This is a genomic window from Hafnia paralvei (assembly GCF_020150375.1).
Classification (GTDB): Bacteria; Pseudomonadota; Gammaproteobacteria; order Enterobacterales; family Enterobacteriaceae; genus Hafnia; species Hafnia paralvei.
On record NZ_CP083737.1, the window covers coordinates 1,316,350 to 1,547,035 of the forward strand.

At 48.4% G+C, this 230,686-nt stretch carries 212 protein-coding genes, 9 tRNA genes, 1 other RNA gene and 2 pseudogenes (1 of these 224 cut by a window edge); 120 read left to right on the forward strand and 104 right to left on the reverse strand.

Translation table 11 applies throughout. The annotated features are described in order from the left end of the window. Positions 1–414 precede the first annotated feature (414 nt). The 28 genes from K9N75_RS06180 (at position 415) to K9N75_RS06315 (ending at position 25,608) form a co-directional block, all read left to right on the forward strand. The gene (locus K9N75_RS06180) at positions 415–747 is read left to right on the forward strand and encodes a phage holin, lambda family (protein ID WP_025797669.1); all 333 of its coding nucleotides are present in this window, start codon (positions 415–417) and stop codon (positions 745–747) included. A 9-nt stretch (positions 748–756) separates the two neighbouring features. After that, a complete protein-coding gene (locus K9N75_RS06185) occupies positions 757–1,371 on the forward strand; it encodes a glycoside hydrolase family 19 protein (protein ID WP_224452363.1) in 615 nt (204 codons plus the stop codon). Next, positions 1,368–1,901 carry a DUF2514 family protein gene (locus K9N75_RS06190; protein WP_224452364.1) on the forward strand — a complete coding sequence of 178 codons (534 nt, stop codon included), beginning with the start codon at positions 1,368–1,370 and terminating at the stop codon, positions 1,899–1,901. The genes K9N75_RS06185 and K9N75_RS06190 overlap by 4 nt, the downstream gene beginning before the upstream one ends. Before the next feature lie 130 nt (positions 1,902–2,031). Next, the gene (locus tag K9N75_RS06195) at positions 2,032–2,316 is read left to right on the forward strand and encodes a hypothetical protein (RefSeq protein WP_095661837.1); all 285 of its coding nucleotides are present in this window, start codon (positions 2,032–2,034) and stop codon (positions 2,314–2,316) included. Between the two features lie 406 nt (positions 2,317–2,722). After that, positions 2,723–2,989 carry a hypothetical protein gene (locus tag K9N75_RS06200; protein WP_096080958.1) on the forward strand — a complete coding sequence of 89 codons (267 nt, stop codon included), beginning with the start codon at positions 2,723–2,725 and terminating at the stop codon, positions 2,987–2,989. 87 nt (positions 2,990–3,076) lie between these two features. Next, a complete protein-coding gene (locus K9N75_RS06205; RefSeq protein ID WP_096080957.1) occupies positions 3,077–3,622 on the forward strand; it encodes a hypothetical protein in 546 nt (181 codons plus the stop codon). A 289-nt stretch (positions 3,623–3,911) separates the two neighbouring features. Further along, a complete protein-coding gene (locus tag K9N75_RS06210; protein ID WP_095661687.1) occupies positions 3,912–4,409 on the forward strand; it encodes a DUF1441 family protein in 498 nt (165 codons plus the stop codon). Beyond that, complete coding sequence (locus K9N75_RS06215) at positions 4,409–6,514, forward strand: phage terminase large subunit family protein (RefSeq protein WP_096080956.1); 2,106 nt, start codon at positions 4,409–4,411, stop codon at positions 6,512–6,514. Before K9N75_RS06210 ends, K9N75_RS06215 begins: the two co-directional genes overlap by 1 nt. Next, positions 6,511–6,726: a DUF6148 family protein gene (locus tag K9N75_RS06220; RefSeq protein WP_043491625.1), complete on the forward strand. Its 216-nt coding sequence runs from the start codon at positions 6,511–6,513 to the stop codon at positions 6,724–6,726. Before K9N75_RS06215 ends, K9N75_RS06220 begins: the two co-directional genes overlap by 4 nt. Continuing rightward, positions 6,723–8,207 carry a phage portal protein gene (locus K9N75_RS06225; protein WP_096080955.1) on the forward strand — a complete coding sequence of 495 codons (1,485 nt, stop codon included), beginning with the start codon at positions 6,723–6,725 and terminating at the stop codon, positions 8,205–8,207. Before K9N75_RS06220 ends, K9N75_RS06225 begins: the two co-directional genes overlap by 4 nt. 7 nt (positions 8,208–8,214) lie before the next feature. After that, a complete protein-coding gene (locus tag K9N75_RS06230; RefSeq protein ID WP_326490415.1) occupies positions 8,215–10,197 on the forward strand; it encodes a ClpP-like prohead protease/major capsid protein fusion protein in 1,983 nt (660 codons plus the stop codon). 85 nt (positions 10,198–10,282) lie between these two features. Beyond that, the gene (locus tag K9N75_RS06235) at positions 10,283–10,609 is read left to right on the forward strand and encodes a DUF2190 family protein (RefSeq protein WP_043491629.1); all 327 of its coding nucleotides are present in this window, start codon (positions 10,283–10,285) and stop codon (positions 10,607–10,609) included. Beyond that, positions 10,602–10,877, forward strand: a complete 276-nt coding sequence (locus K9N75_RS06240; protein WP_043491631.1) for a hypothetical protein — start codon at positions 10,602–10,604, stop codon at positions 10,875–10,877. Before K9N75_RS06235 ends, K9N75_RS06240 begins: the two co-directional genes overlap by 8 nt. 4 nt (positions 10,878–10,881) lie before the next feature. Beyond that, on the forward strand, positions 10,882–11,460 hold the full coding sequence (locus K9N75_RS06245; RefSeq protein ID WP_043491634.1) for a phage tail protein: 579 nt from the start codon (positions 10,882–10,884) through the stop codon (positions 11,458–11,460). Next, positions 11,457–11,858: a phage minor tail U family protein gene (locus K9N75_RS06250; RefSeq protein WP_043491637.1), complete on the forward strand. Its 402-nt coding sequence runs from the start codon at positions 11,457–11,459 to the stop codon at positions 11,856–11,858. Before K9N75_RS06245 ends, K9N75_RS06250 begins: the two co-directional genes overlap by 4 nt. 9 nt (positions 11,859–11,867) lie before the next feature. After that, on the forward strand, positions 11,868–12,605 hold the full coding sequence (locus K9N75_RS06255; RefSeq protein ID WP_043491639.1) for a phage tail protein: 738 nt from the start codon (positions 11,868–11,870) through the stop codon (positions 12,603–12,605). A gap of 58 nt (positions 12,606–12,663) precedes the next feature. Beyond that, positions 12,664–13,059, forward strand: coding sequence for a phage tail assembly chaperone G (gene gpG, locus K9N75_RS06260; protein WP_043491641.1), 396 nt, complete (start codon positions 12,664–12,666; stop codon positions 13,057–13,059). Positions 13,060–13,124: 65 nt separating this feature from the next. Beyond that, positions 13,125–13,388, forward strand: a complete 264-nt coding sequence (locus K9N75_RS06265) for a phage tail assembly protein T (RefSeq protein ID WP_051874090.1) — start codon at positions 13,125–13,127, stop codon at positions 13,386–13,388. Then, the gene (locus K9N75_RS06270) at positions 13,372–16,446 is read left to right on the forward strand and encodes a phage tail tape measure protein (RefSeq protein WP_224452365.1); all 3,075 of its coding nucleotides are present in this window, start codon (positions 13,372–13,374) and stop codon (positions 16,444–16,446) included. Before K9N75_RS06265 ends, K9N75_RS06270 begins: the two co-directional genes overlap by 17 nt. Before the next feature lie 25 nt (positions 16,447–16,471). Beyond that, positions 16,472–16,828, forward strand: coding sequence for a phage tail protein (locus K9N75_RS06275; protein WP_095661694.1), 357 nt, complete (start codon positions 16,472–16,474; stop codon positions 16,826–16,828). Then, positions 16,828–17,583 carry a phage minor tail protein L gene (locus K9N75_RS06280; RefSeq protein ID WP_224452366.1) on the forward strand — a complete coding sequence of 252 codons (756 nt, stop codon included), beginning with the start codon at positions 16,828–16,830 and terminating at the stop codon, positions 17,581–17,583. The genes K9N75_RS06275 and K9N75_RS06280 overlap by 1 nt, the downstream gene beginning before the upstream one ends. A gap of 1 nt (position 17,584) precedes the next feature. Continuing rightward, positions 17,585–18,298, forward strand: coding sequence for a C40 family peptidase (locus K9N75_RS06285; RefSeq protein WP_224452367.1), 714 nt, complete (start codon positions 17,585–17,587; stop codon positions 18,296–18,298). 42 nt (positions 18,299–18,340) lie between these two features. After that, the gene (locus K9N75_RS06290; RefSeq protein ID WP_224452368.1) at positions 18,341–18,703 is read left to right on the forward strand and encodes a hypothetical protein; all 363 of its coding nucleotides are present in this window, start codon (positions 18,341–18,343) and stop codon (positions 18,701–18,703) included. A gap of 54 nt (positions 18,704–18,757) precedes the next feature. After that, positions 18,758–19,393, forward strand: coding sequence for a tail assembly protein (locus K9N75_RS06295; protein ID WP_375374054.1), 636 nt, complete (start codon positions 18,758–18,760; stop codon positions 19,391–19,393). A 50-nt stretch (positions 19,394–19,443) separates the two neighbouring features. After that, positions 19,444–22,626, forward strand: coding sequence for a TipJ family phage tail tip protein (locus K9N75_RS06300; protein ID WP_224452369.1), 3,183 nt, complete (start codon positions 19,444–19,446; stop codon positions 22,624–22,626). A gap of 44 nt (positions 22,627–22,670) precedes the next feature. Further along, positions 22,671–23,669, forward strand: coding sequence for a DUF6453 family protein (locus K9N75_RS06305; RefSeq protein ID WP_095661880.1), 999 nt, complete (start codon positions 22,671–22,673; stop codon positions 23,667–23,669). Positions 23,670–23,731: 62 nt separating this feature from the next. Continuing rightward, positions 23,732–24,820 (forward strand): tail fiber domain-containing protein, encoded by a 1,089-nt coding sequence (locus K9N75_RS06310; protein ID WP_224452370.1) that lies wholly within the window; start codon positions 23,732–23,734, stop codon positions 24,818–24,820. 170 nt (positions 24,821–24,990) lie between these two features. Beyond that, positions 24,991–25,608: a helix-turn-helix transcriptional regulator gene (locus tag K9N75_RS06315; protein WP_224452371.1), complete on the forward strand. Its 618-nt coding sequence runs from the start codon at positions 24,991–24,993 to the stop codon at positions 25,606–25,608. Positions 25,609–25,856: 248 nt separating this feature from the next. Here K9N75_RS06315 and K9N75_RS06320 read toward each other — a convergent pair whose 3' ends face one another. From K9N75_RS06320 to K9N75_RS06335, 4 genes are all read right to left on the reverse strand, one after another. After that, a complete protein-coding gene (locus tag K9N75_RS06320; RefSeq protein ID WP_025797726.1) occupies positions 25,857–26,738 on the reverse strand; it encodes a hypothetical protein in 882 nt (293 codons plus the stop codon). Continuing rightward, positions 26,725–27,489 (reverse strand): HipA family kinase, encoded by a 765-nt coding sequence (locus K9N75_RS06325; RefSeq protein ID WP_025797728.1) that lies wholly within the window; start codon positions 27,487–27,489, stop codon positions 26,725–26,727. Before K9N75_RS06325 ends, K9N75_RS06320 begins: the two co-directional genes overlap by 14 nt. Before the next feature lie 119 nt (positions 27,490–27,608). Then, complete coding sequence (locus K9N75_RS06330; protein ID WP_224452372.1) at positions 27,609–27,785, reverse strand: YdcA family protein; 177 nt, start codon at positions 27,783–27,785, stop codon at positions 27,609–27,611. A gap of 109 nt (positions 27,786–27,894) precedes the next feature. After that, a complete protein-coding gene (locus K9N75_RS06335; protein ID WP_193765047.1) occupies positions 27,895–28,059 on the reverse strand; it encodes a hypothetical protein in 165 nt (54 codons plus the stop codon). A gap of 589 nt (positions 28,060–28,648) precedes the next feature. On the opposite strand from K9N75_RS06335, the gene K9N75_RS06340 reads away from it, so the two are divergent. The 10 genes from K9N75_RS06340 to K9N75_RS06385 all read left to right on the forward strand — a co-directional run bounded on the left by K9N75_RS06340 (position 28,649) and on the right by K9N75_RS06385 (position 37,826). Further along, positions 28,649–29,056 carry a GFA family protein gene (locus K9N75_RS06340; RefSeq protein ID WP_008812684.1) on the forward strand — a complete coding sequence of 136 codons (408 nt, stop codon included), beginning with the start codon at positions 28,649–28,651 and terminating at the stop codon, positions 29,054–29,056. A gap of 449 nt (positions 29,057–29,505) precedes the next feature. Then, positions 29,506–30,618: an RNA ligase RtcB family protein gene (locus K9N75_RS06345; protein ID WP_224452373.1), complete on the forward strand. Its 1,113-nt coding sequence runs from the start codon at positions 29,506–29,508 to the stop codon at positions 30,616–30,618. Continuing rightward, positions 30,615–31,232 (forward strand): peptide chain release factor H, encoded by a 618-nt coding sequence (prfH, locus tag K9N75_RS06350; RefSeq protein WP_224452374.1) that lies wholly within the window; start codon positions 30,615–30,617, stop codon positions 31,230–31,232. The genes K9N75_RS06345 and prfH overlap by 4 nt, the downstream gene beginning before the upstream one ends. Positions 31,233–31,680: 448 nt before the next feature. Then, a complete protein-coding gene (locus K9N75_RS06355) occupies positions 31,681–31,917 on the forward strand; it encodes a hypothetical protein (protein WP_224452375.1) in 237 nt (78 codons plus the stop codon). Positions 31,918–32,242: 325 nt separating this feature from the next. Continuing rightward, complete coding sequence (locus K9N75_RS06360; RefSeq protein ID WP_039187198.1) at positions 32,243–32,848, forward strand: CDP-alcohol phosphatidyltransferase family protein; 606 nt, start codon at positions 32,243–32,245, stop codon at positions 32,846–32,848. Then, complete coding sequence (locus tag K9N75_RS06365) at positions 32,845–33,762, forward strand: phosphatidate cytidylyltransferase (RefSeq protein ID WP_102961603.1); 918 nt, start codon at positions 32,845–32,847, stop codon at positions 33,760–33,762. Before K9N75_RS06360 ends, K9N75_RS06365 begins: the two co-directional genes overlap by 4 nt. A 6-nt stretch (positions 33,763–33,768) precedes the next feature. Further along, entirely contained in the window at positions 33,769–34,407 is a 639-nt protein-coding gene (locus tag K9N75_RS06370; RefSeq protein ID WP_191278972.1) for a lysophospholipid acyltransferase family protein, read from the forward strand. Beyond that, positions 34,400–36,160: a bifunctional alpha/beta hydrolase/class I SAM-dependent methyltransferase gene (locus tag K9N75_RS06375; protein ID WP_061060299.1), complete on the forward strand. Its 1,761-nt coding sequence runs from the start codon at positions 34,400–34,402 to the stop codon at positions 36,158–36,160. Before K9N75_RS06370 ends, K9N75_RS06375 begins: the two co-directional genes overlap by 8 nt. Next, entirely contained in the window at positions 36,157–37,443 is a 1,287-nt protein-coding gene (locus K9N75_RS06380) for a phosphatase PAP2/dual specificity phosphatase family protein (protein ID WP_224452376.1), read from the forward strand. The genes K9N75_RS06375 and K9N75_RS06380 overlap by 4 nt, the downstream gene beginning before the upstream one ends. Next, complete coding sequence (locus tag K9N75_RS06385; RefSeq protein ID WP_224452377.1) at positions 37,419–37,826, forward strand: hypothetical protein; 408 nt, start codon at positions 37,419–37,421, stop codon at positions 37,824–37,826. The genes K9N75_RS06380 and K9N75_RS06385 overlap by 25 nt, the downstream gene beginning before the upstream one ends. A 271-nt stretch (positions 37,827–38,097) precedes the next feature. Here K9N75_RS06385 and K9N75_RS06390 read toward each other — a convergent pair whose 3' ends face one another. The 3 genes and pseudogenes from K9N75_RS06390 to megL all read right to left on the reverse strand — a co-directional run bounded on the left by K9N75_RS06390 (position 38,098) and on the right by megL (position 42,402). After that, the gene (locus tag K9N75_RS06390) at positions 38,098–39,630 is read right to left on the reverse strand and encodes a sigma 54-interacting transcriptional regulator (protein ID WP_224452378.1); all 1,533 of its coding nucleotides are present in this window, start codon (positions 39,628–39,630) and stop codon (positions 38,098–38,100) included. A gap of 135 nt (positions 39,631–39,765) precedes the next feature. After that, positions 39,766–41,001 (reverse strand): annotated as a pseudogene (locus K9N75_RS06395) (amino acid permease); the annotation flags it as partial. A 207-nt stretch (positions 41,002–41,208) separates the two neighbouring features. Further along, the gene (gene megL, locus K9N75_RS06400) at positions 41,209–42,402 is read right to left on the reverse strand and encodes a methionine gamma-lyase (RefSeq protein WP_224452380.1); all 1,194 of its coding nucleotides are present in this window, start codon (positions 42,400–42,402) and stop codon (positions 41,209–41,211) included. 606 nt (positions 42,403–43,008) lie between these two features. On the opposite strand from megL, the gene K9N75_RS06405 reads away from it, so the two are divergent. Further along, the gene (locus K9N75_RS06405) at positions 43,009–45,261 is read left to right on the forward strand and encodes a TonB-dependent siderophore receptor (protein WP_375374055.1); all 2,253 of its coding nucleotides are present in this window, start codon (positions 43,009–43,011) and stop codon (positions 45,259–45,261) included. A 45-nt stretch (positions 45,262–45,306) separates the two neighbouring features. Here K9N75_RS06405 and K9N75_RS06410 read toward each other — a convergent pair whose 3' ends face one another. After that, positions 45,307–46,233, reverse strand: a complete 927-nt coding sequence (locus K9N75_RS06410; RefSeq protein ID WP_224452382.1) for an alpha/beta hydrolase — start codon at positions 46,231–46,233, stop codon at positions 45,307–45,309. 424 nt (positions 46,234–46,657) lie between these two features. On the opposite strand from K9N75_RS06410, the gene K9N75_RS06415 reads away from it, so the two are divergent. Further along, on the forward strand, positions 46,658–46,855 hold the full coding sequence (locus K9N75_RS06415; protein ID WP_004096344.1) for a hypothetical protein: 198 nt from the start codon (positions 46,658–46,660) through the stop codon (positions 46,853–46,855). Positions 46,856–46,954: 99 nt separating this feature from the next. On the opposite strand, the gene K9N75_RS06420 is transcribed toward K9N75_RS06415, so the two are convergent. Continuing rightward, positions 46,955–47,161 carry a hypothetical protein gene (locus tag K9N75_RS06420; RefSeq protein ID WP_008812700.1) on the reverse strand — a complete coding sequence of 69 codons (207 nt, stop codon included), beginning with the start codon at positions 47,159–47,161 and terminating at the stop codon, positions 46,955–46,957. A gap of 50 nt (positions 47,162–47,211) precedes the next feature. Next, positions 47,212–47,787, reverse strand: a complete 576-nt coding sequence (locus K9N75_RS06425) for a TetR/AcrR family transcriptional regulator (protein WP_064574678.1) — start codon at positions 47,785–47,787, stop codon at positions 47,212–47,214. Between the two features lie 178 nt (positions 47,788–47,965). On the opposite strand from K9N75_RS06425, the gene K9N75_RS06430 reads away from it, so the two are divergent. The 3 genes from K9N75_RS06430 to K9N75_RS06440 all read left to right on the forward strand — a co-directional run bounded on the left by K9N75_RS06430 (position 47,966) and on the right by K9N75_RS06440 (position 51,247). Continuing rightward, the gene (locus K9N75_RS06430) at positions 47,966–49,063 is read left to right on the forward strand and encodes an MBL fold metallo-hydrolase (protein WP_008812702.1); all 1,098 of its coding nucleotides are present in this window, start codon (positions 47,966–47,968) and stop codon (positions 49,061–49,063) included. A gap of 20 nt (positions 49,064–49,083) precedes the next feature. Beyond that, positions 49,084–49,431: a helix-turn-helix domain-containing protein gene (locus K9N75_RS06435; RefSeq protein ID WP_008812703.1), complete on the forward strand. Its 348-nt coding sequence runs from the start codon at positions 49,084–49,086 to the stop codon at positions 49,429–49,431. Positions 49,432–49,789: 358 nt separating this feature from the next. After that, the gene (locus K9N75_RS06440) at positions 49,790–51,247 is read left to right on the forward strand and encodes an EmmdR/YeeO family multidrug/toxin efflux MATE transporter (protein WP_039187177.1); all 1,458 of its coding nucleotides are present in this window, start codon (positions 49,790–49,792) and stop codon (positions 51,245–51,247) included. Positions 51,248–51,310: 63 nt separating this feature from the next. Here K9N75_RS06440 and lldD read toward each other — a convergent pair whose 3' ends face one another. The 4 genes from lldD to K9N75_RS06460 form a co-directional block, all read right to left on the reverse strand. After that, on the reverse strand, positions 51,311–52,456 hold the full coding sequence (gene lldD, locus K9N75_RS06445) for an FMN-dependent L-lactate dehydrogenase LldD (protein WP_008812705.1): 1,146 nt from the start codon (positions 52,454–52,456) through the stop codon (positions 51,311–51,313). Further along, positions 52,453–53,244, reverse strand: a complete 792-nt coding sequence (lldR, locus tag K9N75_RS06450) for a transcriptional regulator LldR (protein WP_008812706.1) — start codon at positions 53,242–53,244, stop codon at positions 52,453–52,455. Before lldR ends, lldD begins: the two co-directional genes overlap by 4 nt. After that, a complete protein-coding gene (lldP, locus tag K9N75_RS06455) occupies positions 53,241–54,896 on the reverse strand; it encodes an L-lactate permease (RefSeq protein ID WP_224452383.1) in 1,656 nt (551 codons plus the stop codon). Before lldP ends, lldR begins: the two co-directional genes overlap by 4 nt. Positions 54,897–55,246: 350 nt before the next feature. Continuing rightward, positions 55,247–56,140, reverse strand: a complete 894-nt coding sequence (locus tag K9N75_RS06460) for a LysR family transcriptional regulator (RefSeq protein ID WP_008812708.1) — start codon at positions 56,138–56,140, stop codon at positions 55,247–55,249. A gap of 184 nt (positions 56,141–56,324) precedes the next feature. Between K9N75_RS06460 and K9N75_RS06465 the strand changes: the two genes are divergently transcribed. Together K9N75_RS06465 and uraH are read left to right on the forward strand one after the other, a co-directional pair. Continuing rightward, entirely contained in the window at positions 56,325–56,720 is a 396-nt protein-coding gene (locus tag K9N75_RS06465) for a (R)-mandelonitrile lyase (RefSeq protein ID WP_008812709.1), read from the forward strand. A gap of 205 nt (positions 56,721–56,925) precedes the next feature. Further along, the gene (uraH, locus tag K9N75_RS06470) at positions 56,926–57,339 is read left to right on the forward strand and encodes a hydroxyisourate hydrolase (protein WP_008812710.1); all 414 of its coding nucleotides are present in this window, start codon (positions 56,926–56,928) and stop codon (positions 57,337–57,339) included. A gap of 70 nt (positions 57,340–57,409) precedes the next feature. On the opposite strand, the gene K9N75_RS06475 is transcribed toward uraH, so the two are convergent. After that, on the reverse strand, positions 57,410–58,024 hold the full coding sequence (locus tag K9N75_RS06475; protein WP_096081101.1) for a TetR family transcriptional regulator: 615 nt from the start codon (positions 58,022–58,024) through the stop codon (positions 57,410–57,412). Positions 58,025–58,622: 598 nt separating this feature from the next. Here K9N75_RS06475 and K9N75_RS06480 point away from each other — a divergent pair. Both K9N75_RS06480 and K9N75_RS06485 read left to right on the forward strand, forming a co-directional pair. Beyond that, positions 58,623–59,786 (forward strand): efflux RND transporter periplasmic adaptor subunit, encoded by a 1,164-nt coding sequence (locus K9N75_RS06480; RefSeq protein WP_039187172.1) that lies wholly within the window; start codon positions 58,623–58,625, stop codon positions 59,784–59,786. Positions 59,787–59,824: 38 nt separating this feature from the next. After that, positions 59,825–62,947, forward strand: a complete 3,123-nt coding sequence (locus K9N75_RS06485; protein ID WP_064574671.1) for an efflux RND transporter permease subunit — start codon at positions 59,825–59,827, stop codon at positions 62,945–62,947. A gap of 237 nt (positions 62,948–63,184) precedes the next feature. Here K9N75_RS06485 and K9N75_RS06490 read toward each other — a convergent pair whose 3' ends face one another. The 6 genes from K9N75_RS06490 to rhaB all read right to left on the reverse strand — a co-directional run bounded on the left by K9N75_RS06490 (position 63,185) and on the right by rhaB (position 69,044). Further along, positions 63,185–63,790, reverse strand: a complete 606-nt coding sequence (locus K9N75_RS06490) for a transglycosylase SLT domain-containing protein (RefSeq protein ID WP_008812714.1) — start codon at positions 63,788–63,790, stop codon at positions 63,185–63,187. A 181-nt stretch (positions 63,791–63,971) separates the two neighbouring features. Next, positions 63,972–64,286: an L-rhamnose mutarotase gene (gene rhaM / locus K9N75_RS06495; protein ID WP_039187168.1), complete on the reverse strand. Its 315-nt coding sequence runs from the start codon at positions 64,284–64,286 to the stop codon at positions 63,972–63,974. A 9-nt stretch (positions 64,287–64,295) separates the two neighbouring features. Next, positions 64,296–65,444 (reverse strand): lactaldehyde reductase, encoded by a 1,149-nt coding sequence (fucO, locus tag K9N75_RS06500; RefSeq protein ID WP_130961976.1) that lies wholly within the window; start codon positions 65,442–65,444, stop codon positions 64,296–64,298. Positions 65,445–65,520: 76 nt separating this feature from the next. Then, positions 65,521–66,345 (reverse strand): rhamnulose-1-phosphate aldolase, encoded by an 825-nt coding sequence (rhaD, locus tag K9N75_RS06505; protein ID WP_008812717.1) that lies wholly within the window; start codon positions 66,343–66,345, stop codon positions 65,521–65,523. Positions 66,346–66,369: 24 nt separating this feature from the next. Beyond that, positions 66,370–67,626, reverse strand: coding sequence for an L-rhamnose isomerase (locus tag K9N75_RS06510; protein ID WP_224452384.1), 1,257 nt, complete (start codon positions 67,624–67,626; stop codon positions 66,370–66,372). Further along, the gene (rhaB, locus tag K9N75_RS06515; protein ID WP_248846514.1) at positions 67,623–69,044 is read right to left on the reverse strand and encodes a rhamnulokinase; all 1,422 of its coding nucleotides are present in this window, start codon (positions 69,042–69,044) and stop codon (positions 67,623–67,625) included. Before rhaB ends, K9N75_RS06510 begins: the two co-directional genes overlap by 4 nt. 389 nt (positions 69,045–69,433) lie before the next feature. On the opposite strand from rhaB, the gene rhaS reads away from it, so the two are divergent. From rhaS to K9N75_RS06535, 4 genes are all read left to right on the forward strand, one after another. After that, entirely contained in the window at positions 69,434–70,255 is an 822-nt protein-coding gene (gene rhaS, locus K9N75_RS06520) for an HTH-type transcriptional activator RhaS (RefSeq protein WP_008812720.1), read from the forward strand. 134 nt (positions 70,256–70,389) lie between these two features. Further along, positions 70,390–71,250 (forward strand): HTH-type transcriptional activator RhaR, encoded by an 861-nt coding sequence (gene rhaR / locus K9N75_RS06525; protein WP_064574659.1) that lies wholly within the window; start codon positions 70,390–70,392, stop codon positions 71,248–71,250. A 72-nt stretch (positions 71,251–71,322) separates the two neighbouring features. Continuing rightward, on the forward strand, positions 71,323–72,240 hold the full coding sequence (locus tag K9N75_RS06530; protein WP_008812722.1) for an aldo/keto reductase: 918 nt from the start codon (positions 71,323–71,325) through the stop codon (positions 72,238–72,240). Between the two features lie 119 nt (positions 72,241–72,359). Further along, entirely contained in the window at positions 72,360–72,812 is a 453-nt protein-coding gene (locus K9N75_RS06535) for a GNAT family N-acetyltransferase (RefSeq protein WP_039187158.1), read from the forward strand. A 6-nt stretch (positions 72,813–72,818) separates the two neighbouring features. Here K9N75_RS06535 and K9N75_RS06540 read toward each other — a convergent pair whose 3' ends face one another. Together K9N75_RS06540 and rhaT are read right to left on the reverse strand one after the other, a co-directional pair. Continuing rightward, positions 72,819–74,243, reverse strand: a complete 1,425-nt coding sequence (locus tag K9N75_RS06540; protein WP_008812724.1) for an arabinose isomerase — start codon at positions 74,241–74,243, stop codon at positions 72,819–72,821. Between the two features lie 10 nt (positions 74,244–74,253). Continuing rightward, positions 74,254–75,288 carry an L-rhamnose/proton symporter RhaT gene (gene rhaT, locus K9N75_RS06545; protein WP_008812725.1) on the reverse strand — a complete coding sequence of 345 codons (1,035 nt, stop codon included), beginning with the start codon at positions 75,286–75,288 and terminating at the stop codon, positions 74,254–74,256. A gap of 410 nt (positions 75,289–75,698) precedes the next feature. Between rhaT and K9N75_RS06550 the strand changes: the two genes are divergently transcribed. Beyond that, entirely contained in the window at positions 75,699–76,022 is a 324-nt protein-coding gene (locus K9N75_RS06550) for a hypothetical protein (protein WP_008812726.1), read from the forward strand. 57 nt (positions 76,023–76,079) lie between these two features. Here K9N75_RS06550 and K9N75_RS06555 read toward each other — a convergent pair whose 3' ends face one another. Continuing rightward, positions 76,080–76,502 (reverse strand): rhodanese-like domain-containing protein, encoded by a 423-nt coding sequence (locus K9N75_RS06555; RefSeq protein ID WP_039187153.1) that lies wholly within the window; start codon positions 76,500–76,502, stop codon positions 76,080–76,082. Positions 76,503–76,611: 109 nt separating this feature from the next. On the opposite strand from K9N75_RS06555, the gene ftrA reads away from it, so the two are divergent. Continuing rightward, the gene (ftrA, locus tag K9N75_RS06560) at positions 76,612–77,589 is read left to right on the forward strand and encodes a transcriptional regulator FtrA (protein WP_064574657.1); all 978 of its coding nucleotides are present in this window, start codon (positions 76,612–76,614) and stop codon (positions 77,587–77,589) included. A 117-nt stretch (positions 77,590–77,706) separates the two neighbouring features. After that, positions 77,707–77,904 carry a twin-arginine translocase subunit TatE gene (gene tatE, locus K9N75_RS06565; RefSeq protein WP_008812729.1) on the forward strand — a complete coding sequence of 66 codons (198 nt, stop codon included), beginning with the start codon at positions 77,707–77,709 and terminating at the stop codon, positions 77,902–77,904. Between the two features lie 181 nt (positions 77,905–78,085). On the opposite strand, the gene lipA is transcribed toward tatE, so the two are convergent. The 13 genes from lipA to leuS form a co-directional block, all read right to left on the reverse strand. Then, entirely contained in the window at positions 78,086–79,051 is a 966-nt protein-coding gene (lipA, locus tag K9N75_RS06570) for a lipoyl synthase (RefSeq protein WP_004096414.1), read from the reverse strand. Then, complete coding sequence (gene lipB / locus K9N75_RS06575) at positions 79,044–79,715, reverse strand: lipoyl(octanoyl) transferase LipB (RefSeq protein ID WP_224452385.1); 672 nt, start codon at positions 79,713–79,715, stop codon at positions 79,044–79,046. The genes lipA and lipB overlap by 8 nt, the downstream gene beginning before the upstream one ends. A 155-nt stretch (positions 79,716–79,870) precedes the next feature. Beyond that, positions 79,871–80,134: a DUF493 family protein YbeD gene (gene ybeD / locus K9N75_RS06580; RefSeq protein WP_008812730.1), complete on the reverse strand. Its 264-nt coding sequence runs from the start codon at positions 80,132–80,134 to the stop codon at positions 79,871–79,873. A gap of 109 nt (positions 80,135–80,243) precedes the next feature. Next, entirely contained in the window at positions 80,244–81,455 is a 1,212-nt protein-coding gene (gene dacA, locus K9N75_RS06585) for a D-alanyl-D-alanine carboxypeptidase DacA (protein WP_008812731.1), read from the reverse strand. Positions 81,456–81,618: 163 nt separating this feature from the next. After that, the gene (rlpA, locus tag K9N75_RS06590) at positions 81,619–82,716 is read right to left on the reverse strand and encodes an endolytic peptidoglycan transglycosylase RlpA (RefSeq protein ID WP_096081094.1); all 1,098 of its coding nucleotides are present in this window, start codon (positions 82,714–82,716) and stop codon (positions 81,619–81,621) included. A gap of 8 nt (positions 82,717–82,724) precedes the next feature. Then, a complete protein-coding gene (mrdB, locus tag K9N75_RS06595) occupies positions 82,725–83,837 on the reverse strand; it encodes a peptidoglycan glycosyltransferase MrdB (RefSeq protein ID WP_224452386.1) in 1,113 nt (370 codons plus the stop codon). Between the two features lie 19 nt (positions 83,838–83,856). Continuing rightward, a complete protein-coding gene (gene mrdA, locus K9N75_RS06600) occupies positions 83,857–85,752 on the reverse strand; it encodes a peptidoglycan DD-transpeptidase MrdA (protein ID WP_039187147.1) in 1,896 nt (631 codons plus the stop codon). An 86-nt stretch (positions 85,753–85,838) separates the two neighbouring features. Then, positions 85,839–86,309 (reverse strand): 23S rRNA (pseudouridine(1915)-N(3))-methyltransferase RlmH, encoded by a 471-nt coding sequence (gene rlmH, locus K9N75_RS06605; RefSeq protein WP_004096425.1) that lies wholly within the window; start codon positions 86,307–86,309, stop codon positions 85,839–85,841. 3 nt (positions 86,310–86,312) lie between these two features. Then, on the reverse strand, positions 86,313–86,630 hold the full coding sequence (gene rsfS / locus K9N75_RS06610) for a ribosome silencing factor (protein ID WP_008812734.1): 318 nt from the start codon (positions 86,628–86,630) through the stop codon (positions 86,313–86,315). Between the two features lie 175 nt (positions 86,631–86,805). Next, positions 86,806–87,468, reverse strand: coding sequence for a nicotinate-nucleotide adenylyltransferase (gene nadD, locus K9N75_RS06615; RefSeq protein WP_008812735.1), 663 nt, complete (start codon positions 87,466–87,468; stop codon positions 86,806–86,808). Next, a complete protein-coding gene (gene holA / locus K9N75_RS06620) occupies positions 87,458–88,492 on the reverse strand; it encodes a DNA polymerase III subunit delta (protein WP_008812736.1) in 1,035 nt (344 codons plus the stop codon). The genes nadD and holA overlap by 11 nt, the downstream gene beginning before the upstream one ends. Then, on the reverse strand, positions 88,489–89,226 hold the full coding sequence (lptE, locus tag K9N75_RS06625; RefSeq protein ID WP_020303876.1) for an LPS assembly lipoprotein LptE: 738 nt from the start codon (positions 89,224–89,226) through the stop codon (positions 88,489–88,491). Before lptE ends, holA begins: the two co-directional genes overlap by 4 nt. 14 nt (positions 89,227–89,240) lie before the next feature. After that, positions 89,241–91,823 (reverse strand): leucine--tRNA ligase, encoded by a 2,583-nt coding sequence (leuS, locus tag K9N75_RS06630; protein WP_008812738.1) that lies wholly within the window; start codon positions 91,821–91,823, stop codon positions 89,241–89,243. Between the two features lie 413 nt (positions 91,824–92,236). Between leuS and K9N75_RS06635 the strand changes: the two genes are divergently transcribed. Continuing rightward, complete coding sequence (locus K9N75_RS06635) at positions 92,237–92,719, forward strand: zinc ribbon-containing protein (protein ID WP_008812739.1); 483 nt, start codon at positions 92,237–92,239, stop codon at positions 92,717–92,719. A 54-nt stretch (positions 92,720–92,773) separates the two neighbouring features. On the opposite strand, the gene rihA (K9N75_RS06640) is transcribed toward K9N75_RS06635, so the two are convergent. The 12 genes from rihA (K9N75_RS06640) to miaB all read right to left on the reverse strand — a co-directional run bounded on the left by rihA (K9N75_RS06640) (position 92,774) and on the right by miaB (position 105,386). Further along, positions 92,774–93,706 (reverse strand): pyrimidine-specific ribonucleoside hydrolase RihA, encoded by a 933-nt coding sequence (gene rihA / locus K9N75_RS06640; protein WP_039187140.1) that lies wholly within the window; start codon positions 93,704–93,706, stop codon positions 92,774–92,776. Positions 93,707–93,717: 11 nt separating this feature from the next. Then, complete coding sequence (gene rihA / locus K9N75_RS06645) at positions 93,718–94,668, reverse strand: pyrimidine-specific ribonucleoside hydrolase RihA (protein ID WP_061060288.1); 951 nt, start codon at positions 94,666–94,668, stop codon at positions 93,718–93,720. 203 nt (positions 94,669–94,871) lie between these two features. Then, positions 94,872–95,597, reverse strand: a complete 726-nt coding sequence (locus K9N75_RS06650; protein ID WP_008812742.1) for an amino acid ABC transporter ATP-binding protein — start codon at positions 95,595–95,597, stop codon at positions 94,872–94,874. Further along, on the reverse strand, positions 95,597–96,271 hold the full coding sequence (gene gltK / locus K9N75_RS06655; RefSeq protein WP_008812743.1) for a glutamate/aspartate ABC transporter permease GltK: 675 nt from the start codon (positions 96,269–96,271) through the stop codon (positions 95,597–95,599). Before gltK ends, K9N75_RS06650 begins: the two co-directional genes overlap by 1 nt. Next, a complete protein-coding gene (locus K9N75_RS06660; protein WP_004096447.1) occupies positions 96,271–97,011 on the reverse strand; it encodes an amino acid ABC transporter permease in 741 nt (246 codons plus the stop codon). Before K9N75_RS06660 ends, gltK begins: the two co-directional genes overlap by 1 nt. A 340-nt stretch (positions 97,012–97,351) precedes the next feature. Continuing rightward, positions 97,352–98,266 (reverse strand): amino acid ABC transporter substrate-binding protein, encoded by a 915-nt coding sequence (locus K9N75_RS06665; protein ID WP_008812744.1) that lies wholly within the window; start codon positions 98,264–98,266, stop codon positions 97,352–97,354. Positions 98,267–98,799: 533 nt separating this feature from the next. Beyond that, entirely contained in the window at positions 98,800–99,387 is a 588-nt protein-coding gene (locus K9N75_RS06670) for an MSMEG_1061 family FMN-dependent PPOX-type flavoprotein (RefSeq protein ID WP_008812745.1), read from the reverse strand. A gap of 143 nt (positions 99,388–99,530) precedes the next feature. Further along, the gene (gene lnt, locus K9N75_RS06675; protein ID WP_008812746.1) at positions 99,531–101,054 is read right to left on the reverse strand and encodes an apolipoprotein N-acyltransferase; all 1,524 of its coding nucleotides are present in this window, start codon (positions 101,052–101,054) and stop codon (positions 99,531–99,533) included. 7 nt (positions 101,055–101,061) lie between these two features. Continuing rightward, the gene (gene corC, locus K9N75_RS06680) at positions 101,062–101,946 is read right to left on the reverse strand and encodes a CNNM family magnesium/cobalt transport protein CorC (RefSeq protein WP_004096455.1); all 885 of its coding nucleotides are present in this window, start codon (positions 101,944–101,946) and stop codon (positions 101,062–101,064) included. 111 nt (positions 101,947–102,057) lie between these two features. Continuing rightward, positions 102,058–102,531, reverse strand: a complete 474-nt coding sequence (gene ybeY, locus K9N75_RS06685) for an rRNA maturation RNase YbeY (protein ID WP_020303875.1) — start codon at positions 102,529–102,531, stop codon at positions 102,058–102,060. A gap of 26 nt (positions 102,532–102,557) precedes the next feature. Continuing rightward, positions 102,558–103,616: a PhoH family protein gene (locus tag K9N75_RS06690; RefSeq protein WP_008812747.1), complete on the reverse strand. Its 1,059-nt coding sequence runs from the start codon at positions 103,614–103,616 to the stop codon at positions 102,558–102,560. Between the two features lie 345 nt (positions 103,617–103,961). Then, a complete protein-coding gene (gene miaB / locus K9N75_RS06695; protein ID WP_004096460.1) occupies positions 103,962–105,386 on the reverse strand; it encodes a tRNA (N6-isopentenyl adenosine(37)-C2)-methylthiotransferase MiaB in 1,425 nt (474 codons plus the stop codon). A 284-nt stretch (positions 105,387–105,670) separates the two neighbouring features. Here miaB and ubiF point away from each other — a divergent pair, with 284 nt between their 5' ends. Next, positions 105,671–106,846: a 3-demethoxyubiquinol 3-hydroxylase gene (gene ubiF / locus K9N75_RS06700; RefSeq protein ID WP_008812749.1), complete on the forward strand. Its 1,176-nt coding sequence runs from the start codon at positions 105,671–105,673 to the stop codon at positions 106,844–106,846. Between the two features lie 97 nt (positions 106,847–106,943). On the opposite strand, the gene K9N75_RS06705 is transcribed toward ubiF, so the two are convergent. The 12 genes from K9N75_RS06705 to nagB form a co-directional block, all read right to left on the reverse strand. Then, positions 106,944–107,018 (reverse strand) — tRNA-Gln (locus K9N75_RS06705). Between the two features lie 90 nt (positions 107,019–107,108). Continuing rightward, positions 107,109–107,183: transfer RNA gene (locus K9N75_RS06710), tRNA-Gln, on the reverse strand. Between the two features lie 2 nt (positions 107,184–107,185). Next, positions 107,186–107,262: transfer RNA gene (locus K9N75_RS06715), tRNA-Met, on the reverse strand. A 45-nt stretch (positions 107,263–107,307) separates the two neighbouring features. Further along, a tRNA-Gln gene (locus K9N75_RS06720) sits at positions 107,308–107,382 on the reverse strand. Between the two features lie 50 nt (positions 107,383–107,432). Further along, positions 107,433–107,507, reverse strand: a tRNA-Gln gene (locus K9N75_RS06725). Between the two features lie 26 nt (positions 107,508–107,533). After that, positions 107,534–107,618 (reverse strand) — tRNA-Leu (locus K9N75_RS06730). A gap of 28 nt (positions 107,619–107,646) precedes the next feature. After that, positions 107,647–107,723 (reverse strand) — tRNA-Met (locus tag K9N75_RS06735). A 226-nt stretch (positions 107,724–107,949) separates the two neighbouring features. Beyond that, on the reverse strand, positions 107,950–109,617 hold the full coding sequence (gene asnB / locus K9N75_RS06740; protein ID WP_004096463.1) for an asparagine synthase B: 1,668 nt from the start codon (positions 109,615–109,617) through the stop codon (positions 107,950–107,952). A 327-nt stretch (positions 109,618–109,944) separates the two neighbouring features. Further along, positions 109,945–110,697, reverse strand: a complete 753-nt coding sequence (locus K9N75_RS06745; protein ID WP_020303874.1) for an HAD-IIA family hydrolase — start codon at positions 110,695–110,697, stop codon at positions 109,945–109,947. A 330-nt stretch (positions 110,698–111,027) separates the two neighbouring features. Continuing rightward, positions 111,028–112,260, reverse strand: a complete 1,233-nt coding sequence (nagC, locus tag K9N75_RS06750) for a DNA-binding transcriptional regulator NagC (RefSeq protein ID WP_039187134.1) — start codon at positions 112,258–112,260, stop codon at positions 111,028–111,030. Positions 112,261–112,335: 75 nt separating this feature from the next. Continuing rightward, positions 112,336–113,487: an N-acetylglucosamine-6-phosphate deacetylase gene (nagA, locus tag K9N75_RS06755; protein ID WP_061060285.1), complete on the reverse strand. Its 1,152-nt coding sequence runs from the start codon at positions 113,485–113,487 to the stop codon at positions 112,336–112,338. Between the two features lie 27 nt (positions 113,488–113,514). Beyond that, the gene (nagB, locus tag K9N75_RS06760; protein WP_224452387.1) at positions 113,515–114,315 is read right to left on the reverse strand and encodes a glucosamine-6-phosphate deaminase; all 801 of its coding nucleotides are present in this window, start codon (positions 114,313–114,315) and stop codon (positions 113,515–113,517) included. A gap of 334 nt (positions 114,316–114,649) precedes the next feature. Here nagB and nagE point away from each other — a divergent pair, with 334 nt between their 5' ends. From nagE to K9N75_RS06785, 5 genes are all read left to right on the forward strand, one after another. After that, positions 114,650–116,686 carry an N-acetylglucosamine-specific PTS transporter subunit IIBC gene (gene nagE, locus K9N75_RS06765; RefSeq protein ID WP_224452592.1) on the forward strand — a complete coding sequence of 679 codons (2,037 nt, stop codon included), beginning with the start codon at positions 114,650–114,652 and terminating at the stop codon, positions 116,684–116,686. A 242-nt stretch (positions 116,687–116,928) separates the two neighbouring features. Further along, positions 116,929–118,596 carry a glutamine--tRNA ligase gene (gene glnS, locus K9N75_RS06770; RefSeq protein WP_130961971.1) on the forward strand — a complete coding sequence of 556 codons (1,668 nt, stop codon included), beginning with the start codon at positions 116,929–116,931 and terminating at the stop codon, positions 118,594–118,596. 567 nt (positions 118,597–119,163) lie between these two features. After that, entirely contained in the window at positions 119,164–120,549 is a 1,386-nt protein-coding gene (gene chiP / locus K9N75_RS06775; RefSeq protein ID WP_064574638.1) for a chitoporin ChiP, read from the forward strand. Between the two features lie 57 nt (positions 120,550–120,606). Next, positions 120,607–120,936 carry a ChiQ/YbfN family lipoprotein gene (gene chiQ / locus K9N75_RS06780; RefSeq protein ID WP_224452388.1) on the forward strand — a complete coding sequence of 110 codons (330 nt, stop codon included), beginning with the start codon at positions 120,607–120,609 and terminating at the stop codon, positions 120,934–120,936. 20 nt (positions 120,937–120,956) lie between these two features. Next, on the forward strand, positions 120,957–123,629 hold the full coding sequence (locus K9N75_RS06785) for a beta-N-acetylhexosaminidase (RefSeq protein WP_224452389.1): 2,673 nt from the start codon (positions 120,957–120,959) through the stop codon (positions 123,627–123,629). Positions 123,630–123,882: 253 nt separating this feature from the next. Here the strand turns inward: K9N75_RS06785 and fur are convergent, their stop codons facing one another. The 4 genes from fur to ybfF all read right to left on the reverse strand — a co-directional run bounded on the left by fur (position 123,883) and on the right by ybfF (position 126,660). Further along, positions 123,883–124,332 carry a ferric iron uptake transcriptional regulator gene (gene fur, locus K9N75_RS06790; RefSeq protein ID WP_008812759.1) on the reverse strand — a complete coding sequence of 150 codons (450 nt, stop codon included), beginning with the start codon at positions 124,330–124,332 and terminating at the stop codon, positions 123,883–123,885. 319 nt (positions 124,333–124,651) lie between these two features. Beyond that, positions 124,652–125,179 carry a flavodoxin FldA gene (fldA, locus tag K9N75_RS06795; RefSeq protein WP_004096485.1) on the reverse strand — a complete coding sequence of 176 codons (528 nt, stop codon included), beginning with the start codon at positions 125,177–125,179 and terminating at the stop codon, positions 124,652–124,654. Positions 125,180–125,300: 121 nt separating this feature from the next. Beyond that, on the reverse strand, positions 125,301–125,576 hold the full coding sequence (gene ybfE / locus K9N75_RS06800; RefSeq protein WP_004096488.1) for a LexA regulated protein: 276 nt from the start codon (positions 125,574–125,576) through the stop codon (positions 125,301–125,303). 313 nt (positions 125,577–125,889) lie between these two features. Beyond that, entirely contained in the window at positions 125,890–126,660 is a 771-nt protein-coding gene (ybfF, locus tag K9N75_RS06805; protein WP_008812760.1) for an esterase, read from the reverse strand. A gap of 267 nt (positions 126,661–126,927) precedes the next feature. Between ybfF and seqA the strand changes: the two genes are divergently transcribed. From seqA to K9N75_RS06820, 3 genes are all read left to right on the forward strand, one after another. Further along, positions 126,928–127,470 carry a replication initiation negative regulator SeqA gene (seqA, locus tag K9N75_RS06810; RefSeq protein WP_130976198.1) on the forward strand — a complete coding sequence of 181 codons (543 nt, stop codon included), beginning with the start codon at positions 126,928–126,930 and terminating at the stop codon, positions 127,468–127,470. Positions 127,471–127,547: 77 nt separating this feature from the next. Beyond that, entirely contained in the window at positions 127,548–129,194 is a 1,647-nt protein-coding gene (gene pgm / locus K9N75_RS06815; protein WP_008812762.1) for a phosphoglucomutase (alpha-D-glucose-1,6-bisphosphate-dependent), read from the forward strand. Positions 129,195–129,328: 134 nt separating this feature from the next. Then, entirely contained in the window at positions 129,329–129,649 is a 321-nt protein-coding gene (locus K9N75_RS06820; protein WP_008812763.1) for a DUF3861 domain-containing protein, read from the forward strand. Positions 129,650–129,673: 24 nt separating this feature from the next. Here K9N75_RS06820 and kdpE read toward each other — a convergent pair whose 3' ends face one another. The 6 genes from kdpE to kdpF form a co-directional block, all read right to left on the reverse strand. Then, a complete protein-coding gene (kdpE, locus tag K9N75_RS06825; protein ID WP_008812764.1) occupies positions 129,674–130,363 on the reverse strand; it encodes a two-component system response regulator KdpE in 690 nt (229 codons plus the stop codon). A 10-nt stretch (positions 130,364–130,373) separates the two neighbouring features. Then, a complete protein-coding gene (gene kdpD, locus K9N75_RS06830) occupies positions 130,374–133,064 on the reverse strand; it encodes a two-component system sensor histidine kinase KdpD (protein ID WP_039187113.1) in 2,691 nt (896 codons plus the stop codon). A gap of 23 nt (positions 133,065–133,087) precedes the next feature. Then, a complete protein-coding gene (gene kdpC, locus K9N75_RS06835) occupies positions 133,088–133,684 on the reverse strand; it encodes a potassium-transporting ATPase subunit KdpC (protein ID WP_008812766.1) in 597 nt (198 codons plus the stop codon). A 183-nt stretch (positions 133,685–133,867) separates the two neighbouring features. Further along, positions 133,868–135,934 (reverse strand): potassium-transporting ATPase subunit KdpB, encoded by a 2,067-nt coding sequence (gene kdpB, locus K9N75_RS06840; RefSeq protein WP_004096507.1) that lies wholly within the window; start codon positions 135,932–135,934, stop codon positions 133,868–133,870. A gap of 11 nt (positions 135,935–135,945) precedes the next feature. Beyond that, positions 135,946–137,634 (reverse strand): potassium-transporting ATPase subunit KdpA, encoded by a 1,689-nt coding sequence (kdpA, locus tag K9N75_RS06845; RefSeq protein WP_039187111.1) that lies wholly within the window; start codon positions 137,632–137,634, stop codon positions 135,946–135,948. Then, the gene (gene kdpF, locus K9N75_RS22820; RefSeq protein ID WP_020303872.1) at positions 137,634–137,723 is read right to left on the reverse strand and encodes a K(+)-transporting ATPase subunit F; all 90 of its coding nucleotides are present in this window, start codon (positions 137,721–137,723) and stop codon (positions 137,634–137,636) included. Before kdpF ends, kdpA begins: the two co-directional genes overlap by 1 nt. A 259-nt stretch (positions 137,724–137,982) precedes the next feature. Here kdpF and K9N75_RS06855 point away from each other — a divergent pair, with 259 nt between their 5' ends. The 6 genes from K9N75_RS06855 (at position 137,983) to K9N75_RS06880 (ending at position 143,358) form a co-directional block, all read left to right on the forward strand. Next, positions 137,983–138,480 (forward strand): hypothetical protein, encoded by a 498-nt coding sequence (locus K9N75_RS06855; protein ID WP_008812769.1) that lies wholly within the window; start codon positions 137,983–137,985, stop codon positions 138,478–138,480. 251 nt (positions 138,481–138,731) lie between these two features. Next, positions 138,732–138,932: a YbfA family protein gene (locus K9N75_RS06860; protein ID WP_004096533.1), complete on the forward strand. Its 201-nt coding sequence runs from the start codon at positions 138,732–138,734 to the stop codon at positions 138,930–138,932. A 200-nt stretch (positions 138,933–139,132) separates the two neighbouring features. Then, positions 139,133–140,080 carry a YbgA family protein gene (locus K9N75_RS06865; protein ID WP_008812770.1) on the forward strand — a complete coding sequence of 316 codons (948 nt, stop codon included), beginning with the start codon at positions 139,133–139,135 and terminating at the stop codon, positions 140,078–140,080. A gap of 54 nt (positions 140,081–140,134) precedes the next feature. Continuing rightward, the gene (gene phrB / locus K9N75_RS06870; RefSeq protein ID WP_130996645.1) at positions 140,135–141,565 is read left to right on the forward strand and encodes a deoxyribodipyrimidine photo-lyase; all 1,431 of its coding nucleotides are present in this window, start codon (positions 140,135–140,137) and stop codon (positions 141,563–141,565) included. A 34-nt stretch (positions 141,566–141,599) separates the two neighbouring features. After that, the gene (locus tag K9N75_RS06875) at positions 141,600–142,583 is read left to right on the forward strand and encodes a 3',5'-cyclic-nucleotide phosphodiesterase (protein WP_130961966.1); all 984 of its coding nucleotides are present in this window, start codon (positions 141,600–141,602) and stop codon (positions 142,581–142,583) included. A 31-nt stretch (positions 142,584–142,614) separates the two neighbouring features. After that, the gene (locus K9N75_RS06880; protein ID WP_039187106.1) at positions 142,615–143,358 is read left to right on the forward strand and encodes a type 2 GTP cyclohydrolase I; all 744 of its coding nucleotides are present in this window, start codon (positions 142,615–142,617) and stop codon (positions 143,356–143,358) included. 57 nt (positions 143,359–143,415) lie between these two features. Here K9N75_RS06880 and K9N75_RS06885 read toward each other — a convergent pair whose 3' ends face one another. The 4 genes from K9N75_RS06885 to xapA all read right to left on the reverse strand — a co-directional run bounded on the left by K9N75_RS06885 (position 143,416) and on the right by xapA (position 147,291). Next, the gene (locus tag K9N75_RS06885; protein WP_004096550.1) at positions 143,416–143,751 is read right to left on the reverse strand and encodes a zinc ribbon domain-containing protein YjdM; all 336 of its coding nucleotides are present in this window, start codon (positions 143,749–143,751) and stop codon (positions 143,416–143,418) included. Between the two features lie 239 nt (positions 143,752–143,990). Next, entirely contained in the window at positions 143,991–144,926 is a 936-nt protein-coding gene (locus K9N75_RS06890) for a LysR family transcriptional regulator (RefSeq protein WP_048797489.1), read from the reverse strand. A 117-nt stretch (positions 144,927–145,043) separates the two neighbouring features. Further along, positions 145,044–146,258: an MFS transporter TsgA gene (gene tsgA, locus K9N75_RS06895; protein ID WP_039187103.1), complete on the reverse strand. Its 1,215-nt coding sequence runs from the start codon at positions 146,256–146,258 to the stop codon at positions 145,044–145,046. A gap of 196 nt (positions 146,259–146,454) precedes the next feature. Next, positions 146,455–147,291 (reverse strand): xanthosine phosphorylase, encoded by an 837-nt coding sequence (xapA, locus tag K9N75_RS06900; RefSeq protein ID WP_130976188.1) that lies wholly within the window; start codon positions 147,289–147,291, stop codon positions 146,455–146,457. A 299-nt stretch (positions 147,292–147,590) separates the two neighbouring features. On the opposite strand from xapA, the gene pxpB reads away from it, so the two are divergent. The 4 genes from pxpB (at position 147,591) to nei (ending at position 150,758) form a co-directional block, all read left to right on the forward strand. Further along, the gene (pxpB, locus tag K9N75_RS06905; protein WP_008812777.1) at positions 147,591–148,247 is read left to right on the forward strand and encodes a 5-oxoprolinase subunit PxpB; all 657 of its coding nucleotides are present in this window, start codon (positions 147,591–147,593) and stop codon (positions 148,245–148,247) included. Continuing rightward, complete coding sequence (pxpC, locus tag K9N75_RS06910) at positions 148,241–149,170, forward strand: 5-oxoprolinase subunit PxpC (RefSeq protein WP_224452390.1); 930 nt, start codon at positions 148,241–148,243, stop codon at positions 149,168–149,170. Before pxpB ends, pxpC begins: the two co-directional genes overlap by 7 nt. Next, on the forward strand, positions 149,163–149,897 hold the full coding sequence (pxpA, locus tag K9N75_RS06915) for a 5-oxoprolinase subunit PxpA (protein WP_224452391.1): 735 nt from the start codon (positions 149,163–149,165) through the stop codon (positions 149,895–149,897). Before pxpC ends, pxpA begins: the two co-directional genes overlap by 8 nt. Positions 149,898–149,966: 69 nt before the next feature. Beyond that, entirely contained in the window at positions 149,967–150,758 is a 792-nt protein-coding gene (gene nei, locus K9N75_RS06920) for an endonuclease VIII (protein ID WP_224452392.1), read from the forward strand. Positions 150,759–150,827: 69 nt separating this feature from the next. On the opposite strand, the gene K9N75_RS06925 is transcribed toward nei, so the two are convergent. Continuing rightward, positions 150,828–152,111 (reverse strand): citrate synthase, encoded by a 1,284-nt coding sequence (locus tag K9N75_RS06925; RefSeq protein WP_008812781.1) that lies wholly within the window; start codon positions 152,109–152,111, stop codon positions 150,828–150,830. Between the two features lie 817 nt (positions 152,112–152,928). Between K9N75_RS06925 and sdhC the strand changes: the two are divergent. The 25 genes and pseudogenes from sdhC (at position 152,929) to ygjG (ending at position 177,082) form a co-directional block, all read left to right on the forward strand. Further along, positions 152,929–153,332: pseudogene (gene sdhC / locus K9N75_RS06930) on the forward strand (succinate dehydrogenase cytochrome b556 subunit). Further along, entirely contained in the window at positions 153,326–153,688 is a 363-nt protein-coding gene (gene sdhD / locus K9N75_RS06935) for a succinate dehydrogenase membrane anchor subunit (RefSeq protein ID WP_004096583.1), read from the forward strand. Before sdhC ends, sdhD begins: the two are co-directional and overlap by 7 nt. Position 153,689: 1 nt before the next feature. Then, positions 153,690–155,471 carry a succinate dehydrogenase flavoprotein subunit gene (gene sdhA / locus K9N75_RS06940; protein ID WP_039187093.1) on the forward strand — a complete coding sequence of 594 codons (1,782 nt, stop codon included), beginning with the start codon at positions 153,690–153,692 and terminating at the stop codon, positions 155,469–155,471. A 50-nt stretch (positions 155,472–155,521) separates the two neighbouring features. Further along, positions 155,522–156,238, forward strand: coding sequence for a succinate dehydrogenase iron-sulfur subunit (locus tag K9N75_RS06945; RefSeq protein ID WP_004096588.1), 717 nt, complete (start codon positions 155,522–155,524; stop codon positions 156,236–156,238). A 327-nt stretch (positions 156,239–156,565) separates the two neighbouring features. Beyond that, complete coding sequence (gene sucA, locus K9N75_RS06950; RefSeq protein WP_008812783.1) at positions 156,566–159,373, forward strand: 2-oxoglutarate dehydrogenase E1 component; 2,808 nt, start codon at positions 156,566–156,568, stop codon at positions 159,371–159,373. Between the two features lie 74 nt (positions 159,374–159,447). Then, positions 159,448–160,662, forward strand: a complete 1,215-nt coding sequence (gene odhB, locus K9N75_RS06955) for a 2-oxoglutarate dehydrogenase complex dihydrolipoyllysine-residue succinyltransferase (protein ID WP_004096591.1) — start codon at positions 159,448–159,450, stop codon at positions 160,660–160,662. A 197-nt stretch (positions 160,663–160,859) separates the two neighbouring features. Further along, positions 160,860–162,026 (forward strand): ADP-forming succinate--CoA ligase subunit beta, encoded by a 1,167-nt coding sequence (gene sucC, locus K9N75_RS06960; RefSeq protein ID WP_004096596.1) that lies wholly within the window; start codon positions 160,860–160,862, stop codon positions 162,024–162,026. After that, positions 162,026–162,895, forward strand: a complete 870-nt coding sequence (gene sucD / locus K9N75_RS06965; RefSeq protein ID WP_004096598.1) for a succinate--CoA ligase subunit alpha — start codon at positions 162,026–162,028, stop codon at positions 162,893–162,895. The genes sucC and sucD overlap by 1 nt, the downstream gene beginning before the upstream one ends. Positions 162,896–163,685: 790 nt before the next feature. Continuing rightward, a complete protein-coding gene (cydA, locus tag K9N75_RS06970) occupies positions 163,686–165,248 on the forward strand; it encodes a cytochrome ubiquinol oxidase subunit I (RefSeq protein WP_004096599.1) in 1,563 nt (520 codons plus the stop codon). Between the two features lie 14 nt (positions 165,249–165,262). Continuing rightward, the gene (gene cydB, locus K9N75_RS06975; protein WP_004096601.1) at positions 165,263–166,402 is read left to right on the forward strand and encodes a cytochrome d ubiquinol oxidase subunit II; all 1,140 of its coding nucleotides are present in this window, start codon (positions 165,263–165,265) and stop codon (positions 166,400–166,402) included. A 12-nt stretch (positions 166,403–166,414) separates the two neighbouring features. Next, positions 166,415–166,528: a cytochrome bd-I oxidase subunit CydX gene (cydX, locus tag K9N75_RS06980; RefSeq protein WP_020303871.1), complete on the forward strand. Its 114-nt coding sequence runs from the start codon at positions 166,415–166,417 to the stop codon at positions 166,526–166,528. After that, positions 166,528–166,821 carry a cyd operon protein YbgE gene (ybgE, locus tag K9N75_RS06985; protein ID WP_004096604.1) on the forward strand — a complete coding sequence of 98 codons (294 nt, stop codon included), beginning with the start codon at positions 166,528–166,530 and terminating at the stop codon, positions 166,819–166,821. Before cydX ends, ybgE begins: the two co-directional genes overlap by 1 nt. Positions 166,822–166,967: 146 nt before the next feature. Continuing rightward, positions 166,968–167,372, forward strand: a complete 405-nt coding sequence (ybgC, locus tag K9N75_RS06990) for a tol-pal system-associated acyl-CoA thioesterase (RefSeq protein ID WP_071603108.1) — start codon at positions 166,968–166,970, stop codon at positions 167,370–167,372. Positions 167,373–167,377: 5 nt separating this feature from the next. Next, positions 167,378–168,052, forward strand: a complete 675-nt coding sequence (tolQ, locus tag K9N75_RS06995) for a Tol-Pal system protein TolQ (RefSeq protein WP_202209954.1) — start codon at positions 167,378–167,380, stop codon at positions 168,050–168,052. A gap of 13 nt (positions 168,053–168,065) precedes the next feature. Beyond that, positions 168,066–168,488, forward strand: coding sequence for a colicin uptake protein TolR (gene tolR, locus K9N75_RS07000; protein ID WP_004096609.1), 423 nt, complete (start codon positions 168,066–168,068; stop codon positions 168,486–168,488). Between the two features lie 171 nt (positions 168,489–168,659). Continuing rightward, on the forward strand, positions 168,660–169,850 hold the full coding sequence (tolA, locus tag K9N75_RS07005; protein WP_224452393.1) for a cell envelope integrity protein TolA: 1,191 nt from the start codon (positions 168,660–168,662) through the stop codon (positions 169,848–169,850). A gap of 181 nt (positions 169,851–170,031) precedes the next feature. Further along, a complete protein-coding gene (gene tolB / locus K9N75_RS07010) occupies positions 170,032–171,324 on the forward strand; it encodes a Tol-Pal system beta propeller repeat protein TolB (RefSeq protein ID WP_008812786.1) in 1,293 nt (430 codons plus the stop codon). A gap of 48 nt (positions 171,325–171,372) precedes the next feature. Then, on the forward strand, positions 171,373–171,888 hold the full coding sequence (pal, locus tag K9N75_RS07015; protein WP_008812787.1) for a peptidoglycan-associated lipoprotein Pal: 516 nt from the start codon (positions 171,373–171,375) through the stop codon (positions 171,886–171,888). A gap of 22 nt (positions 171,889–171,910) precedes the next feature. Next, positions 171,911–172,714, forward strand: a complete 804-nt coding sequence (gene cpoB / locus K9N75_RS07020) for a cell division protein CpoB (protein WP_130976187.1) — start codon at positions 171,911–171,913, stop codon at positions 172,712–172,714. A gap of 180 nt (positions 172,715–172,894) precedes the next feature. Next, positions 172,895–172,970 (forward strand) — tRNA-Lys (locus tag K9N75_RS07025). Between the two features lie 28 nt (positions 172,971–172,998). Then, positions 172,999–173,074 (forward strand) — tRNA-Lys (locus K9N75_RS07030). 15 nt (positions 173,075–173,089) lie between these two features. Next, positions 173,090–173,211: non-coding RNA, RtT sRNA (locus K9N75_RS07035), on the forward strand. A gap of 305 nt (positions 173,212–173,516) precedes the next feature. Continuing rightward, the gene (gene nadA, locus K9N75_RS07040; RefSeq protein ID WP_039187081.1) at positions 173,517–174,584 is read left to right on the forward strand and encodes a quinolinate synthase NadA; all 1,068 of its coding nucleotides are present in this window, start codon (positions 173,517–173,519) and stop codon (positions 174,582–174,584) included. A gap of 25 nt (positions 174,585–174,609) precedes the next feature. Beyond that, on the forward strand, positions 174,610–175,338 hold the full coding sequence (gene pnuC, locus K9N75_RS07045; protein WP_224452394.1) for a nicotinamide riboside transporter PnuC: 729 nt from the start codon (positions 174,610–174,612) through the stop codon (positions 175,336–175,338). 343 nt (positions 175,339–175,681) lie between these two features. Beyond that, positions 175,682–177,082: a putrescine aminotransferase gene (ygjG, locus tag K9N75_RS07050; RefSeq protein WP_224452395.1), complete on the forward strand. Its 1,401-nt coding sequence runs from the start codon at positions 175,682–175,684 to the stop codon at positions 177,080–177,082. An 88-nt stretch (positions 177,083–177,170) separates the two neighbouring features. Here ygjG and zitB read toward each other — a convergent pair whose 3' ends face one another. Next, positions 177,171–178,133 carry a CDF family zinc transporter ZitB gene (zitB, locus tag K9N75_RS07055; RefSeq protein WP_039187078.1) on the reverse strand — a complete coding sequence of 321 codons (963 nt, stop codon included), beginning with the start codon at positions 178,131–178,133 and terminating at the stop codon, positions 177,171–177,173. A gap of 112 nt (positions 178,134–178,245) precedes the next feature. Beyond that, positions 178,246–178,899, reverse strand: coding sequence for a CPBP family intramembrane glutamic endopeptidase (locus tag K9N75_RS07060; RefSeq protein ID WP_039187076.1), 654 nt, complete (start codon positions 178,897–178,899; stop codon positions 178,246–178,248). Positions 178,900–179,346: 447 nt separating this feature from the next. On the opposite strand from K9N75_RS07060, the gene aroG reads away from it, so the two are divergent. Beyond that, entirely contained in the window at positions 179,347–180,399 is a 1,053-nt protein-coding gene (gene aroG, locus K9N75_RS07065) for a 3-deoxy-7-phosphoheptulonate synthase AroG (RefSeq protein WP_039187074.1), read from the forward strand. Positions 180,400–180,465: 66 nt separating this feature from the next. Here aroG and K9N75_RS07070 read toward each other — a convergent pair whose 3' ends face one another. The 15 genes from K9N75_RS07070 to modE form a co-directional block, all read right to left on the reverse strand. Then, positions 180,466–180,888 (reverse strand): Spy/CpxP family protein refolding chaperone, encoded by a 423-nt coding sequence (locus K9N75_RS07070; protein ID WP_039187072.1) that lies wholly within the window; start codon positions 180,886–180,888, stop codon positions 180,466–180,468. Between the two features lie 246 nt (positions 180,889–181,134). After that, the gene (gene gpmA / locus K9N75_RS07075) at positions 181,135–181,887 is read right to left on the reverse strand and encodes a 2,3-diphosphoglycerate-dependent phosphoglycerate mutase (RefSeq protein WP_004096635.1); all 753 of its coding nucleotides are present in this window, start codon (positions 181,885–181,887) and stop codon (positions 181,135–181,137) included. A 207-nt stretch (positions 181,888–182,094) separates the two neighbouring features. Beyond that, complete coding sequence (locus K9N75_RS07080) at positions 182,095–182,448, reverse strand: PsiF family protein (protein ID WP_004096639.1); 354 nt, start codon at positions 182,446–182,448, stop codon at positions 182,095–182,097. A 243-nt stretch (positions 182,449–182,691) separates the two neighbouring features. Next, a complete protein-coding gene (locus K9N75_RS07085; RefSeq protein WP_224452396.1) occupies positions 182,692–185,832 on the reverse strand; it encodes an efflux RND transporter permease subunit in 3,141 nt (1,046 codons plus the stop codon). Beyond that, positions 185,829–187,346, reverse strand: coding sequence for an efflux RND transporter periplasmic adaptor subunit (locus tag K9N75_RS07090; protein WP_224452397.1), 1,518 nt, complete (start codon positions 187,344–187,346; stop codon positions 185,829–185,831). The genes K9N75_RS07085 and K9N75_RS07090 overlap by 4 nt, the downstream gene beginning before the upstream one ends. Further along, positions 187,343–188,599: a TolC family protein gene (locus tag K9N75_RS07095; protein ID WP_008812797.1), complete on the reverse strand. Its 1,257-nt coding sequence runs from the start codon at positions 188,597–188,599 to the stop codon at positions 187,343–187,345. The genes K9N75_RS07090 and K9N75_RS07095 overlap by 4 nt, the downstream gene beginning before the upstream one ends. A gap of 12 nt (positions 188,600–188,611) precedes the next feature. Then, complete coding sequence (locus K9N75_RS07100; protein WP_008812798.1) at positions 188,612–188,983, reverse strand: copper-binding protein; 372 nt, start codon at positions 188,981–188,983, stop codon at positions 188,612–188,614. A gap of 88 nt (positions 188,984–189,071) precedes the next feature. Then, a complete protein-coding gene (locus K9N75_RS07105) occupies positions 189,072–189,497 on the reverse strand; it encodes a hypothetical protein (RefSeq protein WP_008812799.1) in 426 nt (141 codons plus the stop codon). Between the two features lie 583 nt (positions 189,498–190,080). Beyond that, positions 190,081–191,136 carry a galactose-1-epimerase gene (gene galM / locus K9N75_RS07110; RefSeq protein WP_064574616.1) on the reverse strand — a complete coding sequence of 352 codons (1,056 nt, stop codon included), beginning with the start codon at positions 191,134–191,136 and terminating at the stop codon, positions 190,081–190,083. Next, positions 191,130–192,287 carry a galactokinase gene (gene galK, locus K9N75_RS07115; RefSeq protein WP_039187061.1) on the reverse strand — a complete coding sequence of 386 codons (1,158 nt, stop codon included), beginning with the start codon at positions 192,285–192,287 and terminating at the stop codon, positions 191,130–191,132. The genes galM and galK overlap by 7 nt, the downstream gene beginning before the upstream one ends. A 10-nt stretch (positions 192,288–192,297) precedes the next feature. After that, positions 192,298–193,347: a galactose-1-phosphate uridylyltransferase gene (galT, locus tag K9N75_RS07120; RefSeq protein WP_008812802.1), complete on the reverse strand. Its 1,050-nt coding sequence runs from the start codon at positions 193,345–193,347 to the stop codon at positions 192,298–192,300. Between the two features lie 22 nt (positions 193,348–193,369). Beyond that, positions 193,370–194,386, reverse strand: a complete 1,017-nt coding sequence (gene galE / locus K9N75_RS07125; protein ID WP_061060265.1) for a UDP-glucose 4-epimerase GalE — start codon at positions 194,384–194,386, stop codon at positions 193,370–193,372. Between the two features lie 272 nt (positions 194,387–194,658). Next, positions 194,659–195,474, reverse strand: coding sequence for a CPBP family intramembrane glutamic endopeptidase (locus K9N75_RS07130; protein ID WP_096081070.1), 816 nt, complete (start codon positions 195,472–195,474; stop codon positions 194,659–194,661). A gap of 107 nt (positions 195,475–195,581) precedes the next feature. Next, on the reverse strand, positions 195,582–197,048 hold the full coding sequence (gene modF, locus K9N75_RS07135; RefSeq protein WP_224452398.1) for a molybdate ABC transporter ATP-binding protein ModF: 1,467 nt from the start codon (positions 197,046–197,048) through the stop codon (positions 195,582–195,584). 153 nt (positions 197,049–197,201) lie between these two features. Beyond that, complete coding sequence (gene modE / locus K9N75_RS07140; protein ID WP_008812806.1) at positions 197,202–197,993, reverse strand: molybdenum-dependent transcriptional regulator; 792 nt, start codon at positions 197,991–197,993, stop codon at positions 197,202–197,204. Positions 197,994–198,199: 206 nt separating this feature from the next. On the opposite strand from modE, the gene K9N75_RS07145 reads away from it, so the two are divergent. The 4 genes from K9N75_RS07145 to modC all read left to right on the forward strand — a co-directional run bounded on the left by K9N75_RS07145 (position 198,200) and on the right by modC (position 201,075). Next, entirely contained in the window at positions 198,200–198,349 is a 150-nt protein-coding gene (locus tag K9N75_RS07145; protein ID WP_008812807.1) for an AcrZ family multidrug efflux pump-associated protein, read from the forward strand. Positions 198,350–198,554: 205 nt separating this feature from the next. Continuing rightward, positions 198,555–199,322 carry a molybdate ABC transporter substrate-binding protein gene (modA, locus tag K9N75_RS07150; protein WP_008812808.1) on the forward strand — a complete coding sequence of 256 codons (768 nt, stop codon included), beginning with the start codon at positions 198,555–198,557 and terminating at the stop codon, positions 199,320–199,322. Further along, positions 199,322–200,011: a molybdate ABC transporter permease subunit gene (modB, locus tag K9N75_RS07155; RefSeq protein WP_004096300.1), complete on the forward strand. Its 690-nt coding sequence runs from the start codon at positions 199,322–199,324 to the stop codon at positions 200,009–200,011. Before modA ends, modB begins: the two co-directional genes overlap by 1 nt. A gap of 5 nt (positions 200,012–200,016) precedes the next feature. Then, on the forward strand, positions 200,017–201,075 hold the full coding sequence (gene modC, locus K9N75_RS07160; protein ID WP_096081067.1) for a molybdenum ABC transporter ATP-binding protein ModC: 1,059 nt from the start codon (positions 200,017–200,019) through the stop codon (positions 201,073–201,075). A gap of 591 nt (positions 201,076–201,666) precedes the next feature. Here the strand turns inward: modC and K9N75_RS07165 are convergent. From K9N75_RS07165 to bioA, 4 genes are all read right to left on the reverse strand, one after another. Next, positions 201,667–202,485, reverse strand: a complete 819-nt coding sequence (locus K9N75_RS07165) for a pyridoxal phosphatase (protein WP_008812810.1) — start codon at positions 202,483–202,485, stop codon at positions 201,667–201,669. Positions 202,486–202,594: 109 nt separating this feature from the next. Next, entirely contained in the window at positions 202,595–205,852 is a 3,258-nt protein-coding gene (locus tag K9N75_RS07170) for a DEAD/DEAH box helicase (RefSeq protein ID WP_224452399.1), read from the reverse strand. A gap of 186 nt (positions 205,853–206,038) precedes the next feature. Beyond that, positions 206,039–207,787, reverse strand: a complete 1,749-nt coding sequence (gene ggt / locus K9N75_RS07175; RefSeq protein WP_224452593.1) for a gamma-glutamyltransferase — start codon at positions 207,785–207,787, stop codon at positions 206,039–206,041. Positions 207,788–208,031: 244 nt separating this feature from the next. Beyond that, positions 208,032–209,321, reverse strand: a complete 1,290-nt coding sequence (gene bioA, locus K9N75_RS07180; protein WP_224452400.1) for an adenosylmethionine--8-amino-7-oxononanoate transaminase — start codon at positions 209,319–209,321, stop codon at positions 208,032–208,034. 106 nt (positions 209,322–209,427) lie between these two features. Between bioA and bioB the strand changes: the two genes are divergently transcribed. The 8 genes from bioB to K9N75_RS07220 all read left to right on the forward strand — a co-directional run bounded on the left by bioB (position 209,428) and on the right by K9N75_RS07220 (position 217,383). Continuing rightward, a complete protein-coding gene (gene bioB / locus K9N75_RS07185) occupies positions 209,428–210,465 on the forward strand; it encodes a biotin synthase BioB (protein WP_224452401.1) in 1,038 nt (345 codons plus the stop codon). A gap of 2 nt (positions 210,466–210,467) precedes the next feature. Beyond that, a complete protein-coding gene (gene bioF, locus K9N75_RS07190; protein ID WP_224452594.1) occupies positions 210,468–211,622 on the forward strand; it encodes an 8-amino-7-oxononanoate synthase in 1,155 nt (384 codons plus the stop codon). Next, on the forward strand, positions 211,603–212,370 hold the full coding sequence (bioC, locus tag K9N75_RS07195; RefSeq protein WP_114445161.1) for a malonyl-ACP O-methyltransferase BioC: 768 nt from the start codon (positions 211,603–211,605) through the stop codon (positions 212,368–212,370). The genes bioF and bioC overlap by 20 nt, the downstream gene beginning before the upstream one ends. After that, complete coding sequence (gene bioD / locus K9N75_RS07200; RefSeq protein ID WP_114445162.1) at positions 212,363–213,070, forward strand: dethiobiotin synthase; 708 nt, start codon at positions 212,363–212,365, stop codon at positions 213,068–213,070. Before bioC ends, bioD begins: the two co-directional genes overlap by 8 nt. Positions 213,071–213,226: 156 nt before the next feature. Continuing rightward, a complete protein-coding gene (locus K9N75_RS07205; protein ID WP_008812818.1) occupies positions 213,227–213,481 on the forward strand; it encodes a hypothetical protein in 255 nt (84 codons plus the stop codon). A gap of 9 nt (positions 213,482–213,490) precedes the next feature. Further along, positions 213,491–214,024, forward strand: a complete 534-nt coding sequence (locus K9N75_RS07210) for a DNA-binding protein (protein WP_224452402.1) — start codon at positions 213,491–213,493, stop codon at positions 214,022–214,024. A gap of 925 nt (positions 214,025–214,949) precedes the next feature. Continuing rightward, entirely contained in the window at positions 214,950–216,968 is a 2,019-nt protein-coding gene (gene uvrB / locus K9N75_RS07215; RefSeq protein ID WP_224452403.1) for an excinuclease ABC subunit UvrB, read from the forward strand. A 118-nt stretch (positions 216,969–217,086) separates the two neighbouring features. Further along, positions 217,087–217,383, forward strand: a complete 297-nt coding sequence (locus tag K9N75_RS07220) for a VF530 family protein (RefSeq protein WP_039187029.1) — start codon at positions 217,087–217,089, stop codon at positions 217,381–217,383. A 58-nt stretch (positions 217,384–217,441) separates the two neighbouring features. Here the strand turns inward: K9N75_RS07220 and K9N75_RS07225 are convergent, their stop codons facing one another. Beyond that, positions 217,442–217,978, reverse strand: a complete 537-nt coding sequence (locus K9N75_RS07225) for an NAD(P)H-dependent oxidoreductase (RefSeq protein ID WP_130996625.1) — start codon at positions 217,976–217,978, stop codon at positions 217,442–217,444. Between the two features lie 104 nt (positions 217,979–218,082). Here K9N75_RS07225 and K9N75_RS07230 point away from each other — a divergent pair, with 104 nt between their 5' ends. Next, positions 218,083–218,976 (forward strand): LysR family transcriptional regulator, encoded by an 894-nt coding sequence (locus tag K9N75_RS07230; RefSeq protein ID WP_224452404.1) that lies wholly within the window; start codon positions 218,083–218,085, stop codon positions 218,974–218,976. 16 nt (positions 218,977–218,992) lie between these two features. Here the strand turns inward: K9N75_RS07230 and K9N75_RS07235 are convergent, their stop codons facing one another. After that, positions 218,993–219,421 carry a carboxymuconolactone decarboxylase family protein gene (locus K9N75_RS07235; protein WP_008812824.1) on the reverse strand — a complete coding sequence of 143 codons (429 nt, stop codon included), beginning with the start codon at positions 219,419–219,421 and terminating at the stop codon, positions 218,993–218,995. A gap of 131 nt (positions 219,422–219,552) precedes the next feature. Here K9N75_RS07235 and pdxR point away from each other — a divergent pair, with 131 nt between their 5' ends. Beyond that, positions 219,553–221,004, forward strand: coding sequence for a MocR-like pyridoxine biosynthesis transcription factor PdxR (gene pdxR, locus K9N75_RS07240; protein WP_224452405.1), 1,452 nt, complete (start codon positions 219,553–219,555; stop codon positions 221,002–221,004). A 57-nt stretch (positions 221,005–221,061) separates the two neighbouring features. Next, positions 221,062–222,006 (forward strand): tRNA dihydrouridine(16) synthase DusC, encoded by a 945-nt coding sequence (gene dusC / locus K9N75_RS07245; RefSeq protein ID WP_224452406.1) that lies wholly within the window; start codon positions 221,062–221,064, stop codon positions 222,004–222,006. A 16-nt stretch (positions 222,007–222,022) separates the two neighbouring features. Here dusC and K9N75_RS07250 read toward each other — a convergent pair whose 3' ends face one another. Then, positions 222,023–222,943: an EamA family transporter gene (locus K9N75_RS07250; RefSeq protein ID WP_039187021.1), complete on the reverse strand. Its 921-nt coding sequence runs from the start codon at positions 222,941–222,943 to the stop codon at positions 222,023–222,025. A 203-nt stretch (positions 222,944–223,146) separates the two neighbouring features. On the opposite strand from K9N75_RS07250, the gene tam reads away from it, so the two are divergent. The 3 genes from tam to K9N75_RS07265 all read left to right on the forward strand — a co-directional run bounded on the left by tam (position 223,147) and on the right by K9N75_RS07265 (position 226,317). Continuing rightward, entirely contained in the window at positions 223,147–223,935 is a 789-nt protein-coding gene (gene tam / locus K9N75_RS07255; protein WP_114445169.1) for a trans-aconitate 2-methyltransferase, read from the forward strand. 348 nt (positions 223,936–224,283) lie between these two features. After that, entirely contained in the window at positions 224,284–225,228 is a 945-nt protein-coding gene (gene pbpG / locus K9N75_RS07260; RefSeq protein WP_039187019.1) for a D-alanyl-D-alanine endopeptidase, read from the forward strand. A gap of 165 nt (positions 225,229–225,393) precedes the next feature. Further along, positions 225,394–226,317, forward strand: coding sequence for a DUF808 domain-containing protein (locus tag K9N75_RS07265; protein ID WP_130955257.1), 924 nt, complete (start codon positions 225,394–225,396; stop codon positions 226,315–226,317). Positions 226,318–227,061: 744 nt separating this feature from the next. Here the strand turns inward: K9N75_RS07265 and K9N75_RS22875 are convergent. Then, positions 227,062–227,196: a small membrane protein YohP gene (locus tag K9N75_RS22875; protein ID WP_441319086.1), complete on the reverse strand. Its 135-nt coding sequence runs from the start codon at positions 227,194–227,196 to the stop codon at positions 227,062–227,064. A 43-nt stretch (positions 227,197–227,239) separates the two neighbouring features. Continuing rightward, positions 227,240–228,052: a lipoprotein NlpA gene (gene nlpA / locus K9N75_RS07270; protein ID WP_224452407.1), complete on the reverse strand. Its 813-nt coding sequence runs from the start codon at positions 228,050–228,052 to the stop codon at positions 227,240–227,242. Positions 228,053–228,319: 267 nt separating this feature from the next. On the opposite strand from nlpA, the gene K9N75_RS07275 reads away from it, so the two are divergent. After that, entirely contained in the window at positions 228,320–228,910 is a 591-nt protein-coding gene (locus tag K9N75_RS07275) for a Yip1 family protein (RefSeq protein WP_008812832.1), read from the forward strand. A gap of 162 nt (positions 228,911–229,072) precedes the next feature. On the opposite strand, the gene yajD is transcribed toward K9N75_RS07275, so the two are convergent. Both yajD and K9N75_RS22910 read right to left on the reverse strand, forming a co-directional pair. Then, positions 229,073–229,417, reverse strand: coding sequence for an HNH nuclease YajD (gene yajD, locus K9N75_RS07280; RefSeq protein WP_004096236.1), 345 nt, complete (start codon positions 229,415–229,417; stop codon positions 229,073–229,075). Between the two features lie 78 nt (positions 229,418–229,495). Continuing rightward, positions 229,496–229,594 (reverse strand): YohO family small membrane protein, encoded by a 99-nt coding sequence (locus K9N75_RS22910; RefSeq protein WP_020303867.1) that lies wholly within the window; start codon positions 229,592–229,594, stop codon positions 229,496–229,498. A gap of 195 nt (positions 229,595–229,789) precedes the next feature. Here K9N75_RS22910 and K9N75_RS07285 point away from each other — a divergent pair, with 195 nt between their 5' ends. Beyond that, a protein-coding gene (locus tag K9N75_RS07285; protein ID WP_114445280.1) for a fatty acid desaturase crosses the window boundary here: on the forward strand, positions 229,790–230,686 show its 5' portion. 189 nt of this gene lie beyond the right edge of the window; the window shows 897 of its 1,086 coding nt (coding positions 1–897); the start codon lies at positions 229,790–229,792; the stop codon falls past the right edge of the window.

Genomic DNA, 230,686 nt, shown 5'->3' on the forward strand with positions numbered 1-230,686 from the left:
GCCACAATATAGAACAATAGCAATATTAAGATTAATGACGCAGCAGAGGCTTGCAGCCCTATAAGCCATTCGCTCATGAAGACTCTCATATGTTCACCTTTAGATTCCTTTGTTAATCCAGTAAAACACTTCGCATATAGGATATAATAATTTATCTCCAAATCTAGTAATTAAGTACTTAGCTGTATGAGATTACAGGTGAAAAATCATTAGCTCAAAATCGATAATATAATGAGCTAAGCATTCTCACTGAATTCTATAACTATATTTATAGGCCACCTTCTGGTGGCCTTTTTCATATGTAGCGCCCAGCCAACAACCATCCACACATTAAACACTTTCTAGCAGAGAGTGGTTACGGCTGGGTGCTATTCCACTAATTAACCCTACCGCGCTGGTGGATGGGGGGAGAACATGAAAATGCACAAAAGCCCCGAGCTCTGGGCCATGTTAATGACATGGATTGCAGAGCACCGCAGCGAGGGAAGTTACGCATTCATTGCGGGTCTAATGGCTATTCTGCGGGGGATATATAACGGAGAGTCTCCGATGTGGCGACGGATTCTGGATGCCGCTATGTGCGCACTGGTGGCATTCTTTATTAAAGACCTGCTTACGCTAATGAGTTGGGATCAAGAGTGGGCATATATCGGCAGTGTCTTTATTGGCTTCTTGGGTATTGATTATTTCAGCTCGGTTCTACGTCGTGTTGTCGGCAGTAAGACTGGCGTCCCTCCTCAACAGTAAGGTAATTCCATGGATCTCGAACAGTTTCAAAAGGCGGCTGATATTAGCGCCGGATTAGCTGCGCGCTGGTTTCCGCACATCGATGCAGCAATGAAAGAATTTGGTATCACAGCGGCAACCGATCAGGCGATGTTTATTGCTCAGGTGGGTCATGAGTCTGGTGGGTTTCGGCAGGTTGTTGAATCACTGAATTACACACCGGGTGCTTTGGTTACTGTATTTGGTAAGCGTATTACTCAGCAGCAGGCCAATGCCCTTGGCAGAACGACGCAGCAACCAGCGCGACAAGATGCCATCGCTAATCTGGTTTATGCCAACCGCTTAGGTAATAAAGCCTCCGGCGATGGTTGGAAGTATCGAGGCCGCGGCCTTATCCAGATTACCGGACTTGATAACTATCGCGCATGTGGCGCAGCGCTAAAGCTTGATCTGGTGACTAAGCCAGAACTGCTCGAGCTAGAGCTACAAGCTGCGCGTTCGGCTGCATGGTTCTACACATCAAAAGGCTGTATGGCCTACGGTGCTGACGTCTACCGAGTGACGCAGATTATCAACGGCGGCTTGAACGGTATCGATGATCGCAAGGTACGCTACAACAAAGCGCGGGCGGCGTTGATGGTATGAGAGAGTTTGCTGGTTTACTCAAGATTTACTGGAAGCCACTAACGTTAATAGCGCTGGTGGCTTTGTCGTTATTAGGGGCTTACTCCGTCGGCTATGACAGCGCTGATAAATCTTGGCAATTAAAATGGACGCAGCGCGATAAAGATGATGCTGATGCTCTCGCCCAGCGACAGGCAGGCGAACGAGCAGAAGAGCAACGCAGGCAACAGGCGGCAAATCAGGCGGTAAAAGATGCAGATAAAGACAACGAACAGCTTAAAGCTGATGCTATTGATGCTCAGCGCTCTGCTGACAGGTTGCAGCAACAGCTCGCACAACTCAGGCAGAAATTTGCAGACAGTGAAACCGGCAAACTTTCCAGCGCTGCCAGTTCAAGCGCGCCAAAGTCCCAAGCCATCATATTGCTTACCCAGTTGCTCAGCGAATCTAACGAAGCAGCAAGAGAGTATGCAAAAGAGGCTGACCGTGCTTATAGCGCCGGACAAACCTGTGAACGCATCTATGATTCCGTCGCAACAGTGAATCCTTAGATACCAACGTAATACCTTTGCAATACCGATCGTTTTGAACGATCGATAAACGATAATTGATCTATACAACCAATTTTAACCATATTCTTCATGCTGTTATCTTCGCTTTTATTTTGGGAAGGAACTCAGCGTGAAGTTTTCCAATGGTGCGAAAACAGTATTTATGGTGTTGGGTATTGGTGTGGTGTGCATTATTGGTGCTTTAAACTGGGCTATAAACGGATCTACTTCTCGCGGTGGGAAGCTAGAAATGCCAAAGCCTCAAGGGAAAGAATTCCGATGTGGTGACCAAGCGAAGGTTGTAACTCAAAGTCGGTTGTTTGAGATATTGAATAGAGCCCCTGTCGGTATGTGTGTAAGTCGTATTAATGATGATACTTTCGTCGTCAGAGAGATGGCGGTGATACAGAGATGATGGAACCCGCCCAGTTCGAAATGAGTTATCTATATATTACAACGTGATGTGTATCCACTAACTATTGATTAATTTCTGTTATGTTTCCTATGCGTACGCAATCATAGGAGATATACGTAATGAAGTACTATGTTCACACTCTAACTGACAATCAAAATGACCATGAAGTGCACACCGAGAACTGTTCACGCCTTCCTCTGGCAGCTAATCGTAAATACCTTGGAGAGTTTAGTTCCTGTCAACCTGCCGTGCAGACTGCTCGTAACCTTGGTTATTCTCGAGTAAATGGTTGTTATTGGTGTTGCACTCCATGCCACACATCTTGATATCAGGGTAGTGAGCATCATGAAGGTCGCTTAGGCGGCCTTTTTTATTGCCTAAATATTACTAATGTAAGGAACTAACTATGTACGCACTAAAAATTATTACTGTAAAAAATGATGGCAATCCCGTTGAGTGTGTGACAGCTCTTGGCGACTGTTATCGATTGGAGTTCAACCCAGCGATAGCTGACCCCAAAGTGGTTGCTCGCGTTCATTATACAAAGGATGACAACACCCCTTGCATTGAGATTAATCGTGGCAATGAGGCATTTATCACCACGCTTGATAATAAGACTGTTCGGGTCATTTGCCGTGCTGATATGGCTTTTGAAACCTCGCTAGCTTCATAGTTCATATAAGCATTACAGCAGGCATTCACTGAGTGCCTGTGATAATGCTATTCGCTACAATCACTTCATAGACTATATGAGGTGGAAATGGACGCAAACTACATTGCTTATGAAACGTTAGTGGCTAACCGTGCCGCTGTTGATTGGGCCTTTTGGTCAATGATTGGTACATGGCTTTCAGGGATTGCTACAGTTGCAGCCGTTATTACTTCGCTATATATAGCACTGAGAAATCCCAAGGCGTTTATAGGTGGTCGCGTAAGACTTGGACGAATGTTTTTTGAAGTTGATGATAAGCCAGTCGTAGCGATAACCGTTGTAAACAAGTCGCTTCATTCAATTAGGATTAAGGCAATTTTTTGGGTTGTTGGTGGTGAAAATGAGATTCAGCAAATGTTCAGAAATCAGGCGTATGACCCACTTCCCATTCGCTTAGAGCATGGTGATGAGGCAAATTACCGAATAATTATTAGCGATGATGATAGTTGGCTGAAGAGAATAGCTAAACGACTATTAGATGAAAATGCATCTGTTGAAAAAATGCAGTGTGTTGTAGCACTCTCAACCGGTGAAAGATACAGGTTGAAAATTGACAAAAGATTTAAAGCTAAAATTGCGCAGTTTATGAGATGACGACTCAAAAGTAGCCGCCTCTGTGCGGTTTTTTTTGCAATCACAAAGGCATTACAGCCGGTATTCCCCGCATGTCTACTATAGTTAGTGGTTTGCCAAGTAAATGATACTCATTATCGAAAAGGTACTCCCGAAGGGGGCCCTTGCCACGGGGCGGCAACCTCGCGGAAAACGCCTCATTTTTGGATTTTGATCTGCCATCACCACTACCTCAACATTTTGAAAATAATAGTTAAATTATTTTTCAGTGGTGAATGTGACTGTTTTTTGTTCATCACTGGAGTGGAGAATGGATAAAGAGTTAACAAATCTCACGCTCAATATCAGCCAACTTGCAGCACTTTCGGATGTTCATCGCCAAACAGTGACGGCGCGTCTAAAGAATGTGGCAACTTCTGGCGGGAATGAATCAAACCTTAAGCTCTATAAATTAACGTCGGTTCTCTCTGAACTGATGAAGATGCCAACGCCGGTTTCAGGTGATGACATGGCGCCGCAGGATCGCAAAGCTTGGTACCAGTCAGAACGTGAGCGGCTCAAATTCGAACAAGAGATAGGGGAGTTACTCCCCGCAAGTGATGTGGCACGGGAAATGGCGTCTATGGCCAAGGCGATGATCCAAGGTCTGGAAACCTTACCGGATATTCTTGAGCGTGATTGCGCGATGACACCATCAGCGGTGCTACGCGTTCAAAACATCATAGACGATATGCGTGATCAGATTGCGCAAAAAGTGGCTGATGCAGACACCTCAATGCCAGAGGAGGGAGAGCCAGAGGAGGCGTGATGGCGTCGCAGGTTACAGCCAGCGTATTACGTAAAAACACCTATGGATTACTGAGTGCGCCTCGGCGCATGCCTGTCGCGGATGCTGTTGCTCGGTATATGCGTGTCCCCGTTGGGGCGGGTAACTCTGTACCTTGGGACCCGATGGTTGCGCCCTATATTGTGGAACCAATGAACTGCCTAGCCTCACGTGAATATGATGCGGTGATATTCGTTGGTCCTGCGCGAACCGGTAAAACAATCGGACTCATTGATGGGTGGGTTGTCTATAACGTAGTTTGCGATCCTTCGGACATGCTGGTTATCCAGATGACGCAGGACAAAGCGCAAGAGCATTCTAAAAAACGTCTTGCCCGAACATTTCGCTGCAGTCCAGAAGTGACTAAATGCTTAAGCCCACGCCGCAACGATAATAATGTTTACGATCGCGTGTTCCTCAACGGTAGCTACTTAAAGTTGGGTTGGCCATCGATCAATGTCATGTCCTCATCGGACTTTAAATGCGTGGCGCTAACGGATTATGACCGTTTCCCCGAGGATATTGATGGAGAGGGGGATGGTTTTTCTCTGGCATCAAAACGCACGACAACCTTTATGTCCGCGGGTATGACGCTGGTGGAAAGCTCTCCCGGCAGAGAAATAACCGATCTGAAGTGGAAACGAACATCGATACATGAAGCACCACCAACGACAGGTATTTTATCTCTCTATAACCGAGGTGATCGCCGTCGCTGGTATTGGCCTTGTCCTCATTGTGGTGAGTATTTCCAGCCAGCCATGAGCTCAATGAATGGCTACCGTGATAATCCCGATCCTGTCGTTGCCAGTGAATCAGCTTTTTTGCTTTGCCCTCATTGCGAGGGACATATTTTGCCCGCACAAAAACGCGAGTTAAATAATCTCGGGATATGGCTGATTGAAGGGCAGCGTATTGATCGGCATGGCGTGATTTCTGGCGAGGCGCGTCGATCACGTATCGCATCGTTTTGGATGGAAGGCCCCGCCGCGGCTTATCAAACATGGGCGCAACTGGTCTATAAATTACTGACTGCTGAGCAGGAGTATGAGCGAACAGGCAGTGAGGAAACGCTTAAGGCGGTTATTAATACGGACTGGGGATTGCCTTACGCACCACGCTCTAGCACCGAACAGCGTAAAGGAGAAAGCCTTAAGGCCCGCGCTGAGGAAGTGGCTAAGCGGACGGTGCCACCAGGAGTACGGTTTCTTGTGGCCACAGTCGATGTGCAGGGTGGTAAACACCGCCGCTTTGTTGTGCAGGTTATAGGTTATGGTGCTCATGGTGAACGGTGGGTGATTGATCGATTCAATATCAAGCAGTCAATGCGTGCCGGGCCAAACGGCGAGAGCCTCCCCATTGACCCCGCAGGCTATCTCGAGGATTGGGATTTATTACGTACTGATGTACTTGATAGAACGTGGCCCTTAGCGGCTGATCCCACAAGTCATTTGCCGGTGTTGGCGATGGCAGTGGATAGCGGTGGTGAGGATGGCGTAACGGGTAACGCATATGACTTTTGGCGCCAGTGTCGTCGTGATGGGGTGCATAAAAAAGTCTATCTCTTTAAAGGGGCGAGCCAGTCAAACGGTAAGATCATCAGCAAAACACTGCCTGATAATACCGACCGACCGAATCGTCGTGCAGAGGCCCGCGGGGATGTGCCTCTTTATCTCTTACAAACGAATGCCCTCAAAGATCGAATCAATAACGCGCTATCGCGTGAAACGGTAGGGGCTAATTACATACATTTTCCTGAGTGGCTGGGTGAATGGTTCTATGACGAGCTGACCTATGAGGAGCGAAGTCCAGACGGAAAATGGACGAAACCGGGCAAGGGGGCTAATGAAGCCTTCGACCTCATGGTGTATGCCCATGCATTGGTTATGTTGCGCGGGTACGAAAGGATAAATTGGGAAAAACCACCTCCTTGGGCGCGATCACTTGATGAATCCATACCTGTATTATCGCCTCGCCCCGCTCAGACTAAAACATCCGAAGTATCAACTCATAAGACAACACAATCACAGACTCAGCATGAGGCTACGGCCTCGGCGTGGGCGCCATCGACGACAGGAGGCTGGTTATGAATCAGACCGATATTGAAGACATGATCCAGTGTTATCTGGAAGCCGAGAAAACATTACTACAGGGGAAGTCGATCACCTTTAATGGACAGTCGATGACGATGGAGAACCTCGGCGAAATTCAGAAAGGCCGAATGTCTTGGGAGCGTCGTCTTGTGCAGTATCAAGCCAGCCAACGGGGACGGTCATCACATAAACTGGCGAGGTTTGTATGAGCCTATTAGATGAAGCCATTGGTTTAGTATCACCGGGCTGGAAAGCGGCACGTCTTAAATCTCGGGCGATGATCCGGGCGTATGAAGCCGTTACTCCGACAAGAACGCACCGTGCTAAACGTGAAAACCGCAATGCCAATCAGCTGACCCAATCAGGGGGGCGCTCGTTACGTGAGCAGGCTCGATGGCTCGATTGTAACCATGACTTGGTGATTGGTCTGTTGGATAAACTGGAGGAACGTATTGTTGGTGCCCGCGGAATCATTGTAGACCCTCAACCCATTTTAAAAACGGGTTTGGTTGCCGATGAGTTAGCGAAAGACATTCGTGCGGCTTGGGCGGAGTGGTCTGTTGCGCCGGATGTTACAGGGCAGTTTACGCGCCCCGTGCTAGAGCGGTTGATGGCACGCACGTGGTTACGTGATGGTGAGGTGTTTGGGCAAATGGTGAGCGGGGCGGCAGCAGGACTAAATCCTACGGGCAACGTTCCCTTTTGGATCGAAGCATTAGAGCCTGATTTTATCCCGCTTGAGCTAAATGACGAGGGTAAGGGGATTTGTCAGGGTGTTGCGCTCAATGAGTGGGGGCGTCCGACAAAATACGTTGTGTATAAAACATTAACTCGTTTGGGCAGCGCGCAGGGAAACACGAAAGAAATCGCCGCAGACAGCATGGTTCATCTGAAGTTTATGCGTCGGTTGCACCAAATTCGTGGCAATAGTTTGCTCGCTGGGGTGCTGATGCGTCTAAGTGCACTCAAAGAGTATGAGGATGCCGAATTGACTGCAGCGCGTATTGCGGCGGCTTTGGGCATGTTTGTTAAGAAAGGCGATCCCCAAACCTACGGTGATAACGAAGGTTCAGGATCATCAGATGGTCCTCGAGAATTAGATATCCAGCCGGGCATGCTTTTTGATGGGCTACAGCCCGGCGAAGATATTGGCATGATTAAATCCGACCGGCCGAATCCCAACCTAGAAACTTTCCGTAATGGCCAACTGCGAGCGGTTGCAGCCGGAAGCCGTGGAAGCTTTTCCAGTATTGCCCGTAACTACAACGGGACTTACAGCTCACAGCGCCAAGAGCTGGTGGAATCGTTTGAGGGCTACAGCATTTTGCAAGATGCCTTTATCGCGGCGGTGAGTCGCCCGATTTACCGCAATTGGCTTCAAATGGCGATCACATCAGGAGTGATTAATGTCCCCCTCGATGTGGATAAGGAGACTCTTTTCAATGCGGTATACAGCGGGCCGGTGATGCCGTGGATTGATCCGTTGAAAGAGGCTAATTCGTGGCGGGTGCTTTTACGTGGCGGTGCAGCCACGGAGGGCGATTGGGTTCGGGCTCGGGGGGCAAATCCGGGCGATGTTAAACGCCGCCGCAAGGCCGAAATTGATGAAAACGCCGCCTTAGGACTGAAATTTGACACAGACCCGGCGAACGATAAAGGGGAAGGCAGTGAGCAAAAAACAAAAAAATAGTGTGTTTATGACGCCGCGAGCGGCTGCGAACGGGGAGAAAAACTGGTTTCGAATGAAAGCCAGTGGAGAACGGTCTGCTGATATTTATATCTTTGATGAGATCGGTTATTGGGGAGTGAGTGCGCGGCAGTTTGCTAGCACATTGAAAGCGCTGGGCGAGTTAGACCATATCAACTTACATATTCACTCGCCGGGTGGAGATGTGTTTGATGGCATTGCCATTTACAACTTACTTAACAGCCACCCTGCGAGCAAAACGGTCTATATCGATGGGCTGGCCGCATCGATGGCTTCAGTTATTGCGATGGTCGGCAACCCTATCATCATGCCTGAAAATGCGATGATGATGATCCACAAGCCGTGGGGCATTACGGGGGGCGATGCGGATGATATGCGTGATTACGCCGATCTCCTTGATAAGGTCGAAACGGTGCTTATCCCCGCATATGCCAAGAAAACCGGCAAGACTACTGACGAATTAGCCGACATGCTGAGCGCTGAAACATGGCTTTCTGGACGAGAGTGTGTGGAGCATGGTTTTGCTGATCAACTGACAACATCTGTGCAGGCAATGGCTTGCATTCATTCAAAACGTATTGAGGATTTTGATTCCATGCCTAATTCATTAAAGAATATGATTATTGCGCCAAAGGCCCAAGCCCCCGTATCAACACCACAGGCAGCTCCGACTGCTGCGCCAGCCACGGTTGATGAGAACGCTATCCGCGCTCAGGCGCGAGAAGAACAAAAACAGCGCATTAATGGTATTAAAGACCTGTTTGCGATGTTTGGCGGTAAGCATCAAACCCTGCAGGCATCCTGTATTGAGGATATCGAATGTTCTGTCGAGCAAGCGAAAGATAAACTGCTTGCTGAATTGGGCAAAGATGCGACGCCATCAAATAAGAACACGCCTCATAACCTTATTCATGCGAGTAACGGTAATTTCACCGGTGACGGTATTCGTCAGGCGATTATGGCGCGTGCAGGCTATGAAGAACGTCAGAATGATAACGTCTACAACGGTATGACATTGCGTGAATATGCACGTATGTCACTGACTGAGCGCGGTATTGGCGTGTCCTCGTTGAATCCTGTTCAAATGGTGGGGCTGGCGCTAACCCACAGTACATCGGATTTTGGCAATATCCTGCTCGATGTCGCGAATAAGTCGATCTTGCAAGGGTGGGAAGAGGCGGAGGAAACCTTCGAGCTCTGGACTAAAAAAGGGCAGTTGTCGGACTTTAAAACCGCTCATCGTGTCGGTTTAGGGGGCTTCCCTTCCCTGCGTAAGGTTCGAGAGGGGGCAGAGTATAAATACATCACAACCAAAGATCGTGGTGAGTCAATTGCCTTGGCAACCTACGGTGAAATTTTCTCAATTACGCGTCAGGCACTGATTAACGATGATCTAAACCAGTTAACTGATGTCCCGATGAAAATGGGCCGAGCAGCGAAGGCGACCATTGGCGATCTGGTTTATGAAATTCTTACGGCGAACGCCGTGCTGTCTGATGGTAAAAAACTCTTCAGTCCAGACCACAAGAACGTAAGCACTGGGGCGATTGATGTCGCTAATTTGGACAAAGCCCGCTTGTTGATGCGAACCCAAAAAGAAGGTGATCGAAGCCTTAATATCCGTCCAGCATTTATGCTGGTACCAACAGCGCTAGAAACACTCGCTAATCAGACGATTAAGTCTGTAAGCGTCAAAGGTGCCGATATCAACGCGGGGATCATCAACCCAATCCAGAACTTTGCAACCGTCATCAGTGAAGCCCGTCTGGATGATAAAGATGCAGCCGCATGGTATCTGGCGGCGGCTAAAGGGACGGATACGATTGAGGTTGCTTATCTTAATGGTGTGGATGTGCCCTATATCGATCAGCAAGAAGGCTTTAATACTGACGGGATTGCCACTAAGGTCCGTATTGATGCCGGTGTAGCTCCGTTAGATCATCGCGGTTTGGTGTATTCAAGCGGCAAATAACTTTCCACACATGTGATGTGAACAGCCCTAACGGGCTTTTTTTATACCTAAAATCCGGCCCCATTGGGGCCGTGGAGCAAAGAGTATGGCTACGAATTTTGTGCAAGATGGCAATGTGATCGAGGTTGTTAATGGTAACGCCGACCTAATTTCCAGCGGTGAACCTATCGTAATTGGCGATATTGTCGGTGTGGCAATTACTGATATTCCCGTGGGCGATGCAGGGGCCGCAATGGTAAGTGGTGTCTTTTTGCTACCAAAATTAGCGGCAGACGTGATCCCTATGGGGAAAAAAGTGGCGCTAAAAGATGGGAAAATTCAATTGGACGCTACTGATGCGGTGGCCGCAGGCATTGCATGGAAGGCTGCTGATAAAAATAGCGCCATGATTGAAGTGAAACTCAATGGCTAGTCCGTTTGTGCAGCTCACGGCAAAAATGGATCGTGTGACCGCTGAACGCTTTGGCAAAGCGGTCACCATCAATGGGCAGTCTTATACGGCCGTTGAGTCTCATCTATTGCCTGAAATGGGCCCTGTGCAGGGGGATGGTGTTTCATTAGTGGTTTTTTCATTGGCATATTCACCACGCCGCAACGACAACGTGGTGGTGGATGATGGGTCCTATATCGTCACCCGTCATCAGCTCTTTAATGGAAAACCTCAGATTTGGCTGGAGTAGCGTTATGTCAGTTAAAGGGCTTGAACAGGCGATCCTAAATCTGAATAGCTTGAGTCGGATAATGGTGCCCACGGCAACGGCGCAGGCCGTCAATCGTGTGGCCGCGCGAGCCATTAGTCACAGCACGCGTAAGGTAGCAAAAGAAGCGCGAGTGGATGACAACCGGCGAAAGGGGCTCCCTGTCAAATTGGTCAGGCAGCGAGCTCGATTAAGGAAGGCCAAACCGGATCGTCCAATTGCGTCGATCAAAATAAATCGAGGCAACCTTCCGGCGATCAAATTAGGCGCGGCGCGTGTGCGTCTCTCTCGTCGCAGAGAGGCCAAACACGGTAAGGGCAGCGTACTTAAAGTGGGGCCCTACACCTTTCGCAATGCTTTTATTCAGCAACTAGCTAATGGCCGCTGGCAAGTGATGCGCCGTGTTGGGCGTGCCCGTTATCCCATTGATGTGGTGAAGGTCCCCCTGTCTGGGCCGTTGACCGAAGCATTTATGGCATCGTCGTCACAACTTATCGATAGCGACATGCCAAAAGAGTTGGCCTCGGCGCTGAAAAATCAACTGAGACTACATATCAAACGATGAGCAAACATACCCAGATCCGTCAGGCCGTAACGTCACAGCTTCAACGTGAAATTACTGAGCCAGTGACATGGTTTGATGGGCGCCCTGCCTTTCTTGATGAGCAAGATCTTCCCGCTGTTGCCGTTTATCTCTCTGATGCGGAATACACCGGAGACACCTTGGATGAGGATAGTTGGCAAGCAGCGTTACATGTTGAGGTGTTTCTTAAATCGGCCCAGCCAGACAGTGCGCTAGATAGCTGGATGGAGTCGCACATTTATCCCGCACTGTCCAATATCCCAACGCTCGATACCCTGATCGAGACGATGACCCCCCAAGGTTATGACTACCAACGTGATGAGGAGATGGCGACGTGGGGCTCGGTTGATCTGACTTATCTTCTCACTTATTCAATGTAAGGATGTTATATGACAACACCTAACCCACTGGCACCGGTAAAAGGTGCGGGTACCACGCTATGGCTCTATACCGGCAAGGGTGACCCTTATGGAAACCCGTTAAGCGATGCTGATTGGTCGCGTTTGGCGAAAATTAAAGATCTTCAACCCGGCGAAATGACCGCCGAATCCTATGATGATACCTATCTCGATGATGAAAACGCCGATTGGAGCAGCACGGCGCAAGGAGAGAAATCTGCTGGGGATACCAGTTTTACCCTCGCGTGGAAACCCGGAGAGAGTGGCCAACAAGGGTTGGTTGAATGGTTTACTGAAGGGGATGTTCGTGGCTATAAAATCAAATATCCCAACGGTGCGGTTGATGTGTTCCGTGGTTGGATTAGTAGCCTAGGCAAAGCGATCCCAGCGAAAGAAGTCATTACCCGCACGGTAAAAGTTACCAACTCAGGCAAGCCGTCACTGGCTGAAGATTTACGCACACCGGCAGTCCCTGTCACTGGGGTAACCGTCACCCCTGCGACCGGCAATATTGCGGTTGGCGCCTCTGAAAGTGTCACGTTCGCGATTCAGCCAGACAATGCCACGGATAACACTTTGCGGGTTGCATCATCAGATCTAAAAACGGCGACCGTCGTGGTAAAGGATAAGGTTGCTACGGTCACGGGTGTTAAGGCGGGAAAAGTCGAAATTATCGGCATGACGAATGATGGCCAACATGTGGCCATAGCAACGTTTACCGTGGCGTAACTTCGCTCTATTTCATTTCAATGGCCCCTGACTGGGGCCTTTTTTATAGGTATTTGTCATGTTTTTGAAAAAAGAAACGTTTAAGTACAACGGCCAGTCTGTCGTATTGCACCAAATCTCGGCATTACAGCGCGTGGAGTATTTTGATTATTTAGCCTCGAAAGAAGCCATTAGCGATGAGGGAAGCGAAAGTTTACGTCATACAGCGCAGCTTGTGCGTCTTAATGTGGATGTAAATGCATGGCTGATTTCTCGCTCGTTATCCCATGAAACACCAGAGTGCGATGAAAATGAGCTTCACCAAACTATCCAAAAAACATGGCCTAGCGAAGCAATTAACGAAGCGGTGGAAATAGTGCTAGCGCTTAGCGGCATGCATCCCAAGTCAGCAGACGAGGCTGCTCCCTCGCCTGATACCGTTGAGCCGGTAGAGGAAAAGCCGCTGGCAAAATAGCGGCCCGCGAGCGGGCATTTGCACAGCGTCTGGCTCATGAGTTTCGGCGCCCAGACTGGCGCCGTATGCTCAGTGAAATGAGCGCCACCGAGTTCTCAGATTGGGCAAATTATTTTGCGCTAACTCCGTTTAGTGACCAGTTACTGGATGCGGAGTTTGCCACGATGAAAGAGATGCTTGTGACCGTGTTCGCGAGTGGGGGCGAAATACGCGCTGAAGATTTTAGCCTGCTTTCCCAGCCAGAACGTGAAGAGGTTAAAACGGATGATGAACTTATGCTGATCGGTGAAGGTGCCTACGGGGGAGTTCGATATGTCCCAACAAATTAGCGACTTAGTTATTAATCTCGATGTAGATACTGCCACGTTTAAAGAGCAAATGGCGCGTATCCGTGGGCAACTATCAGGCATGGGGAAAGATGCAGATGGTTCATCGGATCGAATGCGTAAGCTGGTGGAGAGTCAAACCAACGCAATCAAAGGGATGGGGGATACCAATGCTCGGGTAATGAGCGAGGTTAAATCTCAGCAGTCTTCTACGGCCGATACGCTCAAAAAGGATTGGGAAAAAGCATCTAAAGCGGTCGATGAAACTCACCGACGTGTCGCGGAGTTGAACCGAAAATTACAGGAGAGTCAGTCTCAGAGCGCGGCATTAGGTCGCGATCAGGATGCGCTGACGGCCTCATTTTTTCGACAAATTGATGGTACCAAGCAGCTGAGTAACGGGATGCAATCGCTTGGGCGCATTCAGGAACAGATCCGTGCCGCGCGGAAAAATGGCAACATTACCCAGCAAGACTATCTCACTCTTCTATCGCATTCTTCCGCACGTATTAAAGAAACGGCACTGGCGGAGGCGGAGGCTGGTAAGCAAAAAGCGCGATTTCTACAGCAGCTAAAATCTCAGGTTGTCGCACAGAAACTTTCTGGTACTGAGCTTTTGCGTTTCAAAGCGGCTCAAGTCGGGGCTGGTGATGCGGCAGAACTGTATATCCGCAAATTAGAGACAGCTAAAACAGCAACCCGCAACCTTGGCATACAAAGTGCGGCAGCGCGTCGTGAACTGGGTGTTTTGGTGGGGGAACTGGCTCGAGGTAACTTTGGGGCCTTGCGAGGGTCGGGCATTACCTTGGCGAACCGTGCTGGATGGATAGAACAATTGATGAGCCTACGCGGATTAGGCTTAGCCGCCGTTGTGGGAGGGATTGCAACAGCGGTCTATGTGCTGGGAAAAGCATGGTACCAAGGTTCAGAAGAAGCCGTGGCCTTTAATCGGCAACTGATTCTAACGGGTAATTATGCGAGTAAAACATCGGCTGAACTACAGTCTATGGCGAAATCACTGTCGGGCGGCGGTATCACTCAGGGCGCCATGTCGAGTGCGTTAGCCTCAGTGGTGGGCAGCGGTAGTTTTTCTGGCAATGCCGTTACGATGATTGCAGATACTGCCGCTAAGATGCAGGCCAGCGTAGGCCAGTCCGTGGATGAGACAATCAGGCAGTTTAAACGCTTGCAGGATGATCCCGTGCAGTCGGTTTTGGAACTGGATAAAACGCTGCACTTTCTAACGGCAACCCAACTCGAGCAGATCACTACACTGGCAGAGCAGGGACGTACAACGGATGCTGCTCGGATAGCGATGGACACCTACGCTAATGCTATGCGTGCTCGAAGTGCCGATATTAAAAATAATCTCGGAGACTTGGAGAGCGCGTGGAAATGGTTAGGCAATGCTGCATCCGGCGCGTGGGATCAGATGCTGAATGTCGGGCGTGAGAGCACACTAAAAGACAAGGTAGAGTCTACCCGCCAACAGCTCGAGCGAGCTCAAAAGGATCTAGATAGTCTGCAACGTGGGGGGGCGGCGGACTCCACGGGATATGGCTATGGGCGTAAAAATGACTCTCTGATCTCGCAGCAAGAGACTCAGCGGGTCAGTAGCCAAAAGGCGCTGGTTACCCGCCTGCAAAAAGAACTGGGTGAACTGAGTGAGAAATCCTATCAGGATTCAGTGACTGCAGCGCGAGCAGCCGCTGAGCAAAAAGAGCAGGAGCGACAAAAGCGCCAATTTCAAAGTGACCAGGATCTCAAGCGGCAGTATGAAACCTCGGAGGAAAAACATCAGCGTGAGATTTTGCGGATCAAGAATTCCTACGCATCACAGTCTGCAAAAGATGAGGCGGTTAAGCGTGAAAATGCGCGCTTTGCCAAAGAGCAGGCGAGCAAAACGCGTAAAGGACCCCAGTATAAAGCGCCGGTGGGTGATAAGGCCGAGGAATCAAGTCAAGCTGATTTACAAGCGCTGCAGGCGCAGCTGGTGGTTCTGCAACAACACAAGGCGGTGACAGATGTTATCAGCCAGCAGCGCAAAGACTTATGGAAATCGCAGGCGCAATTCGCGGTATTAGAGGCCGCTGCGACTAAGCGCCAACTCACCACGCAGGAACAATCGTTATTAGCCAGCAAGTCGAGTGTATTGGCATATAAAGCCCGCGTTGCCGCGGTAGGTGACGAGGTTGTTTTACAGGAGCGATTAAATCGCCTCAATGATCAGGCCGATAAGTATCTTCTTCAGCAGCAAACTAAGCGGGACGCATTGCTGGCTAGCCAAACAAAGTCCAGCCGAGAGGTGCAGCGAGGACTCGAGCGCTCTCAACTGCTTTCAGGTCAGAAAGATAATCCTCGTCTCAATGAAATGCTAGATGCTCAGCGAAAAACGTGGGAGCAAGAGGACCAGTTGCGATCGAATTGGCAGGCCGGAGGGCAAAAAGCGTGGGCGGATTATGCAGATGCAGCAACAGATGCTTATAGCGTGATGAAAGATGCCGGAGGGCAAGCACTGACCGGTTTAAGTTCTCAACTCACCACCTTTTTGACGACGGGTAAAGCAGACTTCAAATCCTTTACCAGTTCCATTCTCAGTATGTTGACTGAAATTCTCGTAAAAATGGCTCTGGTAAATGGCGTTAAATCCTTGGCTGGTGCGATGGGATGGGGCGGCATTGAGGCCAATGCAAAAGGCGGGGTGTATTCCTCCGCAAGTTTGAGCGCATACAGTGGTTCGGTTGTCGATAAGCCGACGTTTTTTGCATTCGCTAAAGGGGGTGGTGTCATGGGAGAAGCTGGCCCTGAGGCTATTTTACCTTTACGCCGTGGCGCCAATGGAAAACTAGGTGTGGTGGCGGGAAGTGGCGGCGGCGGAAGCCCCGTTTTCCATAATACCGTTATTTTACAAAATGACGGATCAGCCACATCTAAGTCATCTGGTGGCAGTGAAGCTGTGAGCAAAACCATGATGAAAATGCTCGATCAGTTTTGTCAGGACAATATTAGTAAATCCCTTCGTCCGGGAGGACAGCTTTTTAACGCGATGAAAGGTCGTTAATCAGCGTATTCATTGAGGAACGCTCATGGCAATTGAAACTTTTATGTGGCCTACACAGATCGCAGGACAGCCCACGACGGAGTACGCCAGAACAATACGCGAGGTGCAATTTGGTGATGGATATAAGCAGGTATCTGAAAGTGGCATTAACTCAGAGCGGATAAAGTTTTCTTATTCTTTTCGTGGCTCTCTGAGCGTGGCCATTGCGATCCGTGATTTTTGTCGTCGTCACTGTACTAAGGCATTTATTTGGACGCCTCCGCATGGTGATAAAGGGTTGTACATTATCAGCGCAGATTCAATCCGATTAATTCCTAACGGCAAAACGCAAGCAACAGTCTCGGCGACTTTTGAGCAAACCTTTTCAGCTGTGGAGGTCTAATGTCACTAAATAGTGATTATCAAAAATTGGAGCCGGGTAATACAGTTCGTTTGTTTGAAGTCGATGGCTCCGCATTTGGTTTGGATGAAGTATTGCGTTTTCATGCTTATAACCTGTCTCATACGCCGGAAGAAATCACTGCGGCTGGTGGGGATAACGCTAAGCTCGCCGCAAAATCTATCTGGTGGCAAGGAAAGGAATACGGTGCATGGCCTTGCCAAATAGAAGGATTAGAAATGGCGACGAGTGGTAGCACAGCCCAGCCTACATTGACCCTTGCTAACTTAAACGGTTCGATTACTGCGCTTTGTCTACGCTTTGAAGATATGGCGCAGGCTAAAGTGACTATTCACGACACGCTGGCACATTATCTCGATGCAAATAACTTCCCCGAAGGCAATCCTACCGCAGATCCCGAGCAGGAAAAAAAGCAGGTTTACTATATCGACCGTAAATCACTCGAAAACGATGAAACCGTTGAGTTTGAGCTGGCGAGCCCTGCCGATTTACGTGGCCTACAAATACCGACGCGCCAAATCCACTCGCTGTGTACATGGTGCTCACGCGGCTGGTACCGAACAGGCAAAGGGTGTGATTACGCGGGGACGCGCTACTTTGATGAGAATGGGCAGCCGGTTGATGATCCGAGTCAGGATAAGTGCGGTGGGTTACTCAGCGATTGCCAAAAGCGCTTTGGTGAAAATAATCCGGTGCCGTTTGGCGGCTTTCCGGGAGCAGCACTGATAAGGCAATAGTATGAGAGAGAAAACGATACAGGCTATCGTGGCGCATGCTGCAGAGGTTTATCCGGCTGAATGCTGTGGCGTGGTGGCGCAGAAATCACGCGTGGAGCGTTACTTCCCCTGCCGTAATATCGCAGAAAATCCCACGGAACAGTTTCATTTATCTCCAGAGGATTATATTGCAGCAGAAGAATGGGGAACCGTAACGGGGATTGTTCATAGTCATCCCGATGCCACCACGCAGCCGAGTGAGCTGGATAAGGCGCAATGTGATGCGATGGCAATACCGTGGCATATCGTGAGTTATCCTGAAGGGGACTTACGCACCGTGATGCCGCGCGTGGAATTGCCGCTGGTGGGGCGCGCCTTTGTATTAGGGCATACCGACTGCTGGGGGCTGGTTATGAGCTACTTCCGGCAAACGCATGGCATTGTGCTTAATGATTACCGCGTTGATTATCCATGGTGGGAGTCAGGTAGTGAAAATCTCTATCTTGATAACTGGTACGAATGCGGTTTTCGTGAGTTTAGCGGCCCACCTCAATCGGGCGATATGGTGATAATGCAAGTCTCCGCGCCGGTCGCGAATCATGCCGGTATTCTGCTAGATGATGGGATGCTATTGCATCATATGTACAACATGTTGAGCCAGCGTGTTCCCTACGGGGGATACTGGAAAGATCGAACTGTGAAGATAGTCAGACATATGAGCCTGATTAACCAATAAAGCTTATGGTACCCTTTGAGCATTAACTAAAGGGATGCTGATATGAAAAAAACTCTTTTATCCTTAACACTGTTTGGCCTAGTTGGATGTGGTATGACGCCTAGTGAAATAAGGGAAAAACCAACTCAATCATTTATTAGTAGTAAGACTCAAGATCAGGTAGTGGCGTGTCTTGTCTCTCATCTTGATGAACGAACCTTCAATGGTGTTAGATCTAATACTGTAACTAAGCAAATTCATAATGGAGTATCTCTTTCCCCATTAGCTGGTAATTTTGAATTTATTGATATAACCAGAGAAGGCCAAGGCGTTAAAGTTATTTATTATGGTGAGGGGACGGTTAGGCCTTTAATGCCAGATACAAGAAAGAATGAAGTAATCGAAGATATAAACTCTTGCTTATAGTTATTAATGATTTCTGTAAACCCGCTGCGGCGGGTTTTTTTATGGAGTTTTAAAATGGCTTTTATCGAAGTTCCTTTGAGAAAAATAGTGTTTCATGGATCGTTAATTGGTCGATTTGGACGTGAATTTTCTTATCGGGGAGACTCAGTCCCAAAGATGATTAAAGCTGCTAAAAATCTTTTAGACGGTTTTGAAGGTTTTTTGCTGGAGGCTCACAAGCGAGGTCTCACATTTGCTGTTTTTGTTGGCAATGATCGAAAGCGCAACATACCTGAGTCTGAAATAGAAATGACTAAGGGGAAAGAGGATATTCACTTAGTTCCAGTTGTTATTGGTAGCAAGCGTGGAGGGTTATTCCAAACAATATTAGGTGTAGCGTTAATCGGTGCAGCTATGGCTTTTGCCGCACCGGGTGTCGGGGTATTAGGTGCATTTGGGGCATCTGGTGTATGGGGTGGCGCTTTGGCATTAACGGGTGCGTCATTAGCGCTCGGCGGTGTAGTCCAAATGCTATCACCCCAACAAGCTGGTATTCGAATGCGACAAGATCCAGACAACAAACCCAGCTATGCATTTGGCGGTCCTGTTAACAGTACCGCTCAGGGTAATCCTGTTGCCATAGGTTATGGTGAGCGAGAGATCGGCGGGGCAGTTATTTCCGCTGGGATATATACCGAAGACCAGCAATAAATATATCAATTCACATGACCCGCTGCGGCGGGTTTTTTTATGGGTGAAATATGATAAACGAGATTAAAGGCCATAAAGGTGGCGGCGGTGGTGGGCATACGCCTGTTGAATCACCCGATAGTATCCAGTCGATGGCCATTGCCAAAATATTGCTCGCATTGGGTGAGGGGGAATGGGCTGGTGGCCTTGATGGTACCAACATCTTCCTAGATGGAACGCCGCTCACTAATGAGGACGGTAGCTCGAATTTCGAGGGGGTAAGTTGGGAATTTCGTCCCGGTAACCAATCGCAGGAATATATCAAAGGCGTCCCTGCTGTTGAGAATGAAATCACCATTGGCACCGAACTTAAGAGCTCGGCGCCGTGGGTGCGTGCGGTTAACAATACTCAGTTATCTGCAGTGCGTTTGCGGTTCGGCTGGCCTGCATTGCAGCAGCAAAAAGATAACGGCGATGTGAACGGCTACAAAATTGAATACGCTATCGATGTGGCCACGGACGGTGGCGCATATCGTGAGGTGCTCAAATCTGCGGTTGATGGTAAAACGACAACGCTTTATGAGCGCAGCCACCGTATCGACTTACCCACAGCGACAACCGGCTGGCAGTTGCGTGTTCGCCGTCTAACCTCCAACGCTAATAGTGGTCGTATTGCCGATACGATGAATGTAGAGGCTTATACCGAAGTTATCGATGCAAAATTAGCGTACCCCAATACGGCGCTTCTCTATGTGGAATTTAACGCCAAGCAGTTTCAAAACATCCCTAAAGTGACATGCCGACCAAAGATGATGATCGTCAGAGTGCCGGATAATTATGAACCGGTCACGCGGCAATATTCTGGTGTCTGGACGGGCGGGTTCAAGTGGGCATGGACTGATAACCCAGCATGGGTGTTCTATGACATCTTGGTCTCTGATCGTTACGGGTTAGGCCAACGCATTGACTCCACGCAGGTGGATGAATCTGAGCTTTATCGTATTGCGCAGTATTGTGATCAACTGGTACCCGATGGACGCGGCGCGGATGGTATGGAGCCACGCTTTAAGTGTGATGTGTACATTCAATCGCGTGAAGATGCGTGGACCGTTCTAACGGACTTTGCCGCGATATTCCGCGGTATGACCTGTTACGGGCAAAATCAGATTGTGACACTGGCAGATATGCCGCGAGACTTGGATTACACATATACGCGCGCCAACGTTATCAATGGGAAGTTTGCATACTCAGCCTCGAGCGAACGCACACGGTACACCACAGCTATGGTGGGATGGTCAGACCCAGCCAATCATTATGCCGATGCTGTCGAGTCGGTGTTCGAAAATGCATTAGTACGCCGCTATGGGGTGAATCAGACCGAGATCACGGCCATTGGTTGTACGCGTCAAAGCGAGGCTAATCGCCGTGGCCGTTGGGCATTATTGAGTAATAGCCAAGACCGAACGGTTGAGTTTTCCGTGGGGCTCGATGGTTTAATCCCGTTTCCGGGGCATATTATTGGCGTTGCCGATCAGATGCTCTCAGGGCGAGTTATGGGAGGCCGCATTAGCAGCGTTGAAGGGCGAAATGTTCGCCTCGACCGCGAGCCAGACATTAAGAGCGGTGACCGTCTGATCGTTAATCTACCTTCTGGTATCAGTCAGGCCAGAACGGTGCAGTCGGTAAATGGTCGCCTTGTTACGGTGACAACGAGCTATAGTGAAACTCCGCAGGCCGAATCAGTATGGGCAGTTGATGCTGATGAACTCGCAGTGCAGCTCTACCGCGTTGTGAGTGTGGCAGACAACAACGACAACACATACACCATCGTTGGGGCTTACCATGATCCGGACAAATATGCACGGATTGATACCGGCGCACGCATAGACGAACGTCCCATTTCCGTTATTCCTCCGGGTGTTCAGGTAGCACCAGAAAATGTTCTCATTACCAGCTATTCAAGCGTCAACCAAGGGATTGCGGTGACTACGCTGCGTGCGACGTGGAACGCGGTGAAGAATGCGATAGCGTATGAGGCTGAGTGGCGAAAAGATAACGGTAACTGGGTATCAGTCCCGCGCACGTCGGCACTGGGCTTCGAGGTTCCCGGTATTTACGCGGGTCGTTATTTAGTCCGCGTTCGTGCTATCAACGCCAGCGATATTTCTTCACTGTGGGCGACGTCACTTGAGACGCAGCTTAATGGGAAAGAAGGAAAGCCGCCGTTGCCTGTAGGTTTCAAGGCTGATCCACTATTGTGGGGGATTTTGCTTTCTTGGGGATTTCCAGATGGTGCTGAAGATACGCTAAAAACTGAAATTCAATACTCCACAACCGCTGGCGGCGGTGATGCCATGTTGCTTTCTGATATTCCTTATCCACAGCGAAGCTATACGCAAACTGGATTAAAGGCTGGGCAGGAGTTTTGGTATAGCGCGCGCCTTGTTGATCGTACTGGTAATCAAGGGGATTGGACGGGGTGGATCCGTGGTGCGTCAAACGGTAACGCGGGGGATTATCTGGAGGGCATTGGGGATGAATTTTTAACCTCTGAAGATGGTGAGAAGCTAACCAGTGATATTGATACGAATATTGAAGGGATCATACAAAATGCGCTGGCCAATAACGCCACTGTAGAGCATCAGTGGGCACAATACGGGGAGGTTCGCGCGGATATTCTGGTAGTAAAGACAACGATTGCCGAAGTTGATAGGGCTATGGCCGAGATGAAAACTCAGGTTCAGGCGCAGTTTGAGGATGTGACCTCTGTCCTTGAAGACAAGCTAACGGCAACTGTAGATGCTGATGGTGCAACGGCAATTCATGCTCTTAAAGCTGGCGTTCGCATAAATGGTGTTTTTTATAATGCAGGCATGTCGATAGCCGTGTTGGCACCTACAGGGAAACCAGTTGTTACTCGCATAGGGTTCAATGCCGATCAGTTTGTTTTAATGAGCGGAAGCGGTAATACCCAGTACTCACCGTTTGCAGTTGTTAATGGGCAGGTGTTCATCGATGACGCATTTATTCAAAAGGCTTCTATAGGATCGGCAAAAATTGCTGACTATCTACAATCAGATAACTTTGTTGAGAATAGCGTTGGGTTAAGAATTGGTTTTAGAAATGGTACCTTTGAGAACTACGGTAGTACACCGGGTCAGGGGGCAATGAAACAGACCAACCAAACAATCACATCTAGGGATGAAAATGGTGTGGTTTTGGCGCAATTTGGAAGATTAACGGGCGTTTGGTAATTCCCTGGGTGGCTTAGGCCACCTTTTGTTTTTAAGGTGGAGATATGGCTTACGGTCTAGCGGTGAGAAACCCAAATACGGGGAGGATGTTTAACCTTGCCGACGTTGCAAGCGGCATGTTGACGTTTGTTACAAAGCTTGAATTTAATCTTGCTTATACAACTGCGACCTCTATGACCTTCAATGTGTTGGGGGGCGTGCCAGAATCGGCGCAAATCGTGCTGATATACAACGTATCAACCGCGGCAATCATTGCGCCATCGCCCTATGTCGGCGTGGATTTTGTTAGCGTTACCGGATTTACTCGTAGTGGTAGTAATTTGATTATAAATTTCAATACTAAACTCGATGCTCCTGGTGCGCAGCAGGCACCGCTATCAATTAGCGTATACCAAACAACAACCTTCCCGAAAATAAGTAGTAATTCATATGGGGTAGCATTCTTTGGTGGCACATCACCACAGGCTATCACAGACACAATTAAAATCGGCTATGTTCGTGCCAACGCCGTGCGCTCTATTGCAGCTAATGCGACGATTAACGTATCAGATATAGCCGGATCCGGAGATGCAGTATTTGGCTGGTGGAGTAACCCATCTGCAGTGGTTGAAATGAACCATGCAGATAAAACTATTTCATCAACGGCCGCAACGACTCTTTACCTCACGGCGTTCGGAGAAGTTCCCAATCTAACATTGCCGAAGTATGGACTAGCAATCTGGAATAAGTCGGGGAGATTGGTATATAGCAGTGCACATATTCCATTCTCAAAAGTAACAACGAAAAACATTGGAACGGGTACCGTCGATACTGGCGTAGATAAGCCAATGATACCGCTGGGACGTTGCGGCTATGACGCCATCAATAATGGCCTATGGACTATACCCATTCGAGGTTTCACGATAAATGGTAGGAATGTGGGATCTGGCCGGTCAGCGCGAAATCAATACACCAGTCTGAATACGGGGGGCGCCACGCCAAATATTGCCAATTATCCACTTCCATGCCCAATACTTGACGCCACTCTATACCACAACGTCTAGATCCTAAAAATCCATAAGCCCGCCGAGCGCGGGTTTTTTATTTCATAAAGTCAGAGGCCATTATGTCAGCAGGGACAATAACCTTAACAAATAACTCTGCAGCGGTATCGGGTGCAGGAACGGCGTTTACCACAGATTTAAAGGCAGGGGACTTTATCGTCTCTGTCGTGGGTGGAGTGACCTATACGCTGCCAGTTAAAACCGTAAATAGTGCCACTGGCGTTACGCTGCTCAAAAATTATGATGGACCAACTCAAGCGGGGGCAGCATGGTCAGCAGTACCACGCGATACAATGAACGCTATTACTGCGCAACTTGCAGCAGAAACAGCGCAGGCTCTGCGTGGACTGAATTACGATAAACAGAATTGGCAGCAGGTATTTAGTGCGACAGGAAATGTCACCGTAAAACTTCCAGATGGCAGCAGTTTTACTGGCCCCGCATGGGGTGGAATAGTCACACAAATAAACGATATTAAAACCGACCCAAGATGGGATACGGTGAATAATAAAGCAGGCGGGAGAGTTACTACCCCAATAGACGTTGGTGGCTCAGTGCACGTAATTACTAGCTCTAGCAGCTGGGGTGTATATGGGTTTAAGTATCCATCCACACTATTGCAAATGGCCTATTGGTTTTGTGAGAATTTTGGTGATTTAGTCTTTGTCACAACAGCGGCAACCAAGCCGGGAACCGAAAAATATTTTTCCATGCGTCAGAATGGGGATTTTAATACGCAAGGAAACATATCATGCGTTTCACTTATTCAGACGTGTGATCGAGATGCAAAAGATAACATTGAACCGATTGAAAACCCGCTTGAAAAATTGGACAAAGTTAACGGTTATACATACCTATTCAAAGATAGCGGGCTTCCATCTGCTGGGATCATTGCTCAGGAATTTAAAGAAATCCTCCCTGATATCATCAGCACAAAATCGCCTTTAGTCCCCAAATATAACGACGAAGGGGAGGTGGAAGGTGTTGAACCTGATAGTGATTTAAATAACTTAACCTATGGTGTTGAGCCTATGGGGGTGATTGGTTTTCTGGTCGCAGCCTTAAAGGCTGAGAAGCTGGAGAGGGAAAAACTGGGTATGGCGTTAGCAGATTTGAAGAAAAAGGTAGATCTGCTTTTGCGTAATGAATGAGCCTGCTAGTACTTCATAAGTTTGCGCCGGAGCGTATGCAAGACTCCGGCGCAGTGACAATAGTAGTGCCATGATATTGATTTTAACACTATAATAAGCAAAGGCTTGCCTGCCGGTTTCAAAACTAGCTTGGTGGATTTATGCTGATTCGATGTATGAAGGAGGTGGGAGTGCCAGCAGAGATTAAAGTATACCTTGAGGATGCTAATCAAGCCTATAGCTCCGGTGTGTGGTGCCTATTAGAGGAAATCTTCACTGAACATATGGGGATGCTTCTGAAACGGATTGATGGAGTTTCAGCAACAGTTGCATTACGTGATGCAGATATCTATGTAACACCATTCAGTGCAGGAATAGACCGAATTTGCGCTTATATGTTTAGTCATCATAAAAAAAATTTCCTTCTTATTGGTATTAGCATCGGACAAAATTTGCCAATTGTTGAGAACCTATTCCCCTGTTTGCAAGGAAGCGTTTTTATCCGAAGAACTGACTCTGTTGAGCAAGTTCGTCATAAGGTGTCTCAAGCTTGGACTATGTCAAACGAAAAAAAAGAAGAAAAATGCCGTTCATGCCGTCGCTTATTATTAACAGCAGGTGAAAAACGTGTAATCTATTATTTAGATAAAGGTTTTAGCGTGTCTCAAATTGGTAATATTCTAGGGATAGGAATGAAAATGGCAAGCCAAAGAAAACGGAAAGTTATGAGGAGGTATAATTTGCACTCAGATGTAGAACTGTGGAATTTTCTTAACAAATGGCGAGAGTATTTAATTCCTTCTGAATAATGCTCCCATCACTCTAGCGAGCTTATGTTGAGTAAGTTCGAAGGAAATCCGTAAGTATTAGAAAAATCAGAGTGTATATAACAGGCCGGCGCAGCGACAATAAAAGTGGATCGCTAATGCGTTTAAGTGATTCAGATGGATATTGTCAGGCGCGGATTGTACGGGGTAAATCTAAGATAGCAATGCGGATGATTCTTTGAGTTATGAGCTGGGTAATAAAAACCCCGCGCGGTGGCGGGGTTATGCTTCTAGGCTGCTGTTTTCAAGATTATTCTAGCTGCTTGCTCGATTGTGTTTACCGAAGTTATGCTTACATCATAGGCATGAGCCAGATCCTGAAGAGCAAGAAAAGCACTATTTATCAATGCAATTTTCTTTTCCGAGTAAGCTGGATTGTCGTCTGATGGACGAAATACAACCATTTCATGGGTGCTTCTTTCGAACAGGTTGCTGTTTTTCTTTATCATTGATAAATCTGAAATCTTTGCCTTACCATCTTTAACTAGCTCATTTAGATTTGATGGTAATAATTTCCCTGTATTTATTGCTGCATAATCACTCAGGTAAAATATTTTTGCAGGTCTATGCCCGTCAGAAAAAACATATTGCCTGTTAAAAAAAACTTCTCTGTGAATATCTTCTTTTATAACAGCATCAATGAGTTGAGTTGACCAACGGTCTTTTTCTTTTGTTGTGTCTGTACGTTTTTTGGACGGTGAAATTTCATCATCAAGTAATGAAGAAAGGCTAGATGATAAGGAAACTGCTTGCCTTAAGATGCCCGTGGCGCTAGAAGATGCTGCTTGGCGTGGTTCTCCAACCGAGATACCAGTAACCGGAGGCTGCCAACCAGTAAATGATTTATTTTGGTTAAGATGGCAGCTTAAGCTAGTAGAAATCAGTTCAACCATATTAGTGAAACCAGAAGATTTGAAGCCATACATGGCTTCTATAACTTCCTTCCTAATTGCTGGTTTTACTAAAACCTCTCCTGTCGATGTGACTGCGGCAACAATGATCACAAGCCTCTCTCCTGAACCAAGCATAGGCTCAAGATACACAGGCATCCAGCTGCCGATTGTTGTCGGCATCTGAGGAGCTGTCTTTAAGAGGTGGTCAAGGTTTAGCATCGTAGTCCATCTGTACTTGTTTGGGCTTGATCTGCTCATAGAGTATATCACCAAGCACTTCTATTCTAGCGGCGAGAAAAGACAAAATCTGATTTTTTGTCTTTTCTTGTACGCTTGAGGATAGCACCACATCAAGGTTCTCTATAGGCTCTTGTCTGTTAGAAACAGACCAAGCTCTAGCTTCGTTTGCAGCCATTTGCACCGCAAGTTCGTTTTTCCGATCAAGGAGGCTGCTGGCAATTTGTAGGAGTTGATTTGAGTAATATTCAATGCCACTTTGCTCGGGAGACAACCCAGAAGGTATGGCAGACTCATGATCAATTAAGTAAAAACCATCCCCATTGAACAATAGATTTCCATTGTGCCTATCGTCCATCGCTATCCACTCATCAAAATATGCAGCCTTACGAAGTAGGGGCCATGATTCCAACTTTTCAAGAACACTTTTATCTGATGCATCATTAATGTATTGAGAAAAACTGGGATAGGCAGTGTCAACACTTCCAAAAAATGGCAGGTCATTTTCATCAAAGAGGATTACTGGCTCTGGTATTGGTAGTGAAAGGCATCGACCAAGCGCTGCACATGTAATCTCTGTGGAAATGCTCCTTGATGAGATTTGTTTTGCAAAAACAACTACTTCTTCGGTATCGCCATCACGCGTAGGAAGTATTGCAACACCTTTTATCGGACGGTGCTGACCTTCTTCAACGATAACGCCTCCTGGAAGAAGCCTTCCTATTCGTATCATTTAGTAATCTCCTTGACATCCTCCCCGCCCTGAAGATCGGGGTTTTACGGCACACCTGATAATTTTCAAAGCAATCCTTCCAACCGGTCTTAGCCAACCCACCCTAAGGTTGGCATCAATCAGCGGCAAATCTTCTTCGATTTACTAATCGTCCCATCATTACAAACGAACTGCCCGTCAGTTGTACAATGAGATATGCCACCTTTAGAGCCAGAGCAAGGCTTACGTCCACGGCTAGCATCGGCTTGCAGTGATAGAGTCATTCCAATAATTAACACTGCTAATAATTTGAACATATATAATTCCACTCAGTCGCCATATAACCACTTTGAGTTATTAGGATAACTTAAGCATTATGTAGTTCAGATATGTTAATTTTTCCAGCGCTGGACAACCGATCAGCAATCAGTCGTCATCAAAGAAACGCGAGTTCGGATGCTCGATCCCTGCATCAACATAATCAATCGCTCTCTTGAGCGCCTTCATCAGCTCCTCAGCCTTATCCCGCCTCATCACTATCTTCTGGTCTGGGAACTCAACAGTAGTCCATCCAGCTACTCCAGAGGCCATATCTTTGATCCAGTCACCACATCAAACTTAAACTTAACCTACCTTCGTCGGTTATTAACCGACCCCCAAGTCGGGTAAATTGCGGAAAATTTATCTATAATTATCAGTGTATTAGATTAAATAACCGACTTAACCAACCTAACCGACCACTTTCTGCTTATATAGAGAGAATTTTGAGATTGTGAAAAGTAGAAAAATTTGGCTATGTTTTGTCCGGCTATGTAACCAATCTACTGGTCGCAATTTATAAGATATGTAGGGGAGAAAAAGTATATGGGGGTATTATTGGGGGTGTTGTGAATTATCGAATGAAAAAAGCTACATAAAATACAGTTTATTAGTGGTTAATATCGAATCCTGTAGGGGTACCATTAAAATCAATCAGTTATCAAATATTTCACGACACGGTTTCTAGCTTTCTAGACAAATAACAAGTCAAATTAATTAAAATCCCATCATTGTTTTCAATCCCTCCTTAAAAATTGTTCCTTTGTCGCAAAACATGACGCGAAAAAACGGCCTCTGTGTGATGCCTTGTGCCCAATACGCACTAAGATAATGAAAGTCAGAAATCACACTCGGGGTTGCTATGAACCAAAAAATGCCTGCTCAATGCCATTGTGGTGCCGTCGCCTTTACCGTTGAACTTAGCGATGGGTTTAATACCGCGCGCCGCTGTAACTGTTCATTTTGCCGGATGCGTGGTGCCATTGCGGTATCTGCACCACTGTCCGGAATCGAGATAATTCGCGGCAAAGATAAGCTTACCGAATACCGTTTTAACACCCAGCAAGCGGTACATTTTTTCTGCTCGGTTTGCGGCATCTACACCTTCCATCAACGCCGTTCAAACCCTGAACAATATGGTGTTAACGTTGCGTGTATTGAGAACGTTTCACCTTTCGACTTTCCATCAGTTGCCGTGATGGAAGGCACCCACCACCCGAAGGATGGTGGTGGCGGTATTGCAGGATATTTAACTTATAAGCCATTGTAGGATATATGGAATATCTGTGTTTAATCACGCCACTACAAATATACTATCACTCTTTATATATATTCTTTGTATTGAATTAGAGTGAGGTGCAGTAACAATAATATTATAAAATCATCAGGAAATAATATTTACTGTCGTGGGTGTTTTAAATATTCAGGTATAATTCAGTCTGTTTCAGAATACGGAAATAGTCGCATCTCACTCGCTAAAATCGCCAAAAATAAAAAACCTGCTTGTCAGAGCGTTTTTTATTATGTAGTATCGCCCCGTTTTAAACCCTATCACTTACTCAGCAAAGGAGGTCACACCATGCAACGACAAGCTATGTTTACCCTTTGCAGGACTCGTTCCCAGGCATAATCGCCCTGTCTTCTTTTGGTTTTCAGGTATTGCTCTGGCTACGGCCTGCCACATCCTAAATTTAATAATTGATCGTCAGGATTGGTTTAATGAGCAATATTATTCGCTCCGTGTCGCCACGCGTCTCATATATCGCGTCTGAACACACCTGGATTGAAGGCAAAGCAATCCAACAGCTCGAAACAACGGCAAATCTACCCGATATGGTCCAGGTTACAGGGATGCCAGATTTACATCCCGGCCGTGGTTACCCCGTCGGTGCCGCTTTCTTTTCACAACATCGTTTTTATCCCGCACTGATCGGCAATGATATTGGTTGCGGTATGTCCGTGTGGCAGACGGATTTAGCTGTCGCTAAACAGTCGCTGGATAAACTGGAAAAACGGCTGGGAAATATCGATGGCCCGCTGGAAGAACATTTTCTGGCTGATATTCCCGCCGAATTTAGCCATCACTATTCATTAGGCACCATTGGCGGCGGTAATCATTTCGCTGAGTTTTTGCAGGTTGATGAGATATTTACCCCGCTTTCAGCCCTTGATAAAAAACGGCTGATTTTACTGGTACACAGCGGCTCCCGTGGATTAGGCCAGGCAATTCTGGAAGCTCATATTCGCCAGTTCGGGCATCACGGGCTGGAGCAGGATTCGCCGGAAGCCAGCGATTATTTGCGCCAGCACCAGCACGCGCTGGATTTTGCCGCCCGCAATCGCCACTTCATTGCACGCAGAATGATGGAACGCCTGCGCACCGATGGGGAGCAGTTGCTTGATATTGCTCATAATTTCCTGGAGAAAGCGTCGGTTAATGGCGTTGATGGCTGGCTTCATCGCAAAGGTGCCACTCCATCAAATCGGGGGCTAGTTGTTATTCCCGGCTCTCGCGGTGATTTCAGCTATTTAGTGGAGCCACAGCCCAGCGCAGAAAGTTTGTTTTCGCTGGCCCACGGCGCAGGCAGGAAATGGATGCGCTCGGAATGCAAAGATCGGTTGTCTGCAAAATTCACTGCCGATCAAATGTCGCGCACACATTTTGGCAGCCGTGTTATTTGCCGCGACCGTCAGCTGATTTATCAGGAAGCGCCGCAGGCTTATAAGCCTATCGATACGGTTATTGATTCCCTGCAACAAGCCGGGCTCATCGCGGTGGTTGCTCGCCTCAAACCGGTTCTGACCTATAAAACCAGCGGAGAAGCCGTATGATTTTATTGCAGATCTCGTCAGCTCAGGGGCCGGATGAATGTGCTTTAGCCGTCGCACTGGCTTTAAAGCAGTTGCAAAAAGAAGCGGCAGCGGAAGGTGTGGAAGTCACTATTGCAGAACAAGAACCGGCCCGCCGTTCCGGGACTTTGCGCTCCGTTTTGCTCTCGCTTGATGGAGATGCAGCAGAGCAAATTTCCGATACCTGGTGCGGCACGTTGCAATGGACGTGTGAAAGCCCATGGCGCGGCGGAAATGGCAGAAAAAACTGGTTTATCGGCGTCGCCCGCTATTCTTTTGAGGACGTGGTGATAGAGGGAGAAATAAAGTTTGAATCCCTTAAATCATCCGGCCCCGGTGGGCAGCACGTTAATAAAACGGAATCGGCCATTCGCGCAACTCACCTTACCAGCGGCATCGTGGTTAAAGTACAAACCGAACGCAGCCAGCATGCGAATAAACGGCTGGCGAAGCTGTTAATTGCTCATAAGCTCGAGCAACAGCAGCAAAATATGCAAAGTGAAATTAAGGCTCAACGCAGGATGTTTCATCATCAAATCACACGGGGTAATCCTGTGAGAATGTTTAAAGGACCCGATTTCACATCGGTGAAATAATAAAAATGGCTGGGTTTTTCAACCTGACCCAGCCGTTTCAATGGAAGAGTAAAATTATGGAAATGCAAAGAAAAAACGTGCAAGAGCCGCTCTTTGATAAAAACAATGTTTGTGTGGGGACTATCATCAGTGTAAGGCATGTGAATATTATCACCCCATATCATTGCTTACAGGTAAAATAAACCAGCATGCAGTTTTTCAGGCACCATCCGATCTTTTCACATAAAAAGAATGGGAAGTCGTTTATTTGATGCAGTGCAATTTAAGCCTCAAGGAGATAAGTGGTGTTCTTAAGGTCTCTGTTGATGCGATAAATGGCAGGCTCAGGAGTTGTTATAGAAAAACAAGCGCCTTCTTTGATTGAATTCTGCAGGAGTAACAAGCTTGATGGTTATATCTCACTGTTCTTCATGAAAAAGGTCACATTATCATTGACGGTTGATTTCAAATGATATTTTATTTTGATAAGTCTTTGTTTGGCTGGGCTATCAAAGATAGCTTATATAAATATATCTATGTTAATGATTTGGCCTGCAGTCACTTTAATACTTCGTCTAAAGATATTATAGGCTATTCAGATATAGATCTGGTTCTGGATATTGGCGATTTTTATAAATATATCCGGAATGATGATAAGAAAATTATCGCTAATCAAAAAATGAGTATTGCCTTAAAAATCTTTTGATTATAGTGGGCAAGGGAATTTAAAAGCTTCTTAGTAGAAAATGACCATGGGAGCTGGCTGATGTTCCATGAGGAATAATTTGTACGTACATGGCGCTGACGAATGTCTATTTTTCAACATTTCTTTCCCACTGGCCAGCTTCAGTGTCCACAACATTTACCTATGATCAACGAACGAAGCTAATGAATCGTCTCATGGTTCTAGCACATTTTCTTTTTAGAAATCATAAATTCTGATTTTTGCCTCAGGCTGAGAAAAATACTTCTCATCGCGAGCTTAATTGAGACATCATGGCGAAATCTGCGAATGTTCAGGGAACAGAGTCATGACGCTTTATCAGATCAAACCCGCTTTTCAGGGGCTTTTGCGCCCACTGATGTTCTTATTGTATAGGCATCGTATTACCGCGAACCATATTACACTCGCCGCGATGGTGCTCTCCTTCATTACGGGAGCGTTGCTGATTGCTTTCCCTCGCCCAAGTCTGTTTATTCTGCTGCCCATCGTGTTGTTTGTACGCATGGCGCTTAATGCACTAGATGGCATGCTCGCTCGTGAGTGCAACCAAAAATCTCGTCTCGGCGCTATCCTCAATGAAACGGGGGATGTGCTCTCCGACATCGCACTCTATCTTCCTTTTATGTTGCTTCCCGACAGTAATATACCGTTGGTTCTTGTCATGCTGTTTTGTGCAGTAATGACTGAGTTTTGTGGCGTTTTAGCGCAAACCATTAACGGTATCCGCAGCTATGCAGGGCCTTTGGGAAAAAGCGACAGAGCATTGGTATTTGGTACTTGGGGACTCGCGTTGGCGATCTGGCCGCAGCTTGTGCAATGGAACAACGTCATGTGGGGGATTGCAACCCTATTGCTGGTATGGACAGTCATTAACCGCTGCCGTAGCGTCCTACGTGATGAGGTTGCGAAATGATGATGCTGGAAAAATCCCTCGCGGTCGTTTTTGCAATTCTACTGGCGGCAACGATGGTGAATGGGTTGCTGGTGCTGTTACGTCCGAGTAAAGACTGGCGGGAGCTAACGCTACGAATCCGAACGTGGTGGGTCATTATCATACTGTTTTCGCTAGCGCTACTTAGCCCTCATTGGTTGGCGCTGATATTTTTCGCGTTGGTCAGCTTTATGGCGCTAAAAGAGTTTCTGACATTGGTGCCGTCACGACAATCCGACCGCATGCCACTGTTATGGATGTTTGTTGTTATTCCCATTAACTACTGGCTGATTGGTATCGGTTGGTACGGAATGTTTGTGGTATTTATCCCTATCTATGTTTTTTTGTTTTTACCGGCGCGTATGGTGATTGCAGGAGATACGCAGGGCTTTCTACGTACGGCATCCCAGCTTCATTGGAGTTTGATGACCACCGTTTTTGCCTTTAGCCATGTTGCATTTTTACTGATGTTACCTGCTGATGGTAAGCAGACGGGGGCTCTGCTGGTGCTGTTTCTCGTCGGTCTGACGGAGTTCAACGATATTGCGCAATATCTGTGGGGAAAATCTCTTGGCCGTATCAGAGTGACTCCGAAGGTCAGCCCTAACAAGACGTTAGCGGGGTTACTCGGGGGCGTGGTGACGACGGCCTTAGTGGCTGCAGTGCTAGGTCCCTTGCTTACGCCGTTAGCTTGGCCAATGGCGCTGTTGGCGGGCGTTATTATTGGGATAACTGGTTTTTGTGGCGATGTAGTGATGTCTGCAATTAAACGCGATATCGGCGTTAAGGATAGCGGCACGCTGTTGCCAGGGCATGGTGGCATCCTAGACAGACTGGATTCTCTTATCTTCACCGCGCCGGTTTTCTTCCATTTCATTCGCTATTTCTGCTATTAACCTATGATGACACGTATTCTTCGCCTGTTGTTTTCGCTGTGTATTGTCTGGCCAGTCATTTGGCTGTGGCTTGGCCTGCGTGTGAAGCATCGTGAGAAGCTGCCAAAAAGTGGGCCGGCGATAGTGGTGGCTAATCACAACAGCCATATGGATGTTTTTGCGTTACTTTCTCTTTTTCCTCTATGTCGTCAAGCAGAGGTGCATCCGGTCGCTGCCGCGGATTATTTTTTACGTAATAAATGGATGGCATGGTTTGCCCTCAATATTCTCAACATTATTCCTATTTCGCGAAAGGGTGGGGAAGCTAACCCATTGGCGCGGTGTGAGCAGGCACTGCGTGAGGGCAAAACGCTAATCCTCTTTCCAGAAGGCTCACGTGGAGAGCCTGGAAAACTGTCTCCGCTGAAGTCCGGACTGTGGCATCTAAGCCAAAGTGTGCCAGAAGTGCCAATTATTCCCGTTTGGTTGCGGGGAACCGAACAAGTGATGGCTAAAGGGAATCGTATTCCACTCCCTCTGTTTATCGACGTCACTATTGGTGATGCGCTGAGTTTTAATCGCGATAAAAAAGTGTTTATGGACGATCTGAAGCACCAGTTGTTGGCGCTTTCGCAACAAACAACAGGAAATAATTCTCATGATTAATACACGGACGCCGGATGAGCGGCAATTTTTGACCAGCGATCATACGGAGCTGTTTTATCGCTATTGGCCTGCAACGTCGGCGGGTGTAACGCCAAAAGTGATTGTTTTATTTCATCGTGGTCATGAACATTCTGGCCGTCTACAGCATATCGTCGATGAACTGGCGATGCCGGATACGGCTTTTTACGCGTGGGATGCGCGTGGCCATGGCTGTTCGCCAGGTCAGCGAGGCTATAGCCCGTCGCTAGCGCGTTCGGTACAGGATGTTGATGAGTTTGTCCGTTTTGCCGCAGCCGATAGTCAGGCGTCAATGGAAGATGTGGTGGTGGTGGCGCAAAGCGTCGGCGCAGTTCTGGCGGCCACGTGGGCACATGATTATGCCCCGACTATTCGCGGCCTTGTTCTGGCATCCCCTGCCTTTAAGGTCAAACTGTATGTGCCGTTTGCCCGACCAGGATTGGCATTGATGCATCGCCTACGTGGTCTCTTTTTCGTTAACTCCTATGTGAAGGGCAAGTACCTGACTCATGACCCGGAACGGGTAGAGAGTTTCAACCACGATCCGTTAATTACCCGCCCCATTGCGGTCAATATTTTGCTCGACCTCTACAAAACGGCAGAGCGTATTGTCAGCGATGCTAGTGCGATTACGCTACCTGTACAGATGCTGGTTTCTGGGGAGGATTACGTTGTACACCGGCAGCCGCAGATCGATTTCTATCAGCGATTGCGCAATCCGCAGAAGGAACTACATGTTTTACCAGGGTTTTATCACGATACATTGGGTGAGAAAGAGAGACATCTGGCGTTCGATAAAATGCGCGAGTTTATTGGCACCCTCTATTCCAAACCCGCACAGCGTTTTGATTACAGCAATGAAGACCGTTGGAGTCAGGGGGCTGATACTTGGCGAATGTTAAGTGGTGGGCCGGAACCCTACTCTATGGACGATATTGTGTACCGTGGTTTACGTTATGGTATGAAGATTTTGGGTACTCAGTCCGCAGGAGTGCGTTTGGGGTTTGATACGGGATTTGATTCCGGCAGTACGCTGGATTATGTCTACCGTAATCAGCCGCAGGGCAGCAGCGCGTTGGGACGCCTGATCGACAAAAACTATCTCAATAGCGTGGGTTGGAAAGGAATACGCCAGCGTAAGATTCATCTACAGACGCTGATTCAGCAGGCGGTCGTTACACTTGCGGAGCAGGGTAAAACGGTGCGCGTGGTGGATGTTGCCGCCGGTCACGGGCGCTATGTGCTTGATGCGCTGGAGGGCGAAACTGTAGTGAATGAAATCCTGCTGCGCGACTACAGTGAGCTGAATGTATCAAAAGGGCAGGAGATGATTGCCAGCCGTGGCATGGCCGGACGCGCTCGCTTTGAACAGGGTGATGCGTTCAATCGTGAAGAACTGGCTGCGCTGGAACCTCGCCCGACGCTTGGGATTGTCTCCGGGCTGTATGAACTGTTTCCAGAGAATACGCTGGTACGTAATTCTTTGGCTGGGCTGGCGGAGGCGATTGAGCCGGGTGGGATTCTGATTTATACCGGACAGCCTTGGCATCCACAGTTGAAAACCATCGCTTGGTCGCTTACCAGTCATAAAGACGGCAAAGCGTGGGTAATGCGAGTGCGTACTCAGGGAGAAATGGATGCTCTGGTGCGGGAGGCTGGTTTCGATAAATGCGCCCAGCTCATTGACGAATGGGGGATTTTCACGGTGTCTATGGCGGTACGTCGCGCATCATGACCACTCGGCGCTCCCTCTACTGGCAGGGAATGGGCTGGCTGATTCTGCTTGCCCCGTTTTTCTTTTTAACTTACGGGCAAGTTAATCAATTTACCGCTGGGCGAGATAACATTGGCAGTCTGGTTTTTGGCTGGGAACACTATATTCCCTTTGTGCCGTTGACCATCATTCCCTACTGGAGTCTGGATCTGCTGTACGGTCTATCGCTGTTCGTCTGCACGTCGCTGAACGAACAGCGCCGGTTGGTGTGCCGATTGGTACTTGCATCGCTTGTTGCCTGCGCTGGCTTCTTACTATTTCCGCTGAGATTTACCTTCACGAGGCCGGAGATTTCCAGTCTCGCCGGTTGGTTATTTGGCCAGCTTGAACAGTTTGATTTGCCGTACAACCAGTCGCCATCTTTGCATATCATTTTGTGCTGGCTGTTATGGCGCCATTTTCAGCGTCATCTCGCTGGGAAATGGCAAATGCTGAACAGCGGCTGGTTTTTGCTGATCGCCGTTTCTGTTTTGACGACTTGGCAACATCACTTTATTGATGTGATTACGGGGCTGGCAGTCGGAATGGTTATTGACTGGATGATACCGGAGCCGGGGAAGTGGCTCTGGCGTAGTGCCTCAGCTAAGCACAGGGTTTTGGCTACTCGTTATCTCTGCGGTTCGCTGGCGTGTTTGGCTGGGACTTTTTTGACCGCTTGGTTGTGGTGGCCCACATTGTCGTTGCTGATTGTGGCGTTGGCTTACGGCCTACTCGGCGTTGATGCGTTACAAAAAGATGATAAAGGGCGGTTAACTCCCGCCGTTTGGTGGCTGTTGTTGCCATGGCGAGTTGGAATGACGATCTCTATGTATCTGTATACTCGTCATTTACCGGCCTATAGCCCATTAACGGATGGCGTGTTCCTTGGGACATATCCGCGCAAACCTATCGCACAGCAGGCGGTACTGGATTTGACCAGTGAGTTTTCTCGCTCCCGAGTAACACAAAGCGTTACTTATTACTGTGTGCCCATGCTAGATCTCGTTAATCCAGATGAAGCGACGCTACGCCGAGCCGTTGATGAGTTGGAGCAGTTGCGCGTAACGCACGGCAGCGTACTTATTCACTGTGCGCTAGGTCTTTCGCGCAGTGCGCTGGTGGTTACCGCGTGGTTGGTGCAGCGTTATCCCGCGCTGACGTTGGAACAAGCCGTAGAACACGTTCGTAAAGCTCGCCCTCAGGTTGTTTTCACCGCTGAACATATGGAGTTGCTGAAAAGATGGACAACAAAAATCACGGTGTGACCAGCAGAGCTACTCTGCAACCACTCCTCGTGCAACAAACCCTGAAGAGTTGGCGTTTCTTTATACTCTTTTCTGTTCCCCCTATAGTCTGGGTGATCTTTACTGACCCGTCGTTTTTACTCCGAGCTTTTATCGCTTTACTGTGCGGCGCTGTGTGGTTTGGTTGCTGGCGGCTTTGGCTGGATGAACACTACTTTCGGCTTATGAGCGAAGAGAACAACAAGGTTGCTGGAGAGGTGCTCTTTGTTATCTGGCGCCGAGAAAAGCTACAGGAGCTTACGTTTATTGAGCGCCAACAGGGGGCTATGAATCAGTGTCGATACACCATGTGGATTACGGGTGGGCTGTGGGTTATTTGGTTGATGGGGTTGTTGTGGCAATAAGTGTTTTTTCATTACCTAACCTTTTTTAAAAGAGAGCCACTCACTGAATAATCAGTTTTTTGATAAGGCACAGTTAGTCAGTCAGAAAGGCAACGAAACGTCTAATAAAATGCACAAATATGTGTGCAGGTTTTTCCTGCACACATTCCTAGATAATTCTTTTCTTATACGCATCCGAATTTTGTAAAAGAGGGGATTTTCAATTCGCTCGCCTCTACCGTATTCCTTCATATCCCTTTGAAATAGCATGATTTTATGGTCTTGAAGAGAGCTATTTCCTTTTGCTCAATAGCAGATGTTCTAAATGATATTGCTTAATTTTATTGAGTACGGTGGTGTGTGACAATCCGATTTGGTTAGCGACCTTTCTGGCAGAGCCCAGTGATACAAGATATTTTCTGATAATCTCTCGCTCTTGAGTTTCAATCATCGTTTTAATGCTGCCATTTTGTATGCTGTTTTCAGTGTTTTTATCCTCTGGCAGAGAAATATCTGCACCGGAGATTTCAGGTTTTTCAGCTAATAGCATGGTTCTGAGTAGAATGTTTTTTAGCTCACGTACGTTTCCTGGCCATGAATAGCCCATCAGAACTTCAAGTGCACTCGGGAGCAAGATAAGTTTTTTGTTCAATTCGGCAGCGTATTTTTGGAAAAAATAGCTCACAAGTGGGAGGATATCCTCTTTGCGTTCTCTCAGTGGTGGAATGGTGATGGGGAGAATGTTGACGCGATAGTAGAGATCCTCGCGAAATAGTTTTTGCTCTATTAAATGTTCTAGGTTTTGGTTGGTGGCTACGATGACTCTTACGTCTACATATTGGGTCTTGAGTCCGCCAACTCGTTTGATCATACCATCTTGCAGCACGCGTAATAATTTACTCTGCAGCGAAAGTGAAAGTTCACCAAACTCATCAAGAAAAATAGTGCCATGATTGGCGCTTTCAAATAAGCCCATCTTCCCGCCTTTAAGTGCACCACTAAAAGCACCATATTCATAGCCAAATAACTCGCTTTCGACTAACGTTTCAGGGATTGCAGCACAGTTTATCGCTTCAAATGGGCACTCTTGGCGCTCGCTAGCATGATGAATTGCTCTGGCAATGAGTTCTTTGCCTGTCCCTGTCTCCCCACGAATAAGAACCGTATATTTGCTTTGGGCTATTTTTTTTGCAGCGGCTAAGCAGGCTACCATGCTAGGGCTAGCATAAATGAACTCATCAAAGTCTGATGGTGTTTTTTCATTTTTATATTTTTGTAAAACTTTTTTAGTTTCAGTGTTTTTGATGACAGAGTTATTAATGAATATAGTTGCGCCAGTAATCTTGTTTTCCTGTAAAATAGGACGAATAGTGCAGCTAAACAGGTCTCCATTTGTTTTGCTCTTAATTTCTTTTGCGTATATTTTTCCACAGCGAAAATCCTTTATTTCATTCCAGTTTACAATAGAGGATATATTTCTGCCGATTATCTCATTTCGTGATAAGTTAAATGTTTTCTCTGCAATGTGATTAAACTCATTAATAATGCCGTAGTTAGAGATAACAATATGACCATAATCAGAAAATGAGAGTTCAGAATGGTCGCCGTTAGCAGAATATACGCTAAGAATATCATGATTGATCAGCAAATTGCCGAGTAGATATTGTAATTTTCTTTCTGAAGGGATGTTAAATCGAATAAAAATCTCGCAAGAGGATACGTGTAGGGCATCAATATAAATATCCATATTGCTGAACTCAGTGATGACATCAGCAATCATCGCAGTACGATCAATTGTTTTTATATTCCATCCAACGGTAAGCATGATAACCACCATAGTCAAATGTATGGCATTCATGGTATCAATGTTTTTAACTAGAGCAATTATAGATTGTCCAACAGGTGATTTACCCCCTGCCGGACATCACAGTATTGTGAGAATTTTTCTTGGCGGCAAAAACTACTCAAAGACCTTGAGGAAAGGGGATATCACCAGTAGTAAGCCAAATAAAAACACACACCATGTCTGTACCCCTTTGAATTGGTGAAGTTTTTTAACTCTATAAACGAGATAGCATGGGATTAGGCATGAGACAATCCCATACAATGGACTACCGATATGAAAGAAGATAACCACTGAGAAACCGAGAGAAACCCAGAGGAAAAGCAATAGAACGATGAACACATATACGCCAATACCGAGGGCGGTATGGTTGATCCTGCTTGCTGGGATAAAACGTTGAATAATATTGAGTAGAATACCTTTGACCGCTTCTTGGAAACCTAAATATATGCCAAAAAATGCAGTGAGCACTGCAAAGATATTTAGCAAGGTTGTCATAATATGAACGAGCGTGCCAGGGATAACTTTCGCCGCCATAGCGAGAGCAGAAATATTAAGATTGAATGCCTCTACCGCTTGCTCGTGGCTCATTGAGAAGGTAAAAGAAAATGAGAAAAATATAATAATACTTATTAAGATGATATAGGAAATACGATGAACGCGAATCGCTTTATAGGTTGCTAGATGCTTATCTTCTTCTCTTTTCCTATAAGCAATGTTCATTGGATTGAGTATTTGGACAAATACGGCAGAGAAAAAAGCAAACGGTATCGTTAATAAAACATCGCGTGAGAATACGCCAATGTCAGGAAATGCGGTGATATTCTTTAGATCCCAATGAGGGATCATGACGAGTCCAAGTAAGACGATAATACCCACTTTGACCACGACCATTGGGCCAGATATTTTAAAGAGTAGTCGCTCCCCTCTAGAGGCAATAAAAACTAAAACCATAAAGACGATCAATTTGTAAACAGCTGAGTCAGATAATAAGTGTTCTGTGACGCCAAATGTTTTTAGATAGGATGCGCTATCATAAATTACTGAAATAGAATAAATAAACATGCCATGGACAAGCATGACAAAGTAAATTATCCCGAGTGCGATGCCCCAGTTCTTCCCAAGATATTGAGTGATAATGTTAGAGTAGTCCTCGCATATGTCACTCTCAGATAGGGTTTTCATGTACAGATTTTGTAGCATATAGGTGGCAGGATAGGCGATTAAAAAAGAAACGATGAAAACCCAAATGCCTTTTAGTCCAATCTGCACGGGAACAAGTACCGTACCTGCTCCGATGGCCATACCAATACACAACAGTATCCAACCAGCATCATAGGCGGTTAGGGGAATATTATTATATTGCCGCTTTGTTTCACTTATGGAAGCAATAGTGGACATGAGTTACTCCTGTCTGAATAATCAATTAGAGTTAAAATAACAGCCGTTACCTATCTGTTTTATATGCTTGTATACGGCTGCATCCCCTCAAGCTTGCATTGCTGTTTCGTGCCTGCTTTTTATGCGGTTTCAGCAGCTGAGGGGACAAATTAATCAAAGCTAAAAAGCAGCCTTGTTAAAGGCTTGTTGAAGGTCGGCGATGATATCTTCAGGATCTTCAAGCCCTACAGATATTCTTATTAGCCCATCGGTAATGCCGGCTTTCATTCTTTCCTCTGGCAACATAGGGGAGTGTGTCATTGAAGCGGGATGCTGAATTAATGTCTCCGTGTCACCAAGGCTGACGGCCAGTAAACACAATTCAACAGAATCCATTACGGTTTGGCCTGCTTCCACTCCACCTTTAATTTCAAAACTGATTACAGCGCCAAAATTCGACATCTGCTTTTTGCCCAGCTCATAGTTTGGATGTTCTGGCAGGCCGGGATAATAAACCTTTGTGACTGCAGGATGCGAGGATAAAAATTTTGCAACCTGCATTGCGTTTTGACAATGTCGTTCCATACGCACGGCTAACGTCTTTAATCCACGCAAAGTGAGCCAGGCATTGAAAGGGCTGATACAGCCGCCGGTAATGTCTTTGACCCCAACAAATCGAGCCTGATTGATGAACTCTTGGCTGCCGACAATGACCCCGCCAATAACATCACCGTGGCCGTTTATATATTTGGTTACGCTGTGTACCACGATGTCTGCGCCAAACTTAAGTGGATTCTGGCAATAGGGCGACATAAAAGTGTTATCAACGACCAATAATGCATCATTGGTATGGGCTAGCTGAGCACAGGCGTCAATATCGATAATAGATAATGTGGGGTTTGCAGGCGTTTCAATATAAATAACTTTGGTGTTTGGTCTGATCGCATGCTTGATATTTTCGATATTCGTCGCGTTGACGAAGGTAACGTCAATACCAAATTTCGGCATGCTGTGTGATAGCAAAGCATGTGTGCAGCCATAGATAGCTTCAGAGGCGATGATGTGATCGCCCTGCCCACACAGGGTCAACAGCGTGGAAGAAATCGCAGCCATTCCTGATGCAGTCGCGAGAGCAGCTTCTCCGCCTTCTAGAATAGCTATTTTTTCTTCTAGTGCGGTTTGAGTCGGATTTCCAAGACGTGTGTAAATATAACCAGACTCTTCAAGTGCAAATCTGGCAGCACCCTGTTTGGCATTTTCAAAGACAAACGTAGAGGTTTGGAAAATAGGTGTCGCAAGAGCACCGGTGGTGGCGTCTGGATGTTGTCCTGCATGGATGATTTTAGTGTTATAGCCTTTATCGTCCAGTTTCATGCTTTGTTTCCTCATTAGTTTATGTATTTCCCCTAATCTAATAAGCAACCTTTGTACCAAAATGTATTGTATTGAAATATATTGTTTTTATTTTATTATGTTTATCTGTTGGCAATATTAAAGCCGGAAGTGGAAATAATGTTTACAGCATAATGTGATATTATTTTTTAATTGTATTAATAATATAAAAACATTAAAAAACTTGTTGTTTATTTAAAATTTTTTGTGGTGATGTTTAAAATAGACCATAAAATATATAACTCATTTTTTCGTATTCAATTCAGAGATCTACTTTTAAGTGCTACAGCTTTAGATAGAAATCATCACGCGAGATGATTTCCTCCAGTGAATCCGCCCCTTACGTTAAAAATCAGCCAATAATGCAGGCTTTATACCCATACGTTTTGTAGCGCAAACGCGTGTGTTGACTCTCGTCAAACAAATGCAAATGATACTAACTATCATTTGCATTTGTTTGCGTGAAGCTATATAAAAATGCCGACTTGTTAACAGTCATAAAAAAACAGCCAATGCAGCGATTTTCGTTAGCGAAGGCATTTTTATCTTGTCGCTTTGCTTTTCCGCAGGATTTGAAAGCAGGCGAATATGCTTATGGGGAAAGGAATGGAAAAATTTCAGTGGACTCGCCTGTGTGTGGCGACGTTGGTTGGGATCAGCGGTGCAGCATCAGCGGTAGATGATGCTTCAATTGAAAAAGATACAGAGGCTGACACCATTTTAGTCACGGCCAAGCAGCAGACTTTACAAGCGCTTGGCGTTTCGGTTATCAATGCCGAAGCCATTAAAGAGCGCCCACCTGCACGCGATATTTCGGAACTTATTCGCACCATGCCAGGTGTAAACCTGACCGGTAACTCAACCAGTGGACAGCGGGGCAATAACCGCCAGATCGATATTCGTGGTATGGGGCCTGAAAACACGTTAATTCTGGTTGATGGCTTGCCTGTATCCAGCCGTAACTCAGTGAGATTGGGCTGGCGCGGCGAGCGCGATACGCGAGGTGATACTGGCTGGGTTCCGCCTGAAATGATTGAGCGTATCGAAGTCATTCGCGGCCCCGCGGCTGCACGTTATGGCAATGGCGCTGCCGGTGGTGTGGTCAACATCATAACAAAGCGCCAGATGGAAACGCTGCACGGCACATTGAACGGCTACATGAACTTCCCACAGCACAAAGAGGAAGGCGCGACTAAACGTACCGATTTTAGCTTAGCAGGACCTTTAACCGATAACTTCAGCTTCCGTTTATTTGGTGGCTATAGCAAAACACAAGCCGATGGAAAATATCTAAACCAAGGACATCAATCTGAACGTACAGGAAGCTATAGCGACACAATCCCAGCAGGGCGTGAAGGTGATATTGATAAAGATATCAATGCAATGCTGCACTGGGATGTTATGGATGGGCAGTCACTAGAGTTTGAAACTGGCTATAGTCGCCAAGGAAACCTCTATGCCGGGGATACCCAAAATACGAATACGAGCAAGTTGGTTAAAGATATGTACGGTAAAGAAACCAACCGTATGTATCGTCAAACCTATGCGCTAACCCATCGTGGACTGTGGGATAACGGTGTATCGGCTATCAACTACGTTCAATATGAAAGAACGCGTAACTCCCGTATGAACGAAGGATTAGCAGGGGGAACTGAAGGGATTTTCGATTCCAGCAATCGAGGCTTTTCCACGACTCAATTGGATAGTTTGTTGCTGCATAGCGACGTCAGCATTCCATTCAATTTAGGCGTTAGCCAAACGGCGACAGTGGGTGCTGAATGGAACGAGCAAAAGATGAAAGATCCTTCATCTTTCACTCAAACGACGGCTGGCGGTTCTGTTCCTGGTATTGCTGATGCCAATCGTTCTCCCTACACTTCTGCGCAAATAACGTCTTTGTTTGCTGAAGACAATATTGAGCTAACCGATAGCACTATGCTCACTCCAGGGCTGCGTTTCGATTACCACAGCATTGTTGGCAATAACTGGAGTCCATCGCTGAATTTATCTCAGGAACTGGGTGATTATTTCACGATGAAGATGGGGATTGCGCGCGCTTATAAAGCACCAAGCCTCTATCAAACGAATCCAAACTATTTGCTTTATAGCCGCGGTCAAGGCTGTTATGCCAGCGCTGGAGCCTGTTATTTGCAGGGGAACAATGATTTAAAAGCTGAGAACAGCATAAATAAAGAAATTGGTATCGAGTTTCATAACGGCGACTATTTAGCGGGGGTGACTTACTTCCGTAATGATTATCGTAATAAAATTGAGGCGGGATACTCACCGATTGGAAAATCCTCAACCGGTGCAGCAGATATTTATCGTTGGGAAAACGTCCCTAAAGCCGTTGTTGAAGGACTTGAAGGTTCATTAAATATTCCAGTGAGTCAAACGGTGACATGGAATAACAATATGACCTATATGTTAAAAAGCGAAAACAAGAAGACAGGTGATTACCTCTCAATTATTCCTGAATATACGCTTAATTCATCATTGCGTTGGCAGGCTCGTGAGGATTGGTCAATGGAAACGACCATGACATGGTATGGCCGTCAGAAGCCGAAAAAATATAATTACAAAGGCGAAAAAGTGACGGGGTCTGAAAATAATGAAGTAAGCCCATACGCCGTCTTTGGTTTGAGCAGCACCTATACGGTTAATAAAAATCTCAGCCTAACCGGGGGTATTGAAAATATATTCGATAAACGCCAGTTCAGAGCAGGGAATGCACAGACAACAGGAAATGCAGTCACTCATTCCTATATGTATGGTGCGGGTGCTCAGACGTATAATGAGCCGGGAAGAACGTTTTATGTTAGTGTAAATACTTCTTTCTAATTCAATGAATTATGCGCCAAGGTAGTGTTACTTTGGCGCATTTTTTTATCGTGCGAAGTGTATTTTCAGCGCATCACTCAGAGCCATGCTGCTGACTGAAATATGTGATTGATGAGGATAGCATTGGAAGCTAACCTTCTCGCTGTAACCATCTATTTTCTTTAGTGTATCGTTAAGTGTTTTCACGCCGTCAACCATAGCTCTTTGTGCTCTATGTTGTTTGAGTATCGCTTGTTTTTCTTCTGGTAGTTTCTGTTCAAATGGTTGAAGAGTTTGCTCGTCACCACCGACCGATAGACGGATAATTCCTGATGGGCTTACCATTGGCCGCTTATTCACGAGAAATTGCTCGGCCTGTTGCTGTAAATAACGTTGATTCCACCAAACTGAAGGGCTTGATGCGAACCAATTAGTGAAGGACTGTGGATGCTTGGTAGCCATATCAATAGTAAACAATCCGCCATAGGAGTGACCAAATAGCCCTTGGCGTTGCTTATCAATAGGAAAACGCTGAGCGATATCCGGCTTCAACTCATCTTCTATAAAGGCAAAAAATAGATCTGATTGCCCTGCAGCGCCGGTAGGGTAGGTTCCTCCCTGTGGATTGTGCTCTTGTGCGATTTTCTGTACATGCGGACGATAATCACGATCCCGACGGCTTTTACCGTCATATCCAATAGCCACAATAACGCCTGGTTCTAACGCACAGCGAGCGCAGCTTTGCTGGGCGAGTAGTGAAGCCGCCTGGGCAAAATAGGTATCGCCATCCAAAATATACATGACCGGCCAGCCTTGCGCTGGTGGCTTGGTTTTTGGAACGTAAACCATGATTTTGTAGTCACCATTCTGTGGCGAATGAAATGTGAATATTTGTGTATCGGGAATTTGGTAGGGAGAGGATGCAGTATCTGGGTTAGCAGCAGAAATGAATGGAAGTAGGGCGACAATAATCCCCAATAAATAGCGCAACATCAGTAGTGATCTCCGGTTAGATGCGTGGTTGCATGGCCTTAAGCGTTGTTCGAACGTAGGCTGGCAGTGGTGGTCTACTGCCCGCAAGAATATGGAATGCATGCAAACTACCATAGCGGGCATGTGCCTTCAAATGAAAATCATTATCACTAATACGGCGATGATATTCGGCGATTACGGATGTGTTTTACAGCGGCAGACTAGGCTTAAAATCTGTGCTCTTACCAAATTGAGCTAACCAACCCCTATTTTAAATAGGAGTTTATAGATAGCTTATTTTTATATTAGTACCGCAATAAACTATTCTCTAACAATGTATTTTTCTGGAAGATGCCGGTGATTTGCTTTCAACGTTGAATTACGCAATAGTGAAGTGTTTTGGAGTTGACTCATTCATTGATTAGACGATAAATAAGGATGATTTATGTTAGAGAATTATTTCCCAGACAATGCTTCCAGTGAGCAGAAACAACGCGTGATTGCTGTTAATGCCGCGCTTGAATTAATCAAGGTAACGTTGGCTGATAGCAACGATGGAAATAGCGTTAGCCATCAGCTTCAAGCTGCCGAACGTCATATCGAATCTTTAGCTGACGCAATCCAGAAGGCAGTAAAAATTTAGTGGCTTCATCGATGTGAATAAAGAGAATTGCATCCTCCAGAATGTTTGGACATGTGAAGCTGAACATACTGGAGGAACAATAATAAATAAACAAAGCGTTTATTTATTATCTGTGCCGTTTTTCATATGGAATGATAGGCGGGCTTTGAAATAAGCCTTAATATTTTCTTCCATTGCATGGATCTTCTTATCAATACTTTGGCATAAAAATTCATCGCTATTCATTGCTCTAACTCTTTGTAGCGCTATCTCGTCGATCTCTTCTTTTTGTGTTTCGGTCAGTCCGAAGTCGTTTTGCTGTGTCATTGTTAGTGTGTCCTTATGGTGGGATTTAGCACTATTTTAACTGCGAAAAGTTAAACGTCAGCGTTCAGTGCGTGCCATATTGCTTGGAAACCAACCTCTTTGAAGGTTTTCGCTTTGCTAGGCTCTTTGATGGAGAACTCGATAGTGGTTTCTGCCAGAGAGAAAAAGAGTGCATCGCCAAAAGAGCTAAAGCCCGCATTCTGAAACTTATGGCACATACTTTTTCTCGATATTTCGTAAAGCTCAGGAAACATAATATTGACCTCGTCCTGAACCTCCTGGCTAATTTTATCGCTAACAATCAGGAGACGGATCGTCCGATTCGCGTCTGAGTTGTGCGCGCCCCAGTTGATATAGCTATTCCAAATATTTTGCATCTGTTGTTTAGGATCGCTGTCTACCACTAACTCATTCATGATTGCGCTGCATAGCGATTTTTTTAGGTGTAAGTAGAGCGCATTAAACAGGGCATCTTTGGTTGGAAAATAACGAAACAGTGTTCCTTCAGCCACTTCTGCTTTTTTAGCGATGATCGCTGTTGACGCGCTAATCCCTAGCTGTGCAATAGCATGAGTCGCTGCGGTAAGTAACGCCTGTTTTTTCTCTTCGCTCAAAGGTCGAGCCATGCTGAATACCCTCATTGTGTGTGATTAGGACAATTTTATTGTTGGTCATCCCTTCCCATGCTCATAGATATAATCTTATCAAAATGTAGTTGACGAAGTGGTTATTGTTTTTATAATGAGTGATTACTTACTCATTATCAAGTTAAGAGCTTCGCCATCAAGAAGCGAAGCATTATTCATGAAAATACTCATCACCTGCGTGGTACTTATGATTTTAGCTGCAGCCGGAGGCGTGATTTCCGCCTTAGTTCCTAGTATGGGTCGTTCACCAGATACTGAACAACGTCACAAATTTGCGAAATCACCGCAATATCGTGACGGAAAATTTCACAACGAGGCTCTAACGCCGATGGTCAGTGGATCGAAGGGGCGTATGGCTGTTATGTGGGATTTTTTATTCAAAAAAAGTCGCCTAGCCAAACCCGATCACGCCTTGCCTTATGTGAATACCGATCTGGTATCCATTGATACAGATAAAGATGTCATTGTCTGGTTGGGACACTCTTCGTGGTACTTGCAGCTTGATGGCAAACGGATCTTGATCGATCCTGTACTCAGCGATCATGCTGCGCCATTTTCTTTTATGAATAAATCGTTCATTGATGACTATCCGTGGCAGGCTCAGCGTATGCCCAAATTGGATTATGTGCTGATTTCACACGATCATTACGATCATCTCGACTATGAGACCATGCAGATTCTTCAATCACGCATTGGCCAGATTATTACTCCACTTGGTGTCGGAACCCATTTGTTACGGTGGGGATTTGTACCTGAACAGATTGTTGAAGCCGATTGGAATCAACAAGTGGTCCTCGATGAAACGCTGACGCTACATGTTTTACCGGCTCGCCATTTCTCCGGCAGGGGATTTGAAGGTAATCCTACGTTATGGGCCAGTTTCTTGCTGCAGTCGTCGCAACGTAGACTCTATTACAGTGGTGATAGCGGGTATGGAACGCATTTTAAAAAGATTGGTGATCGGTTTGGTCCTATTGATGTTGCCATCTTAGAAAATGGTCAGTACGACTCTGATTGGCAATATATTCATATGTTGCCAGAGGAGACGGCGCAGGCGGCGCTTGATTTAAACGCGGCGGCGGTCCTGCCTAGCCATGCCGGACGCTTCGTGATGGCGAAACATAGTTGGAACGAACCCTTTATACGGCTCGCGTTGACAAGCCGAGATAAGCCATACCGACTATTAACGCCAAAGCTGGGGGAAGTGGTTTGGGATGACGGGAAAACACAGCAATTTGATGTCTGGTGGAATTAAAGCTTGGAGCGGATATGCCAATGACGATCCCAGAGCAGGTGATTCAATCGTTAATCGTATGGATTGACGAAAACATTCATCGTCAGCTGCATATCGATGATATTGCAAAACATGCGGGTTATTCTAAGTGGCATTTACAACGTATTTTTGTTCACTATCGCGGCGAAACGTTGGCTCGTTATGTCCGCTCTCGGCGACTTGAAATCGTTGCGGAGGAATTGCTGTGCTCAGATGAGCGTGTCTTGGATATTTGTTTGAAATATGGCTTTGAGTCGCAGCAAACCTTTACACGAATTTTTACGCGCCATTTCAAACAGCCACCAAGCCTGTGGCGTAAAACTCATCAGCACGATGAGCTGGTAGGATGAATGTCGACATTGTGAATTTCCATATTACCTCTCTTCTTAGAAGCGGTTCATCTCTCTGAGCCGCCTAATCTCCTTAAACTCGCCGGATTTGTATTAATAATAAAAATGCATACCAGTAGGTATTAACTACTATGTCCGTTATAAAACCTTGTCCATGATAGCTTAAAGGCTTAGCACCTCTATGTTTATATTACAATGAGTTAGCTGATTTACTTCCTCTTGCAACCGGCCTATTACGTGATTAATGAGTTAAATTCTGTGATCGCAACAACAGTAAGATACAAAAAATACTTTGCAGAATAAGTATCTATAAATCATTATTTGAAACGTGGTTTCACTCCAATTCTGTAGGCTAATCTTGAACTTACATGCAGTACTGCGCCAGCGTGTGGCGAAAACACGTTGGTATGCCAAGCGAAAAAGTTACCGAGTTTTGTTCTGGCGGGAAATAACGCCGCTGGCTGTTCCTATCTTTATGGAAAATGCCTGTGTGCTGTTGATGGGGGTTCTCAGTACTTTTCTGGTGAGTTGGATTGGTAAAGAAGCGATGGCAGGAGTGGGGCTTGCCGATAGTTTCAACATGGTGATTATCTCGTTCTTTGCCGCCGTTGACCTCGGAACAACCGTGGTTGTTGCTTTTAGCTTGGGGACGCGTGATAGACGTAAGGCTCGTGCCGCAGCCAGGCAGTCACTGGTGTTGATGACGGTGGTGGCCCTGTTACTGGCCGCAGGGATCCACTTAGCGGGTGAGCAAATCATTGATGTGATTGCAGGCGATGCGACGTCTGAAGTCAAAGGTTTGGCGCTTTCGTATCTGCAAACGACGGTATGGAGCTATCCTGCCGCTGCTATTGCGCTGATCGGTAGCGGGGCGTTGCGCGGTGCGGGAAATACCAAAATTCCTCTATTAGTGAATGGCGGAATGAATATTCTGAATATCATGATCAGTAGCGTACTGATTTATGGCGCTCTCGGTTGGCATGGTCTTGGATTTATCGGCGCAGGCTTAGGGTTGACTATTTCCCGCTATATTGGCGCTGCCTGCATTATTTATGTGCTGTTAAAAGGTTTTAACCCCGCACTGCGTATTTCGATCAAAAGCTACTTTAAACCTCTGAAGCTGAATATTCTGTGGGAAGTGCTAGGGATTGGTATTCCTGCCAGCATTGAATCGGTGTTATTCACTGGGGGTAAGTTGCTGACGCAAATGTTTGTAGCAGGCATGGGAACGAACGTTATTGCCGGTAACTTTATTGCCTTCTCGGTAGCGGCATTGATAAACCTGCCCGGAAATGCGTTGGGATCGGCTTCAACTATTATCGTCGGGCGACGTTTGGGCAAAGGCCAAATTGGTCAAGCGGAAAGACAGTTGCGGTATGTCTTCTGGTTATCAACCGTTGTACTCACCTTAATTGCTTGGGGAACCGCGCCTTTTGCTGGTCTATTTGCCTCTTTTTACACGCGAGAACCCGATGTTATTGAAGTCGTGAAAATTCTGCTGTGGCTGAATGCGGCATTCATGCCGATATGGGCTGCGTCGTGGGTGCTGCCTGCTGGGCTGAAAGGTGCGCGCGATGTGCGTTTTGCCATGTGGATCTCCATGCTTGGCATGTGGGGGTGCCGCGTGGTAGCAGGTTATATATTAGGCATTGTACTGGGTATGGGCGTTGTTGGCGTATGGCTTGGTATGTTCTTTGACTGGGCGGTGCGCGGCGTATGTTTCTATTGGCGTATGGTCAGCGGCCGCTGGTTGTGGAAGTATCCGCGAGCGGTGCGTCCTGAGCTAACCGAAGTCGATGTGAGATCTGAAGGTTAATGTTTTTATGCCATCACCCAGCCTCTTCAAGAGGGCTGGGTGAATGCGTGAGATCCGTTTACATCAGCCTAATCCTTCCTGAACTAACGAGTCACGACTGATCTCAGCAATAGATTTCGCGCCGGTCAGCGTCATTGCTACACGCATCTCTTTTTCGATTAATCCCAATAGGTTCTCAACGCCGGCTTGTCCAGCAGTGGCTAGCGCATAGAGATAGGCACGTCCTAACAGAACGGAATCTGCACCGAGCGCAATCATACGCACTACGTCTAAGCCGCTGCGGATCCCACTGTCGGCTAGAATCTTTATATCGCCTTTAACTGCGTCGGCAATGGCGGGGAGTGCTCGAGCGGAAGACAGCACACCGTCTAGCTGACGACCACCGTGGTTTGACACCACAATACCATCGGCGCCGAAGCGAACAGCATCGCGCGCATCTTCGGGATCAAGAATGCCTTTAATAATCATCGGCCCATCCCAGAAATCACGTATCCACTCCAAATCGCTCCACGAAATAGAAGGATCGAAATTAGATGCAAGCCAGCCGATATAGTCTTCAAGACCAGTCGGTTTCCCCAGATAGGCAGAGATATTACCGAGATCGTGCGGACGACCATTTAAGCCCACGTCCCATGCCCATGCGGGATGAGTCATTGCCTGCAAGTAGCGACGCATGGCTGCATTAGGGCCGCTCATCCCTGAGTGAGCATCGCGGTAGCGCGCGCCAGGCGTGGGCATATCTACGGTAAAGACCAACGTGGAGCAGCCTGCCGCTTTAGCGCGTTCTAAAGCGTTACGCATAAAACCACGGTCTTTGAGAACATAGAGTTGAAACCACATAGGCCGCTTAATCGCCGGTGTGACTTCTTCAATTGGGCAAACCGAAACGGTCGAGAGCGTGAAAGGGATGCCTTTTTGTTCTGCGGCGCGCGCAGCTTGAACTTCGCCACGGCGTGCATACATACCACACAAGCCAACGGGACCTAGCGCCACCGGCATAGCCAGTTTTTCATTAAAAAGCTGGGTTTCGAGACTGAGCGCAGACATATTCTTGAGTACGCGCTGCCTTAACGCGACCTGCGCGAGATCTTCCACATTACGTCGCAATGTATGTTCGGCATAGGCTCCGCCGTCGATATAGTGAAACAGAAACGGTGGTAGTTTGCGTTGCGCCGCGGCGCGGTAGTCGGTTGCAGCTGAAATAATCATGGATTTCCTTCCCTTATTGCATTTGTTTCTTCATCTGGCAGGCGGGTTATTCGAGCCTGTCGGGCCTCATCTTCATGCAGATTTTTTATCGTGGAGTGAACGAAACCGAGATGTGCTTTTGCCGCTTTGCTGGCTCGATCCGGATCGCCGGCCAAAATGGCCTGAAGGAGTTCACGGTGTTGCTCGGTAAGACGAGCAAAAATGGTGGGGGCGGTGTACATACGCTGGCGACTGTGCATCACTGATGATTGCATCAAATCGAAGAATCCGCGCATGGTTTGCAGTAACACCACGTTGTGTGATGCCTCTGCAATAGCCAGATGAAAGCGAACATCGGCCTGTGCAGCCAAATCAGGGTTATCGCTTTCTTTAAGCATGAGCGTGGCATCGAAACAGTATTGAAGTTTTTCTTTATCAGCTTCGGTTGCGCGCATGGCTGCGTGCCATGCGGTGCTCGCTTCGATGGCATGACGTGCTTCAAGAATGTCGTAACGATAGTTGGGATCTTCTGCCACCAACGTTCTCAACGGCTCAACAATACGTTGCTCAGACCAAGGCTGAAGCTCGAAGCGCACGTATGTACCGCCGCCGCGACGGCTAATGAGCACATGTTCGCTAATCAGCTTTTGAATTGCTTCGCGTAGTGACGAACGGGAAACGCCCAACTCGGCTGCTAACTGCCTTTCGGCAGGCAACCGCATGCCTGCCTCCAGTTTTCGTTCATGAATAATCGCCTTAACACGCTCGACCAGATGGTCAGCAAGGCGAGGTTGATGCAGTGGTGTCATGGAATCATCCAAGTCAGCAGATAGGCCTGCAAGGTGGTGATAACCCCAACCATACAGGTGAATATCAGGCTGTGTTTAACGGTGAAACGGAACAGATCGGACTCTTTACCCACCAGTCCAACGGCTGCGCAGGCAATCGCAATAGACTGTGGTGAAATCATTTTGCCAGTTACACCACCGGTGGTATTGGCAGCAACAAGTAGAACGTCAGAGACGCCGATTTGCTGCGCTGTTGTCGCCTGAAGTGCGGCAAACAACGCGTTTGATGAAGTATCTGAACCGGTAAGGAATACCCCTAGCCAGCCAAGGAACGGCGAGAAGAAGGTAAACGCATCGCCGGTATGAGCCAGGGCCAACGCGAGCGTTGCCGAGAGGCCTGAATAGTTAGAGATAAAGGCAAAGGCCAGTACCATACCGATAGAGTAAATCGGTAGCGCCAGCTCTTTCATCGTAGAGAAAAATGTCTCAACCGCCGCCCGTGGTTTCATGCGTAGATAGATAACGGAAATCACCGCCGCTACGATAATGGCCGTGCCAGTAGCCGACAACCAGTCGAGTTTATAGACGGCTGCATACGGCATGCTTTCCGCCACCACCGGAGGCATTTTTGCCACCAGTTTATCAAGGAACGGGACTGAGAAATTAAAGCCCCAATCCTGCAATGCGCCGCCTTTGGCAAACAACGCTTTGAATGGCGGAATACTCCAGATGGTGACCGTGGCGGTGAGGAAAATGAACGGCATCCACGCGCGTATAACCTGTTTCAACGTATAATTTTGGCGCGCCAAAGTTTGGTCGGTTATCGAGGCGCCCACGTCGTTAAAGCGGAAGATGCGTTTAGGTTGCCAAACGCGAAGAAACAGCGTTAAGCAAACCAGTGACACCAGCGATGAAATAATATCTGGCAGCTCAGGGCCAATAAAGTTTGAACTCAGATACTGGGCTACGGCGAATGCTCCACCGGCGACGACTACGGCAGGCCACGTTTCTTTAATCCCGCGCCAGCCATCCATAATAGCCATGATCCAAAACAGTACGATGATAGTCAGAAACGGTAGCTGACGTCCGACCATCTGGCCAATCTCAAAGCTATCTAACCCAGTGACCTGACCCGCGACGATAATCGGGATCCCCATGGCACCAAATGCAACGGGGGCCGTGTTCACGATCAAGCACAGACCCGCGGCATACAAGGGATTGAACCCCAGACCGACGAGTAAAGCGGCGGTAATAGCGACCGGAGCCCCAAACCCTGCTGCGCCTTCTAGGAAGGCGCCAAAGCAAAAGCCGACGATCAGCATTTGTAGGCGTTGGTCAGGTGTGATGGAGAGTATCGAGGAGCGGATGATGTCGAACTGCCCCGTTTTTACCGAGATTTTATACACAAATACTGCGGCAATAATGATCCAAGCGATAGGCCAGAGGCCATAGAAAAAACCATATATGACGGATGCAAAAGCGCGATCGGCTGGCATTTTGTAGAAGAACAGAGCCACTAATAACGCAATGCCCACGGTGATGGTGGCAGCGATATACCCCTTTAGCTTGAGCTTTATCAACGCATAGAAGAAAAAGAGAATGGGCAGTGCAGCGATGAGACTAGACAGCCAGATATTCCCGATAGGGTCGTAAACTTGTTGCCAAACTTGCATGCAGGTATCTCCAGAGATCAGACACTTTATCGTCCCGCTCCATTGGTAGGACCAATGATGGCGGGTAACTTTTATGATGATTAATGGTTAACCTTTTGTTAAATGATCGCAACGATAGCATTTACTTTTTTTATTTTTCTGTACTGAATGCCACGTTTTTAAGTGGATTGGTACGACCAAAAGGGAGGCAGTTAAGGATGCTGCTGGTTATCGAAGAGGAAAAATAGACGGCATGAGGTTACATTCGAGAAGCCGAGGGTTGAGTTGACTGAATAAACCATTGTTCATGCCGGAAGTGCACCAATAACACAGTGGCTATAAGTTTGCTTCATCACTCCACTTATTGTGTGTTAGCGCTTGTAACGCAGAGCTTCGACAAACAGAGAAAAGGCTGTCGTATGCTGTTTGCGACTTGGGTAATAAAGATAGTAGCCAGGAAACGTGTTGCACCATTCTTTAAGAACTTGCACAAGTCGGCCATCGGCTAGCTCATTTTTAACCGAATCTTCAGGAACGTAGGCGATGCCAAAACCCAAATTGGCGGCATCAATACGTTGGCGCAGGCTATTAAAGATAAGCTGTCCATCGACCCTGACTCTCAATTCCTGCCCCTCTTTTTCAAACTCCCATGCATACAAACCGCCCATTGTTGGCAACCGCATATTGATACAGCGATGATTCTGCAAATCTTGAGGTGTCTCAGGCGTGCCATATTGTTCGAAGTAACTAGGTGAGCCGACCACTGCCATGCTCATATCTGGACCGATACGTACGGCAATCATGTCTTTCGCTACCTGTTCGCCGAGGCGAATGCCTGCATCAAAACGTCCGCTAACAATATCGGTTAACGTGTTATCAACGACGATCTCAACGTTAATATCAGGATAAGATGCGAGAAAAGGCTTTAATACCGGCCACAAAACTGAATCGACAGCGTGTTCACCCGCGGTAATCCGAATATTGCCGGCTGGGGTATCGCGCATGTCGCGAAGGGCGTCTAGCTCGCTTTCTATCTCAGCAAACCTTGGCTCAAGGCTTGTTGCTAACTTCTCGCCCGCTTCGGTTGGCGCAACACTGCGTGTTGTTCGGGTTAGCAGGCGTATATCGAGGCGTTCTTCTAATCCGCGAATGGAGTGGCTGAGTGCAGATTGTGACACGCCCAACTTAGCAGCCGCTTTAGTAAAACTACGCTCTCTGGCGACGACAAGAAAAGAGATCAAATCGTTGAAGTTTTCTTTAAGCATTTCCTGACCCGCATTTTAAAACATAGATCCCATTATAATCAGATTAATGAATTTATTTCATAGCTCCTTTCTTGTTTCTCTATCTAGTGACCTGCTGCAAATGGGGGTAACTTTTAGGCAATAAAACGAGATGTGCTCACTCCGGTTATGTTTGCCGAAGTCGAAGAGATCATAAGAGGAAAAAATGAAAATTATTCGTAACGCTTCACAGGCATCCGTGTCAGGTTCAGCAGACTATTTTACCGGAAATGTTCGTATTGATGGCATGTTCCAAGCTGAAGAACCCGCTCGTGTTGGCGGGGCAACGGTAACCTTTGAGCCTGGCGCTCGTACCGCTTGGCACACTCATCCATTGGGACAAACGCTGATCGTCACGCAAGGCCGTGGTTGGGTGCAGGAACTGGGGAAAGATGTTCAAGAGATCAATCCGGGCGATATCGTTTGGATTCCAGAGGGCGTCAAACATTGGCATGGCGCAACGGCTGAAACAGCAATGACACATATCGCTATTGCTGAATCCCTAAACGGAAGCGTCGTTGACTGGATGGAGCACGTTACAGACGAGCAGTATCGCAAATAATTGAGAGAAATACGGCTTAATATATTGAAAATAAAGTCGTTGTTATCTGGTCATTGAAATCATGCCTCGCCGGAGACACTGTCGCTGAGCGGGGCATTTTTATTCTGTTATCTGCTCAAACTTAAACTTTTTGTGATAAACCCAGATTGGCGATTTCACATGTTAGATTCAAATTCCTCAATAAATACAAAAGGGCTAACTTCTAATGAAATCGTTGAAAGTCTTACTTCTGGCCTCACTGATAAGTTTAACGGCTACGGCTGGGGCTGAGCAGATCAAAAATCCCCTTAGCGTACACATACTGAATCAACAGACAGGACTGCCATCCGCGGGTGTCACTGTAACGCTGGAGCATAAAGAAGGGGATAAATGGGTCAATTTATCTAGCGCTGTCACTGACGAAGATGGCCGGATTCCTGCACTATATCCGGCACATAAAACGATGGCGCTTGGCGACTATAAAGTGACGTTTAAAACGGGAGCATATTTTTCAGCGCTAAAACAGGACACTTTCTTTCCTGAAATACCCGTAGTCTTTCATGTCACAAAAATGAATCAGCATTTACATGTGCCGTTGTTGCTTAGCCAATATGGCTATTCAACTTATCGGGGTAGCTGATGTTGATTGTGAGTTTTATTTAATTATTAACTAGGTCGCGGCTCATCGCGGCCTTTTTTATGTAAATGAGTTACTGTATTTTTAATAATGTAATTAGGTTATCAACTAAGCCGGATGCGTTGCTGTTGAGATCGTAATTTTCAGAGCAGAGTAGCCAGTTCTCTATTAAACCACTCATATATGCCCTGATTATAATTACTGATTGTTCAATGTTTAATTTTGATGGTAATTGATTTAATGTAACACAACGTTTTAAATTATCAGATAAACGTTCCTCTTCGAAATAAACCATTCGTCTAATTTCACTACGAGAAGTCATTTCTTTTGTGAATTCACACTGGTGAAACATTATTTTCATTAATGATTTTTGTTGCGGATCGCTGACCGCTGCACGTAAAATATAGGTCAGCGTCTCTTGCAGCGCTTTTAATGGATTATCTTTGTTTTTACTGTGAATTTTTTCTGAAATATACAGAGAGTAGTGAGCAGATTGCTGCCATATTTCATTAAATAGCTCTTCTTTATTTTTAAAGTGCCAGTAAATGGCCCCTCGCGTTACGCCAGCGGCACTAGCAATATCGGCGAGCGATGTTGAGGAGAATCCCTGCGTTGAAAATTCACGAATTGCTACATTTATTATTCTCTGTCGAGTAATAAACGCATCTTCTTTAGTTTTACGTGCCATAGCGATACCAAATTTTCCAGACTATGATTTACAGAGGGTTGTGAAATTCTGTACGATGCATTTCTTATTTTATTCACTCTATGGCTATTTTGTCATTTGTTTCTCTCGTCGAAAGTTACACTGATGATGTGGTGATGATTTCCTCACAAAGAGTCTTATAAGCAAGAAGGTAGTAGCCTATTCCATTAAATAATTTCAATGAATTATTCAACATAATTGTATGTGTTTAATTTATCTGTAAGCGGTGGGCATAAAGACTACGTAAGTTTGATAATTAAATTTACATAACAAATGACAGGTTATTACTTTTTAACTGGATGTTGTGCGCTTTATCTTTAAGTATATCATCATGGTTTTAGTGCATCTGATTGGTTGTATTGGTTTATATAAAAAATATATGTATTTGAGTTTATGTGCCTCATGAATTTATCAATGACGTAGCTGTAGCTAAAGTCATTTTTATGTCATTCATTTTTTTTGATAGTCAGTTGGGTAATTAATAACCACAAAAGTGATTATGTGATGAATCATATTCTATTAAAGCATTCTCATTATTTATGTACGCCTGGCGTAGCTTCGAAATATTTAAGGAATAGCAATGAAGAAATACAGTGAGTTTATTCTCCTGCCCTCAGTCATCCTTCTTTCTGCCTGTTTCACTTTATCAGGATGTGATAGTGAGGACGTGAAAGCTCCGCTGCCACAACCGCAGGTAGGCGTTGTCACGCTTAAGGCTGAAGCTCTGCAGGTAACCACTGAATTACCAGGCCGTACTGATGCATATCGAGTTGCTGAGGTTCGTCCTCAGGTCGGCGGAATTATTCTGAAACGTAATTTCACGGAAGGTAGCGATATTCGCGGGGGGGAATCCCTGTATCAGATCGATCCTGCTCCTTATAAAGCAGCTTATGACAGTGCTCAGGGGGAATTAGCGAAGGCTGTTGCGGCGGCCAAGTTGGCACATTTAACCGTACAGCGCGATAAACCTCTATTAAGCGATCACTATGTTAGTCAGCAAGAATTTGATACTGCGATAGCGAATGCTCAGCAGGCTGATGCGGACGTGCAGGCAGCAAAAGCAAATGTCGAAACGGCGCGTATTAATTTGGCCTATACCAAGGTTTCATCACCGATTGATGGACGTATCGGACAATCCAATGTCACTGAAGGTGCATTGGTCACAACAGAGCAGGCGACAGCGTTGGCGACTGTGCAACAGTTAGACCCTATCTACGTCGATGTTACCCAGTCGAGCAATGATTTTATGCGCCTCAAACAAGCTGTGACTCAGGGAAGCTTGGAGAAAAGTGCTCAACAAGCTGAAGTGACGTTGGTTATGGAGAACGGACAGGCATATCCGTTAAAGGGCAAGCTGCAGTTCTCCGATGTCAGCGTAGATGAAAGCACCGGATCCATCACGATTCGCGCTCTATTCCCTAATCCTCAACACGACCTTCTACCGGGAATGTTTGTTCGTGCCCGTGTTGATGAAGGTATGCAAAAAGATGCCTTGCTGGTTCCCCAACAGGGGGTAACACGTAATCCGCGTGGTGAAGCGACAGTCATGTTAGTCAATGCTAAAAGTCAGGTCGAAGTACGTAATGTGACGGCCTCGCAGGCAATTGGCGATAAGTGGTTAGTCACCGAGGGATTACATAGCGGTGACCGCGTCATAGTGAGTGGACTGCAAAAAGTTCGTCCAGAAATGACGGTGAAAGTCGAAGAACAGAACCTACAGGCCAATGCGCCTCAGGGACAGTAATCGCTGTGGCGATGATTTATACAAGGTAAACCAAACTCATGGCTAAGTTTTTTATTGAGCGCCCGATCTTCGCCTGGGTACTTGCCATCATTCTGATGCTGGCGGGGGGATTGGCTATTCTGCGACTGCCTGTAGCCCAGTATCCAACGATTGCACCTCCTGCCATCGCGATCACAGCCACCTATCCAGGGGCTGATGCGCAAACGGTGCAAGATACGGTCACTCAGATTGTCGAACAGAATATGAACGGTATCGATAATCTGATGTACATGTCGTCCACGAGTGATTCTGCTGGTGGCGTGACGATTACATTGACCTTTAATTCTGGCACCGATCCAGACATCGCACAGGTACAGGTACAAAACAAACTACAGCTGGCAATGCCTTTGTTGCCACAGGAAGTTCAGCAGCAGGGGATTAGTGTTGAAAAGTCCAGCAGCAGCTTTTTGCTCGTTGCCGGTTTTATTTCCGATAACAAGAACCTGACGCAGGATGATATTTCCGACTATGTCGCATCAAATATCAAAGACCCTATCAGCCGTAGTAACGGTGTCGGGGATGTACAGCTATTTGGTGCGCAGTACGCGATGCGTATTTGGTTGAATTCCGATCAACTGAATAAGTATCAACTCACTCCAATTGATGTTATTAACCAGCTTAAAATTCAGAATGACCAGATTGCCGCAGGGCAATTAGGCGGAACGCCATCTGTGCATAATCAGCAACTGAATGCGTCAATTATTGCGCAGACACGTCTGAAAGACCCTGAGCAGTTTGGCCAAGTTTTGCTGAAAGTTAACCAAGATGGTTCGCAGGTTAGGCTAAAAGATGTGGCTCGTATTGAGTTAGGCGGTGAAAACTACAATATCGTCGCTAAAATCAATGGGCAACCGGCAGCAGGTTTAGGGATCAAATTAGCGACGGGGGCAAATGCTCTGGATACTGCGGCGGCTATCAAAGCTAAGCTGGCAGAGCTACAGCCTTATTTTCCACAGGGGATGAGGGTTGTTTATCCGTACGATACAACGCCGTTTGTTCAAATCTCTATTCACGAAGTTATCAAGACGCTGTTAGAAGCGATTATCCTCGTCTTTTTAGTCATGTATCTGTTCTTGCAAAATATTCGGGCGACGTTGATCCCAACGATTGCGGTTCCCGTTGTGTTGCTAGGAACGTTTGCGGTGCTTTCTGCGTTTGGTTATTCGATCAATACCCTCACCATGTTCGGAATGGTATTGGCGATAGGACTATTGGTCGACGATGCGATCGTCGTTGTTGAAAACGTCGAGCGTGTTATGGCGGAAGAACATCTATCGCCAAAAGAAGCCACCAAAAAGTCGATGGAACAAATACAGGGCGCATTGGTGGGTATTGCCATGGTGTTATCGGCCGTGTTTATCCCGATGGCTTTCTTTGGCGGTTCAACTGGTGCGATTTATCGCCAGTTCTCCATAACTATTGTGTCAGCCATGGCGTTGTCGGTATTGGTGGCATTGATCTTGACACCTGCGCTTTGCGCTACGATGCTCAAGCCGGTTTCTGCAGAAGGTCATGGCGAGAAAAAAGGCTTCTTTGGCTGGTTCAATCGGACGTTTGAGAAAAGTGCACATCACTATACGGATAGCGTCGGTGGGATTTTAAGAAGTACCGGTCGTTATTTAATTATCTATGTGTTGATAGTGATTGGTATGGGCGTGTTGTTCCTACGCCTTCCAACGTCGTTTTTACCCGAAGAAGATCAGGGCGTATTTATGACAATGGTACAGCTACCCGCGGGTGCAACTCAGTTGCGCACCCAGCAGGTGTTGGATCAGGTTACTCAATACTACCTGACAAAAGAGCATGCTAACGTTGAGTCAGTTTTCACTGTAAACGGCTTTAGCTTCAGCGGGCAAGGGCAAAACTCTGGGTTGGCATTTATCAGCCTGAAGCCTTGGGATCAACGCTCAGGCAAAGAAAACGGTGTGACAGCCATAGTCGGCCGCGCAATGAAGGCCTTCACGAAGATCAAAGATGGATTGGTCTTCCCATTCAACCTCCCTGCAATTATTGAATTGGGAACCGCAACCGGTTTTGACTTTGAACTTATCGATCAGGCTAACCTAGGTCATGAGAAATTGACTCAGGCACGTAATCAACTGCTCGGTATGGTGGCTGAACATCCTGAGGTCATGGTGCGAGTGCGTCCGAACGGTCTGGAAGATACACCTCAATACAAATTAGAGGTCGATCAGGAAAAAGCGCAGGCACTGGGGGTATCGCTGTCTGATATCAACCAGACTATCTCCATCGCTTTGGGGGGAAGCTACGTTAACGATTTTATTGATCATGGGCGCGTGAAGAAAGTCTATGCACAGGCTGATGCTCGTTTCCGTATGCTGCCAAGTGATATCAATAATTGGTATGTCCGCGGCGATAGCGGAAAGATGGTACCGTTCTCTGCATTTTCTACAGCGGGTTGGATTTCTGGATCGCCACGTTTAGAGCGCTATAACGGTTTACCTTCAATGGAAATTTTGGGGGAACCCACGCTAGGTAAGAGTACTGGTGATGCTATGCAGATGATGGAGCAACTGGTCGCTAAATTACCTGCTGGCATTGGCTATGACTGGACGGGAATGTCGTATCAAGAGCGTCTCTCGGGTAATCAGGCTCCCGCGTTGTATGCTATTTCTCTGGTTGTGGTATTCCTGTGCTTGGCTGCGCTCTATGAAAGTTGGTCTATCCCGTTCTCGGTCATGTTGGTTGTTCCACTCGGCGTTGTCGGGGCGCTCTTAGCGGCTGCGATACGGGGTATGAACAACGATGTTTATTTCCAAGTCGGTCTGTTAACCACCATTGGGCTTTCCGCTAAGAATGCGATATTAATCGTCGAATTTGCGAAAGATTTGATGGAGAAAGAAGGGAAAGGACTTATCGATGCGACATTAGATGCCGTGCGTATGCGTTTACGTCCTATTCTGATGACCTCACTGGCGTTTATTCTCGGTGTTTTACCGTTGGTCATTAGCTCCGGTGCGGGGTCTGGTGCTCAGAATGCTGTCGGCACTGGGGTAATGGGCGGAATGTTAACAGCGACGCTGCTGGCTATCTTTTTTGTACCCGTTTTCTTTGTGGTCGTGCGTCGTCGATTTTCTAAGGATGGAGCTCCTAGCAAATAAATAACGCGAGATCGTATAAAAAGGCCTGTGATGATGAGTCATAGGCCTTTTTACTGAGTCAAGGCTTACCGACAGGGGGAAAATCGGCAGACGGCTGAGGTCAAAAGGAAGAGCTGTTTGGATCATTGGGTAAGATAAGAATATGTTCGTCTATGATCGTGATTTTATTAAAGTACTGGTGCAGACCGACGAACGAAGCCTTGCATCACGATGCTATGTGCATCAGCGTTTGAAACCTTACAGGGTATTGTATACCTGTTCCACTTTTGCCATATATTTTGGCGCCTGGGCTGCGGGGTGATATTGGCGAACGTGCCAATGAAAGGCTTCCGGCGAGAGTTGATTGATCATTTTAATTGCCGTTTTTCGATTGCTCGAAAACGTGCGTAACAGTGCACCAGCGCCGTTTGCATAGGCAACTTCGGTGGCGTAGCGACGCGTCACAGGATCGTCGATCCAATTTAATTGCTGATATTGAATTGCGCCGATATAGGCAGCGCCTAGATCAATATTGGTTTCAGGATCGAGCAGATCGTCATCATCTGGACATCCGCTTTTACCTTTATAGCGATATGCATCGCAGCCGCCCGTTGAGGCTTTAAGCTGCATGAGGCCAATGGCATTGGATGGGCTGACTGCTTCAGGGTTGAAACTGGACTCCACCTGAATAATCGCCGCAATAAGCTTAGGATCGACTTTGTAGTCATCAGCGGCATCCTCAATAACATCATCGTAGGCATGAGCATCATACTTTTTATAACTATGTTTATGCGAGCAGCCCGCTAAGAAAAGTATGCACGCAATGACGGCAAGTCTGGCTGGGTGTTTGGGTAATGAAATCATTGTGAACACCAATTTATTCCTAATTAATTGATATAGGTAAGTAATTTGGCGACTGTTGCGAATGGCTTATCAAAGAAGATCAGACAGCATCCTGCGCCCGAAACCGACGCAGGAATCATATAGTTATCGAGCTTTTAGATCACCTGATGATTTGTATCTTTTAGCAAAAAACTCAACGGGCTCAGGCAAGATAAAAGACTTCTCTCAGATCGTCGCTGACCGGACTGCAATCAGGATTACTAGGCATCACATCGCCCATGTGTTTCCACCAACGCTGACAGACATCCGTTTCGGCAATGGCATTCCAGCGCGCTTCAGATTCAACTTCGACGAACCCAAATAGTAAATTGCGCTTTTCATCGAGAAAGATTGAATAGCGGTGTGCGCCATGTGCTTTGAGCTCAGCCTCCAGTTCGGGCCAAATTGGCGAATGGCGGCGTTGATACTCGGTATGTGCATCAGGGTTAACCTGCATGACGAAAGCTTTACGGATCATATCGGCTCCTTACAGCGCTTGGAGATAGAGTGCGCGTACCTGTTCGCGATCGGCACTGCGTGGATTACAAGGCGCGCAAGGATCGGCTAACGCTTTGTCTAACCAGCCTTCGATATCCGCTTCTTTGATGCCTAGCGTGTTAAATCCTGAAGGAATGCCTACGCGGGCGGAGAGCTGTCGAATCGCTTGAATTGCGCTTTGACTTGCTTGTTCTTCATTCATTGCGTCTGTATTGACGCCCATGGCTTGAGCGATGCGAGCAAAACGAGCAACCGCATTCGGACGATTAAATTCCTCAATAACGGGGAGTAAAATGGCATTACATACGCCGTGCGGCAGATTGTGAGTCGCGCCAGGCTGATGAGCTAACGCATGAACTAACCCCAAACCTGCACTGTTGAATGCCATACCTGCTAAATATTGGCCATAAGCCATCATTTCACGAGCTTGGAGATTCTGACCATTATCCACTGCTTGTGGCAGCCATTCGGTAATCATACGGATGGACTCAAGTGCGGAATGGTCGGTGAGCGGATGTGCACCAACGGAGACATAGGCTTCAATCGCGTGGGTCAGTGCATCCATACCGGTTGCGGCAGTGACTGACGCTGGGATATTAAGCATAACTGCAGGGTCATCGACGGCGATATCAGGAATGATATTGCTGTCGATAATGACTTCTTTCACCTGTCGCTGGCTATCGATAATCACGGCGTTGCTGGTAAGTTCTGCAGCGGTGCCCGCGGTGGTATTAATTGCGACGAGCGGTACACCTGGGTTCTTCACTTTCCCCACGCCGGAATATGCCGTGGAAGGTGACGGATTTGCGGTCAAAATTTTAATGGCTTTAGTCGTATCAATCGGGCTACCACCACCAAAGGCAATCAGATAATCGCACTGATTTTGTTGATAAGCTTTAAAGCCCGCCTGTACTAGTTCTTCGGTAGGGTTAGGATAAACATCTTTGAATAAAGCGTAGGAGAGGTGGTGCTGTTGCATGGCATCAAACAGGCCATCTAACAGTCCCATTTCAACTAATTGGCCATCTGTGACGATCAGGGCTTTTCCCCATTTTTTGTCGCTGAGTAGCTTAACCATATCGCTGATTGCGCCGTTTCCGTGCAAGCTAATTTTGGGTAATGCCAACATAAAGCTCATGATATTGCTCCTGAAAATGAAAAACCGTTATGATGCGCCTCCGAAAAGAGGCGCATGCGATCGGTCTTTCTAGCGCTTAATCCTTGAGTGCGGCGGCCATTGGCGTAACACCAAACCGTGCCGCCAATGCGATGAGCTCTTGGGTGGAGATGGTCTGTCTTTTTCCGCCCATAGACAGTACTTTCACCATGATTTCCGCTGATTTTTCGGCGGTATCAATTAGGCCAAAAGCATCGTCGAGCGTTGGGCCGCTGCCGAAAATGCCGTGGAATGGCCAGAGTACTAATCCATGCTCGCGCATCTGCTCTGCGGTCTGAGCGCCAATACCATCGGTGCCTGGTACCATCCAAGGTACGATGCCGATCCCATCAGGGAACACCACCAAACACTCGGTGCTGCCTTCCCATAAAAGGCGGGTGAATTTGGCATTGTCTAAGTCATGTACGTAACTTAGTGCAATTAAATTGGTGGCATGACAGTGCATAATGACGCGGTTATCGCCGCCGGTGACTTGCATGCGCACTATGTGTGACTGGAAATGTGCGGCGAGCTCTGATGTCGGTAACCCGCCTTTAGTCAGTCCCCAATGAATGTTGTAAGCCATACCATCTGCACTGACTTGTAATAGCACCAGATTTTCTTCCGGTGCGATTTGCACATTGCGGAAAAACTTCCCTGAACCGGTGACCAGAAACCAGCTGTTTGCCAATTCTGTTGCTGGCTGTGTCAGTTCAACGCAGCGCGGTTGAGCATTAAAGTCAGCGCGAAACGGCGCCACTTCTTCTTCTAAAAGACGCAGGCTGACATTACCGCCATTGCGTTCGTCCCAACCTTTTAGCCACATATCGCTGGTGGCCTTAATCATCCCCTGAACAAACCAAGAGTCGATGATGGATTGCATAGTTTTATTCCTTATTTTCAATAACTAACGCTGAGACAAAACCTGTTCTTCATATTCACGAACGGCATTCAACCAACGAGCGTCGGCGGGAACATCATTGCGCTGGCAATACATTTCCCATACGGCCTGCCATGGCAGTGATTTTTGCTCTTCCAGCAACGCGAGTCGCGCTGTGTAGTCGCCGCTTTCTTCCAGCTTGCGTAGATGCTCGGTCGGTTCTAACAGCGCGCGTAGCAGGGCTTTTTTCATGTTGCGTGTGCCGATAACCCACGCTGCGATGCGGTTAATGGAAGCGTCGAAGAAATCCAAACCGATATGCACACGGTCAAACAGATCGTGACGCACGATCTCATTGGCAATGGCCTGTGTTTCATCGTCGAGCAACACCACATGATCGCTATCCCAGCGAACAGGGCGACTGACGTGCAGCAGCAGGCGCGGTACATACAGCATGGCGCTGGAGATTTTGTCTGATATCACTTCGGTGGGATGGAAATGTCCCGCATCCAGACACAGGGCTGTCTGACGACTCGCGGCGTAACCGAGGTAAAACTCATTGGAGCCGACGGTATAGCTTTCAGCGCCGATGCCGAACAGCTTGCTTTCAACGGCATCGATATGATGAGCTGGATTGAGTTTTTCTGAGATGACTTCGTCCAGCGCTGAAGCTAAACGTTGACGCGGAGCCAGACGGTCAATCGGTGTATCTTTCATCCCGTCAGGGATCCAAATATTCATGACGGACGGAGTGCCTAGCTGCTCGCCAAAATAGGCAGAAATACGACGGCTGGCTTGGCAATGCTCAATCCAGAACTGACGTATTTCCGGATCGGAGGATGATAACGTGAACCCATCTGCGCTGAGCGGATGAGAAAAACAGGAAGGGTTAAAGTCTAATCCTAAGTGGTGTTTTTTCGCCCATTCAACCCAATGAGCAAAATGGCGAGGCTCGATTTTATTTCGAGCAACCGGCGTGTCAGACTCTAAATAAATCGCATGCAGATTAAGGCGTTTTGGACCAGGAATAAGCGAGAGCGCCATTTCCAAATCAGAGCGAAGTTCAGCGGCGTTACGTGCTTTACCCGGATAATTACCAGTAGCCTGAATACCGCCGGTTAGCGAGCCCTCTGGGTTTTCAAAACCGGCGACATCGTCGCCCTGCCAGCAGTGCATGGAAACAGGCAGTTGCTCCATCGTTTTCAATGCATTTTCAACATCGACGCCAACGGCGCTGAAACGCTGCTTTGCCAGTTCCCAAGCCTGATCGATTAAAGTGGTCATACACAAGTTCCTTTGAATTGGGCAGAGGTTTGCGCACCACTGTGAGTCTGTGGCGCGGATAAAGAATGCGGGTGGTTGGGGATGAAATGTTCTAAAGGGAAGTTATGCGCAACGATGCGGCGGAAATCAGCCACGTTAGCCACGTCGCCTAGCGCAATGAGCTGGCAACCGATATTGCCTAATGTGGAGGCCTCAACGGGGCCCGCGGTGACGTCTAGATTACATAGGTCAGCACATAGCTGATTGAGAAAACGATTCTGACTGCCGCCACCAACGATATGCAGGTGGCGGAGCGGCTTGCCGCGTAGCTCTTCGAGTTCTTTCGCCACCTGTTGATAGAGATTGGCTAAACTGTCGAAAATGCAGCGTGCTAATTCGGCTGGGGTTTCAGGAACCGGCGCTCCACGTTCACGGCAGTCATTCTGGATTTCCAAACACATGTTGTCTGGATTAATGAAACGTTCATCATTGGGGTTAATCAGAAAATATTGTGCTGGCTGTAAAGCGGCTTCAGCGATGAGGTCAGGTAGATATTGAACGTGCAACTCCTGCGTCGCGCGTTGTAGCAACCACAAACCCATAATATTTTTGAGGACTCGATAATGACCTTCAGTCCCCCCTTCGTTGGTGATATTAGCCTGTAGCGCCGCGTTATCAGTGAACGGTGTGACACTCTCGATCCCCATCAGTGACCATGTGCCCGAGCTAAGATAGGCTGCGTCAGGATCTTGTATTGGCGTTGCCATTACCGCGCTAGCGGTGTCATGTGTTGCAACGGCGACGACCGGCACGTTTTGCCCTTTAGGGCTATGCCAATAGCCGACGCGGTTGCCTGGCTGAGTCGGTTTCTGAAACCAGCGAGCGGGAATACCGGCATAGTTCAGCAAATCGGTATCCCAATCACCGGTATTGATATTGAGCAGTTGAGTGGTGCTGGCATTGGTGTATTCCCAATTCATTTTTCCTGTCAGTCGATAGTGCAGATAGTCAGGGATCAGCAACAAATGCTCGACACGATCCAATACCTCAGGCTGTTGTTCGCTGAGAGCTCGCAGTTGGTAAATCGTGTTAAAGGGTAAAAATTGGATACCGGTGCGTTGATAGATAAATTCGTGCCCCAGCGTTTTCTGTGCCTGAGTCATGACGCCATGGGTTCGGCTGTCGCGATAGGCTATGGGGTGTCCGACACGCTCACCGTTGGCATCAAGCAGCACATAATCGACACCCCAAGTGTCGATACCAATACTGTCTAGCAAGATTTTTTCAGCATCGATTTGTGTCAGCCCTGCGAGGATTTCACGCTCAATGCTATCGAGATCCCAAGTATCAAAACCATCGCGTGAGACTAGCTGGTTAGCAAAACGGCGAATCTCTTTGAGAGTCAACTTCTGAGTGCCGAGATGGTAGCTGGCTAGCATGACCCTCCCGCTTGAGGCACCAAGATCAATTGCGACAATATGGCGTGTGGTCATGTGGAACCGTCCGTCGTTTAACAATCTTATTAATCAATGACGGCCAGTGTAAAAACTTGCTTTGGAGGACACCTTCTCATGAATGCCAATGAAATACTGGTTTTGGCAATACAGCAAAGGTGAAAGTGAAGTTGGTCACATATCTTAGAGAGATCGCCCTGTGATGTTCGCCGCATTTCTAAATATTGGCGACGTTTTCTTAAATAAATGCGCGCTTAAAGTGGTTTTGGCGTCAAAAGTTTAAGGTTCGCATTGGCGCCTTCTTCTACTATCGCAATACAGAAGTGCTGGAGAAGTAACCAGTGCTGATACCCGAGACGATGAGGAGGTAGACCATGACTGTTTTGCACAGCATTGATTTTTTCTCTTCCGGCTATGCGCCCGTCGCGATAGAGCCGCGAGCACCGCAGCCTGAGTTTCCTGAGCACCATCATGATTTCTATGAAATCGTTATAGTGGAACAGGGCGCTGGCGTACATGTATTTAATGGTAATCCTTACACGCTTAACAGCGGATGTGTATGTTTTGTCCGTGACCATGACCGCCATTTGTTTGAGCATACGGATGGATTGTTTTTAACCAATGTCCTGTTTCGTTCACCGGATGCATTTAAATTTTTGTCAGGTGTTGAACAATTTTTGCCGAGCGAGCGTAACGGCGTTTACCCTTCGCATTGGAGAATCAGCCAGCAGGTATTGCAGCAGGTCAAAGTCTTAATGTCGAAGTTAGAGCAGGCGCCAGACAGCGAACGAGCCGAAGATATCGCCTTACATGAAAGCGTTTTTATGCAGCTAATTGTACAGCTTTGGCAAGGCTGCTCAGCGCAAATTGGTGATGACCAAGAAGGGCGTTTACGTCAGTTGCTCGATTGGCTACAAGACCACTATGCGGAGTCAGTGGAATGGTCAGAATTAGCCGATCGTTTTTCTTTACCGCTGAGAACGTTACATCGCCAGCTAAAAAATCATACAGGCATGACACCACAGCGTTATCTCACTCGACTGCGGCTTTTACAGGCTAGACATCAGCTTTGTCACAGTGATAACAGCATAACGGATATCGCTTACCAGTGCGGTTTCGGTGACAGCAATCATTTCTCTACCTTATTCAAACGCGAGTTTGACCAATCACCGCGGGCGTTACGCTGCCAGTCATAGCTTTCTACAATCTGACTTTGTGGTTTTTTATGCAGAAACCATAAAGAACAGATATGTGGAATAGAGAAAGCCGTCAACGTACGTTGCTGAAGATTTTGTCATACTGTCCGGCTATTTAAGAGTGGAGACAGGAGATGGGTAAGCTATTATTGCTCGAAAGTCGGGATTATCTACCATCCGAACAGATGCCTGTCGCTGTGGCAGATCGCTACCCGCAGCAGGTATTTGCTGAACATACCCATCAATTCTGTGAGATTGTTATTGTGTGGCGCGGCAACGGGCTACACATTCTTAACGATCGTCCTTATCGAATTACCTGCGGAGATATTTTTTATATCAACGCTGACGATTGCCATAGCTATGAGTCTGTTAATGAACTGGTATTGGATAATATTATCTACTGCCCAGAACGTTTGCGCCTGAATGCACAGTGGAATCTTCTGCTACCGCCCTTTGATGAAACGACGCGCCAGAATCATTGGCGTTTGAGTACGGGAGGATTAGCGCAGGCACGACCCATTATTGCTCAGCTGACGCAGGAAAGTCGTAAAAACGATGCGCTCTCTATGCAACTCACCGAGGCTTTATTGCTGCAACTCGCCATTGTGCTCAAGCGTTACCGTTATACTGCTGAAAGTGCACATTTACTCCCTGCGGGAGAACAGCTTGATCTGCTGATGGCATCCTTGCAAGGTGGGTTAGACAATCATTTCGATTTAGCGGCATTCTGTGCTGAGCATAAGTTGGTTGAACGTTCACTTAAACAGCTTTTCCGCCAACAAACCGGTATGACAATTAGCCATTATCTACGTCAATTACGTTTATGTCAGGCTAAGCGACTGCTGCGACGCAGTGAGTATCGCATTAGTGAAATCGCCACACGCTGTGGATTTGAAGACAGCAATTATTTTTCCGTGGTGTTTACCCGTGATGCAGGGATAACGCCGAGAGAGTATCGCCAGCGCTTTGTGACGGAACCTGAACGGGTGGTATAAACATGGGTAGGTATGTACTCTCAATAACATACGGGCAAGCACCGCGAGCCGTAAACCAGATAGGACAGTTTGATGAAACAAATTAAATTAGGTGGTTCTACTCTTCAGGTTCCAGCCATTGTCGTTGGATGTATGCGTATGGACGAACTGAAAGCGGTTGAAGCAGAAACCTTCGTGCAAACAGCACTCGATTTAGGCGCTAACTTCTTCGACCATGCGGATATTTACGGCGGCGGTGAGTGTGAGCGTATTTTTGCGCGTGCCGCTAAGCTAAATGACGACCGCCGCGAGAAAGTTTTTCTGCAGTCTAAGTGTGGTATCCGCAAAGGACTATTCGATTTCTCGAAAGCGCACATTCTCAAATCGGTTGACGGTATTTTAGAGCGCCTTGATACCGATTATCTGGATATGCTGCTGGTGCATCGTCCTGACGCGTTGATGGAGCCAGAAGAAGTCGCGGAAGCTTTCGATCATCTGCTGGATACTGGAAAAGTCCGTCGTTTCGGCGTGTCTAACCAAAGTCCTATGCAGATGGCGCTGTTGCAAAAATTTATGAGCCAAAAGATTTTAGCTAACCAGTTGCAACTGAGTATTACCAATAGCGGGATGATCCGCAGCGGTATTAACGTCAATATGGAGAACGCTTCAAGCATCGATCATGATGGTGAGGTGCTGAATTATTGTCGTTTAAATGATGTGACTATTCAGGCTTGGTCACCGTTCCAATACGGTATGTTTGAAGGCGTCTTCCTAGGAAATGCAAAGTTTCCAGAGCTAAACCAGAAAATTGACGAAATTGCAGCGCGCTATGGTGTTTCTAATACCACAATTACGACGGCATGGATCCTGCGCCATCCTGCAAATATGCAAATGATTTCTGGCACCATGAGCACCTCGCGCCTGAAGCAGATTTGTCAGGCTTGCGACATCACGTTAACCCGTGAAGAGTGGTATGAAATATATCGTGCTGCTGGCAATGAGTTGCCATAAAATTTGAACCGAATCCGTGACAGTAGCCAGAGGGGTGCTTCTGGCTATTTTTTATTTCTCTTTATCTCAATGCCGCGTAATATTTCGACCTGTTTATTTTCCAACCATGCTCCTTATTTATGATCCGTATCTTGCCGCTGTTTGAAGTCCCAGAGCATAGTGAACTAATAACCGACTGGCTGTTTCAGGCTTTTGGCAGCGAAAACAGTCGCGATTTTTTCGCGAGTATCGTTAACAGTAGTTTGCGGCCTGAAGGCTTGCCTGTCACATTTGTGGCCTTGCTCGATGATAAACCCGTCGGAACTGTGGGGTTGTGGCGCTGCGATTTGATTAGCCGCCAAGATTTGTATCCGTGGTTAGCCGCGCTCTATATTGATGAAAGTCAGCGAGGTTGTGGATTAGGTGCTCAACTCCAACATCATGTGGAAGCATTTAGCCGCCGAACAGGGTTTAGAGAACTTTATCTCTATGCGACCTTTGCCAATTATTATGAACGTTTTGGCTGGCAATATATCGGCGACGGGCTGGATTATCCAGACCAGCCCGTGCGTTTGTATCGCAAAGATATCTAAAGAAAATTAGATAATACGTTGGGTGCGCACACCTAATACATTGGCTAACTTCTCTAACTGTGATCCCCAGTGACCTAAGCCTATTGCGCAATGGTGTGCCGGCCCCGCTGTAGACCATGCTCGAGTGAAGTTTCGTGCTCCCATGCTAAAGCGGTAACGGCTATTGGTATTGCCGATATCCAACGTTTCTCCCTCTACCGACTCGCCCTCTGCGTATTGCAGCACGATTTCCCCACCGCGCGTTTCAACGACAGATAAAAAGGTGATCGGCCCATTTTTAACCGTCATTTGAATGGATACCCCACAGCCCGGTTTTCCATGATAGACAGGCAAAGGTACCAGTCTGACATCGCCTTCAGCCATCAGCGGGTGAGCGGGACCGTCGTGCCCCCAAAGCACCACATCGTCTTGGAGTTCAATGCCATAAGGTTCAGAGAAAGATCCTCCTGCGCCTAGTAATGAAAATATCTTCATCGCGATGACATTTTTAACTTCATACTCACCGGCAACAGGGATCTCTTTTTGTGTCAGCAGCGTATTGCCTGCAATCACGGAGGTGACGATGTTTTCATAGTCGTTCCCATGTTGTCCTTCGTAGTAGTAGGCCAAAGCGCCGAGATGATGTTGTTTAACCAACGCATCCAGCGCGCAGGCGGTATGGGCAGCACGCATCAGTTCTGATTCCGAGCATAGGGGATCAATCGTGAAGGCTTGGCTCATTTCTGTGCGTTTGCTATCTAACAACGCGGGCGTCGTATTTTGTCGCAGTTGATTGAGTTCGCACATTTCAAGGGGCTTGAAGCGTACGCCCAAACGGGCAGACAGATTGGTTAGGTTGCTGTAGACGTCATACATACCGTCATAATAATGCCCAAGTAAGCCGATTTGAGTTTTACTCAGAGCCATGCGTATCTGATAGGCGTTTAGCCACTCATCCAGTTCCGACCATACTTCGTCGTCGTTATGCAGTGCGCCAACTAAAAGTTGAAAGCCAATATTGGCGCGGTTAAAAACGTTAGCTAACTCGGGGGCGCTACAGGCCTGACAGTGCGCTAACCATTCCCCAGTACGGTCTCCACGATCGTCCATTTCTCTTATGCGCTGATAAGGAAGGCCGGTGTCTGGCTGTAGCGCAAGAATGAGCACGGGTTTTCCCAGTGCCTGAACCAGTGGCAATACGGTGGAGCTCAGTGCATAGGTGCTGATATAAAGCACGACCACATCCAAGGGGCGGTGGCGCATTTGTTCAAGTAGTTGATCCGTTGCGGTAACGGAGTCGATAAGTCCGCCGTTATGGATGTCATGTTGCTGTGCAAGACGTTGCTCAATTTCGCCAAGATAGCTTTCAAGGCGGCTTTTTAAGCCATGAAACTGCGGCCAGTAGGTGTCCAACCCGATCCCAAAAAGGAGAATATTTAATGGATGAGTCATCATTAACTCCTTATGACGCCATGCCAAGGCCGACAATATTGGCAGCGAGAATAATGATTAGGCAGCCTATGCACAGCACGCTAACCGGTTTTTTGCTGCTGCATTTCCATTCTTTGAGTAGTAGACCCACAATGCCGCCGCATAGCACGTAGAAGCTCATGTGTAGCATCCAACTCATGTAATCATACTTGGCTGGGATTTTTGCGTGTCCCCATGCGTAGAAGAAAAACTGCAAGTACCACATAAGACCGGCCAGCATCGAAAACAATACGTTGGTCACGATAAGCTTACGAGGCCAAGAAAAGTCAGCCTTGATGGAGATATTTTTTAGAGTCGCAAGGCGAATGAAGCAGTAGCCAAGGTTGATAAGCGCACCACCTCCCATAATAATCACATAGCTTGGTAACGCCACGTAGAGGGCATTAATACCGAGTGCTGCGGCAGCTTCATGCATAGGTTTAGCGGCATCCATTGCGAATGACATGCCCGCCGAAAAAATCCCGCACATGACGGCAAGCACTAACCCTTTTTTTAGGTTGAACTCTTCAGCACGGATTCCCATTGCGCGCTCTTTGAGTAAACCGGCATAGCTCACCGTTGCCACGCCGATAAGTGCGACGAATACACCTAATAGAGTCATGCGGCCGCCAGGAGTACCAAACAGCACGTCGATTCGGCCTTGCAGAATTGGCGTCATTAACGTGCCAATAATCAAGGTGATACCAATAGCAATGCCGATTCCCATCGACATCCCTAAATAACGCATTGTCAGGCCATAGTTGATATTTCCGATGCCCCACATGGCGCCAAACAGAAATACCGGTAAGAGAACAGCAAAGCTGAATGAGCCATAGTAGGCCCAGAAGTCGGGCAGCAAAATGTAGCTGACGAGCCAAGGAAGAATGAGCCAAGAAACGAATCCACCAATTGACCACATGGTTTCCCAAGACCAGTTTTTTACCTGTTTAAACGGCGCATAAAAACATGCTGCACTGGCTGCGCCCACCAGATGCCAGATGATGCCCAAAACTACAGAGTCGTTCATGAGTCCTATCCTTTTTTGTTATAAATGAGAGGCGACCGGTAGATGGGGTTTATGTGTAGGACGCCGCTTCTCTGAAGATTGGAGTCTAAATAGTGTTCAGAACGCGAACCTTCAGATGACTGCCGCAGGCATCTAGAAAATGGCAAAATTTAGTGGGTCGAGCAGATGTCGATCACAAAAGCATTTAAAAGCAGTGGGTTATTCTTGCTGCCAATTGACCGAGAGTAATAAGCGTGTATTTGTGAGAATTGAATGAAATATAAGAACTTTCCGATGAGCGGTGATTTCCGTAATCAACATTCGCTTTTAGCCAGCAAGCTAATTATGATTGCCGATGTAATCTATTTTTTGGTGCGTCGGAAGCCATTGGGTATACTCTATGGCTAACCTGTCGAGGGATGAGAAACGCGATGTCTGATTTGGAAGTGCAACTGCGTAATTCGCTAGCGGCTTTGGATGATCTTAAAGAAAGCTTTGAGCAACAGCGTCTCGTATGGCAACAAGAATGCGAAGGAATACGCATGCAGCTAGAGCAGGCGCGTCAGCGCGAGGCCGCGCTCTTGCAAAAGAATGAACAGCTGACTCGTAAACTAGTTGAACTGGGTTCATTGCCAGAAAATAATCCGTTATTAAAACAGTTCAAGATGGTTGGTGCTCACATTGAGGCTTTAGCTCAGGAGGCCACGGCTTTTAATAACTACATTTCTTCGGTGACCATAACCACACAAAGATAAGATTATCTATGTTTACATGGTGCATCTGAGCCGCTCGCTGTGAGCGGCTTTTTACGATTAGCAGCCGCATGTTACATTTTTTTGTGGCTCCCCAAAAAATGTAAAACCTTCATCTTGCCATCCCGTCATGCCTCCGATCATTTCTTTCACTGGATACCCCAATCGACTCAGCGCCAATGCCGCTTTTTGTGCACCGTTACAGTGTGGCCCAGCGCAATAAACCACAAACAGGGTGTGGCGGGCGTAGCGTTGATAAAGGCGTTGATCTATCTCTTTATGCGGCAGATTGATCGCTTGAGGCAGATGAGAGCGTTGATACAACTCTGGCGAGCGAACGTCGAGCAATACAAAATCTATATTTTGTTGCTGCAAGCTGTAATGAACATCTGAGCAGTCGGTTTCAAACTGAAATCGACGAGAGAAGTGGCGCTCAGCATCGGAAGAATCTGCTGGTGGAACATGGCTGACTAAGCTGGTCATCGTCTAAACTCCCTCGGTTGAATGAGTGACTACTGTATTGTTCATCCAGCCTTGCTTACAGTGGCAAATATGCCATATTTCCCAGTAAACCTGCCAATCATTGACCCCTATGGATAGAAACCCTGGTTTAGTAGCAACCTTAGCCTACGATGGCTTATGTAGTTTTGAATTCGGTATTGCGCTAGAGATTTTTGCTTTGCCGCGTCCCGAATTCGATTTCCCATGGTATCAGCACTGCGTGGTAGGTGTTGACGATGGGCCCATGCGAACCACCAACGGCGTGACGATGTTGGCTGAGCACGGGCTTGAATACTTAGCGCAGGCCAATACTATTGTCATTCCTGGATGGCGCGGGAATGACGTACCACCGCCGCCAGCATTATTAGAGGCTGTGCGAGCCGCATATAAGCGCGGCGTGCGTTTTATTACTATCTGCTCGGGTATTTTTGTATTAGCAGCCGCGGGGATACTCTCGGGTAAGCGAGTCACCACTCATTGGCGTTATTGCCAACAGTTAGCTGAACGTTATCCGGATGTTCAGGTGGATGCCGATGTACTCTACGTTGATAGCGGACAGATAATGACTTCGGCGGGGAGCGCGGCAGGGATTGATGCCTGCTTATATCTGGTTTCCAAGGATTTTGGGGTACAAATCGCGAATCGAGTGGCGCGCAGACTGGTTATGGCTCCTCAGCGTAGTGGGGGACAAAAGCAGTTTATTGCGCATTCTCTAGAGGTGAAAACACATGATGGTCTGTACCTGCTGTTAGAGAAAGTACAAACCAGCCTGCATTTATCGTGGAGCGTGAAAATGATGGCTCGTGAATCTAATATGAGTGAGCGGACTTTGGCTCGGCGTTTCGCAACGTCATTGGGGATGTCCCCCGCAAGTTGGCTTCAGCAGGCTCGAATGTCGCTGGCATGTGAGCAACTGGAATTGGGTAATAAACACATTGAGTCCGTTGCCGAGATGTGTGGTTTCTCAACCAGCGAAGGTTTTCGGCAAGCTTTTCGCCAACATTTAGGGATATCGCCTTCAGTTTATCGCCGCCGTTTTTCGCAGAACAATCCGTTAAGCGACGTCTAACTCTGTTACATATTCACATTGCTAATAGGGCTAAATTGGATATTAATAGATAAATTATGAAGAACGTTTTTTAGTCAGTCGGCTCTGTCGTCTGATGTATTCATTAAGAAGGTGTTTATGGAAGGTATCAGTATTACCAAATTGCTGGTGATTGCGGTTCTGATTGTTTTGCTGTTTGGCACTAACAAGCTGCGTACTCTGGGTTCAGACTTGGGGGCTGCGTTGAAAGGCTTTAAGAAAGCCATGAATGATGACTCAGCAAAATCAGGTGCAGATGCCGATAGTGCTGCACCCCGCGTTGACCATAAAGACTGATTCGGTTTTTCAGCGGTAGCTGAGTAGCCAATAAAAAAACCGTAGAGAGTGAGCCCTCTACGGTTTTTTCTATATAGTTTGCTAGAAATGAGGCCGCAGAGATATTTGCTCTGGCCTCATGGATTCTGGCTGTAGTCCTGTTCTCTTGTAAAAAAATATGTCTACAGAAACAGACTGGGTATTACTTCACTTCGACGCCCTTGGCCTGCAAGTCTGCGTGGTAAGAAGATCGTACGAACGGGCCACAAGCAGCATGGGTAAAGCCCATAGCCATAGCTTCTGCTTTCATCTCTTCAAATTCGTCAGGGCTTACGTAGCGCTGTACCGGTAGGTGGTGGCGACTCGGCTGCAGATATTGGCCGAGAGTTAGCATCGTGACTCCGTGTGCACGCAGATCGCGCATCACTTCGATGATTTCCTCATTTGTTTCCCCCAAGCCTACCATCAGACCGGACTTGGTTGGAATCTCTGGATGTGCCGCTTTGAAGTTCTCGAGCAGCTTCAATGACCAGTTGTAATCAGCACCTGGACGTACTTGGCGATAGATACGTGGAACGTTCTCAAGGTTGTGGTTAAACACGTCCGGTGGTGTTTCCGTTAAAATATCCAGTGCACGTTCCATGCGGCCGCGGAAGTCCGGCACCAACGTTTCGATACGAATGGTCGGGTTTTTGGCTCGAATGGCACGGATACAGTCGGCAAAATGTTGAGCACCGCCGTCGCGCAAATCGTCGCGGTCAACGGAGGTGATGACCACGTAACGCAGCCCCATATCAGCAATAGTTTGTGCTAGTTTTTCTGGTTCATTGGCATCTGGCGCAACTGGGCGACCATGTGCAACATCGCAGAACGGACAGCGGCGGGTACAGATAGCCCCTAAAATCATAAAGGTGGCCGTACCGTGGTTGAAGCATTCAGCCAAGTTAGGGCAGGAGGCTTCTTCACAGACGGAATGCAGGCCATTTTTACGCATGGCCGCTTTAATACCTTGAATACGACTGGAATCCGCGGGGAGTTTGATTTTCATCCACTCAGGTTTGCGCAGCAGCTGTTCTCTTTCTACGGCCACTGTTTTCACTGGGATAAGGGCCATTTTGTCTGCGTCACGGTATTTGACGCCGCGTTCCATCAGAATTGGTTTACTCATAATCGTGCGGGTTCCAGTTGCTTAACTCGGCTGATTGATAGCCCAGTATTTGAATAAATTGCTCGACCAGTGCCGACTGTACGTTTTCCAGCGTAACGTCGGGGTTCAGTGCGCTGATCTGTGTCATTTGCATGCCTGCGTAACCACAAGGGTTAATCCGGCTAAATGGGCCGAGATCCATGGCGGTATTCAGCGCCAGCCCGTGGAATGAGCAACCTTTACGGATGCGTAATCCCAGCGAGCAAATCTTTTTTTCACCCACGTAAACACCGGGAGCATCAGCTCTGGCATGTGCCTCGATGCTGAACTTTTCAAGCGTGTTAACGACGGTTTGCTCTATCGCGGTCACCAGTTGGCGAACGCCAAATTTGTTACGTTTCAAATCGACAAGGACATACATCACCTGCTGACCAGGGCCATGATAAGTGACTTGGCCACCGCGATCGCTTTGGATCACAGGAATGTCTCCTGCAGCCAATACGTGCTCGGCTTTGCCTGCCTGACCTTGTGTAAATACCGGATGATGTTGCACTAACCAGAGCTCATCGGGCGTACTTTCTGTGCGCTGGTCGGTAAAAGTATGCATGGCTTGTGATACGGGAACATAGGGCTGCAACCCTAGTTGACGCAGTATGATCTTGTCTTGTTGCAAACGAGTCATCATCCGGTTACAAAATTGGTAAAGCCATTATACCGAGATGCACCCTCAGCGACCAGTGCTGATCGTTCAAAAAAAAGCGGCTCAATAAAGCAATCATGCCTCATCGAGCCGCTTAGCCTGCATACTTGATGCAGGGAGATAACGTTAAAAAACTGTAATTACAATACGGTACGTACGATTTCGATTTTACCCAGTTCTTCATACAGCGTTTCTACCTGCTCAATATGAGTCGCATTAATTGTAATCGCGACGGAGTGGTAGGTGCCTTTGCTGCTTGGCTTAACCTGTGGCTGATAATCACCAGGTGCATGGCGCTGCACCACTTCGACCACCTGATCGACCAGCTCAGGCTGCGCTAAACCCAAGACTCTATAGGTAAAAGAGCAAGGAAATTCGAGCAGTTCATTCAGTTTAGTTTTCATGTTGCGCTCCAGCATTTTGCTTCAATCTATAAATTATAACTCCCGCCGGAGCGGGAGTTATTGTTATTCATTATATGGGGATGAAATTTCCCGCTTTCAAGAGGCTGGATTAACCAAACCAACGATGGAACATCAGTTTGATATGGTCGATCATACGACTGAAGAAACCACCTTCTTGCACTTCGTTGAGCACCACTAATGGACGCTGTTCGATAGTTTTACCATCAAGTTGGAAGTTGATGGTGCCCACGACCTGATTTTTTGCCAGAGGCGCATCAAGTTCGGTTGAGTTCAGCGTGTAGCTTGCTTTCAAATCTTTCATGCGGCCGCGAGGGATTGTCAGGTAGACATCTTTATCGACGCCGAGCTGTGCGCGATCGGTATCACCAAACCATACTGGCTCAGAAGCGAATTCACGGCCAGCTTTCAATGGAGAAACGGTTTCGAAGAAACGGAAGCCCCAAGTCAGCAGTTTTTTACTTTCGCTTTCACGGCCTTTGCTGGTGTGCCCACCCAGTACGGCAGAAATTAAGCGCATCTGACCTTCGGTTGCAGACGCGACCAGATTAAAGCCTGCAGACTCGGTATGACCGGTTTTGATACCATCAACGTTCATGCTGGTATCCCACAGCAGACCATTGCGGTTCATCTGACGAATGTTGTTAAACGTGAACTCTTTCTCTTTGTAGATAGCGTACTCGTTTGGTACATCACGAATAAGAGCCTGACCAATCAATGCCATATCGCGAGCTGAGCTGTACTGCCCATCAGCATCTAAGCCGTGTACGGTCTGGAAGTGAGTGTTCTGCAAACCCAGAGCCTTAACGTAGTTGTTCATCAAACCAACAAAAGCGTCTTGACTGCCAGCAACGTAATCCGCCATTGCAACACAAGCATCGTTACCCGATTGCAGATTGATACCGCGGATCAGCAAAGAGACAGGAACGCGATCGCCTGGTTTCAGGAACATCAGAGATGAGCCTTTGAACACTGGATTACCGGTCGCCCAAGCATCTTGTCCAACGGTCACAACATCATTCTCAGTGAACTTACCGGCTTTCATTGCCTGACCAATAACATAACTGGTCATCATTTTTGTCAGGCTAGCAGGGTTTCGACGAGCGTCAGCGTTAGATTCCGCCAAAACTTTACCTGAGTTGTAATCAATCAGGATATACGCTTCCGCATCGATCTGCGGCACGCCTGGGATCATGGTCTTAAGATTAACGTCGTCAGCATGAACTACATTGACCATACCAATGGCGAGAAGGCTGCTGAGCGCAATGCGTTTTATCGAACGGGAAGCAAAATTGTATTTCATGATAGGGACTACAACATCCGTGAATAAAGTGAAAAAAACGAGCCACACTATAACAGAAGCCGATTTATCGTTCATACCCGAACAAGGCTTAATCGCGCCTCTTTACAGAGGCAATGTGTGACTAATTATTGCATACCCCACCATTTAGATGAGGTATGTATATTTACTGTGCGCTGGCAATAAACGATTGCTGCTGTGCTTCGCTGGCGAGACGCTGTTGTAACGCAGCGGCTTCTTGACGACTACTGAATGGCCCCAGTTGCACACGATACATCGCACCATTAGGTGATACTTTACCTGGTACGCCAAATTGTTGGCTTAACTTCTGCTGCCATTGTTGCGCACGGGCACCATCGCTGACCGCACCAACCTGCACCATAAATTTGCCATTGGCGGAAGCAGTCGTCGACGCTGCTACCGCAGCAGGGGCGGCAACCGCTGCCGGAGCCGGAGATGTGACCGGTTCAGTTCCTTCCAGTACGCCAGTGCGCAATGGCTGAGGTGCGCCCAAGAAACCGGTGCTGTTGCTTGCTGGCGCAGAAACCGGCATGTTGTCATCGCTATTCATGGTCGCAGGCGTTGGATTTGCCACAGGGCGTACGGCGACTTGAGTATCTGATGCCGATGGACTCATGGAAACCTGTGTGGTTTCTTGGCCAATCGTTGGGCGAGCGGGTAGGGCATAGCTCTGCTTCGCAATCGTGGTGCCAATCGTTCCTGGGCCTGACATCGTGCCGTCTGGCGCTACGCTAATAAAGTCGATACGGACTTTCGTATTATTTGAAATATTCAGGCGATCGGCTGCCGCGCGGGAGAGATCGATCACTTTACCCGCAGTGTATGGGCCACGATCGTTCAGTCGAACGACTAAACGGCGTCCGTTAGCTAAGTTGGTAACGCGTACGTAGCTTGGTAGTGGCAGCGTTGCGTGAGCCGCTGTCATGGCATTCGGATCGAACTGTTCACCGATAGCGGTCATGTTGCCGCCGTTCTCTTCCCCATAGGACGTCGCGTAACCCACCTGTGAGAAGTTAGACGGATCTTGCACGACTTTATATTGGGTACCGTTAACGCTGTAATCCTGACTGGTTGCCGGATTAAAGGGTTCATAGCGCGGTTCAGCACCGCTGATTTCCTCTACCGGGCCGTTATACGCAGGCTGCTGGGGAGCCGGGGTCTCGGTGGTTGTGGTGTTGGTACAGCCCGCCAGAAACAGACTGAGTAAACCAGCACTAAGCCATGATTTATGCGCCATTCGCATCGCGACCTCTATAGATTCTTAGATAACATTTTTCTGTGAGTATGGATCGACATTACGATACCAAACCCGGCCATAAGCACGATCAGGGCGGAACCGCCATAGCTGACCAGTGGCAAAGGTACGCCAACCACGGGCAAAATTCCACTCACCATGCCGATATTCACGAAAACATAAACGAATAAAATCAACATTAAACCCCCCACCATGACGCGGCCGAAGGTGGTTTGCGCTTTTGCCGCAATCATCAGCCCGCGCATAATGGTTAGCAGATACAGCCCAAGTAGAACGAGAACACCTACCAGACCCAACTCTTCAGCCAGTACGGCAAAGATAAAGTCGGTGTGACGCTCTGGTAAGAACTCCAACTGTGACTGGGTACCATGCAGCCAGCCTTTACCCCCAAACCCACCAGAGCCAATAGCGATTTTGGATTGGATAATGTGGTAGCCCGCGCCCAGTGGATCGCTTTCAGGGTCGAGCAGCATCATGACGCGAGCCTGCTGATAGTCGTGCATCAGGAAGAACCACAAAATCGGAATAAAGGCTGCAACTAAGACTACTGCGAGCAGAATCAAGCGCCAACTGAGTCCTGCAAGGAAGAGGATAAACAGACCGGATGCGGCAACCAAAATGGAGGTTCCCAGATCGGGTTGAGCTGCAACCAGCAGTGTAGGCATAAATATCAGAATCAGTGCAATGCCGGTATTTTTCAGCGATGGGGGACAAACGTCGCGGTTGATAAAACGAGCGACCATCAAAGGCACGGCAATTTTTGCAATCTCTGACGGCTGAAAACGGACAAAGCCCAGATCCAGCCAGCGCTGCGCCCCTTTACTAATCTGGCCGAAGGCATCGACCAGAATCAGCAAGATAACGCAGAATACATAAAGATAGGGCGCCCAACTTTCATATACACGCGGCGGTATTTGAGCCATAACCAGCATAACGCACAGGCCCATAAAGATCTGACCGATTTTTCGCTCCATCATGTCAACATCTTGCCCGCTGGCGCTCCACATGACAAAGGCGCTATAGGCCAGAATGGAGAGAATGCAGAGCAAAAAAGGCAGGTCGATATGCATCTTCGCCCAAATAGAACGTTTCTGTTGGTTTTCTGTCATGATTAGCCTGTATGCCTCATCAGTCGCCTTCAACGCCCGGAGGCGGCGCAGTTTCACTTGGGAGCGTCGTGTTGTTATCGCCGAGCATAATGTGGTCGAGAATTTGACGCACAATAGTCCCTACTGCGGGTCCTGCGCCGCCATTCTCCAGAATGATAGCCACAGAAACCTGAGGATTATCGTACGGCGCAAACGCCGTCATTAGCTTATGGTCGCGTAAATGCTCAGCCAAGGTATGCGCGTTATAGGTTTCATAACCAAAGACCTGTGCGGTACCTGATTTAGCAGCAATTTTATACGGCGCATTGGCGAAATACTTATGTGCCGTTCCGTTGGCGCGATTGGCTACACCATACATTCCATCTTTGGCTATTTCCCAATAGCCGGAATGGATATCGCCAATCTGTACTGATTCCTGCTGCTTATAAGGCACCAACTGTCCGTTGATGCGCGTGCTGTTCAGCAGGTGAGGTACCTTCATGTTTCCGTCGTTGATAAGCGTGTTCAATGCTTTAGACATCTGAATCGGTGTCGCTGTCCAATAGCCCTGTCCAATACCAACCGGAATGGTATCACCTTGATACCACGGTTTTTTATAGCGTTTCTGTTTCCATTCGCGTGTTGGCATTAGGCCAGAACGCTCTTCTGATAGATCGATGCCGGTGTACTGACCGTAGCCAAATTTGCTCAGCCATTCAGACAGGCGATCGATGCCCATATCGTAGGCAACCTGATAGAAGAAGGTGTCAGCCGATTCTTCCAGCGCTTTGGTGACATTCAGTCGACCATGCCCCCATTTTTTCCAGTCGCGGAAACGTTTTTCAGAGCCAGGTAACTGCCACCAACCCGGATCGAACAGGCTATAGTTTTTGGTTATCACACCCGCGCTGAGTGCAGAAACGGCAATATAAGGTTTCACCGTGGATGCAGGGGGATAGAGCCCTTGGGTCGCTCGGTTAATTAACGGACGGTTCGGGTCATTGAGTAGGCGTTGGTAATCCTTGCTGGAGATACCGTCGACAAAAAGGTTAGGGTCATAGCTTGGGTTAGAGACCATCGCCAGAATGCCGCCGGTGCGCGGGTCGCTGACGACCACGGCTGCGCGACTGCCTGCCAGCAGTTGTTCAAGATAACGCTGAAGATTTAGATCTAACGTCAGATAAATGTCTTTACCGGCCTGTGGTGGCTGCTCATGCAGTTGGCGTATGACTCGACCCCGGTTGTTGACTTCAACCTCTTCATAACCGGTTTTGCCGTGCAGAACATCCTCGTAATAGCGCTCGATACCTAGCTTGCCAATATCATGGGTTGCCGCATAGTTGGCAAGTTTGCCGTCTTTGTCTAATCGTTCTACGTCTTTATCGTTGATTTTAGATACGTAGCCGATGACGTGAGTCAGCGCGGAGCCATAAGGATAGAAACGGCGCTGATAGCCTTTGACTTCAAAACCGGGGAAGCGGAATTGGTTAACGGCAAAACGCGCCACCTGAACTTCATTCAGTGCTGTTTTCACTGGAATTGAGGTAAAACGGCGCGAACGTTTCCGTTCTTTCTGAAAATTATCTAAATCTTCGTCGGTGATATCGACAATAGGGCGCAATGCCTCAAGCTCAGCCTTTAAGTCTTCGACTTTTTCTGGCATGACTTCAAGCTGATAAATAGTGCGGTTAAACGCAAGTGGTGTGCCATTACGGTCATAAATCATACCGCGGCTAGGCGCAATGGGTACCAGCTTAATACGGTTCTCGTTGGAACGGGTTTTGTAATCTTCGAAGCGCAGAATCTGAAGATGGTACAGATTGAAGACCAAGATGCCAGACAGAATCAAAATGCCGAGAAACGCAACGAGAGCACGGCGAATGAACAGGGCGGACTCTGCTGAATAATCACGAAAAGGGTTACGATCTATTTTCATTCCATTCCGTCGTGTTCTGGGTGATGACTTGGTGAAAAATAACAAAACTCAACGGCGAAGCTTGAGACTATCGCCGTTGATACTGGCTATTCACGATGATACGGATGGTTCGTCGTGATACTCCACGCACGATATAGGCTCTCGGCGACCAGAACGCGTACCAGAGGATGCGGCATGGTTAGCGTGGATAACGACCAGCTTTGCTCAGCCGCAGCCTTACACGCGGGTGCTAGACCTTCTGGACCGCCGATAAGTAGGCTAACGTCACGTCCATCCTGCTTCCAGCGTTCCAACTGCGAAGCAAGCTCTGGCGTATCCCACGGTTTTCCGGGGATATCCAGCGTGACGATTCGGTTACCTTTACCCACCGCAGCCAACATCATTTCGCCTTCTTTTTCTAGAATGCGCTTGATATCAGCGTTTTTACCACGTTTGCCTGCCGGAACTTCAATCAGTTCAAACGGCATATCTTTAGGGAAACGTTTAAGATAGTCGGTAAATCCCGTTTGTACCCAGTCTGGCATTTTGGTGCCGACGGCGACCAGTTGCAGCTTCACCGCTTAGCTCCAGAGCTTTTCCAGTTCATACAGGCGACGACTTTCTTCCTGTAAAACATGAACAATCACGTCACCCAGATCAACAACGATCCATTCGGCGCCGTTTTCGCCTTCGATACGCGGAGGCAGCAGACCTGCCATACGTGCTTCTTGTACTACGTGAGTCGCGATTGAATGCACATGGCGGCTAGAAGTACCGGTGCAAACAATCATGCAGTCGGTGATGCTTGACTTGCCGGCAACATCAATCGCGATGATGTCTTGAGCCTTCATATCATCAATTTTATCAATAATAAATTCTTGGAGCGCTTTACCTTGCAAAGGTTCCCCCTCGGGTTGGAGCAGTATTGCTCGGAATAACGTTTTCAAATCAAATCGTTTATTCGGGCAATCAAATCTTTAAAGTTAGAACCACGACATATCACGTAACGAAATGGATTCGGTTGTGATATCGGTTCTGCGAAAATAGGCCGCGGAGTATAACACGCGACCAGAGCTAACGGTACAGCCCCTGCAATTCGATATAGCGTTGAACGGCACGCGGAAGTAGGTCATCACAACTGATGCCTTGGTGGCGGCGCTGGCGAATATCGGTAGCTGAAATCGCAAGTAGTGGTGTATCAGCGAGATAGATATAGCCATGGGGTTGTTGGCTAAGCCGTTTAGCGTCGAAAACCTGATGTTTCTCTAACCATTGCTGCAATTCTGGCGTATCTAACCGATCGGAGTATCCCGGACGCGCGCAGACCAGCAAGTGGCAATAGTGCAGGATTTCTTCCCAGCGATGCCATTTGTGTAATGTCAGTAGTGAGTCTTGGCCAATAATAAACGCCAGCGGTGCATTTGCACCTCGTTCTCGACGCACTTCCTCTAACGTATCAATCGTATAGGAAGGTATTGTGCGATGCAGCTCACGTTCATCAACGGAAAACAGCGGATTGCCTTGAATGGCTAATTCCACCATTTTGAGCCGTTGCTGAGCATTGGCCTCCGGCTGCGGTCGATGGGGTGGCACATGATTGGGCAGCAAAGTCACATTCTGCAAACCCACTTCGTTGGCCATGGCCGTCACTGGCTTGAGATGCCCGTAATGAATCGGATCAAACGTGCCGCCGAATAGCGCCGTTAGCTGCGTAGCGTTGGAACATTCATTCTGCATCTAGCATGCTCTCCGGCAATGATTTACCACACAGCAACAGCGTCAGTGATTCCAGCTCGCTCCAAACGGACTGACCATAATCTTGTTTCAGTATGACCTCGATGTGCGAGAGCAAAGCCACGGCCTGATAGAGCTGTTGTAAGCTGAGAAGCTGCAAGGCTTGTGTCATTGCGGGGCGACGATTTTGCCAAACCTTGTGTTGATCGAACAGATTACGTAGCGGTGTATGAGCCATCTGACTTTTTAACGTCAGTAGCAATAGCACTTCACGTTGTACGGTACGTAGCAGGATCACCGGTTCCATATCTTCTTGACGAAGCTGTTGCAGAATATGCCATGCACGTTTGCTTTTGCCTGCCAGAATGGCATCTACCCAATGAAATGGGGAAAAATGCGCTGCATCGCTCACGGCTTCTTCGACGCGAGGCAGTGTTAGCTTTCCGTCGGGATAGAGCAGTGAGAGGCGCTCTAAAGCCTGCGACAGCGCCAGTAGATTGCCTTCATAGCAATAGCAAATAAGCTGGTTAGCGGCGTCATCAAGTTGTAGGTTCATCTGTTTAGCGCGGGTAGCCACCCAGCGTGGTAGCTGAGCCTGCTCCGGTGTCTGACAGCTGATCATTGCTGCGTTTTGGCTAAGCGTCTTAAACCATCCGGCATTCTCTTGGGCTTTAGTGGGCTTATTTCCACGAATTATCAGCAACAGATCGGAATGTAAGAGCGTGGCGAGCTTAGCCAGTTGCTCACCAATGGCGGCATTAGCCCCATTTTCGGGCAAAGTTAGCGAGATAATTTGACGGCTGGCAAACAGGCTCATCGCTTGAGAAAGGCTAAAGATGCTTTCCCAATCGGTATGTGCGTCCAGCGAGAAACTGAAATATTCAGTAAAGCCTTGCTGCTGCGCCTGTTGGCGTATCAGATCAAGGCTTTCCTGCAATAGCAACGGTTCGTTGCCCATAACTAAATAACAAGCGCGCAGCCCCTCACGGAGCTGCGCGGCAAGTTGTTCAGGATAAACGCGAGTCATTGTGCGCTAATACTGCCTGTTGCGGTGGTGGTGTTAGCTGGCGTCGATGTGGTATCGGTGCTGACTGAATTGAAGTCATTTGCACTTTGCACTTTCGGTGCAGTCACTTCCGCGTTCATGCGATTGTCGTTGTTTTGCAACTCAGCGGCATGCACAGACAGCAGTTTACGTACCAGCTGTTGAGCCGCCTGATCGCGCATTTCCTGACGAATCATTTCCTGCTCGGAGTCTTTTGCCAGAGCGGTTAATGGGTTGTCGAAGAATGAACGATACACGCGAACGGTCAACGGATACAGATCGTGTCCACGAACCAATACCTGAGCACTAACGTTCAGCACCATTTGATATTCAGCCGTTTTACCATCTTTAAAGATAGAAACCGTTTCTTTTGACTCACTGCTACCAACAATACGCAGAGATGGCAGCTTATCTGAGCCATCCGCAGGTTTTGCGGCTGCTGCAGAATTATCTACGATACTGGTGCTGTTCGTTGATACTGGGTCTTTGCTGCTGTCATCGGCTTTAGGATCGACAATAGTGATACCGCTCAGGCGCAGCTGTTCACGAATAGAGCGTGACAGGGGGCCATAAGGATCGCTGGTGTCGAACGTAATTTTCTGGAATTCGGTCGGCACTGACGTGTTACCACGCAGATGGAAACCGCAGCCAGCGGTAAGCACCGCCAGCCCCAGAACCGCAATTTTCAACAACGACGTCATAGTACGATGTCGCACAATTCCTCCTCGGCTCAACCTACAACTAGGTTCAGCAGTTTACCTGGAACGTAAATTACTTTACGAATGGTCACGCCGTCGAGATATTTGGCGACCTGCGCTTCTTGTCCAGCCAGTTCGCGAACCTGTTGTTCAGTCGCATCGGCCGCAACGGTGATCTTGCCACGGACTTTACCATTAACCTGAACCACGATCAGCTTAGAATCTTCAACCATCGCTTTTTCATCGGCAACGGGCCATGGTGCAACGTCGATGTCGCCTTCGCCGCCCAGCGCAGTCCACATTTCGAAGCTAGCATGCGGGGTGAATGGATACAGCATACGAACGACGGCTAGCAGTGCTTCTTGCATCAAAGCGCGGTCTTGCTCGGTCTCTTGCGGAGCACGAGCCAGCTTATTCATGAGCTCCATAATCGCTGCAATCGCGGTGTTAAAGGTCTGACGGCGGCCGATATCATCGCTAACTTTAGCAATCGTTTTGTGCAGATCGCGACGCAGTGCTTTCTGATCTTCATTCAGGCCAGCTACGCTCAGGTCTACGCATGCGCCTTTTTGAGTATGTTCGTAAACCAGTTTCCAGACACGTTTCAGGAAGCGGTTTGCACCTTCAACGCCAGATTCCTGCCATTCCAGCGTCATCTCAGCCGGAGAGGCGAACATCATGAACAGGCGTACGGTGTCTGCGCCGTAACGCTCAACCATGACCTGAGGGTCAATACCGTTGTTTTTTGATTTGGACATTTTGCTCATGCCCGCATAAACAACTTCACGACCTTCGTTATCGACAGCTTTGATGATGCGGCCTTTCTCATCACGTTCAACGGTGACGTCAACCGGAGAAACCCAGTTACGTTCGCCGTTAACACCGGTGTAGTAGAACGCATCAGCCAGAACCATACCCTGACACAGCAGGCGTTTTGCTGGCTCATCAGAGTTTACCAGACCAGCATCACGCATCAGTTTATGGAAGAAGCGGAAGTACATCAGGTGCATGATGGCGTGTTCGATACCACCGACATATTGATCGACCGGCAGCCAGTAGTTAGCGGCTTCTGGATTCAACATGCCTTCATTGTACTGTGGGCAAGTGTAGCGAGCGTAATACCAAGAGGATTCCATAAAGGTATCGAAAGTATCAGTTTCACGCAGCGCTGGTTGACCGTTAACGGTGGTTTTTGCCCAATTAGGATCGGCTTTGATTGGGCTTGTGATCCCATCCATAACCACATCTTCAGGTAAAATAACCGGCAGTTGATCTTCTGGCGTTGGAATAACGGTACCGTCTTCCAGAGTGACCATCGGAATTGGCGCACCCCAGTAGCGTTGACGAGAAACCCCCCAGTCACGCAGACGATAATTTACTTTACGCTCACCAACGCCTTTTTCGACCAGCTTGTCGGCAATGGCGTTAAAACCAGCTTCGTGATCCAGTCCGTCAAACTCGCCGGAGTTGAACAGTACGCCTTTCTCAGTCATCGCTTCTGCATGGACGTCAGGCTGGCTGCCGTCTAGGCTCAGAATAACCGGTTTGATCTGCAGACCGTATTTGGTCGCGAACTCCCAGTCACGTTGATCGTGAGCAGGAACGGCCATAACAGCGCCAGTACCGTATTCCATCAGAACGAAGTTTGCGACCCATACCGGCAGCTTTTCGCCCGTCAGTGGGTGGATGGCAAACAACCCCGTCGCCATGCCTTTTTTCTCCATCGTTGCCATTTCTGCTTCGGCAACTTTGGTATTACGGCATTCATCGATGAACTGAGCCAGTTCTGGATTATTAGCGGCGCCTTGCTGTGCCAGAGGATGCCCCGCGGCTACAGCAACATAGGTGGCACCCATAAAGGTGTCAGGACGCGTAGTATAAACGGTGACTTTTTCGTCGCTGTCGGCAACATCAAAGGTAATTTCGACGCCTTCTGAACGACCAATCCAGTTACGCTGCATGGTTTTGACCTGCTCAGGCCAATTTTCCAGCGTGTCCAGATCGTTTAGCAACTGATCGGCATAAGCCGTGATTTTGATGAACCACTGTGGAATTTCCTTACGCTCGACTTTGGTGTCGCAGCGCCAGCAGCAGCCATCAATAACCTGTTCGTTAGCCAGTACGGTCTGGTCATTAGGGCACCAGTTAACGGCAGAGGTCTTTTTGTAAACCATGCCTTTTTCGTACAGCTTGGTGAAGAACCACTGTTCCCAACGGTAGTAGTCAGGATCGCAGGTCGCGATTTCGCGGCTCCAATCATAGCCGAAGCCCAGCAGTTTAAGCTGGTTCTTCATGTATTCGATGTTGTCGTAAGTCCACGGAGCAGGAGCTGTTTTATTCTTAACCGCAGCGCCTTCAGCTGGCAGACCGAACGCATCCCAACCAATGGGTTGGAGCACGTTTTTACCCAGCATGCGTTGGTAACGGGAAATCACATCACCGATGGTGTAGTTACGCACGTGACCCATGTGGAGTCGGCCGGATGGATACGGGAGCATGGAGAGGCAGTAGTACTTCTCTTTGCTTGCATCTTCGGTAACCTGAAAGGTTTTCTTTTCATCCCAATGGCGCTGGACGTGTGATTCTATGTCCTCTGGACGATATTGCTCTTGCATGGCTGCTGAGGGTCCTGTTAGTAAAAAACAGCTATACCCTTCGTCTTTCAAGCCGCAGCGGTGTTGGCTGCCTTCACTTCCCCTAGTCACTTAGTGACCTAAGCTCTTAGGGATTCGCTCCGTTGCCGCCTTGCTGCAACTCGAATGACTTTGGATATACACCGTACTTTTAGTAAAGATGGCTTTTTTGACAATATGTCATCAATAGTGATCGGCATAGAATAGCCGATAAGCGCGGCGTGCAACAACAGCTAGCGCCCCTCAGAATCGCTTTTCTTTATCATAAAGGACAAAAGCGTCACGCTGAGATGCCGATCACAGGCTAAAGATCACGGCGACTCAGGTATTTACGGCTAAAATAATTGACTGTAGGTTAGACTAAAAGAAGCATTCACGTCACGCGGAGATAAGGTATGAACAAGGTTGCTCAGTATTACCGTCAATGGGTCGCGGCATTAACCGAACGATTGAAAAACGGCGAGCGTGATATTGATGCGCTGATTAATAGTGCCGAAAAACAATTGAACAAGGCCGAAGATTTGACTCGTGATGAAGTGGAGCAGATCAAACGGGCGGTGCGTCGCGATCTGGAAGAGTTTGCTCGCAGTTACGAAGAGAGCAAAGACGAGCTTAGCGACAGCGTCTTCATGCGCGTCATTAAAGAGAGCCTCTGGCAGGAACTGGCAGATATCACCGACAAAACCCAGTTGGAATGGCGTGAAGTGTTTAAAGATGTAAGCCATCACGGCGTATACCACAGCGGTGAAGTGGTTGGTTTAGGCCATTTAGTCTGTGAGAAATGTCATTACACGCTAGATTTCTACACGCCGGAAGTCCTGCCCCTGTGTCCGAAATGTGGGCATGACCAATTCCATCGCAAACCTTTCCAGCCGTAGGGCTCGTTAAAAGTCATCCCCAATATTCTGGGGATGACTAACGTTATGACATGCTTAATAGCGCGCGACTCTTTCCAGCAACAAATCCACAAATCCCTTACGGTCAACGCTGAGTAATACTTCCGTATTGGGCGTATTTCCGGTGAGATTGTAGACGTCAGCCACGGTCATGCCGGTGGTGTATTTCCCCTGAGTTTCAACGCCAACCCAATAATGGGCAGAGGTAAACAGTTCAGGTTTCAACAACCATGCCACCACGCATGGGTCATGCATTGCCGCGCCGGGCAGTTTACGTGGCCCGCTGAGGTAAAGCGGCAGATAGAAATCGAGCATCTCGGCAACGGCTTTTGCGACTGGATTATTAATAGCACGGATCTGTTCGACTTCATCGGCCATCACTAACGCTTGATGTGTCATATTGAGACCGGCCATTACCAGAGGCACACCAGACTGTAAAACAATCTCTGCGGCCTCTGGATCGACAATGATGTTGAACTCAGCCGCCGGTGTGGCATTACCGCCGTCGATTCCACCGCCCATAAATACGATGCGGGAGATTTTCGCTTTCAGCTCAGGATATTGCGCCAGCAGTAGCGCTGCGTTGGTCATTGGCCCTGTAACCACCAGCGTGATGGCACTTTCTGCTTCGCGCAGGATTTTTGCCATTAGTTCGACGGCGTTGAGCTTATTAGGTTTGATGCTGAGCGATGGCAACTTGGTGGTTCCCATCCCTGTTTCGCCGTGAACGTGATCGGCAATCATCAGTTTGCGCATTAGCGGTTGGCTGGCTCCACCGGCCACCGGAATATCGGTGCGCTGCATTAAAGTGAGCAAGCCTAAGGCGTTATGCAATGTCTTTTCTGGGGTTTGGTTACCCGCGGACGTGGTTACGGCTTTGATATCCAACTCTGGCGAATGGAGCGCCATAGCGAGTGCAATCGCATCATCGAGGCCGGGGTCACAATCGAAAATGATTGGGGTGGACATGTTTTATCTCCTTAGCGAGCCAGATTGGCGTAGGCCGCGCCGATACGTTCGACCAGTAAATCAACAAATGCCTGACGGTCGACGTCCATCATGACCGTAGTATTAGGCTGGTTAGCGGTGAGAGAGTAATAATCCACCACGGTCATCCCCTGTGTGTATTTGCCCTGTGTTTCCACGCCCACCCAGCGATCGACACAGGTGAAAATATCCGGCTTGATAAGCCATGCAATGGTGCAAGGGTCGTGCAGTGGTGCGCCTTGGAATCCCCATTTTTCCTGTTTGTGATATTCCATAAAGAAATCCAGTAAATCCGCGACGACATCTGCAACCGGGTTACCTAGGTGGCGGAATCGCTCGATATCTTCACTCATAATTTGGGCGCGATGAGTTACGTCCAGCCCAGCCATGACAATGGGTAAACCGGATTGAAAGACGATTTCAGCGGCTTCAGGATCAACGTAGATATTAAACTCAGCGGCGGGGGTCCAGTTTCCTAGCATCGCTGCACCCCCCATGATGACGATACGGCTGATTTTGGCGTGAAGCTCTGGATGCGACGTCAGCAGCAGCGCAATGTTAGTCAAGGGGCCTGTTGCGACCACGGTGACGGGCTGCTGGCTCGCCCGCAACGTCTGAGCAATCAGCTCTACGGCGTTACATGTTTGTGGGGCAAAGTTCGGTTCGGGGAGATCAGGTCCGTCTAATCCGCTTTCGCCGTGTACATTATCGGCAATAATCAGTTCGCGCATTAGCGGTTTTACTGCGCCACCCGCGACGGGAATATCGCTTCTTTGCAGTAATGTCAGAATGCGTAGAGCATTACGCAACGTTTTGTCTGGTGTCTGATTACCGGCAGAGGTTGTGACAGCTTTGAGCTCAAGCTCTGGTGAGGCAAGAGCAAGGATCAACGCGATAGCGTCATCATGGCCTGGGTCGCAATCAAGAATAATAGGTAAAGACATTAGGTAAGACTCCTGTCATTAGCGGTTTTTATTGTTTGAGCGTTATTGTGTGACCAGCTTAACGTGCAGAAGAAATTTGGAATAGAAATAGGAGCTTAAAGCGTGAGGTAATGCGCAATCCTACAAAAATGTAGAAATTGCGCACAAAATCATTTGTTCACCAAGGCGTTCGTTAACAACGTCATTCGTTAAGCAAAAAAATGCTAATGAATAATTTTGGCCAAGAAATCTTTGGCGCGTTCGGATTCAGGATTATTGAAGAAGTCGTCTTTATTGCGATCTTCTACGATTTTGCCTTCGTCCATAAAGATCACCCGATGCGCGACTTTGCGAGCAAAGCCCATTTCATGCGTCACCACCATCATGGTCATCCCTTCTTTGGCGAGTTCCACCATCACGTCGAGCACTTCGTTGATCATCTCTGGATCGAGCGCCGAGGTGGGTTCGTCAAATAGCATTGCAACAGGATCCATGCACAGCGCACGGGCGATAGCCACACGTTGCTGCTGGCCGCCGGAGAGCTGGCTTGGGAATTTATCTGCGTGCGAAGAAAGCCCAACGCGTTCCAGCAATTTTAGTCCTTTGCTCTTAGCCGCGGATTTTTCGCGCCCGAGAACTTTCACCTGCGCCAGCGTCAGGTTTTCGATGATCGACAGATGAGGGAACAACTCAAAGTGCTGAAATACCATTCCGACCTTTGAACGTAGTTTGGCTAAGTCAGTGCGCTTATCGTTAACCTGAATGCCGTTAACGGTAATCTCACCTTTCTGAATGGGTTCAAGGCCATTAACAGTTTTAATCAAGGTAGATTTACCTGAACCCGAAGGGCCGCATACCACCACCACTTCGCCTTTTTTCACTTCCGTGGAGCAGTCTGCCAGCACCTGAAAGTGACCATACCACTTAGAAACATTTTTCAGGGAAATCATCAAACAGTCCTTTTTTTCAAGTAATTAACCAGCGCAGACGCTGCAAGGCTGATAATAAAATAAACAAAACCGGCAAATAGGATCATTTCTACCTGCGTCCCATCTCGCTCACCGATGGTTGAGGCGGTGCGGAAGAAATCGGCCAAGCTAAGTACGTACACCAGCGACGTATCTTGAAACAGCACGATCCCTTGAGTCAGTAACAGTGGCACCATAGCGCGGAACGCCTGCGGTAGGATCACCAAGCGCATTGATTGCCAGTGGGTCATTCCTAGCGCAAGTGATGCACCAGACTGACCTTTGGAAACGCTTTGAATACCGGCTCGAATGATTTCCGAGTAATAGGCCGCCTCAAACAAGGAAAACGCTACCATGGCTGAGATAAGCCGAATATCAGTTTTTGGTGATAAGCCTAGAACTTGTTGTAATAAGCTAGGCACAACTAGGTAGAACCACAGCAACACCATCACCAGCGGTACGGAACGGAATAGGTTAACGTACAGGGTGGCAAACCAGCTGATGAGCTTGAATGATGATAGACGCATCACTGCCAAAATAGTGCCCCAGATAATGCCGAACACCACGGCGATAAGCGTAATTTTCAGCGTAATGACCATGCCGTTCATCAGATACGGCAGGCTGGGAACAATAGAGCTCCAATCAAATTCGTACATTATTTGCTCCCCATATTCCCTGGTAGCTGGATCTTGCGTTCAACAAAGTGCATCACCAGCATGATCACGGCATTAATGGCAATGTAGGCTAGCGTAATTGCCGTAAAGGACTCGTAGGCATGCGCAGAATAGTCCAGCAGTTTGCCGGCTTGAGCCGCCATGTCGACAAGACCAATTGTTGAGGCAATGGCCGAGTTTTTAACCAGATTAAGCATCTCGGAGGTCATTGGCGGGACGATGACACGATAGGCGTTAGGAAGTAGGACGTAGCGATAGGTTTGTGGCAGCGTCAGCCCCATCGCTAGACCGGCATTTTTCTGTCCACGCGGCAGCGACTGAATGCCTGAGCGCACCTGTTCGCAGACGCGAGCGGCGGTGAATAGGCCAAGGCATAACATCGATGAAACAAAGAACTGTACGTTAGGATCGAGCTCACTCTTGAACCACATACCTAGATCGGCGGGCAACAGTTCAGGGATGACTAAATACCAAGTAAAGAACTGCACGATCAATGGCACGTTACGGAAGAGCTCGACGTAACACATCCCAATGGTCGAGAGAAAACGGTTCGGAACGGTTCGCAGGATCCCGAAAATCGATCCCACGAAGAACGCGATAATCCAAGCGCAAATGGACAGGGCGACGGTGACCTGAAAGCCCGACCAGATCCAGCCCAAATACGTGGTGTTGCCGAAAGGCGCCGGTTGCAAAAATATGCCCCAGTTCCAGTCTATAGACATAGATAACTCCCTAAAGTGATATACGGCTGGCGCTTATCAGATTTTAGGTTTGATAGGCGACCGCATACACGAAAGATTGGCGACAGTAACTTTTGATTTGAAGACAAGACAACTGCGACGAGAGAGGGGGAGGGAACGATCTCCCCCTTTCTGCCTGCCCAAAGTTTTGTCAGCAATCTATCGCCTATTGACTGGATGCTACGGCTATACAACAGCATTCGTTCACCTTAACGACTTGTTTACACAAGTTTATCGGGTGCCGCTGATTGCCAGCTTTGCCGCCACTCCAATGAATTTGGCGATAATCCTCTTTATTCTTAAATCGTGCAGAGGCTATGAGTTACTTAGCAATTTGGTCGTTTGGTGCTTTAAATAGAGCCTTCATATCGTCAGAGAGTGCGAAGTTCATGTTCATATTTTTTGGTGGGATAGGCTGATTAAACCAACGCTCATACGACTTAGCCGCTTCGCCAGAGGTTTGTGCTTTGGCAATGGTTTCATCCATCAGCTTTTTGAATGCAGGATCGTTTTTACGCAGCATACAGCCGTAGGCTTCGTGCGATTGCGGTGTGCCAACGATTTCCCACTGATCTGGTTTCTTCGCCTTCGCGCGCTCACCGGCCAGCAGAGCATCGTCCATCATAAACGCCACCGCACGGCCGCTTTCCAGCGTACGGAAGGAGTCACCGTGATCTTTGGCACTGATGATGCGCATTTTCATATTGTCTTTTTCATTCAGCTTATTCAGCAGAATTTCAGACGTGGTTCCTGATGTCACGACTACCGGTTTGCCAGCCAGATCTTTGAAATCTTTAATGTCGCCGCCTTTCTTCACAAGCAAGCGCGTACCGACAACAAAGATGGTATTTGAGAAGGCGGCCTGTTGCTGACGTTCCGCGTTATTGGTGGTGGAGCCACATTCAAAATCAAAGGTGCCGTTTTGCAGCAGAGGGATGCGGTTTTGTGAGGTGATTGGCAGCATTTTTACCTGTAAATTAGGCATGTTCAGCTGTTTTTTCACCGCATCCACGATTTGGTTTGAGTAATCCTGAGAGTAGCCAACCACTTTCTGAGCGTTGTCGTAGTAAGAGAAAGGAACAGACGATTCGCGGTGACCAACAACGATCACGCCGTTGTTTTTAATCTTTTGCAGGGTGTCTGATGTGGCTTCACTTTTCTGATCGTCAGCGGCATGAACCATAGTGCTCGACATACCGATCAGCAACATTGATAACGCCAGTTTGCGCATTTGCATTCGCGTACTCCTTCGATTGTTGTGCTACAAGTTTTATCCCCTTCATACTTCACGTTGTATGTGCGTTAGCTCTCCCGCTTACCCTGTTGGGTCCAGCGCTTTGCGCAGTGCAAGAAAGCTGACGTTTTGTCGTACAACTCAAAATATGTGGGTATATAGGTTTTTGTTTTATAAGTTTTTTGCTGATTTATTATCAGCTTGCACTTGGGTGCCGGAACGACGGCGCTTTAGTACATTTACCCGACTGTCCAGATTCTTTGCTTCTCGTGAAGCGAGCGAAAAACATCGCTACTTGATAGCAAAATAGCCTAATGTAATTAAAATGATATTATTATGTTTATAATTTGAGACATAAACCGCACCATTTAGTGGCATAAAATTCGCGATGCACAAAAATAATGCACTTAATGCATCAAATTTGTGCAATCGTACTCGCCAATGACTGCTAACCAGCGGTTTTGGGTTTTTATGCTGAAATTACTGCAAGAGGTGTGCCAGAAAATGAGGGCTCACAGGGGAGCCCTCGGAAGATATCAGTCGCGGGAAGGGGCTTGGGATAGGGCAATGTGGGCGTGGGCTATTTCCATAATTGAAGGAAGCGATTTGGGATTAATATGACGCTCAGTGTCCCACAGTCCGCCAAAGGTCACTGCTCGACCACAGTGAATGAAAGCTTCTTCCACGTTTATGACCAGCACACTACGTGCTGCATTTTCTTGCACGTAGAATCGCTTACACAAATCGGGATCGACGCTGATTTGGGCGGTGCCATTGACGCGAAATGCTTCGCTCCATCCTGGTATTAAAAACAACAACCCAATCGTTGGGTTATGTAGCAAATTGCTAATACCATCTAAACGATTATTGCCGGGCAGATCGGGCAACAGCAGTGTTTTCTCATCCGCAACCTGTACAAAACCTTCATCGCCGCCTTTGGGGGAGCAATCCATGCCTTTTTCGCCAATGGTAGAAATCACCACAAACGGAGAGGCTTCAATAAGCTGGCGCGCATAGCTATCAATGTGATCAATCTGCTTTTGCAGCACCATCTTATTGGGCTGAGCATAGTGTTCACGCAATTTTTGCTCATCGGCAATGATAAATTCAGGGTTTAGCTGCATAGCTTTCTCATTAACGGCAGGGAAATTGGCGGGAACATTAACAGTAGTGAGTGTGATTCGCAATCATGAGGTGAGAGAGGGCTTCTCTCTGCCTCCCCTAGTGAAAAGGGGAGGCAGAGAGAATGAGCGTATCGAATCGGAGATTAGCGGCGTTTACGTCCAGCAATCAGCGCAACACCCGCCATGGCAAAGGTAATGATCCATAATGGAATGGAGCCAAAGAGAACATAAGGCGTGATGCCAGTGGTTGGTGCGACATTCACTTCCAAGACCTTACGTTCAAACTGTGGGATTTCAGCGATGACATTACCTGATGCATCTACCGCAGCAGTCACACCGTTGTTAGTGCTACGCAGCAGTGGGCGCCCTAACTCCAGCGCACGCATACGAGCCATTTGGAAATGCTGCCACGGGCCGATAGAGTGTCCAAACCAAGCATCGTTAGACACGGTGAGCAAGAAGTTGGTATCAGCACGGAAATTAGCTCGCACCTGTTCACCCAGCACGATTTCATAGCAAATCGCCGCAGTGAGTTTATAACCCTGAACGCTAAGCTGTGGCTGGATGTAATCACCGCGGCTAAAAGCTGACATCGGTAGATTAAAGAACGGCGCTAGTGGTCGAAGCAAATCTTCCATTGGTACAAACTCGCCAAACGGTACTAGATGGTGCTTGTTGTAACGGTTTTTGCTCGGATATACATAAGGCTCTTTTTCCCCCAAGACGATTACGGTGTTGTAATAAGTCGGGCCATAATGGGTCATTCGCTCATCAACAATGCCGGTGATCAGGCTGCTGTGGTGCGAGCGGAAAAGGGTATCGAGCATTGTCAGGAATTGATTCTGATTTTTCTCAGTGTCTGGAATAGCAGACTCAGGCCAAATAATAATTGGAGCCTTGCCCAAGTAAGGGCGAGATTCGTCGAGATAAGCCTGTAACGTCGTGATGAGCGCGTTCGGATCCCACTTCATTGATTGCTCAATGTTGCCCTGAACCATCGCGACATTGACGGCCTTATCGGTCTGGTTCTGATACCACTGAATGCCACGCAGCGGCCAAGGGAGCAGTAACAACGCGAGAGCGACAATGGCTGGCGCTATTTTGCGCAGCGATAGAGCAAGTACAAACAATCCACTGATGATCATCAGTAGATAGGTAATGGTATCGACACCGGCAATAGGAGCCAGTCCTTTCAGCGGACCGTTGATTTGGCTATAGCCAAACTGCAACCATGGAAAGCCAGTTAAAACCCAGCCGCGCAGGAACTCGGTAAGCTGCCACAGCGCAGGTGCCGCAATGGCTAAACGCCAAACGTTGGTGGTGGGCCAAAATCGGTTAAGCAAACCAGCAAACAGCATTGGATACAACGCAAGATAGGCGGCTAGCAGTACTACCAGAGACATGCTGACCGGCGTTGGCATTCCACCAAACTGTTCGATACTGACGTAAACCCAGTTGATTCCGGTGCCAAATAATCCCATTCCCCATAGGAAGCCCAATCCAACGGCCTGCTTAGTTGTGCGATTAAGGGTAACGGCAAGTAGGCCAATCAGCGAAATTAGCGCTGCGGGCCAGAAATCGTAGGGGGAGAACGAAAGGGTGCCAGCGGCACCCAATATGAGCGCCAGTAAGGCGCGAACCCACTGGCGTTGAAGTAATGAACACATGTTGTTATTAATCTTCCAGATCCAATTTCGGTTGAGGGGACTCATCCGGGATTTTGACATGAACCTGTATAATGCGTCGACTATCGGCCATGGCTACTTTGAATTGGTAACCATCGATGTCAATGGTTTCGCCACGAGCCGGTAAATGACCAAACGCCTGCATCACCAACCCCCCCACGGTGTCCACTTCTTCATCGCTGAAGTGGGTACCAAAGGCTTCGTTAAAGTCTTCAATCTGAGTCAGCGCACGCACGGTGTACATATGACGGCTGATCTGGCGTACGTCGCGATCTTCAACTTCATCATATTCATCATCGATTTCCCCTACGATCAGCTCGAGAATATCCTCGATGGTGACCAAGCCGGAGACGCCGCCAAATTCATCGATGACGATCGCCATATGATACCGCTGTGAGCGGAACTCTTTGAGCATACGGTCAACACGTTTGCTCTCTGGGACAACGACCGCAGCGCGGAGCACTCTATCGATGCTGAAGGGTTCGGAATCACTGCGCATAAACGGCAGCAGATCCTTAGCCATCAAAATCCCTTCGATGTGATCTTTATCTTCGCTAATCACTGGGAAACGAGAGTGCGCAGAATCAACAATCACGTCCAGACACTCTTCAAGCGTCTGATTACGTTTCAAGGTGACCATTTGGCTGCGTGGGATCATGATGTCACGAACGCGTTGCTCGGCAATATCCATCACGCCTTCCAGCATGTCACGGGTATCGGGATCGATCAGGTCGTTTTGTTCGGAATCACGGATCAGTTCAACTAAATCTCCACGGTTTTTCGGTTCACCGTGAAATAGTTGGTTGAGAATCAGAGAGAAAAAGCCCTTTTTGGGACTGGGGCTATCGTTGTTTTGTGAATGGTCGTCGCTCATGGCGTTAGTGTGTGGTTACCTATAATTAATGGTCAATATACCCTGCATGTTTAAAGTCATATCAGGATATAACAATAGTGACCGCGCATTTTACGTGGTCACTGTAATCATTTAGTCGGATTCTTTTTCAGCTGCATAAGGATCGGGATACCCGAGTTCCTGCATGATTTCAGCTTCTAAAGCCTCCATTTCTTCTGCTTCTTCATCGATGATGTGGTCATACCCTAGCAGATGCAGACTGCCGTGGACAACCATATGTGCCCAATGCGAGAGCAGGGTAATTTCTTGCTCTTTTGCTTCTGCTTCAACAACCTGTCGACAGATAATCATATCACCCAGCAGAGGAAGCTCAATGCCCGGAGGCGCTTCGAACGGGAAGGATAACACGTTGGTCGGTTTATCCTTACCACGATAGGTCATATTCAGTTCATGACTCTCAGCTTCATCGACCAAGCGGATGGTGACCTCTGCCTCTTCCTGAAACTTTGGCAGCACGGCTTCCAGCCATAAACGGAAATCAGCTTCGGCGGGCAGCCCCTCAGTATTCTCGCAGGCGATTTGCAGATCTAATATTACATTGCTCATATTTTGTTGCTCATAATACATCCAGCTTAGTGTGTTTCTTGCCCTGAGGCTGATGTCTGAGCTTCACGCTTGCGCTGTTCAGCCTGCTCATCTTTACGTTTCTGCTCGGCGATTTCCCATGCTTCATAGGCCATAACCACCTGTGCAACGACAGGGTGGCGCACCACGTCTTCGCTGGTTAGGAAGTTGAAGCTGATCTCTTCAACGGAAGAAAGCACTTCAATGGCATGGCGAAGCCCTGATTTTTGCGCACGTGGCAGGTCAATCTGGGTTACGTCACCGGTAATAACCGCTTTTGAGTTAAAACCGATACGGGTCAGGAACATTTTCATCTGCTCGATGGTGGTGTTCTGGCTTTCATCCAGAATAATAAACGCATCATTCAATGTTCGTCCGCGCATGTAGGCCAGCGGCGCAACTTCGATAACGTTACGCTCCATCAGCTTTTCAACGCGTTCAAAGCCCAGCATTTCAAACAACGCATCGTATAACGGGCGCAGGTATGGATCGACTTTTTGGCTCAGATCGCCCGGAAGAAACCCGAGTTTTTCACCGGCTTCAACCGCGGGGCGGGTTAGCAAAATACGGCGAATTTCTTGGCGCTCTAATGCATCCACGGCAGCGGCAACGGCCAAATATGTTTTACCTGTACCGGCAGGACCTACGCCAAAGGTGATGTCATGATCGAGCACGTTAGCAATGTACTGTGCCTGATTAGGGGTGCGAGGCTTGATAACGCCGCGTTTGGTCTTGATATTGACCGCTTTGCCATATTCAGGAACATGGTCTGTAACCTGTTCCAATACACCACTTTCTTTGATTGCCAAATGGACTTGTTCAGGGATGATATCAGGGATATGTCCACGCATCGGCGCAGTATCAACATACAGATGACGCAGGATATCTTTTGCCGCGCTGACACAGGCCGACTTACCCACCAGCTTAAAGTGGTTATCACGATGACTGATTTCTATGCCTAAACGGCGCTGGAGTTGCTTAATATTGTCATCAAACGGGCCACACAGGCTGTTTAGTCGCTGATTATCTGCCGGTTCTAATGCAAGTTCTTCAGTGATAATGTTCAAACTATTCCTCTGAGCTGAATACCCTATAACTAATAGCGTAAATGATACATGGCATAACGCTATTATTCTTCATCTGCGGGCCATTGTGACCAGAATTGTCAATACGCTTCGCAATTTCTCATTATTCAATGGGGGAGGATGCGCGTTATTTCAACGGTGAATAATAAAAAAGCACCGTAGAACGATAATGAGCGTTTCTGACGTCTGATTTTAGGGGAATCGTAGGGATGGGGTCGTAGCAGCTTTAGCTGCCGGAGCGCCCCACCCTGCGGTAAACCCGTGTATCTCGATCTTGTCAACAGCTCGCATTACCGACGCACGGTGCTTAATTTTGCGTATCAAGAACTAAGGCTGATAGCTTCCTACCCCCAGAGCATCCTCTTTTCGGGTTCGCGCAATGACCGACTCCGGGGATTCGTGCACACGCAGATCCATTTGATCTTCGGTACGAACTAATACGCCACGCAGTGAGTTCGTTCTCACCTCTGTGATTTCTACATCGACAAAGGTTCCAACCAGCTCTGGTGAGCCTTCAAAGTTCACCACGCGATTGTTTTCAGTACGGCCTGACATTTCCATTACGTTTTTACGTGAAATGCCTTCAACCAAAATACGCTGTACGGTGCCCACCATTTTACGACTGTAGCTCTGAGCTTGCTGGTTGATGCGATCTTGCAGAATGTACAGACGCTGCTTTTTCTCTTCTTCTGGTACGTCATCAGCCATATCGGCTGCAGGAGTGCCTGGACGCGGTGAGAATACAAAGCTGTAGCTCACATCGAAATTGACTTCGGCAATCAGTTTCATGGTTTGCTCGAAATCCTCCTGCGTTTCACCAGGGAAGCCAATAATAAAATCAGAACTGATAAGAATATCAGGTCGTGCCTTACGCAGCTTACGGATGATGGACTTATATTCGAGCACTGTGTGAGTGCGCTTCATCAAATTGAGTATGCGGTCGGAGCCGCTTTGCACCGGAAGGTGCAGGAAGCTCACCAGCTCAGGTGTATCTTCATAAACGGCGATAATATCGTCGGTGAATTCGATGGGATGGCTGGTGGTAAAACGAATGCGATCAATGCCGTCAATCGCGGCAACCAAGCGCAGCAGTTCGGCAAACGTACAAATATCGCCGTCGAAAGAGGGGCCGCGGTAGGCATTCACGTTTTGTCCGAGCAGATTGACTTCACGTACGCCTTGAGCCGCTAGCTGAGCGATTTCAAACAGCACGTCGTCGGCAGGGCGGCTGACTTCTTCACCGCGAGTATAAGGTACAACGCAGTAGGTGCAGTATTTATTACAGCCTTCCATGATCGAAACAAAGGCGCTAGGACCTTCAGCGCGCGGCTCTGGCAGGCGGTCAAATTTTTCAATTTCAGGGAAACTAACGTCAACAACAGGGCTTTTGCTGCCCCGTACCTTGTTAATCATTTCCGGTAGACGGTGCAGTGTTTGTGGGCCAAAAACGATATCCACATAGTGGGCACGTTGGCGCAGCAGTTTACCTTCCTGTGAGGCCACGCAGCCGCCGACGCCGATAATGACGTTCGGGTTGGCTTCTTTCAGCAGCTTCCAGCGACCGAGCTGGTGGAAGACCTTCTCTTGTGCTTTTTCGCGAATTGAGCAGGTATTAAGCAGCAAGACATCTGCCTCTTCGGCATTGTCAGTCAGTTCGAAACCGTGCGTGCTGCCCAGTAAATCAGCCATCTTAGATGAGTCATACTCATTCATCTGACAGCCCCAGGTTTTAATATGCAGTTTTTGTGTCATCGAATTGCCATTGCTATATGCAGGTGGATTTCGGACAGACCGGCACTGGTATCTAAAACAGAATGAATATCGGGTGACCCCGTTTTAGATAATCAAAGGTAGAGGTGTCGGAACAAGCCCATACGCAGGTCGGCTATTGTAATCTTTGCCATTAGCCGTGACTACCCTATCACCTCACGCTTTATGTACCCATAATATCTTGAGCAACGCCAATTATTTCGGGGATAGGCTGAGTCAGAGGTAAAATCCGGTACACTAGGAGCATTAATTGATGGGAGACAGCGATGGCCGAGCAAAAAAGTGATGTGGTGGTAATTGGTGGCGGCATGGTCGGTGCCGCTACGGCGCTAGGATTGGCACAGGCTGGTTTTTCAGTCACGGTAGTAGAGAATCGTCGCCCACGGCCGTTTGACCCGTCACAGCCGCCAGATTTACGAATTTCGGCTATCAGTGCCTCTTCGGTGGCGTTGTTAGACAGCTTAGGCGTTTGGAAAGATGTGCGGCAAATGCGTAGTGCTGCCTATCGTGGTTTGGAAACTTGGGAGTGGGATGCTTCTCGCGTTAGTTTCAGCGCTAAAGATCTGGGGATACCTGAACTAGGCCACATGTTGGAAAATGAGGTATTGCAGCTCGCACTTTGGCAACACTTGGAGCAGATGCCCAATATTACGCTCAATGTTCCGGCTGAACTAAAAATGCTAACGCGGTTAAACGACGGTTGGGGTGTTAGCTTGAATGACGGCAGCCAAATCGAAGCCAAACTGGTTATCGGTGCGGACGGGGCTAACTCACAGGTACGTTCATTAGCCGGCATTGGTGTGCGTGGTTGGCAATATCGCCAATCATGCATGCTGATCTCTGTTCAAACGCAAGATGACCCATTAGACGTCACTTGGCAGCAATTTACGCCACAGGGACCGCGTGCGTTTTTACCGCTGTGGGAAAATTGGGCATCTTTGGTGTGGTATGACAGCCCTGCTCGAATTCGTCAATTGATGGCACTGCCCATGACGCAGCTCACGCAAGAGATCAAGCATACGTTTCCTGAGCGTTTAGGCAATGTCACGGCTATCGCGGCCGGATCTTTCCCGCTGGTACGACGTCACGCTAACCGCTATGTGCAAGAAGGGCTGGCGCTGTTAGGTGACGCTGCACACACCATTAACCCGCTGGCGGGGCAGGGCGTTAATCTTGGCTATCGTGATGTGGATGCGTTGCTGGATGTCGTAATTAAAGCGCGTCAGCAGGGCGAGATTTGGCACAGCGAGGAGATCCTCAAGCGTTATCAACGTCGTCGTCGTCCGGACAATTTATTAATGCAGGCAGGCATGGATGTTTTTTATGCTGCGTTCAGCAATGAATTGAAACCGCTACAGCTCATAAGAAACTTCGGTCTGATGGCCGCTGAGCGTTCCGGTGAACTGAAGAAACGGGCGCTGAAATATGCATTAGGTTTATAGCGTGCAAACCCCTCCTTGGTGACGAGGAGGGGAAACGTCATCGACATCAAATTAAAGACGAAAAAAAAGCCCGCGATAAGCGAGCTTTTTCTTTCTTTGGCTGGGGTACGAGGATTCGAACCTCGGAATGCCGGAATCAGAATCCGGTGCCTTACCGCTTGGCGATACCCCAAATGTTCGTTTAAAACCTTGGGTGCGCGAGTAATCTCTAACGCGGCATCTTACGATGCGTAAACCTGTTAAGAAGACAGACTTATGGAATTGGCTGGGGTACGAGGATTCGAACCTCGGAATGCCGGAATCAGAATCCGGTGCCTTACCGCTTGGCGATACCCCAAATGGTGGCTACGACGGGATTCGAACCTGTGACCCCATCATTATGAGTGATGTGCTCTAACCAACTGAGCTACGTAGCCAACTCAAGGAATTTCTGTGTTGCTTGATTCTATTAGCCAATTCTATGGCTGGGGTACCAGGATTCGAACCTGGGAATGCTGGGATCAAAACCCAGTGCCTTACCGCTTGGCGATACCCCAATCGGGTATAGAATTCAGCAAACCTTTTCGTGGATTTCCGAGGAAAAGGATGGCTGGGGTACCAGGATTCGAACCTGGGAATGCTGGGATCAAAACCCAGTGCCTTACCGCTTGGCGATACCCCATCCGCTGCAAAACCGAGTCGTTTAAATGGTGCGGGAGACGAGACTTGAACTCGTACACCTTGCGGCGCTAGAACCTAAATCTAGTGCGTCTACCAATTTCGCCACTCCCGCTCATTTAATCGAAGGTGTTCAAAATAGATGGTGGCTACGACGGGATTCGAACCTGTGACCCCATCATTATGAGTGATGTGCTCTAACCAACTGAGCTACGTAGCCATCTATTTATCGCCAACCTTCATCGGCGTTGCGGGGCGCATTATGCGTATATGAGAAAGTTGCGTCAACCCCTTTTTTATCGGAAAAGGGCATCTGAAGCACGTTTGCGCGGGGATTATACAGCTCGGTGAGAAAATCAACAAAAATTAGGCTTATTAATGGGCTAAAACAGCGTTAGTGGTAAAAAAAACGGCGAACTATAAAAGTTCGCCGTTTAGTTAAAATGCTATTTTTGATAAGCAGATTGATGTACGCCTACCGCACGACCCGATGGGTCGTCCATTTTTTTGAAAGATTCGTCCCATTCGATCGCTTTTGCTGAAGAGCAGGCAACCGATGGTCCGCCGGGTACACACTCCGCTGCGCTTGGCACTGGGAATAATTCTTCAAAAATTTCGCGATACAAATAGCCTTCTTTTGAGTTTGGCGTGTTGTAAGGGAAGCGGAAATGCGCATTTGCCAACATTTGATCGCTAATCTGCTGATTCGCAGTTTCTTTTAAGGTATCGATCCAGCTATAACCTACGCCATCCGAGAACTGTTCTTTTTGACGCCACGCGACGCTGGCAGGCAGATAGGATTCAAAACATTCGCGCAGAATGTACTTCTCCATTTTGCCGTTACCACACATTTTATCTTTCGGGTTAAGACGCATCGCCACATCAAGGAATTTTTTATCCAAGAACGGCACGCGTGCTTCTACCCCCCACGCTGACATCGCTTTGTTAGCGCGTGCGCAGTCATACATATGCAGAGCGAGCAGTTTACGCACCGTTTCTTCATGGAACTCTTTAGCATTCGGCGCTTTATGGAAATAGAGGTATCCCCCGAACACTTCGTCGGCACCTTCTCCGGAAAGCACCATTTTGATGCCCATGGCTTTAATTTTACGCGCCATCAGATACATCGGTGTAGACGCTCGAATGGTGGTCACATCGTAGGTTTCAATGTGATAAATCACATCGCGAATAGCATCTAAGCCTTCTTGTACGGTGAAATGAATTTCATGATGCACCGTGCCTAAATGGTTCGCGACCTCTTGGGCTGCTTTTAAATCGGGAGAGCCTTCTAAACCGACAGCAAAGGAGTGCAACTGTGGCCACCAGGCTTCACTGCGCTCATCATCTTCCACTCGGCGGGCGGCAAATTTTTTAGTGATGGCTGAAATGACCGAGGAGTCTAACCCGCCGGACAGCAATACGCCGTAAGGGACATCAGACATCAAATGACTTTTTACTGAATCTTCCAGCGCTTCTTTTAGCTGCGCTGCGTCAGTGACGTTATCTTTGACATTGTCGAACTCAAACCAGTCACGTTGATAGTAGCTATGAATCTCACCATCATCGCTCGACATATAGCTACCGGCGGGGAATTCTTTAATCGTGCGGCAAACGGGCACCAGCGCCTTCATTTCAGAAGCCACGTAGAAGTTACCGTGTTCGTCATAGCCCATATACAGCGGGATAATCCCTAGGTGATCGCGGCCAATCAGATAGCTGTTTTTGTCAGCGTCATACAGGATAAAAGCAAACATTCCCTGCAACTCATCCAGAAACGCGGCGCCTTTTTCTTCATACAGCGCCAAAATCACTTCGCAGTCGGAGGCGGTCTGGAACTCATAGCGCCCTTCAAAGCGTTGACGCAGTGCCTGATGGTTATAAATTTCACCATTCACGGCTAAAACATGGGTGTGCGCGGCATTGTATAACGGCTGAGCACCGTTGTTGACGTCAACGATAGACAGGCGCTCATGCGCCAGAATCGCGTTATCAGACGCATAAACGCCAGACCAATCTGGGCCACGGTGACGCATTAAGCGTGACAGTTCGAGCGCTTTTTTACGCAGCTCAACAGGATCGGTTTTTAAATCAAGCACACCAAAGATAGAACACATAGATTTCTCCCATACTGCATTGTCGAGTTGTGACGTTGTGGGTCAGTTTTAGGCGGTAAATGGTTTTTGGTTTATGTTACCGCTGCTATGCATAACAAATTGCGTCAAAACCTGAATATAATGCAAGTGGTTTAACTTAATGGTGAGAAATAGTTTGTGCCACTCGCATAAAAATTAGCGGATATTCATTTTGCGCGCGATTTAATTGATGAATCGCTAATTTTTTGCAGCAGGGAGGCGAAGGAGAAAAATGCGGAAAAATAAAATTTCAGCCAATAGCGCCTGCTGGCTATGAAGCGAAGTGCTCAGACGCTATTGGCGGGGGAATTAGATGATGTCGATATCCGCAACAGAGGGATAAATGTAATTCGGGCGGAAAGGCATATTATCGACGTCATTTAGCGTAGACACGCCAGATAACACGAGAATGGTTTCCAAACCGGCTTGGAAGCCCGCCAGAATATCCGTATTCAAGTTATCACCGATAATAACGGTACTTTCTGAATGGGCCTGCATTTTGTTGAGTGCGGCGCGAATAATCCATGGGCTAGGTTTACCTACATAGAAAGGCTTGCGGCCTGAAATTAATTCGATAGGTGCGCACAGCGCGCCACAGGCAGGATAGAAACCACGGCCGTGTGTGTCAGGGTTGGTGGCAATAAAACGCGCGCCGTTAACCACAAAGTAAGAAGCTTTATGGATCATCTCCCAGTTATAAGAACGGGTTTCCCCCACGATAACGAAGTCAGGGTTGATGTCGGTAATAGTAAAGCCGGCTTTATACAGTTCGTGGATAAGCGCCCCCTCGCCGATGACATAGGCTTTTTTCCCTTCCTGACGCTTTAGAAAATCAGCGGTTGCCATAGCCGAGGTATAAAAGGCACTTTCAGGGACTTCAAGACCCGCAGCAGAAAAGCGGTTAGCTAAATCCTGTGCGGTTTGAGAAGGATAGTTGGTTAGAATAACCAGAGGAATATCTCGTTCCTGAATACGCGCTAAAAATTTATCAGCCCCCGGAACTGGGGTGTTGTCGTGCATCAAAACGCCATCGATGTCACAAATAATACTTTTAATTGTCATAGGGTTATTACTCATTAGATTGACAGACAGATACCCGTCATATTTGAAGCAGTGTGCGCGTTGGCTGCGTTTGTTCACTCTAGTAACATCGTTACCTCTGCGCCTAGTGACTCACAAACTTGCCGACTGCATGCCGCTCCAATTATTTCGGGGGTAAATTGTACCACGCCTGTCAGCAATTCTGATGAGCTTACTCGCGTCAGTGATGACGACCTCTGGGAGCGCAGTAAACTGCGCTTAAATATGCGCCTAGCAGAAGATGTATTGGGGGACGAATACAGCTAATGCTGATCCGGTTTTACATAAGCAGAGGATTAGTTAAGCAGAGGATTAGTGCGGATGTTGCCCTTCCAGCAATCGCTGCAGCAGCACGCCGTTAAGCATAGCGCGTTTTACCAGCGCAAAGGCGCCAATGGCTGAGCGATGATCAAGCTCTGAGGTCACGACGGGTAGATTTTGGCGGAAATTCTTTAACACCTGCGTATTGATACAGCTTTGAATCGCAGGCAGTAGCGTTTTCTCGGCTTCAATAATCTCACCGGCAATCACGACTTTTTGTGGGTTGAACATATTGATAGCAATGGAGATAGCTCGACCTAAGTAGCGTCCAACCAGCTCAATGACTTCTGTTGCCAGTGCGTCGCCTTTGTTTGCCGCTTTGCAGATAGCGCTGATAGAGCAATCGTCTAGTGTGAGCTTGCTTGGATAGCCTTGCTCTAATAAATGGCGCACACGTTGTTCTATCGCAGCATTGGCTGCCACGGTTTCTAAACAGCCGAAATTACCGCAGTGGCAGCGCTCGCCCAGCGGATCGATTTGGATATGCCCAATCTCACCAACGTTGCCTTTGCTACCAAGGAAGATTTTTTCATTCACGATAATGCCCGCACCGGTGCCGCGGTGTAAGCGTACTAACATTGAGTCTTCGCAGTCGCGTGTTGCCCCAAAATAGTGTTCGGCTAAGGCAAGGCTACGGATATCGTGGCCGACAAAACTTGTCACGTTAAATCGGTCTTCCAGCACGCTAACCAATTGCCAATCGTTAACGGCAATATGGGGCATGTAGCGCACGATACCGTGTTGGGGATCGACTAGACCTGGGAGGATCACGGCGATAGCAATCAGCTCACGAATTTTGCGCTGATAGGCCAGCATGAACTGATCGATGTTATTCAGCAGTGCGTTTTCCACTGTTTCCTGAGTGCGTTCAGGTAACGGATAATGTTCTTCCGCCAATGCCTTTCCGCTCATATCATATAGGGTGATGGTGGCGTCATGGCGCCCTAAGCGGATAGCGATAGTGTTGAAAAGGCGGGTTTCGGTAACAATGGAAATGGCACGGCGGCCACCGGTAGACGCTTGCTGATCGACTTCTTTGATCAGCCCGCGCTCTAGCAGTTGGCGGGTAATTTTGGTGACGCTGGCAGGGGCAAGCTGGCTCACTTCGGCAATTTGAATGCGCGAAATAGGGCCTTGCAGGTCAATCAAACGATAAACAGCTGCACTGTTAAGCTGTTTGACCAGATCTACATTACCGATTTGTCCTTGCCCGCCTGTGGTCATCAATTTATTACCCGCGATTAAAAATAGATATCAAGTTATAAAAGAGAGCGCGCAGACTGAAGTACGTTCTCTCTATTATTTGTTTTCGTAAACAGTTTCACCGTTCACAATGGTTTTTATCACACGGTAATCTGAAGTGAAGGCCGTTAGGTTAGCGACTTTCCCCTCTTCGATACTGCCCAGTTGTGTATCAACGCCAACCGCGCGAGCAGGGTAAAGCGTAGCCATCCGCAAGGCTTCATCGAGCGCGATTCCCACGTGTTCCACGCTGTTCTGTACCGCTTCGATCATGGTGAGCGCTGAGCCACTCAGCGTGCCATTTTCATCAACCACTAAACCATTGCGGTAATATACTGTTTTTCCGGCAAAAATGAAGTGATCGATATTCGCTCCTGCGGGAGCTGTGGCATCAGTGACCAACACGAGGTGCTCGCCTTTCAGACGTTTAGCCAGACGGATGCTTGGCCAGGCAACATGATGGCCGTCGGCAATGATCCCTGCGTAAACTTCAGGGGTATCAAAAATAGCGCCCATTAGCCCTGGTGCACGGCCAGCAATGACTGGCATGGCATTATACAGGTGCGTGGCGAAGCTCATGCCTGCGGCAAAACCTTTGCGGCCTTCTTCATAAGTCGCATTAGAGTGGCCTGCAGACACCACGATACCCGCAGCTTTAAGCTGTTTGATAGACTCCGGCGTGGCGACTTCCGGTGCCATGGTCACTTTAGCGATCGCATCGGCATGCTCACACATGAAATCAATCATTTCATGATCGGGCTTACGGATGAATTTGGGATTATGGGTGCCTTTCTTTTCCAAGCTGATATAAGGGCCTTCGATATGCAGACCCAGCGCTTGGTTCTGGTGTTTAGCCAGATAGCTGCGCATCACGTCGATACCGTGCTTCATTAAGTCATCGGCACAGGTGATTAGCGTTGGTAAATAGCTAGTACAGCCTGATTTTTCATTGGCATGCTGCATGATTTCCAGCGTTTCTTCAGAAACCGCTTCGGCAGAATCATTAAACTGGACGCCACCACAGCCATTAAGCTGCAGATCGATGAAACCAGGAGCAAGGATTGCTCCGCCCAGATCGTGAGTTTCGATGCCTGACGGAAGCTCAGCGACAGGACAGATCTGTTTAATTAAGCCATTGGCGATCATTACTGCATGGTCGTCGAGAATATCGTGGCCGGTATAAATCCGACAATGGGTCAGAGCGTACATCACATCCCCCTGGTTACAGGTTGAAAATTATAAATTCTTCATATTTTCCGCTTCTAATTCGCGGAAGTACTTAACGGTTTTAACCTTCAGTTCCATCGTGGAAGGTTCATCACATACGATGACTGATTTTGGATGAAGCTGTAGGGCACTGATGGTCCACATATGGTTAACACTGCCTTCAACGGCGGCTTGCAGCGACTGAGCTTTGGCGTGACCGGTGACCAGAATCATCACTTCTTCGGCATCAAGCAGCGTACCAACACCCACGGTTAATGCGTATTTTGGCACTTTAGTCATGTCGCCATCAAAGAATCGAGAGTTAGCGATGCGCGTTTCTTCTGTCAGCGTTTTGATACGGGTACGAGAAGCTAACGATGAGGCCGGCTCGTTAAATGCAATATGACCGTCGTTGCCTACACCGCCCATAAACAGATTGATTTTGCCGTAGGACTTAATCTTCTCTTCATAGCGGCGGCATTCAGTGTCTACGTCAGGCGCGTTGCCGTTAAGTAAGTTAATGTTTTCACGTGGGATATCTACGTGATTGAAAAAATTATTATACATGAAGCTATGGTAGCTTTCCGGATGCTCTTCCGGCAGTCCGATGTACTCGTCCATGTTGAACGTCACAACGTTTTTAAAGCTAACTTCGCCTGCTTTGTGGAGTCCGATTAGGCGTTTGTAGGTTTGTAGCGGTGTACCGCCAGTCGGCAAGCCGAGCACAAATGGACGTTCAGCCGTTGGTTTAAACGCATTGATGCGGTTAACAATATGACGAGCAGACCATAAACCTACGTCTGCAGCATTACTCAGTGGGATCAGTCTCATAGGGCACCTTTAGCTAATATAAATCTATATTAAAAACGGGGGTCCACATCGCTCTTATAAAGCGTAATGCATCTTAACCACTTCTGTGTGACCTAACGCCGCTTTGATTTTTCGAATGATAAAATAAGTTTTGTAGGATGGCTAGCAATTAGGCATATTTAGAGCCTCCTTTGGTGATATTTATCACAAAACCAGAGGTTTTAATTTGCGGAGAAAAATAATTTTTTTACACTCCAGAATGTAGTCCATACTGTCAACTTAATAATTAAGTGAGTTACGACGAGACCATGAGTAGTGCCAATTCGAGCATTGACGGGTCCAATAGGGGGAAATGGTGAGTATTTTAGGTTATTTGCAAAAAGTCGGCCGTGCGCTGATGGTACCGGTAGCTACGCTACCGGCTGCCGCAATACTGATGGGTGTTGGTTACTGGATTGACCCGGTAGGTTGGGGGGGCGATAACGCGTTAGCCGCCTTCTTCATCAAGTCGGGCTCTGCCATTATCGATAACATGTCTGTACTGTTTGCGATCGGTGTCGCATACGGTATGTCTAAAGATAAAGATGGTGCGGCCGCATTAACCGGCTTTGTAGGCTTCTTGGTATTAACCACGCTGTGTTCTCCAGCCGCGGTCGCCATGATTCAGAAGATCCCTGCGGATCAGGTTCCTGCTGCATTCGGTAAGATTAACAACCAGTTCGTTGGTATTCTAGTTGGTATTATCTCTGCTGAACTGTACAACCGTTTCAGCGGTGTGGAACTCCCGAAGGCGCTGTCTTTCTTCAGTGGCCGCCGTCTGGTTCCGATCCTAACTTCCTTCGTGATGATTCTGGTTGCATTCATCCTGATGTACATCTGGCCGTTAATTTTTGACGGATTGGTGAACTTCGGTGAACACATTCAGAAAATGGGCTCAGTGGGCGCGGGTATCTATGCGTTCTTTAACCGTCTATTAATCCCTGTTGGCCTGCATCATGCTCTGAACTCTGTGTTCTGGTTTGACGTTGCAGGTATTAACGATATTCCTAACTTCCTGGGTGGCGCACAGTCTATCGAAGCGGGTAAAGCCGTCGTGGGTATCACTGGCCGTTATCAGGCAGGTTTCTTCCCAATCATGATGTTTGGTTTACCTGGTGCAGCACTGGCGATTTACCACTGTGCTCGTCCAGAAAACAAAGCAAAAGTGGCAGGTATCATGATGGCCGCGGCATTCGCAGCCTTCTTTACGGGTATCACCGAGCCGTTGGAATTCTCCTTCATGTTCGTTGCTCCAGTTCTGTATGTTATCCATGCATTACTGACCGGTATCTCTGTATTCATCGCAGCATCTATGCACTGGATTGCCGGCTTCGGCTTCAGCGCGGGGCTGGTGGATATGGTTCTGTCCTCACGTAACCCGCTGGCAACTCACTGGTACATGTTGATCCCTCAGGGTCTCGTGTTCTTCGTGATTTACTACGTGGTATTCCGCTTCACTATCACCAAATTTAACCTGCTGACTCCTGGCCGTGAACTGGCAACTGATGCTGATGAAAGCGCTGATGGCTACGATCTGGATCTGGACAATGCGAAAGGTGGTAACGAAACGGCTAATCTGGCGCGTAACTACATTGCTGCGGTAGGCGGTTCTGCCAATATCACGGGTATTGATGCGTGTATCACTCGTCTGCGTCTGACCGTGAAAGACTCTGCGATTGTTAATGACAGTCTGGCAAAACGTTTGGGTGCATCCGGTGTTATTCGTCTGAATAAGCAGAGTGTTCAGGTCATCGTGGGGACTCGCGCAGAAGCCATTGCAACAGCAATGCGTGGCGTGATGGCTGCGGGCCCGGTTGAAGCGGCAACAGCACATGCTGCGCCAGCAGCGACTGAAGCCAAAGCACAGGCAACACCAAACGCTGCAGCCGTGGTGAAGGCAACTCTGGTTTCTCCAATTACCGGTGAAGTCGTGGCGCTGGATCAGGTTCCTGATGAAGCTTTCGCAAGCAAAGCAGTCGGTGACGGCGTTGCGGTTCGTCCAACGGATAAATTCGTTGTGTCCCCAGCGCGCGGCACGATCGTAAAAATCTTCAACACTAACCATGCATTCTGTCTGGAAACGGATGAAGGTGCGGAAGTTGTGGTTCATATGGGCATCGACACCGTTGCTCTGAATGGCCAAGGCTTTAAACGTCTGGTTGAAGAGGGCGCAGAGGTGAAAGCAGGTCAGCCAATTCTTGAAATGGATTTGGACTACTTGAATGCTAATGCACGCTCCATGATTAGTCCGGTTGTCGTCAGCAATATCGATGATTTCGGTGGACTGAAAGCGCTGGCAGCGGGTCATGTGGTGGCCGGTGAAACCAAGCTGTACGATATCACTGCGAAATAACTGACTCGTTAATACATCATTTCCAAGTGAGTAAACGGAGAGGGGGAAACCCTCTCCGTTTTTTTGTTTTTGGCGCGTGCTGATATAGAGTGGTGATCAGTAGATCGACAACCTTTTGGCATACTTTCGAGATAACCACAGAAAAAACGCCGTGATAATGGCAACAAACGGTTGTTTCCCGCCACAGGTTGTAAGATCATTATTGGTTATGAGTCGCGTTTTTAGGCATAGAGGAATAGAAAATGAGTGAGGCTGAAGCCCGCCCAAGTAACTTTATCCGTCAGATCATCGATGAAGATCTGGCATCCGGTAAACATAATTCAGTTCATACCCGTTTTCCGCCGGAGCCAAATGGCTACCTGCACATTGGCCACGCCAAATCCATTTGCCTGAACTTTGGCATCGCCAAAGATTATCAAGGTCAGTGTAACCTGCGCTTTGATGACACCAACCCGGTGAAAGAAGACATTGAATACGTTGAGTCAATTAAACGCGACGTACAGTGGCTAGGTTTCGAGTGGAGTGGCGCAGTGCGTTATTCCTCCGACTACTTCGATCAACTGCACCAGTACGCGATAGAATTGATTACTAAGGGCTTGGCTTATGTTGATGAGCTGACCCCTGAGCAGATCCGTGAATACCGCGGCACCTTGACGTCTCCGGGTAAAAATAGCCCGTACCGTGACCGCAGCGTTGAAGAGAATCTGGCTTTGTTCGAAAAAATGCGTAACGGTGAGTTTGCCGAGGGCACAGCGTGCCTGCGCGCCAAGATCGACATGGCTTCTCCGTTCATTGTTATGCGCGATCCGGTTTTGTATCGTATCAAGTTTGCTGAACACCACCAGACGGGCAACAAATGGTGCATCTACCCGATGTACGATTTTACTCACTGCATTTCTGATGCCTTGGAAGGGATTACACATTCACTGTGTACTCTGGAGTTCCAAGACAACCGCCGTTTGTACGATTGGGTATTAGATAACATCACTATCCCAACGCATCCGCGTCAGTACGAGTTTTCTCGTCTGAATCTCGAGTATGCCATCATGTCGAAGCGTAAGCTGAACCAGTTGGTAACAGAGAAGATCGTAGAAGGCTGGGATGATCCTCGTATGCCAACGATTTCCGGCCTACGTCGCCGTGGCTATACGGCAGCCTCTATCCGCGAATTCTGCCAGCGTATCGGCGTGACTAAGCAAGACAACAACGTAGAAATGGCTGCGCTGGAATCGTGTATTCGTGACGATCTGAACGAAATTGCGCCGCGAGCCATGGCTGTGCTGGATCCGGTGAAAGTTGTCATCGAGAATATGCCTGCGGATAGCGTAGAGATGATCGCGATGCCAAACCATCCGAACAAGCCTGAAATGGGTAAGCGCGAAGTGCCATTTAGCAGCGAGATCTACATCGATCGTGCTGACTTCCGCGAAGAAGCCAACAAACAGTACAAGCGTTTGGTGTTGGGTAAAGAAGTGCGTCTGCGTAACGCCTATGTGATTAAAGCAGAACGCGTTGAGAAAGATGCAGAGGGTGAAATTACCACCATTTACTGTACCTATGACCCAGATACCTTAAGCAAAGATCCTGCTGATGGTCGTAAGGTGAAAGGCGTTATTCACTGGGTTTCTGCAAGTCATGCAGTACCGGCTGAATTCCATCTGTACGATCGTTTGTTCAGCGTGGCTAACCCAGGCGCAGCGGAAGACTTCTTGTCTACCATCAACCCTGAATCTTTGGTGATTCGCAGCGGTTTTGTTGAGCCAAGTCTGGGGGAGGCAACTTCAGAAGTGACTTATCAGTTCGAGCGTGAAGGCTACTTCTGTGCCGATTGTCGCTACTCGAAGCCTGACCATTTGGTGTTTAACCGCACCGTGGGTCTGCGCGATACGTGGGCAAAAGCTGGCGTATAATGTTCAGATAGCATTATCGTAAATTTGTTGATTCTGTGAAGCCACTCGCAATGCTGCGAGTGGCTTTTTTTATGCCTATCAGTAGCAAAGTGCTGTATCGGTATTTTCAAATTAGGTCATAAATGTAAAAAAAATAGTTTACTGATGTTATTTCTCGTCGAGCATAAACATTGCTGAAATATTCGTTTCGCGAATTAATTAGATCTAATTCCCCGATGATACTAAATGCTACTCACCTCTCTCTCCTTTTGTTTTATAAGTAAATTCCCTGATATTTACAATGGTATTACAAATATAATGCTGTTTTAAAAGGGGATTTTACGTGACCTAGACATGAAATGTGTCACATGTAACAAAACATTAAAATATGTGCACTCGGTCAAGAATTGACACAATTGTTTTACTTTTCATTTGATAATTCGCGTCGCGAAAAATAGTCTAAGAAGGTAGGTGAGCAATTGGGTTATTTACTCCACTACGAATTAACTTTTCCCATTTTAGGGGTTTTGCGTCCTAGGCCGGTGAACGTCGAAGGTCGCGTTTTTCAAGTCAAAGAGGAATTATTCTATGGTTACGCATCGTGTGAGGCGCAATGCTCTGACGCTTGCCATAACAGGGGTGTTATTAGGCAGTGGTTTTTATGCTATGCCAGAAGCCAAAGCTGAAGGTTTTATTGATGATTCAACGCTAACGGGCGGTATCTATTACTGGCAGCGTGAGCGTGACCGTAAAGACGTCACTACGGGCAACTATGAAACCAACCTGAACCACTCAACGTGGAACGCAAACCTCGACTTCTCGTCAGGGTATGCCGCAGATATGTTCGGTATTGATATTGCCGCATTCACCGCGATTGAAATGGCTGAGAACCACGATAGCGGACACCCCAACGAAATTGCATTCTCCTCGAAAAACAAAGGCTACGACGAAGACTACTCCGGCGATAAAAGTGGCATTAGCCTTTACAAAGCGGCGGCTAAATTTAAATACGGTCCAGTTTGGGCACGCGCTGGTTACATTCAGCCAACGGGCCAAACGCTATTAGCGCCACACTGGAGCTTTATGCCAGGTACCTATCAAGGCGCTGAAGCGGGGGCCAACTTTGACTACGGTGATGCAGGGGCGTTGAGCTTCTCCTACATGTGGACGGATAAATATAAAGCGCCGTGGCACACCGAAGTGGATGGTTTCTACCAGAACGACAAAAAGACCGGCGTTTCTTATTTGCATTCTTTAGGCGCCAAGTATGACTTTAAAAATGATTTTATATTAGAAGCAGCGTTTGGACAGGCTGAAGGATATATCGATCAGTATTTCGCCAAAGGTTCCTACAAGTTTGACGTAGCGGGCAATCCGATGACGACCAGCTATCAGTTCTATGGTACCCGAGATCGTGTGCATGACGGTGGCGTGAACGATATCTACGACGGCACGGCATGGCTGCAGGCGTTGACCTTAGGTTACAAAGTAGGGCAGTTCGATTTCCGCTTAGAGGGAACCTATGTGAAAGCGGAAGGTAATCAGGGCTACTTCTTACAGCGTATGACCCCAACCTATGCCTCTTCTAACGGACGTTTGGATATCTGGTGGGATAACCGCTCCGACTTCAACGCCAACGGCGAGAAAGCCATTTTCGGCGGCGTGATGTATGACCTCAGTAAGTGGGATATGCCGGGCTTTGCGGTGGGTGGCTCTTATGTTTACGCATGGGATGCAAAGCCGAGCACAAATCCTCAATACGATCAGAGTCAGCGTGTGAAAGAGAGCGCTTACAGCTTGGATGCGATGTACACCATTCAGGATGGTCGCGCTAAAGGCACGCTGTTCAAACTGCACTTCACTCAGTACGACAACCACTCCGACAACCCGAGCTGGGGCGGTGGTTACGGCAACATGTTCCAGGATGAACGCGACGTTAAGTTCATCGTCATTGCACCGTTCACCATCTTCTAAGCCTGAGACTCTGCACGTTTAACTCCACATGCAGAGTCACTTTGACGGGATATAAATATGAAAAAAACTCTATTGGTTATTGCTGCAGTCGTGGGAATGAGCGGTTGTGTGCAGCAGTCCACTGCGCCGCAAGAAGATCTCAAGCTCAAACAGGCCTATAGCAACTGTATTAACACGGCTGAAGGTAACCCAGACAAAGTGGACGCTTGCCAGTCAGTCCTCAATGTATTGAAGCAAAGTAAACAGCATCAGGCATTTGCCGAAAAGGAAAGCGTACGCGTATTCGATTACCAGAACTGTATTCAGGCGGCCAAAACCGGCGCTGGCGACAACTACCAGCAGGCCTGTGGCAAAGTTTGGCAAGAAATTCGCAACAACAATAACTGATTCAGGATGAGGCTTTTACGATGAGTAAATTTAAGTTAAGCACGTTGGCTGTTGCAGTATCCGCACTGGGCATGCTCGGTTTCTCTACGGTAAGTCAGGCCGATCAGAACGTTGTTGATCAACTGAGTCAGCTAAAAGTTAACGTGAAAGTGACAGACAATCGCGCGGCAGAGAACGGCGTTGACTGTGCTGCACTCGGCGCGGACTGGGCTGCGTGTAACCAGTCCGTCATCACTTTAACCAGCGACAGCGATATCAAAGCAAAAGATTGGGCGATTTATTTCCATAACCCGCGCCAAGTGCTTGATGTGAAAAACGATCAGTTCAAGATTACCTTTGTAACGGGTGACTTGCATAAGATCGAACCAACAGACAAATTCAAAGGCTTCACCGCGGGGCAAGCTGTTGAGATCCCACTGATTGGCGAATATTGGCAGTTGTTTGAAAGTGATGTCATGCCGCGTTGGTATGTGACCTCCCAAGACGCCAAACCAAAAGTGATTGCGAGCACCGATACTGAAGATTTGCGTCAGTTTGTAACACCATTTGCTGGTGATTTGTGGAAGCGTACCAAGGACGACAAAAACGTCCTGATGGTGCCAGAAACCCGTTTCGACAAAAACGCCGATGTTAAGCAGTTGCCAGCCCAAAGCCTGCGTGGCCAAATTATGCCAACGCCGATGGAAGTGAAAATTCATCAGCAGGATGTGGATTTGAGCAAGGGCGTAGCATTGGATCTTACCGTGCTAAACAAAGCCACTGCGGAAGCCGCTCAGCAGCGTTTTGCTCTGTTGGGGGTGAAGGATAATGCCAACGGTTACCCCATCAAAACCACCATTGCCGCGAAATCATTCAAAGGTGACTTGGCCGTGCCTGGTGCTTATGAGCTGAAAATCGGGCCTAAGGGTACCGAAGTGATTGGTTACGATCAGGCAGGTGTATTCTATGGCCTGCAGTCCATCCTTTCTCTGGTACCGAGTGACGGTAGCATGAAGATTGCAACCTTAGATGCGAAAGATGCTCCTCGTTTCCAATACCGCGGCATCTTCTTAGATATCGGGCGTAACTTCCATTCCAAAGAAGCAGTACACCGTCTGTTAGACCAGATGGCGGCTTATAAAATGAATAAATTCCACTTCCATCTGACAGACGATGAAGGTTGGCGTATTGAGATCCCTGGCCTGCCAGAACTGATCGACGTAGGCTCTAAACGTTGTCACGATCTGAGCGAAAAAGAGTGTCTGCTGCCGCAGCTTGGCTCTGGTCCAGATGCGAACAACAACGGTACAGGGCATCTGACCCGCGATGAGTATATTGATATTGTTAAATACGCTCAGGCTCGCCAGATTGAAGTGATTCCAGAAATCGATATGCCTGCACATGCCCGTGCAGCGGTGGTTTCTATGGAAGCGCGCTATGACAAACTGAAAGCCGCTGGGGATGAGAAGGGGGCCAACGAATTCCGTTTGGTTGACCCAACGGATACCTCAAATACGACCTCTGTGCAGTTCTACGATCGTAAGAGCTATTTGAACCCTTGTTTGGATTCATCTAAGCGCTTTGTCGACAAAGTGATCGGCGAGATTGCTCAGATGCATAAAGAAGCGGGCCAACCGCTGACGACGTGGCACTTTGGCGGTGATGAAGCGAAAAATATCCGCTTAGGGCCAGGCTATCAGGATAAGAATGGCAAAATTGAGCCAGGTAAAGGCATTATCGATCAGAGCAAAGAAGATAAGCCTTGGGCTCAGTCTCAGGTTTGTCAGACGCTGATTAAGAGCGGCAAAGTCGAAGACATGGAACACTTGCCAAGTCACTTTGCGATCGAAGTTAGCCAGATCGTCAATAAGCACGGTATTGAAAAAATGCAGGCGTGGCAGGATGGTCTGAAAGACGCTAAAGACTCCAAAGCGTTTGCGACCAAGCGTGTGGGCGTCAACTTCTGGGATACTCTGTATTGGGGCGGCTTCGACACCGTCAACGATTGGGCGAACAAGGGCTATGAAGTTACCGTCTCTAACCCAGACTACGTCTATATGGACTTCCCATATGAAGTGAATCCGCAGGAAAACGGCTACTACTGGGGAACTCGCTTTAATGACGAACGCAAAATCTTCAGCTTCGCGCCAAATAACATGCCACAGAATGCGGAAACCTCTGTAGACCGCGACGGCGCATTCTTTACTGCCAAGAGCGATAAGCCATGGCCGGGAGTGTATGGTCTTTCGGCTCAGCTGTGGAGTGAAATCACACGTACTGACGAAATGATGGAATACAAAATCTATCCTCGTGTAATGACTGTCGCAGAGCGTTCATGGCATCGCGCTGGTTGGGAACAGGATTACAAAGCGGGTCGTGAATACAAGGGCGGAGAAACTAATCTGGTTGATAAGAAGTCTCTGCTCAGCGACTGGCAGCGCTTCGCCAACCTGATGGGGCAGCGTGAGCTCGCTAAGATGGACAAAGCCGGTATTGGCTATCGTCTACCGGTGCCTGGTGCCAAAGTTGTTGGCGGTAAACTGGAAGCGAACGTCGCTCTGCCGGGGATAGGGATTGAATATTCTGTAGATGGTGGCAAACAGTGGCAGCGTTACGACGCGAAAGCTCAGCCAACGGTTTCCGGTGATGTTCAGATTCGCTCAGTTAGCCCAGATGGCAAGCGTTACAGCCGTGCAGAACCCGTGCAGGCTTAATCTGTAGGAAAGTGTTCCCTGCTCTGCATAGGGGAGGGAACACGGAATAAAATGGTTTTATCACTGCGTTTTAATCATTGGGTCGGATAAACCTGATAACACGTTGAGCTGTGAGTTGTTTCGCCCCTTGCCTGAGGGGCTTTTTTTCGCCTGTCACTTTTATTTGCAACCTTTGGCTACAGCGTCACTACCGCAAATTTTAGGCAATAAAAAAGCGACCCTAAGGTCGCTTTATGCTGCTGAAAATACAGGTTTACGCTTTGCTGTCGTGCAGCGTCTCATCTTCACGGCAATCACCTTCCGAGCAGTGACCATACAGGTACAGGCTGTGGTTAGTGAGCTGAATACCATATTTTTTAGCAATTTCATGCTGACGCTTCTCGATGGAATCGTCGCTAAACTCAATCACTTTGCCACAATCCAAGCAGATCAGGTGATCATGATGGTGTTGCTGAGTCAGTTCGAATACAGATTTGCCGCCTTCGAAATTGTGGCGAGTAACAATACCCGCGTCGTCAAACTGGTTTAAGACACGGTACACGGTTGCCAGACCGATTTCTTCACCCATATCGATCAGCTTCTTATACAGGTCTTCTGCGCTGACGTGGTGGCAAGTTGGATCTTGCAGAACTTCCAGAATCTTAAGACGCGGAAGCGTGACTTTAAGTCCAGCCTTCTTTAAAGCAGTATTGTTATCTGTCATTCGGATTCTGTCCCGTTACTTGGCTCGGAGACGTTTAGGATAGACTGCATTTGCTGCCAGCGTTGCCTTAATTGTCACCGAACTGAAAATATAATTGAGATTCATTATAAAGCTGATAGCGGTAAATGGGAACCGCGGCGTGTTAACAACTTGGGCGTAATTACACGGTGGAAATAAAACGTAACACACTGACAAATATGTGACTCTGCTGACTGTGGGCGTCATAGCGGGAAAAATGAGTTACACAAATGTTGCAAACTGCTTTCACCAATCGCTGAAATACCCGCAGACTTTCATGGTCTGCGGGCACAATTTCATTTTAGCCAGTAATCTCAGACAGGCTCATTTCATCAGAAATCTGTTTTACCCACGCATCAACGCGAGCTGCGGTCAGTTCAGGTTGACGGTCTTCATCGATAGCCAAACCGACGAAGGTTTTATCATCAACCAGTGCTTTAGACGCTTCGAAATGATAGCCCGCTGTTGGCCAGTGGCCTACGATAGTTGCCCCACGAGGTTCGATCAGATCGCGGATAGTCCCCATCGCGTCGCAGAAGTACTCTGCATAATCTTCTTGGTCGCCGCAGCCAAACAGAGCAACCAGTTTTCCGTTGAAGTCGATCTCTTCCAGTGAGGGGAAGAAGTCGTCCCAGTCACACTGGGCTTCACCGTAATACCACGTTGGGATGCCAAGCAGAAGAATGTCGAATGCTTCGATGTCTTCTTTGCTGCTTTTGGCAATGTCATGAACTTCAGCAACGTCTTTTCCGAGTTGCTTTTGGATCATCTTAGCGATGTTTTCCGTGTTGCCCGTGTCGCTGCCAAAGAAAATGCCTACGATTGCCATGTCGCGTTTATACCTTTTATATCAAATAATTAAACTAGATTCTTGAAAAAGACCAGTACGTACTTTACGCACTATAGCACTTTCAACCGCATTGATTTGTCGTCATTGTGTGCTGGCGGCGTTAAGATTTTAAAATTTGATCGAGCAAAATTTGTTCAATCAATTCACTGCGGCTAATATTTTGTTCCTGAGCCAGACGATTCAGCATTTCAACCGCTTCTTCGTTAATTTTCAGCTCGACACGACGCAGTCCTTTCACTTTATCGCGGCGCAGTTGGTTGCGTTTGTTAATTCTTAGCTGTTCATCCCGGGATAACGGGTTGGTTTTTGGGCGACCCGGACGACGTTCATCTGCGAACAGATCCAGAGTCGTGCGGTCCGTTTGTTCTTTGGCCATATCAGGTAGCGGTACTACAAGGAGAATTTTGAATCTGCGTAACGAATCAGATCATGATTAACATACTAGGGCCATTCACCCTTTACCGGCACTATCCTTAAACAGCAAAACAGCCTGCCAGAATAATAGCGCGCCATAATACCCTAGCCCCCCCAGCGGCGACAATCCTTAATCTTGCTTACCTTACTGACGTCAGATGGTTTTTTCTTCAGGGATGTTGGCATGAGGGTGTTTCTCTCGGCTTTTACACTTGTATTAGAGATGCAGAGAAAGTGGGGCTAGCGCAGGCTCACCCCAGATTTGAGCTAGGATTTTAGATATCAGAATCTAGAAAGCGGTGCAGCGTGCGTAACACCAGTTCGGGTTTTTCTGCATGTAGCCAGTGCCCAACGCCTGCGATGACATGGGCGCGGGCATGAGGGAACTGGCGCGCAATCGCCTCGCGATGGCTGTCCTGAATGTACGGGGAAAGCCCCCCTTTGATAAACATGACGGGGCCTTGATAAGGCGCAACGTCTTGCCAACCAACGATGTTTTCGTATTGCTCCCAAAGCGCCGGCACGTTAAATAGCCATGCACCGTCCTGAAAGGATTTCAGCAAAAACTGTATAACGCCTTCTTCCTGAAGATAGTGACGCATGACGTCTGCGGCGTCTTGGCGACGCGTTACCTGTGAGTCGGTGACGGCGTTGATGGCGGTAAAAATGGTGTCATGGCGGCGAACTTTGTAATCGACCGGTGCAATGTCCAACAACGCCAAGCGACGAATACGTTCGGGGGCGAGCGCGGCAAGCGTCATTGCCGCCTTACCCCCCATCGAATGACCGATCACGTCGAGCTGTGGAAGTGACAAATCATCGATGAGTTCTAGCAGATCTTCGGCCATCGCGGCATAGTCCATACGCTCAGAACGCGGCGAGTGACCGTGGTTACGCATATCGACCTGAATAATTTTGCGGTCGCTACGCAAGTCTCTTCCCAAAATGCCCAGATTATCAAGGCTGCCAAATAGGCCATGAATTAGAAGCGTTGGTGGGAATTGTGCCTGCTGAGAAGGTAGGTGTTCGCGGTAATTGAGTTTCATATCGTTGCGTCTATGTTTGTGCGTCTATGTTTATTGAATCGATGCGTCTAGCGATCGCTACGAAAAGAATATTGTAACAAATAGGTTACCACGGCTAATCAAGATTGTTAGCCTTAACGCGTTATCAGCCCTAGTTTAGGGATATTATTTCTCTCTCATTGGGAAAAAACTCACTGAATTTACGACAGCATTGGGTTTACGCTATCCGCATGAGACGTTTAACTTTATAATCCTGCTGATTAAGTCGTAAACCTGTATTGGATAATGATGAAAACTATTGAAGTCGACGAGGAGCTGTACCGCTACATTGCAAGCCATACGCAAAGTATCGGTGAAAGTGCTTCTGACATATTGCGCCGCCTGCTGAAAGTCTCTGCTGAACATAAAGCGACAACTGCTCCGGTTGTGGCTCCGGAGGTAACCACTGCGCCCGCTACTGCCGTGGTTACTGCGCGTCCGGTAGATCGCGTCCGTACCATGCGTGAGCTGCTGCTTTCCGATGAGTACGCCGAGCAAAACAAAGCGGTAAATCGCTTCATGCTGGTACTTTCAACCCTATATTCCATTGATAATCAGGGATTTGCTGCCGCAACCGAATCTCTGCATGGTCGTACCCGTGTTTATTTTGCCGGCGATCAGCAAACGCTGCTGCAAAATGGCACTCATACTAAGCCTAAACACGTCGCTGGCACGCCTTATTGGGTGATCACCAACACGAACACAGGTCGCAAGCGCAGCATGATTGAACACATCATGCAGGCTATGCAGTTCCCCGCTGAACTGATTGAAAAAGTTTGCGGGACTATCTGATTTCAGAATTGCCTAAGGGAATCAGGCTAAATAGCCCCCTTAGGCACTCAATAATTTAAGCGTAGGGAGAAGTGACCATGGCAAATCACCCCCGTGCCGGGCAGCTAGCCCAGCAGAGCGATTTGATTAACGTGGCTCAACTGGTTTCTCAATACTATGTATTGACGCCAGAAGCAGGTAATACGTCTCATGCGGTAAAATTCGGCACTTCAGGTCACCGTGGAAGTGCCCAGCGCCATAGTTTCAATGAAGCACACATTTTAGCCATTGCGCAGGCGATTGCTGAAGTGCGTAAGGCGAATGGTGTTGAAGGTCCATGTTTCGTAGGCAAAGATACCCATGCGCTTTCTGAACCTGCGTTTATCAGTGTGTTGGAAGTTCTGACCGCAAACGGCGTAGACGTAGTGGTGCAGCAGGATAATGGATTTACGCCAACGCCAGCGGTTTCTCATGCGATCCTGACGCACAATAGCAACAAGAATGCAGCGCTGGCTGATGGCATCGTCATTACTCCTTCGCATAATCCGCCAGAAGATGGTGGGATTAAATACAATCCGCCAAACGGTGGCCCAGCCGATACCGACCTGACTAAAGTTATCGAGCAGCGTGCGAATGAACTGCTGAGCCTCAATTTGCAGGGCGTGAAGCGTCAGACATTAGATGCGGCGTGGAACAGTGGTTTGGTGCATGCCAAAGATTTAGTGCAGCCATATATTGAAGGTCTGGTTGATATCGTTGATATGCCAGCCATTCAACGTTCAGGTCTACATTTAGGTGTCGATCCACTGGGCGGTTCCGGCATCGAGTATTGGCAGCGTATTGGTGAGCACTACAAACTCGATCTGACATTAGTGAACGATCACGTTGATCCTTCATTCCGCTTCATGCACTTAGACCATGATGGCGTGATCCGTATGGACTGTTCATCGGAAAGCGCGATGGCAGGCTTGCTGGCGCTGCGCGATCAGTTTGATTTAGCGTTTGCCAACGACCCCGACTACGATCGCCACGGCATCGTTACCCCGTCAGGGCTAATGAACCCGAATCACTACTTAGCGGTGGCTATCAATTATCTGTTCCAGCATCGCCCACAGTGGGGCGCTGATGTTGCCGTAGGTAAAACGCTGGTATCCAGCGCCATGATTGACCGTGTCGTTAACGATTTAGGTCGCAAGCTGGTGGAAGTACCAGTGGGCTTCAAATGGTTTGTTGATGGACTATTTGACGGTAGCTTTGGATTTGGTGGTGAAGAAAGTGCGGGCGCCTCTTTCCTACGTTTCAATGGAACGCCTTGGTCAACAGATAAAGATGGCATCATCATGTGTCTGCTAGCCGCTGAAATTACCGCAGTGACGGGTGAAAATCCCCAGCAGCATTACAATAAGCTGGCTGAGCGGTTTGGTGCGCCAAGCTATAATCGTATTCAGGCTCCGGCTACGCATGCGCAGAAAGACGCGCTGTCCAAGCTCTCCCCTGAGATGGTGAAAGCTGACAAATTAGCGGGTGACCCGATTACGGCGCGTTTGACCAAAGCGCCGGGTAACAATGCTTCTATCGGTGGGCTGAAAGTCATGACCGATAACGGCTGGTTCGCGGCACGTCCATCCGGCACTGAGGAAGCATATAAAATTTATTGTGAAAGCTTCTTGGGTGCAGAGCATCGTCAGCGTATCGAGAAAGAAGCTGTAGATATTGTGAGCGCAGTGCTTGCTAGCGCTAAATAAACGCTCTCCACAGCCATATTGAATCAAGCGCCGTTTTAACGGCGCTTTTTTTATGCCGCAAAATGTAAAACGCTGAAGATTTATATATGATAAAAGTTATCATTATCAAAAAATAATCATCAGAGAAAAACACGATGCCTGGATACCGTTACCGTATTACCGTTGAACCTATCGCCGATCGCAAAGGCGAGCCGATTGATAAAGCTCCGATTAGCTTTGAAGTTGAAAACCACGATGAGATTTTATCTATCGTTGAGCGCTTGGGCGCTCGCGATGATTTGCCATTTACCGGCGATAAATCTAAGGCTTTTGCTGTAGGGCTAAAACTGTTTTCTGAGTCACTTCTGGAGAACCGCAAACATCCATTGTTTGACGATCTGCGTGACGCATTCCGCGCTTTTATGATGACGTTAAAAGGCATCAAGCGCGGAGAGAGTCAAGACGAGCAGAAATAACCGTTGAACACATGCTGCGTAGGGCTACAGCATAAACCGATAGCCGACGCCAGTTTCGGTGAGTAAATGTTTAGGGCGGGCAGGCTCGGCTTCCAATTTTTGCCGTAAATGCCCCATATAAATACGCAGATAGTGACTATGTTCCACATAGTTAGGCCCCCACACCGAGCTAAGTAACTGACGTTGAGTCAGTACTTTTCCGGCGTTTGCGATAAGCTCGGTAAGCAGACGAAATTCAATCGGTGTGAGATGCAAATCCTCTCCGGCACGGGTTACGCGCCGGTTAATCAAATCCACTTCAATATCTGAGAATTGAATGAGTGGGCTCTCCTGATTTTGTTGCGCGTGACGGCGCAGCGAAACTCGTACCCGAGCCAGTAGTTCAGCGACGCCAAAGGGTTTGCTGAGATAGTCATCAGCACCGGCATCCAACGCCAGCACTTTGTCAGACTCTTCGGCGCGGGCGGAAAGCACGATGACCGGAATTGAGCTCCACTGGCGCAAATCGCGGATAAAGTCGAGCCCGTCACCGTCCGGCAGCCCCAGATCAAGAATGATCAAATCCGGCTTTCTGGTGCCCGCTTCTATCAAACCACGTTGTAGGGTATCCGCGTCAAAAACGCGCCAGCCCTCATTTTCCAATGCGGATCGGACAAAACGACGGATCTCTTTTTCATCTTCAACGATGAGGATATTTATCGGAGTCTGATTCACGTTATCTCTTTTAAAACTCTTCTTCGATAGCGGGGGGAGCCTCAAGCGGTAATGTGAAATGGAAACATGCACCGCCTTGCGCAATATTTTCTGCCCATATTTTCCCGCCGTGTACTTCTATAATGGCACGACAGATGGCTAATCCCAAGCCGACGCCGGGAATTGCTGATTCTTTATCACCACGGGTGAATTTATTGAAGATAAGCTGGAGCTGTTCTGAGGGTATGCCTGCGCCACGATCTTCAATTTCGACTTCAAGCCAGTGCTCGCTGGCTTGCGCGCGGATGGTTAATGGAGACTCACTTCCAGCATATTTACCGGCGTTTTCCAGCAGATTCTGGATAACGCGTTCAATCAGGTTACCGTCGCAGTTAACGAGTGGTAGATCGGCTGGCAAATCAATATTCAGCGGATGCGAATTTAGCATGGGCTCAAGTGTATTAACGGCGCTACCGACGATTTCCTCCAGCGATTGCCATTCTTTGCGCAGGTTAAACCCGCCCGATTGGATGCGTGCCATATCCAACAGATTGTTCACCAAACGGGTGGTGTTGAGTATTTGCTGACGTATTTGGTTAGCCTGCTGCGCGTGGGGGGATTTTTCGGCGGCGAGATCTAAGGTCAGAATCTCTGCTTGTCCAAACAGAACGGTGAGCGGCGTACGTAAATCGTGCGATAGCGCAGCCAATAAGGAGTTGCGTAGCTGCTCTCGCTCGGTGTCCAGACGCGCGCTGGCCGCTGTTTGTGCCAGATGCAAACGTTCAAGGGCGCTGGCAATCATCACAGCGTAGGTTTGCAGCAATCGCTGTTGTTCAGGCACCATCAACTGGCGCAGGTTGATGGGTTCGATGGCCAGAACGCCAAAAGCTTGCTGTGCTGTGCTCAGAGGCAGTAGCTGGTAGGGAACACCAGGAAGCGTATCGGTACCTGCCCCTGCGGGCTGTTGTTTGTCAAAGCACCAGTGAGCGATGGCGAAATCAACACCTGCAACGCCTTCCTGTGGTGGCGTGATTTGCACGAGCGGTGTGTCATCACTGGGAATAAGTACGGATGTCCGAGCGTTAAAACTGCTATTAAGGAAATAGCTCCCACTACGAGCAATGTCTTCATTGGTGATCGCATTGCTGAGCGCTTTCGACAGTTCGTACATATGACGAGCGCGCAGCTCACGGTAGCGGGCAACGCGTGCCTGATAGCGAACTCCTGCGGTCAGATTACCGATCACGATCCCGACCGTTAACATAACGCCGAAAGTGACCAAGTACTGCACATCGCTTACCGCAAACGACCACTGTGGCATTACAAAGAACAGGTCAAAGCTAGCGACGCTAACCACAGCAGAAAGTACTGATGGCCAGCGACCATAAAATAGCGCAACGACGACGACGCCCAGCAAATAGACCATCACGATATTGGCCTGATCAAAGCTTGGGAAAATAATCTTCGCGAGTAAGGTTATAAGCGCGCATAGCGCGACAGCGACGAGGCAGCCACGAATTTGTACTCGCCATTTTTCACTGAATGGGCGTGCATCTTGCTCTTTGCTGGCGGTTCGCGGCTTGTCTTCTACGGCAACGATGATTAAATCTAAATCAGGTCCCAGCTTAGCCAGACGGTCAGCAAAGCTTTCATGCCACCACCAGCGCCACTCCTTTTTATTGCGGCGGCCAATAATGATTTTCCCCAGATTATGTTCACGTGCGTAGCGTAGAATCGCTTTTTCTTCGTTGGGATCGGAGAGGGTGGTAGTTTCTGCACCAAGCTCTTGTGCAAGCTTAACGCTACGCAAAATAGCGCGGCGCTGATTTTCCGGCAGACGATGTAGGCGCGGTGTTTCCACATAAACCGCATGCCAGATACAGCCAAGCCGAGCGGCTAGCCTTGATGCCGTTCTCACTAATTTATCGTTATCAACATGATGTCCGATGCATAACAGAATGGCATCGCGAGTGTGCCAAACTCGCTCTTTATCTTGGCTACTGCGAAACTCACGCATTTGTTCATCGACGCGGTCTGCGGTACGGCGCAGTGCCAATTCGCGCAGCGCAATGAGATTGCCTTTGCGGAAAAAATGTTCGATGGCGCGCTCGGCCTGACCGGGAATGTAGACTTTGCCTTCATTTAGACGCTGGCGTAAATCGTCGGGGGGCAAATCGACCAGAACAATTTCACTCGCGTCATCGAAAATACGGTCAGGGACTGTTTCGCGTACACGAATACCGGTGACGGAGCCCACGATATCATTCAGGCTTTCTAAGTGCTGAACGTTAACCGTGGTAAGCACGTCAATGCCTGCGTCCAACAGTTCTTCGACATCTTGCCATCGTTTAGGATGACGAGATCCCGCGGCATTGCTGTGCGCCAGCTCATCCATCAGGATGAGCGCAGGATGGCGGGCAAGCGCCTGATCGAGAGCAAACTCTCGAACCTGACGCCCACGATGATGAATACGTTTGAGCGGTAGAACTTCTAAACCGTCAAGCTGAGCCGCCGTTTCTGAGCGTCCGTGAGTTTCCACTACGCCAACTAATACATCGAGCCCTTGGGCGCGTAAACGCTGCGCTTCTTGTAGCATGGCGTAGGTTTTCCCCACGCCAGCGCAGGCGCCGAAAAAGACTTTCAGCTTGCCGCGAGGTTTCTCACACACCTGGGCCAATAAAGCATCAGGGTCAGGGCGGCGTAGTTCTTCATCATCTACCATGTGATTCTCTTTTTACTTGCGGCTTACGATGGGTTGCCAGTGGTATTGTGGGGCAATAACGCATCCAGTGCCATATTCAGTTCCAACACGTTCACAACCGGTTGGCCAATGAAATTCGGCATGCTGCGTTTGGTATTCAAGGCAATTAATTTTTCAACGCTGGCTAGTGGTAGGTCTCGTGCTTTAGCAACGCGCTCTGCTTGATAATAGGCTGCCAGTGGAGAGATATGTGGATCTAAACCGCTGCCTGAGCTGGTCATCAGATCGACAGGAATAGAGGCTGGCGCCAGCGGGTCAGCCTGACGTAATAATGTTGCACGTGCTTGCAGATTTTTATCCAGCTGTGGATTGGATACCGCCAGATTACTGCCGCCAGAGGCCTGTGGATTGTACGGTGTATCTGCGGTGGCTGATGGACGCCCCCAAAAATATTTCGCTTGGGTAAAGTTTTGTCCAATCAAGCGGGAACCGACGGCAACGCCTTCGTGTTCAATCACGGAACCGTTGGCCTGCGAATTGAACATCACCTGAGCCAAACCGGTGGTCAGCAACGGATAAGCGATCCCGGTGATTGCGGTTAAAATCAACATCATCATGATGGATGGACGTAGTAGCGACATTATTGATTCCTTAACATTATAGACTTTGCTAAAAACAGCCTCAGAGCGTAATCGCGCTTTCTGAAGTCTGATTTTAGGGGAGGTACACCGATGAGGTCGCAGTGGCAACGCCGCTTAAGCCTCCACGGTGTGAAATCCCCGTGTATCTCGATCTGTTAAACGCTTAGCATCAGCGAGTCTGTATTAAGCTAAACCGCAGACGGTTAGCAGCATGTCTATCAGCTTGATGCCGATGAATGGCACCAGTAATCCACCCGCACCGTAAACCCACAGGTTACGGCGCAGCAGGGCGCTAGCGCTGAGGGGTTTATAGCTCACACCTTTAAGCGCCAGCGGGATCAGGAATACGATGATCAGGGCGTTGAAAATAACCGCTGACATAATCGCAGACGCTGGCGATGTTAAATGCATAACGTTAAGCGCATTTAACTGTGGATAGGTAGCCGCGAACGCTGCCGGAATAATGGCAAAATACTTCGCTACGTCGTTGGCAATACTGAATGTGGTCAGTGAGCCACGCGTCATCAGCATTTGTTTACCGATATGCACCACTTCAATCAGTTTGGTTGGGTTGGAGTCCAAATCAACCATGTTGCCGGCTTCTTTAGCCGCCTGAGTCCCTGAGTTCATTGCAACCGCAACATCAGCCTGTGCCAGCGCTGGCGCATCGTTGGTGCCGTCGCCGGTCATGGCGACCAAACGTCCCTCCGCTTGATACTGGCGGATGAGGGCTAATTTGGCTTCGGGAGTCGCTTCGGCTAAGAAGTCATCGACGCCAGCCTCCGCAGCGATAGCCGCGGCGGTTAAACGGTTATCACCGGTGATCATCACCGTTTTGATCCCCATACGGCGCAGTTCAGAGAAGCGCTCTTTGATACCGCCTTTCACAATATCTTTCAGCGCGACTACGCCGAGAATGCGGCCATCTTCAGCCACCACCAGCGGTGTACCGCCGGTGCGAGCCACGCTTTCTACGCGTTCATCAACGGCGCGTGGAAATTGCCCCTGATTGGATTCTACGTGGCGGCGAATGGCATCAACCGAGCCTTTGCGGATCATCCTTCCCTGAACGTTTACGCCGCTCATGCGGGTTTGCGCAGAGAAGGGCACAAAGGTGGCACCCAGCGCATGTAAATCGCGTTCACGTAAGTTAAAGCGTTGCTTGGCTAGAACGACGATGCTGCGCCCTTCAGGCGTTTCATCGGCCAGAGAAGCCAACTGTGCTGCGCTGGCGAGCTCTTCTTCGCTTACACCGGGTACCGGTAGAAATTCGGTAGCTTGGCGGTTACCCAGCGTAATCGTGCCGGTTTTGTCCAGCAGCAACACATCCACGTCACCGGCGGCTTCTACCGCACGCCCACTGGTGGCGATGACGTTAGCGCCTAGCATCCGGCTCATACCTGCCACGCCAATGGCTGATAGCAATCCGCCGATGGTGGTTGGAATTAAGCAGACTAGCAGCGCCACCAATACGGTGATCGTCACCGGAACTCCAACTTGACTCGCTTCGGCGCTGAATAGAGAGAACGGATACAGCGTCGCGGTAGCCAGCAAGAACACCAGCGTTAAAGCAATTAATAAAATGGTGAGCGCTATCTCGTTAGGGGTTTTACGGCGTTTTGCGCCTTCAACCATCGCAATCATGCGATCTAGGAATGTCTCTCCTGGATTCACCGTGCATTGGATCACCAGCCAGTCAGATAGGATGCGTGTACCGCCTGTCACAGAGGAGAAGTCACCGCCGGATTCGCGGATAACCGGTGCAGACTCACCGGTGATGGCGCTTTCATCGACCGATGCCCCTCCTTCAATCACTTCGCCATCGCATGGAATGGTGTCACCTGCTTCAACCAACACAATGTCGCCTTTGCGCAGTGAATCGGCAGAAACCTTTTCCTGCGCAGCGTCGTGTTCGCTAGAGGCTAACTTTTTCGCCCAACTGGTTTTTTTTACACCTTTCAAGCTTTCGGCCTGAGCTTTGCTGCGGCCTTCAGCCAGTGCTTCGGCAAAGTTGGCAAACAGCACGGTAAACCATAGCCAAATAGCCACGCTGCCGGTAAAGGCGGCGCTGCCTTCGCTTTGCCCAATAAGAATAGAGAGCCAGATGATGGTGGTGAGAATGCTGCCCAAATACACCACAAACATCACCGGGTTTCGCCACTGAATGCGTGGATCTAATTTTTTAAAGGCATCTTTGATAGCGGTACGGACCAGTTTTGGTTCGAACAACGCGCGTTGTTTACGAGTCATTATTTTATCTCTCAACGTGTTAACCAAACTTGCAGGTGTTCAGCCACCGGACCTAACGCCAGAGCGGGGATAAACGTCAGTGCGCCGACCAGCAAAATTGTTCCGACTAACAAACCGATGAACAGTGCGCCCTGTGTGGGAAGCGTTCCGTTACCTGCCGGCTGGCGCTTTTTCGCTACCAGAGAACCTGCGATTGCCATAACCGGAATGATGACGCCAAAGCGACCCAAGAACATGGCAATGGCCAACAGTACGTTGTAGAACGGTGTGTTGACGCTTAACCCAGCAAAAGCACTGCCGTTGTTGTTGGCGGCAGAGGAGAGTGCGTAAAGCACCTCGCTAAATCCGTGCGCGCCGGGGTTGAGAATGCCTGCGCGTCCTGCATCGGTCATCAATGCAACAGCGCTACCTATCAGCACTAGCGCAGGGGTGACCAAAATGGCGGCGGCGGTCATCTTCATATCGAAAACTTCGATTTTTTTACCCAGATATTCCGGTGTACGGCCAATCATCAAACCCGCAATAAAGACGGTCAGGAGAACGAATAAAAGCATGCCGTAAAGGCCTGAACCGACACCGCCAAAGACGACTTCACCGATCTGCATTAGCCACATTGGCACCATGCCACCGAGAGCAGTAAAAGAGTCGTGCATAGCATTAACTGCGCCACATGAAGCAGCGGTGGTGACTACCGAATACATCGCGGTGGCCAAAATACCGAAGCGAGTCTCTTTACCTTCCATATTGAAGTTGCTGTCTGCGCCTAAGGCCGATAAGTGCGGATTTCCTTGCAACTCGGCGTACATCACGACGATCACGGCAACGATAAAAATCAGGCTCATGGCCCAAAGCAGCGTATGGCCTTGGCGGTTTTCACCCACACTCTGTCCGAATGCAAAGCAGAGTGCTGCTGGTATTAAGAAAATGGCCAGCATCTGAACCATGTTGCTGAGTGCAGTGGGGTTTTCGAATGGATGAGATGAGTTAGATCCAAAGAAACCGCCACCGTTGGTGCCGAGCAGTTTTATGGCCTCTTGTGAGGCAACCGGGCCCATAGGCAGTAACTGAGTGCTTCCCTCAAGCGTGTGGACTGTCACGTAGCCGTGCAGGTTTTGCAGTACGCCTTGGCTGACGAAAAACAACGCAATAATGATAGAGATTGGCAGCAGCACATAAACAGTGATGCGGAATATATCAACCCAAGCATTCCCTAATGTTGTCGCTGAATGACGTGCGAAACCACGGATAAGGGCAAATACAACGGCAATCCCTGTCGCAGCGGAAAGGAAGTTTTGTACGCTTAAACCGGCCATTTGGCTAAAGTAGCTGAGTGTGTTTTCGCCGCTGTATGCCTGCCAGTTAGTGTTGGTGACGAAGCTCACGGCGGTATTCAGCGCTAAGTCCCAAGATAGCCCCGGCATGTGCTGTGGATTCAGCGGTAGTACGCCTTGTGTCATCAACAGAATGAACAGAACGAATAGGCCGAGCAGGTTAAACGCCATGACGGCTAACAGATACTGTAACCACGTCATTTCTTGCGGAAGGATCCCGCAGCAGCGCCATAGGCCATTTTCGAAACGGCGCATAGCAACAAAAGGTTCGCCATCAATCAAACGCGCTAACATGCGTCCCAAAGGCAGCGCTAAGGCAAAAAGCACCACAAGAAACACGGCGATGAGCAGAAACGCAGAAGCAGCCATTAGAACTCCTCCGCGTTGAACAGTGCGTAGATTAGATAGGCCAGCAGCAATACAACAAGTATGGCGCAGGCGATCACCCCGATATTCATACAACCTCTCCCAAGGCATTTTTGATACTGCTTAGCCTAGATAATTAAGTAAATAAATAACGTAAAAAGGGCGGGGTGGGGTGTAAAAAAAGTATAAAAATGATGAAAAAACGGTCTGTATCTGGGCATTTTGCAAGCGCACTGTAATCAGAAAAAATGAGTGGAATGCTTTTCGCAAATATCACGATAGCCAGTGGAACACCTCTTTTCCGCGCATTATGGTGACGCCATCCCGTTTGAGACATAAAGGAGATAAGTCATGCTGGCGGTTTATCAGATACATACTTTTTTATATGCGTTACTACAGCAGACGCAAATTGCGCTTCAGCAGCAGGAAATCCAGAAATTTATTTGTACGTCATCTCATTCTGCAACCCAGCGGTTGATGTTAGATAGAGCGACTACGCCGTTATTGCTCTCGGCATTACTGTTTAATCGCCAGATGAATCGGCTGAAAGCCAATGAAAGTGAACAAGCGGCTCAGGTTTGGAAAACGCTATGTTTGCCATTAAAGCAGTTTCCAAGTTCAGGCCGACTTTTACTTAATGAAAAAACCAATGAGCCTGAGCTGAAAAGAAGGTTAACGCATTTAGCCGTCGGGTTAGGAGGCACAGAGCTTAGGGTGTTAAGAGGCTTTTCATGGTTGGTTTTGTATTTATTTAATGGGTATGAAGTGTGCCTGTTGTGCTTGATTGAGTCGTCACTGTTCAGTGAAGAAGTGCTGGATGCCTATTTTTCTCAGTTTTTGTTAATTTAATGTATCCATAAAATAACTAATGTTAAGTTAATATTTAACTATGTGGTAACAAAATTACATGAAGTAACAATGAAGGTGAAAAAAACACCAAATATAGTGGTCGGATGAGTAGTAAACTTTCAGCGATTGAGGTAATATTTTGTTCAGATTACAGGCAAGCCTGTTTACGAAACATTTTAATTTATAACGTTCGCTGCTTTTGTTTGCTTTACCTTCCTTCAGGGAAACAGCTACGTTTTAAGGAGGAGTATATGTACCAACAGTATTCATTATCTCGAATTCTCCTGCGTCGTTGTGGAGTGGTTATTGCCGGTGTTTTGGCTCTTCCGGTCATGTTATTCCGTAGCGATCGCGCACGTTTTTATAGCTACCTTCACCGTGTCTGGTCAAAAACCAGTGACAAGCCAGTCTGGCTGGCGCAGTCTGAGCAGGTAACGGCAGATTTTTATTAATTACAGTTAGGTCAGCTTCTAACGTGAAAAAACCACCTCATCGTAGGTGGTTTTTTGTTATCTGAGATCGGTAAAAGGCTTTTTCTGTTTGGTTTAGCGTTGATTGTTCATATCCCTACCTTTCCTTGGTGTAATTCATCTCTGTCAGCGCCTACACTGAAAGAGCACAATCCATAAAACATTGATAACAGAGGTGCGCGATGACAGAAAAAATTCCAGTAGGTGTGAGTGCCTGTTTACTCGGTGAGAATGTTCGTTTCGATGGTGGGCATAAACGCCTACCTTTTGCCGTTGATGAGCTTGCTCCATTCGTACGCTTCGAAGCGATCTGCCCTGAGATGGCAATAGGTTTACCTTCGCCAAGACCCACTCTGCGCTTGATTAAGCAGGGAGATGATGTGGCTTTGGTCAACAGCCGTGATGGGGAAGGGGATGTTACGCAGAAAATGCGTGAGTTTTCAAAGCAGAAAGTGGCCAGCCTTGAGCATCTGTGTGGATATATCGTGTGTGCTAAATCACCAAGCTGTGGCATGGAGCGAGTTAAGGTTTATACCGAGCACGATGCGCGTAAAAGCGGGGTGGGAATCTTTACACAGCAGTTGATGGAACGGCTGCCGTGGTTACCGGTGGAAGAGGATGGGAGACTTTACGATCCCGATTTGCGTGAGAATTTTGTCGAGCGTATTTATGCCCTGCATGAGTTCAACCAGCTTTGGCAACAAGGGCTAACGCGCGGTGCTCTGGTTGCCTTCCACAGCCGTTATAAACTCTCGTTGCTGGCGCATTCGCAGCCTGAATATCGCGAGCTGGGACGTTTTGTTGCAGCCATGGAGCAGTGGGAGTCTTTAGACGAATATGCGTATGAATACCGTAACCGCTTTATGGCGTTGCTGAAGCACAAGGCTTCGCGCCGCAATCACACTAACGTTTTGCAACACGTTCAGGGTTATTTCCGTCGCCAGCTTACCAGTAGCCAGCGGCAGGAGTTGGCTGATTTAATCCTGCGTTATCGTCAAGGTACTCAGCCCTTATTAGCACCGATTACGCTTCTGCGTCACTATCTGAATGAATATCCTGACAGCTACCTTGCGGGGCAGCGTTATTTTGATCCGTATCCTGAAGTGCTGCGTCTACGTTACGGGCATTAGGATTATCTCAATGCGGTACGGATTATTTTGGATACACACCGACAAGGAAAAGTAATGACTGCCACACATGTTGTCTGGTTTCGTAATGATTTGAGGATAACCGATAACCGAGCTCTGCATGCGGCCTGCCAAGATCCGCAGGCTAAGGTTATTGCTGTGTATATCGCAACGCCTGAACAGTGGAAGCAGCATGATATGGCGCCGCGTCAGGCGGCGTTTATTCATCAGAATCTGCAGTGTTTGGTGCATGCGCTCGCAGGGAAAAACATTCCACTGTTTTATCATCAGTGCACTGACTTCACCGCGAGCGCTAAATGGTTGGTCGATTTCTGCCAAAAAAATGAAGTTACCGATCTATTTTACAACCGCCAGTATGAGCTTAATGAGCGGCGTCGCGATGATGCAGTGACCGAGCTGTTAGCCGAAGTTTGTGGGATTCACTCATTTGATGATGCTTTATTACTTCCGCCGGGCAGCGTTGTGACCGGTAGCGGAGAGATGTACAAAGTATTTACTCCCTTTCGTAACGCTTTTTTGCAACGTTTGACTCATTCGGATGTGCGATCTTTACCTGCGCCGAAAACAAGAGATCAAGCCTGTGAAATGAGTGAAATCAAACCGTTTGATTATTCCCAGCAGGGTCTAGATTCTGTGCTCTTCCCCGCTGGGGAAGAGGCTGCATTACAGAGGCTGCGTGTTTTTTGTCGCGAGCATGTTCAGGATTATGCTCAGCAGCGAGATATTCCGGCTGTTGATGGAACCAGTGTTCTTTCCCCCTATCTAGCCGTTGGTGTTTTGTCACCGCGTCAGTGCTTGAATCGTTTGTTAGCCGAGTGCCCAGATACGTTGGAAGATGGAGAGAGCGGCGCGTTTGTTTGGCTCAATGAGCTAGTTTGGCGAGAGTTTTATCGTCATTTATTGGTCGCGTATCCAAAACTGTGCCGCCATAAGCCGTTTATCGCGTGGACTGATCATGTTCGTTGGAGCGGTGATATTGAACATTTGACGGCGTGGCAGCAGGGAAAAACGGGCTATCCGATTGTGGATGCCGCCATGCGGCAACTGAATCACACCGGCTGGATGCATAACCGTCTGCGTATGATTGTGGCCAGTTTTTTGGTTAAGGATCTGTTGATTAACTGGCGCGCTGGCGAGCGTTATTTTATGTCACAGTTGGTAGACGGCGATCTGGCAGCCAACAACGGTGGATGGCAATGGGCCGCTTCCTCGGGAACGGATGCTGCACCTTATTTTCGCATTTTTAACCCCACGACACAGGGGGAGCGCTTTGATAAAAAAGGCGATTTCATCCGTCGCTGGCTCCCAGAGTTGGCAGATGTGCCAGACAGTGATATCCATCACCCGCATCAATGGGCGATGAAACAATGCCGCGTGTTAGACTACCCTCAACCGCTGGTGGATCACGCTCTAGCGCGTAAGCAGACTCTTCAGGCTTTTGAGGACGCTAAGCGGCGCGCAGGCTGATATTTCCAGCTTCACTGCAAGGAGCATATACCACATGCGAAAGACACTGATAGCGGTGTTGCTGGCGGGTTATTCCGCATTTACCTGGGCCGGTTTTGACGTTGTCGCCCTGGGGACTCAAGGGGGAGCATCTGGCGATAACTTAACGTCTTACCTTATTCGTACCGATGGTGATGCGCGTTATATTGCATTGGACGCAGGCAGCGTTCTCACCGGCATTGCTAAGGGCGTTGAGAAAGGCAGTTTCCCTGATGTTACGGCGGAAAAAGCGGCTCCGCTCACTCAGCAGGGTTACGTTTTCCGTGAGCAGATTAATGCTTATTTCATTAGCCATCCGCATCTCGATCATGTAGCTGGTTTAGTTCTTGGCTCCCCAGATGACAAGAAAAAAACGGTTTATAGCTTAGCCGATAGTGCCAATACGTTGCATAACCACTATTTTAACTGGAAAAGTTGGCCAAACTTTAGTGATTCGGGCAACGGTGAGCGACTAGGGACTTATCGCATTAATGCGCCGCGTGTGGGGCAGATATTTACGTTAGGGACTACGTCGATGCGGGGCGTCATCTATCCGCTAAGCCATGATGGAACTGTATCATCGATGCTGCTAATTCATTCCCCTCGTGGTGAATCGTTCGCTTATTTTGGTGATACTGGTGCGGATGCTCAAGAGAAGTCTAAAAACCTTGATGCTGTTTGGCGGGTTTTAGGACCTCTGATTCAGCAAAAATCTCTCAAGGGCATGATTATCGAAACCTCTTATGATAATCAGCAGCCTGACAAGAAACTCTTTGGGCATTTAACGCCTAAGTTGCTACTTTCTGAGCTGAAGAATCTTGAGAAATACAGCGGTGGAGAGGGGGCGCTCAAAGATTTTCCCGTCGTGGTTAGCCATATAAAATCCACGATGGTGGCGGGTAAAGATCCACTGGCGCTGATTCAACAACAGCTGAGCGAAGGAAATTCGCTCGGGGTTAATTTTATATATATGCAACAAGGCGATAAAGCCGAGTTCTAATTCTTAAATCAAATATTCGTGAATAGACGTTATGAACAATATTGAACTAGAAAAATTGCTCGATCGACATCTAAGTGCCGATGAGTTTCGTGATTATGCACCTAACGGTTTACAGGTTGAGGGCCGTCAGGAGATCAAAAAAGTGGTCACCGGAGTGACGGCCTGTCAGGCGTTGCTAGATGCGGCCGTCGCAGAGCAGGCCGATGCCATTTTAGTGCATCACGGTTATTTCTGGAAAAATGATGCCCCAACGGTGCGCGGTATGCGTCGCCATCGTTTGAAGACGCTGTTAATTAACGATATCAATCTGTATGGCTATCATCTGCCACTGGATGCACATCCGGTGCTGGGGAATAACGCTCAACTGGCACGTGCAATGAAAATCAAACCACTGGGATTGATCGATCCATTGCTGCCCTATGGCGAGTTTGAACAACCAATGAGCGCTGGTGAAGTCATTGGCCGCTTGGAGCGTAAGCTCCAGCACAGCGTATTGCACAGCGGCGATAATGCTCCGCTGGAGATCCGTCGCGTTGCTTGGTGTACCGGTGGTGGTCAGAGCTATATCGAACAGGCGGCTGAGTTTGGCGTAGATGCCTTTATCAGCGGTGAAGTTTCAGAGAAAACTATTCATATTGCGCGTGAAATGGGGCTGCATTTCTTTGCTGCAGGTCATCATGCGACCGAGCGTGGCGGAATTCGTGCATTAGGTGAGTGGTTAGCCACCGAACATGGGCTAGACGTGAAGTTTATCGATATTCCCAACCCCGCATAAATTGGCGGGAGGATGCTCCGTTGCTGCTGACGCCCATGAGCAGCAACGGAGACTATTTTAGTTCTTTTTAACGAACTCAGATTTCAGCTTCATTTGGCCGAAACCATCGATTTTGCAATCGATGTTATGGTCACCTTCAACCAAACGGATGTTCTTCACTTTGGTGCCGATTTTCAGCATGGAAGAACTGCCTTTCACTTTTAGATCTTTGATAACGGTGACGGAATCGCCATCAACCAGCAGGTTGCCGTTAGCATCCTTTACGACAAGCTCATCGCTTTCCTCTGCGGGAGCGCTGTCATTCCACTCATAGGCACACTCAGGGCAGATGTACATATCGTTGTCCTGATAGGTGTATTCAGAGTTGCACTTCGGGCAGCTTGGTAATTGCATGATAATGTCGCCTTAAACAGAAATTAAAAAATGCAGCACTGCTATCGTGTTGATTGATGCCCAAACTTATTAGCGTTTCTTAAGCCACGTTGGGATCTAGCAGGAGGTCCGCAGGGCGGATCTGCAAAGCGCGCGATCATACAACTTTTGACCAGTATCGAAAATGATTTATGTTAAAAAGATCGCGATTAGGTGCTTTCTTATAACGTAAATATAGCATCTTGCGCAGTTTGTGGTCGCTATTCGGTCATTTTGCCTAGCGCTTGTAAAAATGCATGGGCGATGGGGGATTGGTGCTCCCTAAGATAGAGCGCGTAGAGATCTGCGGGAATTTGCTGATTAAGCGGCATAAATTTGACGCCCGGCCAGTGAATCAGTGAACAGGTTTCAGGCAGCAAAGCAATACCTAGTCCTGCGCTGACCAAGGCCAGTACGGTCTGCGGTTCCATCGCCTGCTGAGCGATCAGCGGGTAGAATCCCGTTTGCACGCAATAATCGTAAAGTTGCTGGGCAAAATCGCTGTGACTGAATGAAAGGGAAATAAAAGGGCGCTCGGCGAGCTGCATCAAATCGAGGCTTTCAAACTGACATAACGGATCATGTTCTAACAAAGCCACCATCACCGATTCACGAGAAATATGTTGATAGCTGATGTTTGGCGTCGATTGAATCGCTACGTTGCGATTGATGCCAATATCGATCGTGTGCTGCATGATTTGTTCAATTTGGCGCTGTTGTGGAAGTTCGTGCAGCGTCCATGTTGCATGTGGGTAGTCAACGCGGAATGCTTTCAAGGCGGGCAGTAGCGCTCCCCACAGCGCAGTGCCGATAATGCCGATGTTTAAATGCTGGTTTTCATTTCGTCCAATCTGGCGGACATAATTCAGTGAGGTTTCGGTAGCACTTAGAATGCGATCGACCTCGGTTTTAAGCACTCGTCCGGCATGGGTTAGTGCGACTTTTCTGCTGTTGCGCTCAAGGAGTTTGATCTCAAGAATATCCTCTAACTCTTTGATCTGAGTACTGAGCGGCGGCTGAGATATATTGAGCTGTGCGGCTGCGCGACCAAAATGCAGTTCATCGGCGAGCACTTGAAAATAACGTAGCATCCGTAGGCTGATGCGGCCATTGCTATGTACGTTACTGGCAAGCTGAGCGATTGGGGTATTGGGCATCACAAGCCTGAGTTGATAAAAGGAGGATAGCCGCATAATGCAGATAGCGGCAAAGGGAGTCAATCCGCAAGCCAACAATACCTCCCCTCGATGTAAAGGGGAGGCTGGATCTTAATGTTATAGGCTAGGCTCTATCGACTGAGTCTGAGCGATTTTTTCTGCTCGGCTGCATGCCATCGCGGCGAGTAGCGCAATGAGTAGCAGTGCATAAGAGATTGCCGCAGTGCCCAGCGCCCAATGAAGTCCGTAGTAAGAATTCATCAGTGAAGATACGGTTGCAAATAACAGTGTGCCCACGGTACCGCAGGTCAGTAGCGCAGAGATCAGCGTGGGTGGACTCTGGCGAACCTGAAGAGAACCATAGCTCATTAGCCCTGAGAAAAGCCCCGAATTAAAGAAGCCAAAGACACCACATGCCACCATAATCAATTGGGTATTTGCGCTGGTCGTGATGACTAAAATTGATGCCATGCCAACAACCGTACACGCTAGCAGGAAAGTGCGTAGCTTCATGAGCTTGACTGTGAACTGATTCACAAACAGTCCTGTTGCTTTCGCCCACCAATAGCATGCAGCAAACAATGCTGCATCTTGTTGCGTCATGTGGAAGCGATCTTGCAGGTAGGTTGGTGTCCACATGGTGAAAATCGGCTCAGCCAATAAGAAGGCAAAGAGCGCAAAGCACAATAAATAAACGGCGGGTCCCCATGATTCGGCAGTTGCTTTTGCGTGCTGATTCGAAGTTTCTACTGGGGCTTCAGTGGTTGGGAAACGACTGCGCAGGGCGATAGATAACATCAGTGCGCCAATCGCGCCCATAATGGCATACATGGCTAACCAGTTTGCGCCGAGTTTAAACACCCATGCTAAAACGATAGAGAGCGTCGCGCCTGCTAAACTGAAGAAAAAATCAGTAAAAATCAGGCTGGAGGAGCGTTTCTTTTCTTCAGGATTGATGCGTACAACCAGATAGCTACCGATGGTCATAAACACACCACCGCATGCCCCGATAAGCGTGACTGCAACGCTGAAGACGGTCAGCGTTGGACTTATGAATAACAATATGCTGACAATAATGGTGATAACAGACGCTACGATGAGCGGTTTTTGCAGTCCCCATTTTTTCATCAAAATGCCGCCAAGCATAATTGGCAGGAACATCCCGAGGTTCATCAGAGTAAATACTTGGCCAATGAAACTGTAGTCTTTATGAAATGCGTCGCACAGTGGGCCAAGTACGATGCCGAGCGTTGAAACTAGCGCACCGACAAAGTAGTAACTGAGGTAAGAAATCGCGTTCATATTCACGCGAGAGAAAGATGACTCTGTCATAGCGAAACTCCACATAGGAGAGCAAATGATACGGGCTTATGCTGTAACATTTTCGTTGAAGCTCGATTTACGGTGAATGGTAGGGATGGGCCATAGCCGCGTTAGCCGCCAGAACGCCTAACCCTATGCCAATCACCGTGTAGCGCGATCTCTTAAACGAGGGTATTACGCTTATCCTGCCCGCTATTTATCTGTATTAATTAGCGTAACCCGCAACGAAAGTACCGATCAGGCGAACAAAATCATCTGTCACCATCGCCGCACATTTCAGCGTTTGTTCATGAGATAGCTCGACGTCGCTGAGGCCTTCAGCCATGTTGGTGATGGCGGAAACGGCCAGCACTTTCAGTCCACAATGGCGAGCGGCAATCACTTCCGGTACCACTGACATTCCAACCACGTCGCCGCCAATCATCTGCATCATGCGGATTTCAGCGGCCGTTTCGAAATTAGGTCCTGGATAGGAAACAAATACGCCTTCGTGAAGTTTGAGATCCAAGGAGGACGCCGTTTGGTGTAGACGACCGCGTAGCTCAGCGTCATACGCATTGGCTAGACTGAAGAAACGTGGGCCAAAACGTTCATCGTTCGGTCCTACCAGCGGTGTGGATGGCATCGTGTTAATGTGATCGTTCAGTGCGACCAAGCTGCCCGCTGGGATTCCCGTGTTCAGTGAACCCGCAGCGTTAGTGCAGAACAGAAACTCGCAGCCTAAAAGTTTAAAGGTGCGCACCGCTGGGGTCATGATGCCCATGCCTTTGCCTTCGTAAAAATGGCCGCGCCCTTTCATACAAACTACGTCTACGCCGTTGATAGAGCCTAAAACGAGTTCACCGGCATGGCCGACGACGGTGCTTACCGGAAAACCGGGTAGGTCTTGATACGAAATGGCGGTTTTGTTGTCGAGTTGGTCGGCAAATACGCCTAAGCCGGAGCCGAGGATCAGTGCGATACGTGGCTGAAAGTTCGGCTTGGCTGCGCGGATGATTTCGGCGGCGTGAAAGGGAAAGTTGTCACAATGAGAGAAAGACATAATCGACTCCAAGAGGAAAGGTATGCCCGCATTGTGTGTATGGCTTCGATTGGCAATCCAATTTTAAAAATGCGTTGATTGATTCGGAAATCGTATTGATCGCAATTTAGCGTAATTTATATTTCAGATTCAGAGGATTGTGAGTGCGGGCGGTATGAAGCAAAGTTTTTTGTTGCCAAACCAAATTGTCGTTATGTGATCTGAATCTCACTGGCTCACGTATTGACGACAGTGCTGTCTTTGCGCATAAGTTAACGTAGTAGCTGATAATTTGGGGTTACGTCCATAGGGAGGCTGTCTTGCAAAAAGCACGGTGTTATCTGTTAGGTGAACGCGCGGCGGTGTTAGAACTTGAGCCACCATTATCGTTAGAAAGCCAGAAGCGTATTTGGTCATTAGCGACTCGGCTGCGTGAATATCCCAATGTGTCGGAAGTGATTCCCGGAATGAACAATATTACGCTGCTGCTCTCTGTGCCGGAGACTGAACCGGTTGAGGTTTTAGACAAATTGCAACAGTGGTGGGAAGAGAGCGAGTCCGTACAGCCAGAAGTGCGTCATATTGATATTCCAGTCGTTTATGGCGGCGCAGAAGGGCCTGATTTGGAAGAGGTCGCGCTGTTTCACGGACTCACCGAGCGCCAAGTGGTTGAGCTACATAGCAGTGCAGAATATGTGGTGTATTTCCTCGGATTTCAGCCCGGTTTTGGCTACCTTGGCGGTTTGCCTGAAGCCTTACACACCGCGAGACGAGGGGTGCCGCGAGTGAAGGTTCCGCAAGGATCGGTAGGTATCGGTGGTAGCCATACCGGCGTTTATCCTCTGGCCTCGCCGGGGGGCTGGCAGATTATCGGCAATACGCCACTGGCGTTATTTGATCCCCATGCATCACCTTCGACGTTATTACGTCCCGGCGATAGCGTGCGCTTTGTCCCGCAAAAGGAGGGAGTATGCTGAACATTATTCGCGCTGGATTACAAACAACGGTGCAGGATCAGGGGCGTAACGGTTTACGTGGGCAGGGCGTTAGCTTGGGCGGTGCGCTTGATGCTCCTGCGTTGTACGCCGCTAATTTACTGGTGGGAAATAGAGGTACTGATGCGGGGCTTGAAGTCACTCTCGGCGAATGCACGGTAGAATTCACCCGTGATGGTTGGATGGCGTTAACAGGGGCAGGATGCGACGCGTATTTGGATAAACAGCGTATATGGACGGGGTGGAACTACCCAGTTTGCGCGGGGCAGCGTTTAGTCTTGCATCGCCCGAAGCGTGGAATGCGCAGCTATCTTGCGGTGAGTGGCGGTATTGATGTACCCAAGGTGCTCGGCTCGCGGAGTACCGATCTGACCGGTGGTTTTGGTGGCTTAGACGGGAGAAGGCTGAAAGATGGCGATGTTTTGCCGCTTGGCGAGGTTCGGCGTGTTCCGCAAAAATCGCAGGGTATTAAACAATTGCTGTTCAATAACTATATCCGTGTGCTGCCTGGTCCTGAATATCAAGAGTTTAGTCCAGAAGAGCAGGCGTTTTTCTGGCGTACACCGTGGCACCTTAGCCCTCAGAGCAACCGCATGGGATATCGCTTAAACGGCCATGTGCTCAGACGTAGTAGTTCACGTGAAATGTTTGCACATGGGCTGTTACCCGGCGTGATTCAGGTTCCACACGGTGGCCAGCCGATAGTATTAATGGCCGATGCCCAGACAACCGGTGGTTATCCACGTATTGCCTGCGTGATCGAGGCCGATCTCTATCACCTCGCCCAAATCCGTTTGGGAGAACCGATCCATTTCATTCGCTGTACGCTGGCCGAAGCACAGCAGGCCTATAAAGAACAAAAAATCTATCTGCGTCAACTTGAGAGAGGATTACAGGGTGATTGATCTCAATGCTGATTTGGGGGAAGGCTGTGCCAATGATTACGCGCTGTTAACGTTGGTGAGCTCAGCAAATATCGCCTGTGGATATCATGCTGGTGATGATGCCACTATGCATCAATCTGTCCTCTGGGCAAAAGAGTTGGGTGTCGCGGTGGGGGCGCATCCGAGCTTTCTCGATCGGGCTAACTTTGGTCGGCGTCGGCAGACGTTGTCCCCAGACGAGGTCTATCAATTGGTGATGGAGCAACTGAACGCGCTAAACCGCCATTGCCTTGCGCTCGAGGTTAGGTTACGGCACGTAAAGCCACATGGCATGCTTTATAATCAGGCGGCGGTCGAACCTCAACTGGCTTACGCAATTGCCCATGCCGTGTTTGATTTTGATCCTGCTTTGCGTTTGGTTGGGTTAGCGGGCAGTGAGATGATCCGCGCCGGAAAGCTATTGGGGCTGACCACGTGGCAGGAAGTTTTTGCCGATCGTAACTATCAAGCCGATGGCACTCTGGTACCGCGTAGCCAGCCTGATGCGCTGATTACTGACGATCAACAGGCGTTACGTCATACTTTGATGATGGTGCAGCACAATCAGATTGTGACACCACAAGGTGATAGGGTACCAGTGCAGGCGGACACGGTTTGTTTACATGGTGATAACATGCATGTTCTTGCTTTCGCTCAGTTACTTCGCCAGCATTTCTTGCAACAGGGTATCGAGGTGGGCGCGGGCTGAAGTTTTGACTCCGTAACCAATCGCGCTATTCTGGCGACATGTTGTCGTCTGGTGTAAGAGAGTGGAGCCATGCCTGAAGGGCCAGAAATTCGTCGTGCGGCGGACAAGTTAACGGATGCCGTGGTGGGTAAACCGTTAACCGAAGTGTGGTTCGCATTTCCTCAGTTAAAGCATTATCAGCCTCAGTTGATTGGCGAAAAAATCGAAGATATCGAAACGCGGGGTAAAGCGCTGCTGACGCACTTTTCCAATGGTTTAACCATGTATAGTCACAATCAACTGTACGGCGTATGGAAAATTGTTGCTGCTGGAGAAACGCCGAATACGAAGCGCGATCTGCGTGTGCGCCTTGAAACAGAGGATCAAGCGATCCTGCTTTATAGTGCCTCTGATATCACTATTGCGCCACGAGAGGAGATTGCTCAGCATCCGTTTTTACAACGCGTTGGGCCCGATGTTCTTGATTTATGCCTAACGGCTGAACAGGTAAAAGAGCGTTTGATGCTGCCGGCATTTCGTCGTCGTCAGTTTGGTGGGTTATTGCTGGATCAGCGCTTCTTGGCGGGGCTAGGTAATTACCTACGGGTTGAGATTTTATGGGATGTTGAATTGGCGCCGACCCATAATGCTCAATCATTGCGTCCTGAACAGCTGGAGCATTTGTCTCATGCTTTGCTGGAGATTCCACGTCTTTCGTATAACACGCGTGGCACCATGGACGAAGATGTGCATCATGGCGCGCTTTTTCAGTTCAAGGTGTTTCACCGCGCCGGTGAACCTTGTTTGCGCTGCGGGCAGATGATTGAAAAAACAATGATATCTTCGCGGCCCTTTTACTGGTGCCCGAATTGTCAGCGTTAAGGTTGATATAAAAAATAACCCCACCGAACAGTAAAATGCGGTGGGGTTATAGCGTATCGATTTCTTAAATTACTTCTTCAGCTTAGACTCAAACGGACGTTTGTCATAACCGGTATACAGCTGACGAGGACGAGCAATTTTGATGCCGTCGTCGTGCATTTCGTTCCAGTGAGCGATCCAGCCTACGGTACGTGCCATGGCAAAGATGACGGTAAACATGGAAGACGGAATACCCATCGCTTTCAAGATAATACCTGAGTAGAAATCTACGTTTGGATACAGTTTCTTCTCAATGAAGTACGGGTCGTTCAGCGCGATGTGCTCCAACTCCATGGCCACTTCCAGCAGGTCATCTTGCAGATTCAGCTCTTTTAACACTTCATGACAGGTTTCACGCATCACGGTAGCGCGTGGATCATAGTTTTTATAAACACGATGACCAAAGCCCATCAGGCGGAAAGAATCGTTCTTGTCTTTAGCTCGGCGCACAAATTCTGGGATGTGATCGACTGAGCTGATCTCTTCCAGCATTTTCAACGCGGCTTCGTTGGCTCCGCCGTGCGCTGGCCCCCAAAGAGATGCGATACCGGCTGCGATACAGGCAAATGGGTTTGCGCCAGAAGAACCGGCGGTACGCACGGTGGAGGTCGATGCGTTCTGCTCATGGTCAGCGTGCAGGATTAAAATGCGATCCATGGCGCGTTCCAGAACTGGATTCACTACATACTCTTCACACGGTGTTGAGAACATCATATTCAGGAAGTTGCCGGAATAGGAGAGGTTATTCTTTGGATAAACAAACGGTTGGCCGAGTGAATATTTGTAGCACATCGCCGCCAACGTCGGCATTTTTGATAACAGGCGATACGCTGCAATTTCACGATGACGCTCGTTGTTAACGTCCAGAGAGTCGTGATAGAACGCTGCTAAAGAGGCGGTGACGCCGCACATTACCGCCATTGGGTGAGAGTCGCGACGGAAACCGTGGAACAGACGAGTAATCTGCTCATGGATCATGGTGTGGCGCGTAACGGTGGTTTTGAACGTTTCATACTCTTCCGGTGTTGGCGCTTCGCCATACAGCAGAATGTAACAAACTTCGAGGTAGTTGGAGTTTTTGGCCAACTCGTCGATAGGGAAGCCGCGGTGCAGCAAAATGCCTTCATCACCGTCGATATAGGTGATTTTTGATTCGCAAGAGGCCGTGGATGTAAATCCTGGGTCAAACGTGAAGTAGCCTTTTGAACCCAAACTGCGAATATCAATTTCTTCGCCGCCCAATGTGCCGGAAAGCACATCAAGTTCAATCGTTTCAGAACCGTTTAGCGTTAGCGTCGCTTTCTTGTTAGCCATTACAGTCTCCTTAGCGCCTCTAGATTTAAGAACCATTAACGACCGACTCACCGATATTGGGTACTAGCCTCCCTGTTAGCGGTTCTTCGCGCCCTGCTGACCACCGTCGATTTTCGTGGCGGTCTTAAATTATAGGGTACAGAGTGCAATTTATCCTGCTAACGGCCAGTTCGTCGTTCGACGACTACTCGCTCGTCGATGTTTAGAATGTTAACGATTCGTTGGTATTCTTTATAACATAATTAATTATTGCCTACGTTAAACCTATGGGTATTCACATATTCCACTGTTGCATAACTTTGCGCTGGGGGAAAGAGTTTGCTCATCAATAGTACAACGTAGGTCTATTCGCCACTCTGTTGTAACGGAAATGTTGATTCCTTGTCAAATCATGTAATTAATTTTGTCGTATTTGTTAATTTCGTGACTCATATCACTGTTCCGGTCAAATGTCTTTATTCAGGTTGTATTCGAATTGTAATCAAAATGTGATGCTTCTATACTGCCGCCAGGTCTCCGGGACTTTCTGTTTTTCTAGGGTTGTACCCTCTAAGAAACTGCCCTGAAGTTGGAGCACCCAGCGTGAATATGGAGCGCGCCGTTTTAGCACAGTGGAAGCTGTTGGCGTGTAACGTAAAGGATTTTATACCCAAACTTATTGGGGTTGCGCAAAGGCAGCAAGCGAGAGAATCTCAGTAAACCTACCTATTGGTGCAACTGGGGAACGAACGCGGCTAACGTTGCAGCAATGCCAAGTAGGAAGGGGATACGCTGCTTGACCCCGCCCAGGCCCGGAGGAAGGAAAATAATAAGAGCTGTGTGGGCGCTATAATGATAAAAAATGTCAAAAAACAAAGACCTGTCAATCTGGATCTGCAAACGATCCGATTTCCCGTTACTGCGATAGCCTCCATATTACACCGCGCATCAGGTGTGATTACCTTTGTTTCCATCGGTATCCTGCTTTGGCTATTGGGCCTTTCTCTTGCTTCTCCTGAAGGGTTTGCTCAAGCCGCAGCGGTCATGGATAGCTTCATCGTTAAATTCATTGTGTGGGGGATCCTCACCGCATTGGCATACCACATCTGTGGTGGTATTCGTCACATGCTGATGGATTTTGGCTATATCGAAGAGAGTTTCGCCGCAGGTAGTCGCACAGCTTACATTTCATTTGCGATCACCGTCGTACTTTCTATTTTAGCTGGAGTCCTCGTATGGTAACCCCAAACTCAAAAAGCAGTGCATCTGCCTTAGGGCGTAATGGTGTTCATGATTGGTTACTGCTACGTGCGGCGGCCATCGTTATTACGTTATATGTCCTCTATATCCTCGGTTTTATCTTTACCGCAGACTCTCTTACTTACGAAATCTGGCGCGGATTTTTCGCATCAAACATCACTAAGGTCTTTACCGTGCTCACGTTGGTATCAATTTTGGCTCACGCTTGGATTGGTATGTGGCAAGTGTTAACGGATTACATTAAACCGCTGGCATTACGGCTGATTTTGCAGCTGGTTATCGTTGTCGCGTTAGTGGTTTATTTGGTTTATGGAACATTAGTTGTGTGGGGTGCCTAACATGAGTCAGTCAGTTAGTGGTCTTGAAGTCAGAGAATTTGATGCAGTGGTTATTGGTGCTGGTGGTGCAGGTATGCGCGCAGCACTGCAAATTTCCCAAATGGGGCTGTCTTGTGCTCTGTTATCTAAGGTATTCCCAACCCGTTCTCATACCGTTTCCGCTCAGGGTGGCATCACGGTTGCGCTAGGTAATACTCATGAAGATAACTGGGAATGGCACATGTATGACACGGTGAAAGGTTCCGACTATATCGGTGACCAAGACGCCATTGAGTATATGTGTAAAACCGGCCCAGAAGCGATATTGGAACTGGAGCACATGGGGCTGCCGTTCTCTCGTTTGGACGATGGTCGTATTTATCAGCGCCCATTTGGCGGTCAGTCGAAAAATTTCGGCGGTGAGCAGGCGGCGCGTACCGCCGCCGCCGCTGACCGTACAGGTCATGCGCTTTTACATACGCTGTATCAGCAAAACCTGAAAAACCACACCACGATCTTCTCCGAATGGTATGCGTTGGATCTGGTGAAAAACCAAGACGGCGCGGTTGTAGGTACCACCGCCATCTGCATTGAGACGGGTGAAGTCGTTTATTTCAAAGCGAAAGCGACCATTTTGGCTACCGGTGGTGCAGGTCGTATTTATCAGTCAACGACCAATGCGCACATTAATACCGGTGATGGCGTAGGTATGGCGCTGCGTGCGGGTGTACCGGTTCAGGACATGGAAATGTGGCAGTTCCACCCAACCGGTATTGCCGGTGCAGGGGTTCTGGTCACAGAGGGATGCCGTGGTGAAGGCGGTTATCTACTGAACAAACACGGTGAGCGTTTCATGGAGCGCTATGCACCAAACGCGAAAGATCTGGCGGGTCGTGACGTGGTTGCGCGTTCCATCATGATTGAGATTCGTGAAGGACGTGGTTGTGATGGTCCTTGGGGGCCACACGCCAAACTGAAGCTGGATCACTTAGGTAAAGATGTACTTGAAGCGCGTCTGCCGGGGATCTTAGAACTGTCTCGTACCTTTGCTCACGTCGATCCGGTGAAAGAGCCGATCCCTGTGATCCCAACCTGTCACTATATGATGGGCGGGATCCCGACCAAAGTGACCGGTCAGGCGTTGACGGTTAATGAGAAGGGCGAAGACGTTGTCATTCCGGGGCTGTTTGCGGTTGGCGAAATTGCCTGCGTATCGGTTCACGGCGCAAACCGTTTAGGCGGTAACTCGCTGCTCGATTTGGTGGTGTTCGGTCGCTCAGCGGGTCTACACCTGCAAGAATGTTTGATGGAGCAAGGCCCAAGTCGCGATGCTAGCGAATCGGATATTGAAGCCTCTCTGGATCGTATGAACCGTTGGAACAACACTCGCAGCGGTGAAGATCCGGTGCAAATTCGTAAAGACCTGCAATCCTGCATGCAGCACAACTTCTCGGTATTCCGTGAGGGTGATGCGATGGCGAAAGGGTTGGAAGAGCTGAAAGTGATTCGTGAGCGTCTGAAAAATGCGCGTCTGGATGATACTTCTAGCGATTTCAACACTCAGCGTGTTGAGTGTCTGGAATTGGATAACCTGATGGAAACTGCTTTTGCGACCGCAGTTTCAGCGAATTTCCGTACCGAAAGCCGTGGGGCACATAGCCGCTTTGATTTCCCGGATCGTGATGACGCTAACTGGCTGTGCCACAGCCTGTATCTGCCGCAAACCGAGAGCATGACACGCCGCAGCGTGAACATGGAACCTAAGTTACGTCCGGCGTTCCCGCCGAAGATCCGTACTTACTGATTGGTTAATCAATTACTCGGTTAGTTACCCTTTTTTGCGGAGAAACGGTCATGAAAGTAGAGTTTTCAGTTTATCGCTATAACCCGGACGTCGATAACGCGCCGCGGATGCAAGATTACACCCTCGAGGCCGAAGAAGGCCGCGACATGATGCTGCTAGATGCGCTGATTTTGCTTAAGGAGCAAGATCCAACGTTAGCATTCCGTCGCTCCTGCCGTGAAGGTGTATGCGGTTCTGACGGCGTGAATATGAACGGCAAGAACGGCTTAGCCTGCATTACCCCCGTCTCAACCTTGCAGCGCGCGGGCAAAAAAATTGTGATCCGCCCATTACCAGGGCTGCCGGTGGTGCGTGACTTGGTTGTTGATATGGGCCAGTTCTATACCCAATACGAAAAAATTAAGCCGTATTTGCTCAATGATGGTAAGAATCCGCCTGCACGTGAACATCTGCAGATGCCAGAACAGCGCGAAAAGTTGGACGGTTTGTACGAGTGTATTCTGTGTGCATGCTGCTCAACGTCGTGCCCATCCTTCTGGTGGAACCCAGATAAGTTTATCGGTCCTGCGGGGTTGCTGGCCTCATATCGCTTCCTGATTGACAGCCGAGATACGGAAACGGATAGCCGTTTGGACGATTTAGATGACGCTTTCAGCGTATTCCGCTGCCATAGCATCATGAACTGCGTAAATGTATGTCCAAAAGGCTTGAACCCGACCCGTGCAATTGGTCATATTAAGTCTATGCTGCTGCATCGTAGTGCATAGCACTTAAATTGTTTAAGATTCCAACGGTTAGCGTTGGATTTGTGCAAACCTCTCTCTCCTCGAAAGAGGAGGGAAGAGGGGTTGCAATAGGTAGCACCTAGACGTAAGACACATTTTTGCAACAGGTGATGTATCTTCGTCACAAAAAGCACATAGAGTCATCTGACGATAGGTGCAATTACTATAAGATGGTTACGGTAAAGTAATTACGTTGTATGTAATTACGATAAATGTTTTTAATAACACTCGGTTGGATGCGAGAAATTGTTAAAAGCATGATGTTTATCACGGCGAAAACTAAAGCTGAAAACAGCTTAAGGGATCATGATGCAGAACGGCGCAATGAAGGCCTGGCTGGATTCCTCCTATCTGGCGGGCGCAAACCAGTCCTACATAGAGCAGCTCTATGAAGACTATCTCACCGATCCTGACTCGGTGGATCTGAGCTGGAAGGAAATTTTCCAACAGTTGCCGACGATCGGCCTGAAATCGGAACAATTCCACTCCCAAACTCGAGACTACTTCCGTCGTCTGGCGAAAGACCCGTCCCGGTTTAATATCTCACTAAACGACCCTGATACGGACGCTAAGCAGGTCAAGGTGTTGCAGATGATCAACGCCTTCCGTTTCCGTGGTCATCAACAAGCCAATCTGGATCCATTAGGCTTGTGGAAACAGGATGCGGTGCCAGATCTGGAACCCTCTTTCCACAACCTGACTGAAGAAGATTTTGATCAGACTTTCAACGTGGGTTCTTTTGCCATCGGCAAAGAGACCATGAAGCTGTCCGATCTGTATCAGGCACTTAAGCAAACTTATTGTGGTTCTATCGGTGCAGAGTATATGCACATCACCAACACTGAAGAAAAACGTTGGATTCAGCAGCGCTTGGAATCAGTGGTCGGTCAGCCTTCCTTTACTCAAGAAGAAAAACAGCGTTTCCTGCGTGAACTAACCGCAGCGGAAGGGCTGGAGCGTTATTTGGGCGCTAAGTTCCCAGGCGCGAAACGCTTCTCACTGGAAGGTGGCGACGCGTTGGTACCGATGCTCAAAGAACTGATCCGTCATGCCGGTAAGAATGGCACCCGTGAAGCCGTTCTAGGGATGGCGCACCGCGGTCGTCTGAACGTGCTGATTAACGTGCTGGGTAAAAAGCCGCAGGATCTGTTCGACGAGTTTGCCGGTAAACATAAAGAACACCTCGGTGCAGGCGACGTTAAGTACCATATGGGCTTCTCGTCAGACGTCGAAACCGAAGGCGGTCTAGTGCATTTAGCGCTGGCCTTTAACCCGTCACATCTGGAAATTGTCAGTCCGGTGGTTATGGGCTCTGTCCGCGCCCGTCGCGATCGTTTGGATGAAGCGCGTAGCAATATGGTCCTGCCTATTACCATCCACGGTGATGCAGCCATTGCAGGTCAAGGCATCGTGCAGGAGACGCTGAACATGTCTCAGGCGCGTGGCTATGAAGTGGGCGGTACCGTTCGTATCGTGATTAATAACCAAATCGGTTTTACCACCTCTAACCCGAAAGATGCGCGATCTACTCAGTATTGTACTGACATTGCCAAAATGGTTCAGGCGCCGATCTTCCATGTGAACGCGGACGATCCTGAAGCCGTTGCCTTTGTGACGCGTCTGGCCCTCGATTTCCGTAACACCTTTAAACGTGATGTGATGATCGATCTGGTGTGCTACCGCCGCCATGGTCATAACGAAGCTGATGAGCCAAGTGCAACTCAGCCAGTGATGTACCAGAAAATCAAAAAACATCCGACCCCGCGTAAAATCTACGCTGACAAGCTGACCGAGCAGAGCGTTGCCTCTCTCGAAGATGCCACGGAAATGGTTAACCTTTATCGTGATGCGTTGGATCGCGGCGAGTGCGTGGTGGACGAATGGCGCCCAATGAACATGCACACCTTTACATGGTCTCCGTACCTGAACCATGAATGGGATGAGGTTTATCCAAGCACCGTTGAGCTCAAACGCTTACAAGATTTGGCTCGTCGCATCAGTCGTGCGCCTGAATCGGTCGAAATGCAGTCTCGTGTTGCCAAGATTTATGGTGACCGTGCCGAGATGGCAGAAGGCAACAAGCCGTTTGACTGGGGCGCGGCAGAAAATCTGGCGTACGCCACGCTGGTTGATGAAGGTGTACCAGTGCGTATTTCTGGCGAGGACTGTGGGCGTGGTACGTTCTTCCACCGTCACTCAGTGATTCATAACCAGAAAGATGGTTCGGTATATATTCCTCTGGAAAATGTACATAACGGGCAGGGCGACTTCAAAGTATGGGATTCTGTGCTGTCTGAAGCCGCTGTTCTGGCTTTTGAATATGGTTACGCCACCGCAGAGCCGCGCACGTTGACCATCTGGGAAGCGCAGTTTGGTGACTTCGCCAACGGTGCTCAGGTGGTCATCGACCAGTTCATCAGCTCTGGCGAGCAGAAGTGGGGGCGTCTGTGTGGTTTGGTTATGTTGCTGCCACATGGCTATGAAGGCCAAGGCCCTGAGCACTCCTCTGCGCGCCTAGAACGTTATCTGCAACTGTGTGCAGATCAGAATATGCAGGTCTGTATTCCGTCTACACCGGCTCAGGTTTATCACATGCTGCGTCGTCAGGCACTGCGCGGAATGCGTCGTCCTCTCATCGTGATGTCGCCTAAGTCTCTGCTGCGCCATCCGTTGGCGGTATCTTCTCTGGAAGAACTAGCAAACGGCAGCTTCCAGCCGGTCATCGGCGAGATTGATGATATCGATCCAAAAGACGTGAAACGTGTGGTGATGTGTTCCGGTAAGGTCTATTACGATCTGTTGGAACAACGTCGCAAGAATGAACAGAAAGACGTGGCGATTGTGCGTATCGAGCAGTTGTATCCATTCCCTCACCAGGCGATTCAGGATGCATTTGCACCTTATGCTCACGTACATGATTTTGTTTGGTGTCAGGAAGAACCACTGAACCAAGGTGCTTGGTACTGTAGCCAGCATAACTTCCGTGAAGTGATTCCTTTTGGAGCATCGTTGCGTTATGCGGGGCGTGCAGCATCGGCTTCGCCAGCTGTGGGTTATATGTCGGTTCACCAGAAGCAGCAACAGGATCTGGTTAACGACGCGCTGAACGTGGAATAACTAGAGCTCAAAAGAAAGTCTGGGCGCATTAGCGCCCAGTTCTGCAAAAAATTGGTTATAAAAAAGGATATAGCATGAGTAGCGTAGAAATTCTGGTCCCTGACCTACCTGAATCCGTTGCCGACGCTACGGTTGCAACGTGGCACAAAAAACCGGGCGATACCGTCGCTCGTGATGAAGTTATCGTTGAAATCGAAACCGACAAAGTTGTTCTGGAAGTGCCAGCGCCGGAAGCCGGCATTATGGATGCGATTCTGGAAGAAGAGGGTGCGACCGTGCTTTCTCGCCAGTTGTTGGGGCGCCTGCGCCCTGCGGATGTATCCGGCAAACCTACCACCGATAAAGCCCAGTCTTCTGAATCTACGCCTTCATCTCGTCACACAGCGGCTCTGGAAGAAGGGAGCAGCGATGCGCAGGGGCCAGCGATTCGTCGTCTGTTGGCCGAACACTCGTTGAACGCGGCCGATATTAAAGGCACCGGCGTCGGTGGCCGTATCACCCGTGAAGACGTTGATAAGCATTTAGCTTCTGCGGCACCAAAAGCAGCCAAAGCTGCTGAGCCCGAAGTTGTTGCCGCACCGCTGGGTGCGCGTACCGAAAAACGCGTGCCGATGACCCGCCTGCGTAAGCGTGTGGCCGAACGTTTGCTGGAAGCGAAAAACAGCACCGCTATGCTGACGACGTTTAACGAAGTGAACATGAAGCCAATCATGGACATGCGTAAGCAGTATGGCGAAGCTTTCGAAAAACGCCATGGTGTGCGTCTGGGCTTTATGTCCTTCTACATCAAAGCCGTATTGGAAGCCTTGAAACGCTATCCAGAAGTGAACGCCTCTATCGACGGCGAAGACGTGGTGTATCACAACTATTTTGACGTGAGCATTGCGGTTTCTACGCCTCGTGGTCTGGTCACTCCAGTGCTGCGTAACGTTGATACGCTGGGCATGGCTGACATTGAGAAAAATATTAAAGAACTCGCAGTAAAAGGCCGTGACGGAAAACTGAAAGTTGAAGAACTGACCGGCGGTAATTTCACCATTACCAACGGCGGCGTATTTGGCTCTCTGATGTCTACACCGATCATCAACCCACCACAGAGCGCGATTCTGGGCATGCACGCTATCAAAGATCGTCCTATGGCGGTCAATGGCCAAGTGGTGATCCTACCCATGATGTATCTGGCTCTGTCTTACGATCATCGCCTGATCGACGGACGTGAATCCGTAGGCTTCTTGGTGACGGTGAAAGAGATGCTGGAAGATCCGGCTCGTCTGCTGCTGGACGTCTAAGTAACAAAATATTTGGCATTGCTATGCAATGGCCTGCTTCGGTGGGCCTCTTACCTAAAATAAGAGCCAGTCATGATAGGCGTGATGAGCGTAAGCAGTTTGCGGGCGGGCAGCGCGGAGAAATTCGAACACAGCCCAACCACAAAATGACAAGCGTAATAGCCTAGCAGGCTCGGCGACAAAATGGATAGAACATCATGAATCTACACGAATATCAGGCCAAACAACTGTTTGCTCGGTATGGTTTACCGGCACCGGTCGGTTATGCCTGCACCACACCTCGCGAAGCAGAAGAAGCAGCATCCAAAATCGGTTCAGGTCCGTGGGTGGTGAAATGTCAGGTTCACGCTGGTGGCCGCGGTAAAGCGGGCGGCGTTAAGCTGGTTAAGTCTAAAGAAGAGATCCGTGCTTTTGCAGAAAACTGGTTAGGTAAGCGTTTAGTGACTTACCAAACGGATGCGTTGGGTCAGCCGGTGCATCAGATTCTGGTTGAAGGCGCAACGGATATTGATAAAGAACTGTATCTTGGTGCGGTTGTCGATCGTGGAACGCGTCGCGTTGTTTTCATGGCATCGACCGAAGGTGGTGTGGAAATTGAGAAAGTGGCCGATGAAACGCCACACTTAATCCATAAGACGGCGATAGATCCATTGACGGGTCCACAGCCTTATCAAGGCCGTGAGCTGGCATTCAAACTGGGTCTTACCGGCAAACAAGTGGGTCAATTCACCAAAATCTTTATGGGCCTGGCGACGCTGTTCCTTGAGCGCGATCTGGCTTTAGTCGAAATCAACCCGCTGGTGATCACCAAGCAGGGCGATTTGATTTGCTTGGACGGAAAACTGAGCGCGGATGGTAACGCATTGTTCCGTCAGGCGGAACTGCGTGAAATGCGTGACCCTTCTCAGGAAGATGCGCGTGAGTCTCAGGCGGCTCAGTGGGAACTGAACTACGTAGCTCTGGACGGTAACATCGGTTGCATGGTTAACGGCGCGGGTCTGGCGATGGGCACCATGGATATCGTTAAACTACATGGCGGCGAACCGGCGAACTTCCTCGACGTTGGCGGCGGTGCTACGAAAGAGCGCGTCACTGAGGCGTTTAAAATTATTCTGTCTGACGAGAAAGTGAAAGCGGTTCTGGTCAACATCTTCGGTGGTATCGTGCGTTGTGATCTGATTGCCGACGGCATCATCGGGGCGGTGGCTGAAGTTGGGGTTAATGTCCCTGTGGTCGTGCGTTTGGAAGGTAACAACGCCGAGCTGGGGGCGAAGAAACTGGCTGACAGCGGTTTGAATATTATAGCAGCGAAAAGCTTAACGGATGCTGCGCAGCAGGTTGTTGCTGCCGTGGAGGGGAAATAATGTCCATTTTAATTAATAAAGATACCAAAGTGATCTGCCAAGGTTTTACCGGCAGTCAGGGCACTTTCCACTCTGAGCAGGCGTTAGCCTACGGGACTAAATTGGTCGGCGGTGTTACGCCGGGCAAAGGAGGCACCGAACATTTGGGGCTGCCTGTATTTAACACCGTCCGTGAAGCGGTAGAAGCCACTGGTGCAACGGCATCGGTCATTTATGTTCCAGCACCTTTCTGCAAAGATTCTATTCTGGAAGCGATTGATGCTGGGATTAAACTGATCATCTGTATCACCGAAGGTATTCCAACGCTGGATATGCTGGTTGTGAAAGCGAAGCTGGAACAAAGCGACGCACGCATGATTGGGCCGAACTGTCCGGGCGTCATCACCCCAGGCGAATGTAAAATCGGTATCATGCCGGGCCATATCCACTTGCCGGGCAAGGTCGGGATCGTTTCTCGTTCTGGTACGCTGACTTATGAAGCGGTTAAGCAGACGACGGATATTGGTTTTGGTCAGTCAAGCTGTGTCGGTATCGGCGGCGACCCCATTCCTGGCTCTAACTTCATTGATATCCTGAAGCTGTTCCAAGAAGATCCACAAACTGAAGTTATCGTGATGATTGGTGAGATCGGTGGTAACGCAGAAGAAGACGCCGCGGCTTATATCAAAGATCATGTGACTAAGCCCGTTGTTGGCTACATTGCTGGTGTGACCGCGCCTAAAGGCAAACGTATGGGACATGCTGGTGCAATTATCGCTGGTGGGAAAGGTACTGCCGACGAGAAATTTGCTGCGCTAGAAGCCGCAGGTGTGAAAACCGTTCGTAGCTTGGCCGAAATTGGCAACGCGGTAAAAACAGTTTTGCGTTGAGTCTTGAGCAAGCCTGATGGTTTGTCTCCTGCGAAAATTAAATGAAACATAGTGTTTCGACATATTGGGTCACTTCGGTGGCCCTTTTTTATCTGCGCTATTTTATGCTGCGCCTGTCCACCTATCTTTCCTCTTCTGTCATTAACGTCTCTCTGATTTGCGTAACCTTTCGTTCTTGTATGCTGACTATTTGTCACTCAGGTTTATTACTCTGTTATTCAAAATGAGAGGGTATGAAAATAAAAAATCACGTAAAAGAAACAGCGCATAGAATAAATAACAATCAGTTAACAATAAGTAACCATGAATGCGTTTATGATACTTTTACTTAACATAGATCAATGAAATTACTATAAAAAAATGCCAGAAATAGTGCCTTAAACAGAGTGTTTTGCTAATCTTGCTGTAGATCAATTTTGGGTGATTATAAGCATTTGCCTAAAACGTGACCTAACTACACAAATCTAATTCCTAACACGAAAATACCTATTTATTGTGTGGGAATGGCGGGGTACTATTTACCCGTCTGTAATACTGAGTCGTTTTTATTGTTATATTTGTTATCTTCCTTCGGTTTTTCGTTGCAAACGTTTTCTGAACTATGCTGATGGAGTGGATTTTGCTCAACGTCGATAGCGAAGTTTTGGAAAGCGTAGGCTGCTGGGAATTGGGGGAGGTTCCAATTTGTTGTTGAAGGGCATTCACTGCTGGTAGTTATGTGACTTCCGTACTCGAACGGAAGCCGTGTTGCCGCAAGTCGGAGTCTTCCTGCGAGGAGCAAGGAGTCAAGATGTTGGATATTGTCGAACTGTCACGGTTACAGTTTGCCTTAACGGCGATGTATCACTTCCTATTTGTGCCATTGACGCTAGGTATGGCGTTCTTATTGGCCATCATGGAAACGGTATACGTCCTGACTGGCAAGCAAGTTTATAAAGATATGACCAAGTTCTGGGGCAAGTTGTTTGGTATCAACTTTGCACTTGGGGTTGCCACGGGTCTAACCATGGAATTCCAATTCGGGACTAACTGGTCATATTATTCCCATTACGTTGGAGACATCTTCGGTGCGCCGCTGGCGATCGAGGGTCTGATGGCGTTCTTCCTTGAATCTACCTTTGTTGGTCTGTTCTTCTTTGGCTGGGATCGTCTGGGCAAAGTGCAGCACTTAGCAACAACATGGTTAGTCGCGCTGGGTTCTAACCTGTCCGCACTATGGATCTTGGTTGCTAACGGCTGGATGCAGAACCCAATCGCTTCGGATTTCAACTTCGAAACCATGCGTATGGAAATGGTGAGCTTCTCTGAGCTGGTATTAAACCCAGTTGCTCAGGTGAAATTTGTGCACACCGTTTCTGCGGGCTATGTCACTGGCGCCATGTTTATTCTAGGTATCAGCTCTTACTATCTGCTGAAAGGCCGTGACTTCGCATTTGCTAAGCGTTCCTTTGCCATTGCGGCGGCGTTTGGTCTGGCTGCATCACTGTCTGTTATCGTGCTGGGTGACGAATCCGGTTACGAAATGGGTGACGTGCAGAAAACCAAACTGGCAGCTATTGAAGCTGAGTGGGAAACTCAACCGGCTCCAGCATCATTCACTCTGTTTGGTATTCCTAATCAGGAAACCATGACGAACGAATATGCCATTCACATCCCTTACGCTCTTGGCCTGATCGCGACCCGTTCGCTCGATCAGCAAGTGACTGGCCTGAAAGAGCTGATGGCTCAGCATCAGGTTCGTATCCGTAACGGTATGAAAGCCTATGAATTGCTGCAGGAGCTGCGTACCGGCAATACCGATCCAGCTGTGCGTAACGAATTCAATAAAGCCAAGCAGGACTTGGGCTACGGTATGTTGCTAAAACGCTATACCGACAACCCATCTCAGGCTAGCGAAGAGCAGATTCAGGCTGCAACTAAAGATTCTATTCCTAAAGTTGCTCCACTGTATTTCGCATTCCGTATCATGGTGGCATGTGGCTTTGCGCTGTTGCTGATTATTGCTTTGTCCTTCTGGACGGTAATTCGTGGCAACGTAGGTAAAAAACGTTGGTTGCACCGTGCGGCGCTGCTGGGTATTCCATTGCCTTGGATTGCTTGTGAAGCGGGCTGGTTTGTTGCTGAATATGGTCGTCAACCATGGGCTATCGGTGAAGTATTGCCGACTGCGGTGGCGAACTCTTCACTGACAACGGGCGATCTGCTGTTCTCCATTATTCTTATCTGCGGTCTGTACACGCTGTTCTTAGTCGCAGAAATGTATTTGATGTTCAAATTCGCTCGTCTGGGTCCAAGCAGCCTGAAGACCGGTCGTTATCATTTTGAACAGACGAATGCAGTAGAAGCGCGCTAACAGGAGTCCACGCTATGTTTGATTATGAAGTATTGCGATTTGTCTGGTGGCTGCTGGTGGGTGTGCTGCTGATTGGCTTCGCAGTCACTGACGGTTTCGATATGGGGGTAGGTGTGCTCTCTCGTATCATCGGTAAGACTGATACCGAACGCCGTATTATGATTAACGCGGTTGCCCCTCACTGGGAAGGTAACCAAGTTTGGTTGGTTACTGCTGGTGGTGCGTTGTTTGCTGCATGGCCAATGGTGTACGCGGCAGCGTTCTCCGGCTTCTATGTGGCGATGATTTTGGTTCTGGCTTCATTGTTCTTCCGTCCGGTGGGCTTTGATTACCGTTCTAAAATTGAGAGCACTCGCTGGCGTAACATGTGGGACTGGGGCATCTTTATCGGTAGCTTCGTTCCAGCGTTAGTCTTCGGTGTAGCCTTCGGTAACCTGTTGTTGGGTGTTCCGTTCCACATCGATGAATACCTACGTTTGTATTACACCGGTAACTTCTTCCAACTGCTGAATCCATTTGGTTTGTTGGCGGGTGTTGTGAGCTTGACGATGCTGCTGGCGCAGGGCGCAACCTATCTGCAGATGAAAACCACCGGCGAGATCCATTTACGTTCTCGTGCTGCGGCGCAGATCTGTTCTCTGGTGATGGCGATTGCTTTCCTGCTGGCTGGTGTATGGCTGGTTAAAGGTATTGATGGCTATGTGATTACCTCTGCGATTGATACCGCTGCGCAGTCTAACCCACTGCGTAAGGAAGTTGCTCATCAGGCTGGTGCATGGCTGTTGAACTTCAACAAGTATCCGATCCTGTGGGCTCTGCCTGCTTTGGGTGTGGTGCTGCCGTTGTTGACTACGCTGTGCTCACGCGTTGAGAAAGGGGGCTGGGCATTCCTGTTCTCTTCTCTGACAATTGCCTGTGTGATTCTGACTGCCGGTGTGACCATGTTCCCGTTCGTGATGCCTTCTATCACCAACCCAAGCATGAGTCTGACCATGTGGGATGCGACGTCTAGCTTGTTGACTCTGCAAGTGATGACCGTAGTTGCGATTATTTTTGTTCCGATTGTGCTGCTTTACACCATCTGGTGTTACTACAAGATGTTTGGCCGTCTGGACAAAAAATACATCGAAGAAAACACGCATACACTTTATTAAGGAGCGACAACCATGTGGTATTTTGCCTGGATTTTAGGAACGCTTCTGGCTTGTTTCTTCGCGATCATTACTGCGATGGCGATTGAAAACAGCGAAGCCAAGGCAACGGCGAAAGACGCCGAGTAATGGCTAACTTATCTGATAAGCTCTATCAGATCATGGACAAGGGCCCGCTTCGGGCCCTTTCACTGGTCTTAGCATTAGTGGTGGCGTTTTGTGTTTTTTGGGACCCATCGCGTTTTGCTGCAAAGACTAGCGAGCTTGAGATCTGGCAGGGACTTCTGATTATGTGGGCGGTTTGTGCTGGGGTTATTCACGGCGTCGGTTTCCGCCCCCACCGCAGTCTATGGAAAGCGGTTTTCTCTCCGTTGCCTGCTGTGATTATTTTGCTTGCCGGTTTGTTACATTTCTTCAGTTAACGTCAAGAACGGTTAGTAAATCTGCAAAATAATTATGGGTCCACGGCGGATCCATAATTATTTTCGTTCTCATCTACCTCCCCCATTCCCAACCTGTTTTCAAGTGCGTATAGTAACCGCGTTAATTTGCATTTCTGAGATGTAGAGTGAGTACTATGATGTTCCGATGGCCGGTGCGTGTATATTACGAAGACACGGACGCCGGGGGCGTGGTTTATCACGCACGATACGTCGCCTTTTATGAAAGAGCGCGCACAGAGATGCTGCGCCAACATAATTTCAGTCAGCAACAATTGCTGAGTGAGCATGTCGCTTTTGCTGTCCGTCGCATGACGGTTGAGTATCTGTCGCCTGCACGTCTGGATGACATGCTGGAGGTAGAAACCGAAATTACCGCCATACGAGGGGCTTCTCTCACGTTTGCCCAACGTATCATTAATTCGCAAGGCAAAATTTTAAGCCAAGCAGATGTGTTGGTAGCATGCATCGATCAAAACCAAATGAAGCCTATTGCGCTTCCCAAGTCTATTGTCGCGGAGTTTAAGCAGTGACTGACATGAACATGTTCGATTTATTTTTGAAGGCGAGCCTGCTGGTAAAGCTTATCATGCTGGTTCTGGTGTGCTTCTCTATCGCCTCTTGGGCCATTATCATCCAGCGTACCCGCATTTTGAATGCGGCGACGCGTGATGCTGAAGCTTTCGAAGATAAATTCTGGTCTGGGATCGAGCTATCGCGCCTTTATCAGGAAAGCCAAACTCGTCGTGATAGCTTGACTGGCTCTGAGCAAATCTTCCATTCCGGTTTTAAAGAGTTTGCGCGCTTGCACCGTGTTAACAGCCACGCAGCGGATGGCGTGATTGAAGGTGCGACTCGTGCAATGCGTATTTCATTAAATCGTGAAGTTGAAGGTTTGGAAACACATATCCCGTTCTTGGGTACCGTGGGTTCAATCAGCCCGTATATCGGTCTGTTCGGTACCGTTTGGGGGATTATGCATGCCTTTATTGGTTTGGGTGCTGTAAAACAGGCAACCCTACAAATGGTTGCTCCGGGTATCGCAGAAGCATTGATTGCAACGGCAATCGGTCTGTTTGCTGCAATCCCTGCGGTTATGGCCTACAACCGTCTGAATCAGCGTGTGAATAAGCTTGAACAGAATTACACCAATTTTATGGAAGAGTTCATTGCCATTCTGCACCGTCAGGCTTTTGCTACCGAATCTAAATAAGTAGGAGGTTAGCATGGCGAGATCAAGTGGCCGTCGCGAGCTCAAATCTGAGATCAACATTGTTCCATTGCTGGACGTGTTGTTAGTTCTAGTGCTGATTTTTATGGCAACGGCGCCAATCATCACTCAGAGCGTTGAGGTTGATCTACCGGACGCAACGGATTCAAAAACGGTAAGCACCAATGATAATCCTCCGGTTATCGTTGAGGTTTCGGGGATAGGGCAGTATGCGGTTGTTGTCGATCACAATCGTATGGAGCAACTTCCGGCAGAGCAGGTGGTTGCAGAAGCGCAATCCCAGTTGAAAGCCAACCCGAAAACGGTATTTTTGATCGGTGGAGCGAAAGATGTGCCTTATGATGAAATTATAAAAGCGCTGAATCTTTTGCATCAGGCTGGTGTAGCCTCTGTTGGCTTAATGACGCAGCCGATTTAAATACACGAAAAAAGCGTAAAATCCGTGTTGGAATTCCTGTATGAAAGCGCTAGCATGCAGCCTGTTTATAGGCTGCGTGTTGCGTTTTGCGCAGTGAGTTTTTAACACTCAATTTGTTTAACTGAGCTTTTAGAAACCGGCTCCGGGATACTGGCTCTTGGAAACTGAATCGTGGTAAACGCATCTGAGAAAAACGATAAGCTAAATCGCTCCGTCATCGTTTCAATCATTTTGCATATCGTCCTGATAGCATTATTAGTCTGGGGCTCAATGATGCAGGATTCAACGATAAGTGCTGGCGGCGGCGGTGGCGGTGGATCTGCCATTGACGCAGTCATGGTTGATTCCGGTGCAATGGTTAAAGAATATAATGATCGTCAGCAGCAACTGCAAAGTGATGCTCGCCGTGCACAACAAGAGCGTAAGAAACAAGCCGACAAGCAGGCTGAAGAATTACAACAAAAGCAGGCTGAAGAGCAACAGCGCTTAAAAGCGTTAGAGAAAGAGAGAATTCAAGCTCAGGAAGATGCTAAGAAAGCGGCCGAAGATGCCAAGAAGGCCGCAGAGGAAGCACAAAAGCAAGCTGCTGAAGAAGTAAAAAAAGCAGCGGAAGAAGCTAAGAAAGAGGCTGCTTTAGCTGCCGCTAAAGTGAAGCAGGAGGCCGCCAAAGAAGCCGCCCTCGCCGCAGCAGCTGCGAAGAAACAGGCGGAAGAGGAAGTTAAGAAAGCGGCAGCAGAGGCAAAAAAACAGGCCGAAGCTGAAGCAAAAAAACAAGCGGCTATTGATGCGAAAAAAGCCGCTGAAGAAGCCAAAAAACAGGCTGCTGCTGAAGCGAAAAAACAAGCTGCCGCAGAGGCTAAGGCTAAAGCAGATACTGAAGCTAAAGCTGCAGCTGATGCGAAAAAAGCTGCCGATGCCAAGAAAAAGGCCGATGCTGCCGCAGCGAAAGCAGCAGAGGGCGTTGACGACCTGTTTGATGGCCTCGCTGACGGCAAAAACGCACCGAAGGGTGGTGGCGCGGCTGGTGCCTCTGGGAGTGCCGGTAAAGCTGGCGCAGCAGGCAAGGGTAATAGTAAAACGAGTGGGGCTTCCGGTGCTGATATTAGTAACTATGCTGGACAGATCCAAGCGGCGATTGAAAGCAAGTTTCATACGGATCCAAGCTTCAGCGGAAAAGTATGTAACCTGCGCATTAAGCTCGCGTCAGACGGCATGCTGCTAAGCGTGGCTTCTGAAGGTGGAGACCCAGCGCTTTGTCAGGCTGCAGTTGCAGCAGCGAGAATGGCGAAATATCCTAAGCCGCCAAGTGACGCCATTTACCAGATATTTAAAAATGCGCCTGTTGATTTTAAACCGAACTGATTGTCTGGTTTTGTTTGAATAACAGTGCATTAGAAAAAGCCCAAGTAAAGCAGCATATAGTGTACGTAAAGTTTCGGAATTATATGATGGTTCTACTGGGCAATATGTAGTTTTGTGTGCGTTGGTTTGTTAAAATTCTGCTAAATTATCGTGGCCATCGGGGTCAGATAAGGGAGATATGATGAAGCAGGCGTTTCGTGTAGCGATGGGGCTGTTAATCCTGTGGGCCAGTGTGCTCCACGCGGAAGTCCGAATAGTGATTACTCAGGGTGTGGATACTGCTCGCCCAATTGGTGTAGTGCCTTTCAAATGGATGGGGCCGGGTTCTGCTCCTGAAGATATTGGTGGAATTGTGGCTGCTGATTTACGTAACAGCGGTAAATTCAATCCGATTGACACTAACCGTATGCCACAACAGCCAACGACCGTTGCTGAAGTGACTCCAGCCGCTTGGACAGCATTAGGTATTGATGCCGTCGTGGTTGGTCAGGTTCAGCCAAGCGCTGACGGTGGCTATGTGGTTTCATATCAGATGGTTGATACCTCTGGTAACCCTGGTAGCGTGCTGTCTCAGAACCAGTATAAAGTGACCAAACAGTGGTTGCGTTATGCGGCTCATACCAGCAGCGATGAAGTGTTCGAAAAGCTGACCGGTATTAAAGGTGCATTCCGCACGCGTATTGCCTATGTTGTTCAGACCAACGGCGGTCAGTTCCCATACGAACTGCGCGTTGCTGACTACGATGGTTATAACCAGTTCGTCGTTCACCGTTCACCGCAGCCGTTGATGTCTCCGGCATGGTCTCCAGACGGTAGCAAACTGGCTTACGTAACCTTCGAAAGCGGTAAATCAGCATTGGTGATTCAGACTCTTTCTAACGGAGCTATCCGTCAGGTCGCGTCGTTCCCACGCCACAATGGTGCCCCAGCGTTTTCTCCAGACGGTAGCAAACTGGCGTTTGCATTGTCGAAAAGCGGTAGTCTGAATCTGTATGTTATGGATCTGGGCTCAGGTGCTATTCGTCAGGTGACTGATGGCCGTAGCAATAACACTGAACCTTCATGGTTCCCGGACAGCCAAAATCTGGCATTTACTTCTGACCAGGGTGGACGTCCACAGATTTATAAAGTCAATATTAATGGTGGTGCGCCTGAGCGTCTGACCTGGGAAGGTTCTCAGAATCAGGATGGCGACGTAAGTTCTGACGGCAAGTTCCTTGTCATGGTTGGCACAAGCGGCGGCTCACAGCACATCACTAAACTGGATCTCGGATCGAATGCGAATCAAGTTTTGACCAGCACGTTCCTAGACGAAACGCCGAGTATCGCGCCAAATGGTACCATGGTTATCTATAGTTCTACTCAAGGACTGGGTTCCGTGTTGCAGCTAGTCTCGACCGACGGGCGTTTCAAAGCGCGTCTTCCGGCAACCGATGGTCAGGTGAAATTCCCTGCCTGGTCGCCGTATCTGTGATGCATGTATAAAAAGATATGTATAGCAAATTATAAAAGGATCAAAGAGATGCAACTGAACAAAGTTCTGAAGGGGCTGATGCTAGCACTGCCAATTATGGCCGTAGCTGCTTGTAGTTCACATAAAAATGCGAACGACGATCAATCAGCGATGGGTGCTAACGCTGGTAACGGTATGGAAAACGGCAGCAGCAACCTGTCTTCTGAAGAACAGGCTCGTCTGCAGATGCAAGAACTCCAGAAAAATAACATCGTTTACTTCGGTCTAGACAAGTACGATGTAAGCTCTGACTACGCTCAGATGCTGGACGCACACGCTGCTTTCCTGCGTAACAACCCATCTTACAAAGTGACTGTAGAAGGTCATGCGGATGAGCGCGGTACTCCTGAGTACAACATCGCCCTGGGCGAACGTCGTGCTAACGCAGTTAAGATGTACCTGCAAGGTAAAGGCGTAGGTGCTGATCAGATCTCTATCGTTTCTTACGGTAAAGAAAAACCAGCAGTACTGGGCCACGACGAAGCAGCCTATGCTAAAAACCGTCGTGCCGTACTGGTTTACTAATTGCTAGTAAAACGAGTATCGCATGAGCAGTAACTTCAGACTTCACTTGTTGAGTCTGTCGTTACTGGTTGGAATAGCGGCCCCTTGGGCCGCTATTGCCCAAGCTCCAATCAGTAGCGTCGGCTCCGGCTCGGTTGAAGATCGAGTCACCTCACTTGAGCGTATCACGAATGCTCAGGGTCAACTATTTTCTCAACTCCAGCAGCAACTCTCTGATAACCAGCGTGATATTGACACTCTCCGTGGTCAAATTCAGGAAAGTCAGTATCAACTGAATCAAGTTGTTGAGCGTCAAAAACAGATCCTTTTGCAGTTAGACAGCCAAGGCAGTGCCAGTACGGGGGCTACAGCCGCTCCGGCCGCCTCGACCTCAACAGGTTCTGACTCTAGCGCGGCAGCAGCTCCTGCGGCGGCAACCGCTTCTACAGCGGCAGAAACGCCAGCGAGTAGCGGTGATGCCAACACAGACTATAACCGTGCTGTTGATTTGGTGCTGGTGAAAAAACAAAACGATCAGGCGATTACCGCCTTCCAAAGTTTTGTTAAGCAATACCCAGATTCGACCTATCAGCCAAATGCCAACTATTGGCTAGGCCAGCTGTTTTACAACAAAGGTAAAAAAGACGATTCGGCTTATTATTTTGCTGTAGTCGTTAAAAATTACCCTAAATCACCAAAAGCGCCTGAGGCAATGTATAAGGTTGGGGTGATCATGCAAGATAAAGGGCAGGTCGATAAAGCCAAGGCCGTCTATCAGCAGGTCATTAAGCAGTATCCAACCAGCGATTCTGCAAAGCAGGCACAAAAACGTATTGCTGCGTTATAAGCGTATTTTCAGGCTCAGAAATAGACGATCTGTTTAATTTATGGGCCTGAACGTACGAAGTGCAATCAATTGAACTGATTATTAAAATTTTTGGTTGCGCTGTCCTGATAAATGAGTAATATATGCCGCCGTTGCCCAGACAAACTGAAACAGAGTGATTCAGGCAACAAATTTTGAAATGGGTCGTTAGCTCAGTTGGTAGAGCAGTTGACTTTTAATCAATTGGTCGCAGGTTCGAATCCCGCACGACCCACCATTCGAAGAACGCTACACTCCGCTACAGCGGGTCGTTAGCTCAGTTGGTAGAGCAGTTGACTTTTAATCAATTGGTCGCAGGTTCGAATCCCGCACGACCCACCATTTATTAGTTTGATCAACATACGCAAGACGTGTGGGTGAGAACCGTAAAGGTTCGAGTCGAGCGAAAGCGAGACAACGTTGCGAAGCAACGGCCCGAAGGGCGAGGCGTAAGCCGAGTCATCCCGCACGACCCACCATTTCTTCAAGTATCATCTTAGTTTTAATTTCCCTACAAAAAGATATCGTGCACTTGTCGTGAACGATTTTGAGCAACGCTTGCGACGACTCGAAGGGCAAGGCTAAGCCGAGTCATCCCGCATAAAAATCATCCGCGCCACTTGCCATCCTCGATACTAAACATTTCATCGTTAATTTGTCTTTTTCCCGATCGGCTAGCCCTCGTATTTGCTAGCAATGTTTAGTATATAAAACAAAAAGCCTAATTAATGCTCACTAGTGTTAATCATTTGTTGTATACTCGCCAAACGATCAATCCTCCAATATGAGCTATAGCGCGATGTTTGACCCAAATGCTGCGGTATACCCTTTTCCACCCAAGCCCGCTCCGCTGGTTCCAGATGAAAAACGTTTTTACCGCGAGAAGATCAAAACACTGCTGAAGCAGCATAACGCGGTGCTAGTCGCCCATTACTATACCGATCCTGAAATTCAGGCTTTGGCTGAAGAGACTGGGGGATGTGTATCCGATTCGCTCGAGATGGCGCGTTTTGGGCGTGATCATCCGGCTACGACGCTACTGGTAGCGGGGGTTCGCTTTATGGGCGAAACCGCCAAGATCCTTAGCCCTGAAAAACGCGTGCTAATGCCGACGTTGCAAGCAGAATGCTCGCTTGATCTTGGGTGCCCAGTCGATGAATTCAGTGCTTTTTGTGATGCTCATCCCGACCGAACGGTTGTGGTTTATGCAAATACGTCAGCTGCGGTGAAAGCACGGGCCGATTGGGTTGTGACCTCCAGTATTGCTGTCGAATTGATTGAGCACCTTGATGGCCTTGGTGAGAAAATTATTTGGGCTCCTGATCGCCATTTGGGGCGTTATGTGCAGCGCCAGACGGGGGCTGATATTCTCTGCTGGCAAGGGGCGTGTATTGTGCATGATGAATTCAAGACACAGGCACTAGAGCAGATGAAGAGACTCTACCCTGAAGCTGCAATTCTCGTACACCCCGAATCGCCGCAGAGCATTGTTGATATGGCTGATGCTGTTGGTTCTACCAGCCAACTTATTCAGGCTGCCCAGCGGTTACCTAATCCACAAATGATAGTGGCTACCGATCGTGGTATTTTCTACAAAATGCAACAGGCTTGTCCCGATAAAGTTTTGCTGGAAGCACCGACTGCTGGCGAGGGAGCGACATGTCGTACTTGCGCCCATTGTCCTTGGATGGCGATGAATGGCCTTCACGCCATTGCTATGGGATTGGAACAGGGTGGGAGCAATCACGAGATTCATATTGATGCTGCGTTGCGTGAGCGTGCTCTGATTCCGTTGAATCGCATGTTGCAGTTTGCCAGCGATTTGAAGCTTAACATTAAAGGTAACGCCTGATTGATCTCAGGAAGGTGAGGAACATATGGATTTCTTAAGCACTTCCAACATCATGATACATATCCCGTTGGGGCAAGGTGGTTATGATCTGTCGTGGATCGAAGCCGTCGGCACGCTATTCGGATTGCTGTGTATCTGGTATGCCAGCCAAGAGAAAATCATTAACTATGCGTTTGGCCTGATTAACGTGTCGCTGTTTGCGGTGATTTTCTTCCAGATTCAGCTCTATGCGAGTCTGTTGCTACAGATTTTCTTTTTCGCAGCCAATATCTATGGCTGGTATGCATGGAGCAGACAAACCAGCGATAATCAAGCCGAGCTGAAAATCCGCTGGTTATCTCGACAAACGGCCGCTATTTGGACGACGATATCCATCGTCTGTCTGCTATTTATGACTTATAACATTGACGTCGTTTTTGCATTTTTGACCAAAATCAGTGTCTCGCTGATGCAGGCGTTGGGGCTCAATGTTGTTTTGCCTGAGTTACAGCCTGATGCATTCCCATTCTGGGATTCTGCCATGATGGTGCTGTCGATTGTGGCAATGGTGCTGATGACGCGTAAATATGTTGAGAATTGGATCCTTTGGGTCATCATTGACGTGATAAGCGTAGTGATTTTTGCTTTGCAGGGCGTCTACGTCATGGCTTTGGAATATGTGCTCCTCACCGCTATTGCACTGAATGGCGCTTGGCTTTGGATCAAAAGCGCGCGAGAAAATGGTTCGCAACCACTGTCCGTCGCGGCAGAATAAACGACTGTTATTTTGACGATGGCCTGAGAATGAAACCTCAGGCCATTTTTTTATGAATTTTTGTTTAAAGCTTGTTCAAAACGGGCAAGATTTAGAATGCACTGCTATAGTTCATGCTTGCACTGTGATGGTGAGCACACACTCCGACTGGCGATTTCACGCTAATCGACTATTTAGAGCCTCGATTTTTTCTGCCAGCAATTATTTTCTTAAACAGCGTTAATCCTGTTGGTTCTATTAAATAACTATTTTCTATCGAAATGCAGTGGCGGGCTGCATTTGGTGCAATTTGTGCAATATTTAAACTGACGTCATGTGATGTCGACGAATTCAGGAGCACATTTTGTCTCGAACAAACGTGGTACTTAACCCGCTAGAGTGTACTCAGCAGGCATTGAACTGGATTGAAAAGAAGTCGCTAACGCATGATGAAATGGTGGCTTTGAACAAAGAAGTATTGAGCAATTTTAAGGAGTACGTTAATCCTGGTTTCCTTGAATATCGGAAATCGGTTACGGCAGGCGGGGATTACGGAGCCGTAGAATGGCAAGCGAGTAGCCTTAACACGCTTGTCGACACTCAGGGGAACGAGTATATCGATTGCTTGGGTGGATTCGGTATTTTCAATGTAGGGCACCGTAATCCAAAAGTCATATCCGCCGTAGAAAGTCAGATGGCAAAGCAGCCTCTGCACAGCCAAGAACTCCTTGATCCACTGCGTTCTATGTTGGCGAAAACGCTGGCTGCTATTACGCCGGGCGATCTCAAATATACGTTCTTCTGCAATAGCGGAACGGAGTCTGTAGAGGCTGCGCTGAAGCTGGCGAAGGCTTATCAATCCCCGCATGGAAAATATACCTTTGTCGCAGCGACTGGCGCATTCCACGGTAAGTCCTTGGGTGCACTGTCAGCTACCGCGAAATCTATCTTCCGACGTCCTTTTATGCCACTGCTGCCAGGCTTTCACCATGTTCCTTTCGGAGATATTGAGGCATTACGCACCCAGTTGCACGAATGCAAGAAGACCGGCGATGATGTTGCCGCAGTACTGCTGGAGCCGATTCAAGGCGAAGGTGGGGTCATTTTGCCACCGAAAGGTTATTTGCCTGCTGTTCGAGCGCTTTGCGACGAATACGGTGCCTTGCTGATTTTCGATGAAGTGCAGACGGGTATGGGGCGCACTGGCAAGATGTTTGCCTGTGAACATGAGAATGTTACCCCAGATATTTTATGTCTGGCGAAAGCACTGGGCGGCGGCGTTATGCCTATCGGTGCTACGGTGGCGACGGAAAAGGTATTCTCGGTTCTGTTTGATAATCCTTTCCTGCATACCACCACCTTCGGCGGTAACCCTTTATCCTGTGCAGCGGCGCTCGCAACCTTCAACGTAATACTCACGGAAAATCTGCCAGCTAAAGCTACCGAGCGTGGTCAGCAATTGATGGATGGATTCCGCCGTCTAGCGGTGCAATATCCTGAGTTTATGATGGAAGTTCGCGGTCAGGGGTTGATGCAGGCCATTGAGTTTGTGAAGAGCGAAGTGGGCTATTCGTTCTCACGAGAAATGTTCCAGCGCAATGTTTTAGTTGCAGGAACGCTCAATAACTCAAAATCGATTCGTATTGAGCCACCGTTAACCATTACGGCTGAGCAATGTAAGCAAGTGCTAACTCGTGCTGAAGAAGCGTTAAAGGCTATGCGTGCATTGAGTCCCACCCATCAGCCAACGATGAGTGTGGCCTGATAGGGATGATATAACGCTAAAAAGGGAGCCTCATACTATGATGAGGCTCCCTTTTTCTTTGCAACTGAACTAGCGAGTAACTGCTTACTTATCCGTTATGTTCGTGTGTATGGCCGTGAGAGTGGTTATGTCCAGATGGCATTTTCACGTGGGTCATAAGATCGCAATCATGTTCTTCGCAGCCGTTAAACTCCATCTGAATGGTCGCATGTCCAATCTGATAGTGCTCTGCGAGATAATGTTGGATCTGATCTAACAGCCCATCGTGGTCGTGAGGCGGAATAACACGCACATGCAAGGTCATCAGACGTTGTTCGCCGATTTGCCAGATATGCACATGGTGAACATTGCGGACTTCGGGAAATTCATGGCATAAATCGCGTTGTAGCTGTGGGACATCTACATCTTCAGGCGTACCTTCCAGCAATTCATTCGTACTCTCTTTCAGTAAGCCCCAAGCGCTGTGTAAAACCAGACAGGAAACGACGACGGAAAGGATTGGGTCAATTGGCGTCCATCCGGTCCACATGATAACTAATGCAGCTACAATCGCGCCGACAGAGCCTAATAAATCACCCATTACATGCAGCGCTGCGGCACGTACGTTGATATTTTTTTCTTCAGAACCGTGATGCAGTAGCCAAAAGGAGAGAATGTTGGCCAATAACCCAGCGATCGCGATCACCAACATAGTTCCCCCCATCACGGGTTCGGGCGACATAAAACGCTTTACCGCTTCCCATACAATGATGAAAACAATGACAACAAGTGCTGCTGCGTTAATGAAAGCAGCAAGCGTTGTGAAGCGTAAGAAACCGAACGAGTGTCTCAGCGTGGGAGAGCGAGTGGCAAAGCGCACAGCCATGACTGCAACGAAGAGGGCTGCAGTGTCGGTGAGCATGTGACCTGCGTCGGCGAGTAAGGCCAGCGAGCCTGAAATGAGGCCGCCGATAACTTCGACGACCATAAATATAGCAGTGACGGCTAGCGCCAGTATCAAGCGTTTACTATCGCTGCCTTGAGTTGAATGAGAATGTTGATGACCTGACATCTTTTGTCCTTAATGCACTTAGGATTTTAACTATAGTTTAAGCATAGGACGGGTGGATACGGAACATTCTGCGATGTTTTTTACCTAAAAGTGCGTCAAAAATATTTTCCATCTATCGATTTAATATAAACAATAGCGTTGCAAATGAATTGAAAATAAAATGCAGTAACATCGGAAGTAGTAATCCATTTTTGTATATTCTTGCATAGCATAATATGACAGAAAAAGTGAATAGCTCGATAAAGGTTGTCGGGGAGCTATATTGAGTATGCATAAGACTGAATAAAATCGATGTTAGTACGATTCCGCAGATTTTTGCTTTAGGCCCCCACAGAAGAAATGCATTTAGCAGAAAACCGCGAAATACGATCTCTTCATAGATGGGGGCTAAAAAACAAACGCAAATTGAAAATAGGAAAAAAGATAAGTTTGAATAAGTCGTAATCGATTCAATCCATGCTTCTGGCTTATCATAAAAAGCGGATATTACCCTTAGAATAAGGATGAATGTTATAAAAAATAGTGTGCTTTGGGTATCGATGCCGCCTATTTTTATATCGTTATAGTGAGTAGAGTATTTTCTTATGGCAATATATGATAAAGGAAGCCAAAGTGCAAAACTCATAAATGAAATAAGATATCCACTTTGATAGAGTTCTTTATAGTTATTAAGAAAAAACGCGACATAAGAAATAAAATACCAAAGCATAAAAATGCTAAAGCATATAAAAGATTGTACTATTTTATCGAGTTTCTTGCTGTCCATTGCATGATATTTTCTCTATCAGATTTGTATCTGATTATAAATGCAGCATAGAAAACTAAGCAAGCATCCAACCTTAAACCATGGCTGAATTATAAATTAATAATCCCATTAAAAATAATAATTATGAATGGGTGTGCTAAGAGTCTTTGCGCAACTAATTGTTCGTAACCGAATGAAACTATTTTATGCGGAAAAGATTTTTATGTCAGACACAAATTTTGTTGTTGGACGTGCTTTTACTCAAGCTGTTCAATATCCACTTATGCTGATTAATGTGTTTAAAATCATCATCAATGGTGGCTCATGATGAAGAGGTGACCGTGGCTAGCTAGGCTAGAGTGGGCTTAAATCAAGAAATTGTTGAACAAAGGCCGTTTACAATCGCTGCGTAAAACGGCTAGATTGGAGATTCGTCTATTAATCCCCTTCGACACCAACGGAATAGTTATGAATTACCAGAACGATGATTTACGTATTAAAGAAATTAAGGAACTCCTGCCACCTGTTGCCCTGCTAGAAAAATTTCCGGCTACAGTGTTTGCAGCAGAGACGGTGTCGCAATCTCGAGGTGCAATTCATCAGATCCTCAAAGGTAAAGACGATCGTTTGTTGGTGATTATCGGGCCATGTTCTATTCATGATGTTGAAGCTGCCAAAGAGTACGCTCAGCGTTTGCTTAGTCTGCGCCAAGAGCTGAACGGTGAGCTAGAAATTGTGATGCGAGTTTACTTTGAAAAGCCGCGTACTACGGTAGGTTGGAAGGGGCTTATCAACGACCCACATATGGATAGCAGCTATCAGATTAATGATGGGCTACGTATCGCACGTAAGCTGTTACTCGATATCAATGATATTGGATTACCGACTGCGGGCGAGTTCCTCGATATGATCACGCCACAGTATCTGGCTGATTTGATGAGCTGGGGCGCAATCGGTGCACGTACGACCGAATCTCAGGTTCATCGAGAGCTAGCTTCTGGGCTTTCCTGTCCAGTCGGGTTCAAGAATGGCACCGATGGTACTATTAAAGTTGCTATAGACGCGATTAACGCAGCAAGCGCCGCGCATTGTTTCTTATCTGTCACCAAGTGGGGCCATTCGGCTATCGTGAATACTAGCGGCAATGGTGATTGCCATATTATTTTACGTGGTGGTAAAGAGCCAAACTATAGCTCCGCCCACGTGCAGGAAGTCAAGGCAGGGCTGAAGAAAGCCGGCTTGGCCGAGCAGATCATGATTGATTTCAGCCATGCAAACAGTAGCAAGCAGTTTAAAAAACAGCTTGAAGTTTGTACCGATGTCTGCAACCAGATTAAAGCGGGCGATAAAGCGATCATGGGCGTGATGATTGAAAGCCATCTCGAAGAGGGAAACCAGAATCTGGAAGGCTCTGAGCCGCTGGTTTATGGCAAAAGTGTTACCGATGCCTGCATTGGTTGGAACGATACTGAAACGGTGCTGCGTCAACTGGCTCAGGCTGTTAAAGTGCGTCGTGGCTAAATGCCCTTCATGACGATAAAAGCCCACGTTGTGGGCTTTTTACTAAATAAAATCTGATAGCTCTGGTTATTGTTGCTGTTCCATTTCCTGAGCCAAATCGCTTTTGACCTGCGCTTTCTGTTCTGGTGTTAATACTTTGCTCAGATTAAAGAAATACTGCATACGATAGTAGCGTGCTTGCTCTTGCGCTTTACCAAATGCGGTAATTTGCTTTTTTACCGCAGCTTCGTCCCATTTCCCTGAATCAATGATATTAATCAGCAGCCCATTCTGTATATCTTTGGTATCAATAGATGCCATTTTTTGATCGGTTTCAGCACGAAGGGCCTTAATCTTCTCAACCTGAGAAGGGGTCAAATGCAGGTGCTGAATCATTGGATCTTGCTGTGCTTCCGGTTGCGAGTTTCCGCCGGTATTACTCGATGCCAATGCTAAGCTAGAAAAAACGAGAGCGGATACTGCAATTGCGGTTTTAGAGAATTTGTTCATTGATATAATCCCAAGAGTGGTCGAAAAAGAGAGTAGGCAATACTGTAATATATTAACAAGTTTGTGTTGTAATGAATTGTGTTAACTCGTAAATAGCCTAGCGTTAATAAGTTATTCAAATTATGACTTTATCAAGTTCATCATTATGGTGAATACGCTTGTTTAAATTTAATCTGAATGGCTAAATTACAGCAGACAATAAAAAAGCGCCGTGAGGCGCTTTTTTATTGTCCAGAAAAGGCGAGATTATTTCGCTTTACCCTGATTTGCAACGGCTGCAGCTTTGGCGGCAATCTCAGCGGCATCGCCAAGATAATAACGCTTCAACGGCTTCAGATTTTCATCAAACTCATACACCAACGGTACGCCAGTAGGGATATTAAGCTCAAGAATTTCATCTTCGCTTAGGTTATCTAAATATTTCACCAGCGCACGCAGAGAGTTACCATGCGCAGCAATAATTACTCGTTCGCCGCTGGCGATGCGTGGTTTAATCACATCGGTCCAGTACGGAATGACTCGGTCTATCGTGGTGGCCAAGCTTTCAGTCACTGGCAATTCTTGCTCGCTCAATTTAGCGTAGCGTGGATCGTGCCCAGGATAGCGCTCATCTTCTTTAGTCAACTCTGGAGGTGTGACCGCAAAACCACGGCGCCACAGTTTCACTTGTTCATCGCCATATTTTTGGGCAGTTTCGGCTTTGTTTAACCCCTGCAATGCACCGTAATGACGCTCATTCAATTTCCATGATTTCTCAACCGGCAGCCACTGTTGCTCCAGCTCATCAAGAACGTTCCACAGAGTATGAATGGCTCGCTTCAGCACAGATGTGTAAGCGAAGTCAAAGGAGAAACCCTGTTCTTTTAAAAGTTTACCTGCAGATTTTGCCTCTGCACGTCCTTTGTCAGACAGCTCTACGTCAGTCCAGCCGGTAAAGCGGTTTTCTTTGTTCCACTCGCTTTCACCGTGTCGTACCAAAACTAATTTCGTTACAGCCATGGGGAAACTCCTTAGAGTAATTTATTAAATGATAACTATTATCATTATATTGCCATCATCGGGTAAACAGCAATAGCTGAGTTTAAACATAGCTAATTTCGGGAGGGATGGGTATGCACAAAAAGTTATTGGTAGATTAGAAACAAAGGGAAACAGTAAAAACGCCTCGCGAGTGACGCCCACTAAAGGTGCGAGGCGTTTAGGGAATTATTTTTTCTTCAAGCAATCGCTCATGAAGGTTTGACGTTCGCCTTCTTTGAAGGTTTTGGTTTTTGCTTCGGCGTTACAGGTTTTCATTTTTTGTTGCTGAGGGGTCAGCGTGGTCGAGGTCGGGTTGGTCTCAGCTTTTAAGCAAGTGCTCATAAAGTTTTTTCGAGCATCGCCGCTCAGAGACTGGCTGCTTGCTTGCTGGCTACAGTCAGTCATTTTCTTTTGCTGGGCGAGCTGTTTCGCTGATGGGGCTTTAACTGCTTTACTCTCTGTGGATGCAGGATCGGCCGCCAGAGCACTACCAGCCAGCAGCAAACCTGCCATTAAAGGGAGAACCTTGCGCATAAACATAGATGATTCCTTATTTTTGCCGTCGTTTTGTTGCTTTAGATTAATTATTGCTGAGACATACAGCTACGTAATAAGCGTAGATGGCAATTCAAAGAAAAGGAATGAGACTTTTATAAAAGTGTCTTGAAAACAGTGAGAAACGGATAAATCTCAGGAGAATATATTCGTCTTATATCCCTAATTCAGTTGTTAGAGACGAAAAAGCACTGCCGTTTAAGGCAGTGCTTCGACGCGTGAGAGCCATCAGTCTTTAGGTGGCTGTTGCGCTTTTGCTGGGTGTAGCAATAAATATACCGCAGGGATCACCAGCATTGAGAGCAGAGGTGCGCTGACCATACCGCCAATCATCGGTGCTGCAATTCGTTGCATGACCTCAGAGCCCGTGCCGCCGCCCCACATTATAGGCAGTAAACCCGCCATAATCGTGGCTACCGTCATCACTTTCGGCCGTACTCGCAGCACGGCTCCTTCGTGTAACGCCGCCAACATTTGTCGATGAGTTAATGGTTGGTCACCTTGCTGATGTTTTTCAACGGCATGATTGAGGTAAAGCAGCATAATTACCCCAAACTCGGCTGACACACCCGCCAGAGCGATAAAGCCCACTGCACCAGCAACTGACAGATTATAACCTAGCAGATAAAGCAACCATACGCCGCCGATTAGGGCGAAGGGCAGGGTGCACATGATCAGCAGGGCATCACGGATCTTGCCAAAGGTGATGTAGAGCAGGACAAAGATGATCATCAACGTAAGCGGTAATACCATTTGCAGCTTGGCGCTGGCGCGTTCCATATACTCGAATTGCCCTGACCAGCTTAACGAAACGCCTTCAGGCAATTTCACCTGTTCTGCTACCACGCTCTGCATTTCTTCGACTGCTGATTTCAGATCGCGGCCACGGAGGTCAACGTACACCCAATCAGAAAGACGCGCGTTTTCGCTTTTCAACATAGGTGGCCCTTCGCTAATGCGAACCTGAGCTAAATCCCCCAGCGCGACCTGAGCCCCGCTCGCGGTAACCACCGGTAACGCTCTTAGTTTCTCAACGGAATCGCGAATTTCACGTGGGTAGCGGATATTGATAGGGAATCGTTCTCGTCCTTCGATAGTTTCGCCAATATTTTCACCGCCGATAACGCTCGATACCAACGATTGCAGTTCTTTGACGGTCACTCCGTAGCGAGCTGCTGCGATGCGATTAATATCAATATCGATATAGCGCCCGCCGGTCATGCGCTCAGCCAGCGCAGACGTAACGCCTGGTACCTTTTGTACTACGCGTTCAATCTGTTCGGCGACGTCCCCAATCTGCTGTAGATTATTACCGTTAACCTTGATGCCCACGGGGCTTTTTATGCCAGTAGATAGCATATCCAGACGGTTACGAATCGGAGGCACCCAGACATTGGCAATCCCCGGTACCTGAACGCGAGCGTCGAGTTCGGCAATCAGCGTGTCCATGGTCATGCCTTCGCGCCACTGTTCGCGAGGTTTAAAGAGAATCGTTGTTTCCAGCATGGTGAGCGGGGCGGGATCGGTGGCGCTCTCCGCGCGGCCAGCTTTACCAAAGACGCTTTCGACTTCGGGTACGGTTTTGATTAAGCGATCGGTCAGTTGTAACAGGCGACTGGCTTCACGGGCAGAAATACCGGGCAGCGCTGAAGGCATGTACAACAAATCACCCTCGTCGAGCGATGGCATAAACTCACTGCCTAATCGACTTAGCGGATACGCAGTGGCTAACAGCAATGCGGCGGCTATCACCAACGTGGTTTTAGGACGCGCCAGCACCCAATCTAATAACGGATGATAGGCTTTAATCAGCCAGCGGTTGATTGGATTCGCATTTTCATCAGGGATTTTTCCGCGAATAAAATAGCCCATCAGAACGGGGACTAGAGTAATACCTAAACCCGCGGATACCGCCATGGCATACGTTTTTGTGAAGGCGAGTGGAGAGAACATTTTTCCCTCCTGCGCTTCTAGGGCGAATACTGGAATAAACGACAAAGTAATAATCAGTAAACTGCAAAACAGCGCTGGGCCCACCTCGACGGCGGCTTTTTCTGCGATCTTCCAATACTCGGCGTTGCTTGGCGTGCGATTTTCATTTTCGTGTCGCCACTGTTCGAGCACCTTATGCATGTTTTCGATCATCACGATCGCGGCATCGACCATAGCGCCAATGGCGATAGCAATACCTCCCAGCGACATGATATTAGCGTTCACCCCCTGATAATGCATGATGACAAACGCTCCCAAAATCCCCAACGGCAGACTGATAATGGCCACCAATGCCGAACGGAAATGGAATAGGAATAGCGCACAAATCACAGCAACCACGATGAACTCTTCCAGCAGTTTATGCGAAAGGGTGTCAATGGCGCGTTCAATGAGCTGAGAGCGATCGTAGGTTGTTACGATCTTCACGCCGGGAGGCAGACTTTTTTGCAATTCCTGCAGTTTGTCTTTGACGGCATTGATGGTTTCAAGGGCGTTTTTACCCGAGCGCATCACGATGATCCCACCCGCGACCTCACCTTCACCGTTGAGTTCGGCTACGCCACGGCGCATCTCCGGCCCTAAACGTAATGTTGCAACGTCAGATAGCATCACAGGCACGCCGTTACGGTTAGCGATGACGACGTTACGGAAGTCGTCTAGCGATTGCAGGTAACCAGAGGTTCGCACCATATATTCCGCTTCACCCAGTTCCAGAACCGAACCGCCGCCTTCCTGATTCGCGGATTTAATCGCGGTGGAGATTTGATCATGGGTAACGTTAAGCGCGCGCATTTTCTCCGGCTGTAAGACAACCTGATACTGACGAACCATCCCGCCAACGCTGGCAACTTCGGAAACATTAGGCACTGTTTTTAGCTCATATTTCAGCGTCCAGTCCTGCAATGCACGCAAATCGGCTAGGCTATATTTTCCTGTGGTATCGGTTAGCGCATATTCATAAACCCAGCCGACGCCGGTGGCATCGGGGCCTAATGATGCCTTGGCCTCTGGGGGCAGCGTAGACTGTGCCTGACTTAGGTACTCCAACACGCGTGATCGTGCCCAATAAGGATCAGTGCCGTCGTCAAACAGTACATAAACGTAAGAGTCGCCAAACATGGAGAAACCGCGCACGGTTTTAGCACCGGGCACTGATAGCATGGTGGTCGTGAGCGGATAGGTCACTAGATTTTCAACCACCTGTGGCGCTTTGCCAGGGTAGCTAACGCGAATAATGACCTGCGTATCCGAAAGGTCGGGCAGAGCATCCAGCGGTGCCTTCTGTACTGCCCATAACCCCCACACCGCAAGGCCGATAGCGGCGAGTAGCACCAGCAGGCGATTTTTGAGCGACCAGCGTATTACGGAGGCGATCATGATTGGCCTCCCGACATGTCCATTTTCATCTCTGCTGGCATGATGTGGCGGATAACAATGCCATTTTCATCCATGCTAAAGCTGAAGTTGATATGGGAACCGAGTTGCACGCCTTCGGGCAGTTTTCCTCCTGGCAACGTGAAGTCCATGGTCATGGGACCCCATTTCAGAGCGGGTATAGCTTCATGGCTGATTGTCACATTTTCGCCATCCACCGCTTTAATCACGCCGGTTGTTGTGTACTGAGCGGTTTGTGATATTTCGGCTGATGCCGTATCTGTGGCAGGTTTGTCATCACTAAATTGGGGTAACGCGTTACGTAGACTGGCTTCGGAATCGAGCATGAACTGGCCAGAGGTCACGACAGACTGCCCGTCAGTGATGCCATCCTTGATTTCAACCCACTCACCTTGTGATTCACCGGTACGCACGGCAACCGGCGTAAAGTGTCCATTGCCGTCGCTTAACAGCAGGTGAGTATTTTCACCGGTAGTCATTAGTGCAGACTGTGGAACGGCCAATGCGCTGCGTTCATGACTGCTGACGCTGGCAACGTTTAAATACATGCCAGGTTTTAATTGCTGCTTAGGATTACTGAGTTCAATGCGCGCTTTTAGGTTACGGGTGGTTGCATCAAGTTCGGGCAACAGCTCGCTAACGCGTCCAGAGAAACTGACGCCCGGCCATGCGCTGCTGGTGGCGGTGACGCTATCGCCCAAGCGAAGCCTATCGGCCTGTGACTGCGGGTAATCAATGACAACCCATACCGGATCGAGACTTGCGAGTTCAAATAGTGGTTGAGCGGTTGCAACCTGCTGCCCTTCACGAACTTCTAGCTTGGAAACATAGCCGCTGCGCGGAGCCGCAATCGTCATGCGAGGTTGTACTTTGCCGCTGCGTTCTACCGCACGGATAACGCTTTCAGGCATAAACTGCAATGCTAAACGTTGGCGAGCAGCCTGAGTGAGCGCGTTATCACCCATTGCTCGGATTGCCAGATATTCTTGCTGAGCGCTGCTCCAACTCGGATTCCAGATGACGGCTAACGTTTCACCAGCTTTAACGCTTTGCTGCAAGGCTCTCACTTTTAACTGCTCGATAACTCCCGCGCTGGGAGCGGAGAGAGTGCTTAACGTGCGTTCATTGACCGCGACGGTGCCATAGGCTTTCAGATTACTGGTAAACGTATGGCGTTCAGCCACGGCGGTTTTTATGCCTAGATTTTGCTGCTGACGTGCGCTGATGCTGACGCCGTTATCGGATTCTGGTCCCGACTCATTGGCATAGCGCGGCACCAGCTCCATATCCATAAACGGGGATTTTCCTGGTTTATCGAATCGCTGGCCAGGAACCATGGGATCGTACCAATACAGCACTTTCCGACCATCATCTGAAGCCTGTTTAGTCGGCTCTACCCCATGAGAATTGCGGGACTGTGAGCCTAACGTGTAGCCTCCCCAGCCCGCGATGATCAAGGCAGCAACAATAGCGCTTAACGTAAATTTATTTTTCATAGTGCAGCCCCTTGCGGAATGAGATAGCGGATTGAGGCCCAGATTTTGGCCATTTCACGTTCGGCAGCCACGGAGGCTAATTCGCTTTCCAAGAGGTCGCGTCGACCACTCATCACTTCGGCTAAGGAACTGCTACCTGCACGATATTGGGCTTCCAGCAGACGAATTTTTTGTTGCTGTAGCGGTACGACTTCTTGCTGTTGGCGCTGCCAACGGTTTTGCGCCGCCTGATATTGGGCAATGAGAGTATCTAGCTGAGCGCGATGATCTCGCTGAATGAGCGTGAGCTGATCGTTAGCCTCCATGCTGCGAGACACGTCAGCGGCATAGTCTTTATCCTGACGTTTGGATTTAAACAGCGGCAGATCGACGGTAAACATAACGCCGGCCATATCCTCATAATCATCCCCACGTTTAGCGTAATAGACCTCGACTCCCACATCGGGCACGGCGGCGAGCGCAGTTTGCTCGGATCGGGCATGTGCAACGTCTGATTCACGTTTGGCCTGTAGCACTTCAGGATGGCGGTCGATAGCTTGAATGAGCACATCACGATCGGCAGGCAAGCGTTGATAGCGGGGCAGAGAACCCGCCGTGCGAACGTCGCTTTCGCCCGTTAGCTGCATCAGGCGAGCCTGCGCGACCTGTACATCGCGGCTGGCATCGGTGACCCGATCTTGCATCGCAGCTAAGGTGAGTTTGGCGTCAATGGCACTGCTCGGCGCACTACCGTTGGCAACGCTAGCATTTTGCAGTGGGAGTTGGCGTTGCCCTTCGCTGACCAATTTTTTGGCTTGCTCTTCGCTGCGCTGAGCTAATGCCAAATCGAGCCATGCTTGTGCGGTGTCTCGCTGTAGCTGAGCCCGAATGGCAAGCGAGTTAGCCGCTGTTTTAGCTGCTTCTGCGCGCAGGGTATCGGCCTTACGCTCTCGTTTTTCGCTGCTGACGTAGTCTTGCATAATGCCAACGCGCTGCATGGTCATCCCTTCACGCGTTAATCGTCGTCCGTTATCTCCGCCAACAGGGACGTTTTCGATACCAAACTTCAATTTAGGATCGGGAAGTTGAGTGGCAGAGTCAGCCATGTTTTCCAGTGCATTAACCTGATGCTGGTTAGCCGAGAGCGCCGCCGAGTATTTTTGGGCGGCATTCAGGGCTTCATCCAAGCTCAGGTTTGCCGCTTGAGAAGCGGCAGGCAGGAAAAACATCGCCGCCAGCCACGCCGCAATGCGGCGCTGCTTTCGGTTTTGCATGATGTTTCTCCGTTACTGAACTGGATGGATTTCAGTTAATTGATAACCAGATTCGGTTTGAATAAAGCTGAAATTCACCTTGCTATCGGGTGCAACAGGCTTAATGGCGGAGGTTGATGGCAGAGAAAACGTCATGGTCATTGCTGGCCAATGCAGTGCTGGGATAGGTGCATGGGTTAGCGAGACGCCGTTCTCTTGGCTCCAGCTTTTCACGGTGCCAGAAGAATGATAGACGGTAGTGTTAGTGTCATGATGCTGCATGCTGTCATGCATATTGCTCATGTCATGATGTTGGGTATTGGCAAGCAGCGGTGTAGACAGTGTCAGTGCAGACAGAACGGCGGTTGTCACGTAAAGGGCGCGGATATTGATGATATAAGACATAAAAATAACTCCTGTAAAAAAGACGAAAACCCGCTGTGTGTTGGTAAAAACAGCACAGCAAAACCACATTGAGGTTTTACGTCAGGAGTTATTCTCTAAAGCGACAAAAGCGTATTTCGGCTGGAGGTCCGATGGAGGGGGGCTGACGCCATTCGACATCGGCAGGTAGCTCAACGGCAGCAAGATCTATCGCCGCAATTTCAGTACTCACGGGGATAGCATGTAACGTTAACTGCGCTTCAGCATGATCTTGCTTCATGCTGTCCGGAGAACAGTGCTTCTCGCACATGGTTTCCGACACTTGCATGTGATGCGCCACTACGGCAGGGGCACCCTGCATATGGGTCACATGCTGGATCATCGGCGCAGGGCCATCGACATTCATATTGCATTGGTGACCCGCAATAGCCAATTGCGCATTCAGTAACGCCCAACAAGCAACTAACACAGTCGCCCACACGTTTCTCACGCGTAGGTTATGCATTCGTTGCTGAAGTTTGCTGCTGATAGACATGGGAATGGACAGTCACTCAAAAATAATCGGCTTCCAGTTTAGCGTTTAGCATCAAGAGTGAACAAGGGCTAGAGGGTAAAGAACTGTCAGGAGAGGATGTTTTTTAAAATCAGTAAGTTGATTTAACTTTTTTGTTACTGATGGGTAACTTTTAGGGCGCGTTGTGGTGAAATATTTCGTACGCCTAAAGCATCGAATATCACATAAGCCTTGTGCCGGCGTCCGAGTCGGCGAATCCTAGCCTTCATTCCTCACTTCGGCTGAAGAACAACGTGCCGGAAAAGGTCAACGTCAAAACAAAAAGCGTGGCCGGTTTTTAGTTTAAGTCTTCGTAGGGAGAGCCGGCACGACAGGGATGTCGTGACGGAGTTTGGGGCGCCCTGGATGGGCGATACCAAACCGGAGCGGAGATGGCATCTCGGATAAAAAGCGCGCGGATTGAAGGGGCGCGCTGGCGCCCCTCATCGGTCGCCTTCGCCAGCGGGTTCATGGAAACGCATTTGCTGACCGGCGAACGAAACATTTCACCGCAATCCCATAGAGGAACGCTCAGATGCCGCGAGTGTGCGCTACTGCCTAAAACTCACCCCTTCACCACAAACCAATATGTCGTTGCAGCCTGATACTTTTCACCTGGTTTTATAAAGCAATCTGGCTGCGGCCATTCAGGATGGTTAGGGGTATCAGGTAAAAACTCACTTTCTAACGCCACGCCGGCATAAGCCGCGTATTGTGCGCCACGGCGATCTGGCGTTCCTGCCAAAAAATTACCGCTGTAAAGCTGCAGGGCAGGGGCATCAGTAAATACCTGCATTTCAATTTTGCCATCGGCTGCGGTGAGGATCGCGGCTGGGTGGCTGCCGTTATGGCAGGTGTCATGCAACAGATAGGCATGATCGTAGCCTTTGACGCGTTGTTGGCAGCGATCTTTCAGCAGGTCTTGTTGCAACGTTTTGGCTTGGCGGAAATCCATGCCGCTACCGGTGACGTCGGTGAGGTCTCCGCAGGGGATACCATCGCTTTCAACCGGCAGGTATTTATCAGCAAACAACTGAAGTTTCTGCGCTAACGCATCGGTTGTTGAACCGTCGCCATCTAAATTGAAATAGGCATGGTTGGTTAAGTTTACCGGGCAGGTTTTATCTACGGTCGCCTGCCAGCTAATTTCAATACGGTTGTCTTCGGTTAAACGGTAGGTCGTTTGCACAGCAAGATGGCCAGGAAATCCCTGATCGCCATCGGCAGACTCCAACCGATAAGTGACGTGGTGAGTATCATGAGAAACGCGTTCCCAGCGGCGTTTGTCAAAACCTTCAGGACCACCGTGCAGGAGGTTTTCTCCTTGGCTTGGCTGCAAGACGATTTTCTCGCCTTGATAGACATATTGAGCCTTGGCAATACGGTTAGCATAGCGGCCCACGGTGGCACCGAAAAAAGCGCTTTGCTGAGTAAACTGTTCAGGTGTTTGGCAGCCGAGCAGTACCTCGCGCATGCTGCCATCGTTGAGTGCGATCTGACATGAGACCCAGGTAGCTCCCCAGTCCATAAAGGTTGCAACGCTACCGGACTTATTAGTCAACGTTGTGAATTGGAATGGTTCGCCATCAGGGCCTCGTGAAGATTCAGAGAAATTTAGCATACGCTGGCTCCCTGCGATGGGTAACAGACGTAGAAAGTCTCTTTAATCCCAGATTGCACCTGATATTCACGCTCAACGGTGGCACGGACTTCATCGACCAGATCCAGTGGCATCAGCGCAACAATACAGCCACCAAAACCACCGCCAGTCATACGAACGCCACCACGTTCGCCAATCACGTCTTTCACGATGTCGACTAATTTATCAATAGGCTTCACGGTGATTTCAAAATCGTCTCGCATGGAAGCGTGGGATTCAGCCATCAATGTTCCCATCAATTTGAGATCGCCCGCAGCGAGCGCTTTGGCAGCGGCTTCGGTGCGATCATTCTCCGTGATAACGTGGCGCGCACGACGAGCAACCAGAGGGTCAAGACCTGCCTGTTTGGCTTCGAATTCGGCCTGTGTAACATCACGAAGTGCTTTGACGTTGAAGTATTTTGCTGCGGCTTCGCATTGCTGGCGGCGTGTATTGTATTCGCTGTCAACAAGACCCCGTTTGACGTTGGAATTGATAATGACCACCGCAACGTCTTTTGGCATTGGTACGGAGTGGGTTTCGAGTGAACGGCAGTCAATCAATAAAGCATGCTTTTCTTCGCCTAAGGCCGAGATTAATTGATCCATAATCCCGCAGTTGCAGCCAACAAATTTGTTTTCCGCTTCTTGGCCATTTAGCGCTAGTTGCACGCCATCTAATGGTAAGTCATACAGCGCTTGAAATGCCTGCCCAACAGCAACCTCAAGCGAAGCAGAAGAACTTAATCCTGCGCCCTGTGGCACATTGCCGCTGATGACTAAATCAGCACCACCAAAGTTTGGGTTACGAATCTGCAAATATTTCACTACGCCGCGAACGTAGTTGCTCCACATTTTGGTGGGGTGGGATTCAAACGGCGCATCAAGAGAGAATTCATCTTGCTCATTATCATAGTCGGCGGCAATAACACGTACAGTACGATCGTCACGCTTGGCGCAACTAATCACCGTCTGATAATCGATGGCGCAAGGCAGTACGAAGCCATCGTTATAATCGGTGTGTTCACCGATCAAATTTACACGACCCGGCGCCTGCACGGTCATTGCCGGAGCATAGCCAAAATAACGGGTAAAAATATCCTGTGTCACACTAGCAAGTTGTTGCAGACTCATTTTCGTTTCCTTATTTGGCATTGGCTTCACGGTAATGGACGTCGCTAACGGCACGCAGACGTTCGGCGGCTTGCTCTGCGGTTAAATCGCGCTGAGTTTCGGCCAGCATTTCGTAGCCGACCATAAATTTACGCACGGTTGCGGAGCGCAACAGTGGGGGATAGAAATGCGCATGCAACTGCCAGTGTACACAGTCAATCTCATGGAACGGTGCACCGTGCCAGCCCATAGAATATGGGAAGGAACACTGGAAAAGGTTGTCATAGCGACTGGTCAATTTTTTCAACGCAACCGCTAAATCAGCCCGCTGTTCTTCATTGATATCAGTCATACGCAGCAGGTGTGTTTTAGGCAGTAACAGTGTTTCGAACGGCCATGCCGCCCAGTAAGGCACAACGGCGATCCAATGCTGAGTTTCAACTACGGTGCGGCTGCCATCGGCCATTTCACGCTTTGCGTAGTCCAACAGCATTGGAGAGTGATGCTCTGCGAAATAGGCTTGTTGTAAGCGATCTTCACGTGCGGCTTCATTTGGCAGGAAGCTGTTTGCCCAAATTTGACCGTGTGGATGCGGGTTTGAGCATCCCATCGCGGCACCTTTATTCTCAAAGACTTGCACCCACGGGTAGGTTTTACCTAGATCGGCGCTTTGCTGCTGCCAGGTTTTCACAATTTCTTCGAGTGCAGGCAGCGAGAGTTCAGGCAACGTTTTACTATGATCTGGCGAAAAACAGATGACGCGACTGGTGCCTCGTGCACTTTCACAGCGCATCAGTGGATCTTCATTTTGCGGAGCATCGGGCGTATCCGGCATCAGTGCGGCAAAATCATTGGTAAAAACATAGGTACCGGTGTAATTCGGATTTTTGTCTCCGGTGACACGCGTATTGCCCGCGCACAAAAAACAGTCGGGATCGTGCTGCGGTAGCTGTTGATTCGACGGTGTTTCCTGTGCACCCTGCCACGGGCGTTTAGCTCGATGCGGGGAGACCAACACCCACTGATCGGTCAATGGGTTATAACGGCGATGAGGGTGATCGACCGGATTAAATGTGGTCATTTTAGTCATGCTCCTTTGAATATTATTCTGGATAACCCTGTGGATTCTGTGACTGCCAGCGCCAAGTGTCCTGTGCCATATCGTCCAGAGTTCGGGTCACACGCCAGTCGAGGTCTTTATCTGCGCGAGTCGAGTCAGCCCAATAGGCGGCGAGATCGCCAGCGCGGCGTGGGGCAAAGTGATAATTGACTGGTTTTCCACAGGCTTTACTAAAGGCATTCACTACCTGCAAGACGCTATAACCCACACCTGCACCGAGGTTATAAATATGTACGCCAGGTTTATTGGTCATCACGTTTAGCGCGGCTAAGTGCCCATCAGCTAAATCGACAACGTGAATGTAGTCACGCACGCCGGTACCGTCTTCGGTGGGATAGTCATTGCCAAAAATAGCCAGAGAATCTCGGCGACCCACGGCAACTTGGGCAATATAGGGCATCAGGTTATTTGGAATTCCCTGTGGATCCTCCCCCATCAGGCCTGACGGATGCGCCCCAACGGGATTGAAATAGCGCAGCAGGCTGACGCTCCACTCAGGATCCGCGCGATGCAAATCCTCAAGCATTTGTTCAACCATCAATTTACTGCGTCCATACGGACTAGATGGGTTGCCAGTCGGGAAGTCTTCCACATAAGGGATTTTGGGCTGGTCGCCATAAACCGTCGCCGATGAACTGAAAATCATATTTTTAACGTTTGCCGCACGCATGGCTTCGAGTAAAACCAAGGTGCCGCTAACGTTATTATCGTAATACTCCAAAGGCTTTTGCACTGACTCGCCTACGGCTTTTAGCCCAGCAAAGTGAATAACGGAATCAACGCGGTTTTCAGCAAAAATGCGATCCAGCAATGCGCGGTCACGAATATCGCCCTGATACAGTGCGGGTGTCTTGCCTGTAAGCGTGTTGATGCGTTCTAAAACGCTGGCTTTGCTGTTGCAAAGATTGTCTAAGATGATTGGTGTATGCCCAGCGGCGATTAACTGAACACAAGTATGGCTGCCAATGTAACCGCTACCACCGGTGACTAAAACAATCATGATTCGCTCCTTTGGAACCTTCAATGTCATAAAGGTAGCATGAGAAAACCGTTAAAAAGGTGATCTATGCTAAATAAATGGAATCGTTTACACAACGATGTAAACGCCTAGTATTAGGACTAGCGTCCATTGTGAAGTGCGTAAGGTGGGTCTGCAAGCGCGGATTTAGCGTCGTGAAGTGGTAACGTTTACATTCAGTTCAATTGGGTTGGAAAAAGTGTCATGCGGTCATACAAAAGGAAAACTCTGTAAGACCGCTGATGACGACTCACTTAAGCGTGGTACATCGGGTAGGTAAAGAACAGCAAATGGATAAGGTTAAGCCCGAAATGGAAGAGGGTTGCGACCCAGAGTCGACCGCTCCACATCCAAGCTATACCATAGATTACGCCCGCTAACCCAGCAAAAACCACCATCAGCCAACCGCCGGCATAATGAGCTAAACCGAAAATAACCGCAGTGATTAGCAGAGCCGGAAGATGGCCTAACCATCCGCTTAAACGTTGTTGTAGATAACCACGAAATAGAGCTTCTTCGGCCAGAGAGACAAAAAAGAGATTAGCCAGCGCAAATTGCCAAATCCAACTTGGCTGATGCAATTCAATGCGTAAGCCACCCAAAGCAACGGCGATAAGTAGCAAAGTAGGTACGCTGATACCCAATAGCAGCCAGTTCCAGTATGGACGAGAAGCGGTTGAGGAGGTGCGGAACAGCGTTGGCAATGCCAGCAGTAAGATAAATGGCACCAACGCTTTATCGAAATTGTAATACATTGAGAACGGCGCACTGTGCGGGCCTGCAATGACCTTATCGAGAATTTTTGGGTTATTGAAGCCAGGAACCAGATGCAGAAAGAGTACGACGGCAGCCAAGACTAATAAGACTTCGCTGTTGAATCCCCCTTTTTGTTGGTTCTCCCAGCGATATCGAGCTACGCCAGCCAGAGCGACAACGGCCATAAAGCCGAGTGCATTAAAGTTTAATATGCCTTGGCTAAAAGCGAGAGCGGTGGCGGATAGGAGCAAGAAAGCGGATAGCTGTCGTTGAAACGAAAGTACGGCTAATGAAGCAGCAAGTGCACCCCACATAGGTAATTCCCTTAATATCTTATAGTTGAAGCCGAATGATAACACAGGGAAATTATTTAACTGCTCTGAGAAGCGGGCTTCGGTAAAAGAGGAAGCCCGCATGATAATTAGATGCGATCTGTTTGATAGTGATAAGTATCGCCAGTGGGCACAAAAGTGAGACGGTGAGTAATACAATCGGGTGCATCTTCTGGATGATGGGAGACAAACAGTAATTGGCTGTTGCCATCTTTCATCAGAATATCAATCCAACGTTTGACCAACTGACGGTTGAGTGGGTCGAGCCCTTGCAATGGTTCATCCAAAATCAGCAACACGGGATGTTTGACTAAAGCGCGGGCAATCAGCGCCAAGCGCTGCTGTCCCCAAGAAAGATCGTGAAATGGGTGATGACTTAAAGTACGCATGCCCAGTAATTCTAGCCATTGATCGGTGAGTTTTTCCTGTCGATCTGAGGTGGCTTGGTAGATACCAATCGAATCCAGAAAGCCGGACAAAATGACATTGCGCAAGCTAATGCTAACGCGATACTCCAGATGAAGATTACTGCTAACGTAACCGATGTGTTTTTTGATATCCCAAATGGTTTCACCACTGCCACGACGACGACCAAATAACGTGAGTTCGTTGCTGTAGCCTTGCGGATGATCGCCAGTAATCAAGCTTAAAAGCGTTGATTTTCCAGCGCCATTGGGTCCGACAATCTGCCAATGTTGATCGGGATCGACCTGCCAATCCAAATGATTGAGGATCGGGAGATCGTTGTACTGCACGACGCCGTCTTTGAGAATGATTCGTGGCTGATCGTTAGGTAATCGATCTTGCCTAGTGGGATCTTCAGTCTCAGGCAGCTGCATGCCATCAAGTTTTTCACTGTGGGCTAACTGGGCGACGAGCGCCTGAGAAAGTACTTCTGTGCGACTCCCTACCTGAGTGAGTTCGCATTCCGCCAAAACGCCAACGTGTTGTATAAAATCAGGAATATCGTCAAAGCGATTAAGCACTAACACGGTGGTGACGCCTTGGGCATTTAGCTCTTGTAGCATTTGTGCCAACTGGGCGCGTGAGTTGATATCCAGCCCATCAAAAGGTTCATCTAACACCAACAAATCGGGCTGTGACATCAGCGTTTGGCACAGCAGTGCTTTGCGCGTTTCACCGGTAGAAAGATACTTAAAACGTCGTGCTAGAAGTGACTCGATGCCAAACTGAGCGGCTAATTGTTCGCAGCGCTGCGCATTTTTGATATCTGATTGAATGATTTCAGCCACGGTGCGGCCAGTATCGTCTTCGCCTTCGCTGAGCATATCGGTGTTATTACGCTGCCACTCGTCGCTGAGTAGTTTTTGTAATTGCTCGAAAGAGAGCCTGATACTATGTACAAACTGCGATTCTGTTTGGCCGTTCAACAGCGGTAGTTCCTGCGTTAAAGCACGTGCTAACGCCGATTTTCCGCTGCCGTTTGCCCCGACGAAAGCCCAACTTTCACCAGAGTGGATGATCAGGCTGGGTAAAAACAGCGTGCGGGTATCGCTGAGGCGAAATCGTGCCTGTGCAAAGGTTAGCGAGGTCATACGGCTCCCAATATCGTCATTTTTTAGTTACTAGGGATAAGCAGAACGTGAGAGAGAGTCAAGGACAGAAGCGAGAGATTTTACTGATAAGCCACATAACGGAGCGATATCCCTCCGGCTAGGGAGGGAACGCTATTTTATCAAGGAGAGAACTTAGGCTAAGGTGGCTAAAATCACCTGATCGGCGTTGAATTGTGCCGTTACGGTTTTCCCTAAGCTTAATTTCAGATGCGCCATATTCTGGTTATCGACGGTCGAACACAGCGTGACGCCACCATCGAGTTGCACTAGGACTTCGCTATTCTCAGAGCCAAGCTGAATATGGCTTACTTTTCCAGTCAAATTATTGTCTGCTGCACCAGCGAGCGATTCGTCAGTGGTGAGTTTTACCCATGGTGCTTTGATCAGCACCAACACTTCTTTGCCCGGCGCTAATGCCAAACGCTCGGCGCTTTGTTCGGTAATTGCTGCCCGTAACACCGTTTTGCCATCGGCAAGTTGTACGCTTAGGTGTTGCTGAACCTGCTGGTGATCGCGTTCGGTTACGGTGCCAAAAAATTGGTTACGTGCACTGGTCTGCAAAGAAAAGCGGGCAATTGCTGCTAGCAGGCTGTCCAGTGGGAGATCGTCTTTATTCAGCACATCAAAGGCTTTTTGCTGAATTTGCCCTAGCAAGTCGTACAGAGCAATCAGACGTTCGCCGTAACGAGTAATTTTTGCACCGCCGCCGCCTTTACCTCCCGTGGCGCGTTCAACCAACGTCTCTTCCGAGAGCTGATTCATTTCATTGACGGCATCCCACGCACTTTTATAGCTAATGCCAGCCAGCTTTGCTCCCTGACTGATAGAACCGGTGTGGCGTACCTGTTTGAGTAATTCGATACGACGCGGGTCGGCAAACAGGCGTTGCTGGAGTTTTAGCGTCAGTAAAATTTCGGCTTGCATAAGGTTCATCCTTCACAGGTTATCACTGTATTTTCGCTGATAACGGCCCCAAGACGCAAACCGCATTGTCTGATTAACACTAGACCGCACATTTGAGCCGTACATTTTACGCTAAGCTGTTTAATATATGCGGCGACATTCTGTATTATGAGTCAGCCTTGGAAAATGCAGCATGATTGCTGCTACCAACACTGAGTGAGGTTGTTATGTTGGAATTACTGAAAAGTCTGGTATTCGCTGCAATCATGGTTCCCGTGGTTATGGCAGCTATACTTGGCTTGATTTATGGCTTGGGAGAAGTGTTTAACATTATCTCTAGTATTGGCCATTCTGAAGAAAAACGTTCGAATCATTAAAACGTGATGCCTTTCCTGTTACGCCCAGCGATGCTGGGCGTTTCTACATTTTGCTAACGCTATTTCTGTTCGATGCGTTCTCGCTAAATTTCTCATAAATCAAACCCACCTCATGTTTACTGATATTGTCAGTGACACTTTAGAATGCAACGTCATATAATCGACTACATAACGTATGGCATAACATCATTCTATGGAGTCTGAGATGAAAGCGTGGAATAAACTGGCAGTAGGTACCCTTCTTGCCGTTGGCGTAAGCCAATTCGCCGTGGCGCAAGAGAAAGTCACCGTATTTGCCGCAGCATCGCTGACCAATGCGTTGCAAGATATTGCTGCACAGTATGAAAAAGGCAAAGACGTGAAAATTGTGTCTTCTTTTGCCTCTTCTTCTACATTGGCGCGCCAGATTGATCAGGGAGCACCTGCCGATCTGTTTATCTCGGCCGACCAGCAGTGGATGGATTTCGCTATTGATAAAAAAGCAATGGTTGCCGATACCCGTATTACTCTGCTGGGTAATGAATTAGTGCTGGTGGCGTCTAAAGACAGCAAAATCGATAAAGTGAACATCGACAAAAAAACTGACTGGAAAGCATTGCTGAACGGTGGCCGTTTGGCGGTTGGCGATCCAGATCACGTCCCAGCAGGTATTTATGCGAAAGAAGCGCTACAGAAACTGGGCGCGTGGGACGAACTGTCTCCACAAATGGCACGCGCGAATGACGTCCGTGCCGCACTGGCGCTGGTGGAACGCGATGAGGCTCCGCTCGGAATTGTGTACGGCTCTGATGCTGTTGCCAGTAAAAAAGTGAAGGTTGTCGGTATTTTCCCTGCCGACTCACACAAACCTGTTGAATACCCAATGGCGATAGTTAAAGACAAACAAACGCCTGCGGTTACCGCCTTCTATGATTACCTGCGTACTCCTGAAGCCGCAGCCATCTTTACTCGTTATGGATTTACTCCGCGCTAATGTTTCTGAGTGCATATGAGTGGGAAGCGGTTGTCCTTAGCCTGCAAGTGGCAGGGACGGCCGTTATCTTCAGCCTTCCTGTTGGCATTTTTACCGCATGGGTATTGGTCCGTTGCAATTTTCCTGGTAAGTCTCTGCTCGACAGTATCATCCATCTGCCATTGGTTTTACCGCCCGTGGTAATTGGATACTTACTTTTGGTTGGCATGGGGCGCAAAGGTGTTATTGGCGCTTGGCTATACGACTGGTTCGGTTTTAGCTTCAGTTTCAGTTGGCACGGAGCCGCGTTGGCGTCGGCGGTGGTTGCTTTTCCGTTAATGGTTCGTGCGATTCGTTTAGCGCTGTCTGCCGTTGATTCTAAGCTTGAACAAGCGGCGCGTACGCTCGGCGCGAATCCGTGGCGAGTTTTTTTCACTATTACGCTACCGCTATCGTTTCCGGGCATTTTAGCCGGAACCGTGCTTGCCTTTGCCCGTTCGTTAGGTGAGTTTGGTGCGACAATTACCTTTGTTTCCAATATTCCGGGTGAAACACGAACCATCCCGCTAGCCATGTATACGCTGATTGAAACCCCAGGCGCTGAAGCCGACGCCGCACGATTATGTGCTATCGCTATTGTGCTATCACTGGTTTCATTGCTGTTATCAGAATGGTTGGCGCGCTGGAGCCAGAAACGCTTGGGAGGCTAAGACGCATGTTAGAACTTGATATTCATCAGCGCCTTGGCGATCTGAATTTAGACGTTAAAGCGACCCTTCCTTCAAAGGGGATCACCGCCATTTTTGGCCTATCCGGTGCGGGAAAAACGTCGCTCATCAACGTGATTGGCGGGCTTACTCGTCCGCAGAAAGGCTCAGTTATCCTGAACGGACGAGCGCTGGTTGATTGCCAACGCCGTATCTGTCTACCGCCAGAAAAGCGTCGCATCGGTTACGTGTTTCAAGACGCGCGGTTGTTTCCACACTATCGGGTGCGTGGAAATTTGGAATATGGCATGGCTGATTCAATGCGCTCGCAGTTTGACAGTATCGTGCGATTACTGGGTATTGAGGCGTTACTAGACCGTTTTCCCTTCAGCTTATCGGGAGGCGAAAAGCAGCGTGTTGCGATTGGCCGTGCGTTACTCACAGCCCCCGAAGTGATGCTGATGGATGAGCCGTTAGCTTCGCTGGATTTACCACGTAAACGCGAGCTGTTGCCCTATCTGGAGCGTTTGGCGCAGGACGTCAATATTCCGATCTTGTACGTCAGCCATAGTATGGATGAGATCCTTCAGTTAGCGGATCATGTGTTGCTGCTCGATCAAGGGAAAGTTCGGGCATTTGGTTTGCTCGAAGACGTATGGGCTAGCAGCGCCTTGCGCCCATGGCTGCAGAAAGAAGAGCAGAGCAGCGTGCTGAACGTGAGTGTGTTAAAGCACCATGAATCCTATGCGATGACGGCGCTGTCTGTGGGCACACAGCATATTTGGGTGGGAAAATTGGATGTGCAGCCACAAACCCATTTACGTATCCGCATCAATGCCGCCGATGTTTCTTTAGTGCCTGAACCGCCTGTGGCGAGCAGTATTCGCAATATACTAGCGGCCACAGTAATTGAGTGTCTGGATGTCGATGGTCAGGTAGAAGTGAAGCTATCGGTAGGGAATGCGATTCTTTGGGCGCGTATTACACCGTGGGCTCGAGATGACTTGAATATCCACACCGGCCAGCAGCTTTATGCGCAGATAAAAAGCGTGTCTATTAGCCGTTAAAACCAGAGAATCGTAAACACAAAAAACTCCGCATTTTAGCGGAGTTTTTTGTTATGCATTACCTGTCGGTTGGTTGCCGAAGGTAAATTATGCATGGCACGATCACCCTAACGAACAGGAGTATAACGATAGATTCACTCATTCTGCAATATGCCTGTATCTTAAGAATGATGTAAAACAATGTGAATATACAAAGATAAATAACTGTATATATAATCAGTTCTGTTAGGTGCGGATTACCATGTTAAGGGGTAATGATTTCTTAAGTCCTAGCTGATGCGGGTGGTGCTGGTCAGTGCCTTGGCTTGGAGCATGGTACGATCGCCCTAACATGTGATCTTGGTATGGCGATAGGCAGTGTGAAGGTAAACCGTGCCAGTATCATGCTCCTTGATGCAGGGAGCAAACGGGTGAGTCTACTATCAGCAATTATTGTTGTTTTAGAATTCATTGTCGCAGCGATGCGGCTGATTGACTTGCTGTTCTAGCATTCTCAGAACAGGCAGTTGAAACGTAGCTAAGGCGTGAGGGAATAACACTTCTCCCTCACCCTTAAAGAATAAGTCTGAAAATGCTGCTATTGAATTGAAACTATAGAACGTTTTGTTTTAGGAAGTCGGCAATTGAGGTTTCTTCATTTCCACCAATCACTGCTTTAGCGCGCGCTTTGACTTCATCGGCGCTGTTGCCCATAGCAACACCAAGTCCGACATTTTCTAGCATACTGATATCATTAAAGTTATCGCCAAAAGCAATCACTTCAGACATATCAATGCCGCGTGACGCGACGTATTCGGCTAGGCGATTTCCTTTGCTGTTACCTGATTGAGCCACATCGACCTGATCGTGCCACGACCACTCGCAGGTCAGTCCCAAATCGGCTTCAACGCCGTCGGCAAAGGCGCGAAGTTTAGCGATATCGGTGTCTGAGGTCGCAAATTTCCAGATAGATTTCACATCATTAGCGGCTTGTTGCAGGCTATCGACCTGAATGAGTGTCGGACGCTGATTTTCAGGCAATGACTCGGCCCATGCATGTGAGCGAATCACATGCCCGCTGGTTTGTTGGTATAGCATGGCGTCGTCAACGTACATCAGGCCGTGGATATTCATTTGATCTAAACGATCTAAAACTTGGTGAGCTTGAGCGGGAGCCAACGGATTTGATGCTAAAACGCTGCGCGCCTGATAGTCATATAGATAGGTGCCATTACAGCAAATCGCTGGAGTTGTTAATTTCAGAGCCTGATAGAAAGGATGAATCGCAATATGGTGGCGTCCCGTAACAATCATCACTTCTAGACCCGCTTTACGTGCCAAATCTAGTGCAGCCAACGATTCTGGTAGTATCTGCTTACGACTCGTCAGCAGGGTACCGTCCAAATCAAGTGCAATCATGCGGTAGCTCATAAACGTTCCTTTAATGGGTAATAGTCATTCTGATTATAATTAGCGTGATATTTTCACCTGAATATTACACCCATACGCTAATTTGAAAAATGTAAAACTGCCGTTGAGCTTAGGGCATAGGTTCAAACAGAGCGCTAAGATCGTCGGCGGAGAATTTGGTCGTTCCACTGCTATCTTCAGATAAAATACTGTTTGCCAACGCTGCTTTTTTATCCTGCAGTGCCACGATTTTCTCTTCAATGCTGCCAGCGGCAATCAGTTTATAAACAAAGACAGGCTTATCTTGTCCCATGCGGTGTGCACGATCGGTAGCCTGATTCTCTGCTGCAGGGTTCCACCAAGGGTCGTAATGTATGACCGTATCGGCTGCGGTCAAGTTTAAGCCCACGCCACCCGCTTTCAGACTGATCAAGAACAGAGGAACTTCCCCTCGCTGGAAACGTTGCACAGGTGCATGACGATCGGCCGTTGAGCCTGTCAACGTCACATAGGCGATACCTGCTTTATCTAGCGCTTGAGAAATCAAATCGAGCATGCCGGTGAATTGAGAAAACAGCAAAATGCGGCGGCCTTCTTCAATCATTTCCGGCAAGAGTTCAAGGAGGAGCTCGAGCTTGGCTGACTCTTTGACTAAAGCCGCCTTTTCTAGATTCACCAAGCGCGGATCGCAGCATACCTGTCGCAGCTTCAGCAGGGCGTCTAAGACGATAATGTGGCTGCGTGCCATGCCTTGTGAATCTATCGCGGTGCGTACTTTCTCCTGCATGGCAGTACGTACGGTTTCGTAGAGATCGCGCTGCGAGCCTTTAAGTTCAACGGTACGTAATAGCGTAGTCTTTGGTGGCAGCTCGGTAGCGACATCATCTTTGCGACGGCGTAGCATAAATGGTCGAATGCGACGTACGAGGAGATCGCGTCTGACATTATCTCCATCCCTTTCAATAGGGACACGCCAGCGCTGATTAAACTCTTTTTGGCTACCCAAGAATCCTGGCAGCAGGAAATCGAACAACGACCATATTTCTCCTAGATGATTCTCCAACGGCGTACCGGTTAAGCACAGTCGATGACGGGCATTTAAATCCCTTAATGCCGTCGCCGCACGCGTAGTCGCATTTTTGACATACTGTGCTTCATCAAGGATCAATAGGTGGTAATCGTGCTGGGTCAGCACTTTTTGATCGCGCCACAGTAGCGAATAGGTGGTAAGGATCAAATCAAACTGATCTATCTGATCAAAATGTTCTTTGCGCTGCGGGCCGTTGAGAACCAGTACGTTGAGGTCTGGCGTGAAGCGTGCAGCCTCTTCGCGCCAGTTATGTACCAGCGTTGTCGGCACGACGATCAGCGCAGGGCGATCGAGCCGTCCCGATTCTTTTTCAGCAAGTATGTGCGCCAGCGTTTGTACCGTTTTTCCTAGGCCCATGTCATCGGCGAGAACACCGGAAATATCGTGCTGGCGTAAGAACTGCATCCAGCTTAAACCTTGATGCTGATAGCTGCGCAGCGTTGCCTGCAATCCAAGAGGAATGGGAACCAGCTGCAATCCGGGCCCGTCCTGAAGGCGTTGTGCCAACTCCTGAATCGAGGTGTCGCCGTGAAACTGCCAGCGCCCAGTATTGCTTAACGCGGCTAAACGACCCGCATCGAGAGCTGAAACTTTAAGTGTTCCCGTGCCGTTGCCAAGCTGAGCAAAGAGGTCAACCAGTACACGAACGACGGGCTTCAAGCGGTTAGCGGCGATGCGTAAACGTTCACCTTGTTCTGTGCTAAGAATAATACCTTCATCGTCGGCGATATTTTCTAACTCACCGTCTAGCCAGCGACGGTCGCGTCGAAACAGATCTGCGAGCAGTGGCTCTAATCGCACGGTGCGTTCACCCACCAAAATCCCCATTTCAACGTCAAACCAACCCTCTTCAGAAGATTGCACGCTGCCGCTAATATCATTGATATCAATAACATTAAAGCTAGAGTCACGCGTCATGACGATGCGCCAGCCCTTATTTTCCAACGTTGGCAAGGTATGGCTGACAAACAGTGGCCAACTTTCTGGGCTAGGAAGACCATAAATATCGGCAGGTAACGTGGGTGGGCGGGTTTTATCACTTAATATGATGGGCTCTAGGCCGCAGTTTTTCAGCTCTTTAGCCCGTCGCTTTTCAATTTCAATACGGCGCTGGATCTGAATCACGCTGCCGTCGTCAGATGGAAACAGTGTCGTGTCATGCTTCGGATCGACGCTGATCCCCTCATAATCAAAGCTGAAGGTGGCAAAATCGAGCGGCCAGTTACGATAACCATAGTTGCCAAAGCCACCCATATAGACATTTTGGGTATCGAGTTTGAGTACCGGCACCGGCTCGACATCAATCACTCGGAGATCTGATGATGTTACCGTTGGTGGCTGCGGTAGTTCAGGCGCAATTTCACCGAGCACGGCGGCAACCAAAGGTGCTTCGCCAAGCGAGATCGGTGGCATGGATAGAAATTCGTCCAACTGGGGAAATGGTTTGGCTAGCTCAGCCACTCCGGCTTCACCACTTTGCGTATCGATATACCACGGGGGAGTTGTCGGTAACACAACGGAGGCCTGTGGTTGTGTTTGCAACACGGGACGCAGGCGGTTATCGGGGAGTCTCTGCCATTGGATATCACCTGAACGAGGTTCACCGAGATATAAAGGTTCATTGGAATCACTGACAAAGAAACGGCCCGTGGCCATCATTTTACGAATAAGCGCTGAGCCGCTGTTGCCCTGAAGTTCAAATGCCGCTATACCGTTGCGCGGGCGCTCCAGCCAGAGTTCGCGCAAAATTTGAAAATCTTCAGGCGTAACAAATTTGGGGGGCTTGGATAGCGCAGGCTCAATGTTATTCCACTGCTGATCAATGCTTCGAATTGAGCCGTCTTTATCTAATTTGGCTTTAAATAAACGGATCTCATGATGCTGGCGATGTTCTGACCAGGCTAAAACATAGGCTAAGGTTTGCGTCGGCTTTTTGGCAGACGCTGGCGTTATTTGCTGTGCACGAAAGGCTTCTAACCAGCGTAAAAGTTCCGGACGCGCTCCGGTTGAGGTCGTTTCTTGTTCTTCAAGACCGGCCAATAGAACGGCAGCGACGTGCTTGCAGTTAAAGCCGACAGGGCAGGAACATTCGCCTTCAATACGTAATTGATTTTGTTTGTTGTGAAAATAGATGGCGACCGCGTAGGGGCGGCGCTCGGTTCCCTGTACCTTGGCAGTAAGCATATTACCTTGCCAGTGTAGTTGCGAAACGGCGCGAGAATAGTCTCGTGCCTTAGCTAAGGTCGCATGACCAAGCCATTGAGCAACCTGTGTCCGGTCATAGGAAACTGACGGCATTATCTTGATCTCTTCTTCATCGTTTGAAAGGAAAATGGCAGCAATTAGACGTTGAGAAGTTTTCGTCCATTGATGTTGCTGTGCACATCAGCACGAAAAAAAGAAAAGGTATTCTAACAGATAAAGCGCTATAAGGGGGCGATGCCCCTAATCTCTTAGGGGCAGAAAGCGATAATGTGGTACAGATTAATATCCGACGGCAGAACCTGATGGGCGACGGACGTCGTTTGCGCCGTAGATAAACCCTTCTCGTACTTTACCCGATACCGCAGAGTCATTGCCGGAGCTTTCCGAACTTACTCCGGCTGCTCCTGGCAAACCGACCATAATCAGTTCAGCAGCGCCCCAAGGGGTTTGCTCCACTAATTTATAACCGCGTTCCTGCAGTAATTTTTGTGTATCAGGTGAAAGTCCGCGCTGTTCGAAATAAACCTCATCTGGCAGCCATTGGTGATGAATGCGTGGTGCATCTACGGCTTCCTGTGGCGCCATTCCATGATCGATAACGTTCAATACCGTTTGCAACGTGATGGTGATGATACGTGAACCGCCTGGCGAGCCTACGACCATAAACACTTTGCCATCTTTCGTTACCAGCGTTGGCGTCATGGATGACAGCGGGCGTTTACCCGGCGCGATGGCGTTGGTCGCGCCTTGCACTAACCCATACATATTTTGCTCGCCCACTTTGACGGTGAAATCATCCATTTCGTCATTGAGGAAGAAACCAGTGCCCGGTGCAATCACCACCGAACCAAAACGTCCATTAATGGTATAGGTGGTTGAAACGGCATTGCCATTGTGGTCGACAATCGAATAGTGCGTAGTTTCGGGCTTTTCATGCGGCTCCATACCCGGTTGAACCTTGCTGGAAGGTGTTGCGGTTTCGGGTTGGATCTGTTTACGGATCTCTACCGCATACTCTTTGCTCAGTAGCTTCTCCGTTGGGTTTTTGACAAATGCCGGATCGCCCAAGAACGTATTGCGATCCATATAGGCATGGCGCATTGCTTCGGTCATGGTGTGGATGGTTTGTGCTGAGTTAAAACCGGATGTCTTCAGGTCGTAGCCTTCCAGAACATTCAGGATTTCACACAGCGTTACACCCCCTGAGCTCGGCGGTGGTGCGGAAACAAATTCATATCCACGATAGGAGCAGGTAATCGGTGCTGTTTCTGCAATGCGATAATTAGCAAAGTCTTGGGCTGTGAGAATGCCGCCGCCTTTTTTCGCTGCGGTCTCAACGGCCTGCGGAATTTTTCCGTGGTAGAACGCATCCGGCCCGTTTTGAGCAATCGCTTCTAACGTGTTGGCTAAGTCGGTTTGAATCAGGCGATCGCCGGGCTGAAATGGTTCGCCGTCTTTGCGTAGAAAAATACGGGCAGCTTCCGGATCATCACGAAATTTTGCGATGGTGGTGTCTAAGATATCGGTATCGCCACGATTAAGAATAAAACCTTCACGCGCCAGCTTGATTGCGGGGGCCATTACCTGTTGGCGAGTCAGCTTACCGTATTTTCGCTGAGCGGTATCAAGTCCTAGCACGGTTCCCGGAACGCCCGAGGCCAGATAGCCATAGAGGCTAGCGCCTTTTTTCACGGCGCCTTTTTCATCGAGATACATATTGGCACTGGCTGCTGCCGGAGCAGTTTCACGGAAGTTAATAAAAGTGTTTTCGCCGTTGGCTAAGTGGATCGTCATAAACCCGCCGCCGCCGATGTTACCGCAGCAGGGGTTAACCACCGCCTGCGTATAGCCCACGGCCACGGCGGCATCAATTGCGTTGCCGCCCATTTTTAGGATTTCAACACCAACCTGCGAGGCGAGATGCTGAGAACTTACTACCATCCCGTTTTTTGCTTCAACGGCGGGCATTGAGGCCGCATAGGCGCCCTGAAAGAGTGCTAAAGAGAGCGCTGATAGCGCCAGAGCCATAGGCCATTTATTCATAGTAAAACCCCTGTCTAATCTTGTTATTGGCGGTGTTGCGCTCGTGGGCGCGAACTATCGTTATCGCGAGTATTAGTAAAAGCAAAATCTAGGCCAGCATTCAGCTTGGCGAATGAGTAACCAAATAAGGATAGACGGGAATGAGAAAATATGAGGAATAAGAGCAGACATCTACTCAGCTATCCCGCAGAAGAGAACGCCGAGTAGATGTTTGAGAGCAAGGGGGGATTTAGTCGAGGAAATGCGAGCTTATATCCAGCGCTCCAGCAACAGCGCGGGTTAATTGGCTAAGCTGTTGGGGAGAAATAATGTACGGTGGCATCAGATAAATTAGCTTGCCAAATGGGCGTACCCAAACGCCTTGCTCAACGAAATAGCGTTGTAAATTTGCCATATTGACTGATTTATGCGTTTCAATCACACCAATAGCGCCCAAAACACGTGCCTGTTTCACCTGCGGATGTTCAGCAAGTGGCAACAACTGCTGCTTAAGCTGTTGCTCAATGGCATTCACCTGCGATCTCCACTCTCCGCTGGCAAGAATATCCATACTGGCTACGGCCGTCGCGCAGGCCAGAGGATTTCCCATAAACGTTGGTCCATGCATGAAGCATCCGGCTTCACCATTGCTGATGGTTTCAGCCACATTTCGTGTGGTGATCGCTGCAGATAGCGTCATATATCCCCCAGTAATGGCTTTGCCTAAACAGAGAATATCGGGAGTGATCCCTGCATGTTCGCAGGCGAATAGTTTGCCTGTGCGACCAAAGCCCGTGGCGATTTCATCAGCGATCAGCAGCACACCATGGCGCTCACAGGCTGCACGTACTAGCTTGAGGTAGCGTGGGTGATAGAAACGCATTCCGCCAGCGCCTTGCACGATAGGCTCAAGAATAACCGCTGCAATTTCTTGATGATGCGCGGCTAACAGACGAGCGAAAGGAACAAAGTCCATTTCATTCCACTCTTCATCAAAGGCACATTGCGGCGCGGGTGCAAACAGGTGCTCCGGCAAATAACCTTGATACAAGCTATGCATTGAATTTTGCGGATCGCATACCGACATCGCGCCAAAGGTATCGCCGTGATAACCGTGACTAAGCGTCAAGAATCGCTGTCGTTTTTCACCCCGTGCATGCCAATACTGTAGTGCCATTTTCATTGCAACTTCGACTGCGACCGAACCGGAATCGGCAAGGAACACACATTCGAGCGCTTCCGGCGTCATATCCACTAAGCGCTGGCAGAGCGTGACGGCAGAGGGATGAGTGATCCCGCCAAACATCACGTGTGACATGGCTGATAGCTGCTGAGTGACGGCCTGATTTAGCGTTGGATGATTGTAGCCATGGATCGCCGCCCACCATGAAGACATACCGTCAACGAGCTGGCGTCCATCGTCCAAATGTAGCCCGCAGCCCTGCGCGGAGGTGACTGGATAGCACGGTAGCGGATGGGTCATAGAAGTGTACGGATGCCAGATGTGGCGCCGGTCGAACTCGATATCAGCTGGGGTCATAATAAGTATTGGTAAACTAAAATAGTGATCATTTGGTTGACAGTGTACCGCTTTTTTCTAAACTGACGACACTTTTTCCCCTCAAATTGAATAGGGAGTTGCCATTATGGCAGGTCGTCAACATTGGACATTAGAGCAAGCCCAAGCTCTGTTTGCAAAGCCGTTCCTTGAACTGATGTTTGAAGCACAGCAGGTACATCGTCAACATTTCGATCCGCGTCAAGTGCAGGTGAGCACGCTGCTTTCGATTAAAACCGGCGCATGTCCTGAAGACTGTAAATACTGTCCACAAAGTTCGCGTTATAAAACAGGGCTTGAGTCAGAGAAGCTGATGGAAGTGCAACAGGTCTTAGATTCTGCACGGCAGGCGAAAGCCGCAGGTTCGACCCGATTCTGCATGGGGGCTGCGTGGAAAAATCCTCACGATCGCGATATACCCTATCTTGAACAGATGGTACAGGGTGTGAAAGAGATGGGAATGGAAACCTGCATGACGCTGGGCACGCTGTCAGATCAACAGGCTAATCGCTTAGCCGATGCAGGGCTAGATTATTACAATCATAACCTAGACACGTCGCCAGAATTCTACGGCAGCATTATTACCACTCGCAGCTACCAAGAACGTTTGGACACCTTAGAGAAAGTACGAGAAGCGGGCATTAAAGTTTGTTCCGGTGGGATTGTCGGTCTGGGTGAAACGGTGCGCGACCGTGCGGGTTTACTCACCCAACTGGCTAATCTACCTAAAGCGCCGGAAAGTGTGCCCATCAATATGTTGGTAAAAGTGAAGGGTACGCCGCTGGCAGATAATGACGACGTAGATGCCTTTGATTTTATTCGGACTATCGCTGTAGCACGCATCATGATGCCAACGTCTTATGTTCGTTTGTCTGCCGGACGTGAACAGATGAACGAACAAACGCAGGCAATGTGCTTCATGGCCGGCGCTAACTCCATTTTTTATGGCTGCAAACTATTGACGACGCCTAATCCGGGTGAGGACAAAGACGTGCAGCTGTTCCGCAAATTGGGACTAAATCCTCAGTTGACGGAAACTGAGCACGGCGATAATCAGCAACAACAGCATCTCACCGAACAATTGCTGCATGCTGATACAGAACAGTTCTATAACGCAGCCTTGTGATGATGAGCTTCCAACAAAGAATCGATCAACGTCTGAGTGAGCGTCGCTCTGCAGGCGCTTATCGTTCACGGACGATCAGCGAAAACGGCAGTGGACGTGAAATCAGCGTTAATGGTCGACAATATCTCAATTTCTCGTCAAATGATTATCTCGGGCTAAGCCGAGATACCGCGGTAATCCGAGCATGGCAGGAAGGGGCCGATCGCTATGGTATAGGGAGTGCTGGGTCTGGCCACGTCACCGGCTTCACATCTGCGCATGCTCAGCTTGAACAGGAGTTAGCTGAATGGTTGGGCTATCCGCGAGCGCTCATGTTTATTTCCGGCTATGCGGCGAATCAGGCCGTTATTGCTGTGCTGATGCAGAAAGGGGATTTTATTTTTGCCGATAAGCTCAGCCATGCCTCTCTCATGGAAGCATCGATGCAATCTGATGCGACGCTCAGGCGTTTTCAACACAATCAGCCTGACTCTTTAGAGAAATTGCTTAGTAAGAGCGATGGAGGGCAAGCATTGGTGGTCACCGAGGGCGTTTTTAGCATGGATGGCGATAGTGCTCCGCTATCTGCGCTAGCGGAAAAAAGCCGGCAGAGTGGGGCATGGCTTATGGTTGATGATGCACATGGCGTGGGCGTGTGCGGTGAGCAAGGACGCGGAACCAGCGATCAACAGCGCATAAAGCCAGATCTTTTGGTTGTCACCTTTGGCAAAGCATTTGGCCTGAGCGGTGCTGCGGTTTTGTGTTCCGAGTCAGTCGCAGAGTATTTTATTCAATTTGCCCGCCATTTGATTTACAGCACGAGTATGCCACCGGCGCAGGCATGTGCGTTGCGTGTGGCGCTACAGCAAGTACGTAAAGGCGATGACTTGCGTGAGCAACTGCAGCATAACGTACAGCTGTTTCGGCGAGGGTTGGCAGATACTCGTTTGCAGCTTATGGCGTCAGACTCGGCAATTCAGCCTGTCATCATTGGTGAAAATCAGGAGGCGTTAGATTTAGCACAAAACCTACGTGATCAGGGGATATGGGCAAGCGCCATCCGGCCACCGACGGTACCACCAGGCACCGCGCGCTTACGTATAACCCTAAGCGCTGCGCATCAGGAACAGGATATTCAGCGCCTGCTGGAGGGATTTTATGCAGCCATCAACGCTTAGTGTCAATAAATCTGCGATAGCAGCCTCTTTCAGCCGAGCGGCTAACAGTTATGACATCGTGGCTGCTTTTCAGCGCTTATGCGGCGAAAAACTGTTGGCGCGCGTGAGTAACTACGAAGGTCTGAAGGTGCTTGATGCGGGCTGTGGAACGGGATTCTTTAGCCGCCGTTTTCGACACGCAGGAGCGCAGGTGATCGCCCTCGATCTGGCAGCAGGCATGCTGGAGAAATCTCGTGGCAATGACAGCGCAGATCAGTATGTTCTCGCCGATATAGAACATATTCCGTTGCCCGATGGCAGCGTGGATCTGTGCTTTAGCAATTTGGCGATCCAATGGTGTAGCTCTTTGCATGCGGCTCTAGCGGAAATGCATCGCGTTGTTAAACCTGGCGGTAAAGTGGTTTTTTCTTCTTTGGCTCAGGGGTCGCTTGCTGAGCTCGCTCAGGCTTGGCAGCAAGTTGATGGAAAAACACATACCAACCAGTTTCTCGCGTTTGAGGCGATAAAACTCGCCTGTGCGCCGTTTTCCCATGATTTGCAGTTAACGCAGGAAACCGAATTTTATCCTGATGTGATGACCCTGATGAAGTCTTTAAAAGGGATTGGCGCCACACATTTGCATCAAGGGCGAGATTCTGGGCTGACGAGCCGCGGCCGTTTTGAGCGGCTGGCTAGCGTTTATCCTCAACAAGAAGCCGGTTTTCCGCTGAGCTATCAGTTGGTGACGGGAGTTTTATATCGTGAATGAGCAAGAAAAAGATTTATCAAAACTAGGCGAAGCATGGTTTGTGACGGGAACGGACACGGAAGTAGGCAAAACGGTCGTCAGCGCCGCTTTACTTGAGGCCGCAGCTAACATAGGCAAAGTGACGGCTGGATATAAGCCGGTTGCTTCGGGCAGTGAATGGCGCAATGGCGAGTTGCGCAACACGGACGCGTTAGCTTTGCAGTCCGCTTCATCCATATCGCTCAGTTATGCTGAGGTGAATCCCTACACTTTCGAAGAACCAACGTCACCGCATATTATTAGCGCGGATGAAGGCAAACCTATCGCGTTTTCAGTGATGTCTGAAGGCTTACAGGCATTGCGCAAAAAAACTGACTGGGTTTTGGTAGAAGGGGCAGGAGGATGGTACACGCCGCTGAGTGAGTCCACTTCTTTTGCGCAATGGGCTCAACAAGAACAACTGCCTGTAATTCTTGTTGTCGGGGTTAAACTTGGTTGTATTAATCACGCTTTACTCACCGCTCAGGCAGTGCAACAGTCGGGGCTAAGGCTGGGAGGATGGGTGGCCAACTGTGTCATTGAGCCTGGGCCACGACATGCGGAGTATATGGCAACGCTGAGGCGTTTATTGCCCGTAGCCTGCCTTGGTGAAATTCCTCATTTGCCACAGGCGAATGCTAGGGCGTTGGCTCGATATTTAGATCTCTCATTCTTGTACTGATGCAATTTAGCGCTGTGCCAAATTGTTTTGCGCAGCGCATTCCATTCCTGTTGATTCCCTCTATTTCGTGTTTTCAATCCATAGTATCTTTCGCTCGTTTCAATAAGGGTTGTCAATTGACAACTCATTGTGTTTTTTTTAAGCTTGGAGCAGAAGATGAGTAGAGCGGTACATCCCAAAAAGGACATTGAGCAGGTTCTGAATTTCGTTGAGCAAAATGGGTGGCGCATTGAAGTGGGAGGGAGTCATGCATGGGGAAAAATGTATTGCCCGTACCCAAACGAAAAATGCCGCTGTGGTGAATTTTGCATCACGTGCATTTGGTCTACGCCAAAGAACGCGATGAATCACGCTCGTCAGCTCAAAAAAGTGGTGGAGCACTGTGCACATCATGAAAAGCAATCCACCTAAGGAGAAGGTATGAAGGATTACGAATTCACGCTGATTTTTTCTTTGTCGGACCAGAACGATGATCCGTCGAATTACATTGAGGCTTTAGGGGCTGCAGGGTGTACCGACGCCACCATTGGCATCGGAGTCAATGGGCGTATTGCACTGAGCTTTTGCCGTGAGGCAAAAGATGCGCGTGAGGCGATATCCAGTGCGATTAAGGATGTACTCAGCGCGATCCCAAACGCAGTGTTATCTGAAGCAGCGCCTGATTTTGTTGGGTTAACGGATATCGCGGAACGTGTGGGATTTTCTCGTCAGAATATGCGCAAATTGATGGAGCAAGGAGGAATGAATTTCCCTGCGCCTTTACATCAGGGGAAGACCTCAATTTGGCATCTTGCTAACGTTCTGACATGGCTAAGGGATGTTAAACATTATGCCATTGATACCCGCTTGCTCGAGCTTGCAGCAGTGAATATGCAATGTAACTTGCATCGATCTCTTAACGAAGCCGATAGCCGCTACCAGCGAGAGATCACGGGCTGGTTGGAAAAGCCATGATTGTAAACTCATCATGTTTAGTGAATGCAACAAGCACAGCAAAAGTTTGTACAAAAGACTAACAATCAACCGGCATGAAAGGTATGTCGGGTTGAGGCTGGCGTTGAAAACTAAATGTGATCTAAAACACATAAAAGCCTGAGTGATCATTGCCCATTTATTGCTCATCACGGTGGTGCTCAAAATAAGTACAGCCGCATAGTCGTCGTTCATCATGCACATAAAAGATCAAGCGCAGAATCGCCGCATGACGAAATAAGTTTTCCGAGCAAGTGCTTTTGTTAGTGCGAATAAGTATATAAAGAAGAAAAAATAGCTAAAAAATTAACTAAAAAAAGCACTCCAGAGTCGATTTGCCAACAGATTGTCATTTTTCCGTAACTCAAGCGCCAAGCGGAGTGGTGCAAGTTATCCACTATTCCTGTGGATAACCTTGTGCATTAGGTTTAGAGAACTCGTTAAAATCCAGAGCCAGAGCGGCTTGCGCCTGCATTGGTTGTTATGGTGTCTATATTTTATAATCTTTAATATTCAATGGGTTATTTAAAATCAAGCAATAGGTTAAGAATCGTGTTGCGCAACGAATCGAGCTTGACAATCACCAGACAAAAAAGTTAATTCGCGCGGTGTCTTGGGGATAAATGTCACCATCAGGTGAAAATTGTAAAACAGATGTAATTTGTCGTTTTAAGCTGCCCCATTTCGTCGCAAACAACCGAGAGAGAATGTACAAAACGGTGCATAGATGGTTTAAAGCTGGATTTATATCCAGTATCATGAGATTTCAATCGCTGATGAATGTGCGCAAACCATTTTGTCAGTGGCAAAATTTGGCAGGACTTCCATACTCAATGCCTGATGATTCGGTATTTGAAACGGTGTAGCCCTACTAAGAGACAAATGCATTTCAGCAAGGTGTTGATCCATGAGTAAAACGTTCAAGTTGCATTCTACATTCAAGCCAGACGGCGATCAGCCAGAGGCTATTCGTCGTTTAGAGGCTGGTTTAGAGAACGGCTTGGCTCATCAGACACTGTTGGGGGTTACGGGGTCGGGTAAGACCTTTACGATTGCCAACGTAATTGCCGATCTTAACCGCCCAACCATGGTTATGGCTCCGAATAAAACCCTCGCCGCACAGCTCTACGGCGAAATGAAGCAGTTTTTCCCTGAAAATGCCGTTGAGTATTTTGTCTCTTATTACGATTACTACCAGCCTGAAGCCTATGTGCCGAGTTCTGACACCTTTATCGAGAAAGACTCCTCGGTAAACGAACATATTGAGCAAATGCGGCTTTCAGCTACCAAAGCGTTGCTAGAACGTAAAGACGTCATTGTGGTGGCTTCTGTTTCTGCCATCTATGGTTTGGGCGATCCTGATGCCTACCTCAAGATGATGTTGCATCTAACGCGTGGGATGATTATCGATCAGCGCGTCATTTTGCGTCGTTTATCTGAATTGCAATACGCACGTAATGACCAAGCGTTTCAGCGCGGTACGTTCCGTGTTCGTGGTGAAGTGATCGACATTTTCCCCGCAGAGTCGGAAGACGAGGCGCTGCGCGTCGAGTTGTTTGACGAAGAAGTCGAACGACTATCGCTATTTGATCCTTTAACCGGCCAACTGATACAAGAAGTTCAGCGCTTTACGGTTTATCCAAAGACGCATTACGTTACGCCGCGCGAGCGTATCCTGCAGGCGATGGAAGAGATTAAGGTCGACTTAGCAGAGCGCAGGCAGGTACTGTTGGCCAACAATAAACTGCTGGAAGAGCAGCGTTTGACGCAGAGAACCCAATTTGACCTCGAAATGATGAACGAGTTGGGCTACTGCTCTGGCATCGAAAACTATTCCCGCTATCTCTCGGGTCGTAAGCCTGGCGAAGCGCCTCCTACGTTGTTTGACTATTTACCCGCCGATGGTTTGCTGGTCATCGATGAGTCCCACGTAACTATTCCACAAATTGGTGGGATGTATCGAGGTGACCGAGCGCGTAAAGAAACGCTGGTGGAATACGGTTTCCGCTTACCGTCCGCCCTAGATAACCGTCCGATGAGATTTGAAGAGTTTGAGGCGCTAGCACCGCAAACTATTTATGTATCGGCAACGCCGGGTAATTATGAGCTGGAAAAATCCGGTGGCGATATTGTTGATCAGGTCGTTCGTCCAACGGGTCTATTGGATCCGTTAATTGAAGTTCGCCCAGTAGCAACACAGGTGGATGATTTACTGTCTGAGATTCGAATTCGTGAAGCGATTAACGAGCGTGTGCTTGTGACTACGCTGACCAAGCGTATGGCTGAGGATTTAACTGAGTATCTGGATGAACACGGTGTACGAGTTCGCTATCTGCACTCTGATATTGATACCGTGGAGCGTGTGGAGATTATTCGCGATCTACGCCTTGGCGAATTTGACGTTTTGGTTGGGATCAACCTGTTACGAGAAGGGCTCGACATGCCTGAAGTCTCGCTGGTGGCTATTTTAGACGCGGATAAAGAAGGTTTCCTGCGTTCTGAACGTTCGTTGATCCAGACTATTGGCCGAGCAGCGCGTAACCTTAATGGTAAGGCGATTTTATATGGCGACCGCATTACCAACTCGATGGAAAAAGCGATTGGCGAGACCGAACGTCGCCGAGCGAAACAGCAAGCCTATAACCTTGAGCACGGTATTACTCCTCAGGCGCTGAATAAGAAAGTCTCTGATATTCTGCAACTGGGGGAAGCATCGTCACGTAGTAAAGGAAAACATGGGCGTAGCAGCAAAGCCGCGGAGTCTTCAGCAGCGTACCAAGCTCTGTCTCCAAAACAAATTGAGCAGAGAATTCGTGATTTGGAAGCGCAGATGTATAAACATGCTCAGAACCTTGAGTTTGAGGAAGCCGCAAGCTTAAGAGACGATATTCAGGCGCTGCGCGATCAGTTTATTGCGATGTCTTAGCCTCTGGCGTGATGCTCACATCGGGCACTTTGGTGGCTTGCACTCTTTGGCCGCAGTCAGTATGGTGTGCGAAAAATTTACCAAACTCGCAACGAGTTAATCGCTGACAGGAATTTCCATGAGCGCTCAATCTTCTAAAGACCCTTTGCACGGCGTTACGCTTGAAGCTTTGCTGACATCTCTGGTAGCGCGTTATGGCTGGGCTGAACTAGCTAAAATCATCAACATCAACTGCTTTAAGAGCGATCCGAGCATTAAATCTAGCCTTAAGTTTTTGCGTCGTACCCCATGGGCGCGACAAAAAGTTGAAGAGTTATATATTGATTCACTTGCGGATGTTCCCGCGGCGGCTTCTGTCACGCCTGCAGAAAGTCCTTGGGATAAATGGAAAGGAAAGAAATTATCTGACAGTTAGATTGATAAGGCTAGCGGCCCCGCAGGCGCGAGCTCGGCTAGCCAAAATTGAGACTGTTTTAGCCTGCGTTTTGCAATTCTCTGATCCGAGTCAGTAATCCATTAACGCCATCATCAATCAACCGATCGGTAATATCGTTAGCGCCTTGAATCAGGTAAGGCTCTAGCCAATGCATTCCCACCAAATGACACATATTGTTAAATGGCAGGAGTAAATCCGCTACCGGATATCGGTTATATCCCTCGGCGGTATACGCCTGTGCATTACCGCCGGTTGAAGTCGCTATCATGAGTGATTTACCGTGTAGCGCTTTGCCTTCGCTACCGTAAGCAAAACCATAGGTTAATACCGCATCTTGCCACTCTTTCAAAATAGCCGGTGAGCTATACCAATAGAAAGGGAACAGCATAATGACAATATCGTGTTCCTTGAGCAGCTTTTGCTCACGCTTAATATCAATGGAATAGTCTGGATATTCACGCATTAGCTCATTAACGGTCACATTTTTCTGAGTTTTCAAGGCATCAATGGCGGCATGGCTTATACGTGATTGATCGGGAAAGCGGTGGGCGGCTAAAACCAAAATTTTTTTCATAGAATTTCCAGTTACGTTTATTGCGATGGCGGCATTTTTCCATTTTTATCTTTGCTGGTGTAGCCTGTAAACATGCAAATCTGTTTCAACCAAAGGTTAATAGCATGTCACTGCCAACTGATGTCTATCGATTAATTCCCGCTTTTTTGGCATCAGCCGATGCGCAAAGCTTTTCTGCTGCGGCTCGTCAATTAGGCATCAGTGCAGCCGCCGTTAGCAAGAATGTGAGAGTGCTAGAAACGCGTTTAAATATGCGCTTATTCGCACGTAATACCCATTTCGTGGTGTTAACCGAGGAGGGACGTCAATTTCGCCAGCGGATAGCACCGGTCTGGCAGGCATTAAATCAGGCATTGGACAATAGTTCTCCCTATGAAGAACCTTCAGGATTAGTGCGCGTCAGCGTGATCCCCGGCTTTGGCCGACATCGTCTCATGCCGTTGATTCCTGTTTTTCAGCAACGTTTTCCTCAGGTGCGGATCGATCTTGAAATGGAACCGCGTTTGGTTAACCTGATAGCCGAGAATATTGATGTAGCTATCGGTCAGAGAACGGCGACAGACAGTCGTCTGATTGGACGCGAACTAGGCTCCGCATCGAGTAACATGGCGGCGTCTCCGAACTATTTAGCTCGCTTTGGTATACCGCAAACTTTGGGCGATCTGGCGTCACATCGCCGTTTACTGCATCGCAATCCGGGTAACGGTAAATTACTGTGCTGGTGGGATGATGAAACTAGCGTAAGTGAAGAGCAGGCGGCTTTTATTTCCACATCGCCAGATACGCTGGTTGATGCGGCACTTTGCGATATGGGAATTGTGTGTTTGGCTGATTGGTATCTTGAAGAGCATTTTCGTAATGAGCGTCTGATACCTATTCTTAAACCATTTTGGCCGCGTGCACGCTCCATGCACATTTGGTATCCCTCGGCGGATTTGCCGCCGAGAGTGCGAGCATGGGTAGACTTTGTGTTAGCTCAGTTTCCACCCCAAGCTTAGGTATAACGGTATTTTATTACTGACGCATGCTGATGGCCATGCGATTGAAGGCGTTCATTAAGCTGATGGCGAAGGTCAAATCGGCGATTTCGGCATCGCTAAAGTGTGTTTTTAGCTCTGCAAACAGCTCATCCGAGGTTCCACAGTAGGAGATATCCGTTACCGCTTCAGCCCACGCTAACGCAGCACGCTCGCGCTCATCAAAAGGCTCAGCCATACGCCATCCGGCTAAAATATCCATTTTGTTTTGACTATAGCCCGCTTTGCGCAGCGCGGTGCTGTGCATATCTAAACAAAATGCGCAGCCGTTAATTTGCGAAATGCGTAGGTAAACTAATTCTACAATATGCCCTAGAGAGCTTTTGCTTAATGCCATACTGGTTTGGATGAGGCCGTTATAGGCTTCTGGGGATAGTTTGCCATAGGCGAGACGGAGTTGAGACATGTTGTTTTCTCCACAAATAGGTGAGTTATTGCATCATTTTGATGGTGCAGTCATTGTTTGATAGCACGACTTTACGCTGAATATGGACTAGCATATAGAGCCATATTTTGACTGTTTTTATAGGCCATAAAATGGCAGCGTCCTACGAATTCCTTTTTGTTGATCCTTCGTCCAAAGAACCCCTCTATTGCCAGATTTATCAGCGTATTAAGTCAGCGATTGCCTATGGCGTACTTTCATCGGGTGAACGATTGCCTTCGTTGCGGGGGTTAGCCAGCGATCTTAACGTGGCGCGAGGAACGGTTGAGGCTGCCTATGCGTTGCTTAGCGGTGAAGGATATATCGAAAACAGCGGTCAAGGAGGGACGCGAGTCTCCCTACGATTAATAGCACCTAAATTAACAGAGACGTCAAAAAAGCTCGCTGAAATGCCACGCCATGCAGGTATGCCGTTACCTTCTGCGCAATTACTGCCATTTCAATTGGGTGTTCCGGCTTTGGATGCCTTTCCGCTTGGCCAGTGGAACCGATTATTGGCGCAGTGCGCACGACATACCACCAGAGAGGAACTTTCTCATCCTGCCCCGCAAGGCTATTTGCCGTTGCGAGAGGCATTGGCGGGGTATTTACAAATTTCGCGTGGTATCCGCTGTTCGGCACAGCAAATCTTTATTGCCGCGGGGTATCGGTCAGCACTATCGCTGATAGCGCACGCTGTTTTATCACGTGATGATTCTGTTTGGCTTGAGGAACCCTGTTTTCCTTTCCCGTGGCATGTATTGCAGAGTTTGGGGGTCAGCACCATTCCTGTGCCAGTGGATGATCAAGGGATATGCGTGGAGCAAGGGATTAAACAGTCCCCTCAGGCGCTCGCTGCCTTGGTGACTCCTGCGCACCATAGCCCATTGGGGCTGAGTTTAAGTTTGCCGCGGCGTATGCAGCTATTAGCATGGGCTCAGCATGAACAGCGCTGGATTATTGAGGATGACTATGACGGAGAATTCCATTATCAAGGGCACCCGCTACCCGCGCTGAAAAGTTTAGACCGGCTTGACCGCGTACTGTACGTTGGAACGTTGAGCAAAGTCCTTTTCCCCGGATTGCGCATCGCGTATGTAGTGGTTCCCGAGCAGTTACTCCCTCAGTTCCATCAAACTCTACGCACCTATCCTTGCGTTTGTCCCACATTGATGCAGGCTACCGCGGCGCAGTTTATTCATTCAGGTCAGTTTTACCGGCATCTTAAAAAAATGCGTAGCCTCTATGCTCAGCGCCGAATGTGGCTGGCTCAGGCGTTGAAGCAGCAAACACAATATCCATTAACGACGGAGCTTCAAGCTGGTGGGATGCATCTGTTAGTGCGGTTGCCTGACTGCTTTGACGATACTTTGGTTGAACGAGAAGCGCGTGTACAAGGGCTTGCAGTGGAAGCGCTCAGCGTCTGGTATCACGGTACTGTTCCCGTTTCGCAAGGGATTATTCTCGGATTCACTAATGTTGAAAGTGAAGAGATGGCGCAGCGTTGGGTTAACATCTTGCTGAATGTTTTGGCGCGCTGTTCAACCATTGCGGATAGGCGCTGAACTCAGTACCATTTGCGCCTCAATTTTTCGCCTTTGATACGGTGGTAGGCCATACCCATGCAGACAGTAAAACGCGTGCTTTTAGCACCGATGGAAGGCGTTCTCGATTCTCTAGTCCGTGAATTGCTTACGGAGGTGAATGACTACGATCTATGCATCACCGAATTTGTTCGCGTGGTGGATAGCTTATTACCTGAAAAAGTGTACTACCGACTCTGCCCCGAGCTGGCACATCAGAGCCGTACGCCTTCAGGAACCGCGGTTCGCGTACAGTTATTAGGGCAGTATCCGCAGTGGCTGGCAGAAAATGCCGCCCGCGCCGTAGAACTTGGTTCTTGGGGGGTGGATTTAAACTGTGGTTGCCCATCAAAGATGGTTAACGGTAGCGGTGGCGGAGCAACGTTACTGAAAGATCCTGAGATGATTTATCAGGGTGCTAAAGCAATGCGCGAGGCGGTGCCGGCACATTTGCCCGTAACGGTAAAAGTGCGTCTGGGCTGGGACTCAGGCGATCGTCAGTTTGAGATAGCAGATGCTGTTGAGCAGGCCGGAGCAACTGAAATCACTGTTCATGGCCGAACCAAAGAAGATGGCTATAAGTCTGAGAAGATCAATTGGGCGGCTATAGGCAAGATCCGTCAGCGTTTGAGCATTCCGGTGATTGCCAACGGTGAAATTTGGGACTGGCAAAGTGCGCAGGATTGCATGGCGACTACTGGTTGTGACTCGGTCATGATCGGTAGAGGGGCGCTGAATGTGCCGAATCTGAGCCGAGTGATCAAATACCATGAGCCGAAAATGCCGTGGCCTGAGGTCATGCTGCTACTTAAAAAATATGTGCGTCTGGAAAAGCAGGGCGATACCGGCTTATATCACGTTGCTCGAATTAAACAGTGGCTTGGCTATTTGCGCAAAGAATATACAGAAGCCTCGGAAGTTTTCAGTGAGATTCGGGCATTAAAAACCTCACCAGACATTGCGCGTGCGATTGAGAGGCTTTAGCCATATTTCCGCACCATTAATCTTTTTCGATAGCAGGACAATGGATTCGTTTTGTCATCATCCTTCCTCCAAAAACGTTAATCAGCAATCCCAGCATAATCAGTAACAAACCATAGATTTGCAGGCTAGCGATTTTCTCTCCTAAAATCAGTGCCCCACTGGTGAGTCCCACTACTGGGACGAGTAGCGCAAAGGGCGTCACACGCCAGGTTTCATAGCGGGTAAGTAAACGCCCCCAGAGGCCATATCCAACGTGAGTTGAGAGAAATGCGATGTAGCAGAGTGCCAAAATTGTAGGAAGATGAATATTTGTCAGGCTGTTTTCAATTGCCGCTTGTCCCTCGAATAGCCATGAACAAAGCAGGAATGGCAGGATTGGCACTAGAGCACTCCAAACAACTAACGACATGATGCTGGTCGTGCCAGCGTTTTGCATGATGGAACGATTAGTGATATTGCCGCATGCCCATGAAAAGCCGGCTGCCAAAGTAAACAGGAGGGCGATTAGCGGAATATCGGTTAAGTTCCCCGTCATCCCACCTTTGGCAAGTACAAACATTCCAGCAGCGGCAAGCAGGATGCCCACGATTTGGCTACGTTTGACTTTTTCGCCCAGAATAAGTGCGCCTAGTAGTACGCTGAAGAAAACCTGTGATTGCAAAACGACGGAGGCAATACCAGACGGCATTCCCAGATTGATAGCGCAGAATAAAAAAGCAAATTGTGCAAAGCTGATTGTCAGGCCATAAATGACAATCCCTTTCAGCGGGATCTTTGGGCGTGGAATAAAGAAAATGGCAGGAATGACCACGAATATAAAGCGTAATGCACCAAGCAATAAAGGTGGCATACCGTGCAGGCCAACTTTGATAACGACAAAGTTTACGCCCCAAATAACCACGACGCACAGCGCTAACAGCATATCTCTAACGGACATTCTTTACTCCTTGAAGAGACGCATTTTTATTTCTGAAAGTGGCTTGAATGGGAAACTATAGCTAAAGTCTTCAGGGGGAGAAACCACGTCACTGGATATGTCTAGAATAAAGACAAAGGCCGCATCGTTCCGCTCCTCGGCTGCGCAGCAAACCGTGATATAGGGGATTCAACAGAACATTCTGCTTATTAGAGGGAAACGCCATGAGTGATTGGGATCCGGAGCTTTATTTACGTTTTGAAGCTGAAAGAACGCGGCCTGCACGTGAGTTGCTTGCCAGAATCGATCGCCCAGATGCACAACGGGTGAGTGATTTAGGGTGTGGTCCCGGCAATAGCACAGAGCTTTTGGCTCAGTCTTGGCCACAGGCGCAGGTGACCGGTGTTGATACCTCATTGGCGATGCTGCAAAAAGCGCAAAAAAGGTTGCCGTACTGTTCCTTTGTACAATCTGATATTAGCCACTGGCAGCCAGATGAAGCACAGGATGTTATCTACGCTAACGCTGCGTTGCAGTGGGTGTTAGATCATGAAACGCTGCTGCCGCATTTAGTGTCGCAGCTGGCTGATAATGGGATCCTTGCGATCCAAATGCCGGATAATCTCAATCAACCGTCTCATGCGTTGATGCGTAAAGTGGCTTCTGAGGGGCCGTGGACGTATTTGAATGCTGAAGCAGAGTCCGTACGTAAAAAGCTTCTAACGACGGAAGAGTATTATGATCTGCTGGCTTTGCAGGGCTGCGAGGTGGATATCTGGCGCACCACTTATTATCACGTGATGCCATCTGTCTCGGCGATTATTGAGTGGCTGAGTTCCACCGGGCTGCGTCCTTTCCTTGATAAGTTGGACGAGGAACAACAACCTGAGTTTCTTCGCCGTTACTTAAATGAGCTGGAAAAGGTCTATACCCCACGTGCTGATGGAAAAGTGCTGCTCGCGTTTCCGCGGCTGTTTATTGTTGCTTGCAACGTTGAAAACGGCGCTATTTAAGAGGTTAGCGTTTTGGTTAGGTAGCAACGCTGCTGATCTTTAGGATAATCATTGGGTGGAAGCTGTAGTTAATAGCCCTGTTTCCCGTAAATTCATGGTCGTTCTTCAGATGAATAATGTTATTAAGCATTAACCCAGCAAATGAATTGATGCTTGAATATGTGGCTCACAAACAGAAACATAATTCTCACATCTTCTCGTAGCTGAAATATTCACGTTAAGAGTATGATTATCGCCAGCTTGTCGGCCTGCAGCCTACGTGTGGCGTGGCAAGCCGCGTTCCGAGGATTTTTGCATACCCATTTGTGCTCCCCTCGGTGTCATCGAACATTTGATTGATATGTGATCATGCCTGTAAAACTTCGATATTCCTTATTAAGCCTGCTGCTGCTGGGCAGCAGCGTGGCTAGCGTTCCTAATGTGCTTGCAAGCGAGAACGCGCCAACAACGCACAATGCCTCATCGTTGGTATTGGCGTCAGGCAGTGCAATGGTGGTGGATTTAAAAACGCATAACGTCATTTATTCGAGTAATCCTGATGTGCAGGTGCCTATTGCCTCAATTACCAAATTAATGACGGCAATGGTTGCGTTAGATGCCAAGCCCGCCATGGATGAAGTCATTTCTGTGGATATCCATAATACCAAAGAATTAAAAGGCGTCTTTTCTCGCGTACGCGTGGGTAGTGAAGTGAGTCGTCGTCAGATGATGCTTATGGCGCTTATGTCGTCAGAAAACCGCGCAGCGGCGAGCTTGGCTCACCACTATCCTGGCGGCTACAATGCATTTATTAAGGCGATGAATGCTAAAGCACGTTCATTAGGGATGACACATACGCGATACGTTGAACCAACGGGGCTTTCCGTCAATAATGTTTCAACCGCGCGTGATTTAACCAAGCTGTTAGCTGCCAGCAAAAATTATCCTTTGATTAGCCAGCTTAGCACCACCGAAACTCAGTCGGTGACTTTCTCGAATCCGGTCTATACCGAAACATTTAACAACACTAACCATTTGGTGCGTAATGATAAATGGGCAATTCAGTTGACCAAAACGGGGTTCACCAATCAGGCAGGACACTGTTTGGCGATGCGTACCACCATCGGTGGCCGTCAGGTGGCGTTAGTGGTTCTCGATGCCTTTGGCAAATATACCCACTTTGCTGACGCGAATCGTCTGCGTGACTGGATGCTGACCGGTAAGGCCGCACCAGTTCCTGCTGCGGCATTAAGCTACAAAAAACAAAAGGGCATACATCAAGCTGGCAGCGTACAGGTTGCTGAAAATAAATAATTTTTGATTTGAGGGTGATTCCCCTAAACGAATCAGAATTCATTCGCGGCAGAGGAAAATACCTCTGCCGCTTTTTTATGACAGCACCAAGTTCAGAGATTAACGCGACATTTTTCCCCCTTGCCCCTATGATTATCTCAGTGATTAAAGCTTAAGGATTTCAATGTGGCTGGTGGTAGTTTACTGACGTTATTAGATGATATTGCTTCGGTGCTGGATGATGTGGCGCTGATGAGCAAAATGGCTGCGCGCAAAACCGCAGGCGTTTTAGGTGATGATTTAGCGCTAAATGCGCAGCAGGTGACAGGCGTTTCAGCCGATCGAGAGTTGCCGGTAGTGTGGGCGGTAGCAAAGGGATCGTTGCTTAATAAGGTGATTTTAGTCCCGCTAGCGCTGTTAATTAGCGCTTTTGCGCCGTGGGCGATTACTCCGCTACTGATGCTGGGCGGCGCTTTTCTTTGCTATGAAGGCTTTGAAAAGCTGGCACATAAAGTCATGCACGGCAAAGAGGAAAAGCACTCATCCGAATCGGAACCTGAAGAAAAAGTGCCAGACGATTTACGAGCGTACGAGAAAAGTAAGGTAAAAGGCGCAGTGCGTACCGACTTTATTCTGTCTGCAGAAATTGTCGCGATCACTCTAGGCACGGTAGCGAGTGCACCGTTTCTCCAGCAGGTGATTGTGCTCAGCGGTATTGCGTTGGTGATGACGCTGGGTGTTTACGGCATTGTGGCAGGTATCGTAAAACTGGACGATTTAGGCCTGTGGATGAGTCAAAAAAGCTCGGCGCTGCTTCAACGTGTCGGTGGCTGGATCGTGGATGCTGCCCCTTATCTGATGAAAATCCTCTCCATCGTGGGAACGGCCGCGATGTTTATGGTCGGTGGCGGTATTATCGTGCATGGCCTACCGTGGATTCACCACTATTTTGAGCATTTAGCCGAAAGCGGAGCTGATTTGCCAACAATAGGCACCGTTATTTCTGGCATAGGTCCCACAGTGCTGAATATGGTGTTTGGCGTTATCGCTGGCGCTGTGGTTCTGCTGGTGGTCAGCGGAGTAGGGAAGTTGATTCCAAGGAAGGGGTGAGGTTTTGTTGGTATATCTCACTGGTTAATATTTTGCCATCCTGTTGTTTATGAGGCTTGAGTGAAATATTTCGTTCGCCTGTCATTGATGTGACTACTATGTAATATTCCGTCCGCCAGTTCATACTGAGCTTCATCGATACACTGATGAAGGCGTACGGGCAGAGACCACCAGCGCGTGGTCTCTGCACTCGCGCGCTTTTATCCGAGACGCCATCTCCGCTCCGGTTTGGTATCGCCCATCCAGGGCGCCCCAAACTCCGTCACGACATCCCTGTCGTGCCGGCTCTCCCAGCCAAGACTTAAACTAAAAAACCAAAAATCGTTTTGATTTTGTCTTTTGTCTTTTGTCTTTTTGGTTTTGACCTTGACCTTTTCCTGCACATTACCGGACAGCCGAGTGAATCATGCAGGTTAGGATTCGCCGATTGATATCGGCGAAAGAACGACGGAGGCATGGATGCCGATTGTCGTTCGTTCCGTCAAAACCGGAATGATGAAACGAGGGCACCCGCGCAGCGGGCTGGGAGGGGGTGCCAAGCTGGGGTGTCGGGGGGCAGCGATTGGCCCCCCGACTCGGACGCCTGCACGGAGTTCATGTCGGTTTCGGTGCATTAGGCGTACGAAATCTACTTCATAAACTTATGCATACGAAACCTACTCCACAAACTCATGCATACAAAACCTTTAACCGTTCAAGCACAGAAAATCTAGGCGGCATATAAGCCGCCGAAGTTAAAACCCCTTAGAAAATTAACTTAAACACCCCAGTAATCGTCAGCAGCCCCACAATAAATATAATCGCAATAACCCATAATAATATTTTCATTTGCTGCTCCTTATTTGCTGATAAAAAACGCCCGTAATGGGCGCTAGTCATATGAGTATAGATAAAGATAAGCAAATGTGCGGGTTATCGGTTATTACCAACCCTGAACCGCGCCACCGTTAAAGATTTTCTCAGACGCGGCAGCAACTTCCGGTGATTCATAAGACTTAACAAAATCGCGTACGTTAGCGGCATCTTTATTATCTTCTCGAGTGACAATAATGTTTACATAAGGAGATTCCTTATCCTCAATAAATACACTGTCTTTCACCGGTGATAACCCTGTCTGTTGCAGATAGGTAGTGCTGATAATAGCCACGGTGACTTTCGGGTCTTTTAATACGTGCGGGAGCTGTGCACCTTCCAGCTCCATAATGTTCAGATTTAACGGATTAGAGGTGATATCAATGGATGTTGGCAGTAAGCCTTTATCCTGATTAACCGTTATCAGCTTTTCTTTTTGTAATAACAGTAATGCGCGGCCTAAATTGGTCGGGTCATTGGGGATTGCAATAGTGTCGCCTTTTTTTAACTCTGAAACATTTTTGATTTTGTCGGAGTAACCCGCCATTGGGAAAACAAAGGTATTGCCTACGGCCACTAATTTATAACCATGTGCCTTATTCTGTTCAGCAAGATAAGGTCGGTGTTGGAATACGTTAGCATCCAGCTCACCTTTATCGGTGGCATCGTTAGGCAGCAGAGAACCACTGAACCCCACGAGCTCAACGTCTAATCCGTATTTCTCTTTCGCCACTTTCTGCGCAACTTCAGCCACATCTTGCTCGGCACCGTTAATCACGCCGACTTTTATATGATTTGCTTGGTCAGCTTTGTTATCGCAACCGGTCAGAAACAACGCTCCTAGCGCAGTCGCCAGTAATATGGCCGATAAACGAAATTTCATATTAACCATCCTTATAAAATAAGCGAAAATAATACTAATTTATTAAATGTTTATCCGCGTATAGGCGGTCTTATAATGTGAGTCTAACCTAGACTAAAAACAACAATCTATTTATTCAATGTTATAACTAAATAGCATTAATAAAAACTTTTTGAGACTATAAAAGATTTGCTATTTACCTTTGTTTTTATGTAAGCGTTCTATACTGAAAGTGAGGGAAAAATGTTGATAAACGTTTATCCCGCATCAGACGTCAGGGGGTGTGTCATGAGTAACCATGTTTGGGGACTGTTATCGCATCCGGCACAGGAGTTCCGGCAAATACGGCAGGAAAATGAGTCGGTATCGCATATCTATACTCACCATGTGCTGCTGATGGCTGCTATTCCTGTTGTCTGCTCTTTTATTGGTACTACCCAGTTTGGCTGGGATTTCGGCGGTGATCGCGTTTTTAAAGTGTTGCCGATGACGGCATTAGCCATTGCCGTTGTATTTTACGGGCTAATGCTAGCCGCGGTGGGTTTTGTTGGTATGGTCATTCGCTGGATGGCTCGGGAATATGAAAACTGCCCGAGTTTAAATCGTTGTATCGTGTTTGCGGGCTATGTCGGTACGCCCATGTTTCTAAGCAGTATCGTATCAATCTATCCGATGGTATGGCTGTGCATGCTCGCGGTTATCGTGGGGGTATGTTATAGCGGTTATTTGTTGTATCGCGGTATTCCGAATTTTCTCGGTATCACTGAAGATCAAGGTTTTATTTTCTCTGGATCGACCTTCGCAATCGGTGTGTTGGTACTCGAGTTACTATTGGGGATTACCGTTATCATGTGGGGCTATGGTTCGCATATTTTCTAGCCCTGCGGTGTTCAACGCAGTAGAAGTGAAAACGTTTTGTTGATTATAACCTAGCAGGCGCTGGAGTTTACCTTCAGCGCCTTTTTCACGCCATTACGCTGGTCAAAAAGGCTCACGCTTTTTTGTTCCGCCACTCGAATTATTTGCGGAAAAATAGGCGCACTATTTCTTATTCAGCATCGCTTTGAGATCGGCAAACGGGTTATAGGTGGCTTCGCCGACGTCTTTCTGCGCATCTTCACCCGCAATCACGGTGGAACCATACTGGTCGGCTTCGGTATATTTCGAATGTTCATGATCGTGGCAGTACAAGCACAATAGTTCCCAATTGCTGCCGTCTTCTGGGTTATTGGTGTGGTCGTGATCGATATGATGTACGGTGAGCTCGCGCAGGTTTGAGTACACAAACTCGCGTGAACAGCGGCCACACACCCATGGATAAATTTTAAGTGCTTTTTCACGATAGCCAGTTTCTAGACGGGCGTAGTTCTTAGGGATGATTGCCATGAGGACAGACCTTAACAAGACTGGGGAATATTCACCTATATTAGGTGAATTTACATCGCACTCCAATCTTTGCCTGATTTATGAACGAACATAGATAATAATCCCGGCCAGAATAACGCCGCCGACGCCGCCCAAAGTCAGCAATGCCATTCCGGCGATAATTGCTTTTTTCAGCATGATTCTTCTCCTCAATACGATTGCGGCGATTATACCCTGCCGACGCCCTCTGCTCTAACCATTTTGTAACATTCAAGTCACTTTTCTGTTGTGGTTTATATTCATTTAAGTAATAAAAATAAATTATTAAGTATTTAATGGAATTATAGATTTCAGAAATACTGAGCCTCACCTGATTTAGGGAGTGACTCATCGATGAAAAAAGCAATTCGCGGTATGCGGTCATCACATTACTTACATGCCGAACAGCAAAGCCGCATTGGTGCGTGGAAACGCCAGTGGGTCTGGCGCAGTGAGCTCCCAACATGGTGTGTCCTGATTGCCATATATGCTGGCTGGGCGTTGGTGGTTTACCACTGGGAACAGCTGGGGAAATGGCTAGGGACGCCGCTGTTGGTGTTGTTAGCCTGTTGGTATATGTCGCTTCAGCACGAGCTCATCCACGGTCATCCTACCCGTTGGCCACGTGTTAATCAGCTCTTAGGATTGATGCCGCTGGCGGTCTGGTATCCCTTTGGCATTTATCGTGATTCGCATCTGGCCCATCACCGCGATGCGTCGCTGACTCATCCGTTGGAAGATCCTGAATCGTACTATTTCAGTGAGTGTCGATGGAAGAATTCATCGGCAATGTGGCGTAGGGTTATTTGGCTGCGGAATACCTTTTTTGGCCGCATGATTATTGGACCTGCACTGGGGATTGGTGCGTTGGTTAAGGGGGAACTCGGCGATATTATGCAGGGCGAGAGCAAAAAAATTGCCATGTGGCTGATCCATTTATCATTACTCGGTTTGATTCTGTGGATCGTACAGTTGGCGGGGATGTCAGCGTGGTGGTATCTACTGGCGATTAGCTATCCGGCCTTAGGTTTGGCGATGGTTCGCTCGTTTTACGAACACCGAGCGGTGGACGATCCCTCAGCCCGTTCTATTATTAATGAGGCGGCGTGGCCGTGGCGGCTGCTGTTTTTAAATTTGAATTACCACATTGTGCACCATGATTTACCCAGCTTGCCGTGGTATGGATTGCGCAAGGTCTATTTGGCTTATCGCATGGAGTATCGGCAAAGGAATCAGGGATTTGTGGTTCAG

Bases quoted from the DNA above. Each gene is read 5' to 3' on its own strand.
- K9N75_RS06550 (WP_008812726.1), top strand. From the start codon at position 75,699: ATGTCTGATTTGGAAGTGCAACTGCGTAATTCGCTAGCGGCTTTGGAT.
- K9N75_RS06325 (WP_025797728.1), bottom strand. From the start codon at position 27,489: ATGATACGAATAGGAAGGCTTCTTCCAGGAGGCGTTATCGTTGAAGAA.
- K9N75_RS06215 (WP_096080956.1), top strand. From the start codon at position 4,409: ATGGCGTCGCAGGTTACAGCCAGCGTATTACGTAAAAACACCTATGGA.
- tolR (WP_004096609.1), top strand. From the start codon at position 168,066: ATGGCGAGATCAAGTGGCCGTCGCGAGCTCAAATCTGAGATCAACATT.
- prfH (WP_224452374.1), top strand. From the start codon at position 30,615: ATGATTTTATTGCAGATCTCGTCAGCTCAGGGGCCGGATGAATGTGCT.
- tsgA (WP_039187103.1), bottom strand. From the start codon at position 146,258: ATGACAGAGTCATCTTTCTCTCGCGTGAATATGAACGCGATTTCTTAC.
- K9N75_RS06390 (WP_224452378.1), bottom strand. From the start codon at position 39,630: ATGCTTACCGTTGGATGGAATATAAAAACAATTGATCGTACTGCGATG.
- K9N75_RS06320 (WP_025797726.1), bottom strand. From the start codon at position 26,738: ATGCTAAACCTTGACCACCTCTTAAAGACAGCTCCTCAGATGCCGACA.
- K9N75_RS07085 (WP_224452396.1), bottom strand. From the start codon at position 185,832: ATGATCGCCTCCGTAATACGCTGGTCGCTCAAAAATCGCCTGCTGGTG.
- kdpD (WP_039187113.1), bottom strand. From the start codon at position 133,064: ATGGTAGATGATGAAGAACTACGCCGCCCTGACCCTGATGCTTTATTG.
- modB (WP_004096300.1), top strand. From the start codon at position 199,322: ATGTTTCTGAGTGCATATGAGTGGGAAGCGGTTGTCCTTAGCCTGCAA.
- K9N75_RS06200 (WP_096080958.1), top strand. From the start codon at position 2,723: ATGTACGCACTAAAAATTATTACTGTAAAAAATGATGGCAATCCCGTT.
- K9N75_RS06370 (WP_191278972.1), top strand. From the start codon at position 33,769: ATGACACGTATTCTTCGCCTGTTGTTTTCGCTGTGTATTGTCTGGCCA.
- mrdA (WP_039187147.1), bottom strand. From the start codon at position 85,752: ATGAAAATAGATCGTAACCCTTTTCGTGATTATTCAGCAGAGTCCGCC.
- uraH (WP_008812710.1), top strand. From the start codon at position 56,926: ATGAAATCGTTGAAAGTCTTACTTCTGGCCTCACTGATAAGTTTAACG.
- K9N75_RS07225 (WP_130996625.1), bottom strand. From the start codon at position 217,978: ATGAAAAAAATTTTGGTTTTAGCCGCCCACCGCTTTCCCGATCAATCA.
- nadD (WP_008812735.1), bottom strand. From the start codon at position 87,468: ATGCAGAATGAATGTTCCAACGCTACGCAGCTAACGGCGCTATTCGGC.
- aroG (WP_039187074.1), top strand. From the start codon at position 179,347: ATGAATTACCAGAACGATGATTTACGTATTAAAGAAATTAAGGAACTC.
- K9N75_RS06245 (WP_043491634.1), top strand. From the start codon at position 10,882: ATGTCAGTTAAAGGGCTTGAACAGGCGATCCTAAATCTGAATAGCTTG.
- pal (WP_008812787.1), top strand. From the start codon at position 171,373: ATGCAACTGAACAAAGTTCTGAAGGGGCTGATGCTAGCACTGCCAATT.
- kdpA (WP_039187111.1), bottom strand. From the start codon at position 137,634: ATGGCTGCTTCTGCGTTTCTGCTCATCGCCGTGTTTCTTGTGGTGCTT.
- K9N75_RS06265 (WP_051874090.1), top strand. From the start codon at position 13,125: ATGCTCAGTGAAATGAGCGCCACCGAGTTCTCAGATTGGGCAAATTAT.
- kdpF (WP_020303872.1), bottom strand. From the start codon at position 137,723: ATGAATATCGGGGTGATCGCCTGCGCCATACTTGTTGTATTGCTGCTG.
- K9N75_RS06240 (WP_043491631.1), top strand. From the start codon at position 10,602: ATGGCTAGTCCGTTTGTGCAGCTCACGGCAAAAATGGATCGTGTGACC.
- nei (WP_224452392.1), top strand. From the start codon at position 149,967: ATGCCTGAAGGGCCAGAAATTCGTCGTGCGGCGGACAAGTTAACGGAT.
- cydA (WP_004096599.1), top strand. From the start codon at position 163,686: ATGTTGGATATTGTCGAACTGTCACGGTTACAGTTTGCCTTAACGGCG.
- ybfE (WP_004096488.1), bottom strand. From the start codon at position 125,576: ATGGCCAAAGAACAAACGGACCGCACGACTCTGGATCTGTTCGCAGAT.
- K9N75_RS07105 (WP_008812799.1), bottom strand. From the start codon at position 189,497: ATGTCTATCAGCAGCAAACTTCAGCAACGAATGCATAACCTACGCGTG.
- cydX (WP_020303871.1), top strand. From the start codon at position 166,415: ATGTGGTATTTTGCCTGGATTTTAGGAACGCTTCTGGCTTGTTTCTTC.
- K9N75_RS06465 (WP_008812709.1), top strand. From the start codon at position 56,325: ATGAAAATTATTCGTAACGCTTCACAGGCATCCGTGTCAGGTTCAGCA.
- galE (WP_061060265.1), bottom strand. From the start codon at position 194,386: ATGATTGTTTTAGTCACCGGTGGTAGCGGTTACATTGGCAGCCATACT.
- ggt (WP_224452593.1), bottom strand. From the start codon at position 207,787: ATGGCTCTGGCGCTATCAGCGCTCTCTTTAGCACTCTTTCAGGGCGCC.
- K9N75_RS06375 (WP_061060299.1), top strand. From the start codon at position 34,400: ATGATTAATACACGGACGCCGGATGAGCGGCAATTTTTGACCAGCGAT.
- lnt (WP_008812746.1), bottom strand. From the start codon at position 101,054: ATGTGTTCATTACTTCAACGCCAGTGGGTTCGCGCCTTACTGGCGCTC.
- K9N75_RS06555 (WP_039187153.1), bottom strand. From the start codon at position 76,502: ATGACCAGCTTAGTCAGCCATGTTCCACCAGCAGATTCTTCCGATGCT.
- K9N75_RS06185 (WP_224452363.1), top strand. From the start codon at position 757: ATGGATCTCGAACAGTTTCAAAAGGCGGCTGATATTAGCGCCGGATTA.
- rhaB (WP_248846514.1), bottom strand. From the start codon at position 69,044: ATGCTAGCCAGCTACCATCTCGGCACTCAGAAGTTGACTCTCAAAGAG.
- lldR (WP_008812706.1), bottom strand. From the start codon at position 53,244: ATGACACCACTGCATCAACCTCGCCTTGCTGACCATCTGGTCGAGCGT.
- asnB (WP_004096463.1), bottom strand. From the start codon at position 109,617: ATGTGTTCTATCTTTGGTGTGCTTGATTTAAAAACCGATCCTGTTGAG.
- K9N75_RS06865 (WP_008812770.1), top strand. From the start codon at position 139,133: ATGACAGAAAAAATTCCAGTAGGTGTGAGTGCCTGTTTACTCGGTGAG.
- K9N75_RS06305 (WP_095661880.1), top strand. From the start codon at position 22,671: ATGGCTTACGGTCTAGCGGTGAGAAACCCAAATACGGGGAGGATGTTT.
- ybgE (WP_004096604.1), top strand. From the start codon at position 166,528: ATGGCTAACTTATCTGATAAGCTCTATCAGATCATGGACAAGGGCCCG.
- galT (WP_008812802.1), bottom strand. From the start codon at position 193,347: ATGACCACATTTAATCCGGTCGATCACCCTCATCGCCGTTATAACCCA.
- K9N75_RS06480 (WP_039187172.1), top strand. From the start codon at position 58,623: ATGAAGAAATACAGTGAGTTTATTCTCCTGCCCTCAGTCATCCTTCTT.
- tam (WP_114445169.1), top strand. From the start codon at position 223,147: ATGAGTGATTGGGATCCGGAGCTTTATTTACGTTTTGAAGCTGAAAGA.
- K9N75_RS06205 (WP_096080957.1), top strand. From the start codon at position 3,077: ATGGACGCAAACTACATTGCTTATGAAACGTTAGTGGCTAACCGTGCC.
- mrdB (WP_224452386.1), bottom strand. From the start codon at position 83,837: ATGACAGAAAACCAACAGAAACGTTCTATTTGGGCGAAGATGCATATC.
- K9N75_RS06820 (WP_008812763.1), top strand. From the start codon at position 129,329: ATGCCTGGATACCGTTACCGTATTACCGTTGAACCTATCGCCGATCGC.
- K9N75_RS06885 (WP_004096550.1), bottom strand. From the start codon at position 143,751: ATGCAATTACCAAGCTGCCCGAAGTGCAACTCTGAATACACCTATCAG.
- modC (WP_096081067.1), top strand. From the start codon at position 200,017: ATGTTAGAACTTGATATTCATCAGCGCCTTGGCGATCTGAATTTAGAC.
- K9N75_RS07070 (WP_039187072.1), bottom strand. From the start codon at position 180,888: ATGAACAAATTCTCTAAAACCGCAATTGCAGTATCCGCTCTCGTTTTT.
- K9N75_RS06425 (WP_064574678.1), bottom strand. From the start codon at position 47,787: ATGGCTCGACCTTTGAGCGAAGAGAAAAAACAGGCGTTACTTACCGCA.
- K9N75_RS06635 (WP_008812739.1), top strand. From the start codon at position 92,237: ATGAACAAGGTTGCTCAGTATTACCGTCAATGGGTCGCGGCATTAACC.
- pdxR (WP_224452405.1), top strand. From the start codon at position 219,553: ATGGCAGCGTCCTACGAATTCCTTTTTGTTGATCCTTCGTCCAAAGAA.
- K9N75_RS06210 (WP_095661687.1), top strand. From the start codon at position 3,912: ATGGATAAAGAGTTAACAAATCTCACGCTCAATATCAGCCAACTTGCA.
- K9N75_RS06670 (WP_008812745.1), bottom strand. From the start codon at position 99,387: ATGCAGCTAAACCCTGAATTTATCATTGCCGATGAGCAAAAATTGCGT.
- K9N75_RS07170 (WP_224452399.1), bottom strand. From the start codon at position 205,852: ATGCCGTCAGTTTCCTATGACCGGACACAGGTTGCTCAATGGCTTGGT.
- ybeD (WP_008812730.1), bottom strand. From the start codon at position 80,134: ATGAAAACTAAACTGAATGAACTGCTCGAATTTCCTTGCTCTTTTACC.
- K9N75_RS06890 (WP_048797489.1), bottom strand. From the start codon at position 144,926: ATGCCCAATACCCCAATCGCTCAGCTTGCCAGTAACGTACATAGCAAT.
- K9N75_RS06290 (WP_224452368.1), top strand. From the start codon at position 18,341: ATGAAAAAAACTCTTTTATCCTTAACACTGTTTGGCCTAGTTGGATGT.
- K9N75_RS06280 (WP_224452366.1), top strand. From the start codon at position 16,828: ATGTCACTAAATAGTGATTATCAAAAATTGGAGCCGGGTAATACAGTT.
- K9N75_RS07145 (WP_008812807.1), top strand. From the start codon at position 198,200: ATGTTGGAATTACTGAAAAGTCTGGTATTCGCTGCAATCATGGTTCCC.
- galK (WP_039187061.1), bottom strand. From the start codon at position 192,287: ATGAGTCTGCAACAACTTGCTAGTGTGACACAGGATATTTTTACCCGT.
- K9N75_RS06285 (WP_224452367.1), top strand. From the start codon at position 17,585: ATGAGAGAGAAAACGATACAGGCTATCGTGGCGCATGCTGCAGAGGTT.
- K9N75_RS06660 (WP_004096447.1), bottom strand. From the start codon at position 97,011: ATGTCTATAGACTGGAACTGGGGCATATTTTTGCAACCGGCGCCTTTC.
- K9N75_RS06300 (WP_224452369.1), top strand. From the start codon at position 19,444: ATGATAAACGAGATTAAAGGCCATAAAGGTGGCGGCGGTGGTGGGCAT.
- K9N75_RS06295 (WP_375374054.1), top strand. From the start codon at position 18,758: ATGGCTTTTATCGAAGTTCCTTTGAGAAAAATAGTGTTTCATGGATCG.
- tatE (WP_008812729.1), top strand. From the start codon at position 77,707: ATGGAAGGTATCAGTATTACCAAATTGCTGGTGATTGCGGTTCTGATT.
- K9N75_RS07080 (WP_004096639.1), bottom strand. From the start codon at position 182,448: ATGTTTATGCGCAAGGTTCTCCCTTTAATGGCAGGTTTGCTGCTGGCT.
- K9N75_RS06255 (WP_043491639.1), top strand. From the start codon at position 11,868: ATGACAACACCTAACCCACTGGCACCGGTAAAAGGTGCGGGTACCACG.
- rhaM (WP_039187168.1), bottom strand. From the start codon at position 64,286: ATGATCCGTAAAGCTTTCGTCATGCAGGTTAACCCTGATGCACATACC.
- zitB (WP_039187078.1), bottom strand. From the start codon at position 178,133: ATGTCAGGTCATCAACATTCTCATTCAACTCAAGGCAGCGATAGTAAA.
- gltK (WP_008812743.1), bottom strand. From the start codon at position 96,271: ATGTACGAATTTGATTGGAGCTCTATTGTTCCCAGCCTGCCGTATCTG.
- K9N75_RS06530 (WP_008812722.1), top strand. From the start codon at position 71,323: ATGAAACAAATTAAATTAGGTGGTTCTACTCTTCAGGTTCCAGCCATT.
- sdhA (WP_039187093.1), top strand. From the start codon at position 153,690: ATGAGTCAGTCAGTTAGTGGTCTTGAAGTCAGAGAATTTGATGCAGTG.
- K9N75_RS06335 (WP_193765047.1), bottom strand. From the start codon at position 28,059: ATGGCCTCTGGAGTAGCTGGATGGACTACTGTTGAGTTCCCAGACCAG.
- fldA (WP_004096485.1), bottom strand. From the start codon at position 125,179: ATGGCAATCGTAGGCATTTTCTTTGGCAGCGACACGGGCAACACGGAA.
- pgm (WP_008812762.1), top strand. From the start codon at position 127,548: ATGGCAAATCACCCCCGTGCCGGGCAGCTAGCCCAGCAGAGCGATTTG.
- sucD (WP_004096598.1), top strand. From the start codon at position 162,026: ATGTCCATTTTAATTAATAAAGATACCAAAGTGATCTGCCAAGGTTTT.
- K9N75_RS07090 (WP_224452397.1), bottom strand. From the start codon at position 187,346: ATGAAAAATAAATTTACGTTAAGCGCTATTGTTGCTGCCTTGATCATC.
- K9N75_RS06410 (WP_224452382.1), bottom strand. From the start codon at position 46,233: ATGTTGCGCTATTTATTGGGGATTATTGTCGCCCTACTTCCATTCATT.
- K9N75_RS06435 (WP_008812703.1), top strand. From the start codon at position 49,084: ATGACGATCCCAGAGCAGGTGATTCAATCGTTAATCGTATGGATTGAC.
- K9N75_RS06485 (WP_064574671.1), top strand. From the start codon at position 59,825: ATGGCTAAGTTTTTTATTGAGCGCCCGATCTTCGCCTGGGTACTTGCC.
- kdpC (WP_008812766.1), bottom strand. From the start codon at position 133,684: ATGTCGCTACTACGTCCATCCATCATGATGATGTTGATTTTAACCGCA.
- K9N75_RS07220 (WP_039187029.1), top strand. From the start codon at position 217,087: ATGAGCGCTCAATCTTCTAAAGACCCTTTGCACGGCGTTACGCTTGAA.
- fucO (WP_130961976.1), bottom strand. From the start codon at position 65,444: ATGAGCTTTATGTTGGCATTACCCAAAATTAGCTTGCACGGAAACGGC.
- K9N75_RS06380 (WP_224452376.1), top strand. From the start codon at position 36,157: ATGACCACTCGGCGCTCCCTCTACTGGCAGGGAATGGGCTGGCTGATT.
- bioB (WP_224452401.1), top strand. From the start codon at position 209,428: ATGGCAGGTCGTCAACATTGGACATTAGAGCAAGCCCAAGCTCTGTTT.
- fur (WP_008812759.1), bottom strand. From the start codon at position 124,332: ATGACAGATAACAATACTGCTTTAAAGAAGGCTGGACTTAAAGTCACG.
- miaB (WP_004096460.1), bottom strand. From the start codon at position 105,386: ATGACACAAAAACTGCATATTAAAACCTGGGGCTGTCAGATGAATGAG.
- rhaT (WP_008812725.1), bottom strand. From the start codon at position 75,288: ATGAACGACTCTGTAGTTTTGGGCATCATCTGGCATCTGGTGGGCGCA.
- modE (WP_008812806.1), bottom strand. From the start codon at position 197,993: ATGCAAGCCGAAATTTTACTGACGCTAAAACTCCAGCAACGCCTGTTT.
- K9N75_RS07275 (WP_008812832.1), top strand. From the start codon at position 228,320: ATGAGTAACCATGTTTGGGGACTGTTATCGCATCCGGCACAGGAGTTC.
- lldP (WP_224452383.1), bottom strand. From the start codon at position 54,896: ATGCAAGTTTGGCAACAAGTTTACGACCCTATCGGGAATATCTGGCTG.
- chiP (WP_064574638.1), top strand. From the start codon at position 119,164: ATGGTTACGCATCGTGTGAGGCGCAATGCTCTGACGCTTGCCATAACA.
- K9N75_RS06945 (WP_004096588.1), top strand. From the start codon at position 155,522: ATGAAAGTAGAGTTTTCAGTTTATCGCTATAACCCGGACGTCGATAAC.
- tolB (WP_008812786.1), top strand. From the start codon at position 170,032: ATGAAGCAGGCGTTTCGTGTAGCGATGGGGCTGTTAATCCTGTGGGCC.
- kdpB (WP_004096507.1), bottom strand. From the start codon at position 135,934: ATGACTCGTAAACAACGCGCGTTGTTCGAACCAAAACTGGTCCGTACC.
- K9N75_RS06490 (WP_008812714.1), bottom strand. From the start codon at position 63,790: ATGATTTCATTACCCAAACACCCAGCCAGACTTGCCGTCATTGCGTGC.
- cpoB (WP_130976187.1), top strand. From the start codon at position 171,911: ATGAGCAGTAACTTCAGACTTCACTTGTTGAGTCTGTCGTTACTGGTT.
- phrB (WP_130996645.1), top strand. From the start codon at position 140,135: ATGACTGCCACACATGTTGTCTGGTTTCGTAATGATTTGAGGATAACC.
- K9N75_RS06355 (WP_224452375.1), top strand. From the start codon at position 31,681: ATGATATTTTATTTTGATAAGTCTTTGTTTGGCTGGGCTATCAAAGAT.
- K9N75_RS06310 (WP_224452370.1), top strand. From the start codon at position 23,732: ATGTCAGCAGGGACAATAACCTTAACAAATAACTCTGCAGCGGTATCG.
- K9N75_RS06220 (WP_043491625.1), top strand. From the start codon at position 6,511: ATGAATCAGACCGATATTGAAGACATGATCCAGTGTTATCTGGAAGCC.
- rhaR (WP_064574659.1), top strand. From the start codon at position 70,390: ATGGGTAAGCTATTATTGCTCGAAAGTCGGGATTATCTACCATCCGAA.
- bioF (WP_224452594.1), top strand. From the start codon at position 210,468: ATGAGCTTCCAACAAAGAATCGATCAACGTCTGAGTGAGCGTCGCTCT.
- nagC (WP_039187134.1), bottom strand. From the start codon at position 112,260: ATGACCACAGGCGGGCAAGGACAAATCGGTAATGTAGATCTGGTCAAA.
- rihA (WP_061060288.1), bottom strand. From the start codon at position 94,668: ATGTCTTTACCTATTATTCTTGATTGCGACCCAGGCCATGATGACGCT.
- ftrA (WP_064574657.1), top strand. From the start codon at position 76,612: ATGGATAGAAACCCTGGTTTAGTAGCAACCTTAGCCTACGATGGCTTA.
- K9N75_RS07235 (WP_008812824.1), bottom strand. From the start codon at position 219,421: ATGTCTCAACTCCGTCTCGCCTATGGCAAACTATCCCCAGAAGCCTAT.
- modA (WP_008812808.1), top strand. From the start codon at position 198,555: ATGAAAGCGTGGAATAAACTGGCAGTAGGTACCCTTCTTGCCGTTGGC.
- nlpA (WP_224452407.1), bottom strand. From the start codon at position 228,052: ATGAAATTTCGTTTATCGGCCATATTACTGGCGACTGCGCTAGGAGCG.
- pxpC (WP_224452390.1), top strand. From the start codon at position 148,241: ATGCTGAACATTATTCGCGCTGGATTACAAACAACGGTGCAGGATCAG.
- K9N75_RS07210 (WP_224452402.1), top strand. From the start codon at position 213,491: ATGAAGGATTACGAATTCACGCTGATTTTTTCTTTGTCGGACCAGAAC.
- K9N75_RS07165 (WP_008812810.1), bottom strand. From the start codon at position 202,485: ATGAGCTACCGCATGATTGCACTTGATTTGGACGGTACCCTGCTGACG.
- bioC (WP_114445161.1), top strand. From the start codon at position 211,603: ATGCAGCCATCAACGCTTAGTGTCAATAAATCTGCGATAGCAGCCTCT.
- lipA (WP_004096414.1), bottom strand. From the start codon at position 79,051: ATGAGTAAACCAATTCTGATGGAACGCGGCGTCAAATACCGTGACGCA.
- megL (WP_224452380.1), bottom strand. From the start codon at position 42,402: ATGAAACTGGACGATAAAGGCTATAACACTAAAATCATCCATGCAGGA.
- K9N75_RS06415 (WP_004096344.1), top strand. From the start codon at position 46,658: ATGTTAGAGAATTATTTCCCAGACAATGCTTCCAGTGAGCAGAAACAA.
- holA (WP_008812736.1), bottom strand. From the start codon at position 88,492: ATGACTCGCGTTTATCCTGAACAACTTGCCGCGCAGCTCCGTGAGGGG.
- uvrB (WP_224452403.1), top strand. From the start codon at position 214,950: ATGAGTAAAACGTTCAAGTTGCATTCTACATTCAAGCCAGACGGCGAT.
- K9N75_RS06340 (WP_008812684.1), top strand. From the start codon at position 28,649: ATGAACCAAAAAATGCCTGCTCAATGCCATTGTGGTGCCGTCGCCTTT.
- K9N75_RS07100 (WP_008812798.1), bottom strand. From the start codon at position 188,983: ATGTCTTATATCATCAATATCCGCGCCCTTTACGTGACAACCGCCGTT.
- ybeY (WP_020303875.1), bottom strand. From the start codon at position 102,531: ATGAGCAATGTAATATTAGATCTGCAAATCGCCTGCGAGAATACTGAG.
- lldD (WP_008812705.1), bottom strand. From the start codon at position 52,456: ATGATTATTTCAGCTGCAACCGACTACCGCGCCGCGGCGCAACGCAAA.
- K9N75_RS06665 (WP_008812744.1), bottom strand. From the start codon at position 98,266: ATGCAAATGCGCAAACTGGCGTTATCAATGTTGCTGATCGGTATGTCG.
- K9N75_RS06855 (WP_008812769.1), top strand. From the start codon at position 137,983: ATGCTGGCGGTTTATCAGATACATACTTTTTTATATGCGTTACTACAG.
- K9N75_RS06275 (WP_095661694.1), top strand. From the start codon at position 16,472: ATGGCAATTGAAACTTTTATGTGGCCTACACAGATCGCAGGACAGCCC.
- K9N75_RS06540 (WP_008812724.1), bottom strand. From the start codon at position 74,243: ATGACTCATCCATTAAATATTCTCCTTTTTGGGATCGGGTTGGACACC.
- K9N75_RS06925 (WP_008812781.1), bottom strand. From the start codon at position 152,111: ATGGCTAACAAGAAAGCGACGCTAACGCTAAACGGTTCTGAAACGATT.
- lipB (WP_224452385.1), bottom strand. From the start codon at position 79,715: ATGATGACTCGTTTGCAACAAGACAAGATCATACTGCGTCAACTAGGG.
- dusC (WP_224452406.1), top strand. From the start codon at position 221,062: ATGCAGACAGTAAAACGCGTGCTTTTAGCACCGATGGAAGGCGTTCTC.
- bioA (WP_224452400.1), bottom strand. From the start codon at position 209,321: ATGACCCCAGCTGATATCGAGTTCGACCGGCGCCACATCTGGCATCCG.
- K9N75_RS06345 (WP_224452373.1), top strand. From the start codon at position 29,506: ATGAGCAATATTATTCGCTCCGTGTCGCCACGCGTCTCATATATCGCG.
- K9N75_RS22910 (WP_020303867.1), bottom strand. From the start codon at position 229,594: ATGCTGAAAAAAGCAATTATCGCCGGAATGGCATTGCTGACTTTGGGC.
- ubiF (WP_008812749.1), top strand. From the start codon at position 105,671: ATGGCCGAGCAAAAAAGTGATGTGGTGGTAATTGGTGGCGGCATGGTC.
- nadA (WP_039187081.1), top strand. From the start codon at position 173,517: ATGAGCTATAGCGCGATGTTTGACCCAAATGCTGCGGTATACCCTTTT.
- K9N75_RS06650 (WP_008812742.1), bottom strand. From the start codon at position 95,597: ATGATTTCCCTGAAAAATGTTTCTAAGTGGTATGGTCACTTTCAGGTG.
- galM (WP_064574616.1), bottom strand. From the start codon at position 191,136: ATGCTAAATTTCTCTGAATCTTCACGAGGCCCTGATGGCGAACCATTC.
- K9N75_RS06235 (WP_043491629.1), top strand. From the start codon at position 10,283: ATGGCTACGAATTTTGTGCAAGATGGCAATGTGATCGAGGTTGTTAAT.
- K9N75_RS07095 (WP_008812797.1), bottom strand. From the start codon at position 188,599: ATGCAAAACCGAAAGCAGCGCCGCATTGCGGCGTGGCTGGCGGCGATG.
- nagB (WP_224452387.1), bottom strand. From the start codon at position 114,315: ATGAGACTGATCCCACTGAGTAATGCTGCAGACGTAGGTTTATGGTCT.
- K9N75_RS06785 (WP_224452389.1), top strand. From the start codon at position 120,957: ATGAGTAAATTTAAGTTAAGCACGTTGGCTGTTGCAGTATCCGCACTG.
- corC (WP_004096455.1), bottom strand. From the start codon at position 101,946: ATGAGCGACGACCATTCACAAAACAACGATAGCCCCAGTCCCAAAAAG.
- K9N75_RS06180 (WP_025797669.1), top strand. From the start codon at position 415: ATGAAAATGCACAAAAGCCCCGAGCTCTGGGCCATGTTAATGACATGG.
- K9N75_RS07205 (WP_008812818.1), top strand. From the start codon at position 213,227: ATGAGTAGAGCGGTACATCCCAAAAAGGACATTGAGCAGGTTCTGAAT.
- glnS (WP_130961971.1), top strand. From the start codon at position 116,929: ATGAGTGAGGCTGAAGCCCGCCCAAGTAACTTTATCCGTCAGATCATC.
- seqA (WP_130976198.1), top strand. From the start codon at position 126,928: ATGAAAACTATTGAAGTCGACGAGGAGCTGTACCGCTACATTGCAAGC.
- ybfF (WP_008812760.1), bottom strand. From the start codon at position 126,660: ATGAAACTCAATTACCGCGAACACCTACCTTCTCAGCAGGCACAATTC.
- gpmA (WP_004096635.1), bottom strand. From the start codon at position 181,887: ATGGCTGTAACGAAATTAGTTTTGGTACGACACGGTGAAAGCGAGTGG.
- nagA (WP_061060285.1), bottom strand. From the start codon at position 113,487: ATGTACGCTCTGACCCATTGTCGGATTTATACCGGCCACGATATTCTC.
- K9N75_RS06430 (WP_008812702.1), top strand. From the start codon at position 47,966: ATGAAAATACTCATCACCTGCGTGGTACTTATGATTTTAGCTGCAGCC.
- K9N75_RS07230 (WP_224452404.1), top strand. From the start codon at position 218,083: ATGTCACTGCCAACTGATGTCTATCGATTAATTCCCGCTTTTTTGGCA.
- sucA (WP_008812783.1), top strand. From the start codon at position 156,566: ATGCAGAACGGCGCAATGAAGGCCTGGCTGGATTCCTCCTATCTGGCG.
- sdhD (WP_004096583.1), top strand. From the start codon at position 153,326: ATGGTAACCCCAAACTCAAAAAGCAGTGCATCTGCCTTAGGGCGTAAT.
- pnuC (WP_224452394.1), top strand. From the start codon at position 174,610: ATGGATTTCTTAAGCACTTCCAACATCATGATACATATCCCGTTGGGG.
- gpG (WP_043491641.1), top strand. From the start codon at position 12,664: ATGTTTTTGAAAAAAGAAACGTTTAAGTACAACGGCCAGTCTGTCGTA.
- K9N75_RS06420 (WP_008812700.1), bottom strand. From the start codon at position 47,161: ATGACACAGCAAAACGACTTCGGACTGACCGAAACACAAAAAGAAGAG.
- K9N75_RS06535 (WP_039187158.1), top strand. From the start codon at position 72,360: ATGATCCGTATCTTGCCGCTGTTTGAAGTCCCAGAGCATAGTGAACTA.
- K9N75_RS22875 (WP_441319086.1), bottom strand. From the start codon at position 227,196: ATGACTAGCGCCCATTACGGGCGTTTTTTATCAGCAAATAAGGAGCAG.
- rlpA (WP_096081094.1), bottom strand. From the start codon at position 82,716: ATGCGAATGGCGCATAAATCATGGCTTAGTGCTGGTTTACTCAGTCTG.
- sucC (WP_004096596.1), top strand. From the start codon at position 160,860: ATGAATCTACACGAATATCAGGCCAAACAACTGTTTGCTCGGTATGGT.
- K9N75_RS06460 (WP_008812708.1), bottom strand. From the start codon at position 56,140: ATGCTTAAAGAAAACTTCAACGATTTGATCTCTTTTCTTGTCGTCGCC.
- K9N75_RS06190 (WP_224452364.1), top strand. From the start codon at position 1,368: ATGAGAGAGTTTGCTGGTTTACTCAAGATTTACTGGAAGCCACTAACG.
- modF (WP_224452398.1), bottom strand. From the start codon at position 197,048: ATGACCTCGCTAACCTTTGCACAGGCACGATTTCGCCTCAGCGATACC.
- chiQ (WP_224452388.1), top strand. From the start codon at position 120,607: ATGAAAAAAACTCTATTGGTTATTGCTGCAGTCGTGGGAATGAGCGGT.
- K9N75_RS06510 (WP_224452384.1), bottom strand. From the start codon at position 67,626: ATGACCACTTTAATCGATCAGGCTTGGGAACTGGCAAAGCAGCGTTTC.
- K9N75_RS06225 (WP_096080955.1), top strand. From the start codon at position 6,723: ATGAGCCTATTAGATGAAGCCATTGGTTTAGTATCACCGGGCTGGAAA.
- odhB (WP_004096591.1), top strand. From the start codon at position 159,448: ATGAGTAGCGTAGAAATTCTGGTCCCTGACCTACCTGAATCCGTTGCC.
- dacA (WP_008812731.1), bottom strand. From the start codon at position 81,455: ATGAAATACAATTTTGCTTCCCGTTCGATAAAACGCATTGCGCTCAGC.
- K9N75_RS06475 (WP_096081101.1), bottom strand. From the start codon at position 58,024: ATGGCACGTAAAACTAAAGAAGATGCGTTTATTACTCGACAGAGAATA.
- K9N75_RS06230 (WP_326490415.1), top strand. From the start codon at position 8,215: ATGACGCCGCGAGCGGCTGCGAACGGGGAGAAAAACTGGTTTCGAATG.
- K9N75_RS07060 (WP_039187076.1), bottom strand. From the start codon at position 178,899: ATGGACAGCAAGAAACTCGATAAAATAGTACAATCTTTTATATGCTTT.
- K9N75_RS06405 (WP_375374055.1), top strand. From the start codon at position 43,009: ATGCTTATGGGGAAAGGAATGGAAAAATTTCAGTGGACTCGCCTGTGT.
- K9N75_RS06860 (WP_004096533.1), top strand. From the start codon at position 138,732: ATGTACCAACAGTATTCATTATCTCGAATTCTCCTGCGTCGTTGTGGA.
- K9N75_RS07130 (WP_096081070.1), bottom strand. From the start codon at position 195,474: ATGTGGGGTGCACTTGCTGCTTCATTAGCCGTACTTTCGTTTCAACGA.
- leuS (WP_008812738.1), bottom strand. From the start codon at position 91,823: ATGCAAGAGCAATATCGTCCAGAGGACATAGAATCACACGTCCAGCGC.
- K9N75_RS06365 (WP_102961603.1), top strand. From the start codon at position 32,845: ATGATGATGCTGGAAAAATCCCTCGCGGTCGTTTTTGCAATTCTACTG.
- K9N75_RS06270 (WP_224452365.1), top strand. From the start codon at position 13,372: ATGTCCCAACAAATTAGCGACTTAGTTATTAATCTCGATGTAGATACT.
- cydB (WP_004096601.1), top strand. From the start codon at position 165,263: ATGTTTGATTATGAAGTATTGCGATTTGTCTGGTGGCTGCTGGTGGGT.
- K9N75_RS06745 (WP_020303874.1), bottom strand. From the start codon at position 110,697: ATGACAATTAAAAGTATTATTTGTGACATCGATGGCGTTTTGATGCAC.
- xapA (WP_130976188.1), bottom strand. From the start codon at position 147,291: ATGTCTTTCTCTCATTGTGACAACTTTCCCTTTCACGCCGCCGAAATC.
- rhaD (WP_008812717.1), bottom strand. From the start codon at position 66,345: ATGCAATCCATCATCGACTCTTGGTTTGTTCAGGGGATGATTAAGGCC.
- K9N75_RS07250 (WP_039187021.1), bottom strand. From the start codon at position 222,943: ATGTCCGTTAGAGATATGCTGTTAGCGCTGTGCGTCGTGGTTATTTGG.
- tolQ (WP_202209954.1), top strand. From the start codon at position 167,378: ATGAACATGTTCGATTTATTTTTGAAGGCGAGCCTGCTGGTAAAGCTT.
- pbpG (WP_039187019.1), top strand. From the start codon at position 224,284: ATGCCTGTAAAACTTCGATATTCCTTATTAAGCCTGCTGCTGCTGGGC.
- yajD (WP_004096236.1), bottom strand. From the start codon at position 229,417: ATGGCAATCATCCCTAAGAACTACGCCCGTCTAGAAACTGGCTATCGT.
- K9N75_RS06880 (WP_039187106.1), top strand. From the start codon at position 142,615: ATGAACAATATTGAACTAGAAAAATTGCTCGATCGACATCTAAGTGCC.
- K9N75_RS06875 (WP_130961966.1), top strand. From the start codon at position 141,600: ATGCGAAAGACACTGATAGCGGTGTTGCTGGCGGGTTATTCCGCATTT.
- K9N75_RS06250 (WP_043491637.1), top strand. From the start codon at position 11,457: ATGAGCAAACATACCCAGATCCGTCAGGCCGTAACGTCACAGCTTCAA.
- K9N75_RS06330 (WP_224452372.1), bottom strand. From the start codon at position 27,785: ATGTTCAAATTATTAGCAGTGTTAATTATTGGAATGACTCTATCACTG.
- K9N75_RS06385 (WP_224452377.1), top strand. From the start codon at position 37,419: ATGGACAACAAAAATCACGGTGTGACCAGCAGAGCTACTCTGCAACCA.
- rihA (WP_039187140.1), bottom strand. From the start codon at position 93,706: ATGTCCACCCCAATCATTTTCGATTGTGACCCCGGCCTCGATGATGCG.
- K9N75_RS06360 (WP_039187198.1), top strand. From the start codon at position 32,243: ATGACGCTTTATCAGATCAAACCCGCTTTTCAGGGGCTTTTGCGCCCA.
- rhaS (WP_008812720.1), top strand. From the start codon at position 69,434: ATGACTGTTTTGCACAGCATTGATTTTTTCTCTTCCGGCTATGCGCCC.